Raw genomic sequence first — 230686 nt, forward strand, 5'->3', positions numbered from 1 at the left:
CAAAACCACATGTTTTCATATACTTAAAACGCCCTTACAGGAATGCCAGCATTGAGGATTTTACCCACCCTCCCCAAACTTGATGGTTTGCCGTGAGATGAATCATGAAGCCATGTCTATATATTGCGGTCGAAACTCTGCCACACACCAGAGCGATGCGGAATCGACGACTCGAGTCGCCCTCCTACCCGCCAGACATTCGCCCTATAGGTCGATTTCCAGCACCCCGTCGGGGTCTGCTGCACGAGATTGGCACAAGACTATCGCATCGCGCCGTTGCGCTTTGGACAGAACGAAGTCGCGGTGCTCAGCCTCTCCGGCCAGCAACCCGCATTTGCAGACGCCACAGATGCCGTCAGCACATTTCACATCTACATGGATGCCCTGCTCGGCCAATGCATCAGTGGCGGTTTGCTCCGCACTCACATGGATATCGCGACCAGAGCGCGCCAGTCTCAAGACAAAGGGGTGGTTTTCATACTCTGGCTGCTCAGGCACAGAGAAATACTCCAGATGCCTCGCGTCCTCCGGAAAACCGGCAGCCTCGGCCGCAGTCATGACAGCTTCCATATAGGGCGCGGCCCCACAGGTGTAGACGTGCCAGCCCGGCTGGTACCCCGAGAGGATCTGATCAAAGGCTGCCCGCGTCCCTTCTTGTGATATATGGAGGTGGACCTTGGACGCCCAAGGCATCTGGGCGAGATCATCGAGGTAGCCACCCTGCTCCCGCGACTTGATCGAATAGTGGAACTCAAACTCCGCGCCCAGCGCATGCAAGCGGTGCGCCATGGCGATCATCGGGGTGACCCCAATCCCGCCCCCCATCAGAAAGGTCTTGCTGGCGCTCTCATCGAGCGGAAAGTGATTGATCGGGCGAGAGATGAAAATACGGCGCCCTTCCGAGAAGATCCTGTGCAAGAGCTTTGAGCCGCCACGCCCAGCCTCTTCGCGCAACACGCCAATCTGGTAATGCGAGCGATCCGCCGGATTGCCCGACATGGAATACTGACGCAGAAACTCTGGGGCGACGACGATATCAAGATGCGCTCCGGCACTCCACTCCGGCAAATCGGAGCCATCGGCAGCACGGAATTCGTATTTTGTGACTCCTGCGGCCATCCCTTCTACCTTTGAGACGATCACCTGTAGAACCGGGCTCTCGTCATCATTGGTATAAAGGTGATCCCAATCACCTGTCTCGCCCCGCTCCCTGCGTTGTTTGTATTCCTCGGCGGTGATCATGGCCTGATAGGCTTCGATCCCGGCTTCGCGATCCATTGGAAACGGATAGGGATAAGGGTGCGGTGCGAGGTGAGCCGGGTAGACCGCCAGCGTCTGATCCTCGTAGCGCAGGTTGAGGTCCTTTTGCAGATCCCGCGCATTCACCGGATGCCGGGTCGGGCGATAGGCACCGTCTTCTTCCAGTTCCAGATCCCACCACCATTTCTTGGTCGGGTTCATCTCGCCATGGCCCAGCATATCGTCGAGCCGTGCCAAAGCCGGCGCGGCCTTGGGAATGTTCATCGCCGCCCAGCGGAAGGGCTTTTCCGCAAAGATCCCTTCGAGGTTCCAAGGACAGGTTTTCATGCACCGACCACACATCGCGCCGCCTGGCGTGGTGATCCGGTAGGTGGTGCATTTCTGGCTGTCGGATTTCCAGATCTCGTAGCCGTTAAACATCAGCTTCGGACCCGCAGTGATCGCGCCCGACGGGCATTCGCGCGCACATTTATTACAGGACTCGCAAAAGGATTGCAGGCCGAAGTCAATCGGCTTGTCATGCGCCATCGGCATGTCGGTGGTCACCACACCGGATTTCAGGCGCGGGCCGAGGAAGGGATTGAGGATCACCTCGCCAATGCGTGAGACCTCACCCAGACCGGACAGCAACAACAAGGGCGGTTGCAGAACCTCGCCATCCATCACCGTGTGTGCCTTGGCCTTATAGCCAAGATTGCGGATCTGGCGTGCAATCACGCCCCCCAACAGCGAGAACCGCAGATACGCGCGCATGGATTGCGCAACCGCAATCCAGTCGTCGCCTGAGGTCCCTTCGGTCGTGTCGAACCCCTGATCGACGATCATCGAAATCGCATGCGGCTGATCCGGCACAATGGGTGTGCCGGTGGCATCATGGCTGTACCATGTCCAATCCGGGCAACGGCTGATCCCGACCGCATCAATCCCCAACCAATAGGAAGCCGCTTTCACCATATCCGCATTGCGCGTAGCATCCGTCGGACGAGGCCCGTCGGCAGGCGTGCCGTCCTGCAACAGCACAAACGCCCCAAGCATCCGCCGCTGCGCCATTGAAGGCGCCGCCTTGCGGACATAGAAGCCGCCGGTCGCGGCCTTTTGGTTCCCCTTGCCCATATCGCCGAACTGGGCACGGGCAAACATATCGGCGCGTTTGGGCACACGGGCCACGCGCGCCTCATCTATATATGTCGTGGGCGTCTCCACTCGCTTCAGTGTCTCAAAAGGGTGCGGGCCATCGCGAAAGTCGCGGTCTTTATAAGGATCACCGTTCAGGGCAGACCGCTCTGCCCCTGCCCCGATCCACCAGCGCAAATCGCGCCCGTTTTGTCCGGGCTGCTCGGGCAGCGGCGCCAAGGGGCGATCTTCGGCCAACTCAAAGTCGGTGGTCACGGCCGCCAGACCATACCGGGTGCCCCAATAGGGCGCAACAAGCTGGCCATCTTCCATACGCACCAACCCCGCCGCAACCGCGAGCCGGTTTAGATCCACATCAGACGACGTCCCAGTATGCGCCTTGGCATCCCAGCCCAGCAATCGGATGTAATTGGCAATCACCACCGCCGTTTCGGCGCTGCGTAGACAGGCCCGATGCGCCTCCGCGCCCTCGATCCAGTCACACCCCGCCTCTTCCGGGCGAGGATCACGCGGCATTTCATAGAGGAACACAATCGCATGACGATGCGCACCAATCGTGGTGGGTGGCGCGTGCATGGCTTCTTTGAGGTCCGCCATGATCATGTCGATCCCCGAGGCCAGCGTCTTGGTCTGGCGGGTCTTCAGATCCTCGGCCAAACGGTCGATGTCCGGATTGAGCCACGGCGTTGACAGGCGGGCCTCTTCCGTCATCGGCCCGATGCCCACCATGGAAGCATCCGCAAAATACCCAAAGGCTTTGATGTGATCTGATCGCTCTTGCAGATCGGTCGGCACCTCGCCGCGAGAACCATTCACCAGCCCATCGCGGATCGCATCCATCATCGCCTGATATTCGCACATCGCGTTGATGATGCTGTCAGGCTTTTGCGGGCGGCGGAAATTGAGCGGCGCCGATGGCGGCAAATCACTCAGCTCCGCATGATCGCAACGCTTCAACCGCTCCAGCGGGAAAGGCCCCATATGCACGGGCCGATGCCGGGAGGAAAAGAAACGAATGGACATGCTGGCTCTCCTGAGGACGGCGATGGCGATCTGCAGACGGGAACCTCCCGCCAGATGTCAGATGCTACTGGCCTTATGGATTGGATGCAGGACAAACAGATTTGATGTGCCGCCAAGTGGCACATTGCTCAAATTTCATGCGTCCCCTTCGCAGCAAAAGGCGCATCAGCTTGATGCTGCCCTCAGCGGCTTGTGCATCGCATTGCATTGTGGTTGGAGGGCAGTAACCGCCCCGTATGCCGATGTTTGGTATTTTTTTCCGAGAGGGCGACAGAACGTTAAATGGTAGCCGTAACACATTTGACAGGCGCAGCGCCGCCCCGACCTATCAAGGATACGCATGGCTTATTCGTTTACTTATATTTACGCCCCGCTGAAATGGATCAGCGCCGGGCTGATTTCTCTGGCTTTATCCGCGAGTGCGTCTGCCCAACCGATGCCCGGCGGTGATCGCGGCCCTATACCGGCTGGAGTGATCACACTCAGCGAGGCACAGGTGCCTTTCTCGGTAACGCTGCCCGGACGCGCCATCGCCTATGAAGAGGTCAATATCCGCCCGCGCGTCGACGGCACTATTAGCGAAATACCCTATGAAGCTGGGCGCAAGGTCGAAAAAGGCGATGTTCTGTTTCGCATTGAAGGTGACACCTTTGAGGTAGACGTCGCCGCAGCCGAGGCCGAAGTCGCGCGCGCAGAGGCCGCCGTCACCGCAGCCGAGGCCACATTATCTCGCTATGAGCGCCTGCAAGGAACAGGCGTGACCATTGAGGACGTGGAAAACGCCCGCGTGACGGTGCTGCAGAACAAGGCCGAGCTGAGCTCGGCAAACGCAAAACTCAAACTGGCTCGATTGAATCTGGAACGGACCGAGATCCACAGCCCGATCACGGGCATTGTCGCGGTTCCCGAAGTTTCCGTTGGGGCCGTGGTCACAGCTAATCAAGCTGATGCGCTCACCACGGTGACCCGTCTCGACCCGATCTACATCGATGTTGAGGAATCCAGTAAACGCCTCGCAGAGGTTCGCGCGTTGATGGAAGGTGGTACGCTGCAACGGGGCGAAGGGCTGGATCTGACGCTCACGCTGGAGAACGGCGTCCAATACGATCAAAAAGGCACGCTTGAATCGCCCGGCACCCGCGTCTCCACCACAACCGGCAGCTTTGAGTTCCGCATCCGTTTTGACAATCCAGAGCGACATATTCTGCCGGGGCAATTCCTGCGCGTCGAAATCGAGCTTGGCACGACACGCGCCGTTATGGTGCCCCAAGGGGCCACCTCGCGGGCTGCAGACGGCACGCTCACCGCTTTTGTGGCCGTTGATGGCAAGGCGGAGCAACGCGAGCTGACCGAACACGGAAGTTATCAAAACGCGTGGATCGTCACCGACGGCATCGCCCCCGGCGAAGCCCTGATCGTCGATGGATTAATGGCCATGCGTGATGGAGCCGACATTCAGCCCGTCAGCGTGGAAATATCTGAAAATGGCGTCGTCACGGACGCCAAAGATGCCAGCAGCGACGAGAGCTAATCATGGGTCTATTCTTTATCCGGCGCCCGGTCTTTGCCTGGGTGCTTGCCCTGATGACGATGCTCATCGGCGCGTGGTCCGCCTTCACCCTGCCAGTGGCGCAATACCCGGACATCGCGCCTACCACTGTTCGGGTCTCGGCCAGCTACAACGGGGCCACTGCCGAGGCGGTCGAAAATTCCGTCACCCGTGTCATCGAAGATGCGATGACGGGGCTCGACGGGATGATCTACATGACCGCGCGCTCTTCCGAAGGGTCAAGCTCCATCCAGATCACCTTTGACGAAAGCGTCGAGCCAATCGACGCGCAAAATGAGGTGCAAACCAAGGTCTCGCAAGTTGAAAGCCAGCTGCCAACGGCCGTGCGCAGCCGGGGCGTGACCGTGTCGCGCTCCTCATCGTCGATCTTGCTCGTCGGGGCCATCGTTGCGGATGACAGCCGATATTCTACCGTGCAATTGGGCAATATCCTGTCTGAACAGGTCGAGGGGCCGATCCAGCGCACCGAGGGTGTCGGCGGCGTCAGCATCTTTGGCTCAGGCTATGCTATGCGGATCTGGCTCGATCCAATTGCGCTGGCCCGGTTCCAATTGACACCGCAGGATGTTGTCGGTGCCGTCGAGGAGCAAAACACCACCGTCTCCGTCGGCTCACTGGGCAGCCAGCCAACGCTTGCGGGGCAACAGTTCAACGCCACCATCACCGCCCAGAGCCAGATGACCACCGTCGATGAATTCGAGCAGATCCTGCTGAAATCCGACGAGGACGGCGGCGCGGTGCGGCTGGCTGATGTGGCGCGGGTAGAAATCGGCCAAGAAAGCTATGGCGGTGACTCGCGCTTTTCCGGCCAGAACGCTACGGGCTTTGGCGTAAACCTCGCAACCGGGGCCAATGCGGTCGACACAGCCGCTGCGGTACGCGCAACGCTCGACCGGCTTGCGCCATCGCTGCCCGATGGTGTCAGATTTGAAATCGCCTATGACACCTCCCCTTTTGTGGAGCTGTCGATTGAGCAGGTCTACCACACCCTGATTGAGGCCGTGGTACTGGTCTTTCTGGTGCTGCTGCTGTTTCTGCAAAGCTGGCGCGCAACACTGATCCCACTGATTGCAGTGCCGGTTGTCTTGTTGGGAACCTTTGCCGTGCTGCAGCTAGGTGGTTTTTCCATCAACACGCTCACCATGTTTGCCATGGTGCTCGCGATTGGGCTTTTGGTCGATGACGCCATCGTCGTGGTCGAAAACGTCGAACGCCTGATGGAAGACGAGGGCCTCACGGCATTGGACGCGACCCGCAAGAGCATGGGGCAGATCACCTCGGCATTGCTCGGTATCAACGTGGTACTGGCAGCGGTTTTCTTGCCAATGGCATTCTTTGGCGGCTCCACCGGCGTCATCTACCGGCAGTTCTCCGTCACGATGGTGACCGCCATGACGCTGTCGCTTTGTGTCGCGATTATTCTGTCGCCGCCTATGTCGGCACGCCTGCTGAAACCCAAGACCGGGCAGCCGCGTTTTGCGCCGTTTCGCTGGTTCAATGCGCTCGTTGCCCGCGCCATCACCGGTTATGGCGCAGGCGTGAAGGGCACACTGCGGCTGCCGTTTTTGATGCCACTTGCGTTGGTCGCGGTTTTGGTCGGTGCCTATATGGTCAACAACCGCCTCACCACCTCGTTCATCCCGACCGAGGATCAGGGTGTGTTGATCACCATCGTCACCCTGCCCGAAGGCGCAACCACCGCCCAGACCACGGCCACGGTTGAGAAACTCGAACAGTTCTTCCTTGCCGATGAAGGGGTCGAGAGCACCTTTGCCGCGCTGGGGTTTGGCTTTTCGGGCAGCGGCCAGAACCGGGCACTGGTGTTTGTAAAACTCAAAAGCTTTGATGAACGCAGTGGGCGCGCCGATCTGACGGCTGCGCAGGTGGCGCAACGCGCCAATATTGCGTTCAGTCAGCTGCGCGACGGGCAGATTTTCGTGCTGCAACCCCCGGCAATCCGCGGGCTCGGCAATAGCGGCGGCTTTGAGATGTATCTGGTGGACCAGTCGGGGGCCGGTTCAGAGGCTCTGCAGGCTGCGGCCGAACAACTTGTTGCAAACGCCACAAATAGCGAACGCGTGACCAACCTCAGCGCCAATGGCACGGAAAAGGACAGCGCGGTGAAGATCACAATTGACCGCGCCAAAGCCGAGAGCTTCGGGCTCACCCTCTCTGACGTGAACGGCATGCTCTCGGTGATTTTTGCGGGCCTTGAGGTGAACGATTTTGAACTGGGTGCGGCGCTGCGTCCAGTTATCGTACAGGGGGACGCCGCACATCGGATGCAGACCGAAGATGTATTCGACTGGTATGCCCGCAACGCTTCCGGTGAAATGGTGCCCTTCTCTGCCTTCATGTCGACCTCGTGGGAACCGGTCGCCCCCACGCTAGAGCGTTATGGCGGCACCTCCGCATTGGAGATTTCCGGCTCTCCCGGCGTTGGCTACAGCTCTGGTAGCGCAATGGAGGAAATGGAGGCGCTGGTGGCGGAACTTGACGGGGGATATGCTGCAGCTTGGACTGGTCTGAGCTATCAGGAACGCCAGTCCGGCGATCAGGCACCAATCCTTTATGCAATCTCTGCGCTGGTGGTCTTCTTGGCTCTGGCCGCGCTCTACGAGAGCTGGTCGATCCCGCTTGCCGTGATGCTGGCGGTGCCGGTTGGCATTCTTGGCGCGCTGTTTTCTGCGTGGATCTTTGGGCAGTCCAATGATGTCTATTTCAAAGTGGGCATGCTGACGACCATCGGCCTCGCCGCGCGCAACGCCATTTTGATCGTCGAATTTGCCGAAGACCTGCGCCGTGACGGTATGCGCATCGCAGAAGCCGCGATTGAGGCCGCGCGGTTGCGCTTGCGCCCGATCCTGATGACTGCGCTGACCTTCATCCTCGGCGTGCTGCCGCTCGCAATTGCGACAGGGGCCGGGGCGGCATCGCAAAACGCCATCGGGATTGGTGTCATTGGTGGGATGCTGGCCTCGACCTTCCTCGGGATTTTCATGGTTCCTGCCTTTTATGTCCTGATTATGCGTGTCACGCGAAAACTCTCGGGCGATAGAGCCGCGCAAACCTAACCGGTGTGGCGCGCTCAACCGGGCGCGCCACATCCTTACACCTTGAGGCGCAAACTGTTTGCGGCTCTTGTCGCGCCTCTGCCATAGTCCAAACCACACCACTAAATGTCGAAGCACAGAGCCGTTGGCCGCCTTCGATCAATCGCGGGCTTGGTTATGCTGGACGTTTTAAAAGATCGCACCTATCGCCATCTGTTTCTTGCACAGCTGGTGGCTCTCCTTGGCACCGGACTGGCCACTGTTGCCTTGGGGCTTACGGCTTACGATCTGGCACAGGACAGTGCCGCCATGGTGCTTGGGACAATATTCACCATCAAGATGGTGGCCTATGTCTCGATCAGCCCACTTGCGGGCGCAGTAGCAGAACGGGTCAGTCGGCGTAAGATGTTGGTTGCGCTGGATCTTGTGCGGGCCAGCTGCGCGATTTGCCTGCCCTTCGCCACCAGTGCGGGGCAAATCTATGTTCTGATTTTCGTTCTGCAGGCTGCCTCTGCAGCCTTCACACCGACGTTTCAGGCCACAATCCCAGAGGTGCTCCCAGAAGAAGAGCGTTACACCCGCGCGCTGTCACTCTCGCGGCTGGCCTATGATCTTGAAAACATTCTGTCGCCGATGGTTGCGGCGCTCTTGCTAATCATACTGAGTTATAACACGCTCTTTATTGCAACCGCCGCTGGTTTCATTGCCTCTGCACTACTCGTGATCAGCGTGGCTTTGCCCTCTCCACGCCCGACCGCGCGCCGGGGCATCTATGATCGCACCACACGCGGCATTCGCATCTATCTCGCAACGCCACGCCTGCGCGGATTACTTGCCCTGTGCCTTGCAGTCTCCAGTTGCGGCGCCATGGTGCTGGTAAATTCTGTGGTCTTGGTGCGCAGCCAGCTAGGGCTTGGAGAAAGCGACCTTGCGTGGACTATGTTTGCCTTTGGTGCAGGCAGTATGGTTGTGGCCCTTGCCCTGCCCCGGATGTTGGAAACACTGCCAAACCGCCCGGTGATGATCGCTGGTGCGATGATTATGACGCTCGCGCTCGGCGTACTGGCAGCGGTGATCGCGATATCTGGCCTGTCTTGGCCACTGTTGCTGCTGGTTTGGTTTCTGGTTGGTTTTGGATTTTCCGCAGCCCTGACCCCGTCGGGGCGCTTGCTCAAACAATCCGCCCACCCCGAGGATCGTCCAGCGCTCTTTGCGGCGCAGTTCGCGCTGTCTCATGCTTGCTGGCTCATCACATATCCGCTGGCAGGGTTTCTGATGACAACCTACGGAACCGTGCCGACGCTCATTGTCCTCATTGTCTTGGCCCTGTTCAGCATCATAGCTGCACTCCGCCTATGGCCAGCACAGGACGTGGAAGAGATTGAACACAGACATGACAACCTCCCGCTGGATCATCCGCATCTGAACGGGCAACGCCAGCACAGCCATCCACTGATCATCGACGACATGCACCCGCGTTGGGATATCCGGTTCTGAGATGGAATGCCCGTGCCGCCCAGATTGCCAATCGCGGGATTATCTCTCATAAATGAGTATCTTATCCCGGCCCGGTCACCTGACTGGAATCATTTCGAGACGTTAGAATTTAAGAGCCGCGCCATTCTCCGCGCGGCAGGAGATCCCATAAATGAAGACATTCTCCAGACGAGCGGCCCTTGTTGGGCTTGGTGGCGTGGCGGGCTGGGGGCTGTCGCGCGGGCTGGGCGCAAACCTTCCCGTTTATGACGGAACCAAGCGGATCACACAGCAAGCAGGTGAGAATTTTTTAAATGATGCCAGCGGCTTGTCTGAAACCCCAATCCATAAACACCTGATTATAGAACAAGACGCCGGGCAGGCATTGATTGATGCGCTGCGCGCTGAGCTCAAACAGGCCCGCCTAGAGGGGCGGCCGCTCAATATCGGCGCGGCGCGTCACTCCATGGGCGGGCAAGCGATCCCTAAACAAGGCACCGCGATCACCTTTGACAATGGCACAGTCGAACTCGACAGCGCGCAGCAAACCTACAAGGCACACGCCGGAGCCCGCTGGTCGCAGATCATTGCCGCATTGGATCCCGCTGGCTGGTCCCCCAAGGTCATGCAATCCAACAATGATTTCGGCGTCGCAGCGACGTTTTCGGTGAACGCCCATGGATGGCCAGTTCCCTTTGGCCCGATGGGATCAACCGTGCGCAGCCTCAGGATGCTTTTACCCTCGGGCGATCTGGTTACCTGCTCTACCACAGAAAACAGCGATCTCTTTAATATGGCGATGGGAGGCTATGGTCTGATTGGCCTCATCATCGACCTTGAGGTCGAAATGGTGAAAAACACGCGTCTGACACCCTCCTTTGATCTGCTGAATGCTGCGGATTTCCCTGCGGCCTTTCGGCAGGCGGTTGATGATCCAGCGGTGACAATGGCTTACGGTCGCCTGAACGTCGAACGCGCCAGCTTCTTTCAAAAAGCCTTGCTCGTTACTTACCGCGAAACACCGGATCAATCTGATCTGCCTTCTGCATCCGGGTCAGGCTGGATGGCTCATGTTGCAAGCCGTCTGTACCGCGCGCAGCTCGGCAATGAGGCGGTCAAGTCCTTTCGCTGGTGGAATGAAACGCGGGTCGGCCCTGCGCTCGGCTCTGGTGATGTCACACGCAACTCACTGATAAACGAGCCTGTCATTACGCTCGATGACCGCGACCCCGATCGCACCGACATTCTACACGAGTATTTCGTGGGCTTTGACGCTTTTGACGGTTTCCTCAGCGCCTGCCGAGAGGTGATCCCCGCCTCCTATCAGGAATTCCTGAACGTGACCCTGCGCTATGTGGCGCAGGATGAGCAAAGCGCGCTTTCATTTGCGACCGAACCGAGGATTGCTGCGGTTATGTCCTTTAGTCAGGAGCTGACCAACCGCGGCGAGGCCGATATGGCGCGCATGACCCGCGACCTGATTGACAGGATTATCGCGATCGGCGGGGCCTACTACCTCCCCTATCGCCCGCATGCGACGGTAGAGCAATTTGCCACCGCCTACCCCAAGGCGCGGAGTTTTGCGCAGGCAAAACGTGCGCTGGACCCTGAACTGGTGCTGCGCAACAATCTCTGGGACAGCTATCTGGATCGCCTATGACTTTGCTTCAAAAACTCTCCCTTGGGTACTTCGTGGCGCTGATGATTGCCGCCTCGCTGAATTATATTCCCGGCCTCACCGATGAAGCCGGGCTGGCCTTTGGGATCTTTGCACTCGATATTTATGACGATGCCCTGCATGTGGCTTCCGCGCTCTGGGCGCTGGTGGCAGCGCTCCTGTCGCACAAAGCGGCGCGCAGTTTTCTGATCCTGTTTGGCTTTACCTATCTCGGGGATGGGATATTTGGGTTCTTTACCGGTTACGGCTACCTCGACCTTGGAATTTTCACCAACGAGGCACTTGGGATGGAGATCTCGCTGCGCCGCGTGTTGGCAAACCTGCCGCATCTGGCATTGGGGGGGCTGGCTGTCTGGGCAGGCTTGCGCAATCTTGGGCAACCGAAATGAAAACCCTACGGCGCTGGATCAAACGTCTCGGGTTGCTGGCGGTGCTGCTCGCACTCAGCCTCAGTGCACCCGTTATCTATGTCGAGACCATGTGCAGGGGCAACGCCACGCCTGAGCCTTATCGCGCGCTGATTGAGCCCGCGCACCAGCGGCCTGAGACCCGCACGCTGATGACCTATCCGGAGTGGTACATCGTACACGCCTATGAAGATTACGCCGAGGTGCTCCGCACCGGGGATCCGCACGACTACGCCTATCTGCGCGGCATCGGAGGGTTCTGGTCGTCGCTCTGCGCCCTGAACGAAGAATCTTCCGCTTATGGCGAGGTCGATGGTGCAACCAAACAGATGGTCTATGTCATAGGCGTCAGCTTCACTGCTGAACTGGCCCTGAAAGCCGCTTACGAAGAAACGCTGGGGCGGTTCTTTGCGGTGATCCGTGGGTCTGAACACAGCCCGCTTGACCAGATCTCTGCCCGGCAGGCGGCCGATTATGCCACCTTCCTGCAGCAAGTCCCGTGGTACAAATGGCCGTTTCGCGATGATGTCGAAGAACTGAGCCAAGAAGCGACCTCGGCGCTCCGTGACCGAGAGCGCAATATCGCCCTGGGGTTGGAGTACCGTGCCAAAGCTGCCTACGCAGATCTGATCGAACAGGCTGTGGCGCAGGTCGGCGCTGATGCGTTGACCCTGCGGATGATTGTCCGTGGCGCGTCAGAGGCACAACTGCGGGATATGGACGGCGTCAGAATTATTCAGCAGCGCCCCGAGGGGATCGAGATTGAAACACCGCGCTACCGCACCCTGACCCATTTGCTGCAAAACATGGCCGCTCAGGGGATTGATGTGGTCGAAATTGCCGGAAACGATGACATCCTGCTGACGGCGCTGTCAAAAACACCAACCGCACCCGGATCGATCATGAGCGCGCGCCGTCAGGGATTTCGGGACTATCGGCACCTGATTGGCCTCAAGGTCGCAGATCTTGCCGAACGCCTGCGCGATATGCCGGGCTCGGATCTGACGCTGGAGCATATCCATGACTATTAGATCGCTCCTTTTTGCCCTGCCACTCTTGTTGGCAGGGTGGGTATCGGTGCTGATCGCGGTTGCGCTCGTGACGGATGAAGCCCCCGCCTATGTGGTGCTGTTTCCCAGCGCCCAGCTTATGCAACACCTTCCCGCAGGCAGTGCCATCATCGCCGCATCACAGCTCAGCATAACCGTTTCCTCTGCGCAGCCGGGATACGCCAAGGCGCTCTATGCCAGTGGGGCGCGACTGGTCTTGCCCGCGGGCCTGCCCGGATGCTTGCCCCTGCCAGCGGGCTTTCGCAGCGCGACAAAGTGAACCCCGCTGAGGTTTGTTCTAGTCAGTCCGTGGCCTCGCGTGATGTGATATTTGGTATACATGATACATTGTGAGTGCGCCTAAAACATTCTACCAATCCGGTCGCACGCCCAGCCCGATTCCCAGCTCGGCCAAAATCTACGGACAACTCTCCAATGACTTTACGTCTCACAGCCCTGTCGGGGCTGTCTTTTCTGCTGACCTCTACAGCACTTTTCGCCGCTGATTTACAACTCTACCACGAGGAAGGCCTGTCGACAGGAATTGCCCTGTCCTTCCCATTCGCCATCGAAGAGAACCGCGCCACCATCGCCCGGCTGTCTTATGGCCGGGACGAGGATCATAACGCTCAGCTCAGCATCGAGGCCATGCGGCGCATGACCCTCGCCCATGGCTGGACGGTTGGTGTGGGGGTGTTTGCCGATAGTTCAACGGATGACATCGGCAATCGTTTCTCTCAGGTTGGCATGAGTGGAGATCTGCAGCGCGGGATCTTTCAAGCCAATCTGAACGCCTATTTGCCAGTCGGAACCAAGAGCCACGCAGACGCACGCCATGACGCCCTTGCGGAAATGGATGGAACGATCCGGTTCAAAGGCGGACGCAGCCTCGCGCTGCGGGGTCTGGATGCGGAAATGGGTGCGCGGTTTGCATTCTCTGCGCTGGGAGGCGGGTCTTTCGGCCTGTTTGGCGGTGGCTTCACCTTTGAACACAGCGATGGTGCATCTTATGACGGCACCTCCGCACGTGCCGAATTGGAACTGGAAAACCTCTTTGGTACCTATCCGGGCGCATTGGTGCGCGCTGGCGTACGTGCCGAACGCGCCGCGGGCCGCACCGATAGCAGCGCCTATGTCTCGCTGAGCATTCCACTAGGGGCCAAACCCACCAAGACCACGGGAGAAAATGGACGTCCGCGCGCATCCAGCCTTAATCGCCTGACGCGCGACACCCTGCGCCGTCGCCGTGTCACCACCCGCGCCGGAGCCTATGGCGCAGCAGAAGCCGTCACGCTCTCCGGTCAAGCTCTTGGCGGTTTCACCCGCGCTAGCGAGGGCGACAATCTACAGGACGCGCTGAACACAACAGGCGCCAATGGTTTGGTCTTTGCGTCGGGGAGCTTCACCACCGCAGGCTTGACCCTTGCAAACGGTCAAACGCTTGTTGGGGGCGGCGGTGCCGTGACATTGCAGGCCGCAAATGGTCGCCAGATGGTGCTCGCCAACTCGGGCGCTGCGACCACCATTCAGGGACAGGCTGTTACGAGCGGATCAGCAGATGCCACCAACGCTGAACCGGTATCCGCCATCCTGACCATGGCGAATGACAGCACCGCGCGACATCTGACACTGACGGGCGGCCTGCAAGGTATCGCCGCACATGGCGCGGATACTGTGACCGTCTCAGATATCCATATCTCCGACACCCTCGATGATGCGGTTCATTTAACAGACGTCAGCAATGCCAGCTTTAGCGAGATTTCAATCGACAATGCTGGTGGCAATGGCTTTGCCGCGACAGGTGGCAGCAACATCGCGATCAGCGGCGCCAACATCGCTACACCTGGTGAAAATGGGTTTGAGCTGCGCAACATCGACGGGTTCAGCCTGCAAAATGCCCATCTCAGCGATATGGCAATCTGTGAAGACAACACCCTGTGTGAATTCAGCGTCTACAACCCCAATTCCGTCCCCAATTCCGGGGTAAATGCCATCGGCCTGACCAATGCCAGCTTCGACAACATCCGGATGGACGATGTCACTTATGGTTTCTTCCTTGCCTCGGAAATAAGCACCGCAGATTACGACTACACCATCACCCGCGGCTCAACTGATCTGAGCCTCAACGACATCACCATCACCAACAGCCGCCGAGAGGCCATTCTTGCGGTGGGGGTCGATGGGCTGGATATGACGCATGTCACCCTCGACAACAGCGCGCAAGATCGCGATATGGACCTCGTGGTGATCCAGTCCAGCGGGCGTGTCACCATGGAGAATGCCACTCTGAGTGGCGGTATCAACGGGCTGATGCTGGTGGACGCCTTGCGCCTTGAGAGTATCACCGAGGATATGCGTTTTCGTAACATCACCATAAGTGACACCAGCCGGGCGGGGATCTTCCTGAACCCGATCCGAAACGTGAACTTTGAAAATATCACGGTGAGCAATGCAGGCACCCACGGCATCTTCTTGCTCGGGGACAGCTGGGGCTACAATGGTGGGCCAATCACCGACGTCGAGTTCACCGATGTCACAATCGACAATGCGGCAACTGCCGGTGTGAACTTCTATGGGCCTGCAACCAATGTCAGCGGCAATGTGACAGTCCTCAATACGCCCGCAGATTGCAGCGCCGATACCGGGTCTTGGTCCGGCACCGCGCTCGACAATGACGCAAGCCACACATTGACTATCAATGGCATGGTGATGGGCACGGACACACTTGCAGATTGCACATCCCCTTACTGATAGAGAACACCACCCCGATCCAAATTTGGGTCGGGGTGCGCCATCCTCAGCTCAGTCGGCGGAGCAGCTCCAGCGACGGATCACCTGTTGCAGCAAGGCCTTGGCGGCGCTGATAGGCGCTGATGGCCTCGCGGGTTTTGGGCCCAATCACACCGTCAGCGGTGCCAATATCAAAGCCATTCGCCGTCAGCCCCTTTTGCAAGGCGATCCGATCAGCCTTGCGCAGACCATAGCGATCCGGCGGGAAGCTCGCACGCAGCGGCCCGCCCCCCGCAATCCGGTCAGAAAGATGGCCGACACCGATGGCATAGGAATCGGAGTTATTATAGCGTTTCAGCGCCCGGAAGTTGGCCGTGGTGACAAACTGAGGCCCGCCGGGCTGTGGCTGAATAACCGACCCAGAGGGCGCGCCGGGACCATTTTCAGCGCCCCATTTCACCCCTTTTTGCCAGCCATTGCGAGACAGATAGGCCGCGGTCGAGGCCAAGGCATCACTGGGATCGTCCGACCAGATATCCCGCCGCCCGTCGCCGGTGAAATCCACTGCAAAAGACAGGTATGACGTCGGAATAAACTGCGTATGTCCCATCGCTCCCGCCCAGCTACCGGTCATGTTTTGTGGGGCAATATCACCATTGCGTAGGATCTTCAGCGCCGCGATCAGCTGCTTTTCAAAGAGTGCGCCGCGCCGTCCATCATACGCCAGCGTCGAGGTGGAGGAAATCACCGGCACATTGCCACGCCGTTCTCCATAATAGCTTTCCAGCCCCCAAACGGCGGCAACCACATGGGCCTCAACCCCATATCGGCGTTCAATCGCATCCAGCGTAGCGCGATGACGGGCATAGGCCGCGCGTCCCTTGCTGACACGCTCGTCCGAGACTGCAATCGACAGATAGTCCTCTAGCGTGCGGCTGAACTCGGTCTGGTTGCGATCTCGCTTTACAACACCGGGCAGATAGCCGGTGCCCCGAAACGCACGCGACAACAGATCCTGAGAGAACCCTTGCCGCGCCACGCGCTCACGGAAATCGGCAACCCATTTGTCATATCCTGCGTTACGGGCCGGGCGCAGGTCGGCGGCAAGCCCTGAGGCGCCGGACGGGCCGCTTGTGGTGCTCACCCCTGTGCAGCTGGCCAGCCCAAAAGCAGCAGCAACCGCACCGAATTGTCGTCTGTTCATGGACATGTTTCACCCTCCGCAAGTTTCAATGACAGGTTGCAGGAAATCCGCTTTACCGCAACCACTTGCACGAGATTTCGCCGCAAGGTGGCGGCGCAATGCCAAAGGGGGCGCCAAAGCGCCCCCCTCACACAGGTATAAAAGCCTGATTGACTTAGCTGTCGCCGCCAGATGCGCGCTTGGACAGCATGTTCATCACGTTGTTTGCGACTTTGGTGTAGGGCGGCCAGAACAGCTCTTCGGCAAAGAACTCGGGGTTTTCGTCGAGCATCGGGTTGGCGTCGACCAATGTGGTCGCTGCCACCATGCCAAGCCCGTTCACAATACGCTCTTGGACCTCTTTGCCGATAAAGTAGTTGGCAAAAATTTCAGCCGCTTCGAGCTTGTCGCCTTCGAGCGTCTTGGAAAAGTTGATGGTGTCGAGCCAGACCGTGCTGCCCTCATCAAAGTTCACGAGGCTCCAATTGCCGCCCGAAGCCACATGCGCGGATGCACCGGGACCATAGGATGCCACAAAGGCAAAATCATCGCGGAATTCCGGACCTGCACTCCAGAAGAAGCCGACCTGCTCATAAAGCGCCGTCAGGGTTTGCTGCAACGCACCATCGGCTTTTTGCATTTCTGCCATCTTTTTGCGATCGCCAGAGGCATCCTGAACTGCAAAGGGGGCCTCTCCCATTGCCATCAGCGCCAGAGCCACATTGGGCTGCACCTGACCAGAGGTGAGCGAGATACGTCCGCTCCACTCAGGTTTCAGCAGGTCAGCGACCGATGCAGGGTGCTCGGACACCACGTCATCATTGGCCCAAATCCCATATGCACCCCCGCCAAATGGCAGGTAGAGCGGCCCTGCGTCGGACATGCCCATCTCAATAGCACTCAGCTCTGGCAGCAGTGCCTGCGCATTGCTCAACCGCGGCGAAGAGGTATCGATGGGCTGCAACAGGTTGGAGAACGGAACGCCCTCCATGTTGATGTAATTCAGCGTCAGGAAGGACACATCCACATCACCAGAGCGGATCACGTCAAACATCTGCTCCGGCCCCTCGGCGAGCGTGTCCATAACGCGCACTTCGATGTCGTAGCCTTGCTCCTTCAAGAGCGCATTGACTGCGGTGACTTCTTCGGGCGCGACATAACCGTCCCAAGTGAAAATGTTCAGATATTCCGTAGCCTGCGCCATTGTCCCGCCTAGGGTCAGCATAGCGCCAAGAAGCAAATTCCGCATGTGAGAGAACTCCTGTCTAAATAAATCCACCCGCCGCCCTCAATATGGCAGCAGTGCTGGCTGCAAGGTCGCTGGGAGGTATGAACAGGACGTGAATCCGACCCGCTAAGGCCCGGAAATACATGATGCAATTTAGACAAGTTACGGGCGATTTGCGCAATCAACCCACGCGGCTAGCGCCCGTGGTGGAGCACATAAAGCAACGGCGCGCATGTTCACTGCGCGGCACCAGCTACGTCTTGGGTTGGCGGAGCCTGCCCGCCAACCCGTAAAGTCATATCAGATCAAACATCTTGGGGCGCTTAGGCGATCGCCACAAGTTCCACGTCAAAGACCAGATCCTGACCGGCCAGACGATGGTTGGCATCCAGCGTCACGCTCGCCTCATCGACTTCGATCACAGTCACCGGCAATACCTGCCCTTCGGGCGTCTGCATCTGCAGCATGGTGCCGATCTCAAGCGGGATATCATCCGGGATACCTTCGCGCGGCACAGCCTGACGCGCCGATGGGTTTACCGGGCCGTATGCGTCCTCGCAGGCGATCTCCAGCGTCTTCTTATCGCCTTCGGCCATCTCCAGCATGCCTTCGTCCATGCCCTTGATGACATGGCCGGCACCAACAGTGAACTCGAGCGGGTCACGCCCTTCGGAACTGTCAAAGACGGTGCCGTCTGTCAGCTTGCCTGTGTAGTGAATGCGAACCGTGTCGCCATTTTTTACCGCGGTCATGATGACCCCCTTTCGGGTTCTCAGGTGTATTTCAGGCACGCAGGCCCAATGATAGCGCGCACCCTAACGGCCATGGCGCGAGAGTAAACCCGTACCAACACAATTTAGCCCATTGAGACCAGCGCTGCTTGTGGCAGGTTTCCCCTTCATACGGGAGGGCTCTGAATGACGATCAAAACCTGCATTTTCGATGCCTATGGGACGCTGTTTGATGTCAGCGCTGCCGCACGACAAGCCGCCACAGAACCAGACTTCCCGCAGCTCGCCGAAAGCTGGTCCATATTGGCGCAGAACTGGCGTTTGAAACAGCTGCAATACACATGGCTCAGGGCCATTTCCGGCGCGCACACAGATTTCTGGCAGGTCACGCAGGAGGGGCTTGATTGGGCGTTGGAAGCGGCGAGCCTCAATGGTCAGCCAGCGCTCCGGCAACGATTGCTCGATCTCTATTGGGAGCTTGAGGCCTATCCAGAAGTTCCAGCCATGCTGCGCACACTTAAAGACGCGGGATATCAAACCGGCATCCTTTCCAATGGCTCTCCCGATATGCTCGCAGGTGCCGTTCAGTCTGCCTCTCTCGGGGCATTGCTTGACGATGTGCTCTCTGTGGAAAGTGTCGGTATCTTCAAACCCGCCGCCGCCGTCTATGATCTGGTCGGGCAGCGGTTTGGGCATTCGAAATCCGAAGTGCTGTTTGTCTCTTCTAACGGCTGGGATGCAGGTTGCGCGGCGGGCTACGGGTTTACCTCCGTTTGGGTCAATCGCGCGGCCGACCCCATCGACCGCCTCCCGTGGCCGCCTGCACATGTCCTGAGCGACCTCACGTCGATCCCGGATATTGCCGCCACCGCCTGACTCTCAACAGAGGACCAATTTCCACATGAGCCGCTTTGACACATCTGACGGGCTGTCGCTTTATTATGAAACCCACGGCGACCCGAAGGGGCCACCGCTGATTTGCCTGCCCGGTCTCACACGCGATGGGCAGGATTTCCGCTACGCGCTGCCACATCTCACTGATTACCGGGTGATCCTGCTGGATTTGCGCGGGCGGGGCCGCTCGGACTATGCCGAAGACCCTGCCAGCTACAACATCCTGACCGAAGCCTCTGATGTGTTAGCTTTGATGGACCATCTGAACTTGGCTCAGGCCGCAATCCTTGGCACCTCGCGCGGCGGCCTTGTGGCGCTCGCCCTTGCCGGGACCGCCCGCGAGAAGTTGTCAGCCGTAATCCTCAATGATGTGGGCCCCGATATCGCGGATGAGGGGCTTGGCCGTATCTTTGACTATCTCGGCCGCCGCCCCGCCGCCAAAACTCATGCGCAGGCCGCTCAGGCGCTAGAGGCCGCCATGGCCCCCGCCTTCCCCGGCGTGCCCCCATCACGCTGGCTGGAAGAGGTACAGACCTTTTACAAAGCCACGCCCGACGGTCTGGAACTGCGCTATGACGCTCGCCTGCGCGACGCAATGCTCGCGCAGGCCAAAGCTCTCGCCGAGATGGAAGAAAAACTCAGCCTCTGGCCATGGTTTGCCGCATTGGATGGCCTCCCCTGCGGCGTGATCCGCGCAGCCCAATCCGATATTCTCTCACAAGACACCTACCACGAGATGCAGCGCCGCCTGCCTGCACTCCACGCCGTGGAACTTCCTGATCGCGGCCATATCCCTTTCCTTGATGAGCCTGACGCGCTCGCCCTTATTCATTCCGTTATGAAGGACATCAAATGACCTCCCTCGCCCTGATCGAAGCCGCTGCAGAGCGGCTCAAAGGCCACGCGCGCCGCACGCCGCTGCTGTCATCGCCATTTCTGGACGACATTGCCGGTCGCCGCGTATTCGTCAAAGCCGAATGCCTGCAACACACCGGGTCGTTCAAATTCCGCGGTGGCTGGGCAGCGCTCTCGGCCATGGATCCCGAATTGCGCAAACGCGGTGTCATCGCCTATTCTTCGGGCAATCACGCTCAAGGCGTCGCCGCCGCTGCCAAGGCGCATGGCGCGCCCGCTGTCATCGTCATGCCTGCCGATGCGCCACAGCTTAAAATCGACAACACCCGTGCCCTCGGCGCTGAGGTCGTGCTTTATGATCGCGCCGCAGGCGAGAGCCGCGAAGCCGCAGCCGACCCCTTGATCACAGAACGCGGCCTGACACTCATCAAACCCTATGATGAGCCCGAGGTGATCGCCGGACAGGGCACCACCGGGCTGGAGATTGCCGAACAAGCCGCCGAACAGGGCGTCACCAAAGCCGATGTTCTGGTGTGCTGCGGCGGAGGGGGTCTTACTGCGGGCATTGCTCTGGCCCTGGAGGATCGCGCGCCTAGCCTGCGTGTGCGCCCGGCAGAACCCGAAGGTTTTGACGATGTCGCACGCTCTCAGGCGTCAGGAAAGATTGAGAGCAACCCCACACCCACCGGCTCCATTTGTGATGCAATTCTGACGCCCGCACCCGGAGACATTACATGGCCGCTCTTGTCACGGCTCTGTGGTCCCGGCCTGACCGTTACCGATGACGAGGCGTTGCGCGCTATGGCGCTTGCATTTCAACGCCTCAAGATCGTTCTGGAACCGGGCGGCGCCGTCTCCTTGGCTGCCGCGTTGTTTCATCGCGATGAACTCAATGGTGATGCGGTCATCGCAGTGGCCACGGGCGGCAATGTTGACCCCGCAACATTTGCCAAAGCCCTCTCGCGCTTTGCCTGATCTTTCTTCTAACCGCAAATATCCCGGGGAGCGCGAGGGGCAGCGCCCCTCGCATCTGCTGTCGCTGGCCTCTCGCGTCGCTTGCACCTAAAGTCATCCGGCAACCAACAACAGAGCCATCCTCATGCCTATTGCCGACCTCGGCGACGTCCAATTGAATTACACCTTGCGCGGTCCTACCGATGCCCCAGCCGTTGTCTTCGCCCATGCGCTTGGCACCGATCAAAGCATCTGGGATGCCGTTATCAATGCGTTGCCGGAAAACCTGCGCATCCTTACCTTCGACATGCGTGGACATGGGGCCTCTTCGGTCCCGGATGCGCCTTACTCCATGGGCACCCTGATCCGTGATGCGGAACGGCTCATGGAGGTCTGCGAAATCCGCGACAGTCTTTTTGTCGGCCTGTCGATAGGCGGCATGATCGCACAGGGGCTTGCAGTCAAACGCCTCGATCTGATCCGCGCGCTTGTGCTCTCCAACACGGCTGCAAAAATCGGCACCCCGGAAATCTGGGCACGCCGAATGGACGCGGTCCGGGCCAATGGTCTGAATGCGATCTTGGACGATACCATGCAGCGCTGGTTTCCACGCCGCTACCTACAATCGGGCGCGCATCTTGCGACCCAAAGGCGTGTTCAGAAGACCTCCGTTGAGGGGTATCTGGGATGTTGTGCCGCGATCGCAGGGACGGATTTCTATACTCCGACCTCTGGTCTGCGTCTGCCTGTGCTCGGCATAGCAGGCTCTGATGATGGCTCCACCCCGCCAGACCTCGTCCGAGAAACCACTGACCTGATCCCCGGATCACAATTCACGGTGTTGCGCCGAACCGGCCATGTCCCCCCCATCGACCAGCCCGAAGCTTTTGCGGAGCGTCTGACCCAATTCATGCACGACGTGGGGCACCTCGCCTGACCCCCACCCCGCCCCACCAGCATGGCGGGGGCGGTGCGGGTCTGAATATGCCAGTTGCCTCAGGACATTTGGTCTTTCATAGGGTCAAAAGATCGCCGAGGGCAGCCACGTTGCGATCTCAGGCACAAGCCAGACCAACAAGACCCCCAGCACCTGCAAGCCGATAAAAGGAGCAACACCTTGATAGATATGACGGGTTGTAACCTCTTTGGGCGCAGCCCCCCGCAAATAGAACAGCGAGAACCCAAATGGCGGCGTCAGGAATGAGGTCTGCAGGTTGATCGCGATCAATATCCCAAGCCAAACCGGGTCATGCCCCATCAGGATCAGCGTCGGCGTCACCAGCGGCAGCACAATGACCGAGATCTCGACAAAGTCCAAAAAGAACCCCAGCACAAAGATGAACAGCATCGAGAACACCAGCGCCCCCATCGGGCCACCGGGCATATTCCCAAGGATATGAGCAACGCGCTCTTCGCCGCCCAACCCGATAAAGACCAGTGAGAACATGCTAGCGGCAAGCATGGTGGCAAAAATCATCGCAGTCATGGTCGCCGTGGAGGTGACAGCTTCGTGCAGGATGCGTTTCTTCATGCCGCTGCGCAACGACAACAGGATTGCAGCAGCCCCCGCTATCGCGAGGAATGCGTAAAACAGCCCAATTGCAAAATCGCTGCTGCTCAGGTCACTGCGTTGCAAACGCACAGGATGAAGACCCGACAAAACGCCCAACGCAATAAGCGCCCCTGCCCCCAGAAGGATCACGCGCGCAGACCCACCACAGCGCAGGCCCGCCATCAGCAAGGCTCCGATGGCGCCGACAGACGCAGCCTCGGTCGGGGTCGCAACACCGCCGAGAATTGCGCCCAGCACCGCAAAGATCAACAAGATCGGCGGCACCACGGCCTGCAAAACTTGCGCGCGGCTCGGACGGGCGACATCAGCCGGTGCGGATGGCATGTCCTGCGGCCGCAAGACGCCTCTGACCAGAATATAAAGCAGATAGAGCACAACCAGCAGCAGCCCCGGAAGCAAGGCCGCCGCAAAAAACTGTCCCACCGACAGCGCCTCAACGGCAAATTTGCCCTGCTCATACTGGGCCTGCTGATAGGCGTTGGACATTACATCCGCGAGGATAATCAGCAAGGTTGATGGCGGAATGATCTGCCCCAAGGTCCCCGCAGTGCAGACAATCCCCGAAGCCACCCTTGGATCATATCCCGCACGCAGCATGGCCGGGAGCGCAATCATCCCCATGGCGACAACGGTCGCACCTACAATTCCTGTCGAGGCCGCCAAAAGCGCCCCCACCAGCACCACAGAGATCCCAAGCCCACCTTTGATCTGGCCGAACAAACGCCCCATTGTATCTAGTAGCTCTTCGGCGATCCGGCTCTTTTCCAAGATCGCGCCCATCAGCACAAACAGCGGAATGGCGATTAGCACCTCATTGCTGAGGAGACCAAAAACCCGCTGACCAAACGCACCAAGGAGCGAGATATCCATGACCCCCAGAATCCAGCCGAGGTAAGCAAACAGGATCGCAATTCCGGCGATGGAGAAGGCAACCGGAAACCCCATGAGGATTACAGCCATCAACGCCGCAAACATGATCAGGTCGAGGTAAGCAATCATTGGGCGGGCCTTTCACAAAGCAGGCGGATCAGCAGAGCGACGGATTGCAGCATAATGAGCACGCAAAAAGCGGGGATCAGTGATTTGAGCAAAAACACGGCTTCGATTCCGCCAACGGCGATTGGCCCCTCAAGGATCGACCAAGAGTTGCGCACAGATGGCCACGACCAATAAAGCAGCGCCGTCATCGACGGCAGCAGCAGGAACACATGACCGAATATGTCGATCCGGCGCTGTCCGCGTGGGCTAAGACCTGCGTAAAACACATCCACCCGTACGTGTTTGTCGACCAGCAGCGTATAGCCCGCAGCAAGCATAAAGAGGGTAGAATGCATATAGAGCACGCTTTCCTGTGCGGCGATGGAGTTTACGCCAAAGACGTACCGCCCCACCACGATGGCGAATTGCGCCAGTACCATCAAAAGCGCCAGCCAGCGTATCACATGCGCAAGCCCGCGATTGATGCCGTCCAAAGCATCTGCAACCCGTAGCATCCTGCACCTCTCCCCAAGAAAAAACCGGCGCTCACCATCAGGGAGCGCCGGCAGGTCCGTTTCTTTTGCGATCAGTAGCCCATCACCGAAGCACGGGCGTTCATCTGACCGTTGTCAGCATAGGTCATGTATCCACCGACGCTGTCACGATACGCGATAAAGCTCTCGGTGATGCGGCGCACCAGCTCGTCTTCGTCTTCGCGCAGTTCAGAGATGACCTCGGCAGCGGCAGTACCCATTGCGGCGATCACGTCCTCGGGGAACATTTTCACCTGCACGCCGTCTTCTTCCACCATCTTCTTCAGCGCCAATGCATGTTTGGTGGTGTATTCGGTCCAAACCGGGTTGTAGAGGCTCTCGCATGCCAAGGAGACAACCTGCTGTAGATCTTCCGGCAGTTCCGCAAAGACAGTGGCGTTGACACCGCATTCCTCAGCCGAGGACGGCTCACCGACGCCGGGCCAGTAGTAATTCTTGGCGACCTGATAATAACCAAGCGCACTATCGGTCCATGGGCCGATAAACTCACCCGCGTCCAATGCACCAGTCTGCAGGCCTTGGAACATCGCAGGGCCGCTGGTGGCCTCTGCCGCCATACCCAGCTTTGAAGCCATCTCAGAGGCGAGACCAGTTGTGCGGAACTTCAGACCCTTCAGATCTTCAGCGGAATTGACTTCGTTCTTGAACCAGCCACCCCATTGCGGACCAGAGTTGCCGCACAGGAAGGGCTTAATGCCAAACCGGCCATACATCTCGTCATAAAGCGCCTGACCACCACCGTGATAGAGCCAGCCAAACTGCTCATCTGCGCGCAAACCAAAGGGCTGCGAGCCAAACAACAGAATACCTTTGGACTTGGAGCCCCAATACGCAGGAACCGCGTGGTAGAGTTCTGCGGTGCCCTCAGAAACCGCGTCAAAAACGCCCCGACCCGGAACCAGTTCACCCGCCGCGAACAGTTTAACCTCGATCCGGCCACCCGAAAGCGTGGTGATCCGATCTGCGAGCATCTGCGCCGCCACACCGGGGCCGGGCAAGTTTTTTGGCCAGGCTGTGACCAGCTTCCATTGCATCTTGCCCTGAGCAATTGCAGGGCTTGCCAGCGCAGTGGCCGCCGCGCCAATCGCGCCGGTTTTCAGAAACGCACGTCTTTGCATATGTCCAGTCCTCTGTCGGTAGATCTGCGATTGGGCGGTCGCCAGCAGCGCAGACTCAGTTTATTTTGTAGGTGCTTTACATTAATATGTAGGTACATATTCTTGTCAATCATCGTCGCGACGTTTGGCTACGTGTTTCGACATGCCCCCTCATTCGCATGAATATGAGGCAGTTTTTTGAGTTCAGGTTTTAGGAGCAACAGATGTCAGAGCGGCGACGGCATTCATGGATGGAGATCCGGGACAGCATTCGAGGCCTGATTCTGAACGCAACCTATGGTCCGGGAGATAAGCTGCCGCGCGACGAAGAACTGGCCCTGCGCTTTGGTTGCGCCCGCTCCACGGTGCACAGGGCGATGCGTGATCTGGCCCAAAACGGCATCGTGGAACGCAGACGCAAAGGCGGAACCACCGTACGCCGTGATCCGGTCACACGCGCCACTTTGGACATCCCCATCACCCGACTCGAGGTCGAACAACGCGGCTATCGCTATCGCCACCGCTTGATCCGCCAATCGGTCCAAGACACTCCCCCTGCGATCATGGCCAATTTCGGGTTTTCAGAGCCCCGTGCGATGCTGCGTGTCGAGGCCCTGCATCTCGCCGACAATCGCCCCTACATCTTTGAAGACCGCTGGATTTCGTTGGAAACCGTCCCCGAAATCACCTCCGTCGACCTCACCCATGAAAACGCAAACGAATGGCTGGTGCGCAATCGCCCCTACAGCAAATGCGACTTGCGTCTATATGCGCGCACCGCCACGGCAGGTGATCGCGACATGCTGCAAGCTCAGGAGGGGGAAGCCTTGTTTGTGATGGAACGCACGACATGGATAGATGCGGCCCCAATCACCAGCCTCTGCGCGGTTGCGCACCCCGGGTATCAACTGTTCACTCAAGGCTAGGCGCCGCCCCACCATCTACCGGATGAATGAGGCAAGTAGAGGATGACCCCGGCCCTTCGTCCGCCAATTCCATCTGTCGCAACACAGGTTTGCCGAACATGCCGTCCTCCTATGGTCCTTCCCTTACATGAATACGACACCCAGACGCCGTTTTTCGCATTGCGATCCGCCTGACCGCCCGTCACGCTAGAGGCAACAAGCGGGGAGAGCCTATATGCAGACCATCAAAGCCGCCGTATGCCACAGCTTTGACAGCGCATTACGGATTGAGGAGATCACTATTGCGCCCCCCGGCCCCAGAGAAGTCGAAGTCACCCTTGACGCGGTCGCGATCTGCCACAGCGATATTTCATTTGCGGATGGCGCTTGGGGCGGGCCACTGCCCGCCGTCTACGGACATGAGGCCGCAGGCCGCATCAGCGCATTGGGGTCAGGCGTCGAAGGTGTCTCTGTCGGGGATGATGTGATTGTCACATTGATCCGCGCCTGCGGTCATTGCCCCTCATGTGCCTCTGGTAAACCTGTCAATTGCACCACGCCTTATGATGGGTTGACAGGCCCCCTCTTCACTGTCGCCGGAGAACCGGTGTTTCAGGCCATGGCCTGCGGTGCGTTTGCGGAAAAGGTGGTGGTCTCCAGCCGCCAAATCGTCGCGATCCCCTCAGATATGCCCAAGGATGTGGCCGCGCTGATTTCCTGCGGCGTCATCACAGGCATTGGTGGGGCCGTTAACGCGGCAAACTTGCGCGCAGGCGAAGACGTGGTGGTGATCGGCGCAGGCGGCGTTGGCCTCAACGCCATCCAAGGCGCACGGATCGCAGGTGCGCGCCGCATTGTAGCGGTCGACATGAGTGCGGAGAAACTGGAAATCGCCAAAGAGTTTGGAGCGACCCACGGTGTCCTCGCCAACGCGCCGAAACCATGGCGCAGCGCCGCCGCAGCGCTTGGCGGCAAAGGAGCGGAGGTGGTGCTGATTACCGTCGGCGCTGTTGCGGCCTATGATCAGGCCCCACGCTATTTGGGCCCGGGCGGCCGTGCGGTGATGATCGGCATGCCGCACTCCGGCGAAACTGCACAGTACGAACCGGTGGTGATGGCGGCACTTGGTCAGGGCCTCAAAGGGTCAAAAATGGGAGACGTGGTGATCCAGCGCGATGTGCCATGGATCATTGATCTCTATCAGCAAGGGCGTTTGAAACTTGACGAATTGATCTCCGGCAGGTGGTCTCTCTCGCAGATCAACGAGGCGATCGCGGACACCAGATCCGGATCAGCCCGCCGCAATGTCATCCTGTTAAACCGTTAGAATTCTGTTCAATCGCCATCAACAGCAGGCGTCTTGTCGCCTCCCTGACCGCACCGTCCGACATCTGGCGACGTGACATAGCAACCAGCAGCCGGGATCCGAGCCGAATGGCCCGGATCCGCGCGCGCCGGGGCCTCGACGGCCCCGGCGCGCGCTCCCACCTCCACCCGATTGGCCAAACAACAAAGGACCGAGAGACATGAAACTCCAGGACCTCGACATCATCATCACCGCCCCGCCCGCACCGGGCTGGGGTGGGCGTTACTGGATCCTTGTAAAACTCACCACAGACACTGGGATCACAGGTTGGGGGGAATGCTACGCCTCCACCGTCGGGCCAATCGCCATGCGTGCAGTCACTGAGGATGTCTTTGCACGCCATATGCAGGGCGAAAATCCCGAAGACATCGAATTGATGTTTCGCCGTGCCTACTCATCTGGGTTCACCCAACGCCCCGATCCCACCGTAATTGGTGCCTTCTCGGGTCTGGAAATCGCCTGCTGGGACATTCTGGGAAAAGATCGCAATCGCCCCGTTCACGCACTGCTTGGCGGTCGGATGAACGACCGCATTCGGGCCTATACATATCTATACCCATTGCCCCACCACGACATCAGCGCCTTCTGGACCTCACCGGAAATGGCGGCTGAGTCGGCTCTGGATGCGGTTGCGCGCGGCTATACTGCGGTAAAATTCGACCCTGCAGGACCCTATACGATCCGGGGCGGGCATATGCCTGCGATGTCGGATATCACCCAGTCGGTCGCCTTCTGCAAAGCGATCCGGGACGCGGTTGGCGACAAAGCGGATCTTTTGTTTGGCACCCACGGTCAATTCAACACCGCCGGAGCGATCCGCCTCGGACAAGCACTGGAGCCATTTAGCCCGCTCTGGTTCGAAGAACCCACCCCTCCCGATGCCATCGATGACATGGCGCGCGTCGCACGCGGCGTGCGCATCCCCGTCGCAACCGGCGAACGGCTCTGCACAAAGGCGGAATTCGCAGCCGTCCTGCGTGCGGGTGCCGCGGAAATCCTGCAACCCGCCCTCGGGCGCGCCGGTGGGATCTGGGAGATGAAGAAGACCGCAGCCATAGCCGAAGTCTTTAGCGCGCAAATGGCACCGCATCTTTATGCCGGTCCGGTGGAGTGGGCCGCCAATATTCATCTCGCCGCCTCGATCCCGAATATCCTGATGGCCGAGACAATCGAGACCCCGTTTCACGATGCCCTGATCAAAAGCTCCATTCGTGTTGAAAACGGCTTTGTCACGCCGCCTGACGCACCGGGATTAGGCATAGATGTCGATGAAGACCTCGCCCGTGCACATCCGTTTGAGGGCAGTGATCTGCACCTCAACATGCAAGAATCCCCCTGCAATTATGCCGAGGGTAACGCGTTTGTGGGCGGCGCGCCCCCAATCAAAGGTTGAAACCTGATGGCGCGGCTCCCTATATCCAGCGAGGTGACTGAGCCGCGCAATGAGCAAAGGTCCGCTAAAAAGAATAAATCTTTACCAAAACTCTTGCGACGGCACCGTCATCCATGGCTTTACTCTAATTAGCGTCAGTTTTTGCGCTAAAATTCTCATTTTTGCCCAAGGCCGTCTCTTCGGCCCTCGAAAGAAGACCCGAGTATGATGACTGAGACATTGGACCTGCCCGCAAACTCCATGGTGGAGAACGCCTCTGACGCGGCCGCGCTACTCAAAGCGCTCGCCCATGAAGGGCGGCTGATGATCCTGTGTTATCTGGCGGGCGAAAAGGAACTTTCGGTCGGCGCACTAGAGGACCTTCTGGGCAAACGCCAAGCGGCGGTCAGCCAATTGTTGTCGCGCCTGCGCGAAGATCGGCTGGTGGTCGCGCGGCGTGAAGGAAAGACTGTCTATTACTCCCTCGCGGATGGACCGGCCACTCGGGTTCTGGAAACCCTGCACGACATATACTGTCGCTGAGGCCCCACTTAGGCGAGGCCTCTTTCGAGACATGGACTTAGCCGTCAGCACGCAAGACTTGGCGCTGCTGACCAAGTCCTTGAATTTTCAACTCCATTACATCTCCGTCGCGTAGGAATACGGGTGTTGGTTTTTGCCCCATACCCACACCGGGCGGGGTCCCGGTTGCAATCACATCGCCCGGATGCAGCGTCATCAACTGGCTCAGATGGCTGATGATCTCGGCAACAGAGAAAATCATCTTGTCAGTATTGCCAGTCTGCATGCGCGTCCCGTTCACGTCACATGACAGTGCGAGGTTTTGCGGATCGGCAACTTCATCTGCGGTCACCAGCCACGGGCCAATCGGCCCAAAGGTGTCGCAGCTTTTGCCTTTGGTCCACTGACCGGTAAGTTGCATCTGAAAATCACGTTCAGAGACGTCATTGACGATGCAGTAGCCCGCCACATGTTCTAGCGCGCTTTCAACCGTCACGTATTTGGCTGCAGCACCAATTACGACTCCCAGTTCGACTTCCCAATCGGTGGCTTTCGATCCGCGCGGAATGCGAACATCATCATTGGCCCCAACGATGGCTGAATTTGCTTTCATGAAAAGAATGGGGTGTTCGGGAGGCGTCGCCCCCACCTCTTCGGCATGATCGGAATAGTTGAGTCCGATGCAGAGAAATTTGCCGATCTGTCCCACACAAGGCGCATAATCGATCTCTCCGGAAATCTCTGGCAAGGCGCTCTGATCGAGTGCCCGGATGTCAGCCAGAACCGACGCTCCCAGCGTTTCCGGCCCAAGATCCGACACGTGGTCAGACAAATCCCGCGCAACGCCCTGCGCGTCGATCAGGCCCGGACGCACACCCTCAGCCGTGCGGTATCGAAACAGTTTCATGCGATCTCTCTCCCTTGAACTAGCTGTGTCTTACCCATCGCCTACGGCAAGTTGCGCAGCACTCATCTGCCCTAGCTGGACAGATAGCCCGCCACAACCTGCAGCAATTTGAAGGCGGTATTTGCGTCATTCTCGACCACAGCAAGGAATTCTTCCTCACCGATACGCAAACAGGTCAGATCACTTTCAGCGATCATCGATAAGGCGCGGGGCTCTTTGCGGATCAGGCCCAACTCGCCCACCAAACGACCGGGACCGACTTTGGCGATCAACTGACCTTCCGCGCCTTCACTCTCAGCCGGCAGATATAACCCCGCCTCGCCTTCGATGATCATATAGGCACCATCCGTTGCCGCATCGTCCTTATGAAACACCGCCGTGCCAGGTGCGGCTTCATACCAGCGCGCCCCGAACGCAAGAAGACGCAGCTGACGTCGGTTGAGACCGGAAAAAAGCTCAGTCGACTCAAGTGCCCGCAGTTTGCGCGACAGATCGGCAGCGGAGGCGCTGTCCTCATCTCCTGCGCCGCGATCCTCTGCGCGCTCATCCTTGAGGCGGCCCTGACGCATCTCGAAATAGTGGTCAAACCGATCCGGCTCGCGAAAGGCTGGTTCGAGGAAAATCAATGTTGTTTGAGGCAACAACTCGCGCAGATTGTCCTGCATCGCGCGCCGGGTACTGCGGTCAAAACTGGCCAATGCGCCATCAAGGATCAGAATGTCGGGCCGTTTGATTGAGGCCCGGCAAAAGGCCAAGGGTTCCGCAAAGCTCTGCCCAAGCCCCTGCCCGCCAACTGAAACGGGCAGATCAAAGATCAGTTCCACCACCATTTCGCGTACGCCAGCCGCATCAATGACCTCAGCGACAGCCTTGCGCAGATCCTCGGCCCGCGCCCCGGCATTATCCGAGATTTTGCCAAATATCGCGTTTTCCAACACCGTAAAGCCGGGAGCGAAATGACCCTTGTGGAGCGGCACAAATAGGTCATTTAGCGTTTCAAGAAGCTCGCGACCGTGGCTTTCGCGCAGCGTCAGAATGCGGTCCTCAATCTCAGAGCTGAACGCCGGCCCCAATGCTTCGGCTGAGATAGAAAACGGCACAATCATCATCTGTGCCAGTTCTTCTGGTTCCAGCGCTTCTGTGCCTCTGGATTTCACCTTTTGCAGCAGTTGCAGCGCCGCCTCATAATCGCTGGCCTCAAGCCCGAGTTTGCGGAACAGCGGATGAACCGTGCCATCCATGCCAAAGATCTGCCGCAGCATCTCCAGCACGTCCTGCGCCAACCCGACCAAATCCGTGTCGAGCCCGATCCGTCGCAACGTCTGCAAAAACTCGGTCTGCTCACGCAGCAGTTCAAATGTAATCGGCACCGAGCGCGTGGCATAGAGCAGGTTTTCCACCACCGGCAACGCCGGGTTATAGTGGGCACGGTTGTTGAAATGCGCAAATGCATCCAGTCCCGCATCCATCAAGGCCTGCTGCACACGCGGGCGAAGCTGAATCAAAGCATCTGCCAGCTTGGGGTGATCATGTTTGTCAAAAACCTGATCCATACCACGACGCAACAGCGCCGTGTCTGAGCCAATCCCTTCGACGATCCGCAACCACCAGTCGCGCAGTTCTTCTGTCTTTTCAAACCCTGCGATCTTGGGATCGACCCAATTGACATCAAAGGGGTCGGGGCTGTTTCCTGCGCGGATCGCATCGCGTAGCGCACGCGGGTCGCTTGGGTCTTCCAACGGACGTACCCGCAGCGGCATAAGCACATTTTCACCAAACGATCCCTGAAACAATGCAGGGCGCGATGTGGCATGGCCGATACGGGTGGCCAGCACCATCTGGTGCAATTCGCGGATGTCATGCCCGGCCAATGTCACCGTACCCGAGGCAGGCAGGACCTCGCGCGTCAGCACCTCGGCAAGCGCGCGGCGGTCCTCCTCCGACGGGGCGGCAATGCCAATCAACTCGCCTTTCGGGAAGGTGGCTGACAGCTCTTCGAGCACCAGATTGCCGTCGGCATCGCGCACGCTGACACCATCCAGAACGATGTCACCGCCCAGATGGGGAAGCTCTTCTGGTTCCCCCTGCATCAGGCGTTCGTCCACCATATCCGGCGGCGCAAATCGCTCAAGGATCACCTCCCAGCGCAGCGACATATCCTGCGTCTGGTTGTAATAGGTCAGCAATTCCTTCCAAGGTGACGCGAGATCTTTATAGGCCGCAAGCGCGGCCACCAACGCCCCCAAAGACACTTTCCCCTGCAGCACCAGATAACCGCCGACCGCATAAAAGAAAAATGGTGTCAGCTGGGTGATGAAGTTGTTGAGGAACTTCATGAAGAATTTCTTCTGATAGATCTCAAAACGGATCTCATAGAGCCGCCCCAGACGCTCCGTCACCCGCGCCATCCGGTAGCGCCAGCCGCCATTCACCCGTAAAGTGGAGGCACCGACCGCGCTTTCGCCAATCTCTGAAGCCAGCGCGCGCACCTGTTGGATGCGTTTTTTGTTGAGCAGATTGATGCGACGCTGCAAGAGCGGGATCAGCCAGCCCTGCAGAGGGATCAATGCAACCGCAGCAAGGCCAAACCAGAAATTCTGCGCAAAAAGAAAGTAGAGGATGGTCAGCATCTGCCCGGCCTGCAGTACCGGCTGACTCACGGCGTCCCCCATCAAGCCGCCCATCGGCTCGGACTCAGAGGTGATCATCGAGACCAGTTCCCCCTGACTGGTGCGCTCGAAATAGGGCTGAGGGAATCGCAAAACCCGCGCAATCAAACTGTAGCGGAACCGGCGCAGCATTCGCTCTGCCAGCACACCTTTCATGGTGTTGATGCGCATTTTTGTCAGCCCATGCGCAAGCACCGCCAACAGGAACGCGCCACATAGAATCCAGAGATAGGTCAGTTGATCAAACTGCTGTCCCCAGACTTCGATGGTCGAGCTTTGCGCGCCGATGGCGTCGTTGATAATGCGTTTGGGCAGCTCCAACGTCAGGTAGAGCAGCGGAAACAGACAGGCGGTAACAACCAGCAGAATCAGCTGATCGCGCTTGGAATATTTCCAGATGAAATGGAATAGCGAGCGTTCTATGGGGCGGCTCCGCAGATCTTGCGTCAGGGCGAAGGTCTGCGTCACCAGACCAGTGGAATTTACGTGTTTTGACATGGTTAGCGCGGTTTGTCCCTTACAGGCAATGACGCAGGCAGCACCGGTCACATGTCTAGAGGGATGGCTGATACACGTCTGTGAGCTATGTCACAGACAGTTGGATGCGATATTTGCGATACGGAGAAAACACCGTAAGGTCCGTCGGATATATGCTCCGCCGTTTGATGCCACTGCCAGAGGAAGCCTGCCTTGCCTGAACATATCGGTATAGTCCTGCTGTTGATCTGCCTGTTTGAAGTCAAACATATGTTTGCCGACTTCTACCTGCAGACCAAAAAAATGTTGTCAGGACGGTGCCAGTATTTTCATCCGGGCCGGGCGCAACATGCGGGCGTACATGCCTTGGCCTCGGTGGTGGTATTGTTCATCGTCGGCAGCCCGCCGTGGTTTATTGCGGTGATTTGCGCGGTGGAATGGTTCATTCATTTCAATATCGACTTCTGGAAGGCGCATCACACTGAATGCCACAAGCTCGATCCGACCCAAGGGGCGTTTTGGCGCGCTATGGGCACGGATCAGCTGTTGCACCATCTGACCTATGTGGGGATGACCGCCGCCTGGGCTGCGGTAAGCTTCTGATGGAACACACGGTGGACGGGGAGGCTCCCGCCCGTCTCGGAAGCATATAGATGCTCCCTCCCCCGTTGGGCCCGGCGCCGCGCATGCGCGCGGCGATTGCATCAAGACGCGGCCTTCTGCCCCGATTTGTGCTCCGCGCCCAGCATTGACTTCAGCTGGTGCACAGTCTCCAGGGGCGCGTTGAGTGCCGCCATGATCTCGGCAGCAAAGCTCACCGGTGCCGTCCCCGGTGCTGTGATCACACCCCCGTCAGACAAGGCTGTGGGCTGATCCACATATTGCGCAGCCCCGGCGTAACCCTCCGCATGTGTGCCAAGAAACCCGACATCGTTTGACGTATGGCGTACACTGTTCAGCAACCCTGCCCGCGCCAGCGCCAATGTGCCGCCGCAGATGCCCGCAACTACGGCACCACGCGCATGCATCCCCTCCAATACGCCAGAGATATCAGGCGCTTCGGGCTGCTCCCAGAGGGTGCCTCCCACGACCACCAGCGCATCGGGTTCCCAGGTATCGAGCAACTCGAAACCATCGGATACGCGCGCCACAAGTCCTCCCATCGAGACCACATCCCCCGGCGTGGGCGTCACATAACGTATGTCCAGCCCAAAATAGGCCTGTCCGAGACCACACAGAACCCCGTATTCCCAATCCGCAAACCCCTGCGTCAGCAGCACAGCCACTTTGCTCATCCAAATGCGGCCTCTCTCACTCACCACCTGAATCAGAACATATAGTGAACATCCTGTTCGAGCAAGCGGAAATCTAACGCACGAGTGTGAGACTGCCCCGCGTTAAGGCACCACCGGTGTGTCTCGTTTAATGGTTTTCAAAATGACATGCGTTTGTGCGCTTGCAACACCTGCCAGCCGAAACAAAAATCGTTCCAGAAACTGATTATAGGCCTCCAGATCCGGGGCCAAAACCCGCAGGTGATAATCCGCCTGACCTGTGGTTGCATAGCATTCCACCACATGTGGATTGCTTTCCACCGCACGGATAAATTCCGTCAGATGTTCTGGGGCATGGCGGGTCAAATTCACTTGGACCAAGGCCTCAAAACTCAGGCCCATCGCCTTGGGCACCACCACAGCACCGTAACGCGCAATGACACCTGCGTCTTCTAATGCGCGCACGCGCCGCCAGAACGCCGAGGGCGACATGCCGACGGCCTCTGCCAGATCCGCATTGGACATGCGGCAATCTTCTTGCAGCAAGGTAAGGATACGGCGATCACGTTCATCCAGCTTCAGTGTCACAACACCCTCTCGGAAAATCAACGATTTGCGAATAATTTATCCCCACTTGTGCAAAATCCCGTGAAATCTGGCAAGTTTTTTCGCCTCTTCAGGAGTATGATTGCACGACCAGCCATCCCTTTGATCGATAGCCACCAAGGAGCCACCATGACCGAGCTGTCCCACGCGTTTCAGACTTACCAGCTGGAGGACCGCTACGCCCGCACCGAAGGCCGCGTGTTTCTGACCGGAACACAAGCCCTCGCCCGGATCATGTTGGACCAATCCCGCCGCGACCGCGCCGCCGGGCTGAACACGGCGGGCTTTGTCTCCGGCTATCGCGGCTCCCCCCTTGGCGGTGTCGATCTCGAATTCTGGCGCGCCCGCAACCGGATGAGCGAAGCTGGCATCACCTTCATGCCCGCCGTCAATGAGGACCTCGGCGCAACGGCCGTTCTGGGCGCGCAACAGGCCATTCTTGATCCCGACTGCGCGGTCGAGGGCGTGTTTTCCATGTGGTACGGCAAAGGCCCCGGCGTGGACCGCTCCGGCGATGCGCTGAAACACGGCAACGCTTATGGCTCTTCGCCTAAAGGTGGCGTTCTGGTGGTGGCGGGCGATGACCACGGCTGTGTCTCCTCCTCCATGCCGCATCAGTCCGATGTGGCCTTCATGTCGTGGTTCATGCCGGTGCTAAACCCCGCCGATGTGGGTGAATACCTGTCCTTTGGCGAATACGGCATCGCGCTGTCGCGCTATTCCGGCACATGGGTGGGGTTCAAGGCCGTCTCGGAAACGGTGGAAAGCGGCCGCTCGGTCGAACTGCCCAAGGACCGCGCCTTCACCCTGCCCGATCTGCCCGACTACCCCGGCGGGCTGCACATCCGGTCTTCCGACCTGCCCAGCCCCGAGATCGAAACCCGCATTCGCGCCAAACTTCAGGCCGTGCGCGCCTTTGCCGAGGCCAACCCGATCGACCGCCGCATCTACGATCTGCCAGAGGCCCGCTTCGGCATCGTCACCACTGGCAAGGGGCATCTCGACCTGATGGAGGCGCTGCGCCTGCTGGATCTGGACGAGGACGCCTGCCGCCGCCTGGGCATCGATATCTACAAGGTCGGCATGGTCTGGCCGCTGGCCCGTGCCGAGGCGCTGCGCTTTGTGAACGGCAAGGAAGAAGTGCTGGTCATTGAGGAAAAACGCGGCATCATCGAAAGTCAGTTCAAGGAGTATTTCTACGACTGGCCCGGCGACAAGCCCAAGAAAATGGTCGGAAAATACCACGCCGCAGGCGAGCCGCTGATCCCATGGGTGGGCGAGTTGAGCCCTCTGATGCTGGTGCCGGTGGTGGCCGAACGTCTTGACCGTTTCTTCCCGGAACTGAACCTGCGCGACAAGGCGCGCGCTCTGACCGAGCAGCCGCCCAACCTTTTGAACATCCCCGGTGCCACCCGCACACCCTACTTCTGTTCCGGCTGCCCGCATAACACCTCCACCAAAGTACCCGAAGGCTCCACCGCCAACTCCGGGATCGGCTGTCACGTCATGGCCTCATGGATGGGGCGCGACACCGCAGGCTATGCGCAGATGGGCGGCGAAGGCGTGCCGCATCTGGTCGCGTCCAAGTACAACGGCGGCAAACATGTGTTCCAGAACCTTGGCGAAGGCACATGGTATCACTCCGGCTCGCTCGCCATCCGTCAGGCGGTGGCAGCGGGGGCCAATATCACCTTCAAGGTGCTCTATAATGATGCGGTGGCCATGACCGGCGGTCAGCCCGTGGACGGCCCGGTCTCGGTCGCCGGCATCGCGCAGGCCGGGCGCGCCGAAGGCGTGGAGCGCATCGCGCTGATCTCTGATGATATCGGGAAATTCACCCGCAGCGACTTCCCGGCGGGCACGTCTTTTCATGATCGCGCCGACCTCGATCTGGTCCAGCGCGAGCTGCGCGAGATCAAGGGCGTCACCCTCCTAATCTACGAGCAAACCTGCGCCACCGAGAAACGTCGCCGCCGCAAACGCGGCAAGATGGAAGACCCCAAGCGCTTTGCCTATATCAACGATCTGGTCTGCGAGGGCTGCGGCGATTGCTCCGTCGAGAGCAACTGCCTGAGCGTCGAACCCAAGGAGACCCCGTTTGGGCGCAAGCGCAAAATCAACCTCTCCAGTTGCAACAAGGATTTCTCCTGCCTCAATGGCTTCTGCCCCAGCTTCGTGACGGTTAAGGGCGCAACCCGGCGCAAGAAGGAACTGCGCGATCTGGACGCCCAACAGCTCACCGCCGATCTGCCCGCACCCAAGCTGCCTGCGCTGGGCAAACCCTTTGACCTCTTGGTCACCGGCGTTGGCGGCACCGGTGTGGTCACGGTTGGCGCGCTCATCACCATGGCCGCACATCTGGAGGGCAAAGGCGCATCGGTGCTTGATTTCACAGGCTTTGCGCAGAAATTCGGCACCGTCCTCAGCTACATCCGCCTCGCCAAATCCCCGGATGAGGTCCATCAGGTGCGCACCGATCTGAGCGCGGCCGACGCGGTAATCGCCTGTGACGCAGTGGTCTCCTCCGCGCCCAAAGCCTCTGCGCACTACCGCGAAGGCAGCCGGGTGGCGCTGAACCTTGCCGAAATGCCCACCGGCGACATCGTGCTGCGCCGCGACGCCACACTCGACATCCCCGCCCGCGCCCGCGCAGTGGCCTCGGTGGTCGGCACCGAGAACATCACCGCCCTCAATGCAAACACAATTGCCGAAACACTTCTGGGCGATGCGGTGCTGGCCAATGTCATCATGCTGGGGTTCTCATGGCAACAAGGTCTGGTGCCCGTCAGCCTCACCGCATTGCAACAGGCCATTGTGTTGAATGGCGTCGCGATCGAGAAAAACCAGCTCGCCTTCGCCATTGGCCGCGCCATGGCCGCCGCACCGGACCGCCTGAAATCCCACTACAGCAAGGACACGCCAGAGGACGAAACGCTGGAGCAGCTCATCGACCGCCGCGCCGCGTTCCTGACCTCCTACCAAAACGCGGCCTATGCCAAGTCCTACACGGATCGCCTGAAGCGCCTGCACACAGCACTGCCCGCAGATCAAGCCGACGCGCTCACGGCCACCGCAGCCCGCAGCCTCTTTAAACTCATGGCCTATAAGGACGAGTTCGAAGTGGCACGCCTGATGAGCGCAGACAGCTTCCGCGCCGAACTCGACCGCGAATTCGACGGCGACTTCACCGTCAAATACCACATGGCCCCGCCGTTCTTGAACTTCAAAACCGATGCCCGGGGCCGCCCTGTCAAACGCGCGCTTGGGGCTTGGATGACACCGGTGCTGTCCTTGCTGGCCAAAGGCAAGACCTTCCGTCAGTCCCCACTCAACCCCTTCGCCTACCACGCCGAGGCCCGGATGCACCGCGAACTCAGGGAGTGGTTCCAGAACATGATCGATGACATCATCGCCTACCCCACGCTGGTTTCAACTGAAACGCTCGAACAGATCCTGAAAGCTCCGATGGAGATCCGTGGCTATGGCCCGGTGCGCGAAGATGCCGCCATAAAGGTCAAAGCCAAGGTCGAAATGCTTCGCAAGCACTGACCTCCTTCATCTTTTGATAAATACCTCCGCCGGAGGCATCGGCCCTGCTCCCTCTTGGGGGCAGGGCTCAAGCCTGTCGCGCGTCAGCGCGCCCGTCTGGCTGACATCACTACTGCGACAGGTCGCGCCAGAAAGCGCGGCTATACTCCGCAAACTCCTGCAGCTCGGCTTCTGTTGGTGCCTGACCGGTAAAAACCTTCAGATATTCCGGTGTCATCGCCAGCCGGTAGTCATGGCTCTCTTCCGGTTCCGCCATATCATAGCCAAGCTGCATATAATAAAGCACTTTTGCCCGCGTCAGAGCCTCGCGCTCGCCACAGCCGTAGCGCCCAAACATTGACGTCAACGCCGTCACACGGGCCAGATCTCCCGCCCGCATGCGCGCCAGCACCGCATCGGACCGGCGCGCCCAATCCCGCACCGCAAAATCAAGCGCGGTGTTGAACAGATCCGGGTTTGCGATGCAGCGAAACACATTCAAAACCGCGCCAGTCACCCGCTCTGCCGGAGCCTCTGCCTGACGGATCAGGCCTGCGGTATTGGTCTCTTCCCAGCGGGTCAGCAGGGCGTCCAGCAAATCCTGACGTGACTTGAAATACCAATAAAACGACGAGCGCGAGACCCCCATCGCCTCCGCCAAGGCCAGCACCTTCACCCGCTCTTCCCCGTCGCGGATCAGGACATCCAGCCCGATATTGAGCCAATCCTCACGGGTGACTTTGATATTGCCGATCAAAGGCGCGGCTTCGGGGTCATCGCGATGGAGCAGGGGTTTGGGGGGCATCAAGGTCTCAGTTCAGGATTTAGGCTCCGTCACAGTGCCCCGCCCTGCATATCAGTGCAAGCCACCCCGGGCAGGGGGCACCGGATCACCACGTTTGAGTGCGGCTCGGCCGTGTGGCATCAGATTTCTGCCCCGAGCTGGAACCGCAGCCGCAATTGTCGCGTTGGTGTTGCATCATCTCTCTAAGAGCGCCCCAAGAGCCGGGCTCCAACGACTGGACGCTGTCCAAAGGGGCACAAATCCCGAAACTCCACGGCACTCGGGGTAAATGGCATTTGACTACAAGGGCCTGCACGCGCGAAGGTAAGGGCCAAAAATCAGGGAGAACTCTCATTTCCAAACCTGCGCGGCGGCTACGCGGCTGGGGCGTCTGACATGCGCCCCCTCCTGTCAGTCGAAGATCTCAGCATTGGGTTCGGACGCGATGCACCCGTGGTGCAGAACGTGAATTTTGCCGTGAACCCCGGCGAAACGCTGGCACTTGTCGGCGAAAGCGGCTCTGGCAAGACCATCAGCTGCCGCGCCGTGCTGCGCATTCTGCCGCGGGCTGCGCGGTTGCACTCGGGACGTATGATCCTGAGTGGGCAGGAAGGCGACATCGACCTTGCCCGGATCAGCGAGCGTCAGATGCGCAGCGACGTGCGCGGCAACCGCATCGCCATGATTTTTCAGGAACCGATGCGCTCGCTTTCGCCGCTACATCGCATTGGCAATCAGGTGGTCGAGGTCATCCACCTGCATAGAAATACTTCAGAAGCAGACGCCAAACGCGAGGTGCTGGAGTGTTTCGAACGTGTGGGCTTTGCCGACCCGGAACGGACATGGCGGTCTTATCCGTTTGAACTCTCGGGCGGGATGCGCCAACGCGCGATGATCGCTATGGCCATGGTGGCCAAACCTGATCTGCTGATCGCCGATGAACCCACAACCGCGCTGGATGTGACCACACAGGCGCAGGTTCTTGGGTTGATGAAGGATCTCCAGCAGGAAACCGGCATGGCGATGATCCTTGTCACCCATGACCTTGGCGTGGTGGCCAATATGGCCGAGCAGGTGGTGGTGATGCACAAGGGTCGGGTCATGGAGGCAGGCCCTGCAGAGCCGATCCTGCGCGCACCCGCGCACCCCTACACCAAAGATCTGTTCAACGCCGCCCCCAAGATCCCGGAGGCGATCTGCCCGCTTCGTGACCCGCAGGAGGACCTGATCCTAGAGCTGCGCAACGTCACCAAAACCTTCACCATGCGCTCTGGCAAAAACTGGTCCAAACCCGCGTTGGTCCGGGCTTGCGAGGATGTCGATCTCAGCCTGCCGCGTGGCAAAACGCTGGCCATCGTTGGCGAAAGCGGCTCTGGCAAGACCACCGCAGCCCGCATCGCTTTGGGGGCGGAAACCGTGGACGCCGGGGGCGAGGTGCTGTTTCGCCCAACCACGGGGGCAGCGCCGCTTCAGGTACACGCTATGGACCGCGACGCCCGGCGCGCGTTCCAGCGTCAGGCACAGATGGTGTTCCAAGACCCCTACTCTTCGCTCAGTCCGCGCCAGCGCATCTTGGATACTCTGGCCGAACCGCTCGAAATTCACCGCATCGGCAACCGGGCCGAGCACAAATCCCGTGCCGCCGAGATGCTGCGTCTGGTGGGTCTTCCGGTGGATATGCTCAGCCGCTATCCACACGCGTTTTCCGGCGGCCAGCGCCAGCGCCTGTCGATTGCCCGCGCGCTGATGCTCGACCCGGCGCTTTTGGTCTGTGACGAGCCGACCTCGGCGCTGGATGTTTCGGTGCAGGAGCAGATCCTGACCCTCCTCGAAGAGATCCGCGACGCCCGCCAGCTCTCATATCTGTTTATCAGCCACGACCTTGCGGTGGTGGCGCGTATCGCGGATGAGGTCGCGGTGATGCGACGGGGCCTGATTGTCGAACTAGGCCCGCCCGAAGTGCTGTTTCATGATCCCAAACACCCCTACACAAAGGCGTTGATCGCCGCTCAACCGGTCCCGGATGTGGATCGGCCTATCAATCTCAAACTTGTGGCACAGGGCGCAGGCGCGCCCGAAAGCTGGCCGGAGGCCTTCCGCTTTGCGGGACAGGATGCCCCGCCATTGGTGCCACTGGACCCCGGACATAAGGTACGCTGTCATGTCTAACCCCCGCCTTCTGCTTTCCCTCCCCTCTGCGCTGGCCTTGGCTTTGTTGCCGCTTGCGGCCCTCGCACAGCCGTCGGTGCAGGAAAGCGCCTTTTGGAGCCAAGAGGTCAGCGCTGGCGATCTGCCCCCCGCCGCAGATCGCATCCCCGCAGAGCCGTTGGTGGTGAATGTCGCCGCCAAGGGACGCGCTCCCGGCCTTCAGGGCGGCACGCTCAACACGATGGTCACGCGCTCCAAGGACATCCGCCAGATGGTGGTTTACGGCTACGCCCGGCTTGTGGGCTATAACGAGACATATGATCTGGTGCCCGACATCCTTCAGAGCTATGAAAACGAGGGCGATCGCAAGTTCACTCTGAACCTGCGCGAAGGGCACAAATGGTCCTCTGGCGACCCGTTCACCTCTGCCGATTTTGAATATTGGTGGAAACACATCGCCAATAACGAAGAGCTAAACCCCACCGGCCCCCCGGATTTTGTCCGCGTCGAGGGAGAGCTGCCAGAGGTCACATTCCCAGACGCAACCACAGTGGTGTTTGAGTGGAGCAAGCCCAATCCGAGCTTTCTTCAGGTGCTGGCGCAGGCGGTGCCGCCCTTCATCTACCGCCCTTCTGCCTATCTGAAACAATTCCACAAGGATTTTGCCGACCCGGACGCCTTGCAGGATGAAATCGACTATGCCCGCGTCAAAAGCTGGGCCGCGCTGCATAATAAGCGCGACAACATGGATAAATTCGACAACCCCGACTTGCCGACGTTGCAACCATGGATCAATGCCACCGCCGGCAAGAAGATCCGCCATCAGTTCGTGCGCAATCCCTATTACCACCGCATAGATGAGAACGGCGTGCAGCTCCCTTACATCGACACGGTCGAAATGGAGATCGTCTCGGGCGGGCTGGTCGCGGCGAAATCGAACGCGGGTGAGGCCGATCTACAGGCGCGTGGGCTTGATTTCCGCGACATCCCGATCCTGCGCAAGGGCGAGGCAAACGGCAACTATCGCACGGAGCTTTGGTCGTCGGGCACCGCATCGCAGATCGCGATTTACCCCAATCTCAATTCCGCTGATGATGTCTGGCGCGAAACCCTGCGTGACGTGCGTGTGCGCCGCGCCCTTTCGGTTGCGATCAACCGCGCTGCAATCAACAAATCGCTTTATTTTAAGCTCGCCAAACCCGGCGCGATGACCGTGCTGGAGCAAAGCCCCTTCTTTGATCAAGCTTTGCGTGATGCATGGGCGCAGTATGATCCGGATCTGGCCAATACACTGTTGGATGAGGCAGGCTTTACCGAACGCGATGGCTACGGCATCCGCCGCCTGCCCGATGGCCGCCCCATGGAGCTGGTGGTCGAAACCGCAGGAGAGCGGCAAGAGGTTGAAAACGCATTGCAGATCATCACCGATGACTGGCGCGATGTGGGGGTAAAACTGGTGATGCGGCCGCTTGATCGGGACATTCTGCGCAATCGCGTGTTCTCTGGAACCACCATGGCATCGGTCTGGTACGGCTGGGACAATGGCCTGCCGCAAAGCTACACTTCCCCCGCCTATCTTGCGCCAACAGATCAAGTCTTTCTGTCATGGCCCAAATGGGGGCAGTTTTATCAGACCAGCGGCGCGGTGGGCGAGGCACCAGATATACCAGCAGCACAACGCCTGATGGAGCTGTTGGACAATTGGAATAACGCCCCCGACGCCGACAAGCGCGCCGAAGCATGGCACGAGATGCTGCAAATCCACGCCGACAACGTTTTTGCCATCGGTCTGGTGGCCGGGGCTCCACAGCCGGTGGTGATCTCCAACCGTCTGCGCAACGTACCCAAAACAGCCATCTGGGCCTGGGAGCCCGGCGCACATTTCGGCGTGCACCGCATGGATGAATTCTACTTTGAGGACGGCGAAGGCTGATGGAAATTCTGCGCTACGCGGTCTATCGCTTTGGCACCATGCTGCTGACACTGCTTCTGGTGTCGGTGTTGATCTTCTGGATCATCAACCTGCCACCGGGGGATTTTCTCTCCAATCAGATCGCAGAGCTGCGCGCCACCGGTCAGGAAGCGGGCGTCGCCAAGGCCGAATTCCTTCGCAAGGAATATGCACTCGACCGATCGCTGACAGAGCAATATCTGATCTGGATGGGGTTTTGGCCCGGGCCACACGGGTTTTCCGGCATGCTGCAGGGCAATTTCGGCTGGTCGTTTGAATTTGATCGCCCGGTGTCGGAAATCGTTGGGGAAAGCCTCTGGCTCACGGTGCTGGTGAACCTCGCAGCCGTTCTGTTTGTTTATATGGTCGCGCTGCCCTTGGGCGTTCTGGCCGCCGCCAAGTCACGCACCATGATCGACTACACCGCTGCTTTTATTGGCTATCTGGGCCTCGCCACACCGAATTTCCTGCTCGCGCTGATCCTGTTTTATTACGGGCATCAATATCTGAACCTGCCCATCGGGGGCCTGATGGCACCCGAATTTGAAGGCGAGCCAATGACTTGGGAGAAGGTCAAATCCATCCTGATCCACCTGATCGTACCGACCTTTGTGATCGGCACCTCCGGGGCCTCTGCCATGATGCAGCGGTTGCGGGCAAACATGCTGGATGAGCTGGGCAAACCCTATGTGGAAACCGCCGTGGCCAAGGGCATGCGCCCCTCAAGGATGCTTGCGAAATATCCGCTGCGGGTGGCGTTCAATCCCTTTGTGGCCGACATTGGCAACCTGCTCCCCTCCATGGTCTCAGGCTCGGTGCTGGTCTCCGTGGTGCTGGGGCTGCAAACCATCGGCCCGGTCTTGCTGCAGGCGCTTAAATCGCAGGACATGTTCCTTTCGGGGTTCGTTTTGATGTTCGTGGCGCTCTTGACCCTCATCGGCACCATGATCTCCGACGTACTGCTGGTCCTGCTGGATCCGCGCATCCGCTATGAGGGGCGTGAGACATGAGCCAGAAGTCCCCCGATGGGCGCTATGTCGATGATGCGCCCTATGATCCGCAGGCCTCGATCCGCGAGTTGGATCGCAAGGATCTGGACGCTCCCAATTGGGTGCTGATCTGGCGCAAGTTCAAGACCCATCGTCTGGGCCTGATCTCCGGCATCTTCCTGCTGTTTTGCTATGTGATGCTGCCCTTTGTCGGCTTCATCGCCCCCTACGGGCCAAATGAACGCGACGCCGAACATCTTTATTCGCCGCCGCAATCGGTAAATCTGTTCCATGAGGGCGAGTTTATGGGTCCCTTTATCTATCCGCTGACGTCTGAAGCCGATCTTGCGACCTTTCAGTGGGTGGTGAAGCCCGACTACGACAACCCACAAAAGATCCGGTTTTTCTGCGAGGGAGAACCCTATCGGCTGGCGGGGGTGATCGAAGCCGACACCCGCCTGTTCTGCGCCCCCGAGGGCGCGACGCTGTTCCTCTGGGGGTCGGATCGTTTGGGGCGCGATATTTTCAGCCGTATCCTGTTTGGCGCGCAGCTGTCGCTGACTGTGGGCCTGATCGGGATCACGGTATCCTTTGTGCTGGGGATCTTTTTTGGCTCTGTCGCGGGCTATTTCGGCGGTAAGATTGACTGGGTCATCAACCGCGCCATTGAGATCCTGCGCAGCCTGCCAGAGCTGCCTTTGTGGCTGGCGCTCTCGGCGGCGGTGCCCTCGACCTGGTCGCCGGTGGCGGTGTTTTTCATCATCTCAATCATCCTCGGCATTCTTGATTGGCCGGGGCTTGCGCGTTCCGTCAGGGCCAAATTCCTGAGCTTGCGCGAGGAGGAATACGTCCGCGCGGCTGAAATGATGGGAGCCTCCTCTGGCCGCGTCATCAGAAAACACCTGTTGCCCAACTTCATGAGCCACCTCATCGCCTCGGCCACATTGTCGATCCCGGCGATGATCTTGGGCGAAACCGCGCTCTCGTTCCTCGGCCTTGGTCTGCGCGCACCTGCGGTCAGTTGGGGTGTAATGCTCAATGACGCCCAAAACCTCGCCAATATCGAGATCTACCCTTGGACTGCGATCCCGATGCTGCCCATCATCGTCGTGGTGCTTGCGTTCAATTTCCTCGGCGATGGGCTGCGCGACAGTCTGGATCCCTATCAGCAATGAGCCTCGTAACCACCCTGCCCGCGACTGGCACCTATCGCGTGACCGGCGAAGGCCATCGCCCCAGCCTTTACGCGGTGTCGGAGCTCGCCAATGCCTCGGTTGCTGCTGTGGGACTGGCAATGGCGGATCTCATAGAGGCGCTCGGGCTGGCCCCGCATGCGCCCGAGATCACCGTAGATCAGCGTCTGGCGTCCTTATGGTTTGGCTATTCTTTCCGCCCCGAAGGCTGGGAGATGCCATCGCTCTGGGACCCGATTGCGGGTGACTATCCTTGCGCGGATGGCTGGATACGGTTGCACACCAATCTGCCACATCACCGCGCTGCGGCGCTCTCTGTGCTGGGCTGCGCTGAGGCGCGTGACGCGGTGGCGGCAGCGGTACTGAATTGGCAGGGCGACGCTTTGGAAACTGCGGTGGTCGGCGCGGGTGGCGTTGCAGCCGCCATGCGCAGCCGCTCAGATTGGCTCGACCATCCGCAAGGGGCGGCAGTGGCGCAAGAGCCACTGATCGACTGGATCAAACCTCGCCGGGTTGTGCTGCGGGATCGCCCGAAGGCATGTCTGTCCCGCCCCCTTCAGGGGATGCGGGTGCTCGATCTGACGCGCGTGTTGGCCGGTCCGGTCAGCACCCGCACGCTGGCCGGGTTCGGCGCCGATGTGCTCAGGATCGACCCGCCGGATTGGGACGAGCCGGGCGTGTTGCAGGAAATCTCGCTGGGCAAACGGATGGCCTCGCTGAACCTGCGAACAAAATCAGGCCGTGACCGCCTCAGGGAGCTGATGTCGGAGGCGGATGTATTGGTCCATGGATATCGTCCGGGGGCATTGGACGCGCTGGGGCTGGATCTGGCCACGCGCGATGCCATCGCCCCCAACCGCGTTGAGGTGACGCTCAACGCCTATGGCTGGACCGGTCCTTGGGCCAAACGGCGCGGGTTTGACAGCCTTGTGCAGATGAGTTCCGGGATTGCCGAGGCCGGGTGGCGATGGGCACAGGCTGAAAAGCCAACCCCCTTGCCGGTTCAGGCCCTGGATCACGCCACCGGCTATATGATGGCGGCGGCAGTTCTCTCCGGAGTGGCAACGGCGGCGCGAAGCGAAAGTGTCGGTGTTGCGCGCCTGTCGCTTGCACGGATGGCGGAGGAATTGACCGGCTTGCCAAAGACACTTTCTGGGCCTGAGATTACAGGGGCCACAGGAGATGACTACGCCAGCCACGAGGACAGCGGTTGGGGCCCTGCATTGAGACTACGGCCGCCGCTCTCGCTTCATGGCTGTCAGATGTGCTGGAGCCTGCCATCCAATCCAAGCGGTCGTCATCCAGCGCAGTGGCCTGAGGCGCATTTCTGACCTCATTTCCCACGCCCTCTGTCTCGAAATAGTTTTATGCGACGCCCGACGGGTATGATTTCGCTTCGGGCTTTGCCCGAAGCGACCCGCGCGGCGCGGACCCTCTGGGTCCGCGCCGCGCTAGGCCCAACTCCAAAGGAGGCGCAGGGCACCTGCGGCTCGCTGCGGAGGCGGGAGTGCCCCCGATCCGGCTCCCCTGTCAGCGATCGTCTCCAGTGCCGCCGTCATTGGCATCCATCAGATCATCCTCAATCGCCGCATGCGCCGCCCCCAAGGCCGCATCACGCTTGGCTGGCGTGACCTTTTCACCGTTGTCGTCAACAACCCGCACCGTAACCTCGCGGTGCGCAAATTTGATATCTTCGCGTTCAAACAGATCGCGGATCTCCTGAAACACCTTTTTGCGCACCAGCCATTGATCGCCGGGCTTGGTCATGAATTTCACACGGATGATCATCGCAGAATCCTGCATCTCGATCACACCTTGCGATTTCAATGGCTGGATGAAGTTATGCCCGATCACCGGATCGTTCAGCAGCTCCTGACCCAGTTTCTTGATCAGCTTGCGGACCTTTTCAACATCCGTGTCATAGGTCACCCGCAATGGCAGTTTCATAATCACCCAATCGCGCGAGTAGTTGGTCAGCACCTGAATTTCACCAAAGGGGATCGTATGCAGCGCGCCAAGGTGATGGCGCAGCTGGAAGGAGCGCACGGAGATCTTCTCTACCGTTCCTTTCACACTGCCAATATCGATATATTCCCCGCGCCGGAACGCATCATCAATCAGGAAGAACGCGCCCGAGAAGATATCACGCACCAGCGTCTGAGACCCGAACCCCACCGCAAGACCGACAACACCCGCGCCAGCAAACAGCGGGCTGACGTTGATGCCGATTTCCATCAGCACGATAAGAACGATGGTGACAACGACCACCGCCAGAATGGCCCCTCGAAACAGCGGCAACAAAGTGGCGAGACGGCTGGCACTGCTGCCCCCGCCCTCGTCACCCAACTCCCCATCCGGCTGGTCCTGCGTCTCTTCCTCGATTTTGCTGTCGATCCAGATCCGCGCGATGTGAAAGACCAGATAGCCGATGAACAGGATCACCAGCACATCAATCGTCCGGTCAAGCCGGGGCGCATCCTGAAGCGCAAACTCCGGGTCCCAGACATAGATCAGCGACACAGCCCCGCCCAGAAAGGCAAGGATACCTGCCGCGCGCCGGGCCAGATCCTTGAACGTCGCAATGGGGTGCGGTGCACGCCCCGATGTCGGGGCATCGTCCAACAGCACCTCCGCCCCCTCATCTTCTGCGCTGTCAGCGCTTGGCACATCTGAGATCACCCTGCGACGGGTCGCGAATTGCTCAATCACATAGTTGATCAAGCCATAGACCACCAAAATTGAGGTCAGCACCGCGAACAGACCCATGTTCGGCGGCACCGGGCTTGGGTTTTCCAAAACCAGATCAAAGGTCAGCGCAAGCCAGCCAAAGGCAATGTAAAGGATCACCATTGGCGCCCAGACCCATGACAGCAACCGATTGGGCCAGGCCACCGCCTGCGCCTCTCCGTCGCCTCGGATCGCACCAGAAATTGCCCGTGCGTTGAACAGCACCAGCAAGATTGCCAGCAATGACGACGCCAGCATCAGGATCGAATAGGTCAATGCGTAGATATTGTAATTCAGGCCAAAATCCTGAACCCAGGTCGAGACCATCACCGCCGCGAAATCAAAGGTCGCAAGCCCCGACAGCCAGAAATAGAGCCGCCGCGCCGCTCGATCATCCAGCGACGGAATACGGTATTGGCTGAGATAGGGCGACAACACCATGCGCCAAAGATCGGAGATGGTTCGCGCCACAAAAAAGGTCAGATAGACCGCAAGCGAGGTGAACTCAACCGACACATCGCCAGAGGTTCCAAATACCAATAGCGTCACCACCAAGGCAAATATCATCGCAAAGAGCGTCGCCCCGACCCCGGCGAAAAAACGGATGATCAAAAAGGGCATCTTGCCCGCGTAGCCTTCGGGCTGTTCCTCAATACGGCTCACCACATAGCGTTTGATCAGTCGCTTGCCGTAGATCTCTGTCGAAAGCCAACGCCCGATCAGCAGCAGTATCGTGGTAATCACCACCACCCGCACATAAGTCATGATGCGCCCATCCGGGCTGGTAGCGCGCAAAATATAGGCCATCTCATTATATGAACTGGGCAGCGCTTTGAGCCGCTCGTTCAGCTTGGCGCGAAAATCACGCACCTCGCTTTGGGCTTTCATCATGGTGGATGCGCCGCCCATGACGCCGGGTTCCTTGACCATTTCGGCTTCGGCCTGCGCCACGACCTCTGCACCACTCAGCGCCCGACCGCTGCTGTCGACAATCACCACACCAACGCCAGCCTCTGCGGCTTGGCGAATAGCCGAAGCCAGATCCTGCTGTGCTGCTGCCTGCGGTGTTTCCGCAGCCTGCGCCTTGAGGGCAGCACCGCTTAGAAGACACAACGTGGCGGCAACCAGACACAGACATAAGGCGTTTATAAGTCTTGGCATGGCATCGCTTCCTCTCCCTCGGGCGCATTATTCTCGAGCTTAGCCGCAAACGGGCCACGATTGTCGATTTTGCGCCTCCGATTGCACTCGGATTCTATAGGTTTGATTGCACGAAGGGCCGACGCAAGCTATATCACGGATGTTTCAGAGCTTGGGTTGTTGTCATGACGTGTTCACACGGCCATATGAAGCCCCGGTAACAGGCATGAGAAATCCGGCCGCGCCGCTGGTTCAAAGAGGCGCGTTCAAAGGACGTTGGGGCGGAATATGGCCAAGACGCATCGCGCCACTCAATCGAGGCGCTGCACATCCCCCCCGATGCGGCACCACGCCGCCTCTCGCTATGCGCGATTGTCACATTGCCTGCGCCCCTCTTTGACCATCCGCCCGACCATCAGTTGCAAGCGAGCCCCCGCATGAGCGCCAGCACCACCCCCCGTTTAGGCCCCTCGGACCGCGGCCCGCGTATTCTGTTTTACAGCCACGACACTTTTGGCCTTGGCCATCTGCGCCGCTCGCGCGCACTGGCGGCAGCGATCACCTCCGCCGATCCAAAGGCCTCTGCGATGATCCTGACCGGCTCGCCGGTGGCGGGGCGGTTTGCCTTTCCCAACCGGGTGGACCACATGCGCCTGCCCGGCGTCATCAAACGTGCCGATGGCTCTTATGCCAGCCGCACCATGGGCATGACTATCGAGGAAACCACCGAGTTGCGCGCCGGGCTCATCCGCTCCACCGCCGAACAATTCGCGCCCGATATTCTGGTGGTTGATAAAGAACCCACCGGTTTTCGCGGCGAATTGATCCCGACACTGGACCTGCTGCAGGATCGCGGTCAGGCGCGATTGGTTCTGGGGCTGCGCGATGTGCTGGATGAACCCGAAGTGCTGCGCGCCGAGTGGGACCGCAAATCCGCTCTGCAGGCCACCGAAAAATACTACGATGAAATCTGGATTTACGGGCTGCATGATGTCTACGACCCCACCGCCGGCTTACCACTGAGCAAAGAGGCGCAGGCACGGATGCATTGGACCGGCTACCTGCGCCGCGACCTTGGCGAGGTGGGAGAGCCACCCGAGCAGCCCTATGTGCTGATCACCCCCGGTGGCGGTGGCGATGGTGCCATGATGGTGGATCTGGCAATCTCGGCTTATGAACGCGACCCCACCCTCGCCCCACGCGCGGTTCTGGTCTACGGCCCGTTCCTGTCGGGAGAGACCCGCGCCGCGTTTGAGGATCGCGTCGCCGCACTGGACGGTCGTGTCACCGCTGTCGGCTTTGAAAGCCAGATCGAGACCCTGTTTGCCGGCGCGCAGGGCGTGATCTGCATGGGCGGTTACAACACCTTCTGCGAGGTTCTGTCCTTTGACAAACCCGCCGTGATCGTACCTCGCACCACACCCCGTCTGGAGCAGTGGATTCGCGCCAGCCGTGCAGAGGAACTGGGCCTTGTCACCATGCTCGATGAAACCCGCGATGGCTGGACGCCGGATGCGATGATCGGCGCAATCCGTGCGCTGGAGCGTCAGCCCAACCCGTCCAAAGCAATCTCTGACGGGCTGCTTGATGGGCTTGATTATGTCACCACACGGGTGGATGCCTTGTTGCACCAACTCCCGCGCGAGGCCGCCGAATGACCGCTGAACGCCCGGCGCTCGCCGTATTGGTCAAAGGCTGGCCACGCCTGTCCGAGACCTTCATTGCGCAGGAACTTGTCGCCCTTGAGGACGCAGGCCAGCCATTTGAAATCTGGTCGCTGCGCCACCCCACCGACACGAAGACCCACCCGCTGCATGATCGCTTGCAGGCCCCGGTGCACTACCTGCCGGAATACCTTTATGACGACCCGGCCCGCGTGGCGAAATCGCGCACCATTGCGCAAGCCCTGCCCGGCTATGCCGCCGCCTATCGCATCTGGCGCGCGGATCTGCGCCGTGATCCCAGCCACAATCGCATTCGCCGGTTTGGTCAGGCTTGCGTGCTGGCGGCGGAACTGCCACCCGAGGTGCGCGGGCTTTATGCGCATTTCCTGCACACGCCGTCATCGGTGGCGCGCTACGCCGCGATCATGCGCGGCCTGCCATGGAGCTTTTCCGCCCACGCCAAGGACATCTGGACCTCGCCCGAATGGGAATTGCGCGAAAAGCTCTCATCACGGACCCATGGCGCGGCCTTTGGCGCGACCTGCACGGGCTTTGGCGCAAAACACCTGCAAGATCTCTCGGCTGGCACACCGGTGGATCTGATCTATCACGGCCTTGACCTGACGCGGTTCCCTGCCCCGCCCGACCGGGAGGCGCGCGCGCCTGACGCCCCCTTTCACATGATGTCGGTGGGGCGTCTCGTCGAGAAAAAGGGCTTTGACCGGCTGATCGCCGCGCTGGCGCTGCTGCCTGCGGATCTGGACTGGCACTGGACCCATATTGGCGGTGGCGGGCTGGGCGATCTGCTGCAAGGCATGGCCGAGGACGCAGGGATTGCAGCGCGCATCACATGGCGCGGCGCCTGTGACCAGCCGGAGGTGATCGCCGCCATGCGCGCCGCGGACCTCTTTGTGCTGCCCTCGCGCGTGGCGGAGGATGGCGATCGCGACGGGCTGCCCAATGTGCTGATGGAGGCCGCATCGCAGGGCCTGCCGATCCTGTCGACGCCCGTGTCGGCGATCCCGGAATTCATCCAAAGCGGTACCCATGGTCTCCTCAGTGATGACACCCCCGCAGCGCTTGCCGACGCGATGCTGCGCCTCGCACATGCCCCAGACGAGGCCCGCCGCATGGCCGACGCCGCGCTCAACCGCCTGCGTCGTGATTTCGGCATGGACCCGGGCATCCGGCAGCTGAACACCCGCCTGAATGCCATGCTCAAGGGCGCTGCATGACCGCGCCCCGCATCGCCTATTATGCGCCGATGAAGGCCCCGACCCATCCGACGCCCTCCGGCGACCGGGCCATGGCACAAAGCCTGATGGGCCTGTTGGAAAGGGGCGGTGCAGAGGTCATTCTCGCGTCTGAGCTGCGCCTGCATGACAAACTCGGCGACCGCGACCACCAGCAAATCCTGCAACAGCGCGCTGCGGATGAGGTGGGCCGCCTGATAGAAGAACTGCCCGAGGTCGACGCTTGGGTCACCTATCATAACTATTACAAAGCCCCCGACCTGATCGGCCCCGCCGTGGCGGCCGCCCGTGACATTCCTTATGTGCAGATCGAGAGCACCCGCGCCAGCAAACGCCTGACGGGCCCGTGGTCGGAATTTGCGCAAGCCGCACATGCGGCAGCGGATCAGGCGGCGGTGATCTTCTACCTCACCGAACAGGACCGCGAGACACTGGAGCGTGATCGTGCGGGCAACCAGCAACTGGTGCACTTGCGCCCCTTCCTGCCGCAAGATGCCCTCCCCGCGCCCGGCACGGGTGATGGCCCAATGCTCGCTGCCGGTATGATGCGGCGGGGTGACAAGCTGGCCTCCTATGCGCTCATCGCCGAGACGCTGCGCCATCTGGAGAGCACAGAGCACGCGGTCGACTGGCAGCTCTTGATTGCGGGCGACGGCCCCGCGCGCGCCGAGGTGGAATCGCTTTTTGCACGCTTTGGAACGCGCGTGCGCTTTCTCGGTCAGCTCGATGCCGCAGCCATGGCAGAGGCTTATCGCACAGCACAGCTGTTCCTGTGGCCCGGAGTCAATGAAGCCTTCGGCATGGTTTACCTGGAGGCGCAATCCCACGGGCTGCCGGTGGTGGCGCAAGACCGCCCCGGCCTGCGCGATGTGCTGCTGCCCTCAATGCCCGGTGACTATCCTGCGCCTGATGCCGGGGCCTCCGCACTGGCGGGTCGCGTTCTGCACCTTCTCGACAGTGCCTCTGAGCGCGAAGACCTCGGGCGGCGGGCGCGCGAACATATCGCCACCCACCACCTGCGACCCGCCGCTGCGGACACCCTTTGGGCTGCGCTGGGACCACTGATAAAGGAACGGCGCACATGATCCGTCTTGCCCTGCTGCGTCACGGCCATACCGCATGGAACCGTGCGGGCCGCATTCAGGGCCGCAGCGACATCCCGCTTGACGAGACCGCACGCGCAGACCTCGCCGCGCAGTCTCTCCCCGAGGGCTGGAACGACGCGGATCTCTGGTCAAGCCCCCTGACACGCGCCTCTGAAACCGCCGCGCTTGTGGCGGGGCGCGCACCACAGACCACAGCTGCACTCATCGAGATGAACTGGGGCGCGTGGGAAGGCCAGCACGGGGTGGACCTGCGTGCAGATCCCGCGTCCGGCTTTCGCGACATCGAACACTGGGGCTGGGATTATCGCCCCCCCGGCGGTGAAAGCCCGCTTGAGGTCTGGAACCGCATCAATCCGTGGATCGAGAGCCTCGCGCGCGACACCATCGCGGTCTGCCATATCGGGATCATGCGTATGATCCTTGCCCGCGCCCATGGCTGGGATTTCGACGGCCCTGCTCCGTTTCAGGTCAAACGCAATCGACTCTTTGTGGTGGAGATCTCGCGCGACAAGCTCACGCCCTGGCCCGATCCCATTCGACTTGAGCGACGCCCATCATGAAGGTCTTGATCGCCGTCACCCACCTTCTGGGCACCGGGCATCTGTCACGCGCCCTGACACTGGGGCGCGCATTTGCTTCTGAAAATCATCAGGTTACGGTGGTTTCTGGTGGTTTTCCGGCACCGCAACTCTCTGCGCAGGGTCTGCAGTTTGAACAATTACCGCCCCTGCGCTCTGATGGCGTGGAGTTCTCGCGCCTGCTCGGCACGGATGGCACGGTTGCGGATGAGGCTTATCTGATGCGCAGGCGGCAACAGATGCAGGCGCGGGTGCAGGATCAGCAGCCGGATGTGCTGATCACCGAGCTCTACCCGTTTGGCCGTCGTTCCCTCCGCGGTGAGTTTCGCGCTCTGCTGGAGGCCGCGCACGCGCTGCCTCGCCGTCCGCTGGTGCTGTCGTCGATCCGCGATATCCTCGCACCGCCCTCCAAGCCCAAAAAGGCCGAAGACGCCGATGCAATGATCGCCGCCTACTACGACGGCGTGCTTGTGCACTCGGACCCCAAGGCCACGACGCTGGACGTCAGTTGGCCGGTCTCAGAGATGCTGGCATCACGGCTGCAGTATACAGGCTATGTCGCACCACCTGCTGCAGCACCGCACCCCGAGGGCCTCGGCAAAGGGGAAATCCTCGTCAGTGCCGGCGGTGGCAGCGTCGGGGATGCGCTTTACGCTTGCGCGATTGAGGCCGCCAAACTGATGCCCGATTACCGCTGGCGCATTCTGGTTGGCGGCGCGGATGCACGGGCACGCATCGCTGACCTTGAGGATGCAGGCTCGCCCGCGATCCTGGAACCCGCCCGCCCGGATTTTCGCGCCATGCTGCCCCATGCGGCGGCCTCCGTCAGCATGTGTGGCTACAACACCGCGCTCGATCTGCTGCAATCCGGCACACCCGCCGTTCTGGTGCCGTTTGATGCGGGCAAAGAGGTGGAACAATCCCTGCGCGCCCAGAGCCTTTCGCCCCTCGCAGGCATTGAGGTGGAGGGAGCAGCAACCCTCACCCCGGCTAGTCTGTGCGCCGCACTCTCCCGTGCCATGCACGATACGCAACGCGGCCTTGACGGCTTTGAATTTGACGGAGCGCAGCGGAGCGTGGAGATTGCCGCAACGCTGCTGAGGCGGCAGCGCGCTTGAGCGCAACGGGGGGGACGGACATGACACGAGGCTGGGACGAGCTGGACGCGGAGTTGGCGCATTGGACCACGGAGGGCCTGCGGCTACCGCTCTGGTGGCGGGATGATGATGCCATTGCACCCACGGAGGCGCTGGTCCAGCTGGGGGCATTGGCGACGCGGCTCGACCTGCCGGTGCACCTGGCGGTGATCCCCGAAACTGCGCAAGAGGAACTGGCACAGGCGGTTGCGCAATCCAGCCACCTGATCCCGGTGGTGCATGGCTGGGCGCATAAAAACCACGCCAGCGCAGATAAGAAGAAATGCGAATTTCCCAGCACCCGCCCGGTGGATGAGGCGCTCAATGCGGCGGAGCAGGGGATGGACCGCCTGAAACATCTGTTTGGTCCCGCGTTGCAGCCGATGTTCGTTCCCCCTTGGAACCGGATTTCTCCAGCCATGCTGCCCTGGCTTGCGGGTCTGAGCTTTGCTGCGGTCTCCACCTATGGGCCACGCAAGCGCGTTCAGGCCGCGCCGGGTTTGGTGCAGATCAACACCCATATCGACCCCATCGACTGGAAACATGGACGGGGTCTGGTGCCCGAAGATCACCTCCTGTCACGGTTGGTCGACACGCTCATAGCACGCCGCACCGGTCAGCAAGATAGCGCAGAGCCACTTGGCCTGCTGACGCATCACCTTGTACACAGTGACGAGGTGTGGGAGTTCTGCGAAACACTGCTGCGCCGACTGCTGGATGGCCCGGCACACCCTTGGCGTTTCAATGAAAGGATTGGCTGAGATGAGCCGACTGGACAGCATGCTACGCCGCCTCACTGCGCAACGCGATGGGCTGAACTGGGCCGCGCAACAGATCTCGGGCGTTGAGGGGGATGTGCTTGATCTGGGATTGGGCAACGGGCGCACCTATGACCATCTGCGCGAGGTCATGCCGGAGCGGCGGGTCTGGGTCATTGATCGCGTCCTGCAATGCCACCCGTCTTGCGTGCCCCCTGAAGAAAACTTCCTGCAAGGCGAGGCAGAACCGATGCTGGCGCGACTTGCGGATGGCGGGCATCGGCTGGCCCTTGCACATTACGATCTTGGGTTTGGCGTCAAGGAACAGGATGTTGCCGAAGCCGCAAAACTCTCACCCGCGATTTTGCAGGTCATGGCAGCGGGAGGGCTGATCATTTCGGGTCAGCCATTGGTGGGGTTTGAGGAAATCGACGGCCCCGAAGGCATCCCCGAAGGCCGTTACATGTTCTACCGCGCCGGGTAAGCCGAGATCTCTTACCCCAGCGGAGAGCCTGGCGGCTCTCAGGTTTTGCGCTTTGCTTTGCAAATCGCGGTGGGGCGGTGGCCGCGCCTGCGGCGCGGCCACCGCCCGGCCCAACGCTTTTGGGGGAGGCTTTGCCTCACTCATAAAGGGGCGGGAGGTCCCCCTCCCTGCAAAACAAAGAACAGGTCAGCAGTCCTGTCAGATTGTTTCGCATGCGAAACAACAGGTCACAGAGACTGATACTTTATGTGGGCGTTGCACATGCAGCGTACGCTGACATCTGGGGATGCGCTTGCTTGCACCAGATGTCAGCGGACTCACCGGATCTTTAACCTACTGAAGTATAAACTTAACGCGCGCCCACGTAAGGCGCGCGCGTTATCGCTTCTCAATGCCTTCCCCGTCAGGCGACACGCGCACCGCGCGCATAAACGGCCCGTGGCATCGGAACCCCGTCGCCAACACGGAACCGGATGAGGTCTGCGCGTTTGCCAACCTCCAGCACGCCGCGATCCGTCAAGCCAACCGCAGCAGCAGGCGCCGCTGTCACCGTCGCCATACCGCGCGCCAGATCACCCCAGATGTCACCGAGTTTGACCGCCGCCTGCAAGAGTGCCGCCGGGATGTAATCTGACGAGACGATGTCCAGCAATTCCAGATCTGCAAGCTCGCGCGCCGCGACATTGCCGGAATGCGACCCGCCGCGAATGAGGTTTGGCGCGCCCATCATCACCTTGATGCCATGGTCGTGACAGGCCCGAGCCGCCTCGACCGTGGTGGGAAACTCGGCCAGTCGAATGCCGTGGCCTGCAGAGGTGGCAACCTGCTCGGCGGTGGTGTCATCGTGGCTTGCCAGCACCGCCCCAAACCGCGCCGCCTCAGACACCGTGGCCGCTTCGTGCATATCGCCATATTGCGCGCGCAGATCTTTCAGCTCGGCCACATGGTTGATGAATTCCTCATCGGACATGCCGCGTTTGGATTTCACATATTGTTCGAGCTTGGAGATATCGCGGAACTGGCGCTGACCCGGCGTGTGGTCCATCAGGCTGACCAGCCCGACACGGTCCTCGGCGGTGAACTCCGACAGCTCCTCGGCCAGCGTTTCCGAACAGACCTCAGCGCGCAGGTGCAGGAAGTGGCTGATCTTCAGCATGTCCTTGGCGCGCAACTCCAGCATCTCGGTGGCAAGCTGGCGGGCATATTTCAGGTAGCGCCCTTTGCCGCGCGGGATCGAGCCCACGCGCATTGCATCAAATACCGTGGTGATCCCGGTGGAGGCCAGTTCCGCGTCATGGGCCACCAGCGCTGCCGCGTGGGGCCAGTCGACGCCGGGGCGCGGTTCGATGTGGCGTTCCAGATTGTCCGTGTGCAGCTCCACCAGACCGGGGCTGAGGAAATCGCCCTCAAGATCCACCGCACCGGCAGGGACAGTGGTGCCCTCGGAGATGTCGGCAATCACGCCTTGGCTGATTTTCAAGCTACCTGTGCGGGTTTCACCTGCAAGGATCAGCGTGGCATTGGCAAGGATCAACTCTTGTGTCATCTGAAGTTCACATCTTTCGGGATAGGGAAGGCCCACGTCTTAGGAGGCCAATGTGACATTTACGCGATACGCGATTTATTATGCGCCCCCCGCCGAGGCGGCGTGGAGCAAATGGGCAACCGGCTGGCTCGGTTGGGATATGGAGGCGGGCTGTGCAACCGCGCTCCCCGACGCCGGGGCGTTGGATGTGGCGGCGATCACGGCAACGCCGCGCAAATACGGGCTGCATGCGACGATGAAACCGCCGATGCGGCTGGCGACAGGCACCGATGAGGACGCCCTGCGCGCAGCATGCGCGGAACTGGCCGCCACCCGCGCCCCGGTCCGTCTGGAGGGTTTGCAGGTGGAACGTCTGGGCCGGTTTCTGGCGCTGCGCCCGCTTGGGGATGTGCACGCGCTCAATGCGCTGGCAGCGGCTTGCGTGACCGAGCTTGACACCTTTCGCGCACCCGCTCCCGATGCAGAGATCGAGAAACGCCGGGCAGCGGGTCTGAGCGCTGAGCAGGACACAAACCTCATCCAGTGGGGGTATCCTTATGTGCTGGATCAGTTCCGTTTTCACATCACCCTCACCGGCAAGCTGCCCAAGGGCGATCTGCCTGCGGTCGAGGACTACCTCGCGACCGAACTGGCACCGCTGTTGCCACAGCCCTTTGAGATCAACGATCTGGCGCTGATGGGCGAGGCCGAGGATGGGCGTTTTCACCTGATCCAACGCTACCCCCTCTTGGCCTGAATGATCGACTGAGCCTGGACGATCGCGGCGCAAAGATCGCCGCTGTTGTCCACCTCATAGACCTGTTTCAGCCCCTCGGGCAGCGCGAGGCTGGCGCGTGCAAGGCGGCGTTTGACCTCATCGGCATCCTCGCGCCCGCGGCCTGCCAGCCGCTCTGCCAGAACCTCTGGCCGGGCGGTGACGGAAATCACGCGGAAGTCGTCAAACACCTCCTGCGCTTGCAAAAGCACCGCGCGTGACAGGTTCACCAGCACACCGGACGCGCCGATGCGCAGTTTCTCGATGTCGCGCGGCACGCCGTAGCGCAGCCCATGGGCATTCCAGTGAAGCGCAAAGACATCCGCCTCGACCAGCGCCGCGAACTCGGCCTCGCTGACGGGTTGATAATCCTCCCCCCCGGCCTCTGGCGCGCGCGTGATGACGCGGCGCATGCTGCGCAGGCGCGGATCGGCCACGGCAAGGCCGCTCATCAGACTGTCTTTGCCGACGCCCGAGGGGCCGACAACGGCAATCACCGGCCCTTTTGCGGGGGTTATGTCGGCAGGCGCGCTCATGCGGCGGCCTTGGGCGCAAAGGCCGAGACATCAATGAAACGGTCGCAGACCTGTTCACGGGCGGATTCGTCGTGGAAGATGCCGATGATGGCCGCGCCGCGCTCCTTGGCGGTCTCAATGAGGTTCAGCACGGTTGCGCGGTTCTGCGCATCCAGGCTAGCGGTCGGCTCGTCGAGCAGCATCGCCGGGTAGTCATAGGCAAAGCCGCGCGCGATATTGACCCGCTGCTGTTCGCCACCGGAGAAGGTTGTGGGGCTCAGGGTCCAGAGACGCTCGGGAATATTGAGCTGCGCCAGAAGCGACGCCGCGCGGTCGCGGGCTTTTTCCACCGGGGTGCCAACGGACAGAAGCGGCTCTGCCACCACATCCAGCGTCGAGACCCGTGGCACCACCCGCAGGAACTGGCTGACATAGCCCAGTGTCTTGCGGCGCAGTTCCAGAATTTCGCGCGGCTCGGCATTGGCGACATCCAGCCCGCCAATCATGATATGGCCGGAGGCGGCAAGGTAATTGCCGTAAATCAGCCGCATCAGGGTCGATTTCCCGGCGCCCGAGGCACCGATCAGCCCGACACATTCGCCGGGGTTCACCGAAAGGGTGGCCCCTTCCATCACGGGGATCAGGGCGCTGCCCTGATTGTGCAGCGTGAAGGTCTTGGAGACATTTTGAATGTCGATCATAGGAGAGTAAGACGCGGTCATAGCCAGCCTTTCCATCGGAAGAAGAGAAGCGTGCCGAGCGCAGAGAACCCCATCAATCCGGTGGCGATCAGCCAGCCGAAATCGGAGTGCAGCCCCGGCAGAAATTCGAAGTTCATGCCATAGACAGATGCCACCAGCGTCGGCGGCAGAAAGATCACGGCCACCACGGAGACAATGCGCCCCGTGATGCCCTGTTCGAGCGTGACCATGCCGAGGATCACATCGGTGAGATGCGAGATCCGCCCGGAGAGAAAATCCGCGTGCACCAAAAGCGCCTGAATGTCGCGGCCTGTCGCCTGAGTGAAACCGCGCAGATCCTTGGCATCATGGGTGACACCAAAGGTCGACAGCGCCCGGTCAAGCGTCAGCAAGCACTGGCGGTACTTCGCCAGCATCTCGCCCGCGCGACCAACATCGCGCAGCATCACTTCAAGCGCATCACCCCAGACGCCCTTGTCGTCAAAGAGCTTAGCCGCGCGTTCGTCCAACTCGCGCCCGACCCCTTCAAGAAGGTCGGCCATCCGGGCGACGATCTCTTCCATCAGAGAGAGAAAAAGATGCGGCACCGTTTTGCAGCCTGCATTGCTGCCCTCCGCATGGGCGGGCAGTGTCTCAAACGGGCGCGGCGCGTGGTAGCGCACCGTGACCAGACGATCCGGCCCCAAGAGACAGGCCACCGGGCCGAAGGTGCGGTTTTTCTCCGGATCCAGCCCCGGCAGGGACACGGTCAGCACATCCACTTTGCCCGCCCGATAGAACCTGTTGGAGACCTCGATCTCCTCCATATCCGCAAGGGTCGGAACGCTGAACCCCAGCGCCTCCACCCGTGCCACCTGTTCCGGCTGGGGCCGGTAGAGATCGACCCAGTGGGCCGACTCCAGCGGGGCATCATCTGCCAGCCGGGTCAGGGTTGCGTTATCCATCGAGTAGGCAAAGAGCATGTTTCACACCTGCAGCACTGAAGAGACCAGAAGCTGAGTATAGGCATGTTGTGGATCATCAAGCACCTGATCCGTGAGGCCGGTTTCCACGACGTGGCCCGATTTCATGACCATCAGGCGATCCGCCAGCAGGCGCACGACCGCGAGGTCATGGGTGACGATAATCGCCGAGAGGCCCATTTCGCGCACCAAGCCACGCAGCAGATCCAAAAGCCGCGCCTGAACCGATACATCAAGACCGCCGGTGGGTTCGTCCATGAACACCAGACGCGGGCCAGTGACGAGGTTGCGGGCAATCTGCAAGCGTTGCTGCATACCGCCGGAGAATGCCGTGGGGCGATCATCCACCCGGCTCTCGTCGATTTCTACCCGGTCGAGCCAGTCGACGGCGCGGTCGCGGATGTTGCCATAGTGGCGGTCGCCGACGGCCATCAGACGTTCACCGATGTTGCCACCGGCAGAGACTGACATGCGCAAGCCATCGCGGGCATGCTGGTGCACAAAGGCCCAGTCGGTGCGGCCGAGCATGCGGCGCTCGGGTTCCGACATGGTGAGCGTATCAATGGGGCCACGGTCGCGAGTGTCAAAGATCACCTCGCCGCCGTCCGTGTCCAGATGACCCGCAAGGCAGTTCAGCAAGGTGGATTTGCCGGAACCGGACTCGCCCACGATGCCCATGACTTCGCCCGGATAAAGGTCAAAGGAGACATCCGTACAGCCGATGCGATGGCCATACATCTTTTTGATATTGTTGACTTTCAGAAGGGGATGCATCACGCGGCCTCCGGTCCGGTGGTGAGAGGAGCGTCCTGGCCCAGACGACCCACATGGCCCGCCTCACGCCGAGAGCGACAATAGTCGGTGTCGGAGCAGACGAACATCCGCCCGCCCTGATCATCGAGGATCACCTCGTCGAGATAGCTGTCCTCTGCGGCGCAGAGATCGCAGGGGTGGTCGGCCTTGGTGGCCTCGAACGGGTAGTCCTCGAAATCGAGAGAGACCACTTTGGTGTAGGGCGGAACCGCGTAGATACGCTGCTCCCGCCCCGCACCAAAGAGCTGGATCGCGGCCATTTCCATCTTGGGGTTGTCGAACTTCGGAATGGGAGACGGATCCATCACGTAGCGCCCTTCCACCTTCACCGGATAGGCGTAGGCGGTGGCAATGGCGCCATGTTGGCTGATGTCTTCATAGAGTTTCACATGCATGAGGCCGTATTCCTCAAGCGCGTGCATCTTGCGGGTCTCGGTTTCGCGCGGCTCCAGAAAGCGCAGGGGTTCCGGGATCGGCACCTGATAGACAATGATCTGATCCTCGCGCAGATCGGCCTCCGGTATGCGGTGGCGGGTCTGGATGATCGAGGCTTTTTCGGTTTCCTCGGTAGTGGCGACACCTGCGGTGCGTTCAAAGAACTTACGGATAGAGACCGCGTTGGTGGTGTCATCGGCACCCTGATCAATGACCTTGAAGGTATCATCCGGCGTCAGCGCCGCCGCAGAGACCTGCACGCCGCCGGTGCCCCAGCCATAGGGCATGGGCATTTCGCGGCTGGCAAAGGGAACCTGATAGCCGGGAATGGCCAAACCCTTGAGGATCGCGCGACGGATCATCCGCTTGGTCTGCTCGTCGAGGTATGCAAAGTTGTAGTCAGACATGTTAACGACCCCTTACCGGATTTCTGTGACCTGCATTTGAGGGCGATCCCAAATGAGCTTTGAACAAAAATTGGCTTTCGCATTTGGAGGAGGTTTTTTCCTGTTGATCTATTGTCTCGTTCGGTTGGCGATTAGATTTCGCCGAGGAGATTTTGACAGCGCCCCAGCCAAAGGCGATCAAACGAAAGCGCATAATTCGATAGATCCAATCGATGTAGCGGTCGGCACGGGACATTACGGAGGTGGTGCAATCCATAGAGACGGAGAAGATTAAGCTCATTCCGCCGCCTCCCGCGCCTGCTCCGCTGCGACACGCGCGGCTTCGGCCTCGCGGCGCAGCTTGCGCACCAGTTCAAGTTCGGACTGGAAATCGACGTAGTGCGGCAGCTTGATATGTTCGAGAAAGCCGGTCGCCTGAATGTTGTCGCAATGGCTGAGGACAAATTCCTCATCCTGCGCGGCGGCTCCCAGATTGTCCTCGCCCAATTCCTTCCAGCGCAAAGCCCGATCCACCAGCGCCATGGAGATCGCCTTACGCTCTGTCTGACCGAACACCAGACCATAGCCACGGGTGAACTGCGGCGGCTCGGTCTTGGAACCTTTGAACTGGTTCACCGTCTCGCATTCCGTCAGTTCCACCTCGCCGATTTCGATGGCAAAGCCCAGCTCGGGGATGTCCATTTCGACCGCCACGGTGCCGATGCGCAGCTCGCCCACAAAGGCGTGGTTGCGCGCATAGCCGCGCTGGGTGGAATAGGCCATGCCCAGCACAAAGCCCTCATCGCCGCGTGTCAGCGTCTGCAACCGGGTGGCACGATCCGCCGGGAAGGACATCGGCTCGCGGGTGATGTCCTTGGGCGTCGCATCCGACTCTTCCTCGGTCTGGATGATATCCTCGCCACGCAGGAAGGACGTCACATGCGGCGTCGGCTCGCGACGCGGCTCCGCAGCAGGAGCCTCGGGCACTTCGCCTTCGGCGGCGAGTTTGAAATCCAGCAAACGGTGCGTATAGTCAAATGTCGGCCCCAGCACCTGCCCACCCGGCACATCCTTGAAAGTCGCGGAAATCCGGCGGTCGCAGGTCATATCGGCGGTCTCCACCGGGCGCGAGTTGCCAAAACGTGGCAGCGTCGTGCGGTAGGCACGGATCAAAAAGATCGCCTCGATCAGATCGCCCCGCGACTGTTTGATCGCCAGTGCGGCCAGATCGGGATCATAGAGCGAGCCTTCGGCCATCACCCGGTTCACCGCCAGTTTCAGCTGCTCTCGGATCTGTGCCAGCGTCATCTCTGCGATGCTTTGATCGCCCCGGCGTTCTTCGGCAAGCCACGCATGCGCGTTGTCGATGGCGCGTTCACCGCCTTTTACGGCTACATACATCTGCTTAGCCCTCCGCTTGGATCTGGGTCGAGCGCGGCAGCGCCGACACTTCCGACCCGCAGGTGAAGAACAGATCCACCCCAAGCGGGTAGAGCATTGAATTGCGCTGCATCAGCGCCACATCGGGCAGGTTCATCCGCACGGTGTCCTTGATGCCCGGGCCGGTGAGCGTGGCATTGGAGGCGGCAAACTCCGCCAGTTCCACCACTAGTGTGGCGGAGCGGTCCGGGTACTCCGAGGTGCCGATGCGGTATTGATCGATGGGCATCAGCGCCTCCCAGCCCCCCACGGCAAAATCAGCCTCCGCTGCGGGCACAATCGGCGCGCCGGTGTGGAAGGTGATCCAGCCGCGCAAGGCGGTGCTGTCGACATCCGGCGCGAGATAGATGCCGGTTTCAGGATCGCAGAGCGTCAGGATCAGGCTCGCCGCCGCAATGCTCAGCCCCTCCGGAGCCACACCACCCGTGATTTCGCGGATCTCGCCCGGACGTGCCATCACGTCCATCGCAGCCCGGAACCCATGGGCCGAGGCCACCGCCGGGTCGGCAAAGCCGCCTGTGTAGATATTGGTCTGCGTCATCAGTCCTCTCCTCGCACCATGGTGAAGAAATCGACCTTGGTGGCAGCCGCTTTGGCGGCGCGGGCATCGCGAGCCGCATCACGCTCAGTACGCAGGGGTGTCAGGATCTTGTCCTCGACCTCTGCCGCAGCCTCTGTCTGCATCATCGCATCGAGCTTTGCGGCCAATTCTGCTTGCCGTTTGCTGCGTCCCTGCACGTACCCATGCCCCACCGCGCCGGACGCCAGTTTCAACGTGCAGCGGGTGACGGTCATCTCACCGAGGTTAAAGGGCGCGCCGGTGCCCCCTGCCCGGCCCCGCACCATCACGCCACCGGTTTCCGGCGCGCGCAGGGTGTCGTGGTCGGGGCTGTTGTCCAGCTTGTCGAAGAGCGCGGCTAGCCGGGCCTCGGGCGCGGTGGACAGCAGGCTCATCCAAGCCTTGCGTGCCTCCGGCGTGATTTCTTGTGTCATGTCTGGTGTCGCCTCTTGGCAGATTTGTCTACATGTCCTATACAACTAGACAAATACTACATGAGTCGGCTCCAGGGACGCAAGCCGCTCTCTCGTGAAGGTTTCGTGACAGAGGATTGAACATGGCCAAATCCGCCACCCGCACACCGGTCTGGAAGTCGATCGCGATCACTTTGATCGATGACATTGCGCAGGGCCGTTATGAGACGGGAACAAAACTGCCAGCCGAGGCGCAGCTCGCCGAACGCTTTGGCGTCAACCGCCACACGGTTCGGCGCGCATTGGCGGATATGGCGGAACAGGGGCTGGTGCATACACGGCGGGGCGCTGGCGTGTTTGTCGCGGCAAAGCCCACCGATTATCCGGTGGGCAAGCGCATCCGTTTTCACCAGAATATTCGTCGCGCAGGACGTGTACCGAGCAAGAAAGTCCTGCGTCTGGAAATACTTGCAGCAGATGCGCGCGAGGCGGATGCGCTGGATCTGGACCCCGGCGATCCGGTGGTGGTCTATGAGGGGTTGTCTTATGCGGACGACCACCCCGTAGCCTTGGCGCGTACGGTGTTCCCGGCAGAACGGCTACCCGGAATCCTCGACGCGCTGGAAGCACATGAGTCGATTACGGCTGCGCTGAACGCCTGCGGGGTGGAGGACTACACCCGCCGGGAAACCCGGATCACCGCCAAGCTCGCCACCGCGACGCAAGCGCTGCACCTGCGCACATCAGAAGGCGCGCCCATCCTGCGCACCACCGGCATCTCGGATGATGCGAACGGCACACCGATCGAATTTGGCCGCACTTGGTTTGCAGGGGACCGGGTGACCCTCACCGTCGGAGACGATTGATCAAACAAGGGGGCACTCCCGCCCGTCGCTGGATCACGGGTGCGATCCGCTCCCGTTGGGGGTGGCGCCGCCGGTGTACCGGCGGCGCGCCAGGCGTCCCCGAAGGGGACGCGCGGCCGGGCCCAACTCCGCCAAGGGGGTTTGGCCTTCTAAGGCCAAGGCACCTGCGGAGGCGGGAGCGCCCCCTTATGGCGCATACCCCTTATTTCATTCGTATTTCTCCAAAAACTCTTCCGCCTTTAGGCTGCGAAAATCCGCAAGCCTCTCGCGCAAAACTGCGTGATCCCAATCCCACCAGGCAAGTGCCATCATCCGGTCCGCGACCTGCTCCGGATACCGCCGCCGGATCAGCTTGGCGGTGTTTCCCCCCACGATGGTATAAGGTGCCACATCCTTCGTCACCACGGTCCCGGAGGCCACCACCGCCCCGTGGCCAATCGTGACCTCTGGTTTGATCAGCGCCCCATGGCCGATCCATGTGTCATGCCCAATCACGGCGCGGCGGCTCTTGCGGTGCTGAAACCAATCCGCGTCATCCTCGGCATCTTCCCAATAACTCGCGGAGCGATAGAGGAAATGATGCAGTGAGGCCTTCTCCATCGGGTGATCCGTCGCCCCAATCCGTACGGAACTGGCGATATTGGCGAATTTTCCGATCTCGGCATTGGCGATGTCGCACATCCGGTCGCAATAGCTGTAGTCGCCAAAATGACTGTTGGCGACCCGGGTGTCGGCCCCGATCTCAACCCAAGCCCCAAAGGTGCTGTTGGTCAGGCTGCACCCGGGGTGCACAAGCGGTTCAGTGGCGGAAAGTCTGGGCATCTGGGCACCTGTCGAGATTCACTATACAACTAGACTTATACTATCATCGCGACTGTCATGAGGCCATCTGAAACACCACGAACCGGATGCAAAAAGACCCCTCTCACGACTGCGAAAGGGGTCTTTTGACAGGGATCCGATATCGGCGGTGATCCTTTAGTGGCCGCCCTCGTCCCCACTGATCAGACGCTTGCGCAACCAGCCGGAGAACCAGTCCATGAACATCACCATGACGATGATCAGCACGATATAATAGGAGACCTCTTCCCAGTCCTTCTGGGTGATGATCGCCTGCGTCAGCAACAGACCAATCCCGCCGCCGGTGATCGCCCCGATGATGGTGGCCGACCGCGTATTGGACTCGAGGAAGTACAACAACTGCGACAGCAGAACCGGCGTGATCTGCGGGATCACCCCAAAGCGGTAGCGCTGGATCGGCTTGGCCCCAGTGGAGGACACGCCTTCGATCTGCTTCTCATCGACGTTTTCCAATGCCTCGGAGAAGATCTTGCCAAAGGTGCCGGTATCCGTGATCAGGATCGCCAGCGCGCCCGTGAGCGGACCGGGCCCAAAGGCGCGGGCCAGAACCACGGTCCAGATGAGCGAATCCACCCCGCGGACAAAGTCAAAGAACCGCCGCGCCGCAAAGCGGACCACCCGCACGGGCATGAAGTTGCGCGTCCCGAGGAAGGCCAGCGGCAGCGCCACCAGACCCGCACCAAAGGTGCCGAGGAAGGCCATCAAAATGGTCTCGCCAATGGCCCATGCCACATCGCCGTGGCGCCACATCTTGTTGTTCCAGAAGTCATTCCAGATCGCCCCGGCCTCGCCAGACACCGCACGGCCCGCCAGTTCAAACGGGTTCAGACCGTGATAGGGGCTGTCGAGCGTGAAGAAAAACAGCTCCCAGCCGTAGAAATAGCGGAAAACCTCGGCCCGGTTGCGAGTCACGGTCAGGCGGCCTGCATCGGTGGTAATCGCCAGCCGGTTTTTCGACAGGTTAATCCATTGAGGCACGTCACCTTCGGGCAGGATGGCCTGTACCCCCTGGGTGCGTGATGGCGTTGCGGTGACCAGACCGTAGCCCGGAATATCATATTCGATGGTCTCGGGGCCAAAGCGGACCACATGCCCACCGGTCAGATCGATCACTGTTGTTGTGCCGGGGGTGACCCATTCGGGGCTCATGCCCTCGGGGTATTCGCCTTTGCGTTCCCCCTCGACTGCATAGGTCACATCGCCTGTGCGATTGTCGCGGGTCACATGGGTTTTATAGCTATAGGTGTCAGACACCAGCGTGCGCGCATTGTCCATCGACGCGCGTTCCCACAGGCCCGGCACGTCAAAGGCAAAGAACACATAGGTCAGATAGGCCAGGATCACGGCAGGGATGCCGAAGTTCATCAGCCGTTTCTTGAAAAACAGCTTGTCCATCTGCCCTTTGAGCGGCGCGGTGTTGAGGTCCATGGTAGTCATGTCTCAGGCCCCTTTCCGGTTGCCGTGGGTCAGACGATCACGCAGCGCACCAGAAATCTGGTCCACCACAACAATGGTCACAAACAGCAGAATGAAGATCGCCGCCGCCTCGTCGTATTTGCCCTGACCCCAGGACATGGAGTTCTTGAGCTCATACCCGATGCCGCCCGCGCCAACAAAACCGAGGATCGCAGAGGCGCGAATATTGATCTCAAACCGCAGGAGCGCATAGGATACATAGTTCGGCCCCACCTGCGGGATCACCCCAAGCCACATGCGTTGTGCCCAAGAGGCACCGGTGGAATTCAGCCCCTCTACAGGTTTGAGCGAGGCGTTTTCATTGACCTCGGAGAACAGCTTACCCAAGGCGCCCGCCGTATGGATCGCAATGGCGATCATCGCGGGCACCGGGCCGCCGCCCAGCAGGAAAATCAGCACCAAGGCGATCACGATTTCAGGGATCGCGCGACAAATGTCCATCACCCGACGAAACACCGGTATCAATGCGGGCCAAGGGGCCATGCCGCGGGTCGACAAGAGTGACAGGAGCGTGCCGAGAATCGCGCCGAGCAACGTCGCGGCGCCGGCGATGTTGAGAGTCTCGACCAAGGCCGGGAAGAAATGGACCACATGGGCGGGCAGCTCGGCCACCTTTTCCCCCGCCTCAGAGAGCACTTCTGCGGGGTAGTCAAAGATGCGCTGATACCCATCAGCAAAAGAGCCAGCATTGCGGTCATCGGCGGTGCGGAACCCTGCCATCATCAGCGCGATGAACAGAGCCAGCAAAACCCCGCCATAGATGCGCTTGCGACGGGTGAGATCGGCGTATTGCGCCTGAATCTCAGCCACCGATCCGGGGGCCTGAGCGGTCAGATCAGCCATTGAATTCTTCCTGAGTCATTGGGAGTGGCCAGCGGCAGAAAATGCATTGCGGGCCACGAAAGCGGGGTCCGGACCTTGGCCCGAACCCCGCGAAGACGTAAACGCGCGCTTAGTTGGATTTCAGCTTGCGCGCTTCGATGATGACTTCATAAGCCTCATGCGTGATCGGCTGGAAGCCTTTGGAGTCGCCCGCTGCAACAGAGTAGTAGCAGTCGTAATCCATCGCCGGCATGGAGGCCATCAGCGCGGTCATCTTGACTTTGACATCCTCGGGCAGGGCTTTGCGCAGAACAACCGGGCCTTCGGGGATCGGCTTGGACTGCCAGATCTGGACCAGATCGTTCATGTCGATGAGACCTGCATCAACCGCCTTGCGCAGCGCGCCGGAGTTGTAGCCATCTTCCCAGTTGCCCAGACCGTCGGCCCAGGTCACGCCAGCATCGATGTCGCCGTTTGCAACCGCGACGATGGTCTGCTCGTGACCGCCAGTGAACTTGACCTCACCAAAATACTCGCCCGACTGCATGGTGGAACCAGTTTGCTGCGGGATCTCGATGGAGGGGATCAGGAAGCCGGAGGTGGAGTTCGGATCACCAAAGCCAAAGACCTTGCCCTTGACGTCCTCAAGCGCGTTGATGCCGCTGTCCTTGCGGGCAAAACCAACGGAGTAGTAGCCGTAGCCGCCATCGACGTTGACCTTGACCAGAACCGGCTCAACCGCTTCGGGGTCGGAGAGATAGGTCTTTGCGTAGCCAGATGCGCCCAGCCATGCCATGTCGATGGTGCCGCCCAGCAGACCCTGGATCACGCCGTTGTAGTCGGCAGGGGCAAACAGCTTGGTTTCAACACCCAGCAGCTCTTCGGTCTTGGCGCGCAGGCACTCGTTGGAGTTCAGACGGTCCTGAGCGTTTTCGCCGCCAAGGATGCCGATGCGGAATTCAGAGATTTCTTCTGCCATGACCGGGGTGGTCAGGGCGGTGGTGGCCAGTGCGGCAAGGATCAGTTTTTTCATCGTGGAACACTCCGGTTGTTGGTTGGCCCGAGACCACACCGGCCCCGAGGTGATGAAAGGGGTCAGGATCAGACGTAGGCTTCTGCCGTGCGTACGGCTTGGGTCTTGTCGAGCGTCTCAATCTCAGTGGAGGTGGCGGCCTCAGAGAAATCCGCGCCAGCGCCATAGATTTCACGGGCAACGCCGGTGGTCAGCTGCTCTGGCAGGCCGTCAAAGACGATGCGCCCATCGCGCATGCCCACCACTCGGTCACAATAGCGGCGCGCGGTATCCAGCGTGTGCAGGTTGGCGATGACGGTGCGGCCGTCTTCTTCGTGGATGCGGCGCAGGGCCTCCATCACGGTTTGTGCATTCATCGGATCGAGCGAGGCAATCGGCTCATCGGCGAGGATGATCTTGGGGTCTTGCATCAGCGCGCGGGCAATCGCTACTCGCTGCTGCTGACCACCCGAGAGGGCCTCGGCGCGTTTGGGCGCATGTTCGGCGATACCCAGACGATCCAGAATCTCGATCGCCTTGTGAATGTCCGCCATCGGATAGAGGTTGAACATGGTCGCCAGCGTCGAGCGCCGGTTGAGCGTGCCGTGCAGTACGTTGGAGACCACATCCATACGTGGCACCAGATTGAACTGCTGAAAGATCATCGCACATTCAGACTGCCATGCGCGTTTGTCTTTACCCTTTAGGGTGGTGATTTCGCGGCCCTCAAAGCTGATCGAGCCCTCAGAGGCATCGCCCAGACGGTTGATCATCCGCAGCAAGGTGGATTTACCTGCGCCGGAACGTCCGATGATGCCCAGCATGCAGGGTTTGTCGATATCAAGCGTCGCGGCTTCTACAGCCGTTTTGTCGCCGAATCTCTTAGTCAGTTTATTGATGCGCAGCACTTGGCGGCCCCCTTTGGTTCCGCGATGGCTTACGCATTTCGCTCAAATCATTTGTGTCGAACGTGTAAAACTTTTGTAAACGGCCCCGAATTCAACGGGGCTGCTTTGGCATCGCCCTAAATCTGGGCAAACCTCGCGCGTTCTTGGTGTGAGGCGGAGCCTAGACGCGCGCTCAGGTAGTCCAACATCACCCTAAGCCGGGTCGGCATATAGGTGCGGCTGGGATAAAGCGCCCATGCGCCGCTTTCAAATCCGGTGGCGCTGACCTGCCAGTCTGGAAACAAGGGAACCAAACGCCCTTGCGCCAGATCATCCGCAACCAGCCAATCTGCAAGTAAAGTCGGCCCCAGCCCGACCCGCGCCGCCTGTCGCAGCGCCAATGGGCTTGTCATCACCACTTTGCCGGTGACGGGCACTGTCTCCTGTTGTCCACTGGGGCTGCAAAAACGCCATGTGCCGTCGAACCCGCGCAACGGCATGCGCAGGCAATCATGGCCGTTCAGGGCCGCCGGCGACGGCAGATGCCCTGCGCGCGCCAGATAGTCCGGCGATGCACAGACCAGATATCGGGTACACCGCAGATGGGTGCTGACCAAATCGCCCTGCGGCGCAGGTGCAAGACGAATTGCCAGATCGATCCCTTCGGCCAGCAGGTCCAGATAGCTATCGGTAAAGATAAGCTCCAGCTCAATTTCCGGGTAACGGCTGCGAAACTCGGGCAACAAAGGCACCAAGCATTCCTGCCCCCATGCCACGGAGGCTGTGATCCTCAATTTACCGGTGGGCGCGCGCCGGGCAGAGCGCGCCTCTTCTGCGGCGAGGTCCAGTTCTTCTACAAGCGGCGCAATCCGGTCCAGATATCCGCGCCCCACACCCGTCACCGCAAGCCTGCGCGTGCTGCGTTCAAACAGTCGCACGCCGAGACGTGCCTCTGCCGTCGCCACCACACGCGAAATGGCCGAAGGGTCCTGATCCAGAGCACGCGCTGCAGCGGCAAAGCTGCCGAGACGCGCGACCGTTAGAAGGGTTTTGAGTTGCGAGATATCCATTCATGCGAATTTCGCATCAAGGTCACGATGAAACAAGCATTTCGACGCGAATTCAGCAGCAATAAGATACGAGAGACTTTGACATACCGCAGGAGCCTCTCCCCGATGACCGACATGACTGGAAAAACTGTCATAATCACTGGTGCCAGCCGTGGCATCGGGGCGGCAGCGGCAGAAGCCTTTGCAGGCGCGGGCGCAAATGTGGTGCTTGCCGCGCGCAGCCAAGATGAGATCGCCGCGATTGCGGCAAATATCACCGCTGCGGGGGGCAATGCGCTGGCCTTGCGCTGTGATGTGGCCAACTGGGATGCGGTTGCAACTTTGGTGGCTCAGGCAGAAGAGGCCTTTGGACCGACCGATCTATTGATCAACAATGCAGGCCTCATCGACCCAATCGCGCGCCTTGGCGACAGCGATGTCGAAGGCTGGAACAAGGTGATCGATGTGAACGTCAAAGGCGTTTACCACGGCTTGCGCGCGGTGCTGCCGGGGATGCAGGCACGCGGCAAGGGCACCGTCATAAACATCTCATCTGGCGCGGCGACAAGCGTGCTTGAAGGCTGGAGCCACTATTGCGCCTCCAAAGCGGCGGTGCTGTCACTCACCCGCTGCGCCCATGAAGAATATGGCGCTCAGGGCCTGCGCATTATGGGGCTTAGCCCCGGTACGGTCGCAACCGCGTTGCAAACCAGCATCCGCGCATCGGGCATCAATCCGGTATCGCAGCTAGATCCCGCCGTGCACATCCCCGCCGAGTGGGTCGCAAAAGCGCTGGTCTGGTTGGCTGGTCCCGGCGGGGACGACTGGGTTGGACAGGATTTCGCCCTCAAAAGTGATGAGGCGCGGGAAAAGGTCGGGCTGCCGCCGGTCTCCGGCTGAGCGGCGCGTCCGGGCGGATGCTGGCGGGTATTATCGAGGGCACCCGTCAGCACCCGCGTCGGCGAGCAGTCATATTCGGCGTCCAGTCATATATAGAAATGCGACCCTGTGCAGCAGCACAGAGACGCGTTATATGGCGCGCAGAAACATGAGACTCATCCCGTCTCGACCATTTTGCTCCAAGGAACCCTGCTAATGTCCTTCGACCGCTCCATCAAGATCGCCCCCTCCATTCTGTCGGCGGATTTTGCCAACTTCGGCCAGGAAATTCGGGCCATCGAGGCCGAAGGCGCAGATTGGGTTCATGTGGATGTGATGGACGGGCATTTTGTACCCAACCTCACCTTTGGTCCTGCTGCGGTAAAGGCCTTTCGCCCGCATGTGAAAACCGTGATGGACGTGCACCTGATGATCGCACCGGTTGACCCTTACATTGACGCATATGCGGATGCGGGCGCAGATGTCCTTACCGCCCATGTGGAGGCCGGACCGCACATTCACCGGACCCTGCAAGCCATCCGTGGGGCAGGCATGAAGGCCGGTGTTGCCCTCAATCCCGGCACCCCCGCCGAAGCGGTGGCACATCTTCTGGACCTCACCGATCTGATCTGCGTGATGACTGTAAATCCCGGATTTGGCGGCCAAAAGTTCATCGACATGACCGCCAAGATCCGCTCTCTGCGAGAGATGATCGGTGACCGTCCAGTGCATATTGAAATCGACGGTGGCGTGGATCCGAGCACCGCACCTTTGGTGGTCGAGGCCGGAGCTGACGTTCTGGTGGCAGGCTCTGCGGTCTTCCGGGGCGGCTCTGTCGACGCACCGCAGGTTTATGGCGAAAATATCCGCAAGATCCGCGAAGCTGCCTCCACCGCTTGATCACGAAGATCGCTTTTCCATGGCGGGCGCTCTCCCGCCCGTCACGGATGCATTGATAAATGCACCCCTTCCCGTTGGGCCGGGCGCCGGGCCTTGCGGCCCGGCGTATCAGCGCGGGTTGATCCGTCGGAAGATCGCGGTCGCCGTTGCCAACAGCCGACCGTCAGCATCGTGCAACTCACCCAGCACATGAGCAGTGCTTTTGCCGCCACCGGTCGCGCGCGCAGTTGCAGCCACCCGCCCGATCTTGGTCGACGCGATGTAGGATAGGTTCAATGCAACCGTCACCAAGGCGGCACGGCCATCGGGGTCGAAATACTGCGCAGCCGTGTTGCCACAGGCCACATCCATAACGGTCGCAACCATCCCACCGTGCAAAATTCCGTGCCGGTTGAGATGCCGCGCCGCGACCTCCAGAGTGACTGTGCAGATCCCGGAGGCGTCTATTATTGTCTCATACCCCACCATGTTCTGACATCCCGGATCGGAAATCTCTCTTCCACCCACGTCATGCGTCTCAGATGTCATCATTGCCCCTTCTCGCCTGCACAGCTTGATGGCGACTGTGACCCGGACCTCACCTGAGGTCCAGCCCACTTTCCGACAGGAAAGATGGGCGCGGCGCATCCGGCCTCGATGGTCGGATGCGCCGCCCTCCCCTCAGTGCGAGATCACGCCTTCTGCAACCCAGCGATCAAAACGTGCAAGCACCGCATCGGTAAAAGCCACATCATTGATATGGCAAGGCAATTCCAGCACATCGACATTTACAGGCGATCTGCTACGCATCTCCTCGCAAAAAGCAGAAAGCCCTGCTGCGTCATGCAATTCACCGCCCGCGCGATCCCATTCATTGCACCCCGCAGTGGGCAAAAAGAACGCCACCGGGGCAGCTGCACCAGCCAGCTTCTCACATATGGATCGCGCCACCGCACGCCGTTCCTCCGCCGCCAGCATGGCCGAGGTCAACAGGCGATTATGCGCGTGACACTCCCGCCCCCGAAGCGGTGCGGGCACGCCCTGCCACCCCACAAAATCCACCAGATCGTAACAGCCCGGTGCGATCATCTGCGGGATGCCCGCGCGACCCGCATGGGTCATGCGCCCCTCACCGGCCGAAAGCCCGCCAAACAGATGATTACCCACCTCTTGCGGTGCAAAATCCATTACGGCAGCAAAGGCACCATCGCCTGCGAGGCTCTCAAACGCCCGTCCGCCCATTCCAGTGGCATGAAACACCGCCACATCAAACCCGCGCCGTTCAAGCTCCGGTTTCAGCGTCACCATGTAGCGCAGCACCGTCTTGCCAAAGGAGGTCATCCCGATCATCGGCCGCATAAACGTCGGCGCTTCTACCGCGCGGGATGCACCCAGAACCGCCCCCGCCGCCTGACTGAGCGACGCCTTGCAGATGTCATTCAATCCATAAAGTCCCCCGGCCCAGAGGATCATCTGCACATCCGCCGGAATGCGATCCGGCGGCAGCAGCGGCGAAAACGCCACGGTGGACACCACATATTTCGGCACCCCAAGCGGCAGTGCTCCGCAGAGATCCAGAGCCAGATCGGTGCCCATGGTCCCGCCCAGTACGATCACGCCGTGAATGCGCCCCTCCCGCCACAGATCGAGCGCAAGCCGGGCCGACCCTGCCCCCATGATCTGCATCGCGGTGTTCTCATCCCCGCTGTCAATGGCCGCCTGAATGGAACTGCCCGCCGCCTCGGCCACCTCGTGTTTTGACACATCCGTGGGCAGCTTTGGATCGCCCAAGACACTCACATCCATGCTGAGCACCTGACCGCCCTGCCCCCGGATCACGTCTGACAGATAGGACAGCTCATCATCCTTGGTATCCCAAGTTCCGGCCACAAGGATCGTCTTTTCACCGCTCATCTCATCCTCCCCGCAGGCGCCTCCCGCGCCCGTCTTCATCTTCTTCCAAATATCCCCGCCGGAGGCCGCGCGGTCCGGGCGCAGCCAGGGCCGCGCTTCCTTCAAAGCTGAATCCAGGCGGTTTTTAGATCGACGTATTTTTCCAGCGCATGCAGGGACTTGTCATGTCCGTTGCCGGACTGGCCAACACCGCCCAAAGGCACCGTATTATCCGCACCGCCATAGGTGTTCACATGCACCACACCGGCGCGTATGCCCGCGACACAGCGATGCGCCCGCGACAGATCCTGCGTCCAGACCCCGGCGGCGAGGCCATAGTCGGTGGCGTTCGCGAGCCGCAGAGCCTCTTCTTCCGTCTCGAACGGTGTCACCGACAGAACCGGCCCAAACACTTCGCGCTGAAACAGGCTCGCCTGCTGGGTCACGCCGGTCACGACTGTGGGGGCCATATAGGTGCCGCCAGTGTCCTGCAAAATTCGCCCGCCGCCACACAGCACCTCGCCGCCTTCGGCGATGGCGCGCTCCACATGCGCGAGGTTAGCCTCTAATTGAACCTCAGAATTCACCGCGCCGATCTGTGTGCCCAGATCCAACGGATCGCCGGCCGTCAGTGCTTTGGCATGGTCCACCACCCGCGCGACAAATTCATCATGGATCGACGCCTCCACCAGCAGGCGGGAGCCTGCGACACAGACCTGCCCGGAGTTGCGAAAGATCCCCATAGCGGAGACCTTGGCGGCATGGTCCAGATCCTTGGCATCGGCAAAAACGATGTTGGGGGACTTGCCGCCCAACTCCAGATAGCAGCGTTTGAGGTTCGAACGCGCCGAGGCCTCCAGCAACCGCCGTCCCGTCGCGCCAGAACCGGTAAAGACCATCACATCCACATCCATATGCTCCGACAGGGCGGCACCTGTCACAGCACCCGGCCCGGTCACAACATTCAGCACGCCATCCGGCAGGCCGCAGTCCGAACAAATCTCCGCCAGCCGAAGCAGCGACAGCGACGCGGTCTCGGCCGGTTTCAACACCACGGAGTTGCCCATCGCGAGCGCGGGCGCCAATTTCCACGCGCCGATCATCAGCGGGAAGTTCCATGGCACGATCGCGCCCACCACACCGACGGGCGCGCGCTGCACCAGCCCCAGCACATCCGGCGCGGTGGGGGCCACTTCGCCCGCCACCTTGTCCAGCGCCTCGGCGTAATAGCGAAAGGTCCCGGCAGCAGAGCCAGCCTCAGCCTTCAGCGCCATGTTGAACTCGGTGCCGTTGTCGCGCACGCCAAGCACCGTAAGCGCCACCGCCTCGGCCTCGATCTTATCGGCGATCCGGTGCAGTACTTTCTTGCGCGCCGCAGGCGCCAGCCCTGACCAGCGGCCATCCTCGAACGCCCGCCGCGCAGAGGCAACGGCCCGGTCGACATCCGCCGCCGTGGCCGTGGCCAATGTGGTCAGAACAGATCCGTCAATCGGCGAAGTAGTTTCGCGTGGCGTGCCCGAACCTTGCGTCCGTGCTCCTTCAAGAAAGAGGTTCTGCGGCGCAACAGGAGTGCTCCGAAGCGTGTTGATGAGGTCTTGGTTTGCCATTCGGCCTCCTTCAGCTCGCGCGCTTCCTTGCGAATGCGAAGGATATGCGTCGCCAGCACGATCAAGATGATAGTGAACAGGATGAACGCCACCGGGCGGTCAATGAAATCAAAGGGTGTTTTCACCCGCGCCATGGCGGCGCGCAGCTTCACTTCCATGATGCCACCCAGCACCATGCCGAGGATGATCGGCACCGCGGGCAGTTGTAGGCGCTTGAGGATGAAGCCAAAGAGACCAAAGCCTGCCGCAATAAAGCAATCGGTGGCGGAGTTTCGCAGGGAGTAAACGCCCACAAAGCTGAGGGTGAGGATCGCGACACCCAGAAACCGATTTGGGATACGCACCACCTGAATGAGCGATCTGGTTGCACCCAAGAGGAAGACCAGCACCAGCACATTGAGGATCAGCAGCGCCAGATAAAGTGCGACGACAAAATCCATCTGGTTCTGAAACAACCCCGGCCCTGGCACCACGTTGTGCACGTAAAAGACCGAGAGCATCATCGCCGTCAGCGCCTCACCCGGGATGCCAAGCGCCAAGAGCGGCACCATGGCGGCGGCGGGCACGGCGTTGTTGGCGGTCTCGGCGGCGATCAGCCCCTCGGAAGAGCCATTGCCAAAATCCTGCGGCCGTTTCGACGTCTTCTGCGCGTAGGTGTAGGACATGAACTGCGCAGTGAACTCGCCCACGCCGGGAATCATGCCCATCACAACGCCAAAGCCAGCCGACACGGAGGCTACACGCGGGTGGCGCGCCAGCTCGCGCAGGCCCTGAAACATGCCGCCCCGCAGCTTGGTGAGACGGATTTTCTCGTCCTCATCGGTCAGCAGCACAAAGGCCTGCGAAATCGCAAACAGCCCCAGCACCACCACGATGAGGTTGATGCCCGATCCAAGCGCATCCGTGCCAAATGTGTAGCGCTGGGTGTATTTCACCGGCTCCATGCCGATGGTGTTGAGAAAGATCCCGAGACAGGCCAGCGCCCCTGCAATCAGCGCCTGTCCGCGATGGGCCACCACTACCAGCAGCAAGCCCAGCAGCGCGGCGAGGAAGATCTCGCGCGTGCCAAACAGCGGCGCGATTTTCGCCAGCACCGGCGCAAACAGGATCAGGCAAATCACCGAGAAGATGCCGCCGAAGAAGCTCGCAGAGTACGCAAGGCTAAGGGCGCGGCGCGGCTCGCCCCGGGCGGTCATCGGGTAGCCGTCATAGGTGGTGAGCGCATTGACGGCGGTGCCGGGCGTATTGATCAGGATCGCAGGGATCGCGCCGCCATACATCGACGAGCCATATATGCCCAACAGGACCGTCAGCCCCACGATGGGATCAAGCGAGAAGGTTGCGGGCAGCAGAATCGCAATGGCGACCGCCGGGCCGACGCCGGGGATCGCCCCGATCAACACACCGCCGACGGAGCCCGCCAAAAGCGCCAGCGCCACATCCCAGCGCATCAGGATTTCAATTGCAGAGAGGATCAGGTCCATGCGCGCGCGTCTTTCTGAAACAGGGCCTTAGAGGTAGAGAATGGCAAAGCTGCGCCATGCATCCGGCAGGTATTCATAAAGCGCCGCACCGGGGATACGCACAGCCAGAACGCCCTTGAAGAACAGGACGATAAACACCGCAAACCCGGCACTGATCGCCATCATCTGCGGGCTGCGATAGCCCATCCGCCATGCCAGCAGCGGCACGAACACCAGTGTCACGGGCAGGTAGCCAATAAGCGGCACCAGCACGACATAGCCCATGAACCACAGCGTATATTCCAGTGCGGCGGCCCAGCGCAGCGCCTCACGCAAGTCCGTGCGTTCAATCCGGCGAAAGGGGAGCCGCCACAGGTGTAAAGCGGTGAACAGAACCATGCCGCCCACGCCCACTGCGGGCCAAAATCGCGGCTGGGCAAAGAAATCGGTTTTCTTCACCCATACGGTCTGCGTGCCGATCTGCGACAGGAGCAGCACCGAGAGGGTCAGGAAGGTCAGGACAAACAGAAGCTGTCCCCGGCGCGGGCCGACAAATCTGCGTTCGCGTTCGCTTTGCATGGAAGGTCTCTGGCTGGGAAGGCGGATCGTGTGGGTGCGTTCAGCGCTGAAAAATCCGCCGGGTCATATAGATGACACCGGCGGAAGGTCGGGGAGGTTACTCCAGTGTTTCGCTGATCCGGGCCATGGTCTCGATGTCGTTGGCGACTCGCGCCGCGCTTTCATCTGCGTTTTGCCAATAAACGAGCGCGCCGGTTTCAGCCGCCACAGCTTGCGCGCGCTCCGAGAAGACGGTTTCCTGCGCCACTTCGATGATCTTGTCGCGTACGTCCTGCGGCGTGTCCTTGGTCACGAACAGCCCATTCCAGAGCGCGATATCCAGATCCGGGTTCAATTCACCAATGGCAGGCGCGTCCGGCGCCAGAGGAATACGCTGGTCGGTAATGGACACCAGCACTTTGACATCATCAATGCAGGGCAGGATCAGCTGCAGCGTGGTGTTGATCACATCCGCATCGCCCGAGGCCAGCGTGTTACAATCCAGCGCATCAAAGGCCGCGTCAGATCCCCACTCAAAGCCCGCCGATTTGGCATAGGCCTTGGTCACCTGGGTCGGCGTCAGCACATCGCCAAAGTGGCCAAGCACCACATCGTTGTCCTGTGCATATTCTGCCAACTCCTCCATGGTGCTGTAAGGCGCATCGCCCGAGGTCGCGATGACAAAGGGATAGGTCAGGAAAATCCCCAGTGGGTCGAATTTTGCAGGTGTGAGCGGCGGGATGTCGATCTGATGCCCCATCACCGGCACGCCGATCACAAAGGAACCCACGGTGTAGCCATCCGCAGGCGCATTGGCGACCTCAATCGCGCCGGGGAACGGCCCACCGCCGCCGCCGGGCTTGTTCACCACCGCTGCCGCAACGCCGTATTTCTCTTGAAAATCTTCGGCGATCATACGGGTCAGTACGTCCTCAAGATCACCCGGCGGCCACGGCACAATAAAGTTCACGGGCTTTTCCGGGTAGTCCGCAAACGCGGCCCCCGCTGTCAGTGCAAGGCCGGCTGCGGCCACACATCCCTTGAGTACAGATGTCACGGTCATTGGCTGTCTCCCTGTTCGCCATTCGAGTTGCCGTTGGTCAGTTGGCGACGTTTTTCGCCGCTCGCTTGGTTGGAATCTTATTGGTTCATTATTTGAACCGTTGGTTTGAAATTAGATTGACAGCCATAGGGGATATCTGTCAACAAAAATGAAAGCGCATCGGTCGGCCGTGACTGTCTGCGCCAGAATTTCAGGCAAGCTAGGACTGCGATCACTCATGGGAACCGTCTCCAAAGCACTGACTTTGCTCACGTATTTCAACCACGGACGGTTGGAGATCGGCCTGAGCGACCTCACGCGGTTGTCAGGTATGAACAAAGCAACCGTCTACCGTTTAATGGCAGAATTGCAGAGTGCAGGATTCGTCGAACAGGTCGATGGCGCCCGATCTTATCGCCTTGGTCCGCAGGTTTTGCGCCTCGCGGCGCTGCGCGAAGCCAGCGTGCCGATTCTGTCGGCCTCGCGTCGGGTTCTGCGGGAACTCTCTGAGGAAACCGGCGAAACCACCCACCTGTCGCTCTTGCAGGGCGATCAGCTGGCATCACTCAGCCATGCATATTCGCCCCGCAATGCGACCAAGGTGATGATGGAAGATGCTGAGGTGCTGACTTTTCACGGCACCGCCTCGGGTCTGGCGGTTCTGGCCTACTCGGATGCGAGTTTTGTTGATGCAGTGCTGACACAGCCGCTGACCGCGCGCACAGCCCACACGCAAACCGACCCAGCCGCCATCCGCGCCGAGCTTCTGGAGGTCCGTCAAACGGGGCTTGCGCAATCCATTGGTGGTTTTGAGGCGGAGGTGCACTCTCACGCGGTGCCGATCTTTGGCCCTGACCGCGCCGTTCTGGGTGCCTTGGCCGTGGCTGCACCCACGTCTCGCATGACCGACGAACAAAGAACCGCCATTCCACGCGCGCTGCGTGCGGCTGGCCTTGCCCTCACCGAACGCATCGGCGGCGCTTGCCCGCCAGAGTTCCCCACCGACATCGCGGCTTGAGACGCCGCGCCGCGACAAGGAGACAAACCATGACCGCACATCAGCCCGACGCCAATTTCCTGAAAGAACACAACGCCCGGAGCCTCTGGCATCCGATGGCACACCCCGGCGATAGCCTCGCCAATCCGCCCACCATCATAACCGGCGCCTCCGGCGTTCGGATCAAGGATGTGGACGGGCATGAGGCCGTTGACGCCGTGGGCGGCCTGTGGAACGTGAACCTCGGGTTTTCCTGCCAGCCCGTAAAGGACGCCATCGCCGCACAACTGGATGTGCTGCCCTATTATTCGATATTTCGCGGCACCACCAATGATCAGGTGATCCAGCTGGCCGAGGAACTGCGGGCGTTTTTCGCGCCCGACGGCCTCAGCCGCGCGTTTTTCACCTCGGGCGGCTCAGATTCGGTGGAGACCGCCCTGCGGCTGGCGCGGCAATACCACAAGGTACGCGGGGAGCCGTCGCGGGTGAAATACCTGAGCCTGAAGAAAGGCTATCACGGCACCCATTTTGGTGGTGCTTCGGTCAACGGTAACGCCAATTTCCGCACTGCCTATGAGCCGCTGTTGGCGGGCTGCCACCACATCCCGGCGCCCTATACCTATCGCAATCCGTTTAATGAAACGGACCCGGAGCGGCTGGCGCAACTGTGCCTCTCGGCGCTGGAGGACGAGATCGCCTTTCAGGGCGCCGGCACGATTGCCGCCTTCATCATGGAGCCGATCCTGGGCGCTGGCGGCGTGATCCCACCGCATGAAAGCTTCATGCCCGGTGTCGCGGAGATCTGCCGCAAACATGGCATCTTGTTGATCGCGGATGAGGTCATCACTGCCTTTGGCCGCACCGGGTCGTGGAGCGGATCACGCCATTGGGGCGTGCAGCCGGACATGATGTGCACCGCCAAGGCGATCACCAATGGCTACTTCCCCTTTGGCGCGCTGATGATTTCTGAGCGGTTGGTCGAGGTTTTTGAAAAGGACGAGAGTGGCAAGGCCGCGATCGGCCATGGCTATACTTATTCAGGCCACCCAGTAGGAGCGGCGGCGGCGCTGGCCTGTCTGGCCGAGACCAAGCGGCTTGATGTGCCAAGCAATGCCGCTGCGCGTGGAACGCAAGTATTCAACGGCCTCAAGTCCTTGCAGGATAAATATTCTCTGATCGGCGACGTGCGTGGTGGCCACGGCTTGATGAGTGCGCTGGAACTGGTCAGTGACCGCACAACCAAGGCTGCAATTGACAAGAAGACCATCAACACCATTCAAGAGGTCGCCTATCAAAACGGTGCCATGGTGCGGGTCAGCGGGTCCAATATCATCCTGTCGCCGCCGCTGGTCCTGACGGAGGTGGATGCCGCGCAAATCCTGTCGGCACTGGACGCGGGCTTTGCTGCGGTGAGCTAACACACGCGTTCAGGCGCGACCACCTCCGGGCCCCAATGGGGCGCGGAGGCCATCAGATACCATGGCGGCCCCGAAGCCATCGGCTTCGGGGCCGCGCTTTTCGGCAGCGCCGCTGGCGCGGGGCGGTCGCGCGTGGAGTTTAGGGCGCCGCACCTTCGCGGGTGCAGGTCCAGACAGTCCGGCTGGAAACCTCATCGAGTTTTTGAAAACCGGCCTCGCGCAAGATGGTCTTGCAACGGCGCATGCCTTTAACCTCATAGGCCTCCGGGTGGAATTCGATGACGATGGCCCGGAAGGCGCTGAGGTCCATCGCTTCCAGCAATGCCAACTCGCCGCCCTCGATGTCCATCACCAGCACAGTGGGCTGAAGTTCAGCCACCACCTCGCCCATATCTGCGGTCGGGATCTCCACCACGCGCGACGGACGCCCGCCCTCGTTTAGCAGCGAAGAGCCGAGAAAGCTGTTGCGCAGGTGAAATTCCATACTGTCAGGTCGGTCCGTACCGGCAAAGAGCACCTGATTGCGCAGTTCCACCCGATCGCCAAGATCATTCATCTGGTGCAGGGCGTGGATGACGGGCACCAATTCCGGGTTGGCCTCGAACGACAAAACTTTTTCGGGCTTGGCGTTGGTTGCGATCACCGCCCCCACCACGCCAAGGCCTGCGCCAACCTCCAGCACCCGGTCGTCTTCACGTATTACATGCAGGGCGCCGGCAATTTCTTGGCCCTCGTACCGCGCCGCATTGATCCGATTGATCCGCGTTTCGGTCAAAAAGGACGACTGCGGCACCTTTACGCCAAGGCAGGTCGCTGCGACTTCCTGCGTCACCACCGGGCCCGCATCATGCGGTGCCACTTCTGTATCAGACATGTTCTGCTCGTTTCGCCTGAGTTGATTATGCCGACACTCTGACGCGGTCTTCGATGCAAAAGCAAGCGCAGGCCACAGCGGGCCTGCGCATCGACCATCATCTGTGTCCCGGTTCAGACAATCCGTCAGACAAAATGCACGTAGAAATCGCGCAAGGCGTCGCCCTCCAGATCACGGGTTTTGCGGACCTCTTTTTGTTTCATGTAGACGTGATTGGCGACAAGATCAGCGCCCACAGCCTCGGTGAGGGCCGTGTCCTTCTCCAGATCCGCCACCGCGCCCTTCAGCGTCATTGCGGTGCTTTCGCGGGTATCGGTGCGGTCAAACCCGTCGCCGGTTTCCATCGGCCCCAATTCATAGCCCTTCTCCACCCCAAGCCGTGCCGCCTGCAACAGTGCCGCCACCGTGGTGTAGGGGTTTGATGAGGCATCTGCCATCCGATGCTCCAGCCGTGCCTTGGCACCGCCCTCGGAACTGATCCGCGTGGTGACATTGCGATGATCGCCGCCCCAATTCTGCCAAAAGCCCGACAGGCTGCCGGGCTGCAACCGCATGTAGCTGTTGGCGGTGGGCGCGATCAGACCGGCCAGACCCTTGTGGTGATGCAGAAACCCGGCAAGGCAGCCGCGCGCCAGATCGTTCATGTGCTCCGGCCCGCCTTTAGGTCCGGACGAGAGCGCATTGCCCCCGGCCTCATCCGCAAATGACAGGTTCACATGCATGCCCGAGCCTCCGGCCTGCGCCACCGGTTTGGGCATGAAGGTCAGGACGATGCCATATTCCAGCGCAATCTCCCGCGCCATCAGGCGAAACAGAACGATGTCATCCACCGCCTTCACGGCATCGTCAAAGGTCAGCGTATATTCGAACTGCGGGCTGTCAAACTCGGCGGTGATCATATCAAGCGAGAAGCCCATCTCATCCGCCATCGCCCAGATCCGGTCGTTAAACCGCAACGGGTCGGCAAAAGGCCCGGTGCCATAGACCACGCCGCCCGGCGCATCATAGGGCACCAACCGGCCATAATCGTCCGGCTGCAGCGCAAAGGCCTCCAGCTCGATGCCGATTTTTGGCGAGAGCCCCTTGGCCTGCCAATCCGCCACCGCGCGTTTCAGCGCCCCCCGCGGACACAGCGTGAGCGGCGCGCCCGCATCATCATAGAGATCGCCCAACACGATCTTGGTGGAGGCATGCCAGCTGTCGCGGATCTCCTCGCCGCGCCAGCGCAGTTCCATATCCGGCAGACCCTGTTTCACCATCGACCCCGGCGCATCCAGCAGATCGCGGTCATAATGGGTGCCAAAGACAGAGCGGCAGAACCGGGTGTCATCGTCTCCGATCTTTGAATAAGGCAGGTATTTTCCGCGCATGATACTGAGATGGTCGCAGAAAAGCGCACGCAGGCGGGTTTTCATTTGGCTTCCTTTCCTGTTGGTGGCCTGCGCATCTTTGGCGTGCGTCTTGGCCCAGATTGGGTCCCAACAGAGGGCAGTGACCGACCTCGGGTGGGTGCGAAGCGCCCTCCCGTGGGGGGGAGGTCGGGCGCTGTCCGGGCGGCCGCCCGAACGGGTCTTCTGTTGAGCCTACGCGGCTTCCACCCGAACCGGCAATTCCTTGATGCCCCCGACGAAATTCGAGCGCAGGAATTTATGGGCACCGGCTGGCTCGATGGACTTGATCCGCTTGGCAAGCTCCTGAAACAGCACGGTAACCTCCAGCCGCGCCAGCCACATGCCAAGGCAGACATGCGGGCCGAACTGGCCAAAGGACAGGTGCCGGTTGGGATTGCGCATCAGGTTCACCCGGAACGGATCGTCAAAATAGCTGTCGTCGCGATTGGCCGAGGCAAACCAATAGAGCACCTTGTCGCCTTCGCGGATGGTCTTGCCGTGCATCTCAACATCCTGCGTCGCGGTGCGGCGGAAATAGAGCGCGGGCGTCGCCCAGCGGATGATCTCGTCCGCCGCCGTTTCCCAGACATCGCCGCCCGCCTGCATCTGCGCCAAAAGCTCCGGCTGGTGACACATCGCTTGAATGCCAGCCGCGATGGAGTAACGCGTGGTGTCATTGCCCGCCGCCACCAAGAGGCAGAAGAAATTGCGAAACTCGGTCTCGGTAATGACAGATCCGTCGCGGGCCGGCTGCAAGATCATGTTGAGCACGCCGGATGTGTCGCCCGCCTTCTCCTTCGCTTCCATCAACTCCTTGGCATAGACGTATAATTCCGCACCCGCAGGAGAGTTGAAGGGCATCATGCGGAATTCATCCGTGTCCATCTTGTCCAGCACATGCGAGGTGAAATCCGGATCGGTATTGGCGATCAGTGCGTCACCTTTTTCCACCAGCCACGGCAGGTCCGCGTCCGGCAGGCCCACCACGCGCCCCAGCATCCGCATCGGCAGTTGCCGGGCGATCTCCTTAGTGGCGTCAAAGGTGCCCTTTGCCAGCGCCGCGTCCAAAATTTCGGCGCAGAGGTCGCGAATATCCGCCTCGTATTGCGCCATGGTGGTCTTGGAAAACGCCTTCAGCAGTTTCATCCGCACCTGTGAATGTTCGGGCGGGTCGGTTTCCTGAAAGGTGCGCCGCGCGAGGTATTCCTCATAGGTCTGATCTTCCATACGGATGCCGCGCGCCGAGGAGAACACCTCTGTGTTCTTGTTCATCTTGGTGATGTCATCGTAGCGGGTCACCGACCAGAAATTCTGCCCGGCCGGGTAGTCTGTCCAATGCAACGGATCATCACACCGGAGGCGGGCAAAGGTGTTGTGCGGCGCACCACCGGCAAAGGCGTCATGGCTCGACAGGTCCGCGTATCCATCATCGGTCGGGGTCCAGATCGTCATGGCGGGGCTTCCTTTGGGTTGCTTCACATGTATATTATTAAGCACTGTAAATATGCATATGGGAAGCCTGAACATGCGCATTGCGATTTTGATGACCAATACGGACGACAGCGGCTTTGCACACACGCACCCGATGGATGGTGAGAAGTTCACCACTTTGGTGCAGATGGCGCGCCCCGCGTGGCGCTGTGACGTCTACGCCGTGAAGGATGGCATTTTCCCCGATGATATAGTCACTTATGACGGTGCGATGATTACCGGCAGCCCTACCTCAACACGGTCTGGCGCGTCATGGGTGACGCGTCTTCTGGCGCTGATCCGGCAGATCCATGATCGCAAGATTCCGCTTTTTGGCGCGTGTTTTGGTCATCAGGCGATTGCGCTCGCCCTGGGCGGGCGCGTCGACAATCTGCCCGGCGGCTGGGTGCATGGCCGCACCGAGAATCACCTGGTTGCGCGCCCGGAGTGGGCCGCAGAGCTGCCGGAGGTGGTCTCGATCTACGGCTCTCATGTGGAATATGTGCGCGAATTGCCGAAAGAGGCCGACCCGTTGATGACCCGCGACGGCCACAACACCGGCTTTACCCTCGGCAGCCATATCGCCACCAGCCAGCATCACCCGGAAATGACACATGCGTTTATCAGCGCGCTGACCGAAGAGCTGCGGCAGGACATGGGCCCCGAGGTCTACGCCCGCGCGCAGGAGAGCCTAAAGCAAAAGGTCGACCAGCCCGCACTGGCAGAGGCCATCGCGCGGTTTTTCGAAGCTGCGCGCGCTGCCTAGCCAAGGGCTGCGAGCAGATCCATCACCGTGACCTGATCAAACAGCACATGCGCCTGCATCGCGGCTTCGGCACCGTCGCGGTCATGCGACAGGATCAGCGTTGCGATCTCGCGATGCTCTAGCGCCGATTGCGCAATGGCACCGGGATATTGGTAGCGGGCGCGATAATAGGCCATCAGCTTGCGGGCATTGGTCTTGATCATCTCGACCAGAAACGGGTTTGCCGAGCCCAGCGCGACCGTTTCATGAAACCGCAGGTTCAACTGGTAATACCCATCGGGGTCGGCGTCGCCTTTTTGGGACGCATGTGTCTCGCAGGCTGCGACCACCGAGTGCAGCTGCTCTCGCAACACGGGCGAGATCCGCCGCGCGGCCAACCCCGCCGCCTGCCCCTCCAGCTGCGCATGCACCTCCTGGATGGCGAGGAATTCCTCCAGCGTGGGTTTGAACAGCACCGCGCCCTTGCGGGGCAGACGCCGGATCAGGCCAGAGGCTTCGAGCTGGATATAGGCCTCACGGATCGGGGTACGCGACACGGAATGTCGCGCGGCCAATGCGGCCTCGTCAATCTCCTGCCCCGGCGCCAGCCGCCCGGCGTCGATATCCTCAAGGATCGCGGCAATCAGCGTATCTGTCTGCCCGGCCATCGCTTTCTCCTGCTGCCTGCCCCCTGCTTACGGCAGTATGGTTGGATTTGGCAACGCAGCAGGCCGACCCGCGTGGGAGGTTAGCACATTGCGTTACCGTTTTTTTCTAATGTGTATTTTTGTGTTACATTTCTCTTGAGCCGAATCGAGCGCGGGCGTAGATTGATCCTGCGTCGCGCAACATGCGGCGATGCACGCCAAGTTATTCGGGCCGAGTATTGGGCCAGGACCGGAGGAGCCAGCTATGTACGCGCAAATGGTCAAATCGACCGGCACGGGACTAAAATCCGCGGACGAGATGAGCGCCGAGGAGCGCGCGTTTCAGGCCCGCATCGACGCGGGCGAAAAGATCGAGCCCAAGGACTGGATGCCCGAAGGCTATCGCAAAACGCTGATCCGCCAGATCGGTCAGCACGCCCATTCCGAAATCGTCGGCCAACTGCCGGAGGGCAACTGGATCACCCGCGCGCCAACATTGGAGCGCAAGGCGATCCTCTTGGCCAAGGTGCAGGATGAGGCCGGTCACGGGCTCTATCTCTATTGCGCCGCTGAAACGCTGGGAGTCAGCCGCGATGAGATGACCGAGATGCTCTTGGATGGGCGGATGAAGTATTCGTCGATCTTCAACTACCCGACCCTGACATGGGCCGATATGGGCGCGGTCGGCTGGCTAGTGGATGGCGCCGCGATCATGAATCAGGTGCCGTTGCAGCGCACCTCCTTTGGCCCCTATTCGCGTGCGATGATCCGCGTCTGCAAGGAAGAGAGCTTCCACCAGCGTCAGGGCTTTGACATCATGATGAAGATGGCGCAGGGCACGCCGCAGCAAAAAGCGATGGCTCAGGATGCGCTCAACCGCTTCTGGTATCCGGCGCTGATGATGTTCGGCCCCTCGGACAAGGACTCGGTCCATTCCGCGCAGTCGATGGCGTGGAAAATCAAGATGAACACCAATGACGAGCTGCGTCAGAAGTTCGTCGACCAGACCGTGCCACAGGCGGAATACCTCGGCCTGACGGTGCCGGACGAGAACCTCACGTGGAACGAAGAAAAGGGCGGCTATGACTTTTCCGAGCCCGATTGGGAGGAGTTCTTTGAGGTCATCAAAGGCAACGGCCCCTGTAACACCGACCGTCTGGCCGCACGTAACAAAGCTTGGGACGACGGGGCTTGGGTACGCGAGGGCATGATGGCCCACGCCGAGAAAAAACGCGCCCGCAAGATGGCGGCGGAATAAGCGCCCCCTTCGTTTTGACATTCCCTGCGGCAGCGCCGCGCGCCCGCAGCCTCGGGCGCGCCCTGTCTCAGCACCGAAAGGACCAAACATGAAAACCGAATGGCCCCTCTGGGAAATCTTCATCCGCGGCCAGCATGGCCTCAGCCACCGTCACGTCGGCAGCCTGCACGCGCCCGATGCGGAAATGGCGATCAAAAACGCCCGCGACGTCTACACCCGCCGCAACGAAGGCGTGTCGATCTGGGTGGTCGAGGCTGCGGCCATCACCGCCTCCTCGCCCTCCGACAAGGGGCCGATGTATGAGCCGTCGGAGAGCAAGGTCTACCGCCACCCGTCCTTCTACGACATCCCCGATGACGTGGGAGCGATGTGATGGCGCGGGAGGCTGCTTTTTACGAATTCCTGCTTCGGATGGGGGACAATACCCTGATCCTCGGCCACCGGGTCAGCGAATGGTGCGGCCATGCTCCGGTGCTGGAGGAGGACATCGCCCTTGCCAATACCGCGCTGGATCTGATCGGCCAGACCCAGATGTGGCTCGGCCTCGCGGCTGAGGTGCAGGGGGCGGGCAAAACCGCCGATGACCTTGCCTTCCTGCGCGACGCTTGGGACTTTCGCAACCTGCTGCTGGTCGAGATGCCGAATGGCGATTTTGGCCAGACCCTGATGCGGCAATTCCTGTTCGACGCTTGGCATGTGCTGCAACTACGCGCCCTGACCGCCTCCTCCGACGCGCGTGTGGCCGCGATTGCTGCCAAGTCGGTGAAGGAAGCGACCTACCATCTGGAGCGCTCTGCCGAGACCGTGGTGGGCCTTGGCGACGGCACCGCGGAAAGCCACGCCCGGATGCAGGCGGCGCTTGATTACCTTTACCCCTATGTGGGCGAAATGTTCCTGAGCGACGCGGTGGATGCCGCGCTGGTAGAGGCCGGAATTGCCCCTGATCCCGCGAGTTTGCGCGCGGACTACGATGATACACTCGCCCGTGTCTTGGGCGAGGCGACGCTGACGCTCCCCGAGGCGCGCCGCGCCCGTGGCGGTGGCCGCGATGGCAAGATGCACACCGAACACCTCGGGCATCTGCTGACCACCATGCAGTGGATGCAGCGCGCCTATCCGGGCGCGACGTGGTGATGCTGCTGAGGGCAGATCCCGTCCGCGGGTGGGGGTGTAGCCCCCGCCCGTCAAACCGCAGGTTTGCCTTCGGCAAAACGGGGCGGACGGGGGCTGCCCGGCCTTCGTCCGGGCAAGGTGCTTAAATGGCAAATACAACATCCAACCAACCCTCCGTCGCGCAGATCTGGGAATGGCTCGATGCGGTGCCTGATCCGGAAATTCCGGTGATCTCCCTCGTCGATCTCGGCATCGTGCGCGATGTTGAGTGGAGCGACGACGGGCTGATCGTCACCCTGACGCCGACCTATTCGGGCTGCCCGGCGACGTCGATCATTCGGCTGGATGTGGAAACCGCGCTGGCCTCTCACGGGGTTGAGCGCGTAGAGATCAAGACCCAGATCGCGCCGCCCTGGACCACCGACTGGCTCTCGGAGAAAGGCCGCGCCCGGCTGGAGGAATACGGCATCGCGCCCCCCTCCCCCGCTGGCGGCCCCGACCACTGCCCTCGCTGCGGCAGTCCCGATGTGACCCGCGTGAGCCAGTTCGGCTCCACTCCGTGCAAGGCCCATTGGCGCTGCAACAGCTGCCTGGAACCTTTCGACTATTTCAAGTGTATCTGAGGAGGCTCGCTCCATGGCCCGCTTTCACCCTCTCGAAGTCACCGACATCAAACACACCATCCGCGACGCGGTGGTGGTCACGCTGAAGCCCATCAATGGCGCGGCGGCAGAGTTTGACTTCACCCAAGGCCAATACCTCACGTTTCGCCGCGATTTCGACGGCACCGAGTTGCGCCGCAGCTATTCGATCTGTGCCGGCAAGGACGAGGGTATCCTGCAAGTCGGCATCAAACGGGTCGATGGCGGCGCTTTCTCGACCTGGGCCAACACCGACCTCAAGGTCGGCGATACGGTCGAGGCGATGCCGCCGCAGGGTCGGTTTTTCACTGATCTCGATGCAGCAGCCGAGAAACACTATCTGGGCTTTGCCGGTGGCTCCGGCATCACGCCGGTGCTGTCGATCCTGAAAACCACCCTGCAGGCAGAACCCCAGTCCCGTTTCACGCTGGTTTACGCCAACAAGGGCATCAACTCGATCATGTTCCGCGAGGAAATCGAGGACCTGAAGAACCGCTACATGGGGCGTCTGTCGGTGATCCATGTGCTGGAGGCCGACGCGCAGGAGGTGGATCTGTTCACCGGACTGGTCACGCAGGAGAAATGCGCCCAGCTGTTTGAGCGCTGGATTCCGATCCAAAGCATCGACACCGCGTTCATCTGCGGACCGGAGCCGATGATGCTTGGCATTGCCGAGGCACTGCGCACAGCAGGCCTCTCGGACGCGCAGATCAAGTTCGAACTCTTCGCCTCCAACCAGCCCGGACGCGCTGCGAAAAAAGCCGCCAGCGGAAATGCCGCCGCGAGCGCGCCGGTTACCGCCGCGAGCGCGCCGGTTACCGCTGCGATCACGCTGGATGGGGCCACCCGCTCGGTGACGCTGGATCGCAATACCAGCGTGCTAGAAGCCGCATTGGACAACGCCATGGATGCTCCGTGGTCGTGCCGCGCCGGTGTCTGCTCCACCTGTCGCTGTCGCGTGATCGAGGGCGAGGTTGAAATGGCCGCCAACCACGCGCTGGAGGATGACGAGGTGGCCAAGGGCTTTGTGTTGTCCTGTCAGGCCTATCCGCTGACCGACAAGCTGGTCGTAAGCTACGACGAATAAGCGCGCCTTAGCGCGACAGATCGATACATTTCTGGCAGATTGCTCGATATGTGTCGATCTGGCCTTTCGGCTGGACCTCGCCGCGCCTGCCCCCTAACGTCCCGACAAATCACCCAAGACGTTCCAAGAACCCGAGGTTTCCCAATGGCTGTCGGCAAGACGATCCGCACCTATTTCAACGGCCAATGGCATGATGGCGATGTGCCGATCATGTCCGCCGCCGACCATGCCGCGTGGCTTGGCTCTTCCGTCTTTGACGGAGCACGCTGGTTTGACGGCGTCAGCCCCGACCTCGACAAACACTGCGCCCGCGCCAACGCCTCTGCCGAGGCGCTGATGATGGCCGCCACAGTGCCCGCCGATCAGATGGTGGAAATCGTGAACGAGGGGCTAAAGGCCTTCTCCCCCGACAGCGCCGTCTATATCCGCCCGATGTATTGGGCCAGCGAAGGCGATCAGACCCTGATCGCGCCCGCACCTGAGGCCACGCAATTTGCGATCTGCCTTGAGGAAATCCCGATGGCACCAGAGGCGGCCTCTGCCACCCTGACCCGCACCCGCTTTCGTCGCCCGGTTCTGGAATCCTCAGTCGTGAACGCCAAAGCCGGCTGCCTCTATCCAAACAATGCCCGCATGCTGCGCGAGGCGCGCGCCAAAGGGTTCACCAACACTCTGACCTGCGATGTCATGGGCAATGTGGCTGAAACCGCGACAGCCAATGTCTTTATGGTAAAGGACGGCGAGGTCTTTACGCCAATTGCCAATGGCACGTTCCTTGCCGGTATCACACGGGCGCGCCACATCGAGAACATGCGCGCAGACGGGATCGCGGTGCATGAAACCGTGCTGAGTTATGCCCATTTTGAAAGCGCGGATGAGATCTTCCTGTCCGGCAACATGTCCAAAGTCACGCCTGTGACGGCCTTTGACGATGTGAGCTATCAGCATGGCTCTGTTACGCGCCGCGTGCGGGAACTTTACTGGGATTGGGCGAAATCCGGCAACTGACCCCCCGGTTGTACTGCCCAACCCACAGCGGGAACGCTCCCGCCCCCGCGCGATCTTCTGGCTGCGCCAAAGATCCCTGGCGGCGTTGGGCCGCGCATCTCAGCCCTAACGGACTGCGATGCGGTTGCACCCAGATCCTGCCTTCACCGCAAAACGCAACTGCGCCGGACGGCAGTCCGGCGCCCGGCCCAACGGATTGCATGGCATTTTTAATGCAATGAAATCGGGCGGGAGCACCCCCTTCCTCCGGCGACGTTCCACCCGACACGGATGACAAATGCGATCACAGGCCTCTATTGCGCGGGAGGGTTGCATCGGCCAATATAGCCGAGACACGACAACAGAGGTTTTGATGCGCAAATTCTTGGTCGTCCTCGACGACAGCCGTGAATGCCTGAACGCCATGCGCTTTGCCGCGATGCGCGCTTCCAACACCGGTGGTGGCGTGGTGATTCTGTCGGTCATCCCACCGGATGAATTCAACCACTGGATCGGTGTTGGCGAAGTGATGCGCGAAGAAGCCCGCGAACGCATCCATGCTCATTTCGAGGTCTTTGCCAAATGGATGCGTGACCGCCAAGGTGTCGATCCTGAACTGGTGATCCGCGAAGGTGACATCGTGCCGGAAATTCTCGCCCAGATCGAAGCCGACCCGGAAGTCGGCATTTTGGTTTTGGGTGCCGCCAGTGATCGCAAAGGCCCCGGTCCCATTGTCACCCAATTGACCCGCACCGCAGGTACGCTGCCGTTTCCGATCACGATTGTGCCTGGTGATATGTCCAAAGAAAAACTGGAAGCAATCACTTAGGATCAGAGTTCACGGCCTATCAGCATTGCAGAGCGATCATCAAACATCCGGTTTACCAAGCGCGCAGGTCGGTGTTCATCACATCAGCCCCCATGAAACGGCACGTCGCAACCTCGCCACCGCACATTCGACAGAAGACGGGACAACCAAAGCCTTTGCAGTGCGGGAAGGATAGTTCAGAAGTTCGCCGAACCCAATATATACAGTGACGGCCCAACCAACGATCAGCTCAAACCAACTGAAAAGGGCTGAATAAGCCAGCTTCAGCAGCTTCTGGGTATACTGGTGTGCAACTGATTTCATGGTGCTGCTGGAGAGAATTGAACTCTCGACCTCTCCCTTACCAAGGGAGTGCTCTACCTCTGAGCTACAGCAGCGCCGTGTGGGGGCTTCTATGCATATTCTCAGGAGAGCGCAAGAGCATCTGGACGGTTTTTTTTGACTAAGTTAGACAAGCTCTATGGCAGAGAAAAAGAAACCCACCGGTAACCGATCCGAGGCCTCTCGCGAGGACCGCTTAAAAGCGGCACTCAAGGCGAATATGGCCCGGCGCAAGGCGCAAGCCAAAGCACGGTCCGAACAAAAAGACGGCGCCTCGGGCGACGCTGAAGGATAGAGCAGATGGATTCGATTTTGGTAACTGGCAACGGCCCGCTAAACGGAGTGATTCCGATTGCCGGGGCCAAAAACGCGTGCCTGACGCTGATGCCCGCCACCTTGTTGAGCGAAGAACCGCTGACCCTCACAAATGCACCGCGCCTCAGCGACATTCGCACCATGACCTCATTGCTGCAATCGTTGGGGGCGGAAGTCTCCGCGCTGCAAGAAGGGCAAGTGCTGGCCATGTCCAGCCATGGGCTCGACAATCACACGGCACATTATGACATCGTGCGCAAAATGCGGGCATCGATTTTGGTGCTCGGCCCCATACTGGCCCGCGAAGGGCATGCGGTGGTGTCATTGCCGGGTGGCTGCGCCATCGGTGCACGTCCGGTTGATCTGCACCTCAAAGCGCTGGAAGCGATGGGTGCGGAACTGGATCTACGCGACGGCTACGTCCATGCCAAAGCACCGGGCGGACGTCTTACCGGTGGAACCGTGGATTTCCCTATTGTCTCGGTGGGGGCGACGGAAAATGCGCTGCTGGCAGCAACTTTGGCCAAAGGCACCACAGTGCTGAAGAACGCGGCGCGTGAGCCTGAAATTATCGATCTGGCCGAGTGCCTTATTAAGATGGGCGCTCAGATTGAAGGGCACGGCACCAGCACGATCACCATTCAGGGCGTTGATCGACTGCATGGCGCGACTCATCCGGTGGTCACAGACCGGATTGAACTGGGCACCTATATGCTGGCCCCTGCGATCTGCGGCGGCGAAGTGGAACTGCTGGGCGGTCGGCGCAATCTGCTGGAGGCCTTCTGCGCAAAGCTCGAAGAGGCTGGCGTGGACATCTCAGAAACCGATGCGGGCCTGAAAGTGAGCCATAAATCGGGCCGCGTCAAAGCCGTCGATGTGGTCACGGAACCCTTCCCCGGCTTTCCGACCGACCTGCAAGCGCAGATGATGGCATTGATGTGCACCGCCGAGGGTGAATCGGTGCTGGAAGAAAAGATCTTTGAGAACCGCTTTATGCACGCCCCGGAACTGATGCGGATGGGGGCACAGATTGATGTCCATGGCGGCACCGCCAAAGTCACCGGCGTTGAACGCCTGAAGGGTGCGCCCGTGATGGCGACAGATCTGCGCGCCTCCGTGTCGCTGATCCTTGCAGGGCTGGCGGCAGAAGGTGAGACGCGCGTCAGCCGGGTCTACCACCTGGATCGCGGCTATGAACATGTGGTGCGCAAGCTCTCTGCGGTGGGCGCCAAGATTGAACGCATCAAGGAAGACTAATGTCCGATGCCAGCTTTGAAGACGGCCGCGAACGCCCCCTGAACCTCGGTGCCTATGAGGCTGAGGATCTGGAGGTCATCTCCTCGCTTGTTCAGGATGCAGTGTTTCCTGTCACGGAAATGAGCTGGCGCGCCTCTGCGCGCCGCTTCGCCATTCTCCTGAACCGGTTTCGCTGGGAAGACCGCGTCGCTGCCGAGCGTCGCGGGCGTGCCTATGAGCGGGTACAATCTGTGCTGCTTGCCGAAAACGTCCTGAACGTGGCCTCTCAGGGGATTGATCGCACCGATAAGGATATGATCCTGTCGGTGCTATCCGTTACTTTTGAGCCGGGCCAAGATGGCGCCGGGCATCTGTTGCTGACGCTTGCAGGGGACGGAGCAATCCGCCTGTCCGTGGAGGCACTTGAAGTCACACTCAAGGACGTGACACGCCCCTACCGCGCACCGTCCAAACACATGCCACAGCACGATACATGACACCACGCGCAATCTCGCGGCCAATCAAACTTGAGGCAGACGCACAGGCAGGGTAAGGCTCCACACAAAGGAGTGCCGTAATGCCCGTATTTCTGACCTCTTCCGATGCCGACTTCGAACAGTCCTTCACCGCGCTGCTGGGCGCAAAGCGTGAGGACAGCCCGGATGTGGACGCAATTGTTGCAGATATCATTGCTGACGTGCGCCACCGGGGGGATGACGCGCTGCTGGAGTTGACGGAAAAATTCGACCGGCTCGCCCTCAAGGATGCAAACGCGCTGCGGATTTCGGCTAAGGAGGTCGATGCGGCCATCGCAACTGTATCAGACGCAGAGCGCAGCGCACTCGAACTCGCGGCCGACCGCATTCGCGCCTATCATGCCGAGCAGATGCCCGAGAACAAGACCTGGACCGATGCGAGCGGTGCAACGCTGGGCTGGCGCTGGTCGGCGGTGTCTGCGGCGGGGCTCTATGTGCCCGGCGGTCTGGCAAGCTACCCGTCGTCCGTGTTGATGAACGCCATTCCGGCCAAGGTTGCAGGTGTCGAGCGCCTTGCGGTGACCGTGCCCACCCCGGACGGGCAAATCAATCCGCTGGTTCTGTTGGCCTGCCGCATTTCTGGCGTGGACGAAATCTACCGCGTGGGGGGCGCGCAGGCCGTGGCCGCGTTGGCCTATGGCACCAAAACCATCGCGCCTGTCGACAAGATCACCGGCCCCGGCAATGCCTTTGTTGCGGCGGCCAAGCGCCGTGTGTTCGGCAAGGTCGGCATCGATATGATTGCGGGGCCTTCGGAAATCCTTGTGATTGCCGACAAGAACAACAACCCCGACTGGATCGCGCTCGACCTCCTGAGCCAGGCCGAGCATGACGAGAGCGCGCAATCCATTCTGATCACGGATGATGCAGACTTCGGCAAGGCCGTCGCGGCTGCGGTGGACAAACGGCTGGAAACGCTGGAGCGGCGCGCCATCGCAGGTGTGAGCTGGCGCGATTTTGGTGCCGTGATTGTAGTGCGCGATCTGGATGAGGCGGCCATGCTTTCTAATCGGATTGCACCGGAGCATCTGGAGCTGTGCGTCGCCGATCCCCAAGATCTGAGCGAGAAAACCATCCATGCCGGTGCGATCTTTATGGGGCAGTATACTCCAGAGGCTATCGGAGATTATGTCGGTGGCCCCAACCACGTCTTGCCCACCGCCCGTTCGGCCCGGTTTTCCTCTGGCCTGTCGGTGATGGATTTCATCAAGCGCACCACGCTCAGCCAGATGACACCAGAGGCACTGCGCGCAATCGGCCCTGCCGCAGCAACGCTTGCCAAAAGCGAGAGCCTTGAGGCACATGGGTTGTCGGTCTTGGCACGGCTGGACGCATTAAACACCTGAATGCGAAGGTTCAGCCAGTGGGGCTGCCCTCCCGCTGACTGAACCTGTTGCAGGCCGAAACTTGACGCTTCGGACACAGGTTGATGAAAGTGCCGTCACGGTTAATAGAGTATTGACGCCAAGGCGCGACAGCTCGCTTTTCTCTCAACTCTCACAGATTTAATGCAGCGATGACGTGACACTTGCGCAATGATTGCGCAGGGTCAGTCAACACGCCCGATTGTGCGAGAGGAAGCGATCCGCTAGGTCATGAGGGGAGACAGTACTGGGACCAGAGCCATGAGCCGGATCAGCCAAATTGAACTAGACGATCGCAACCTGCCGCCGCCAACGCCGGAAATTGAGCAGGAACGCAAAGTCGCAATTTTCGATCTGATCGAAGACAATAGCTTTGTACTGCCCAAACGTGATGAGCGCGACACGCCCGAGGGGCCTTATCACCTCGCACTCTCGATCCGCGAAAAGCGTCTGGTCTTTGATATCGAGACTGAAGGCGGCGACAAGGCGGCGGAGTTTCACCTGTCGCTGTCGCCCTTTCGTCAGGTGGTCAAAGACTACTACCAAATCTGCGAAAGCTACTTCACCGCGGTCAAAACCCTGCCTCCGAGCCAGATCGAGACCATCGATATGGCGCGCCGGGGCATTCACAACGAAGGCAGCCGCGTCCTGCAAGAACGCCTTGAAGGCAAGGCGGAGGTGGATACCGATACCGCCCGTCGCCTGTTCACCCTGATCTGCGTTTTGCACTTCGGAGGCTGATGCGTGACGGAGCTGCCGCAGTCCATTTTGTTCTGCTGTGACCACAACGCGGTCCGATCCCCAATGGCCGAGGGGATCATGAAAAAACTTTATGGAACCGGCACCTATGTGCAATCCGCCGGGGTCAAGAACGATCTTGAGATCGATGGGTTTTGCATCTCCGTCTGTCAGGAGATTGACGTGGAGCTGTCCCGGCATCGCTCCCGCTCCTTTGACGAGATGGAGCAATGGGGCGATGATATTTCCTCATACGATTTGGTGATTGCGCTTTCTCCGGCGAGCCAGCGCCGCGCGCTGGAACTCACCCGTTTTTTTCACCTCGATGTCGAATATTGGCCAATTATGGACCCAACTGGGCTCGGCGAGTCGCGGCAAGCAAAGCTAGAAAGCTACAGACAAACCCGAGACCAGATCCTCGAGCGGCTGATTGCGCGCTGGGGAAACCCGACGGAGACATAAATGAACGACACAATTGCGCGCTATTTCAACGCCTTCAACGCCGGTGACACCGATGGCATGCTTGCATGCCTCGCCGATGATGTGGCCCATCACGTCAACGAGGGGAATATCCGCGTCGGCAAAGAGAAATTCGCAGACTTCTGCGCCCATATGAGCCGCTGCTACCGCGAAGAGCTGACCGATATGGTGATCCTTGCCAACACGGATGCGACACGGGCAGCGGCGGAATACACCGTAAATGGCACCTATTTGCAGACCGATGAAGGCCTGCCGGAAGCGCATCAGCAAACCTACAAGCTGCCCGCGGGATCATTTTTTGACCTGCGCGACGGCCTCATCACCCGCGTCACCACCTATTACAACCTCTCTGACTGGATCAAACAGGTCTCTGCCTGATGGTCCTGCGGATTGAGACCCTGACCGGCGCAGCACTTGAGGCCGCGCTGGACGATGTGGCGCGCCTGCGGATCGAGGTGTTTCGCGCGTGGCCCTATCTCTATGATGGCGATCTTGCTTACGAGCGTGATTATTTACAAAGCTATCGCGACAGCGCAGGCGCGGTCGTTGTCGGCGCATTTGATGCAGATCGTTTGGTGGGGGCGGCGACTGGCACCCCTCTGGCCGATCACGCAGATGACTTCGCCGCAGCCTTCGCCCAAAGCACGCTCAACATGGCGGACATTTTTTACTGCGCGGAATCGGTGCTTTTGCCTGCTTATCGCGGCCAAGGCGCAGGGCACGGTTTTTTCAATGCCCGAGAGGCTCACGCGCGCGAGCTGGGGTTCGCCAAGTCCGCATTCTGCAGCGTGATACGCCCCAAAGAGCATCCGCTGCACCCTACGGGATATACCCCGCTTGATCCGTTTTGGCGCAAACGTGGCTATCAGCCACTGCCGGGGGTTGTTGCAGAATTCGCTTGGAAGGACATAGACCAGCCCAAGGAAAACACCAAAGCCTTGCAGTTCTGGCTCCGGGATCTCTAAAACTCTCCTCGACCCCAACGTCCCCTGGCCGTGGCAGCGCCGCACACACTGTTCGACGGTCGCATAATCGGCTAGCCATATGGCAAGACCTTTAATGGAGTTCCCTATGAAGATCGCAACCGCCGCCTATCCGCTTGACTGGCTTGAGAGTTGGAACCACTACGAGGACAAACTATCGAAATGGGTCTCGAACGCGGCAGGCAACGGCGCGGATTTGCTGGTGTTTCCCGAATATGGGGCGATGGAACTCGCCACACTCGATGGCACTGAGATCGCAGGCAACCTCGAAGCTTCCATTCAATCCGTCTCCGACAAGATGGAAGAGGCGGCCGCGCTTCATCTGAAGCTGGCGGCAGAGCACAATGTACACATCCTCGGAGCCTCTGCCCCCGTGCATGCAGGCTTTGCGCGCCCTGTGAACCGAGCGGAGTTTTATACGCCCACAGGCCAGCGCGATCATCAGGATAAACAAATCATGACGATGTTCGAGCGCGCCCCATGGGATATCGCGCCGGGCGGCCCGCTCAAGATGTTCGACACAACACTTGGCAAGATTGCAGTATTGATCTGTTATGACAGCGAATACCCGCAGCTGGCACGCGCATTGTCTGAGGCAGATATGATCCTTGTGCCATCCTGCACCGAAGCCTTGGCCGGGTACTGGCGGGTTCGCATTGGTGCCATGGCGCGTGCGCTGGAACAGCAATGCATTACCGTAATGGCATCGGTGGTCGGCTCTGCCGCATGGTCAGAGGCCGTCGACGAAGGCTGCGGCATGGGCGGTATCTTTGGCCCACCAGATACGGGGTTTCCCGGCACCGGCGTGATCGCAGAAGGCACGCTCAATCAGCCGGGCTGGACATATGGCGAGGTGGATCTTCAGGCGGTTCACCACGTGCGCCGCGCCGGTGTTGTCCGCAACCGCAGCCACTGGGATGAGCAGGAAACGCGGGTCAAAGATGTTGTTAACCATAAACTGCTATAAAAGCGCTCTTGAAAAATGGGGCAAATAGGCCCATTTAAGCGCACGTCCCGTCTGTATTCGGGAAAACACAACTATGGAGACAACATGGCCAAGGAAGATACGCTCGAATTTCCCGGTGTCGTGAAGGAACTCCTGCCAAACGCGACGTTTCGGGTCGAGCTGGAAAACGGCCATGAAATCATAGCACATACGGCAGGCAAGATGCGTAAGAACCGCATCCGTGTCCTCGCAGGCGACCGGGTCCAGGTGGAAATGACACCTTACGACCTCACCAAAGGACGGATCAACTACCGCTTCAAGTAAGCGCGATTCGTTTTAGATGGTAAGAGCCCGGCCCGGTGCCGGGCTTTTGTTTTGCCGCCGCTTTCGGTTTCATGGTTTTCTGCCGCTGCCTGCAGGCCTAGAACAGGGCGGCACAACAGCAGGAGTTCAGGCATGGGGTTTATTCTTGGCTCGGGTAGCCCGCGTCGGTTGGAACTATTGGCACAACTGGGCGTAACCCCCGATGATATCCGCCCGCCGGATATTGATGAGACTCCACTCAAAGGGGAACTGCCCCGCGATTATTGCGCGCGCGTAACCCGTGAGAAAGTACAGGCCGTGACTGCAGCGCCCGACGATCTGGTACTATGTGCTGATACCACGGTGGCGCTTGGGCGGCGCATTATGGGCAAGCCTCGCGACGCAGGCGAGGCCGCAGAATTCCTGCTCGCCCTGTCTGGTCGCCGCCACCGCGTCATTACCTCCGTGGCGCTGCGCCAAAACGATAAACTGTGGCAGCGTGACGTCGTGAGCCAAGTCAAAATGAAGCGCCTCTCGGACGAAGAACTTAACGGCTACCTCGCGACAGGCGATTGGGACGGCAAGGCAGGCGGCTACGCCATTCAGGGTTCTGCGGGTGCTTTGATCCCGTGGATCAGTGGTTCTTTCACCGCCATCGTGGGCCTGCCATTGGCCGAGACCGCCACCCTGCTGCAAACGGCGGGATATCCCCTCTACAAGGACAAAGCACCATGAAGGGCACTCAGATCATTCTCGATCACATCAACGGGCGTGAAGCCGCGGCCCTGATGATCGATGGAACACTCGACGATTTTCTGATCGCAGGCGATGCACCCCTGCCCGGCACCATCTATCGCGCCCGCGCCGATCGCCCCGTAAAAGGCCAGGGGGGCATGTTCCTCAGCACGCCCGACGGTCCTGCCTTCTTGCGTCAGGTGAAGGGTCTCGCGCCCGGACAGATGCTGCTGGTTCAGGTCACAGGCTACGCTGAACCCGGCAAAGCCCTACCCGTCACACAGAAGCTGCTGTTCAAGAGCCGCTATGCAATCGTGACTCCGGACGCGCCGGGGCTGAATATCTCCCGCGCAATTCGCGATGAAGACGAACGCGACCGTCTCCTTGAAATTGCACATACGGAGATGGATGGCGTGGATTTTGGATTGATCCTGCGCTCGGTCTGCGCTGGTGCCGATCCGGAGGACATTGCCGAGGATATCGCCACCATGGTCGCCACCGCCCGCCAGGTGCTTGAGGATCCGTCGGAGACATCCGAAGTTCTACATGAAGGCGACGCGCCCCATCTGCAGGCTTGGCGCGAATGGACCGATCCGGCACAAATCGAACAAGACCCCGGCGGTTTTGAGCGCTGCGGTGTTCTGGACGCGCTCGACTCCGTCCGCACTGGCAAAATTTCCATTGGAGCGGGCGCTTTTCTTTACGTGGAGCGCACTCGTGCGCTGGTAGCAGTAGATGTGAACACCGGTAGCGACACCTCGCTTGCCGCAGGCGTTAAGGCCAACATGGCCTGTGCGCGTGCCTTGCCCCGTGCGCTGCGCTGTCTCGGCCTCGGTGGCCAGATCGTCATTGACGCCGCACCCATGCCAAAGAAAGATCGCCGTGCGTTTGAAAGCGCTCTGCGTGCGGCCTTCAAATCTGACCCCGAAGAAACCACGCTCGTGGGTTGGACCACCCTCGGACATTTCGAGCTACAACGAAAACGCGCGCGCCTGCCCCTGTCGGAGATTCTGTCATGAGTTGCCCGATTTGTGGCGAGCCCACCCTACAGAGCTACCGCCCCTTCTGCAGCAAACGCTGCGCCGATCTGGACCTCGCAAAATGGCTGAACGGTAGCTATTCGGTCCCGAGTGAGGATCAGGAAGATCTTGAAAATGCACTAGAACAGCAAGAGTCGCAGTCCCTGACCGAACATTAGTGATTTTCTTTCAAAAAGCCTCTGGACACTGTCGCACACAGCGCATAGAAGGCCCTCACCCAAGGCGAGACGCCTTCCCGTGCCCGGGTAGCTCAGGGGTAGAGCAGTGGATTGAAAATCCTCGTGTCGGTGGTTCGATTCCGCCCCCGGGCACCATTCATCACCCTAGATGTAATGAAATCAGCGCCTTAAGAGATGGATTTGTCCCACCGCCGTCCGGCATGGGCAAAAGTGGGACTTTTTTGTTCGCGCTCTGTGCTTGGAGACATCATTATCTTGGCCGTCGGCCATCCTCCCCATCTTCGCTGCCATCGCCTTTCACTCTTTTGGTGATCGCCCTTGAAGTTATCGTCCGCGACCTTGCCAGCGGTCGCGTTGCCTTCAATGTCCGGCCCGCACCATCCGCCAAGGCGGACCGTGTTAAACATGAAGCCCCCGCTTCTCCCGCCGTCTTTCCGGGGCGCGTCCATCAAGGACGCCAACCCAAGAGAGAAAGGAAAAGACAATGGGACTTGATATGTATGCAATGGTGACTGACGAGCAGTTCGACAGCGAGGTGGATTTCAAGCCAGAGCGGCCCACCGAACTGCACTACTGGCGCAAGCATCCGAACCTTCACGGCTGGATGGAACAGCTCTACTTCGACAAAGGTGGCAGCGCTGACAGTTTCAACTGCGTCTGCGTGGCACTGACAGAGGCCGATCTGGATCGCCTGGAAGCTGATATCAAAGGGGCTGGTTTGCCAGAGACCTGCGGCTTCTTCTTCGGTGCCTCCGATGGCACGGAAACCGAAGACGATCTTGCCTTCGTCGCCAAGGCCCGCGAGAGGGTCAAAAACGGCTATACCGTCTTTTATGACTCGTGGTGGTAGTGATCCCCCCCCCCGAAGCGGTCGAAAGCCGCTTCGGCAGCTTTCAGCCTTGGTCGCGCGAGAGATGCTTCATGCCGGATGCTGCTAGCACCTTCTGGCGGGCAGCACGGGTATAGCGCGAGGCTTCCTTCATCGTGCTCCAGCCGAAGATCGCCATGAGCTGACGCTCGGTCGCGCCGTTCTCGGCCGCTAGCGCCGCACCGGCCTTGCGAAGACCGTGTGCCGAGCAGTGCTTAAGACCCGCTGCGTCGCACTGTTTGCGAAACCAGTTGCCGAAGCCATTCGAAGTGAAGGGCTTGCCGAACGCCGTCATCAGAAAAGCAAGGTTGCCTGTCGGCGTCGCATCGATCACGGCGTCCAGCTCCGGAAGGACGGGGATCGATAGCGTAACTGGTTTTCGGCTACGGTTCTTTTGCTGCGTTAGCGTTAGCCAGCCATCTTTGATGTGCTGGGGGCCGAGCCGCACAACGTCTGAGCGGCGCTGTCCGGTGTAGAGCAGCAGCGCAAGCGCGAGTCGTGCCTTCGAGCCAAGCGCATGGTGTTGCTCAAACTGCGCAACTTCTTCCATCGTCCAGGAATGAAAGCCTTCGCTCGCCGAGCGGATATAAGGGACGTCTCGTGCGGGATTGCGATCGGCGAACTCATACTCGACCGCGAAGTTGAAGATTTGGCGCAGCGCTTTTACAACGCCGTTGGCCGCTTCCGGCGTGTCTGCCCTATCGTCGCGCATCTTGCGCACGTGGCGCGCTTCAAGCAGCGCGTACGGGTTCTTGCCATTCTTCTCGCAGACGCCATCGAGAATGCGGCGGCGGACATATTGCGTGCGCGGTGCCAGGCGCTTGAATTCAGCGGAAGCGAAGTATTGCTCACAGAGCCATTTGAACGTGCCCTTGTTGCCGCGCCGGTCGAGCGCAGGCGCTTGCGGCTTTTCCTGCGCGTCGTGCAGAGCCCTGCGATACTCATCCAGAAATTCCTGCGTGCCGGGCTGGCTCTTAAGTCTTATCTTCGGCTGACCGGGCTTGCGCAGGTAAACGCGCACATTGCCATGGCGGTCGGTGTCTTCGACCACGTGTTTCAGGCGAAAACTGCCTGTGCCATCTCTCATTCTGAATGTCGGCATCGCTCTATGCCCTTTATTGCATCAATCATCCCATGGGTTGTCTTGAACGGTCTCTCCATCAGGAATCAGCTCGAAGGCCTGGTCAAGCCTTATCCTGTCCCAAACTGTTCGGCTGTTGATCCGCTTTGGTGGCGGCATCCGGCCATCGTAAACCAGAATGTCAAAGAGCGAGGGCGATACGCCGACATAGGCGGCGGCCTCCACACGGGAAAGGCCGCGCGGCGCCAAAGAATGGGGAAGTATGTTTTTGCTTTTGACCATCTTGCCCCGGAATATGGAGCAAGACCTGCCTTGGCGCGCGGACACAAGCTGGACAAGGTAAGCCTCGTCAGTTTGGTGAGAGTGTTCTGATGAGCGCTGCAAGAGTTTCGCGTGCTGCCATAGCGCGCAAGACTGGATCGCGAATTTCGAGGTTCTGTCTGAACCGCGTGCAGTGTTCCGGCCGGGTCATGTGCCTTTCCAGAAAGCGCAGCGCCTGTCTGACTTCATCACTGCGCGCGTCCTCATTCGCGCACCGGAATACGGCATCGCTGAGGGTCGATACAGCATCGCGGATGAGCCGCTGATGGGAATTGCCATCAGCCCAATGCTCAAAATAAGCTACCTTATCTATATCGTCAGAAGAGAACATTATAGGAACATATTCGAGATTCGGTTACGGAGCAACAAAATCCCTCACCCAAGATCGGGCGAGGGATGAGCCTTAGATTGTGGGCGTGTTCGCCGAGCGTTGGGCGATGGCGCGGCTGATATTCTCGATGCTGGCGATTGCGTTGCGGCGATCCACGCTTCCGGCTTCGCTTGCAACCATCTCTTCGTGAGCCTTGCGGAACAACGTTCGAAGTTCTGGGATGCTGCGTCCGTCCAGGGCTGCGGCTGTAAATATCTTTGACATGGTAATCTCCTTGTCTGTCGTAGTTGACCCCGACCACCGGGACCTTTCGCCGTTCCCCCCACATCATCATCGGCAGGAAGAAGGTTCCCGTGGACGGCAGGTCGAGCGGAGGCAGACAAGCGGGACGCCATACAGAAAAGAGATCAGCGCAGACCATCGGCGCAGGTAGCCCAGATGCGAAGTGACTGTTTCAGATCATGAAAGTTTGTCGGAAGATGGCTTGGAGAGCCGATTTCGCGAGCGCAGCATAGATAAAATGCAAGATAAATTTAACGAAATTCTAAGGACGGACTGCCAAGCTTAAAGAATATTTATATGATTTTTTTAGGGCTTTTGATGACGAGAAAATATCCGGGCAAGCCATCACCGTATCTGACGGTGGATTACTCCCGATTGGGCACAATATCGCTGGACGAGTTTCGGCAAGCAATCCTAACCGATCTCCATGTTCTGGAGGACGTGCACAACGTCCAGTTCATCACCGCACCGCTGCTAAGAGTTCAAGTTACCGATGAGTTTGGTGATCCACACTCTGTTCGTAATCTCGGTGACGGTAAGCCCATCTACCGTATGCATACACGTCATTTTCGGCCGTCCTGCTGGGACTACGAGCCGTAAAGCTATGCTGAAAGGAGGGCGTTATGGAACCGCCATGCTATCTGCGTATCGATCAAGTTAGAACTCTTTTGGCCGAAATGGGCATCGAACTATCCGAGCGCCAGATCAAGCGGGCTGCCGACCCTGATCCCAATGGCAAGCGGAAACTGCCATTCTTTGTCGATCCAATAGACGGGCGACTAAAGATCGAAAAAGGGACGCTTGTGCGAATTTATCGTGAAGCACAAATAGATGCTGAAAATAGTTCCAAGATTTGATAGCGTGGAGAACTTTTCAAGAACAAAAATTGCAACAAGTAATGTCGGATATAAGAAAAAGGACAGGTAAAAAGGGCACGACGTACCAAGTCAGATACCCAAATAGCGCAGCTAAGACAGGCTACGCTTACAAGACGTTCCGAACGATGAAGGAAGCGCGGGCGTTTAGTGAAACGTTGGGAATGCGCCCTAACGTACCGGTCGATACATCCATCAGGACAGTCCCGCAGGCAATCGATCGATGGCTAGAGATTTGCTTCAAGGAAGGTCGCGATGGCCGCGATCCGGTAACGCCATACACTCACAAAATCTATTCCTACCGTGCCGATATCATGAAGGCTTATGGTTGGGAGAAAGACCTGCACGAACTGCAGACGCCAGATGTCGTCAAGTTTCGGTCCTGGCTTTTGCGAGATTATACACGAGATCAAGCCAAGAAAGTGATGTCGTCCTTCCATTCCGTCGTGAAGGAAATGGCGCTGCGGGGCCACATAGCAAGCAATGTTGCCAGCGGCGTCAGTGTCCGGTCCGACTCTCGTTACGACAAGCCGGTTGATCTCCCGAGCGCAAAAGATATTGCTGCGTTGCTCGCTGCCGCTGACCGTCTTGCAAACTCTTCTAACCGACAGACTGCGAGAACATGGGAACGCTATCGACCCATCCTTTACCTTGCAGCAGACAGCGGGATGCGCCCGCAGGAATATGTCGCGCTAGCGCGCGGCAACATCACAGATGGCGGTGTATTGGTAGACCGCGCCTTGGAACGCGGCGAAGCGCGTATCTCGGTGACAAAGACGCCCGCCGGTAGGCGGTTCATCGATCTGACGCCGGATGTCTTCGATATGGTTCGGCACTACGCTGATCACATCGCAGTCGATGGAAAGTATGATCTTGCCTTCCCGACGAAGTCAGGAAGATGGCTGACGCCCGATCATTGGCGCAAGCGCGGGTTCTATACAGCTTGCATTGAAGCTGGGCTCGTCGTGGAAGAGACCGTCGATGGGAGGATAGTGCAAAAGCCGAAGTTCAAACCGTACGATCTGCGGCATTTCTTTGCATCGATGCTGATAGAACAAAACTTGAACTTAAAGCGGATTCAGTATCTAATGGGACATGAAGACGTAACAACGACGTTGAACGTTTATGGCCACCTGATCGATCAGAAAGACCGAAGAGATAAGAGCAAGTTCAATCTTTTAGGAACTCTTTCCCAAAATCTATGTGGCAATTCTGTGGCAGATGGCCGCTAACCCGCTCTCAGAAACGTTTTCTCCGCAGCTTCCGGAGCCAAAGGCCGCAGGTTCGAATCCTGCAGGGCGCGCCATAACAAAATCAATGACTAAGCGGATTATTCTGGAAAGAAAATGACCAAAAATGCCGCTTTTGCCACAAATTGCTGATCCGCTGTAATCCGCAGAAATCCGCCCTCGTCTTTTTCGTTTTGAAATTCCTTGTGGCAATTTTGTGGCAAATCCTGTGGCGCGGCTATTATGGATCAGTCGGGCAGAATAGCGCCGCAATATCGCGAACAGCACGTTCAACCGTTTTGTCATGCTCGTAAGTGTGCATGCTTCGGCGCTCGTAATCGATGACATCGAACAGTGTCTTCCATCCCATCGGCAACCGTTCCTGGATAGGATTGAATATCGAGCTGTAGAAGAGCGCCGTGATGCAATCTCTGCGAAACAATTCTTCGGCAGCCTCAGCTTCTTCTATCAGCTTTGCTGCCTCGTCTGTGATGATCTCGCCCTGCTGATCCTCGGTCATACCGTAGAAGTCGCGATAATCCGTTTCTGCCAGTGCTGGAGCGCCAAGCGCGGCTGCAATTGTCACCAACAAGACGGCCTTCGGTGCGTTCCTGTTCGGCATGGCTTCAGTTCCCGTTTCTCATGCGTGACTTTCCGCTAGGGAGTGCAAATTTGTTCCCGTTGGTCACATCCGGTATGGCGGCTCTTGCGCAGGTCTCAGCACTTTGCCCTGTCTAGGTGCATCGATCAATCTGTGCGGCTCAGTGTTCGAACGCCACGACGAGCGGGTTTCTTGTCTGTGGCCATGGCGCCTTCCGTAAAGGCCTTCCTCAATCTCTGACGCATACTTGGCCGGGGGCGCCTCCCGGTCAACGGCCTGCCCGCACCATCCGTCCTCACCTCCGGTTCCGCCAGACCGTGTTGGCCGTACACGCGCCTAAAGGAGGCGCGATGACCAATCGGCTGAAACCCCCGTCCTTTTCGTGACGCGTCTTGAGGAAACGCCAAACGGAAGGAAATAGCCATGACCCGCAAAGACGAAAACACCCGCCTTAACAATCGTGGAGACATCTACACCCGCATCACAGATCAGATAATTACCGCCCTGGAGCAGGGCATCAAACCCTGGACGCAGCCATGGAACGCCGCACACGCCGCTGGCCCCGTCTCACGTCCGCTCCGACATAACGGACAGCCCTATAGCGGCATCAACGTCCTGAGCCTCTGGGCCTCCTCGATGGAACGCCACTTCGCCGCCCCGATCTGGATGACTTTCAAGCAAGCCCGAGAACTTGGCGGACACGTCCGCAAGGGCGAGAAAGGGTCGCCTGTCGTCTACGCCAACACGCTGACCCGCACCGAGCGCGACGATGCCACAGGCGAGGAGGTCGATCAGACCATCCCCTTCATGAAGGGCTATACGGTCTTCAACATCGAACAGATCGAGGGTTTGCCAGCGCACTACTACGCACCGGCGAAGACGCAGCGCAATCCCGATCAGCGGGTCGCCGCCGCTGATGCCTTCTTCGCCGATACCGGTGCCGATATCCGCCACGGTGGTAACAGCGCATACTACTGCCCGCCGCAGGACTACATCCAGATGCCGGTCTTCGAGAGCTTCCGCGATGCAGAGAGCTATTACGCCACCCTTGCGCATGAATGCACGCACTGGACGCGGCATAAGAGCCGCCTCGATCGGGATTTTGGCCGCGAGAAGTTCGGCGATGCCGGATATGCCCGCGAAGAACTTGTCGCTGAGTTGGGCGCTGCGTTCCTCTGCGCTGATCTGGGGATCACGTTCGAAGATCGCGAGGATCACGCTGCCTATATCGGCAACTGGCTGAAAGTCCTGCGCGATGACAAGCGCGCCATCTTCACTGCCGCCGCCCACGCGCAGCGTGCCGCAGACTTTCTCTACAGTTTGCAGACCCTGATCGACGAAGACGACGCGAATGAGGCCGCCGCGTAGGCGGCCTCACTTCTAGACGTCGAGGGCGGTGAACCCTTAACCCTTGCCGATGCTCAAAACGGTATTTCGCCCTCGTCAAACAGTTCAGGATCAGGCATGAGACCGGCTTCGAAAAAACATGTTTGAGCGAGGCGCTCATGGAGCGCCTCGCCGTCCTGCCGGTCCTGCTCTTCCCACTGATCAACGGCGTGGGCCAAAACCATGGCAGCAAATTCTTCCCGGTCATCATACGAAGCCCGTTCGGCGAGACGTTCGAGCTTTGGGCCGTAGGTCTCGCCGAGCTCGATGGTATAGAAATACCCGGTCATGTTGTTTCCTTTCTGCGCTGACGGCGACCGCGTTTTGTGTTTCGGGGCTCAAGAGAGACATCGAGGCCATGAGCTTTTGCGAGTTCTTTGATCTTGGCGATGGCTGCGCGTGTGCGTTCAGCCTCGCGGGCTTCAAGGATGGCGCTCGCTTGCTTTATCAGCTCGGTCAGTTGCTGATCCGTGGCTTGATTGAGTGCCTGCGGTGCAAAGGTTTCGGCTTTGGTTGGCGTGAGTGTCTGGTTTTCCATTGCATTTCCTTTCATTGATCTATGTCCAGCCCAGTTGTTTGCGAATTAGGTCCCGGGCGATGTTGATGGCCTTGGCGTGTGAAGGACTTCCCCCGAGATCGGGGTGCGCCTTGCGCATGGCCTTGCGGTAGGCTCGGGAGAGCTGTGCTTTGGTGAATCCTTCGACCGGCAGACCGAGCAGTTTGCAGGCAGGTACCCAGCCATTGATGCGCACAATTGTGGCATCTTCCCTGGCTTCTTCGCGGCCGAGGCGCTGCCATTCGGGTTCGGCTCTGAATGCCGACAGACCGCGCGCCTTTCGGGCTTTCTGTGCCGCGATGGCTGCGCTGCATCTGTCGCTGATCAGGTTGATCACGCGAGCCGGGATGGACGGCAGCACTTCCAGCAGAACGATTTCTGCCGAGATCAGCACCAGCATGAACGCGAAGCAGATCAGCCGCGTGACCAGCACGAAGGTGATGGCCACAAGGCCGCCAATCACGCCGAGTGCGACTGCGCCCCCGAAATACGTCAGATACACATCACCCGCCGTCATGACAGAACTCCGATCAGTTTGTGAATCGCAACGCCAAGCAGGCCGAGATACAGGAAAGCTGCCGCCGGATGCGGCGCCAGCAGACAGACCAGCAGGTGATAGAGATCACCCCACAATCCCTTCAGGCCTGCGCCGAGGGTGACAGGCGGCTTGCGCGACTGATACGGGTTGCGGTTAAACTGGCCTCGTAGTTCAGGGCGCTCCCAGTAAGGCGTTTTCTTTAGCGGCTGGGCTTCGAGGTTGCGGATGAACACGAGCTGACGTGTTGCATCAAAATGCAGAATCTCGTCCACCGTTAGCAGGGCGCGGCGCGTCTCAGACGAGCTGGCCTGGCCCTGCGCATTGGTCGAGCGGCTATGGGTTGTCTGCTCGCCCAGGAGCTTGCTGACATACTCGGCCGTCTCCAAGTCGCTGACGCCAATGAACTGCCGCAGCCCGCAATTTGCGATGAAGGTCTGCCACTGCTCGCCATAGAGCGCTTTGACCTGACCGATATTCTGGAAGATCGGCCACAGCACGACCTTGTACTTGCGCAACGTGGCAAGCCAGTTTGGAAATCGCGTTATTTTGCCAAGTGCTGCAGCCTCGTCGATCAGGAATAGCACCTTCGCGCGGGCAAGCGGGGCGCGCTGCATCTCCCAGATCGCGCAGCCGAGCGCGAGACGCGGGATGGCCGCATGGCTTTCGTTATACTCAAGCGGCAGGACAACAGAGATGACACCGCCCTTAAGCGCCTTGCCGGATTTTTTGCGTCCTTTCAGGATCGAGAAATCAACATCACTGCGCTTTAGGCTCTCGCGCACAACTTTATCGCCGAGCCAGACCAGGTCCTGCTGGACTGTGGACATCACCGCCGAGAATTCCGCCGGGGCTTGTTCTTCGCGGCGCTCCATCGAGGAAGCGGTCTTTGAGACGAACCCGTCGCCAGCAGTATTGGCGACCATCGCTTTGATCAGCGTCTCCCACTCATCAGCATCACCGTTGACCAGCGCATAGACCGTGCCGAGGTGGCGCGCACTTTTCGGCAGGGTGCTGATGACGTGCATCAGCACCGCCTGCAGGAAGCTGGTTGCTGCGTTCTTGAAATAGAGTGAGCTGCCATCTTCCTTGCCCGAACGCGGGATTAGAAGCTCTGCGATCAGCAGCGCTTCGGAGGCGAATGTCTCGCTATCGGCATCGAGGATGTCGAGCGGGTTGAAGCCGTGTCGCGGCAGCGCCCATGGCTTGTTTTCGAACATCCCGAACGGGTTGATGACACAGACTTCATAGCCCGCTTTGCGCCAGGATTTGATCGCCACAGCCGTGTTTTCACCGCCAGGGTCGATGGCAAAGGCAAAGCCAGGGAGCATCAGGTTCGGCAGGATTGTACACGTACCCTTGCCGCTGCCCGAAGGCCCAAAAGAGATGGCATGGGTGTCTTCGTAGTAGACTGGAAGAAGGCCCGTCCAGTCGCCGACTAGAATGCCTTTGCGCTTGAACAGTCTCGCGCGCATGGCAGTCCACGGCTTAAGCCAGCCTGCGCTGCCATAGGTCTTGGGGTCTTGCTTGAAGCGCCAGCCTAGAAGGCCGAGACCAAGGACGCCAGCGGCGGCGTATGAGATGATGCTACCAGACATTTTTTACCTTTCGTCAATTGACGCGGGTTCATGTGCTGGTTTTCTATGTTGGGCATATTTGCAGTAATTGCGCGGACACAAGCTGGACACGGAGCATGGGCGATACGCCGTCGATCTATTCAGATTTCCAGTATGAGCGGCTGCGGCTGCGCTTACTCGCGTTCCAGCGCAAGCACAGCAAGAAGCCGCAGGGTTTGGCCAATGACATCGTAAACCGTACGGGCTATGCGATGACCTATGATGGCGGGCGCAAGCGCGTGGAACGCTTCCTGAACAACGCTAACCGCGTGACCGATGATTTCGTTGCGGCGGTCGAAGCCTTCCTCGGGGACTTTCAGCTCGTAGACTATGAGAGCGCGGCACTCGCTCTTTCGAAGCTGACGCGCGGGCCGCAGGGTTCGCCGAGTGAAGAGGACATTTTGCGGTATGCAGGGGTCTACCACGCCGAGATGATCGGCCTGATGACCACCGAACATGAAACCAGCGGTGCAGGAAACACGGAGGGCAAAAGGATATGCGTGACGACTACCCTGCCTGATCCGGCCTATCCGGTGTTTCGGATGGCGCCGATGCATAATCATGCAGGGCTGTATGTCTGGGCAGCTAACGCATTGGTGAAGCCTGAAGAGGGGGCAAGGCCAGAGGACTTACAGAATGTCCCGTCACGCGGGATTGCATCTCGGTTCGGAGCGGATGGGCTGCTGATCGTGATCCGCGAGCCGCAATGCTCGTTCTATTACAATGTTCGCATTGCCAGCGATGCGCCGTTCACATTGTATGGCAATGGTCAGCATTTTTCTGACGATGATGGAGGCAGCCAATCTGTTCGTCCGATGCTGCCGTTCGATCCGCATTGTGAAATTCGCATGGTGCGGATCAACGAACAGGATGGGGAATAGGGCGCGTCCCCGTTCGGGCCGGGCTCTAGGCAGTTGCACTGCCCCAAGCCTGTAGTCTTGGCCGGGTGGTAACGATCCCTCGCGCAGAAGGGCTACAGGTTCAAGTTCTCCACTTCGGGGCTGTTAGAAGAGAGCAGTGCGGCATTTTCAAGCAACCTGCGCGTTACCTTGTCGGCAAGGTTGGCAAAGGAAGAGCCATCGCCGGTATCCACCGTGGCACCATGTTTGATCAGGTCAACGAAAATGGTTCCGCCCGCAGCAAGATGTTCCAGAAACGCGCTGTTAATCCTGAGATTGGTTGCCTGACTTGGTCCCGGTTTTCGGTAGTGGGCGAAGCGGCGGCGAACATTGGCTGTTTCACCAATATAGCTTTTGTCACCGGCTTTGGACAAAAGCCGAAATCGATAAAGTCCCGCCTCAGCGGCTACCTCTGGAAAGCGAAGTTCACCGTCCTCGCGCAATATTGCTCCAATTTCGTGCCATTGAAACTCCACGATTGCGCGTGTGGCCGGATACTCTTTACTCGGAGCTATGTCTGCAACTTGTCTGAGCGTAGGCTTGGTTTTGTCAGCAGCGTTTTTGCAGAACGAGACAGTTTCCGCAGTAAGGTTCAAACGTTCGGTCCGGGCACCGGCCAGCAGCCAAGACGACGCGTGACGCCCCGCGCTTGCGTCATTCGCCCACCAAGCCGGAAATTTTCGCGCACTGTCTGGCAGGGAAAAACCTAGGATGCGCTCAATTTCGGCAAAAGTCAGATGCAACTCGTCCACATCTTTGTCGTTCAGAAATTTGCCGAGCGCATCGTACTTTGCCATGAAATCCTCATCTTCAAAAAGACAATCAAAATAACACTACAGCAACCTGCGAGCCATAAATTTCAGTTGGCTTTGTTAAAAGCGGCCAAACGCGGGGCAATCTTGTCATTCAGCAATGCAATCAGCTCCGGATCGCCACGCTCGTACTCATCTGGGATATGAAGCGTGATGATGCGGTTGTCGGGCGGGCGCTGTTTGAACTTCTTCCTGATGCGTTCGCGGTGGTGATTTTCCATCGCGAAAATCATGTCCGCCGACGCGACCAGCTCTTTTGTCAGCGGCCGCGGTGACTCCGCATCCGTCCCGGCTGAAATCGCTTCAATACCCGGCCAGTCCCGAAAGACATCTTCTGCCGTCGGGCTCCTCAGCTTGTTGGCCGTGCAGACAAACAGGATGCGCATGACTGCAGTTTAGCAGGCGATTGCGGCTGGCATAGACCCAAATTTTCCCCTGCTGATGTCAGCAAGGGAAAGGCCGTGTTCCGTCCTCAGCTATGCCGTGGCAATGCCTGCACCGCATATCGTCATGGCGGGCTCCGCATCGTCGGTGCCGATTGATCGCTGATCTGTTCCGCATGGCTTCATCACGTCTCCGAAAATCCGTTGCCGCTCGCATCGCCAGTCCGAGCAAGAAGCTGGCGGATAACGCGGGGCTCATGGCCGCAACTTGCTTTGTCGGCTCCCCCGTCCACTGACGTTTCCGGTCCCCCCAACAAAGCGTTGCAGCCGCCCCGGCGCATCCGCCGGTCGCATCCGCATCGGCTGGCATGGAGCTGGCCCAATTCAACAAGGAGACTTGAAATGACGAATGAAACCGAAACCAACGACCAGTCCAAGAGCACAGGCTCGCGCCCGAAATTCCGCGCATGGCTCGTGCAGGACACGCCCGAAGGCGAAGCGCATTGGACAGAACTCTCAGGCCTTTGGCCGACCAAATCCGGCAAGGGCTTCAAGGGCAACCTGACCACACCGCTGGCCGCAACAGAAGGCCGCCTCGTGATCCTTCCCGCGTCCTTCAAACCCGGCAAGGAGGGCTGACCATGATGAAGCTCATTCTCGACAGCCAGTTTCAGAAGCTGATCGAGCAGGGTCGCGCAACGAGCGCGGCCCAACTCGAAGGAGCCGATGAACCTGACCATATGCCGGTCGTGAAATTCTTCACCCCCGATGCAAACTGCGCGTGGCTGATATCCGAGCTTGATCCCGACGATCCCGACCTTGCCTTCGGGCTTTGTGATCTCGGATTTGGATGCCCGGAACTTGGCAGCGTGCGTATAAGCGAGATCGAAAGCGTACGCGGGGCCTTCGGCCTTCCCGTCGAACGCGACCGGCACTTCGTAGCAGATCGCAGTCTGTCAGCCTATGCCGATCTTGCCCGCGCAAACGGGAGGATCGTCGCATGACATACGAAGTGCAAACATATACGATCTGCGATGGCTGGGTGAACACCTGGCGTATCGAGCACCTTGATGGAACGGTCGAATACGAAACCTTCGCAACCGATGCGGAAGCCCAGGCGGCTCTGGATGAGTTCCTAGACGATCTTTGGGACGAAATCACCGCCGATCAAACGCATCCTGAAGCATACGATTCCAACCGATACCGCGTTGCGAAGGTAGGTGCGCCATGAGCAGCACCTACCAAACATTCCGTATCGAATGGCAGGGTATCAGCATCGAAGTCCGTTGGGCGGCGCGGTGGACAAGTTCCACCGCGTACCCCATCGCGCATCTGGAACTGGTTTCTGACGGGCGGGCAAAGTTGCCCGTCACCGAGACAGGCTACCGCTCCCATTTTACCAATCGCGAGACTGTGGAAGCCCACGGGGGTCCCGTGGCGTTTGCCATCGCCTGGCTCGATCACGAAGCGCAGAGTGATGCGTGGAAGCGCCACGTCCAACAGAGCAAACAGCTCACGCTCTTCTAGCTACGCAATTTTTGCCGAAGCCCTCTGCCAAGACCGGCGGAGGGCTCTTGCACGTTCCGACTTGCCTGATCGGCAAGGATCGGCGCGGGGTCCGTGCTGGTGCACGTCTGTCCGCACCGATCCGATTCAGCCCGTGGTACAGGCGTTCAATTGGCGGCGTAAAGCGCGTGTCCAACTCTTGTCCGCTCGCCAATTTCAGCGTAAAAATGAATGTATATCAACGGGATCGCTTGCTCAGCGCTGGTTTGCGGGCAGGTTTTAAGAAATCCCTAATCTTGTTCCGATATCATTAGCTGAATAGGTCGTTTTCAGAGCGATACAAGATGTGCGCGGTGACACCGCGCCATCTTGGGAAGGGGGCTAAAGAGCCGCCCCCGTTCCATCCCCCGCTCGTGTGGTGAGACCGAAAGAGAGACGAATCGTCCCCCTTGTTCATACCACAGCAGCATTTCGTTGCTGCACCACGACCGAAGAGCCTTCGTGCCCTTTGGAAACCTGAGCAGGAGACTTCGCTCTCCTGCACCATCGACCGGACCTTGGGAGATATGCTTCTCCCATCCGGACTGAACCCATGCACCAGGGAAATTCGCACCCTGGACGGCGACCAAAAGGGAGACTTCGGCTCTCCTCTTGGAACTCCATCGACCAACATTTCGGTGTTGGATCACGAGCAGGAAACGGTCCTGCACCCGGTGGCCTACGAGAGGTGAAACGGGAATACGCTATGGCTGGCAGCGGCAGCAACAAAAGAGAGCGCCAGATCATTCTCAAGGCGCGCTTTAACGAGCAGGAAGCCTCGCTCGTTAAGCAGCAAGCCGATGCTGCCGGTCTGTCTGTGTCTGCGGTGATCCGTTTTGCTCTTCTCGACCAAGCGCCCCTTCGCGCATCGCGCACACCACCCCTTGATCGCGAACTTGCCGCACGTTTGCTGGCTGCTCTTGGGTCGATCGCGTGCTCCATGAGGCAGGCTGCCGATGCGGGCGATATCGATCATCTTTCCGAGACGGTCATCGCCGCGCAGCGCGATCTCGCAGAACTCCGCACCGTTGTCATGTCTGCCTTAGGGAGGAAACCATGATCCTCAAAGGCAGCTGCCGGACGAACGGTTCCGATCTCGCGACCCATCTCATGAATGGCTACGACAACGAGCGTGCCGAGCTCTGCGAAGTGCGCGGCACTATCGCCGATGATCTGCACGGCGCCTTTGCGGAAGTAGAGATGATCGCATCGGGGACGCGCGCGCAAAAGCCACTCTTCTCCCTGTCCATCAACCCCCATGAGGCGCTGACGCGCGAGCAGTATTTCGAGGCGATTGACGCCATCGAATCCAGACTGGGGTTTGCAGGACAGCCGCGTGCCGTTGTCTTCCACGAGAAGGAAGGCCGCGAGCATTGCCATGTCGTCTGGTCGCGCATCGATGCGGAGTCGATGAAGGCGATCCCGGACTCGTTCTACAAGGCGCGGCTCTGCGACATGGCGGTCGTTCTTGCCGAGAAATTCGGGCACGAGTTGCCGGAAGGGCTCAAGCAGTGGCGCGATAAGAACCGCGAGCTTGGTGACAAGCTTGAGCCTAGCCTTGCTGAAACCGCGGGCGCCAAGAAGACGGGCGTCAGCCCTGAGCAGCGGCGTGAAGACATCACAGCTGCTTACGTGCAGGCCGATAGTGCCGCCGCATTTGTAAACGCGCTCGAAGAGAAGGGCTATGTGCTTGCCAAGGGTGATAGCCGCGCTTTTGTTATCGTCGATGAGTTCGGCGATGTGCACAGCTTGACGCGCTACGTCAAAGGCGTGCGCGCCAAGGAAATAAAGGCTCGGCTCGCCGATCTCGATATGGCGTCACTGCCAAATGTTGCGCAGGCGCAGGAGCAAGCCAAAGCCCGGCTTGCAGCCCAGGAAGACCGGCTGCGTGAACAACAGGACCTGCAGCATGATCGTTGGCATGATGATGAGCGTTTTAAGCGCAGCATCGATCAGAAACGCACCGCCATGGAAGCGCGGCAGCGCGAGCGAAGGCTGGAATTTGTGCAGGCCGAACAGCAGGTGCTGACGCGCCATCAAGATGAAAAGCTCGCGCTCGATGCAGCACAAAAATCCGAGAGCGGGGGGCTCTTGTTCCGCATGCGCGCCCGGGTGGCCGATCTGATTTCAGAGCGTCCGGCGCTGCGTTCCGTGCTCAGTCACATAACCGAAAAAGCCGGGCTTGATCCGCGTGATCGTCATCGCCTGGAGCAGCACGCCCTTGCGCGTCGTCATGAGCGCGAACGTGTTGCTCTGGCTGGTCGCAAGCGGTCGATCGAGAAGATCGAAAAACGCGAGCTCGCTTCGCTTGAGCGTGATCTCAAGCAGGAAATGCTGCAGCGGATGGTGCGGCAGGAGCAGCTGCGTGCTGCAGCAAAGGCGAGAGGTTTGGATGCCGCTGAAGCAGTAGACTTCATGCGCACCGACCCGCGTCTTCTTGAAGAACGCGCCTTCCAGGATGAATTTAATCACGAGGCGGCCGGTGATCATCACTACGACGATGATGATCGTGGCGGTGATGATGATGACGACGGTCAAAAGAAGAAGCGGAACTGGAAGCAGCGCGCGAAAGACAAAGGCCTAAAGCAAGGGCGCGAGCGTGGCGGGTATGGGTACCGGCGCGGGGATTGAGTTCATGGGGGACCGCAAAGCGGTCACCAATGTCGAAAACCGTCTACAGCAATTCCGCCTGTCCGGTGAGCCTTACGCGAATTTCTTATTCATGATGTTGTAGATGCAGTTTTGCTGCACGGTCCAGTGACCATCATCGCCCGGCATCGCCACATTCCCTTCTTCGTTGTACCGCGCGAGCATGAGCATGAACTCGCCCTCAACCTCCTTGGTCAAAGTCTTTGCCCGCGCCCAGATATGAACGTCGCATCGCGCCACGTTCGAATATCGGATTGAGCTGATTTCGTAGTCCAGCAGTTCCACATACTCAGCCATTAGCCTAAGTTCACCCGCCATCTTGTTGGCGGGCTTGTTCACTAAGTTGACGGCGACTGTTCCCATCTTGCCATAGTTCTTGGCTTTCCAGCCCGACAGAAATTCCGTTACCGCCATCTCCGGTCCGTCAGGTACCAAAGGCTCCTCGAACGGTCCCGCCTTCTCATATGGTTTAAACGCATCGATAACCCGTTTGTCAGCCTGGGTCTTGGAAAAGCTTCGGAGGTCATCGGCCAGCGTCCGGCTCTGCTTTTCTTCATACTCCCGCCGCCGTTCCTCTTCAGATGACTTGTCGATCGCCCAATCAACGAGCGCCATCATCAGAAGCCATGCTTTCGCGCAGACCTTCTTGTTTGCGTAACCGAGCGATCGCCCGTGAAGAATGCCGTGCCGCAAAGGTATATCAATCTCATCATCGCGGGACTTGCGAACGCCCTTGGTGATCAGCTTGATCAGTGCAGGCAAGGACGTGTCGTGCCCTGTGATCGAGTCAAAGCAACTGAGATCGGCGTCTTTCTCGAACGGGCTGACGGGCGCGACATCAGATGCAAAACCATCGCAGGCGATCAGGATCAGGGGAACCGCCGCCATATAGCGCTCTTCCAGGTAGAGCCGCAGGGCTTCTTCCAATTGGTCGTCCCGAAGCTCTGCTTCGTGGAAACGCCGCGCGCGCAGGATCGCGAAGAGTTTGATGTGGTCTTCGGTGAACCACTCGACTAGAACGTCTTCAGCTTCATCGGCCTTGCCGTTCTCGTAAAGCTCCAACGCTTCTTTCATGACATCAACAGACATAGCACCGCCAACGGCGATCCAACCGCGTTCGCCGAATGCGGCGTTGAAACGGTCGGGCAGATCGAGAATGTCGGCCTGCTTCATCATATCGTCTACTTTCTCCTTGAACCCTGTAAGCTTATCGCTTTTGAACCCAAGGCTCCCGAGAAGACCTGATGCACTACTGAGTGCCTGCAACCCCGGCAGCAGCTTCTTCATCTCTTCCGTGCTTGGATTGTCGGAGATTTTCTTTTTTGGGTCGTCGTCGTTCATGGCTGTTTGTCTACTTTGCTTGAAAATTTACTTGAAAAGCTCTTCAAGCGCTTCCTTCTGGGCTTCGAATTTCGCCTGGTTTTCCGACTTCAATTTTTTGATGTTTTGCTGCTTCCAACGGACGGCTGGCAGGTCTGCAGCATGCGGCACGCCGATCAGTGAAAAGTCAGCAGTCCCGTCATAGAGGCCACGCAGGAATGCTTTGGCATCCTCATCGAGGCGTGTATTCAGGTCAGCGACCAGTCGCTCTCGCGTCTTGATCAGATCGGCAAGCGGCACGGGTGTTGTCGTCATACCCTCGAATTCTTTGGCGTAGGGTTGGTCGAGATCGATCATGTTCGGGTTCAGAAGCTCGTGTGCCGGGCGCTTGGCACTTGCCACATATACGAGAAACGTCTGGAATAGGGCATCAGTGAGGCCTTCGTTCTCATAGAGCAGTTTCACATCGTAGAGATCGCGCGGATGCTGCCGATCAGTGGCCGCGCAAAGCTTGCCGCCGAAGAGGTCTTCAAACGAAACGACCTGGATTTCAGCGAATCCGAATTCATCTTCGACCGCTTCCGTGACCCCCATCAACTTAGGCTCGTGAACAACACCACGCGTCACAGGTGACGTCTCGATCTTGATCGTGGCGGTGCCCATGCTGACCTGCACGCGTGTCGGATTCTTACCGCCGCCATCTATGCGGCGAACCTTCGCGTCGGCGATGCCTGCGTCGATGGCCCCGGCGATGCGTTCTAGCGACTCGTTGATTTCGATAAGGCTTTCGGCGCGGTCTTTGATCGGCAGGTAAGTCAGGTCAATATCGACCGACAGGCGCGGCAGATCACGGTAAAACAGGTTGATCGCCGTGCCGCCTTTGAGCGCAAATATCTCCTCCTGCGCGACATACGGAAGTATGCGCACGAGCAGCGCGACCTGGGCTTCATAGATGTCACGCGCCATCGCTCGCCTCCGTGCTCACAAATTCTTCCGGCACCATGATCCGGTAGCGCGGGTGTATCTTGCCGCCTTTGACAAGAGCGCGGTCGCCGCTCCCAAGGTTGAATTCTTCCGGATCGAGACGCTTGCGCCAGGCGTGGTTGTGGCGGTCGGCAAAGACGAAGAACAGGCGCTTCACTTTGATCTTCTTGCAACTGTGAAGCAGCGCTGACAGCGTTCGCGGGCGCAGCGTGGTCAGGCTTTGAAACACCATATCGAGGTTATGGAAGCTCTCGTGGTCAGGCAGTTCGTCCATCGCCTCCATGATCGCCCGCTCAGGGGATGACATCTTGAGTTTCCAGTCCCACGGGAGGGTGGTGCTGGCGTCAGTCTCGTCTTTGGTTAGGCCGAGGGACGGATCGGCGAACAGCGAGGTGCTGCGGGTTTCTAATGGTGCGTTCAGTGGCAGTTTGGCGAGCCAGTTCGGTATGGTATCGCCATAGACCCAGACAGGGGCGTTGTTGCCAAGGCGCAAATAGTGGTCGTAGCCTTGCTGGCCGAGGGCAGTCGTACCGCCGACATGGACGTCATAGCCCATGATGTGCTGCAATGAGAGCAGGCAGGTCTTCCAGTCGAGTGTGTTGGCTTTCGAGGCGTTCGGTGCAGGGCGGCGGAAGACGCCGCGATGGACGCGGTCTAGCCAGCCGCGTTTGACGTAGTCGCGGAACGTCTCATAGGCGACGCCGTGGTCAGTGAGCCATGCCGCATCGACCAGATACCCTGCAGGCACTGCTTCAAGAACTTTCTTCAGATTTTGCGATCTTTCGGTGTCCATGACGCTTATGATGGCATATTTTTAAAGAGTACGCCACAACTCTCTTTAAGAAAGTCTGCTCTTCAGCGTCCTTGGCGCTGCAATCAGGGGTTTTGTAAAGGCAAAGAGCTGTTCTGGGCCTCACCAGCAAAGCAGGGCGGGCGTTGGTGCCTGCTGCGTCCTCGCCGCCGCACCCCCATCAGCAAGTGAGGGGTGACGGACGGCTCCGGCGAAGCAGGGCGGCAAGTGCCGGAAAAATATTGATAAATTTGCTACACAAATGTGTATCCATTGGCTACACTGCTATCCGATGAAAGATGTAGGGTTTCGCATTAGGGTGCAGCGCGAGCTGCGCGAAAGCTTTCTTGAGGCCTGCAAAGCGGAAGACAAGCCAGCCGCGCAGGTGCTTAGAGAATTTATGCGAACCTATGTTCGCGATCATAACAATACAGAGGGAGCGGATGCAGACGCAGTGCCAAGTGGAAAAGGGGCAAGCGGTACAGGGGCTGGCGGACAAGACGTTGTACCACGGCGATAGCGAGTCGCTGACCCTTGAGGCGGTGTCACCCCGAATGCCCGCGCGAAAGGCTGCGACCGCTGCCGAAAGTAGGCCGATGAAGAAGTCAAAGTACAAAGCCGATATCGCGGGGGGCTCGTTAAAGCTCCAAGAGAGCCGCATTGTCGCTGGGCTCCTGCTGGATGAAGTTTCAGCGGAGGAATGGCGCTATGCGATCGAAGACCAGAATGTCTTACAGAAGCGCTCGCCTGGCACAGCCATGCGTCAAGCATCACTCCTAAGGGCAAGGCTTCAAACCATGGGGCCGGGGCTGTGGCAGATCGTCCGAGACGGATCGAAAGAAACTGCGACGCACGCCCTCTTTGCGGCCGCGATCAAGCACAGCGCAATTTTGGCGGCCTTCCTGGACCGCGTTGTCAGGGAGCAATTTCGCACCTTTAGGCACGACCTGCCGCGCAAGCTCTGGCCCGAATTCGTTGAGCATCTACGAAATGAGGACGAGGCCATGCCAGTCTGGAACGATGCTACAACCAACAAGCTCGGTGACAGCATCTTCCAAATTTTGAAGGAGGTCGGGTTCATCACCGACACGAAGACCTACCGTTTGCAACCGGTACAGATTTCGTCCGAGGTTCTCGCCTACCTGCGGGATCATGATGAGAGATACGTCATCGAGAGAATGCAGGTGGCGTTATGACTGACCTCGACGAGCGCCTTAACAAGATTCTAGACCGTGTCACCTCTGATGACTTTCTTTCGGGGCGCAAACTGTCAGGGGAAATCCCATTCTACGCGTTCGACTACGACCCTAAAGAGGAACTTGCCGTTCGTGAGCATATCAATTTCGTCCTTTCCCAGATCGCTAAGAGGCGACCCGAGCTGCGCGTTCAGCACGTGAACCTGTGGAAGCTTGTCGTAGACTATCTAAAGGATCGAAAGCTCTATGATCGAGCGGTTGAGATGCAGCGGGCCAAGGGCGGCGATGCAGCCCTTAAAGCGCTCAAAGCACCGCTGGACGCCTCTAAGCTGGCGAAAGCACTCGTCGAGAAGGCACCGCCTGTAGATCAAGACCTAATCATTGTGTCAGGTGTTGGCGCTGCGTACCCGCTAGTTCGTACCCACAACCTCCTGAACAACCTGCACTCGCTTATGGGGGGCATGCCATTGGTGCTGTTCTACCCCGGCAAATATGACGGCCAGAGCCTGCGGCTGTTTGGCCTCCTGAAAGACAACCCGTATTACCGCGCCTTCCGGCTGGTGGACTGAGAAGAGAAGTAAGATATGCAAGTAAAGTCCCTTTTTGAAAGACCTATCGACAGACCTATCAACGGTGTGATCAAGGCCGAGCAATTTGATGCTGAATCCGTCTGGCAGGAGCTTGAAGAGTATGTCGTCACCAAAGAACTCGACGTTCATCTTAGAAAATTCTTCGAATCGTATCTGAACGCGATCGACAATTCGCGCGATCCCGACATCGCAAGCAAGGTGGGCGTTTGGGTTTCCGGTTTTTTTGGCTCGGGTAAATCCCACTTCATTAAGATTCTTTCCTACCTTCTCGAAAACCGTGAAGTCACCAAGGATGGGCAGACCAAGCAGGCCATCGATTTCTTTAAGGACAAGATTCAAGACGCCATGCTGGCAGCGGATATTAAGCGCGCCGTCAGCAGCAATATCGATGTAATCTTGTTCAACATCGATAGTAAGGCCAGCAATGCCGACGGGCGGGACGTGATCCTGCGCGTGTTCTTGAAGGTCTTCAATGAGCGACTGGGCTATTGCGGAGACCACCCGCATATCGCGCACATGGAGCGCTACCTCGATAAGAAGGGTGAGTTCCAGTCTTTCAAAGACACTCTGAAGGCTGAGCATGGCCTCGTCTGGGAAGATGAGCGCGATGCTTATCAGTTCCATTCGGATGCGTTGGCAGATGCGCTCTCCAAGGCGCTCGGCGAGGACATTAAAGACGCTGATGCCTGGCTCGAAAGGTTCGAGCAGGATTTCTCCCTCTCGGTTGAGAGCTTTTCCAAATGGGTCAAGGAGTACCTAGACAGCCAAGGGCCAGACCACCGTATCATCTTCCTCGTCGATGAGATTGGACAGTTCATCGGTCAGGACACTCACCTGATGCTCAACCTGCAAACGATCACCGAGAACCTCGGAACGACTTGCGGTGGCCGTGCGTGGGTATGCGTGACGTCGCAAGAAGACATGGATGCTGTGCTCGGCGAGTTGCGTGCGTCCAAGTCCAATGACTTTTCCAAAATTCAAGGCAGGTTCAAGACGCGCTTGTCTCTGTCGGGCGCGAACGCGGATGAAGTTATTCAGAAGAGGCTTCTCTCCAAGGTGGAATTGGCCAAGGAAGAGCTGGGCAAAGTTTACGACCAGAAGGCCGATATCCTCAAGAACCAGCTCAGTTTCAAGAACGTTGGCATGACCTTTAAGCCCTATGCTGACAAAGATGACTTCATCGATGTTTATCCGTTCGCGCCTTACCAGTTTCAGCTGGTCCAGAAAATTTTCGACAGCAGCCGCCGTTATGGTGCTACCGGCCTTCACCTGGCAAAAGGCGAGCGCTCAATGCTGGACGCATTCCAAACAGGTGCGATGGATGTGGCGAACGAAGAAGTGGGCGTTCTCGTGCCCCTGTACCGTTTTTATCCTGCCATCGAGAGCTTCCTCGAAGGCGTGGTGCGCAGAGCGATTGAAAGCGTCAAGAGCAACCCCAATCTCGAAGAGTTCGACGAAAACGTTCTCAAGACGCTTTTCCTCATTCGCTACGTTGATGAGATCACAGGCAACGTCGATAACCTCGTAACGCTCTTCGTCGATGAGATTGACGCTGATCGCCTAGAATTGCGCAAAAAGATCGAGGCCAGCCTGCAACGTCTGGAGAAAGAGACGCTCGTCAATCGTAATGGCGAAGACTACTTCTTCCTGACCAACGAAGAACGCGACATCAGCCGCGAAATCAAAGATGTCGATCTCGGGTCGGGTGAGGAAACCAAGCTCCTCGGCGACATCATCTTCGATGAAGTGCTTGGCACCCTGCGCAAGTACCGTTACCCCGAAAACAATAAGGATTTCGGGATTTCGCGGCTTGTGGACTTGCATCCCTATGGCAGCCGCAGTGAAGGCGATCTGGTAATCTCGGTCATCACGCCGCTTTCCGATGAGTACGACGCTTTCGGCGATGCTCGGTGTATTACTCAAAGTACAGCCGATGACGGCCAGGTCGTGATCCGCGTCGATGATGACAAGGCGCTTGCCAGAGAGCTGCGCACCTACCTGCAGACCGACAAGTATATCAAGCGGAAGAATGACGGCACCGCGACCCACACAACGCAGAAAATCCTGCGGGAACGTAGTGATGAGAACCGAGAACGCAAAGAGCGCCTGAAGACGATCCTTGAGCGACTTATGAAGGAGGCGAAATACTATGCGGCTGGTCAGTCCCGTCCCGCACCTTCCGGCTCGGTCGGCGCTGCGGTCGAGGAGGCGCTTGGCTATCTCGTCAAGAATAGCTTCCCCAAACTCAGCTACCTCAAGAACCCTGTCAGCAATCCCCAGGCTGAAATTCGTTCTGTTCTAGCCGCACCGGCGCAAGACGGCCTAGGTCTCGATGGCGGTTCGGTTGCCAACGAGGAAGCGCTCAAGGAAGTTTTGAACTTCGTTTCCCTTAAGAACTCTCAGAATCATAAGGTTGTTCTTTACGATCTGGTTGAAGATCGCTTCGGGCGTCGCCCCTACGGCTGGAACGACTGGGAGACCGTTCTCCTAGTCGTGCGCCTTGTCATGTTAGGCGAGATCAGCCTCGTCAGTGACGGCGACAAAACCCTGACGCCCGACCTGATTTCCGGCGCCATTGATGGGCCAAATAAATGGCGTCGGATCAATGTTGTAAAGCGACAGACCGTTGATCGTGGCAGCCTTCAAAAAGCGCGTGGCATCGCCAAGGACGTTTTTGAGGTCATCGCTCCTGACGGCGAAGACGCCTTGAATACGCATATCCGTGCGCAGCTTGGCTCTTGGCAGGCAGACCTCTCCGGCTGGAAACCACTCGCCGAGACCGGCAATTACCCCGGATCGGCTGGTATCGCTGACAATCTCGGCGTGATCGCGAAGGCGCTGAGCATCAACGACAGTTACATGTTCCTGAACCACTTCATCGAATTTCAGGATGACTTCCTCGATATGGCGGATTCCTATGCGGAGCTTCGCAACTTCTATGAATCCCAGCGACCGACTTGGGAGAAGCTGCGAAAGGCTAAACAGCGTTTTGATCTGAACCGCTATGAGCTTCTGAAGGACGCTGATGCAGCACAAGCCCTGCAGCGCATGGATAACATTTTCTCCGCCGAGAAACCCTACGGCATGATCAAAGATGCGGCCACGATCATTGGCCGCGTTGAAGAGGTGAATAAGGCGCTCCTTAAGAAGCGTCGTGACCATGCGATTGAGAAGATCGACGAGCACCTCGGAAAAGTGAAAGCTGAGCTCGACGAGGCTGGCGCCGCGCCGGAACTTCGGAACCAATGCCTGCATCCGATCCAGACCATACGATCCGGCATCGAAGGTGAAGAGAGTATCGCCCATATCTTCCAGATGCAGACGGCAGCCCGAGACGCTGCCGATGAAGCCTTCATTGCCATCGAGCAAGCTGCGAAAAAGTATGTCCCTGTTCCTCCTGATGGGGGTGGAAAGGCGACGCCACCCGAACCTGACGCTGAGCCACAGGTCAAGAAAGCTCCTGCCAAGAAGCGGCGCATTGTAGAGCCTAGCCACATTGCTGGTTCTACATATCTTGAGACCAAGGAAGAGGTTGATGCCTTCCTCGAAACCCTTCGCAAGGAGCTCGAAGACGCCATCACTAACAACGAACGCGTCGAAATACGCTAAGGAAGACGAGCAGGATGACGATCAATACCAACGCGCTCAAGACATATGCCCCCAAGGCTCGCAAGGACTTCATTGCGGCCATGGTCGCCCGTGCCGCGAAGTTTGGCATCTCGAAAAAGGAGATAGTCGAGCAGCGAGAGCAGGGCGAAATCGTCATTGTCGGATCGGATGCTCTCCCCAAGAAGGTCGGAGAGCAACGCAAAAGACTAGCCATACGCATACAGCAGAAAGGTTTCGAGCAAGCGATGGAGGCGGTGGCCTACACGTGGTTCAACCGCTTGGTTGCCATCCGCTACATGGAGCTTCACGGTCTCCTTGATCATGGCTATCGCGTTCTCAGCCACCCTTCCGGCAAGGAGCTCCCTGAAATTTTGGAGCACGCCGAGCACCTAGATTTTCCGGGGCTCGATAAGAGCGCGGTCATCGATCTGAAGCTCGACGGCACCAAGGATGCCGAACTCTACCGAATACTTCTCATTGCGCAGTGCAACGCGCTGCACCGCGCAATGCCGTTCCTTTTCGAGCGCATCGATGACGAGACTGAGCTGCTGCTACCTGACAACCTCCTTCACTCGGATTCTCTGATCCGAAAGCTTGTCGCCGCCATCGATGAGGCTGACTGGCAAGATATCGAGGTCATAGGCTGGCTTTACCAGTTCTACATTTCTGAAAAGAAGGATGAGGTCTTCACCGGACTGAAGAAGAACCAGAAGATCACGGCCGACAAGATACCCGCGGCAACCCAGCTATTCACGCCGCACTGGATCGTTCGATACCTGGTTGAGAATTCGCTCGGAAGACTCTGGCTACTGAACCGGCCGGAATCACGGCTCGCCGAGCAGATGGACTACTACATCGCGCCCGAAGAGCCCGAGACCGACTTCCTGAAGATCGGCAAGCCCGAAGAGATCAAGGTCTGTGACCCGGCCTGCGGTTCCGGGCATATGCTGACCTACGCCTTCGATCTTCTCTACGCGATCTATGAGGAAGAGGGCTATGACCCGAAGGAGATTCCGGCCCTCATCCTCAAGCATAACCTGACTGGCATTGAGATCGACGACCGCGCTGGCGCACTGGCGGCCTTCGCATTAGCGATGAAGGCTGCAGAGAAGCTCGGGCGGCGGCGGTTCCTGCAGATGGATGTGAGGCCCGACATTGTCGTGCTGCAGGATGTCGCCTTCACGACAGAAGAGATGACAGATGTGCAGGCCGTCGTCGGGCGCGACCTCTTCACAGACGAGCTGCGCGAGACGCTCCAGCAGTTTGAGCAGGCGAAGAATTTTGGCTCGCTGATTGTGCCGAAGATGCGCGACCCGGCTGAGACGCTTCGGCTGGTCCAGGAACGGGACTTCAGTTCTGATCTATTGCTCAATGAGGTACAGGACCGCGTATTGGCAGTGTTGCAGATGGCCGAGGCCCTGTCGCCGAAGTATCACGTGGTTGTGGCCAACCCACCATACATGGGTGGAAAAGGAATGAACGGAAAGCTGGGAGGTTTTGCCAAGGCCGAGTATCCGGACAGCAAAACCGACCTGTTCGCCATGTTCATGGAGAGAGGAGGGAGTTTAGCAAGAGCGAACGGATTTATCTCAATTCTTAATCTTCCATCATGGATGTTTTTGTCATCCTTCGAAAAGCTTCGTAAAAAATTACTCCAGAACCTTCACATTACGTCATTACTTCAGCTGGGTAGAGGTCTGTTCGGTTCGGATTTTGGAACTGTTGCATTCTGCCTGAGAAACTCACCATCTCGCGGAGAAATGGGAGTTTATCGACGGCTTTTTGAAAAGCACGTTGATGTAAGAAAGCCTGATGTCATTGAGCAACTCTTTCTCGATAAGGAATACAACAAATTTTCCTCTTCAGCAGAGGTTTTCCAAAAACTTCCCGGGTCTCCAATAGCGTATTGGTTGAGCGAGGGTCTGATACGTTCGTTTGCGGAGAACAAGAAAATCGGCGATCATTTTCGTGGTTCGTTTGGAATGTCTACAGGCGACCCAACTGTGATCAAGTATTGGCCTGAAGTGTCCTTTAATAGAGTATTGCTTGATCAAGTGGAGCCCTCAGCATTTACAGAGAAGGCGCCATTTGCGCCGTATGACAAGGGAGGCGAGTTTCGCAGGTGGTATGGCAACAGAGCACACGTCATCAATTGGGAGAATGATGGGGAAAAAATACGCTCTAGCCAAAAGTCGGCGGTCAGAAATGCGAAATACTTCTGTTTGCCACATGTTTCGTGGACACTGGTGACATCCGGAAGCTATTCTTGCAGGATTTTTGAGCAAGGGTTTCTCTTGGACACTGCATCAAACGCAATCTACGAGAATCCAAATATTTCAATTAGTTTTCTAGCGGCAGCTCTAAACTCGAAATATATGAGCCATGTAGCTCCAATTATTAATCCAACGTTGAATTTTAGCTGCGGTGTGGTCGACAATGTTCCGTTGCCGAACATGCCGAAGGATAAGAAAGAAATTGTCGAACGGACTGCGGAAAAATGCAGAGACATTGCGAAGCGCGATTGGGACGCCTACGAAACCTCTTGGGACTTCACCACGCTCCCGCTGCTCTTGCCCGATCACCGGGCCGGGACGCTGGAGGCCACCCATGCCCGCCTGCGCACCCATTGGCATGGCATGACGGATGAGATGCAGCGGCTGGAGGAAGAGAACAACCGCATCTTCATCGACGCCTACGGCTTGCAGGATGAGCTGACTCCCGAGGTGTCGGTTGATGAAATCACCCTGACTTGCAACCCGGCCTATCGCTACGGCGTGAAGGGGACGGAAGATGAGCGCGAAGAGCGGATGCTTTCCGACACGATGAAGGAGCTGATATCCTATGCCATCGGTTGCATGATGGGACGCTACAGCCTCGCCGAGCCCGGCCTCATCTATGCGAATGCGGGGAATGAAGGCTTTGACGCATCGCGATATGGCGACTTCCCGGCAGACGATGACGGCATCGTGCCGATCACGGAGGTTGAGTGGTTCGACGATGATGCCGCGCTGCGGTTCGAAGAGTTCCTTAAGGTCGCCTGGTCGCCTGAAACCTTGCGCGAGAACCTTCGTTTCGTCGCTGAAGGCCTTGCCTCTAATGGTGGCAACGATCCGCACAAGACGATCCGAAACTACATCTCCAAAAGCTTCTTCAAGGATCATATGCAGACCTACAAGAAGCGCCCGATCTACTGGCTTTTTTCCAGCGGAAAGTTGAAAGCTTTCGAGTGCTTGGTTTATCTCCATCGCTACAATCAGGGCACTCTGTCGCGAATGCGGATGGAATACGTGACGCCACTGCAAAGCCGCATGGCTGCGCGGATCGATAGTCTGGACGATGATATCGCCGCGGCGTCTTCTTCTGCTGCCCGCACAAAGGCACAAAAGGAAAAAGACCTCATGATGAAGCAGCTTGAAGAGCTGCGCGCCTTCGATGAGGAACTACGACACTTTGCAGATCAACGCATTTCTCTCGATCTCGACGACGGCGTGAAGGTCAATTACGGCAAGTTCGGAAACCTCCTTGCTGAGCGCAAAGCCATTACAGGGGAGAAGTGATGGATAGCGCGCAGATCAAATCGAACCTAGAACGTCTCTTCGCAAAAGGTGCGCGCGTCGTGTTTTGGCGCGACGGAGACGGTGAGTTCGAAGAGATGCTGTCGTCTCTGAAGATCGATGGAGTCGAGTTGCGCCACATTGGTGAAGTGCCTGCGTTGGCGCTGAAGTCAGAGTTGGAGCTCGAAAGCGCAGGCGTGCCGTTCCTTCTATATGAGAAAGGTCGTGTGCCTGATCCTGAAACGGACTGGCTTCTCGACGTGCGCTTCTATGCGGAACCCTTTGCTGCCGATCGTTCGACCATGATCTTGCGCGAGCTCGGTATTCTGGAGCAGGCGCTTAGGGATCACGTCGCAGCGCGCGGCAAGTTCTTTGCGAGCAAAGAACGTCTCGCGAAAGCGCAGAAGTTCATCGAACCCTCTGATGATGCCGCTGCAATCGACCGTGCTTTGATGGCAGCCATATTGCGTACAGAGCAGACAGACATATTCTCCTTGGTTCGGGCGCTTCTTCATACCATCGACCACGACAATCTTGATGCGACGCCGACAACATGGCTGGAAATCGAGAAGTACGACTTGGCAGACAGTTTCTGGACCCAGGTACGCGATACCTTTGGTTTTGATGAGGCTGAGCCTAGTCTCAAGTCCTTCCTGATGCGCTTGCTGATTACTGATTTCGCGCGCAGCCTCGATGGCGCGTGTCCGAAGGCGCTCGCTCATCTTGTATTGCCGAGCAAAGGGGCTTCCAACGCCGTCGTTTGTGTCGGGCAATGGCGCGATAGTGCAAGGCTGCACGAAAGCTATGATGCGCTATCCGCGGCCGTTGCTGAACTCGTCAAGCTTGGAGACCACCTTGGCGATCTTGATATCGATGAAGTGGCGGAAGCTCGCACCTTCTTGCTCACCGAGAAGTACATCGCTAGTCGTCTGCGCGACAGGATCATCGATACGGCTGAGACGATCAATCTTGAGGCAATCCGAGACATCGTCACTAGACGGCAGAACGGTTATTGGGCGAACAGCAGACTGCCGTCGAGCCACAATGCACCTCGACTGGCGCTTGACCAGGTCTATACCGCACTGATGTCCGCCGCTGAGTTCCTTGATTTACGCGGCAAATACCCGACAGGCTTCAATTTTAAAGACGGAAAAGCATTCTTCGATGCCTATGTTGGCGAGCTCTATCAGTTCGATCAGCTCTACCGCCATTTCTGCGACGCCGCTGATTCAGCGGAAGCCGAGGGCTGGGATATTCTCAAGGCGCTGCGCGACAAGATCGAAGATGCCTATGGCAACTGGTATCTTGGTCATCTCGCAGTACGTTGGGGCGAAGCTCTCGATGCGGGTGGCTTGCTGGATACGTGGCGACTCCCGGCGGTGGATAGCCAACAGCACTTCTTCAAGCGGAATCTGCAGCCAAGGCTTGATGAGGCAGATGACCGTCGCGTCTACGTCGTCATCAGTGATGCTTTCCGCTACGAAGCGGGGCAGGAACTTCTGCAGGAACTGAACGGGCGTTATCGATTTTCAGCGACACTCAAGCCGCAACTAGGGGTTCTGCCGTCGTACACTGGTCTTGGGATGGCAAGTCTTCTTCCGCACAAGACACTGAGCTACACCGATGCGGGCGCCGTGATGGCGGACGATATGCCGACGAGTGGCCTCGCCAACCGACAGAAAATTCTCGCCAAGGTGGATGGTACGGCTATCAAGGCTGACGACTTCATGGCGATGAGCAAGAGTGTCGGCCGTGAGTTCATCAAGCCCTATAGAGTCATCTATATCTATCATAACCAGATCGATCAGACGGCTGACACCGGCAACGAGGAAAAGACCTTCGCGGCGGTTCGCAACACGATCGCCGAACTCGGAAACATCGTGGCCAGGATCGTCAATACACTGAACGGCAACTACGTAGTCGTGACGGCAGACCACGGCTTCCTGTTCCAGGAGAGTGCACCAACAGAGAGCGACAAGAATTCCATCACAGACAAGCCGTCGGGCACTGTAATCAGTAAGAAGCGCTACCTCCTTGGTAAGTCGCTGTCCCACCACGCAGGCGCGTATCATGGAAAGACCAGTGTTACGGCCTCGGCGAATGGTGACATGGAATTTTGGGTGCCTCGCGGCACAAACCGCTTCCACTTCGTTGGCGGTTCACGATTTATTCATGGCGGAGCCATGCCGCAAGAAATTGCCGTGCCTGTCATCCAGATCACGCAGCTAAAAGGTAAGAGCGCGGTTAAGACGCGCACTAGAAGCGTGGGGATCAGTTTGCTCGGATCGAGCCTTAAGATCACGACGAGCCGCTACCGCTTCAAGTTTATCCAGACAGAGGCCGTGTCAGAGCGCATAAAGCCGCTTAAGGTGAGGGTGGCCATCTACGATGGGGATGACCCCGTCACCAATGTCGAAACGCTGTCCTTCGACAACGATTCAAGTGACATGAACGAGTGGCGCAAGGAGGTCTGGCTGACCCTTGCCAGTCGAACCTTCGACAAGAAGCGCCGCTACCAACTAATTGCCCGCAACGCCGAGACAGACGTCGAGGAGGTGCGGATGGACGTAACCATAGACCTGGCATTCGATAATGACTTCTGAACTAACAATTGATGTGGGGCTTGATGAGCAACTGAACCGGAATTTTGCGGGCAAGGTCGTTCGGAAAGACCTGACCAAACTCCTTAAAGAAGGGGCGAACGTTCCCGTTTATGTCCTTGAGTACCTGCTCGGGATGTACTGCGCCTCGGATGATGACGATATCATTCAGGAGGGCCTGAAGACCGTAAAGAAGGTGCTCGCCGAGAACTACGTGCGCCCCGACGAGGCCGAAAAGATCAAATCGAAGATCAAGGAACGCGGAAGCTTCAAGGTCATCGATAAGGTCACCGTCAGGCTCAATGAAAAGCGCGACATATATGAAGCACTGCTTTCAAACCTTGGCATCAAGGATGCCGAAGTGTCAGCCAGTGACGTGAAGCGCTTCGAAAAGCTGCTCGTAGGCGGCATCTGGTGTATCGTCACTGTTCATTACTACCATGAAGAAGGCCAGAAGGGTTCGCCGTTCACCATCGGTGACCTGAAGCCGATCCAGATGCCCAACATGGACATGGAGGAGTTCTTCGAAGGACGGATGGCTTTTAGCGAAGAAGAGTGGATCAACGTTTTGCTCCGCTCGACGGGCATGGAGCCGACGGTGCTAGACGAGCGCGTGCGGTGGCACTTGCTCGCGCGAATGATCCCCTTCGTCGAGAACAACTACAATGTCTGTGAGCTAGGGCCTCGCGGCACAGGCAAAAGCCACATCTACAAAGAGTGTAGCCCGAATAGCATTCTGATTTCGGGTGGCCAGACTACCGTTGCGAACCTGTTCTACAACATGAGCCGCCGCCAGGTCGGTCTTGTCGGGATGTGGGATTTGGTCGCTTTCGACGAGGTAGCTGGCATCTCCTTCAAGGACAAAGACGGCGTACAGATCATGAAGGACTATATGGCGTCCGGATCCTTTGCACGTGGTCGCGACGCAATTTCGGCGTCAGCCAGTATGGTCTTCGTGGGAAACATCAACCAGCCGGTCGATACGCTCGTGAAGACCAGCCACCTGCTTGCGCCTTTCCCCGAGGCGATGATCGACTCTGCGTTCTTTGATCGCTTCCACGCCTATATTCCAGGGTGGGAAGTGCCTAAGATGCGGCCTGAATTCTTCACAAACCGCTATGGGCTGATCACCGACTACCTGGCTGAGTTTATGCGCGAGATGCGAAAGCGCACCTTCGCGGACGCCATCGACCAGTTCTTCAAGCTCGGAAACAATCTCAATCAACGCGATACCATCGCCGTGCGCAGGACGGTGTCGGGTCTGCTGAAGCTCCTCTACCCACATGGCGACTATGATAAGGAAGCCGTACGTCGTTGCCTCGAATACGCACTTGAGACGCGTCGCCGTGTGAAAGAGCAGCTCAAGAAAATCGGTGGCATGGAGTTCTATGACGTTCACTTCTCATACATTGATAACGAAAACCGAGAAGAGCACTTCGTTGCCGTGCCCGAGCAGGGTGGCGGAAACCTGATCCCTGAAGGTCCACTGAAGCCTGGTGTCTTGCACACTGTCGCTACCGGCAGCTCGGGACACCTCGGCCTATATCGACTCGAGACGCAAACGACAGCAGGCAACGGCAAGCTAACGACTTCAGGGCTTGGCTCGAACGCTGCGGCAAAGGAGGCTCTTCGCGTCGCGTTTGACTATTTCAAGGCCAACATCTCTCGTGTCAGTGGGAGCACGAAAGCGGGTGATCATGACTTCCATGTTCACTCGGTCGAGCTTCAGAATACGGGGCCAACCAAAACAATGACACTCAGCGGCTTCATCGCCTTTTGCTCTGGCGTCATGCAGAAGCCACTGCAAGGACAGCTCGTCGTTCTTGGTGATATGAGCCTGGGCGGAAATATCGTTCCTGTAGAAAATCTTGCCGAATGCCTACAGGTTGCCTTCGACAGTGGGGCCAAGCGTATCCTGCTGCCTATGGCAAGCGTGGGCGATATCCCGACGATTCCGGGTGAGTTATTCGCGAAATTCCAAACGTCATTCTATAGCGATCCTGTCGATGCGGCATTCAAGGCGCTCGGTGTGGAGTAGAGCTTCGTCATTTAAGGGGTAGAGCAGAGCCGTGACAAACGCGATAAAATCCGAAGCCGATGCCCTGAAGGACATTCTCGCGTGGTCGCAGGCTAGGCCTGTCTGGCAGTGTGACGCTCTGAAGCGATTGATAAAAAAGGATACCCTCAGCGAGCAGGATATCGATGAGCTGACAGCGCTGTGCCTCGACGACGCTCTTCAAAGCGCTGCGCTCGAAGAAGTTGATCTGTCGTCGCCTGCCTCCGGGCTACCGCCTGTTCAGCTGAAATCGGTCGGCAACGTCCATAACGTCAACGCTCTTGCCGAGAACCAGCGGCTTAGCTTCCTCGATAAGGGCATCACTATCATCTACGGTGACAACGGCGCCGGAAAGTCGGGGTATGTCCGCATCCTCAAACAGGCCTGCCGCGCGCGAGGCCGCCACGATCCCATCCTCACCAACATCTATGAGGCAGCGAGTGGCCCGCAGACAGCCGAGATCGGCTTTCTGTCCGGTGGTCAGACCCAATCGGCACAATGGCAAGACGGCGCCCCTGATACCGATCTTCTAACTGCAGTTAGTGTGTTTGATACGGCGACCGCCAATGTCCACGTCGATGCCACGAACGACGTGGCCTACACGCCGCTGCCGATGAAGCTGCTTGAGCGGCTCGTCCAGGCCTGCCGTTCGGTAAAAGGCCGGCTCGATGCTAAGGTGACTGAGATCGAAGCACAGACACCGCACGTGCTTTCCGAGCCCTCATGTGCACCAGATACCGCCGTAGGGAAGCTGATCGCCGGTCTCAATAAGGACACCACGGAAGATGACATCTCGCGACTGTCGGTACTTTCCGACGATGAGACCAAGCGCCACGCGCAACTTGCCGCAGACCTAAGCCAAGACCCGGCCGCCCTCATCAAGCGCTTGGAAAGCTATGTCAGACGTCTCGGGCGGTTGTCAGCGGATATCGCCGCTTTGGAAAACGCCGCATCCGCCGAAACGCTGGACCGCTTGAACGCCCTGGATGAGGATTTGCGCCGGAAGAGGGAGGCTGCGCGCATGGCTGCAAGCAGGCACTTCGACGCCGATGTCCTACCCGGAACAGGTGGAGAAGTCTGGCGTCTCTTGTGGGACGCGGCGCGCGTATACTCCACGCAAGAAGCCTATCCTAAGGAGACCTTTCCGTCGGTCGCCGAGGGGTCCCGTTGCGTGCTATGTCAGCAAACGCTGACACCGGAGGCCTCAGGCCGTCTCGAACGGTTCGAAACCTTCGTAAGGGACCGCACACAACGAGACGAAGAGGCCGCGCGCGACGCAGTCTCCGAGTTCATCGCGAACTTGAGCGAAGAGCTCCCCTCCGCGCGCCGTGTTCGCGAGGAGGTATTGTTTTTAACAGATGACTTGGCCGAGAGCGAGCTAAGCCAGGCCTTTCGCCGGTTCGCGCTGACAGCCAAATGGGTTCTTCGGGAAATCCTTCGGAAGCGCGCAGGGACCATGCCCGGCGCTCTCGCGTCGCCTCTCGAAGCGCTTGAACAAGCGGCAGTCTCGATTAGCCAACGCATCGACACCCTTCGTGCCGATGAGGACAGCCCGGAGAGACAAGCCCTGCACCAAGAATACCAAGAACTCTCCGACCGAAAGTGGCTGGCCGGTGTCAAAGACGACGTCATCGCCGAGATCGGTCGCAAGAAACAGCTCCATGAGCTCAAGCAAGCGATCCGGGATACCAGGCAGAACGAGATCACAACCAAAAGCACCGAGCTCGCTGAGGCCCTCGTGACTGACAGGCTTCGAGGCCGGTTCGCCCAGGAGGTTGACCATCTCGGGATTGCAGGGCTTGCCGTTGAACTGAAAAAGGAGCGCAGTCAGCACGGCGTTCCCCAATTCAGGGTCAGCCTTATTCACAAACCCGATGCGAAGGCTGGGTCTATCTTGAGCGAAGGTGAGCATCGCTGTGTTGCGCTGGCCGGTTTCATGGCCGAGCTCTCTACGACCGACAACCATTCGGGCATCATCTTTGATGATCCGGTTTCCTCGCTCGATCACCTCCACAGGGAAGCCATCGCCAAACGGCTCGCGCGCGAGGGCAGGGATCGACAGGTGATTGTCTTCACCCATGACTTGCCGTTCCTGTTTTTGCTGGAGCGCGCGTGTAGTGAGCCCGACGATGGCCTGCCGCAAACACCCGTCGCCATCAGGCACGTCGCCAAACGTGGAGACCGACCCGGTCATTGCGAAAATCAGGCCCCGATGAAAGCGCAGAGTGCTACCAAACGGGTCGAAACCATTGGAAAGCACCTCGCCAACACGCGACTGCAGTATGATCAAGACCCCGAGGTGACCTGGCTCTTCACCGCGAAAGGCATCCTCGGGCAAATTCGCGACACTTGGGAGAGTGCCGTCGAGGCCGCCGTGGCGCCGGTCATCAAAACCTTCTCTCACAAGGTCAACACGAAAGGTTTCGCCAAGCTCTCCGTGATCACAGAAGCCGATGCAGAATCCATGCGTGCAGCCTACGGTCGTTGCTCCGAACTCCTCCATCACGCCAGTGATGCAATGAACCCCTCGATCCCAACTCCTGACCAGATCGAAGTCGAACTCAAAGCTCTTGCCGAGTGGCTGGAGGACATTTCGCAGCGGCAAAAAGCCGTCTCATAGCTGCCTCTCATAGCTGAGCGGGATACTTCTCACGCTCGTCGGCAAATATAGTCCAAGGCGAGCCCGCCGATTCAACATTGGTCGTGGGTGGGACGCCGATCCGAAAAGATTCAATAAACCATGGGAACAAAATCTGTCCCACCGATCTCTAAGGTATTGAACTTACATTGCTCTGCGATGCCGCCCCCGGGCACCACAATCACTTCCAGTTGTGGTCTGTAATTTCTTCTAATAGCCTGATTTCTGTCGAAAACATCGGACCCTTTGTCCGAGTTTGTCCGGAGCGATCCAGCCCAATCTACCCTCAATGGGGGTATGGGTCGGGGTACCGCCGAGGTCGTGAAATGAGGGTACCCCCAGATGCCTGTTCTGAGCGATGCCAAAGTCCGCGCGCTGAAGCCGAAAGAGAAACCCTATAAGCAAGCCGACTTTGACGGTTTGTTCCTATTGGTCAATCCCGGTGGCTCCAAACTTTGGCGTTGCAAATACCGCTGGATGGGTAAAGAGAAGCTGCTCTCTTTCGGAAAATACCCTGATCTGAGCCTCAAGCAGGCTCGGGCCCAACGGGACGATGCACGTAAGCTACTTGCCGAACCGCAGTTCCCGAGTCGCCCTCCATGGCTATGCTGACCTGTGTGTGCGCAGTTTGGCCAGATGCCAAGGTTACAATCCATCCGTGATCCATCACCACATCCAATTCAAAGAGGTCTGCATAGAAATTTTTGACTTCCTCAACTGACGTTGCGGCGACATTTGAAACGATGCGGATAACTGTCATTTTGGCGTCCCCTTCTCAACAAACGCTACCACCGATTTCTAACAGTGTCTGCTTTGTTCGCTGACTGCGAGTTCGAGGACCCCAAGATCATGCGCCTGCGGCGAAAGTTCGGTCTGGTGAAGCTGCATCGCCGCGCTTGACTGCATCGGCAATGGCCGGTTTGTCATTTCTGACGCTGAGACTGAGCTGGCGGCGAAGTATCAGTCGCCCAGGGAAGGACGTATCCACTCATTCATTTGGAACGCTCGGGCTGATCCACTGTCCTTTGGACATCTGACTCGACGGTTTGGGCCAATGCCTCCAAGTCCTGGAGCATCTCAACGGCTTGGGTAGCGTAAGGTCCGATCCAGCGTTTCTGAACGTCATGGATCGGAAGGGCGTCGAGATGGTTCCAGCGCTCTCGGCCACGTCGCTCGACAACCAACAGCCCGGCTTTCTCCAACACTGACAGATGCTGCATCACGGTACAGCGGTCGAGTTCCTTCAGTTTATCGCAAAGGGCACCGGTGGTCTTTGGACCATCCTTGATCAGGTCCAAAATCCGCCGCCGCACGCGATGGCTAAGTGACTTGAACAAGGCGTCAAATTTATCTTCGATTGACATGTTATATTTTTATAACATGATTGAACGAAAGCAAAGAGGATTCGTTTCATGGAGTTGAAGTTCACCGTGGTCGGGCGCATCGCCAAGCCGGTCGAAGACGTTTTCGAGGCTGCGGTCTCCCCTGACCGCCTGTCGAAATATTTCACAACGGGCGGAGCGAAGGGGCGATTGGAAACGGGGGCGAAGGCACCTGAGACTTTCACGACTTTCCCAGTGCCTTTCCCGTCCTGGTGCAGGAAGTCGTCCTCAACCGAAAGATCGTGCTGCAATAGGAGGTGGACAAAAAAACCGCGACCTGAACGACCGTCACCATGGAGTTCAGCTCACTCGAAGACGGACGCACCCTGGTGCGGATCAGCGAACTCGGCTGGCCCGAGACCGATGCTGGCCTGACCTCCTGCTTCGGAAACTGCGAGGGATGGACGGGGATGCTCTGCGCCATGAAGGCCTGGTTGGAGCACGGGATCAACTTGCGGGACGGATTCTACAAGTAAATCACATGTCAAATAAGGAGTGACGGGTCATGGAAGCCGGAAAGAACATTGCCATCAAAGTGCCCCTGCATCGCTGGGAGGACACAGTAGCCTTCTATCGCGACAAGGTCGGGTTGCCAGTTGCCAGGGAACTGGAGAACAGCACCGGGTTCGAGTTCGGCAGCCTGACCCTTTGGATTGATCGTGTCCCGCATCAAAGCCAGGTGGATATCTGGATTGAGGTGTTCGACGACGATCCTGATGCCGCCCTCTCTCGGCTCGGCAGCCCAAAACGAAATGAGTTGGAGCCGCTGACCGATGTGACAGGGCATTGGACGTCGGATCCCGCCGGAACTGTGATCCTGCTGCGCAAAGAACAAATGGCGTGAAGCCATAAATCAATGGATCCACTCGGTGAATGTCGAATGGAGGCGTTTAGCCGACTGGATTCTCCGAGCAACACAGAGTGTCTTGGCATGGCCGAGGCCGGCATTGGTGCGCGGATGGCACAAACACAGGATCGCGGGCGTGGCTGCCACAGGTGAAGGGGTTATCAATGGCGCGAGCCAGTGCCATTGAACAAATGCATCAAGTCAAAGTTGACAATATAATAACCCGTTGGTTATGCATTACTCATAACCGAGGAGCTATGTGTGTTGCCAACATTGCACGATCCAATCTTCCGATCTCTCTCCGATCCGACCCGCCGGGCGCTCTTTGAGCGTCTGTGCCTCGAAGGCGAGCAGACGGTTGCAGCACTCACAGAGCAAGCAGGCATCTCGCAGCCAGCGGTCTCGAAACATCTGCGCATCCTGAAGGAGGCAGGCCTCGTTAGCGGACGGCAGGCTGGCCGCCAGACGCGCTACACCGCCCGTGCGGAAGCGCTCGCCCCGTTGGTGGACTGGACGCGGGCCATGAGCGGCTTCTGGGATGCAAAGCTCGATGGATTAGAAGACCTTTTGAAGAGGATGGACCAGTGACGGGAAACAGAAATGACACGCGCTCGGTGGTGAAGGAACGCGAGCTGAAACATGCTCCGGAAAAGGTCTGGCGTGCGCTGACGCAGAAGCATCTCATGGAGGACTGGCTGATGAAAAGCGATTTCAAGCCGGAAGTCGGCCACCGCTTCGATCTCGAAGCCAACTGGGGCAAGGTGTCCTGCGAGGTTCTCACCGTCGAGCCGCCCAAGTGTCTGTCCTACACTTGGGCGGCGCACGGTCTGGAAAGCGTCGTCACCTGGACCCTCACTGAAACCGCCACCGGCACGTATCTGAAGATGGAGCAATCCGGGTTCGGCCCCAATCAAGGTCAGGCCTTCCACGGGGCTAAGGCTGGTTGGGAACAGATCCTCGACAACTTGGAGAAGGTCGTCGCCGATCTCGAAATCGAGGACGTGCAATGAACGTGGCTCTCTGGATTCTTCAGGCGTTCTTGGCGCTGCACACAGCCATTGGTGCGGGCTGGAAGCTCTTCAATTCAGAACAGGCCGTCCCGACGCTTGCGGCAATCCCGAATGCTGTTTGGGTAGCCCTGATTCCGTTTGAGTTGCTCTGCGCCGTGGGCTTGGCCATCCCTGCCGTCGCGCCGTCACTGGGTTGGCTGGTGCCGATCGCGGCCATTGCCATTGCAGTGGAAATGCTGGTCTTCTCCGGTATTCACCTTCGCGCTGAGGCCGAGGATAACGGACCGATGTACTACTGGCTCGGTGTCGCCGCCGTTTGTGCGGTGATCGCGCTCGGGCAGCTCTTCGTTGCACCGCATTAACAAAGGAACAGGCATGGCGGACGATGCGCAAGTTGAAGACCTGCTGAACCAGAAAAACTGGCAGGACGAAAGGCGCAAGCTGCGCGACATCCTCCTCGAGTCCGGTCTCGACGAGCGCGTGAAGTGGGGCAAGCTCTCTTATGCCTTGGGGGACTGCAATGTCGCTATCATCTACGGGATGAAGAGCTCCTGCTCGGTTGGGTTTTTCAAGGGGTCGCTCCTGGAGGACGAGGACGGCGATCTCATCCGGCCCGGTAAGCATTCGCAGGCGATGCGACGACTGCATTTCACGAGTCTGGAAGAGATCGAGAACAGGGAGGAAACGATCCGACGCTTTATCGGCCGAGCGATACAGGCGGAGCAGGATGGGTTGGAAGTCGCGTTTTCCGAGAAGGACAATCTCGACTATCCCGACGAGTTGCTGAACGCCCTTGATGACGATCCCAAGCTGGCCGAAGCCTTCGAAGAGCTGACACTGGGACGGCAGCGCGGTTGGGTGCTGCATTTCTCCGACGCCAAGCAATCGGAGACGCGATCGCGCCGCGTGGATAATGCGCGCTCGAAGATCATTGCCGGGAAAGGCAGGAACGAGCGATAGCCGACGGATTCACCAATACTCCCATTCGCTCAAAAGCCGACATTCAGCCCGAAGCGGTCATAGACTTGGTGTGACGCGGCAAGGATGCTGCCGGTGCGAAATTTTCGGACCATCTCACCAAAAGCGGCCACTCACCGAACCCGGCGAGCTACTGCCAATGCTGCGGACCGCTTCAGGGGGCACGATGCGCAGAAAGCGCCCTTTGCAAACTTGGCCGATTCGCGAAAAGCCTGATAAGAGAGGCGCTTGCGGTCTCTTCACGGGGCAGAATTCTGCATCAGCGAGCGCGTGTTTTTCCACGGGATCGGCGGGAAGCGGATGGTGGTTTGGACGGCGCCGTACCGGCCGGGCGTACCGGCACCTCACCTGACGTGCGGCCCCTACTCATGAGATGCCCGGGTGCAGCAGTCGCGCCGACGTAGGCGGCAGGTCGCGTTTCGACCTGAAGCAGTTTGCTCGCGCGAGCCTCGAGCTGTGCGAGCGTCTGGTAGCTCGACGGATCGCGTGAATCCGGGAAGAAACCGGAGTCCCGCGCGCGAGCTTCTCTCAAATGTCGGTCATGCAGCTCACTCAGCGTGGGGTTGGATCTAGACGCTATCCAAGGGCTGGTAGGCACGCGCAGTCATGACGCTCATGCCCATACCAAGTTGGCTGGCATAGACATCGGCATTTCAAGTGGCGGTACCATTGTCGGCCAGGCTGACGCCCATGCAAGGGCATTGGCTGTGTCGTGGCGTCGACATCTGCATAACTCATCAGCAGCCTCTGGTCCCGCTCTGGACAGAAGGCAATCCCGTACGTCGTGAAGACATGGGCGCACACCTGCGCCCACTGTTGCTAGACCTGACATCAATGACAGCAAAGACTGAGTGCGTCGCGGTCAGCGCCTACGATGCCTGGCTCGACAAGCGACTATCCGAGAACCAAGACCTGACATGGCTGCGGACCCAGACTAGCTTCGCGGGCATGACCATGTGTCTGGCGCTCGGCGAAGATATTCTCTGGCATCAAAGTCTGACCCCCAATGACCGTGCGGCCAAGGCAGCCGGCTTCGGTGTCATCAGCTCCGGACCGGACGCGATACGCGCCACGGTGCGCAGTCTTCTCCGCAGGGACGACGGCACGCTCACAATCTCAAAGTCCCCCCTGAAGAGCCTATCTTACACACTTGTCGAGGCCTACCCGGACAGCATGGAATTCGACGACTTCCGGCAAATCATTCGTGATGAACTGATGACCTTCTGGCCCATCGCGCCGGGAGACACACTCCTAGGGCAAGTGGTGGAGACGCGCCGCTTCCATACCATCGCCAGTGCTGCTGAAGAGACAGGACTGCACAAAGGGCTGCTTCAGGACATACTGGTCGCAGAGGGCGTCTTCGACCCGACACAATGTCAGCAGACGCACCCCCGGACCTTCGACGCAGAGGCCTACGCGGCCTTCCTTGCGGAAATCCCGCATCTCGTTCTCGGGTCCGACATAATGACGGAACTCGGCGCGACCGAAACGGAGTTCGAAGCACTTTGTGCAGAGGGCGTGCTGCGACCCTATCTCAAGACTGCGAAGGTCCTGAACAGGTGGCGGCGGGCTGATGCCACTGCATTGCGCGAAACGCTGACGTCGCGCCTCAGAAAGAAACAGGCCTCGCGGAACGCCGACACACTCCTGATGACCAGGCGCGCGCTTGGGGTGCGGCTCACCGCGCTGATCGCAGCCATTCAGGACGGGCGACTGGCCGCCTTCCGCCACGATGATCAGGAAGGTTTTCATGCGATCAGGGTCGATCGAATGGACGTCGAGGCACTGATCAAGACCTTGCCGCCAGACGTGCTCATCGATCGGCCTGAAACCAAGGTGATCAGTGCCAGCGTCTTCGGAAAGCAGATCGGTCTGGTCGAACCGAAATACATGGTGCGGCTTGTCGCGACAGGTCACAGTCCGGGCACGGAGATCACGAACTCGGTCACGAAGCGCAAGCAGTGGTCACTTGCGGAAGATGACATTGCTGCCTTCCACAAGCGTTTCACGACAACGGCGCTGCTCGCGAGGAAGGCAGGCGTTCACCGTCGGACGATCACCAGCCAAGTCCAGCACCATGGCACGCAGCCATTTTCCGCTGGCGACGAGGTCTTCGAGGGCATCTACCTGCTCTCAGATGTTCAAGAAATCATGAAAACCAATTGAAATCAACGCAATAGGGCTCGTGCGCCAAAACTCTGGACATGCGAAAAACGTGCTTGACAGCCCTTGCGCAGGCTTATGCTGTCGTTTGCGCATTCATATGCTTTCTCTGACTGTTAGCTAACTGGCGACCCCGGCAGGATTCGAACCTGCAACCTGCCCCTTAGGAGGGGGCTGCTCTATCCAGTTGAGCCACGGGGCCGTCCTTGAGGGCGATAGCAAATAGGCCCCACAAGCTCAAGCGTCTCCTCCTGCGGGCCAACAGCCATTGTGTCCCCTCACCGGACTGGCTAACTTCAATACAACAAAGCAAAGAGGCCAAGCACGTGACCAACGACTCCAAGCGTCCGCTGACGCTGCGTGATGTTTCAGATGCCACCGGCGTATCGGAAATGACCGTCAGCCGTGTTCTTCGAAACCGCGGTGATGTGTCGGAAAAGACCCGACAAAAGGTGCTGGAGGCAGCCAAAGAACTCGGCTACGTGCCAAACAAAATCGCAGGCGCGTTGGCCTCTAAACGGGTCAACCTGGTTGCGGTCATTATCCCGTCTCTGTCCAATATGGTCTTTCCCGAAGTGTTGACCGGGATCAACCGGGTGCTGGAAGACACCGAATTGCAGCCGGTGGTAGGCGTTACGGACTATCAACCTGAAAAGGAAGAGAAAGTCCTCTATGAGATGCTCTCTTGGCGTCCCTCTGGCGTGATTATCGCAGGGCTTGAGCACACCGAACCCGCGCGCGCAATGCTTGCGGCGGCGGGCATTCCGGTGGTGGAAATCATGGATACCGACGGCAAGCCGGTGGATGCGATGGTGGGGATTTCCCATCGCCGCGCGGGTCGTGAGATGGCCAAAGCGATCCTAAAGGCAGGCTACAGCCACATTGGATTTATGGGCACCAAGATGCCGCTGGATCATCGGGCGCGCAAACGCTTTGAGGGCTTTACCGAGGCGCTCGCAAAAGAAGGAGTCGAAATCGAGGATCGTGAGTTCTATTCCGGTGGCTCCGCTCTGGCGAAGGGACGCGAGATGACGCAAGCCATGCTGGAACGTTCGCCGGAACTTGATTTCCTCTATTACTCCAACGACATGATTGGTGCTGGCGGGTTGTTGCATCTGCTCAACCAAGGCATCGATGTGCCCGGACAAATCGGGCTTGCGGGGTTCAACGGCGTGGAATTGCTGGCCGGGCTGCCACGGCAACTGGCCACTATGGACGCCTGCCGCCAGGAAATCGGCATGAAGGCGGCACAGATCATTGCGGCACAGCTCGAAGAACCGGATGCGGAGATTGAGAAACATGTGACGCTGACGCCGACCATCACTTACGGCGATACGCTGAAACGGCGCTGAGCAAATCGCCAGTCAAACAAAAACGCGCGACCCTCAGGGGCCGCGCGTTTTTTTCGTTAAAAGGCCTGCGCGCGCTTAGTAGAGCAACATCAGCGGCAGCAGTGTGATCACCGGGAACAGCACCAAAATGATCACCCGGATCAGGTCGGAGCCGACAAAGAACATCACAGCCTTGTAGGTGTCCACCATGCGCGACTTTGGGTCCATCGCGTTGATGACAAAGAGATTCATACCGACCGGAGGGGTGATCAGACCGACCTCCACCACGATCAGGGTGAGGATGCCAAACCAAATGGCGACATACTCTGTCTCCAAACGGTTGGCGATGCCTTGGGTCACGCGAATGCCCAGTTCCTTCATCTGATCACGGGTAAGTTCCGCACCCGTCGCGATGGCGTCCTGAATGGAGGCCAGCATCTCTGCTCCCATGCCCTCCGGCACACCTGCGCGCAGCACCTCCATTGCCGCATCTGCCTGCATTGCAGGCAGCGACACAAGGCCAAAGTCCATGGATGAGATCACCGGATAGAAGATCGGGATCGTCAGCAGGATCATTGACAGACTGTCCATCAAACAGCCCAGCAGCAGATAGAAGACGAGGATCAACGCCAGCACCATCCACGGGCTAAGGCCCTGCGCCACCACGAAATTCGCAAGTTCTTGCGGCACTTGGGTCAGTGCAAGAAAGCCATTGTAGAACCCCGCCCCCAACACGATGAAAAAGATCATCGCGGTGGAGCGTGCGGTAATCATAAAGCTGTCGGTCAGCGTTCGCCGGGTGAGGCCCCCATTCGCAAGCGCAATCAGCCCCGTGCCCAATGCACCTACGGCTGCGCCTTCGGTTGGCGTGAACCAGCCTGCATAAATACCGCCCACCACAAGGCCAAAAACCATCAGCACCGGCCAGACTGCAAAGAGCAGCGAGAAACGCTCACGCCACGGAATCGGCTCACGTGTGCCCGCGCTTTCGGGGAAGAGGCGCACATATACAGAGATTGCAATAATATATCCAATCGCCGCGAGCAAACCGGGGATAAAGGCCGCGAGGAACAGCTTGGCGATATTCTGTTCCGTAAGGATCGCATAGATCACCAGAACAACTGAAGGCGGGATCAGAATGCCGAGTGTGCCGCCTGCGGCCAAGGTCGCGGTCGAAAACCCGCTGGCGTAGCCATAGTTTTTCAGCTCGGGCAAGGCCACCCGCCCCATGGTGGCGGCGGTCGCAAGCGAGGAGCCGCAAATCGCACCAAAACCCGCACAGGCACCAATGGCAGCCATGGCCACGCCACCCTTGCGGTGTCCGATAAACCCTTCGGCCGCCTTGAACAGCGCCGTCGACATCCCGCCGAGCGTGGCAAACTGCCCCATCAAAAAGAACATCGGGATGATCGACAGCGAGTAGGATGAGAAGGTCGAATAGGTCTCATTCTTGAGGCGACCAAAAGCCACGACAGTGTCGCCCGTGACCATCACCAGACCGCCAAGCCCCACGAGGAACATCGACAGACCGATGGGCACCCGCAGGAAAATCAGGCCCATCAGAACCGGGAACGACCAGATACCAATTTCAAGTGCGCTCACGACTGCACCTCCACACCGTCCCAGATCCGGATCTGGCCTGTTATTGCTTCTACACTGCGGATCACGGCCATATAGACCCCGACGATGGCGGCCACGATGGCGGCCACAAGGCTCAGCCCGTAGGCCCACCAGACCGGGAATTCCAACAGGAACGAGGTCTCGCCATTTTCAAACTTGCTCACGGTCCCTGCCCCCAGACGCCACGCAATCAGCACGAGCACCAGCGCAAAGACGATCTCGGTTATCATGCGCAGCACCCGGTTCACGCGGGCGGAGAAACTATTGGCAAAAACATCCACCGCCGCATGTCCTGCCGTGATCTGGCATAGCGGGATAAAGCAGAAGATTGCGAAGGCAACACCGGCCTCCACCAGCTCAAAGTCGCCGTTTACCGGCCCGACCCGCGCTGCCATCCACGCTGAGAGCTGTGGCGCAAGCGCCTCCATCGTGTCGCCGTGAAAGACCCCGTTCAGGAGGCGTCCGACGATTGAGATACAGGTCAGGAAAATCAGAAGAGTCAGGACCGCGCCGCCGATCATCGCCATGATCCGCGCGAGCCTCATCATAAAGCTATGCATGCCTTTGCCCACCTTTGGCTTTTAAGCCCCGTTGCATGCGACGGGGCCCGCTGCAGAAGCGATGCGGACCCCGTCAATCGATGTTTAGATCAGTTTTCGTACTGTGGAGTGTATTTCTCGATCAGCATGGTGGCCTCATCGAGAAGCGCCTGACCGTCGATACCGCGCTCAGACATATCCGCCAGCCATTTATCGTAGATCGGCTGGGACCGCTCGCGCCAAACAGCGGTCTGCTCTGCGTCCAAGGTGATGACATTATTGCCCAGATCAAGGGCGTTTTCACGGGCTGGCAAATCGGAATCCGCCATCGTGCCACCGGCAAAGACAGACATTTCCACACCGGAATTGTCATCGATGACCTTTTTCAGATCATCCGGCAGGCTTTCATATTTTTCTTTGTTCATCGCCAGAACAAAGGTCAGCGTATAAAGCGCACGACCAGTGAATTCTGTATGGTTTTCAACCAGCTCCGGAACCTTGAGCGAGGTGGTCACCTCCCATGGAATGGTGGTGCCATCAATCACACCCTTAGAGAGCGCCTCGGGGATTGCGGGCACCGGCATACCCACAGGGGTCGCCCCCAGTTCGGTCAAAAGGGCGTTCACAGAACGTCCGCCACCGCGAATTTTCATACCTTCGAGATCTTCGGGAACCTCAACCGGATCAGAGGTGTGGAAGATACCCGGACCATGCACCCAACCTGCGAGGATTTTGAAATCCTTGAATTCCGAGTCCAGCCAGTGCTCTTCCATCATATCCCAATAGGCGTGGCTTACAGCACGCGCATTGGTCATCATGAAGGGCAGTTCAAACACTTCGGTCGAGGGGAAGCGACCGGGCGTGTAGCCGACCACAGTCCAGACGATATCAGCGACACCGTCCTGCACCTGATCGATCAGTTCTGGCGGCTTGCCACCCAGCTGCATCGAGGGGTAGCGGTCGATCTTGATGCGGTTATCCGAGGCTTCTTCGATCTTATCAGCCCAGACGTCCAGAACCAATTTCGGAACATTTGCCTGTGCGGGCAAGAACTGGTGCATCTTCAGCGTCACCTCTTGGGCGAGCGCGGGCACAGCGCCCATTGCGGAAAATGCCAGTGCGGTGGCTGCACCGAGTAGTGCTCTGCGAGTGGTCATGCGTTTCCTCCCTTTGACCGGGACCTTTACGGCTCCTCTACGGCAACCTTACCGTATGAGTTTCTAATGTCGCGCCTGTTTTTTAGGCACATAGAAAAGTCCGCCGTCCGGCCTTGCGAAGGTCAGGGCTATTAGGTGCTTTTGTAACTATCAATGGTGAGTGCGGTAACAAATTGCGTATTTTTAATGCCCCTTAACAGAGCAAATTTTTCACGCGCCAGAGCCTACACATGTTTTGGGCTGATCAACCTTCAGCCAGTTCTCAGCGAACTCAGACGCAGCAATGGGACGGCTGAACAAAAAGCCCTGAGCCTCTGTACAACCTAGAGAAATAAGGCGGTCGCGCTGTTCTCGCGTCTCGACCCCTTCAGCGATGACACTGATATCGAGGCTGCGCCCCATCGCGACGACCGCCGCAACGATGCGGTCATCTTTGGTGTTCTGTGGCAGCGATTTGATAAACCGCCGATCAAGCTTGATCCGGTCGATTGGCAAATCCTTCAGCATCGCAAGAGAGGAATATCCGGTCCCAAAATCATCGATAGCCAGTTGCACACCCATCGTGCGCAGGTCATCCACCGTGCTGAGCGAACTGCGCATCCGCGGGAACAGCGTGGTCTCCAGCACCTCAATCTCCAATAGTGCAAGATCAACCTCATGCGCCGCAGCGGTAGCTTTGAGATCGCGGGCAAAATCGGGTGACAGCAGAGTCATCGCGGACATGTTGACCGAGATCTTACCGGGTACGAACCCGGCCTTTTTCCACCGCTCGATCTGCGCACAAACTTCCTTGGTCACGAACCGGTCGATGGCGGTGGTGAGCCCGGTGTCCAGCGCCAACGGCACAAACCCTCCCGGCAGCAGCAGTCCCTTTTTAGGATGCTGCCAGCGCAAGAGCGCCTCGGCCCCGATACACTGGCCCGTGCGCAAGTCAACCTGTGGCTGATAGAACATCAGCAGCTCCCCGTCAGAGATGGCCCGGCGCAGATCGTTCTCCATCTGCAGGCTCTCTTCGGAGCGCTGCTCCATATTTTCGGAGTAAAAGCAGACCTGTCCGCGTCCTTTGGCTTTGGCATGACAAAGCGAGACACCAGCCGCCTGCATCAGATTGCGCTGGCTCGCTCCGTCCTTGGGATATTGCGCGATGCCCATGCTGGCACTCAACCGACAGGTCAGCCCATCCACCACCACCTCATCCCCGAGTGCCGCGCTTATGTCATTGGCGACCTGCATCACCATATCGGGGTTGGTGGCATGTTCGATCAGCAGGATGAACTCATCCCCGCCAATGCGCCCAATGGTGATACCGGTACGCGCAACAGATCGCATCGCATCTGCAAGCCGCTCCAGAACGCGGTCGCCAATATCATCACCGAAGATAGAATTTATATCGCGAAACCGGTCAAGATCAATGACGATCAGGGCCATTTGTGTATTCGCAGCCTTGGCACGCACGATGGCAAATTCCACCTGTGACTTCATCGCGCGTCGGCTCGGCAACCCCGTGAGCGTGTCGCGTAGCCGCGTGTCGATTGCGCCTGTGCGGTTCGGCGTCGGATGAAAGGACCTGCGCGAGCGAAATTCATAGGTCGACTCTGCATCCGCCACCTCTAGCGCGCGCACAGACAACGTTTCTGTTTCGGGATGCAGATCCTCACTCAGCGTGCGGGCTTCGCCGCGCCAGTTTCCCTGTGTCCGCGCCTCCTCCAGTGCGGTGTCCCAAAAACTCTTGCCAAAACCTTTGGCATGGATTGACCAGATCGGACGCCCCCGAATTTGCGCCAATGGCAGACCGGCCTCGGATTCAAACTGCCGGTTGGCATCAATCACCCGTGCCTCCGCATCCAAAAGCGCCATACTGTCCCCTTTGGGTCGGGCTTCGACCGATGTGGGAAACGCCACCGGAGGTGCAGGCCGGGTCTGTCTGACCTGCCGGACACGGCGCACTGCTTCGGCCAGAATAATCGCGGACACAGCAATGGCGCACAGGATGTAGAGTGTAATCGCCAGCGAAGAGGTCGGCAGTGCCAGCGCGTCGCCAATCGTCATTCCCGATGCACCAGGGTGATTTTCCGCCGCGTCAGGCCCCCGCAAGCCAGATCTGAAAACGATGCCCTGCTCTGTGTTCATACTGGTTTGGGCGAGACTGTTGCGTGCAGAAATGACCACAGCCACAAAGGCCACGCAGCATCTGGAGCAAACAATAGCGATGAGGCCGGAGACCGGGCTCCGCATCGTCCGTTGCTGCTCTTTGCTGCAAAGCATTGGACCCTCCTCCTGTTATTTCAATAGCCTAGCACTCGCGCGCACTCTGTCAACTGGAGGTTGACCGTTAAATTACCGCAAACACTTACTCTCTGCCTGTAGCCCATCACCATTTGTAGCGAGTGCGCCGATCCCGCAGGCCAACACAAGCGGCTGTAATTCAGTTCAATTGATTTTATTGACTGATGAGTCAATAAAAGACTACCCTGCGCGCAAACCACCCCGGTTCGCCCCTCTCATGGGCTACGGTGCGTGGCGTGTACTGCCAATCCAAGGACACCCTCAATGACATCGCCAAACATCCTGATTTTTATGGTCGACCAGCTGAACGGAACGCTGTTCCCGGATGGCCCGGCGGATTGGCTGCACGCACCGAATATGAAAGCGCTCGCTGCGCGCTCCACCCGGTTTCAGAACTGCTACACAGCCAGCCCGCTGTGCGCACCGGGACGGGCGAGCTTTATGTCCGGGCAGCTCCCCTCTGCGACCGGCGTCTACGACAACGCGGCGGAGTTTGCCTCTTCCATACCAACCTACGCGCATCATCTGCGGCGAGCGGGCTATTACACCTGCCTTTCGGGCAAAATGCACTTTGTCGGCCCTGATCAACTGCACGGATTTGAAGAACGCCTGACCACCGATATCTACCCACCGGATTTCGGCTGGACGCCGGATTATCGCAAACCCGGCGAGCGGATCGACTGGTGGTATCACAACATGGGGTCCGTCACCGGCGCCGGTGTCGCAGAAATTTCCAATCAGATGGAATTTGACGACGAGGTCGCCTTTCACGCCACCCAGAAAATCTATGATCTGGCACGCGGCAAAGACGACCGCCCCTGGTGTCTGACCGTCAGCTTCACGCATCCCCATGACCCATATGTGACCCGCAAGAAATACTGGGATCTTTATGAGGACTGCGACCATCTGATGCCCGAGGTTGGCGACCTCGGCTATGACAATCAGGACCCACATTCAAAACGGATTTTTGATGCCAACGACTGGCGCAACTTTGACATCACCGACGAAGATATCCGCCGCTCCCGCCGTGCCTACTTTGGCAATATCTCTTATCTCGACGACAAAATCGGAGAGGTCATGGAGGCCCTTCGGGGCACGCGACAGGACAAGGATACAATCATCCTGTTTGTCTCTGACCACGGCGACATGCTGGGCGAGCGCGGCCTGTGGTTCAAAATGAGCTTCTACGAGGGATCTTCGCGGGTGCCGATGATGATCTCCGCCCCCCATATGGCCCCCGGACTGGTTACTGATCCGGTTTCCAACATCGACGTCTGCCCGACGCTTTGCGATCTGGCGGGGGTCAGCATGGAAGAGGTGATGCCCTGGACCGCAGGCGAGAGTCTTGTGTCCCTTGGTCAAGGTGAGACACGCACAACTCCGGTCGCGATGGAATATGCAGCAGAGGCATCTTATGCCCCGATGGTGTCGCTCCGGTCTGGGCAATACAAGCTCAACCTTTGCACGCTCGACCCTGACCAGTTGTTTGATCTGGAAGCGGACCCACACGAACGCATAAACCTCGCCGATGACCCGCGCCATGCTGAGGCCTACGCAGAGCTCAAGGCGATTGCAGCAGAGCGTTGGAATCTGGAGCGTTTCGACGCCGACGTGCGCGCCAGTCAGGCCCGGCGCTGGGTGGTGTATGAGGCCTTGCGTCAGGGGGGGTATTTCCCTTGGGACTATCAACCTCTGCAAAAAGCCTCAGAACGCTACATGCGCAACCACATGGATCTCAACATCGTGGAAGACGCTGCCCGTTTCCCGCGTGGAGAATAGAGACCGGATCACCCCGGCATGTTCCATACCGCGCCCTGCCCCACTTCGGGGCAGGATGCAGTTATCGCATTACTTGCGCAGCTTCGCCTGCTCCAGCGACCAGTATTCCATGTCGAACAGATCCGCCTCTGAGATTGGCGTGAAGCGCTTGTAATCCTCTGCGGCATTCACGATCCGTGCGGTTTGTTCATACAGATCCCCCGCAATACGCGCCGCCTTTTCATTGGCACCAAGGCCAAAGATCCCGACCCCCGGCACCAGTACACCACGCGGCAGCGGGTCCAGCATGACTTTCGGCTCTGCCGCGTTGGGAGCATTGCGGTTGAAATACCCCGCGTATTCATCCGCATAAGCCTCAAGTGCTAAATCGATTTCTGGTCGCCCGGCACCTTCGGTTAGGATCATGGCGAAGGGCTTGATGCGAATAACATGGTCCGGAGTCGCAGTGCCACGGCGCGACAACTCGGCCAGATTTGGACGCGCCAAATAGGTGCGGATCGATGGGCTTGAACGAAAATCAATCGCCGGTTCCGCTCCCAACGCGCCCCCTGCCGCCAGTGCGGCGCGCAACGTGTCTGCCAGCGGCTGCGGCATCATGCGGTCGGTCTGCTCAGGGCCCGGCACTGTAATGCCCCGCCCAGCCAGATAAGCCTCAGCCAGTGTGACAAACTCAATCATCAGCTCATAACTGGCCTGCGCGGTATCCGCAAAGGTGAAGAGACCATGCTGTTCGAGCCACAACCCCTCAACCGACGGGTCGCGCGCCAGTGCATCCTTGCAGGCATGGCTGAGTTGGTAGCCCGGCATAACATAGGGAACAAACCCGACGCGATCGCCGTATATTTCCGCGACGATCGTCTCCATGTCTTGCTGATCCGCCAAGGCCAGGATCGCGGTCGCATGCGTGTGATCCACAAAGGCATGTGGCATATAGGCATGCAGCAGCGCCTCAATCGACGGGTTGGGTGCAGTCTGATCCAACAGGTAACGCCGCAGATAAGCCACCATGTCCTCATCCGACATATGTGCGACATCGCGAGTCTTCAGCAGCGGCTCAAGCCACATAGCAGGAAGTCCCGGCGCCTCAATATCGCCGAGATCCCAGCCGGAGCCTTTGACATGAATGATCGCGCCACCTTCAGCGTCGGGGATCTTCACAGAGGTATTGCCTCCGCCATGCAGCACCAGATCGGGGTCCTGACCAATCAGGCGCGAAGTGTAGACCCGCAGGCCGAGTGCTGCAGGCTGACCTTGCGCCTGTGCTGCATCGATGAAGTGTTGTGCCTCGGTGTCATTCCATCTGGACTGCATATCGGTTTCCCTGAACGTCTGTGCAGGGACGCATGATGCGCCCCTGCTGGTTGATTGTCTGATTGTGATCAGAAGTCGAAGTTGTCGATGTTTTCTGCGGTGAAGACGGTGCGTTCGGGCAGCAGGACGATGCCATTGCCCTCGGCCTCGTATTCGTAGCCTTGCACGGAGTTCGGCGAAACCTCGACCGGTCCGATCCCGGCAACGTCGATCTTATCCCCCACGTTGAGGGGGCCGTTTGCCAGCACATGCGCCGCCACGGCCACCGAAATCGCACCCTGCTGGGTCACATCCCAGAGGCCAAACCGCTCAACCGTGCCGCGCTTCACATAGGGGCGCATCACGTTGGGGGTCGAAAAGCCCACAATGGTCACATCGCCACCACGCTCCAGATTCTCAGCGGCCTGCGCAGAGGCTGGAAGCGCGTTAGCGTCGGGCGCGATGATCACATCAAGATCGGGATAGGCCGACAGAATGCTCTCTGCAGTTTGCAGCGATTTCTGTGCGTCATTGTACCCATATTGCGTGGTCACGACCTCCCAGCCGGGGTGCTCGGCGGCAATCTTTGCCTTGGCCGCTTCGGCCCATGCGTTCTGATCCGTCACGGTCGGTGAGGAATAGAAAAACGCCACCTTGGCCTTTTCTTTGCCCTCCACGCCGTCATTGGCCATATCCACCAACAGGCCACCCAGTTGTTCGGGCGTACCTTGGTTTACATAATAGGAGCGGCATTCCGGGTTCACGTCGGAATCCCATGTCATCACCAATACGTCCCGCGCCATCGCCTGCTTCAGCGCCGGGCACAGACCGTCGGGTGAAACCGACGACAGGATCACCGCCCCATAGCCCTGATTGACGAAGTTGTTGACGAATTGCACCTGACCGGAAACGCTTGGCTCGGTGGGACCATCATAGGTGACGTTGACGCCTAGCTTCTCTCCCATCTCCACCGCGCCGTTGCCGCCGGACGTAAAGAACCCGACGCCGACGAGCTTGGGAACAAAGGCAATATCATCCGCCGTTGCAGCAGTGGTCATCATCAGGCCTGCGGCCAGTGTGCTGAGCAGCTTTGCTGTTGTTTTCATTTTGGTTTCCTCCTCCATTGGAACCTGTGCCCGGCTCAGTTGGCCTGTGCCGCGCGCTCCGGTAAAAACTCTCGCAGCAGCGCAGCCCCATGGCGCAGCGCAACGACGAGAACCAGCAGCGCCCCGGACAGCGCGCTGGAAATCTGGCTGGGGACACCGCTCATTTGCAGGCCCTGTTGCAGATATCCGATGATGAATGTGGCGATGACCGTGCCCAGCACAGATCCCTTGCCGCCATAGATGGACGCACCACCCAGAACGGCTGCGGTGATTGCAGGCAGCAGCGTCGCACTGCCCAGATCCACCCGCGCCGAGCCAAAGTAGGCTGACAGCATTATCCCGGCGAGTGCCGCCGCAAGACCGGTCAGCACATATGTCATAAGCTGCACCCGAAACACCGGCATGCCAGAATGGCGCGCGGCATTCTCATTGAGACCGATCTGGAAAACCAGACGCCCAAATCGGGTCAGATGCAGCAACACCAGCAGCACCGCCGCAAAGCACAGGAAGACAAAGAGCGGCATCGGCAGGCCCATCACCTGCGCATAACCAAGCGCTGTGAACCCCGCCGGAAAACCGCCGATCCCCTCATAGCCATTGGCACCTACAACACCAGACAGAACGGTCGCGGCGCCCGAAAACATGTAGAGTGACCCCAGCGTCACCACGAGCGGCTGCAACCGCGTCAACCGGATGATGGTGGCGTTCAAAACACCTGCTAGCGCGCCGGTCGCAAAGCCCACCAGCAGCGACAGGGGCAAAGGCAGACCAAAGAAGTTAGCAATCCCAAATGCAATCGCAGCAAGCCCCACGGTAGAGGCAAAGCTCACATCGATGCCACCTGCGATAATCACCAGCGTCAACGGCACTGCCACGATGCCAACCTGCACAAAGTCCGAGGTTCCAAACAACAAAGAGCTGGGACGCAGGAAGCGCGGGTTGATCATGCCAAAGATCAGAAGTTCGACCACCAGAATGGCCAGCAGGAGCACCTCCCACCGCATCACATAGCGTTTCATGCTGCGTCCTCCAGCGGGCGGGATTTCTGCTCGGCCTGGCTGCCGCGGCGATAGCGCGCAGCCCTGTCACGTGCTTCAAGTGCGATACGCAGCCGCCCGTCGATCAACAAAACGCCCAACAGCATCGCGCCGCCAATCAGGTCGTTCCAGTAGGCCGGTATTTTCAGGAACACGAGAGAGGTGTCGATCGAGGTGAAAAAGATCACGCCGATGACCACACCACCAACAGAACCAACCCCGCCCAGCAGGCTGATCCCTCCCAGCACCAGTGCCGCAATCGCGCGCAGTTCAATCCCGTTTCCGGCCTGATTGGGGACAAACCCGATCTGCGCCGCAAAGGTGATGCCCGCCAGCGCATACATCGCCCCCGCCCAGGTAAAGGCCAAAAGCTCAATGCGGCGCACCGGCAACCCAAGATGACGGGCGGCTTCGCGATTGTCTCCCGTCACCATCACCCAGCGCCCGCGCCTGCTGCGCAGAAACCACCAGACCGCCACGATCACCAACGCCGTGATGATCCCCATGATGGACAGCCCGCCAAAGGACTTTGCACCCAGAGACTTAAGCGCTTCGGGCAGTTCCTCGATCCACTCGCCTCCGGTCGTAATCAGCATGACACCGCGAAAGAGGCCAAGCGTGCCCAGTGTCGCCACAATCGAGGGCACACCGAGGCCCGCCACCAGCAGGCCATTCACAACCCCGGCAAAGATCCCGGCTCCAAGCGCAAATCCAAGCGCCAGAGGCAGCGCGAACCCATCATTGAGCGCCAAGCCCAGCACCACCGCCGAGAGCCCGAGGATTGAACCGCCCGAGACATCGATATTGCGCGTGAGGATCACTGGGAAGATCCCCAATGCAACCAGCATCAGCACCAACCCATTGGACCAGATGATGGTGGCCGTCCCCGCCGACAAGAAACCGGGAGCTGCCAGCCCGACAAGCGACAGCACAGCCACCGTCACAAGGAACAGAGTTGCGACACGGTCGCGGGCGATCCGTTCAAGCATGCTCAACCTCCCGAGCTTCAAAGGCCAGTTGTGAAATTTCATCCGTGGTTGCCCCACCCGGCAACTCACCCGCCAGATGCCCACCGGCCATCACGGCAATGCGATCAGACAGACGTACAACCTCGTCAAAATCCGATGAGATCAGCAATACGGAGGTTCCTTGCGCCGCAAGCTCCTCGATGATGCGATAAATATCGTTGCGCGCACCCACGTCGACGCCACGGGTGGGTTCATCAAGGATCAATAGTTTCGGCTCAGCCACGAGACATTTGGCCAGCAGAACCTTTTGCTGATTGCCGCCAGAGAGGCTCCCTGCAGGCTGATCCGGGCTGGCGCATTTGATCCCGAGCATCTCGCGATACCGCGCAAAGCGTTTGCGTTCGGTGCCGGGCCTCAAGAAGAACGGCAGCCGGTCATAGACAAAGGACGACGCGTTCCAAAACAGCGGTGCCTCAAGGAACAAGCCATATTGCTGGCGGTCTTCACTCAGATGCACGATGCCCTGACGTACCGCGTCGCTGGGCGAGTTTGCGCGAAACATCTGCCCCTCTAGCATGACGTCACCGCAAGTGCGGGGGCGCAACCCGACGAGGGTTTCAGCGAGTTCCGTGCGCCCAGCCCCGACCACGCCGGTCAGCCCAAGCACCTCACCGCGGCGCACATCAAACGAAATATCGACAAAGCCCTCTCCGCTGAGCGCATCCAACGCCAGCACCGCCTCGCTTGAGGTTTGCCGCCCCGCCCCACGCGCCTCAAGCTCGGTCACACCGGGGCTCATTGCGGTAAGGATATCGCTGTCAGTGCTCTGATCCATGTTTGCGCTCAGCACCACATTGCCATCACGCAGCACGGTGATCCGGTCGCAGACTGCGCGCAGCTCATGCAATTTGTGGGAAATAAAAACCAGCCCGTGCCCTGCGGCCCGCAACCCCTGCATACGCGCAAACAAGGTCTGAACCTCATGCGGTGTAAGCGCCGAAGTCGGCTCGTCCAGGATCAGAACTTTCGCCTCACGCACAAGGCCACGCAGGATTTCCACGATCTGACGATCCGCGATTTCCAGCGTCGCAGCTTTGGTTTCGGGCGACAGCGACACACCGATCTGTGCAATCAGCTCCTGAACCCGTGCGCGATAGGCAGCGGCAGGTTTAGGCAAGCCGATGCAGATATTTTCAAGCACCGACTGGTTCGGAAAGATATGTGCCTCCTGTGGCACCAGATAGAGCCCCATCGCCAAGGCCTGCGCTGGGGTCGCCGGCACCAATGGTGCGTCCGCAATCCGCACGTCGCCCCCGCTGGCCTGCACCAGACCTGCAAGGATTTTCATAAGCGTGGATTTGCCCGCGCCATTTCCTCCCAACAGCGCATGAATTTCCCCGGCACGCACCGAGAAATTCACCCGCTTCAGCACCGGGATGCCAGCGTAGCTCTTTGACACAGAGTCCAGCTCTGCAAGCACAGGTTCCATAACGCCTCCTCAACGTTATCGGCTTTGTCGCTGCAGCGCTGATCATTCGATCTATGTGGATTCGATTGATCATCTGTTAGCAACAACATCATTTGTTCAAGTGAATCGCATCCTGTCAATATGTTTGATGCGAATAACTTGCTAGTTTCTCCGATCAACATTGGTAAAATAGACCCATTGACTTGATCATATGTTCTGTCACTAATTGTTTGATCGAAAGCGCCATGGAGGAAGGCCCCCGATGACCGACCAGACAGCACATGATGCAGACGAGGCACTGCTGGCACGGGTGGCTTGGCTTTATTACAACGACGGACTCACCCAGAGCGAGGTGGGCGAGATCCTCAACCTGTCGCGCATCAAAGTCTCGCGCCTTCTTGATGCCGGGCGCACGTCAGGCCTTATCCAACTGCGGATCAACTCTCGTCAGCGCGGGTGTCTGGAACTTGAAACCCGCATGAAGCAGCAATTTGGCCTGAGTGACTGTCGCGTCATTCCCGAGAGCATCTCGGAAGACACCAACATGCGCATCGGGCAGGCTGCGGCACAGTATCTGATGCAGAAGCTATCCCCCGGTGACAGCCTGTCGGTCGGCTGGGGCGACACGGTGACTCACTCCATCCGTATGTTGGGCTATACCGCGCAGGAACGCGGTGTCGGGCTGTACTCCCTGACCGGCGGCGTGCAGACCTATGTGGAAGGTATGCGCGAGGCCAACTGGCACCGCAACGTGAACATCATTCCGGCACCATTGGTGGTCTCAACACCAGAGCTGGCGCAGGCATTGATGCAAGAACCGACCGTTGCCACCCTGATGGCCAAGGCGCTTGAGGCGGATTACAAGCTCGTCGGCATCGGTGGTATCAGCGAAACCGCAACCGTGGTGAGCCATGGCTACATTCCACCTGCCGAGATTGACCCGCTGCGCCGGGGCGGCGCCCGTGGTGACATCCTGTGCCGCTTCTACGACCGGGGTGGCGCAGGGCTTGCCCTGCCCTTGCATGAACGTGTGATCGGTGTCGATCTTGATCAGTTGCGCGAGTCCAACAAGGTCATTGGCGCAGCGGGTGGCGCGACCAAAACGGGCCCGATCCTCTCCGCCTTGCGCGGAAAAATCCTCGACATTCTGGTCACGGACGAACCCACAGCACTTGCACTTCTTGACGCAGCGGAGGTCTGATCATGGCGTATTATCTGGCATTTGATGCTGGCACCGGCAGCGGTCGTGCGGTCTTGTTTGATGAAAGCGGCGCAGAAATTTCTGCCTCAAGTCAGGAATGGTGGCACGCCACCGATGCGCGCTATCCGGGATCAATGGATTTCGACACGGCAGGAAACTGGGCCGCGCTCGCCCGGTGCTGCCGTGAGGTGATTGCCACCTCTGGTGTTGACCCCAAAGACATCAAAGCCGTCAGCGCCACCGCGATGCGCGAAGCCTTTGTGCTACACGACCAAACCGGAACAGAAATCTGGGCTTGCGCCAATGTTGATGCCCGCGCCAGCGATGAGGTGCGCGCGCTGAAAACCAGTCATCCGGATCTGGAACGCGACATCTACAACCGCTCGGGCCAGACCTACGCTCTTGGCGCGTTGCCTCGGCTGATCTGGCTGCGCAAACATATGCCAGACGTACTCGAGCGCGCGCAGTCTCTTACCATGCTATCGGACTGGGTGCTTTATCGCCTCTCCGGCGCACTCAGCTCAGAGCCGTCGAACGCGGGAACCACCGGGTTGATCGGACTGGCAGATCGCGCCCCGTTACGCGATGTGCTGAACCTTATGGATCTGCCAGAGAGCCTGTTCCCTCATGCCGCCAGCACCGGCGAGGTCATCGGCGAGGTCCACGCGGCGGCTGCCAACGAAACCGGCCTTGCGCCCGGCACGCTTGTGGTTGCAGGAGGTGGCGATTGCCAGACTGGCGCGCTCGGTCTTGGAGTGGTGAATGAAGGCGATTGCGCGGTTATGGGCGGGACTTTCTGGCAACAGGTGGTCAATGTCCCCCTCAGCCTGACAGACCCCACCATGAACCTGCGGATCAACCCGCATGTTGTGCCGGATCTCAATCAGGCAGAGGCCATCAGCTTCTTTACCGGCGCAGTGATGCGTTGGTTTCGCGATGCCTTCGGGCAGGGCAAGAGCTATAGCGAATTGGAAGCGGCCTCCAAATCCGTTCCGCCCGGTGCTTTTGGGATCATTCCGGTATTTTCCGACGTCATGCGCTATGGAGAGTGGTTTCATGCTGCGCCCTCGCTGCTGAACCTGTCGATCGACCCGGAGCGCTCCGGCCCAGATGCGATCTTTCGTGCCCTTCAGGAAAACGCGGCCATCGTGGCGCATCGCAACCTAGAGGCGGTGTTTGACCTGACGGGACGACGCCCGGACCGCATCATCTTTGCGGGGGGCGCTTCCAAATCTGCCCATTGGGCGCAGATCCTGGCCGATGTCACAGGCCTCACCGTGGCCACGCCGCGCGTCAAAGAAGCCACAGCCCAAGGATGCGCCGCAGCAGCAGCAACTGGCGCGGGCCTTTTTGCCTCACTGCGCGAAGCGGGCAATGCATGGTCTCAAATCGAAGCCGAGTTTACGCCCAACTCAGACCTTAACGCTCTTTATGCAGATGCAAGCATCCGCTGGGCCAAGGCCTATGCGGCGCAACGTGATCTGGTCACCGCAAATGTGACGACCTCCATGTGGCAGGCCCCCGGCACCTGATACCGCGCCCGCCCTCCAAGATTTCAAGAAAGGACCACTATGCTTATTCAACTGGTGAACATCAAAGTGCAGGACGGCACACGGGATACGTTCCTTGAGGCCTTCACGATAAACTGCAACGGCACCCGCGAAGAGCCGGGCAATATCCGCTTTGACCTGCTGCATGACCCGGAGGACGCGAACAACTTCTTCGTCTACGAAATCTTTGAAAGCGAAGCGGCACTCGATGAACACCGCAAGACCCCGCACTATCAAACCTGCGTAGAGATGATTGAGCCGATCACGATTGGCGGGAGAACCAAAACCTATTTTACGCCCGTATTGGTTCAGGGCACCTGAAACATCTGCCTGCCCCGGTAAAAACAATACCCTATCGGCGCAAAAGCACAGCCCTAACGTCACCCATCATCGAATGGCTTTGTGACCGCCGGGCCTTACTCAACGGCCATTATTTCAGGCCATGAGGCATCACCACCACTCACCAAGCTCAAACGGCAACAGGGACGCGCCCAGCGTCCCTGTTCCGTGACCTTGGGTATGGCTCAGCCGGTTAGTTAAACAGCTGTAGCAGAGCCTGCGGCGCCTGGTTCGCAATTCCAAGCGATTGAACCGCCAGCTCCTGCTGGGTTTGTAGTGCCGACAATCGGGCAGAGGCTTCTTCCATGTCGGTGTCGGTCATCGTCGACACGCCCATGGTCATCGAATCTACCAGCTTGGACACAAACTGAACCTGATCGTCGATCCGTGCAGAGGCCGCACCGAGAGCCGCAGCGCCAGAGATCGCCGTTTGCAGGTAAACTTCGATTTCAGCCAGAGCGGAAGCCGCGGTTGCGGTGTCGGTGATTGTGGTCAGGCTGGTGCCAAGGTTCAGGCTGGATTCAAAGCCTTGCGCCTCGATGGAAATGTCCACAGAGCTCACAGTGCCGCCCGCGCCAACGCGGTCCAGAGAGGCCAGAATGCCCATCTGTGTTGCGGTACCGTCAATCGTGTTGGCCAGTAGGTTTGCACCGTTGAACTGCGCCGCGCCGATGATGGATTCGATTTGGTCGACCTTGGATTCAATATCGGTCTGGATCTTGTCATGCGACACGTTTTCCGCTTGTGCCGACACGATCAACTCTTTGATTTCAACAAGCTTCTCAACGATCTGTTCTGCCCCAGCAGATGCGACAGCTACGGTCGCTTCGCCCATCGAAAGACCTTCTTCAATCGCCTCAAAGCTGGCGATATCGGATTCCATGGTCTTGGAAATAGCCCAAACTGCGGCATTGTCTTTTGCAACGCCAATTTCCTTACCAGTGGAAATCGCGTTCTGTGTGTCGGTGAGATTGGTGTTGACGACTTTCAGCGTCTGCAGAGCCACCATAGCACCATTGTTTGTCAAAATGCTGGACATAGCATGAGTTCCTTTGAGCAAGGAGCACTTTGGCCCCGATGTATTCCCTTTCCCCCATTATGGGGTGTTCTCTCTCGTCTTTCTGAACGTGCGGAGCACTTCGGCCGCCGCAACAAACTCAATAAGATGCAGGCCAACTTTTGACGTGAGGATGCTAATGAAGAGCTAAAATGTCGGCGTATATGTCTAAAATGCGAGTCAAATTGCTTCTGTTGGCATTTTTGCGCCACGCCCGCCGCGCACCACAACAGCCTGCCCAGACCGCAGTGCCCAAATGGTGAGACTAAGATTCAAATCCGCAAAGCACTGTGAAGTCACCGAGAACGATGCATGCGCCCTTGCACATATATATGTAAAAGGCGCAGCACCCGACCACATCAGACGTCTGACAGGATGTGCACCACCCGCTCACTGAAAGGGGGTAGGGCCATGATGTAGTCAAATTAGTCCGGTTATTTATCTTATTTTTCAAATCATTGAAGACAACCGCAGCGTAGCAATAAACGGTTTTTTCACGCTGGGGCCACAGGGTCACGGAACACCGACGACCCTAGATTGATGTTCACGGACACAGCACATTGCGACTTTTGACACTTCTTTGCGTTGGCCTCATCGGAACCTTTGTATTGGCCGCGGCCTCGCGACAAGACTTAAAGAAGATGTTCGAACGCCCCGCCCGTATCGCGTTCCCCGAAGAAGAGGCCTACTCGCCCCAGCGCGCGGCCTTGGGCAAAATGCTGTTCTTTGATACCCGCCTCTCTGGCGCACAGAATCTCAGCTGTGCCACCTGCCACAACCCCTCGTTTGGCTGGGAAACACCCGCAGCGCGGGCCGTCGGAGCCATGAATCAGCCGCTCGAACGCCACACCCCGACAATCGAGAACCTGGCAGAATCAGAGCATTTTTTCTGGGACGGTCGTGTCACCTCCTTAAAGGAACAAATTCGCGGACCGATCACCCATCCGCTCAAAATGAATTCCAGCATGAAACAGGTGGTTCGGCGCTTAGAAGCGATTTCAGGCTACCGCCGCTACTTCGAGATCGCCTTCCCCGAGGCAGGGCTGACGGAAAACACCATTCTCATTGCTCTGGCCACCTATCAGCGCACCCTACGGTCGGGTTGGTCTCCATTTGATGACTGGGTCGAAGGCGATGACGATGCCATTTCTGCTTCGGCCAAACGCGGGTTTGACGTCTTTACCGGCATCGGGCACTGCGCAGATTGCCATCATGGCTGGGCCTTCACAGATCACGCCTTTCACAGCGTCGGCGTCGGCGGCGACGATATCGGTCGTGGCATCCTTGATCCCCAGATGCGCCATCGTTTCAAAACGCCGGGCCTGCGCAACATCGCCCTACGCGCGCCCTATATGCACAATGGCAGCCTGAACTCCCTGCGCGCGGTGGTGGAGCATTATCGCCATGGCGGCAGCCCCTTAGCGCATATGAACGACATGCATCCGCTCGACGACATGTCCGATCGAAACGTGAATGACCTCATCGCATTTCTTGAAACCCTGACCGCATATAACCCGCATGTATCGGCCCCGGCCCTGCCTGCTGACTGAGGGACACCCTATGTCGATCAAACGTCGCATTCTCGGCCCTATCGTTCTATTGATTGTGATCGGCATCGTCGGTGCATTCTGGGTCTCGTTGGCTGCCATCCGCACCCAAAACGCGATCCAAGACGCGGACACGACCACGATGCGTACTCTGCAAGCCACCGAGCGCGCACAACGCATTCGTGTCGAAATCGAGGATCAACTGAGCCAGTTTCTTGAGTTCAACACAGTAGAGACACCCGCTCGCGTCAATCGCAATCATCAGCGTTTCGTCACCGCCTTTCGCAATGTCTGGCAGGAATTACGCGCTGCACCCGGCTCTGAAAAACAGATCGAGATGGTGGCGCAGGTCGAAGAGCAGTTCGAAGCGTGGAACACAGAGGCGACCATCGCGCTCGGCCTGTTGAATGACACTCATATCCCCTCGCACAACCGCCTCGATCACTTGGCGCGGCGGCTTGAACTGGCGCTTGTTGCCTTGGAACAAGAAGTCCGACTGAGCGCCGCCAACGCCAATCAGGATGCGCGTCAACGCTATGTGCAGCAGGTGGTTGTGGTCTTTATTTCCATGATCGTGATCTTCCTTGTGGCGGGGTCAACCTTCATCGGGTTTGGCAGTCAACTGGTGCGGTCGCTGACCCAGCTTGCCGCCGCGATGGAGCGTATCCGCTCTGGTGATTTTGATACGCCCGTCAGCTATGTCGACCGGCGCGACGAGGTGGGCAAAATCGCGCGAGGCGTTGCGGCCTTTTCATATACGCTGCGGGATTTAAGCGCTGCAAAAACCCGGATTGAGCATCTGGCCCTGCACGATCAATTGACCAACCTCCCCAACCGGCGCGCCCTGCAGGAGTACCTCGAACATTGTTTCGATCTGGCCCCTTCATCGGAACATCGGGTGGCGGTGCTGCATGTGGATCTCGACCGGTTCAAGCAGATTAACGACCTAATGGGCCACGCCGCCGGGGATGAAATCCTGCGCCACGCCGCGCGCGCCATGCAGCAGCAAATCGGCGCTGACGATCTGACCGCGCGCGTTGGTGGGGATGAGTTCGTGATCGTGTTGCGACAGGCTGGCACCGATGCGCAGGTGGAATGCATTGCCAATCGCATCATCGAGGCGGTCTCACAACCGATTGAAATATGGGGTGATTTCGTTCATGTGGGTGCCAGCGTCGGCATTGCCTTCCTCATGGCAGGAGAAACCGACCCGGCCCGCATCCTCTCCAACGCCGATATCGCGCTCTATGTCGCCAAGAGCAAAGGCCGCGGGCGGGCGTCTTTCTACAATGATGCCACCCGCGCTCGGTTTGAGGGGAACATGGCGCTTTTGAAAGACCTGCGCTGCGGGTTGGACAACGGCGAGATCACCGCGTTCTTTCAGCCACAGGTGGATGGGATCACGGGTGAGGTCATCGGCTTTGAGGCACTGGCGCGCTGGCGTCATCCGGAACGCGGTATGCTTGATCCGGGCGTCTTTATCACCCTGGCCTTTGAGCACGGTCTGGGCGACCGATTGACAGAACGGATCGTCTCTGATGCGATTGCCGCACTGCTAGAATGGCGCGCACGCGGCCTGCCTGCGCCCAGCGTCAGCGTCAATTTCTCGGCCAAACAACTGCGTGACGGCGGGTTGGTCGAATATCTCGACGACACGCTTTTCGCCGCAGCTCTTGAGCCCGAGGATATTGCGATTGAGGTCTTGGAAAGTGTGCTGTTCAGTGACGGCGTAGATCCGGCCCTCAATACAATCGAGCAACTGCAAAAGCGCGGTTACAAGATCGAACTGGATGATTTTGGCACCGGTCATGCCTCAATCTCGAACCTAAGACGGTTCAAGGTCGATGGCATCAAACTGGACAAGGATTTTGTCGCCGGGGTGGATCAGGACGCCGAGCAAGAGGTGATCCTGCGCACGATGATCGACCTTTGCCGCAATCTCGGTATCGTCTGCCTTGCAGAAGGCGTCGAGACCGAGGCTGAAAAGAACAAGCTGATCTCGCTGGGCTGCAGCCGTTTTCAGGGCTATGGCGTGGCCCGCCCGATGCCGCAAGATGCGGTCACCGAGTGGCTTGAGACCCAATATGGCCGCCACACCACTGCCAAGGCGGGCTGACTGCGTTAGATATCCTTCATCAGGCGCAATGCGTCATAGATCGCCGCGTGGGTGTTGCGTGCCGACACCGCATCGCCGATCCGAAACAGCTGGAACGCGCCATCTGGGTTGCGGCTGACCGTCTGTGATTGACCGGCAATTAGCGCCTCGTGATCGACTTCGCCATGGTTCACGCTCGCGGGGCGCAACTCCTGATACAGGTCATCATTGGGCAAGGTGCCATAGTTCACCACCACCTGATCGTAGGTCTGATCATAGGTGAAATCGCTGTAATCCGTGCCAATCGTGGCAACCAGCTCGTTGCCCTTTTTGGCCACGCCTAGCAGGCGGCGAGTCACGGTGAAGGTCACATCCTTATCTTGTAGGGATCGCATATAAGGCACGAGGTTCATCGCCATGATCTCGGGCGCAAAGGTGCGGTCCGGGGTCATCACCTCAACCTCAGCGCCCGCCTCTGCTGCCACCTCTGCCGCCTGCAGGCCGGGATGGTCGCCGCTTTCGTCATAGATCAGCACACGCCCTGCCGGTTTCACATCCCCCGCGATCAGATCCCAGGCCGAGACCACATGCGCCGCCTCTCGCCCGGTCTCGAACAGCTCCAGATTGGGCAGCCCCCCGGTGGCGATAATGACCACATCCGGGGTCTCCGCCAGCACATCGGCCTCTTCGGCCCAGGTATTAAAGTGAAACTGCACATCCCGCGCCGCGCATTGCGCCATGCGCCAGTCAATGATGGAGATCATCTCGCGGCGGCGTGGGGATTGTGCGGTCAGGCGGATCTGGCCACCGGGATCGGGCTGGGCCTCAAAGACCACCACCTTATGCCCGCGCTCGGCTGCGACGCGCGCCGCCTCCAGCCCCGCCGGACCTGCGCCGACGATCACCACTTTCTTGGAGGTCTCGGCGGCTGTGATCTCATGCGGCATCGTCAATTCGCGCCCGGTGGCGGCGTTATGAATGCACAGTGCATCGCCCGCCTGATAGATCCGGTCGAGACAATAGGTCGCCCCCACGCAGGGGCGGATGTCATCCTCGCGCCCCTCGCGGATTTTGCGCACCACATGCGGGTCGGCCATATGCGCCCGCGTCATGCCCACCATATCCAACAGCCCCGCCTGCACCGCATGGCGCGCGGTGGCCACATCGGGGATACGGGCCGCGTGAAACACCGGCAAGTCGGTTTCCTGTTTGACGCGGCCTGCAAAATCCAGATGCGGCGCGGATTTCATCCCCTGCACCGGGATCACATCGGTCATCGCCGGGTCGGTATGGATGCGCCCTCTGATCACATTGAGGAAATCCACCTGCCCTGTCGCACTCAGGATACGGGTGATTTCCAGCCCTTCCTCTGCGGTGATGCCGCCTTTTTGCACCTCATCCGCCGTGAACCGCATACCAACGATGAACGCGTCCCCCACCCGCTTGCGAATGGCCGAGAGCACATCCATCGGGAACCGCAGGCGGTTCTCCAAAGTATCCGCCCCATAGGGGCCGCTCAGATCATTGGTCAGCGGTGACCAGAACTGATCGATCAGATGGCCATAGGCCTGCAGCTCGATCCCATCCATGCCCCCGGCTTTCATACGTTCGGCGGCATCGGCGAAATCCGTGATGATACGCTCGATATCCCAGTCTTCGACAAGCTTGGGAAAGGCCCGGTGCGCCGGTTCGCGGTGCCGTGACGACGACACCGACGGCAGCCAGTCGCCCTTGTTCCATGTGGTGCGCCGGCCCAGATGCGTCAGCTGAATCATCACCGCGCAGCCGTGCTCGTGGCAGCCTTCGGTCAGGTCGGTGATCCACGGCACCACCTCGTCCTTGTAGGCGAGGATATTGTTGAACACCGGCGGGCTGTCCTTTGAGACCGCCGCAGACCCCGCCGTCATCGCCAGCGCCACCCCGGCCTTTGCACGCTCCGCATGATAGGCGCGGTAGCGCGCCTTCGGCATGCCGTCCTCGGGGTAGGCCGGCTCATGACTGGTGGTCATGATACGGTTGCGAAGGGTCAGATGCTTGAGCTGAAAGGGCTGCAAAAGCGGATCGTGTGACATGGCGCTGCCTCATGGAATCAGGTGACTTGACACAAGTGTAAAGTCAGCCTGCACCCCGATTGACACTTGTGTCAATTATTTTAGAGTGCCCGCATGTCCAAACCCACCTCCCCTCGCCCGCGCGGCTCGCGCGACCTCTGGCTCGATGCCGCGCTTGATCTCTTAGTCTCAAGTGGGATCGACGCGGTGAAAATCATGCCGCTGGCCCGCGCCGTGGATCAAACGCGCACGGGGTTCTACTGGTATTTCAAGGATCTCGGCGCGTTGCACGACGCTATGGTTGAGACATGGGAGGCCCGCAACACCGGCCAGATACAGGCCCGCTGCGAGGCCCCGGCGCAGACCATCAACACAGCCCTGTTCAACCTGATGGACTGCTGGCTGGATCCGACCCTGTTTGATGCGCGCCTCGATCTGGCGATCCGCAACTGGGCGCGCAATGACACCACATTGGCGGCGCGGCTTGACGCGGCGGATAACGCCCGCATCGCCGCCGTGCACAACATGTTCCTGCGCTTTGGCTACAGCAGGGAACAGGCCGATGTCAGAAGCCTCACCACGATTTACACGCAGGTGGGCTATATCTCGATGGAGGTCGAAGAGGACCCTGTCGCGCGGCTGAACCGCGTACCACATTACGTGGAGATGTTTTCAGGCCAGCCCCCGACACAGGCGGAAATCGCAGCGTTCATGGCGCGCCACACGTCGGGCTAGCCAATGGTGCGGCAACGGGCGACCGCGGCGTCCAGCCCTTTTGCGAGCTTTGCGCCAATGTCTGATGCCCGCAGCACCTCCAGCCCCGCAGCCGTGGTGCCTGCGTAGTCGATCATCTCTTGCACATGATCGCTGGGACGGGCCGCGCCTGTCGCCATCATCTGCCCGGCACCGAGGAACAACTGCCGTACTGCCTTGTCGGCGACCTCGGGCGGCAGGCCCTTGGCCTCGGCGTACTCCGCCATCACCTCGGCAAAATAGGCGACAAACCCCGGCACCGGCCCGGTCATCGCGGTGAAAACGTCCAGATGCGCCTCCTGCGTGATCCGGTCCGTGCTGCCGCAGGCCTCAAACAGCGCCGTGGCAAAGGCGCGATCCGCATCCGATGTGGCCTCTGTCGCAACCCACGGCGAATAGGCAAGCCGCTCTGCCGCCGCCGGGCTGCTCATGGCGCGAATGATCCGCGTTGCCCCGGTCATCTCGGAAATCCGGTCAATGGTAATCCCCGCCATGACGGAGATCACCAGCTTGTCTTTGAGGTCCAGCGACAGCGTGCCCATCGCCGCAGGTGGCACGCACAACAGCACCACGTCCGAGGCCGCAATCAGGGCTGTCGTGTCCGTGGTGATGCTCAGCCCCGGATAATCGGAGAACCCGTCAAGCTGCCCGGACCGCGACGCCACCCAGATCCGCTCCTCGGCGATCATCTGCGCCTGCACAACCGCGCGCAGGATCGCACTGCCCAGCATGCCCGTCCCTCCGATGATACCGAATGTCTGGTCTGCCATGGCACTGCGCTCCTGTTGTCTGTGTCAGCCCTCCGCCACGTGACAGGCGACTCGGGTAGTGCCGATCCTGCGCATCTCGGGACGTTCTTGTCGACAGATGTCACCCGCCAGCGGGCAGCGCGGGTGGAAGGCGCAGCCGGGCGGCGGGTTGATCGGATCGGGGATTTCACCCTCGGGCGGGGCCACCTCGCGGCCAAACCCATCCATACGCGGTGCGGCCTCCAGCAGCATCTGCGTATAGGGGTGTTTGGGGCGCTCGAACAGCTCGTCCGGTGCGCCCTCCTCAACAAGACGCCCGAGGTAGAGCACCCCGATTCGATCCGCCATATGCTGCACCACCGTCAGGTCGTGCGTGATCAGCACATACGTGAGGCCAAAGTTGTCCTTGAGGTCGCTCATCAGGTTCAGCACCTGCGACTGCACCGACACATCCAGCGCCGAGGTGGGCTCGTCACAGACGATCAAACGCGGCTCGGACGCGAGAGCACGGGCAATACAGATCCGCTGCCGCTGCCCGCCGGAGAATTCATGCGGGAACTTGCCCGCGTCCTTCACCGAGAGACCCACCTGTTCCAGCAGGCGTTCGGCCAGCCCATCGGTCTTGCCACCGCGCGCCGCCACGGGTTCGACGATAATGTCACGCACCCGCCAGCGCGGGTTGAGCGAGGCATAGGGGTCCTGAAAGATCATCTGGATGTCAGAACGGATCGCATTGACCTTGGCGGCGTCGGTCTCGTTCGCCAGATCGACGCCTTCGATCTCCACGTTGCCACCCGAGGGATTGAGCAACCCGACGAGCATGCGGCCAATGGTGGATTTGCCGGACCCGGATTCGCCAACCAGCGCATAGGTGGTCTGCGGCTCGACCTCGAAATCCACATCTGATACGGCGGTCAGAAAGGCCTTGGGTTCACGTTCGATCACCCGGTTCAGCCAGGGTTTGGAGACGTCAAACACACGGCTCAGGTTCTTGACGGAGACAAGCGCCATCAGGAGGCCTCCTCATGTTGTAGCGGGAACCAGCAGGCAGCGGCAGCACCGTCGACCTTGGGCGCAGGTGCCTGTCGGCATTTGTCGGCCACGCGCGGGCAGCGCGGATTGAAGGCACAGCCATCGGGGACCGCATCCAGACGCGGCATGGCGCCGGGGATCTGGTGCAGACGTTTCTGCCCGCGCGACGCCAGTGGCGTCGAGGCCATCAAGCCATGGGTATAGGGGTGCTCCGGCGCGGTGATCACATCGCGCACCGGGCCAAGCTCGGCCAGGCGTCCGGCATACATCACCGCCACGCGATCTGCGGCCTCGGCAATCACGCCCATGTCATGCGTAATCAACATCACCGCCGTGCCCCGCTCACGACAAAGCCGTTTCAGCAGCGCAATGATCTGCGCCTGTACGGACACATCAAGCGCGGTTGTCGGCTCGTCCGCGATCACCAAAGACGGCTCGGCACAGAGCGCCAGCGCGATCACCACCCGCTGGCGCATGCCGCCGGAAAATTCGTGCGGGTAGCTGTTTACGCGTTTGGCAGCGCCCGGAATGCCGACCTCTTCGAGGGCGGCCACGGCGCGTTTCTCGGCCTCGGATTTGCTGATCGGCAAATGGGTCAGCATGGTCTCCACCAGTTGATCCCCGATCCGCAACAGCGGATTGAGCGAGGTCAGCGGGTCCTGAAAGACCATACCGATTTCCTTGCCCCGCAAGCGGCGCAGCGCGTCGCCCTTCAGGGTGTCGATGCGTTTGCCATTAAGCCAGATCTCACCAGAGGAGACATGCGCCGGCGGATTGAGCAGGCCGATGACGGCATTGCCCGCCATCGACTTGCCCGCGCCGCTTTCGCCAACGATGCCGAGGATCTCGCCCTTGGCAATGTCATAAGAGACGCCATCGACCGGTTTAAGAATGCCGTGGCGGGTTGGGATTTCCACACAAAGGTTGCGGATGGACAGAACTGGGTCAGCCATTAGCGAAGCCTCGGGTTCAGGGCGTCACGCAGCCAGTCGCCCAGCAGGTTGACGCTGAGCGCCAGTCCCAACAGCGTGATCGCAGGGAAGAGAAGAATCCACCATTCGCCAGAGAACAGGAAGCCCTGCCCGATGCGAATGAGTGTACCAAGAGACGGCTGGGTCGGCGGCGCGCCCACCCCGAGGAACGACAGCGTCGCCTCGGCAATGATCGCCAGCGCCAGCGAGATGGTGGCGATGACCAACACCGGCGACAGCACATTGGGCAGGATATGCCGCAACATGATCGCACCGGAGCGTCGTCCGATCAGCCGGGCGGCCTCGACGTATTCCTTGTTCTTCTCAACAAGGGTCGCGCCACGCACCACGCGGGCAAACTGCACCCAATCCGACAGGCCAATCGCAAGGATCAGCACCCAGATCGCCATCTGATCGCGGTATTCCACCGGGGTGATGCCCTTAGCGACACCAAAGATCAGCATCGCCACAAGGATCGACGGAAAGGTCAGCTGTACATCGGCAATCCGCATAATCACCGTCTCAACCCAGCCACCGAGGTAGCCGGACAACAAGCCCAGCGTGATCCCAAGCACCATGGCAAACAGAACGGCAGCGACGCCAACGAACAGCGAAATCCGCATACCATAAAGGATGGTCGAGAACACATCGCGGCCCTGATCGTCGGTCCCCATAAAGAACGTCTCACCCGTGAAATCATTGGGCGACATCGGCGGCGTGAAGCCGTTCATCAGGTTGAGCGAGGCCGGATCAAACGGGTTGGTGGGCGCAATCAGCGGCGCAAAGACCGCCGACAGCACCAGAACCAGAACCACCACGGTGGAGACCACCGCCACGGGCGAGCGTTTGAAGGTATAGAACAGATCGCTTTCCAGCGCGGTGCGCAGGCGCGATTTCTGGGCGGGGGTAGATGTCCCGGACATTAGTGACCTCCCTTGCGATCAACGCGCAGACGCGGATCGATAAAGAAATAGAGGATATCGACGATCAGGTTGATGCCCACGAACATGACGGAGATCAGCATCAGATAGGCTGCCATCACCGGGATATCGACGAACTGGATCGCGTTGATGAACAACAGGCCGACACCGGGCCACTGGAACACCGTCTCGGTGATAATGGCGAATGCGATGATCGCGCCGACTTGCAGGCCGATCACGGTGATCACCGGCACCATGGTGTTCTTCAGCGCGTGACGGAAATGCACGGTGCGATCCCGCAGACCACGGGCGCGGGCAAAGCGGATATAATCCTGCCGAAGCACCTCCAGCATTTCCGAGCGCACCAGTCGCATGATGAGCGTCATCTGATAAAGCCCCAGCGTGATCGACGGCAGGATCAGCGCCTTGAGGCCGCTTGCGGTCAGGAACCCCGTGCTCCAGCCACCAAGATCGACCACCTCGCCGCGCCCGAAACTCGGCAACCACCCCAGTTCCACAGAAAACAGATAAATCAGCAGGATACCAATCAGGAAGGTCGGCAAGGACACCCCGATGAGGGAGCCGGACATAATGAGATTGGCCGTGATCCCGTTTCGCTTGATGGCGGTAAAGACCCCAAGCGCAATGCCGAATATGATTGCCAGAATGCCCGAGACCGCCGCCAGTTCCAGTGTTGCGGGCGCGCGTTCCATCAGGATGTCGATAACCGGGCGCCCCTGCCGGTAGCTGACCCCGAAATTGCCCTGCACGGCGTTTTCCAGAAACCGGTAGTATTGCACCACAAAGGGCTGATCGAGGCCAAGTTGTCCGCGCAGCCGTTCGATGTCCTCGGCGGTGCGTTCCTGGCCCAGCATGTTGTCGATCGGGTCACCGACAAAGCGGAACATGGCAAAGGCCACGAGTCCGACGATAAGAAGAACCAGCGCGGATTGGGCCACGCGCCGGATGATATAAGCGAGCATATCCGTGCTCTCCTGTGGGTGGATGAAGGGGGCCGAAGCCCCCGTCTGCCTTGATGAGCGGCGTTAGTTAACGGAGACCCAGCGCAGAATAAAGAAGTTATCCGGCCTTTGGGTCAGGGTGACGTTGCTGCCGGTGCCCCAGACCAGCGGTTGCACATAAAGCGGCACATAGGCGGTCTCGTCCTGCAAGACCTGCGCCACCTCATCGAGCATCCCCTGCCGGGTCGGCTCATCGATCTCGGACTGGATCTTGGGCAGCAGTTCATCCACGCGCGCGTTGGAATAGCCGCCAAAGTTCCACGAACCGAGCTTCTTTTCCTCATTGGGGGTTGCTGCAAGGAAACGGATCGGGTGTTCCGCATCGAACGTGCCCGGCGACCAGCCCAGAAGGTACATGTCATAGTTTCCGGCCCGCAACTCTGGCCAGTAATTCTGCACCGGCATCGCATCCAGCGTTGCCTTCAGTCCCACTTGCGCCAGCATGGCGGTCACGGCCTGACAGACCGCCTCGTCATTGAGATAGCGGTTGTTGGAGCATTTCAGACCAAAGGAGAACCCATCCGGATAACCTGCCTCGGCCAGCAGAGCCTTCGCGGCCTCCGGATCATAGGCAGGCGCATCCGCGAGTGCCTCGGAATAGCCCCGCATCGCACTGCTCACCAGTTGGTTCACTGGCTCGGCATTGCCACGCATGATGGTGCGCAGGATCGCGGGCACATTGATGGCATGGGCCACAGCCTTGCGCACGCGCGCATCGGCAAAAGGGTTGCCCTCGGTTTCGGCGGAATATTTCAACGCCTCCGCCTGATGCGGGAAGCCCAGCATCATCACACGCGCCTCGATGCCCTGCACGACCTGCACATCCGGGTTGCCTTGCAGGCGCTGAACGTCCTGAATGGGCACCGGGTTGATCATATCGACATCCCCCGACAGCAGCGCCGCAAGCGCTGTGGCCGGGTTCTGGATCGGCGTCATTTCCGCACGGGTGATGTTGTGCTCGGGCTCACCCCACCAATCCGCAAAAGGCTCCAACACCGTGCGCAGGCCCGGCTCGCGGGTTGTCACACGAAACGCGCCGGTGCCATTGGCATTGAGCGTGGCAAAGTTGCCGCTTTCCTTGTCGGGGCGGGTCGCGGCGTTGGCCTCGGCCCAGCCGCTGTCCATGATCATCCAGTTGGCGATGCTGTCGGGAAAGATCGGGTTGGGAGAATGGGTCAGGAAATCAACGGTGTAGTCATCGACCCTGACCACATCCGAGACCGGCGCAAACCAGCTGGCCGTGTCCGATTCCGGGCTGGATGCACGCTCATAAGAGAACACCACATCCTCTGCGTCAAAGGTGCTGCCGTCCTGAAACGTCACCCCCTCGCGCAGGAAAAACCGCCAGCCTTCACCCTCGCCGATCGGCTCCCAGCCGGTGGCCAGCGCAGGCTCGATGCTCATATCCTTGCCGCGCCGCACGAGGCCTTCATAGACGTTGTTCAAGAACCCCAAAACGGGGGTGGAGTTGACCGCATGCGGGTCCATGGTCTGCGGATCGGTGGTCACCGCCCATGAAAATTCCTTGGCCTGAGCGGCGGGCACAAGAGCTGCGGGGAGAATGGCTGCCGCGCAGGCAGCGGTGCGTAAGAGACGGAGCATCGGGAAGTCCTTTCCGGTCAATGCGCGTGTCGCCGGGATGCGTATGCGCCCCGGCGACCTTGGCATGTCATGCAGCACACCGGGCACGCCGGTACGCTGCGACAGAGATCAGTTCATCTTGAAGTATTTGACCTTCGGCTGATCTTCGGGATCAACCGCGATGTCGACTTTTTCAGACATGCCCCAGTTCAGCACCTGATGGTGGATCGGGATATAGAGCTGCTCGTCCTGAACCACCCGCCAGATATCTGCGATATCCTTGTTGCGTGCATCCAGATCGGTGTTCGAGGCCAGCGATTTGATCTTCGCATCCAGCTCGTCATTGTCAAAACCGGTGTTGTTCCATGTGCCGATGTCGCCTTCACGACCGTGCACAAGGAAGTTGAACACATATTCAGAGTCATAGGTCGGAACACCCCAACCCAGCATGTAGAAGTCGGTCTTGCTGTCGGTGATCAGCGGGAAGTGCTGCGCCTTGGGTTTGGCGTCGAGGTTCACCTTGATGCCAATCTGGCCCAGCATGCCCACGGCAGCCTGACAGATCGGCTCGTCGTTGACATAGCGGTCGTTGGGGCAGTCCAGACGGATGGAGAAACCATCGCCGTAACCCGCCTCAGCCATCAGCGCCTTGGCACCTTCGATGTCGGTCTTGGATTCCGCGTCCATCTCTTCGGTCCAGCCGTTGACGAACGGCGGTGCGATCATACCCGCAGGCTGGGACTGGCCGCGCATCACGACCTTCTGGATCGCATCGCGGTTGATCGCCATCGACATCGCCTTGCGCACGCGCACATCCGCAAGCGGGTTCTTCCCGTCTACATTGTCGGCTTCGATATCCTCGGCGCCCACGTTGAGACCAAAGAAGATCACCCGGTTCTGCGGCGCCTGACGCACCATCAGACCATCAGCGCCGTTGACGCGGTCAAGATCCTGCACCGGCATGTCCTGCAGGAAATCAATCTCACCCGACAGAAGCGCCGCCACACGGGTCGCGGGGTTCTGGATCGGGGTATAGACGATCTCTGTCACGTCCAGCGGGAATTGGTCCTTGCCCCAATAGTTTTCATTGAGCGTCATCACGGTTTTGACGTCCGGCTCGCGGCTTTGCAGCACATAGGGGCCGGTGCCGTTCGCATGCGTGGTGGCATAGGTGATCTCGCCACCCTCAAAATCCTGCACGTTCACGGTGTTGTTGGCCTCGCTCCAGCCCTTGTCCATGATGAACAGGTTGGTGAGGTTCGACGGCAGGATCGGGTTCGGCCCATCGGTGACAATCTCGACGGTCAGATCGTCAACCGCGCGCACCTCGGTGATGGAGCCAATGAGCTCCTTCATGTCGGAGTTTTCTTGCTTGGCGCGGTTGAAAGAGAACACCACATCCTCTGCGGTGAAATCTTCGCCGCCGTGGAATTTCACACCTTCGCGCAGCTTGAACACCCAGACGTTCGGATCACCCTCTTTGGGGGCCCACTCAGTCGCCAGTGCAGGTTCGAACGCGCCAGTCACATCGCGGATGATGAGCGGCTCATACATCTGATGGCGGATGGTATGCGTCGGCCCTTCGTTCTGGGCGTGCGGATCAAGCGTCAGCGCATCGCCAGAGCGCGCCCAGCGCAGGGTTTCCGCGCTCAAGGGCGCTGCTGACGCCAAGAGAAGCGACGTCAGTGTCAATACAGTAGTGGTCTTCATAGGACCTCCCCTAGTCTTTTCTCGATTTGTTGGAACTGTTCGGCGTTTTCGCCGCCAGCCCGGTAGCGGCAGTGTTGGCGAACACCCGGAGTTTGACAAGCCTGCACGCGGCGTTCTCGGGAATAAATTTCATCCCAACACCCCGATTTGCTTACATATTATCTTCTTCCGCAACGTCACCTCAAAGCCAATCGCAAAGCTTGCGCAAACGCGAACACCCAGACTGGCAGCAAGGGGGCAAAATTCCCATGCCAGCCCCTTGCTGTGCCGTTTGGTGGCACCCCGGAGCAAAAGGGCTTGCATTGGATGCAGCACATATTCTGCGCGCGCTTTTTCAAGACCGGTCCATAGGAAAGCCATAGCCCCGAAGGCGTCACGCCCTCCCCCTGCACAAGATCTCTTTTACTGATCAGATTACCGGTGCCCTACGGTCTGTGATTGTCTTCCAACTCCAGCAGATTACCTTCTGGGTCGCGCACATAGACGATCAGAACCGGAGCCTCTGCACTGCCAAAGTTGGTGACCTCGCCTTGCATTGCCCCACCACAGCGCAGCACATCCCGAAGCACCCGGTTGAGGTCATTCACCACAAACGCCAAGTGACCAAATCCCGGCGCGTTCACCTCAGGTCTGCCTCTGTTCAGGGTTTGGGTGTATTCTAGGATCTCAAGAAACGGCCCCGGATCATCAGGCAAGGCCAACCAGATCGAATAGATATCAGCGTCTTTCAACCCATTGCCGCGCGATACAGATGTACCGGACAACCTCTTGGCGGGGCGGCGCTCCCTATAGCCAAACACCTCGGCGTAAAACCCGCCCAGCGCCGCCGCATCGCGCGCGGTCAGACTGATGTGAGATAGTCTCATGCATCACACCTTATGCGCGTCCTTTACCCCTGTGGGCAGGGCTGACCCGCAGCGCCCCAAAGCGCCATATCCTCGACATGCTCTTCTAGTGTGCGGGGCGCGGGTTCGCGGTCTCCACCCGGCGACCACCCCCAGGCCACTGGCCCATTGAGGCTGGCGTCATGTTCCAGATGCTCAACGAGTTCGCGCCAGTCGCGTCCGCCGTTGCGCTCAGGGTCTTTGAGCTGCGCACAGATCTCGGCGCGGGATTTGCCGAACCACTCGAACTCCACCGGGGCCAGCTGCCACGCAATACCAAAGCGCGGCGCGGCGTGTGGTGCGGTGTCAAAATCATCCGAAGTCACATGGCAGGTCTGACAGGGCAGGAACTCCGCCCCAATCCGGCTTTCACCGGCATTGATGTGCATCCCATGCGGGCGCGCCTCACCGTAGCTTGGCCCGGACCACATCGGGATATTGTCCGCGCCCACGTGGCAATTGGCGCATCTGGGATGGGTCACCACCTCATAGATGCGTTCAAACGCCGCCTGTCCGTCTGCGCGACTGATGCTGCCCTCTTCCGGCAGGGTCAGCGCAGCTTCGGCAAGGGCTGCTCCGGCGATAGAAACCGCGGCAAGGATGACAACGCTCTTTTGCATGTCCCGGCCCTCCTCAGACGAAATCGATATGTTTGTTCAGCGGCAATTCGCGGATGCGTTGCCCGGTGGCGGCAAAGATCGCATTGGCCAGCGCCGGGGCAGCAGGCGGCACAGCGGGCTCTCCCACACCCCGGATGCGGCTGCCGTTGCTCAGCGCGCGCACCTCAATCTGCGGGGCCTGATAGAGCCGCATCCCCTCATAGGCGTGATAGTTGGTCTCAAGCGGGGCGTGATCCTCATAGGTCAGCGCGCAGTTCATCGCGTGCCCCAGCCCAAAGATCACCCCGCCAAAGACCTGCGCCTCTAGATTTGTGGGATCAAGCACCTCGCCCACATCCACTGCCACATAGACCTGATCGATGCGAATGCCCGCCTCCGTCTGCGTGACCTCGATGACTTGTGCGCAGGGCACCCCAAAGGACATGCAGAACCCAACACCACGTCCACGCCCCTCAGCCATTGAAGGGCCATCCCAGCCCGACATCTCGCCCACGGCCTCCAGCACCTTGCGCGCAGGCTCATGCAGACACAGGAGGATGCGTTCGGCCAGCGGATCGGCCCCGGCGGCGTGGATCAGCTCATCAAGGAAGCTATCGTGGTAAAACCCGTTGCCCGACGCGCCGACCGAACGCCAGGACGACACCGGCACCATGCTCGGCGCGCGATAGCCGGTGACACGATAGTTGGGAATAGCAAACGGCTGATCCCACGACCCGGTGGTGATCGTCGCATCGGGGCCCGGCAGACTCATTCCGCTCAGGCGGCCAAACCACTCCGGCGCCATGGCCGATTGACTGACCGAAAGATCAAAGGCCACCACCTTACCATCTGCGACCTGACCGCGCCCTGCGGCAACCGAGGCCGGGCGTGGGTAGTCGTGGCTCATGTCTTCTTCGCGGCTCCATGTGAGTTTCAAATGCCGGCCCGGCACCGCCAGTGCCAGCTCCACCGCCTGCTCCACATGGGTCATCTCCAGCCGGTGGCCAAAGCTGCCCCCCATGGGCAGCACATAGACCTTCACGGCCTCAGGCGCGACACCCGCAATGGTGGCGGCGCGGTCGCGGATGAACAGCGGGATCTGGGTGCCGGTCCAGATTTCCACCTGCCCCTCCAGCACCCGCACCACCGCGTTCATCGGCTCCATCGGCGCATGGGCGAGGTAGGGAATCCGATAGCGCGCGTCGATAATCTCGCCCGCCTCCAGTGCGGCGTCCACATCGCCCTCATCGCGCTGGCGGTGGTCATAGCTGTCGGGATCGCCCAGCGCCTGTTCAAGCGCGGCAAATATCCCGTCCGAGGTGCCGGGATAGTCCGGCGCGCTCCACTCGATCTCTAGCACCTCTGCCGCCTGAAACGCGCGCCACGTGTTGTTGGCAATCACACCGACACCGTTGCTGACCGGCAGGATTTTCTCCACCCCGCGCATCGCCTCAGCCGCCGAGGCATCAACACGCGCACCCGCAGTGCCAACAGCAGGGTTGGCACGCACGGTGGCATGCAACATGTCCTGAAATTCCATGTCAATGCCGTAGACCTCAGTGCCGGTACATTTGCGCAGCATATCCAGACGCGGCAGATCGGGCTTGCCCAGATAGCGCCACGCAGAGGCAGGGCGTAGGGTGACATTCGTGATCGGGTCAATCTCTGCCGCCTCTGCCGCCAGATCCGTATAGGCGATGGACGTGCCATCCGGCAGGATCACCGCGCCATTCTCGGTCCGCAGATCCCCACGCGCCACGCCAACCCGACGGGCCGCCGCCTCTTTCAGGGTTTCCCGCGCTGTCGCCCCCGCCAGACGCATCCGGTCAAACCCATCCGGCACCGTGGACGACCCACCTGTCATCTGGATCGAGAGCAGCTTGGCCGGGACCGACATGAAATCGCGCAGGGTGTCGGCCACAAATCCTTCCTTGTAGGCTGGGATTGGCACGCCTTCGCCCAGCACCGTGGCGTTGTAATAGGCCTGCCTCGGCATCCCGGGCGTAATCGTCGCGGTGGCCGGGTCGATGTCCAGCTCCTCGGCGATCAGATAGGCTTGGATGGAATAGGCACCCTGCCCTTTGTCCGCGCGCGGCGTGATCAGGGTGATGCCATTGGCGTCGATCTTCACAAAGGGCGTGATCGCCGCCTCACCGTCCTTGAGATCATCAAGCAGCGGATTGGGGATCGGCTTTTTCGCCATATAGACGCCAAAGGCCACGCCCCCGGCAATCGCGGCGGACCCAATCAGGAATGTACGGCGGGCAATTTTTCCGGCACGGCTCATGGCTCAGGCCTCGCTCAATTTCTGCGCAGCGTCATGGATCGCGGCCCGGATACGGGGATAGGTGCCACAGCGGCAGAGGTTCCCCGACATCACCGCATCAATCTCTGCATCCGTAGGCGCTGGGTTCAGATCGAGCAAAGCTGCCGCCTGCATGATCTGGCCCGATTGGCAGTACCCGCATTGTGCCACCTGATGCGCCACCCATGCAGCCTGCACCGCATGCAGGCTCTCGGGCGTGCCCAGCCCCTCAATGGTGGTGACCTCGCCCTCCAGATCGCCAACCGGCAATTGACAGGAGCGCACTGCCATCCCGTCCACATGCACCGTGCAGGCCCCGCATTGGGCGATGCCGCAGCCATATTTTGGACCTTTGATGTTCAACTCATCGCGCAGCACCCACAACAGGGGCATCTCGGGTTCGACATCGACCTCATGTTCGGTCCCGTTCACGGTCAGCTTCATGATGGATCTCCGTGGCAGCCGTTCGCGCCGAGTCTAGCGCAAACACAGCGTAGGAAAATGCCTGAGTGGGATCTCACGCAATGACCTTGGGTCAGTCGCAAAAGATACATCCACGATATGAAACGCTTATCACGGCTTCAAAAATTACGAATTCAAACGTGGTTTCAATACGTTGACAGAATTTGATCCACAGCCCATCAAGAGGGGGACACGATCCATGCGCCCTCTTTTCCTTGGCGCGCAGCCGCTACATTTTCCAACCGCTCCGCCCGGCATCGGCGCGATTCCTCCGGGTTTTAGCAGCTTGGTGGAACCCATCGGTGCGGCCAGAGCCTGTCACAAGGCCCCAGCCATGACCCACAATAACGGATCCGAAAAAGCACCCTCCACAGCCGCTGGTGGCTGGGGCGCACTCAAAAGCGTCGGACGTCAGTTGATGGGCAGCGGCAAACCCCTGTCCGGTGCGCGCACCATGCTGAAGGCCAACCAGCCCGATGGGTTTGACTGCCCCGGCTGTGCGTGGGGCGACCCCGAACATGGCTCCTCCTTCGAGTTTTGCGAAAACGGGGTCAAGGCCGTCGCATGGGAAGCCACCCGCGACCGCGTGACGCCCGCATTCTTTGCCGAACACAGCGTGAGCGAGCTGCGTACATGGTCAGACTATGCGCTGGAAAAGCAGGGCCGCCTGACCCACCCCATGCGCTATGACGCCGACAGCGACCGCTATGTCGAGGTCACATGGGACGACGCTTTTGCCGGGATCGCCGCGCGCCTCAATGCGCTGGATGATCCCAACCGGGCGGAGTTCTACACCTCCGGTCGTGCCAGCAACGAGGCGGCGTTTCTTTATCAGATGTTCGTGCGCCTTTATGGCACCAACAACTTCCCAGATTGCTCCAATATGTGCCACGAGGCCAGCGGCGTCGCCCTCACCGAGGCCATCGGCATTGGCAAAGGCACCGTGCTTTTGGAGGATTTCGAGAAGGCCGATGCGATCTTTGTGGTCGGTCAGAACCCCGGCACCAACCACCCGCGCATGCTGGCCGATCTGCGCGCCGCCACCCAGCGCGGGGCACGCGTCGTCGTGTTTAACACCCTCAAGGAAAAGGGCCTGCACCGTTTTGCCGACCCGCAAAACAAGCTGGAAATGATCCGCGGCGGCTCCGAGGCAACCTCGACCGACTATTACCGCCCGCGCCTTGGCGGCGACATGGCAGTGTTTCGCGGCATGGCCAAAGTCGTTCTGGCCGCCGAGGAGGCTGCACAGGCCACCGGCCAGCCCGCAGTGCTGGATCACGCCTTCCTGAGCACGCACACCGAAGCGTTCGAGGCCTACCGCGACGCGGTGAACGCCACCTCTTGGGACGAGATCGAAGACCAATCCGGCCTCAGCCGCGACCAGATCACAGAGGCGGCAGAGATCTATCTGGCCTCTGATCGCGTCATCACCACATGGGCGATGGGGATCACGCAGCACCGCCATTCGGTGCCGATGATCCGCGAGATTGCCAACTTCATGTTCCTGCGCGGCAATGTCGGACGTCCGGGCGCGGGTCTGTGCCCGGTGCGCGGCCATTCCAACGTGCAAGGCGACCGCACCGTCGGCATCAATGAAAAAGCCCCGGCAGCCCTTCTGGATGCGATGGAGCGCGAACTGGGCGTGGCGATGCCGCGTGACCGTGGCCACAACGTCTTGCAGGCCATCGGCGCGATGCTGTCCGGCGACGCGCGCGCCTTTATCGCGCTTGGCGGCAATTTTGCCCGCGCCACCCCCGACAGCGCGCTGATTGCACAAGCGATGCAGAACCTTGATCTGACCGTGAATATCGCCACCAAGCTCAACCACGGTCATTTGCTGCCGGGCACGCACAGCTACATCCTGCCCTGTCTGGGCCGCACCGAGATCGACAAGAACGCCGCAGGCGTGCGCCAGATCGTAACCGTCGAGGATTCCATGTCGATGGTGCATGGCTCCGGCGGGATCAACCCGCCCGCCGCCAAGACCCTGAAATCCGAGGTGCAGATCGTTGCAGGCATTGCCCGCGCCACACTTGGCAATACCACCGTGGACTGGGACGCGCTTGCACAAGACAACGACAAGATCCGTGACCTGATCGCCCGCGTGCTGCCGATCTTTGGCGATTTCAACGCACAGGTGCGCAAACCGCGCGGCTTCCATCTGCGCAATGGCGCGTCAGAGCGTGAATGGAACACCCCCGCCGGGCGCGCGACCTTCTCAGCCGATCCGCTGCCAGAGCAAACCGAATGGCAGAACCTGCGTGGGGAAAACCGGCGATTTGTGCTGCAAACCTTCCGATCGCACGATCAGTACAACACCACCGTCTACGGCATGGATGACCGCTATCGCGGCGTTTACGGCGAACGCAACGTGGTCTTTATGCATCCCGATGACATCGCCGCACTGGGTGCTGAGCCCGGTGATGTCATGGATGTGGTGGGCCTGCACGATGATGACGTGGACCGTATCGCGCCGGGGTTCCGTCTGGTGGCCTATGACATCCCCAAGGGCTGTGTTGCGGGCTACTATCCAGAGCTTAACGTGCTGGTCCCGCATCAGGTCTTTGGCGACAAGAGCTTTACGCCTGCGTCCAAATCCGTGCCCGTCACCTTTCGCCCCAGCGAGACGCCCGCATGATGGCGCTCATTGAGGCTCTGGTCGCCGACCACCCTGAGGCGCTCTCTCCCCTTGGGGCCGGTCTGATGACAGCGGCGCATCTGGGGATCGCGCATGACAGCCGCAGTTTTGCGCGCAAGTTCGGCCTTGCCCATGCGCTGGTGCTGCGCGAATGCACGCTTTTGGCCCACGAACACGATCTGCTGACGGTCGAGAGCCGGGGCGATAAATCTCAGCGCCTGTTCTACCAACTCAGCGATATCGGTCTCGCCACGGTGGAGCGGGCCTGCGATGACACTGACAACAACGCCCACCTGAGCGCGGCAGGCACAGCCAAGGAGTACGCCTCATGACCGCGCCGCTGCGCCATCCCACGGCCCCTGCGCATTTCACCGCGCATCGCCACGAAGGGCTGATCGTCTCGGCGGATGAGGTCGCGCCCCACAGCCGCGATCTGGCCGAAGAAACGCCTGTTGCCATGGTGTTTGACGGCTCCAGCGCCGCCGTGATGATGGCCAGCCCCTCCGACATTGAGGATTTCGCCTTTGGCTTTGCCCGCACCGAAGGGTTCATCACCAGCTTTGACGATGTGCGTGAATTTGAACAGGTTGCGCATGACAGTGGTATTGAGGCGCGGTTTTGGCTGCACGAGGATCGCGGTGCCGCGATTGCCAGCCGCCGCCGTGCCATGGCAGGTCCCATTGGCTGTGGCCTCTGCGGCATAGACAGTCTGGAACAAGCCCTGCGCCATCCGCGTGATGTATCGGATGTGGCGCTGCAGTTTCGGGCTGCTGCGATTGCCGCCGCGCCCAGCGACCTCGCCCGCCACCAGCCCTTGCACGATCAATGCCGCGCGGTACATGCGGCAGGGTTTCTCTGCCCGGATCATGGCCTGATTGCAGTGCGCGAGGATGTGGGGCGTCACAATGCGCTCGACAAACTCATCGGCGCGCTGCTGCGACAAGGGATCGACCCGGCCAGCGGTGCCTTTGTGATGACATCGCGGATCTCGGTGGATCTGGTGCAAAAGGCGGCAGAAGTGGGGTCGGGCATGATTATCGCCGTCTCCGCACCGACCTCGCATGCGGTGCGGCTGGCAGACCGCGCAGGCATGACCCTTGCGGCGTCAACACGCGGTGGGCGCTTTGCTCTCTATACGCATCCGCACCGGGTATGCGCATAACCGGGTGATTGCAAAGGGGTGGCACAGCCGCACGCCCATGCGCCCGGCCATGCACTTTGGCAAACCTTTAGCCAATCACGGGTGATGCCGCGCTCAGATCGGATTTGATCCGGATCATATCCGTCAACATCTGCCCCGGCAGCTTCAGATCCACCGGCGCATCAATCAGCGCCGCTGGGATCGAGGTTGCCGCCTCCAGCACCTCATCCAGGGACACAGCGCATTGGCTGGTCAGCACCCTGAGCGCCGTGGTCAGATCCAGATCCGCCCCCGCCAAGGTGCCATCAGACAAGCACAACCGCCCTTCGCTGCGGGTAATCCGGCGTCCTTCCAGACGGAACTCGCTATCCGCCGTGCCCGCAACGGCCATGGCGTCAGACACAAGGAAAATCCGCCCCGGCCCGCGCCGCTTGGCCAGCCAGGCCGCCCGGAGGCTGGCGGGATGCACATGGATGCCATCCGCAATCAATCCCGCCGACAGCTCTGCGGTGTCCAGCACCGCCCCCACCAGACCCGGCGCGCGATTGCCCAACTGGCTCATGGCGTTGAACAAATGGGTCGCACAACCCGCGCCCGCCTTGGCATAGGCGACACAGGTGTCAAAGGGCGCATCCGTATGGCCAAGCGAGACCAGAACGCCCGCCTCCACCATCCGCGTCACCTGCTCAGGCGTGACATTCTCCGGTGCAATCGTGACCTTGAGCTTGGGCAGCAGGGCCGCCGCCTCGCAGATCGCGCTGAGGTCGCTTTCATCCATCGGACGGATCAGGGCTGCGTCATGCGCCCCCTTGCGCGCGACCGACAGATGCGGCCCTTCCAGATGCAAACCGCCAAAGCCACGCACCCCGACCTCATGGGCATCAATCCCAGCCTTCAGCGTCGCGCGGGTCTTCTCGGCGGTATCCGTGATCAGCGTTGGCAGGATCGTGGTCGCCCCCAGACTGCGATGCGCATCGCAAATTGTCGCAATCGTCTCCACGTTCGGCGCATCGCCCAACATCACACCACCGCCGCCATTCACCTGCAGGTCGACATAGCCGGGCGACAGGATATCGCCGCCCAGATCGATCATATCGCCGCGCTCGCCTAACTCCGTCAGCGGCACCATCTTCGCGAGCTGACCTGCGCGAAACTGTGCTGCATAGCCTTGCCGCAGGCGTTTGCCGTCAAAGATCGGCCCGCCCAGAAAGGTAATCAGCCGTTGCATCATACGGTTTCCGTAACCTTGTTGAGGTGGCGCGGTGTATCCGGGTTCAGCCCACGCCGCGCCGCGACGGCATCAACCATGCCGTAAAAAGACACAATCGAGGAAATCGGATCGGTGATCCAGTGATCGGTGCGCACATGCGGCAGAACTTCTGCACCTTTGGCCTTATCCGTAGTGGCAAAGACATGCGCGCCCTTATCCGCGAGCGCCTGCACCATGTCGCCAACGCTTTCCTCGGCCGCATCAGCCGCGGCAAAGGCAATCACCGGGAAATTTTCACCCACGATCGACACCGGACCATGCAGCACCTCCGCCGCAGAATAGCTCTCGGCGTGGATCTGGCAGGTTTCCTTGAACTTCAGCGCCGCCTCGTTGGAGATCGCCCAGCTTGGCCCACGCCCCAGCGTGTAAAGCGACTGACCGTCGATGGCCTCAACCGCCGCGCTCCAATCGCAATCCTTTGCCTTGGCCAAATGTCCGGGCAGTTTGCGGATCGCATCCAACAGCTCAGCATCCTGTTTGATTTCAGCCAGCAGCCAAAGACCCGCCACCAACGAGGTGACAAATGTCTTGGTGGCCGCAACACTCAGCTCGGGGCCCGCGTGGATGGGTAGCACCGCCGCAGAGGCCTCCGCCAGTGGCGAGGTCGCGTCATTGGTGATCGCAACCGTATAGGCCCCCTTGTCGCGGAAGGCGGAGGTCAGTTGCACGATGTCCGGGCTTTTGCCCGACTGCGACACAGAAATACTCAGCGCGCCCGCGCAATTCAGATCAACCCCGTAGATGGATTTCACCGACGGCCCCACCGACGCCATCGGCAGGCCCAAGAGCAATTCGCTGGCGTATTTCAGATAGGTCGAGGCGTGATCCGAGGAGCCCCGCGCCACCGACAACAGATAGCTCGGGGCGAGGTCACGGATTTCAGCGGCGGTGGCCGTCACCGCGCCCGCGCCTTCGCTCAGAAGGCGCTCGACCGCGTCGGGGATTTCGTTGATTTCACGGCGCATCTGCGTTTGAGGAGCGTTCATGGTTCAAAACCTTTCACTGGGCAGATCAGTCATTAAGGAAGGGAGGAGTAAGGCAGGTCGCAACGGCTGAGGCTCAGCCCGACAGTTGCAACTCCGCGACGAAGTCATAGGCGTCACCGCGATAAAGCGAGCGCGTCAATTCCGCGACCCGGCCATCTTCGAGGAAAGACAGACGTTGAATGCGCAGCCCGGCGGTGCCTTCGGCCACGTTCAACAGGTCTGCCTCCGTCGATTCCAGATTGATGGCTGAAATTTTCTGGATCGCGCGCACCGGGCGGTGGCCGATCACCCCCAGCGTTGCATAAAGCGAAGTGGTCACCTCCAGCGGGTTCGGCAGAATACTGAGCGGCAAAGCCGCGCGCTCCAGCGCCATGGGCTGACCGCCCGCTTCCCGCAGACGATAGATCCGGGCCACCGAGTCCTCAGCGCCAAGCCCCAGCACAGAGACCTCTTCTTCGGTGGGCAGGAAGACGCCACGCTCCAGCCATTTCGAGGTGGTCTCCAACCCGCGTTGCTGCATATCCTCGGTAAAGGACGTCAGATGGCGCAGCGATTGTTCAACCCGCGCGGTGCTTTCGCGTACAAAAGACCCAGACCCCTGCCGCTGTTCGATCGCCCCCTGCTGCACCAGCTCATGCATGGCCTTGCGCACGGTGACGCGCGACAGATCGGTGATTTCGGCAATCTCGCGCTCGGGTGGCAAGGAGCTGTTGGGGGGCAGCACACCGGACTGGATGGCCTCTTCGAGGCGGCGGCGCAGCTGCACATAGCGCGGTCCTGCGCCCTGATCGAACCAGATGTCGGGTTTCAGGAATTCAGTGATGGTCATCCCGCACCTCCCGTGCGAACTCATGCGCCAGCGTAATCGCCCCGTCGAGCGGCGTGCCCCGCGGCGCGATGCAGGCTTCCTGCATGGCCGGTGGCAGATAGGGCAGGAACTGCGGTGCAATCCCGCCGGTCAGGCACAGCGGCAATCCGGCTTTCCACCCCATCTTATGTAGCGTCGTGGCGATCTCATGCGCGGCATCCGTCAGGATCTCTACCGCCAGCGGATCGCCCTTGGCAGCAAAGGCGGTGACATCCGGCGCCACCCGGCCAAAATCCGCTGGCCGCGCCTTGACCGCAAAGGCGACAATCTCTGCCGAGCCGCCAAACCGCTCCAGAAGCTGCGCCCCCAGTTCCGAGGACTCGCGCAGGCGATCCACTTCCTCAAGCGTGCAGGCCAGCGCGCGTCGTCCCACCCATTGCGCCGACGCCGGATCGCCAAGCACCGATCCCCAGCCGCCTGCGAATCGGCTTTGCCCTTCGATCTGCGCGGCAAAGAACGACCCGGTGCCACAATGGGCAATGAGTCCATCACTGCCGCCCAATGCGCCACTGAGTGCGGTGGGGCGATCATCGGTCACGCGCACCAGCTGAAAAGGCAGCGCATCCGAGAACCGCTCGGCGATCTGCGCGCCCGTCACCCCGGCAATTCCAATATAAACCGGGCACATGGCCAGCGCCGCAGCGCTATGGCCTGTCGTTTCAGCCAGTTGGTCAAGACCGTCGCGCACCTGCGCCACAGCCCCCGCCATATCGGTAGAAATATTCGCCGAGCCGGTCTCTACCGTGATCACCGAATCCCCATCGGATAGCGCCAGCCGACACCGTGTGCCGCCACCATCGAGAGCCAGAACAGAGGTTTTCAATGTGTCCGTCATGAGAATACCATTACGATACCAAATCGAATTTTGGAAGACAGAAACAGAACCAACACCGGGAGAAAAACCGGAAATATCGGAGAAACCGGAATTTTTGCGGACCAAATTACGGTTTCAGCACGTAATGGTAGACAAAAGGTATCAAATGGGTATCGTTGGTTCAAATCTGGAGGGAATCACGTGTCGACCGCTGCCACGGAACAATTGCACGAAAACGCCAAAGATCTGGACGCCCGCCCATTGGCTGAGGTGGCAGAGATTTTGGCCCATGCGCAACACGATGCGTCTCAATCCCCTCTTGCCGCGACAGAAGCCATTTGCGCCGGCGCTTTGGCCATGGCGCGGGCCATCCGCGCGGGCGGCACACTGCATTACGCCGCTGCCGGATCTTCGGGCCTGATGGCCGCGGCCGACGCCCTTGAACTGGGCGGCACGTTTTCGATCCCCGCAGCGCAACTGCGCATCCATATGGCCGGCGGCATGCCCACCGGGGTCGAGATGCCCGGCGGCACCGAGGACGAAACCGCAGATCTGGAACGCGCCCTCGCAGAGATCGGCCCGGATGATGTGCTGATTGGCGTCTCTGCCAGCGGCACCACCCCTTATACGGTTGCAGGCGCTAAGCTCGCAAAAGCGCGCGGCGCCTGCGTCATCGGCATCGCCAACAACGCCGGGTCTGCGCTGCTGGACATCGCCGATCACGCGGTCCTGCTGCAAACCCCGCCAGAGGTGATCTCCGGCTCCACCCGCATGGGGGCCGGCACCGCCCAGAAGATCGCACTCAATATGCTGTCGACCCTGATGGCGGTCGATCTTGGTCATGTCCACGACGGCATGATGATCAACCTGCGCGCAGACAATATCAAACTGCGCATCCGCGCCCGCCAGATCGTGACCCGCATCACCGGTACCACCGACGACACCGCCAATGCCGCCATCGAGGCCGCAGGCGGCAATGTGAAATGCGCCATCCTGATTGCAGCTGGTGCAACAGACCTCGCGGACGCCAACGCGCGTCTGGAGACGACAGGCGGCAAGCTGCGCCCAGCGCTCTCGTCGCTCAATACATAAGAAAAACAACAATAAATCCATTCCAATAGGAGGAAGACCCATGAAAAGTAAGTTTATGTTGGCCGCGCTTGCGGGCACCGCTCTGGTTGCCACATCCGCTTTGGCCGAGGATGTCACCCTCACCGTCGAGAGCTGGCGCAACGACGACCTGACCCTGTGGCAGGACAAGATCATCCCCGCGTTTGAAGCGGCCCACCCCGGCATCAAGGTGAAATTCACGCCCAGCGCGCCGACCGAATATAACGCGGTTCTGAACTCCAAGCTGGACGCAGGCTCCGCCGGTGATCTGATCACCTGCCGCCCGTTTGACGCCTCCCTTGCGCTCTATGAGGCGGGCCACCTTGCCGCGCTTGATGATATGGACGCGATGAGCAACTTCTCCGATGTTGCGAAATCCGCATGGCAGACCGACGATGGCTCAGCGAGCTTCTGCGTGCCGATGGCCTCCGTGATCCACGGCTTCATCTACAACAAAGAAGCCTTTGAAGAACTCGGCCTTGAGGTTCCCGCAACCGAAGACGAATTCTTTGCCGCGCTTGAGAAAATCAAGGAAGACGGCACCTATATCCCGATGGCGATGGGCACCAACGACCAGTGGGAAGCCGCCACCATGGGCTATAACAACATCGGCCCGAACTACTGGAAAGGCGAAGAAGGCCGCAAAGCCCTGCTCGCAGGCGAACAGAAGCTCACCGACGAACAATGGGTTGCGCCTTTTGAAACGCTCGCCAAATGGGCGGACTATCTGGGCGACGGCTACGAGGCACAGACCTATCCTGACAGCCAGAACCTGTTCACACTGGGCCGCGCGGCGATCTATCCGGCAGGCAGCTGGGAAATCTCCGGCTTCAACACGCAGGCAGATTTCGAGATGGGTGCCTTTAAGGCTCCGGTCAAATCCGCAGGCGACACCTGCTACATCTCCGATCACACCGACATCGGGATCGGCATGAACGCCTCGACCGAGCACCCCGAAGCGGCCAAAGCGTTCCTGACATGGGTGGCCTCGCCCGAGTTTGCCGACATCTTCGGCAACGCGCTGCCGGGCTTCTTCCCGCTGTCCAATGCTCCGGTTGAACTGGACGACCCGCTTGCGAAGGAATTCGTCAGCTGGCGTGGCGAGTGCGAAAGCACCATCCGCTCCACCTACCAGATCCTGTCGCGTGGCACGCCGAACCTCGAAAATGAGACCTGGGGCGCATCCGCCGCAGCGATCAAAGGCACCGAGACCCCCGAAGCTCTGGGCGCAAAGCTCCAGTCCGGTCTTGAGACCTGGTACGAACCGCAACAGTAAGTCCCCGAAACGACACTAAAACCACTGTTGTAACACTCCCGGACGCGCCAATCCGCGCGTCCGGGACCTGGACCGGAGGTTCCCATGCAAAAGCCCCGCATCCGCTGGCATATCGCCCTCTTTTTGGCCCCTGCCGTGCTGATCTACACCTCGGTTATGATCTTCCCCCTCTTCAATACGCTGCGCCTCGCCCTCTTTCAGGAGGTCGATCAGGAGCGCGTGTATGTGGGGCTGGAGAATTTCCGCACGCTCTTCTTTGATCCGATCTGGTCGGAGCAATTCTGGAACGCTCTGGGAAATAACTTCTGGTTCTTCCTCGTTCACATGCTGGTGCAGAACCCCATCGGGATCGCACTCGCAGCCCTGCTGAGCCACCCACGCCTGCGCTTTGCGGCACTCTATCGCTCCGCGATCTTCATCCCGACGATCCTGAGCTTTGTGATCGTGGGCTTTGCGTGGAAGCTTATCCTGTCGCCCATCTGGGGCATCGCGCCTTCGATGCTGGATGCGGTCGGTCTGAAATCGCTCTTTGCGCCGTGGCTCGGCAAGGAAGAATACGCCCTTACCACACTGGCGCTGATCTCCGTGTGGCAATTCGTCGGCATTCCGATGATGCTGATCTATGCCGCGCTGCTGTCGATCCCCGAAGAAATGCTCGAGGCGGGCGAGATTGACGGCGTCACCGGCATGGCCGCCTTCTGGAAGATCAAATTGCCGCTGATCCTGCCCTCGATCGGGATCATCTCGATCCTGACATTTGTGGGCAATTTCAATGCCTTCGACCTGATATACGCATCCCAAGGTGCGCTGGCGGGGCCTGATTTCTCTACCGATATCCTCGGCACCTTCATGTACCGGACGTTCTTTGGCTTTCAGCTGCAACTGGGGGATCCGCACATGGGGTCGGCCATTGCGGGGGCGATGTTCGCGATCATCCTTGTGGGCGTCTGTCTTTATCTCTTCGGCATCCAGACCCGGATGCGCCGCTACCAGCTCTGACGGGAGGCACTCATGAGTTCTGCACGCTCCAACCCGATCAACACGGCTGCAATGCATGGCGCGCTGATCATCTACACCTTGATTGCACTGTTTCCGGTCTTTGTGATCCTGATCAACAGCTTCAAGACTCGCAAAAAGATCTTCCGCGAACCGCTGGCCCTGCCGGATGCGGACAGCTTTTCCCTCGTGGGCTATCAGACGGTGATGAAACAGGGGGATTTCTTCCTCTACTTTCAGAACTCCTTCATCGTCACCGTCGGCTCGCTCACGCTGATCCTGCTGTTTGGCGCGATGGCGGCCTTTGCGCTCAGCGAATATCGCTTTCGCGGCAATATGCTGATGGGGCTCTATCTGGCGCTCGGGATCATGATCCCGATCCGCATCGGCACCGTGGCGATCCTTGAAATGATGGTCTCCACCGGGCTGGTGAACACGCTCTGGGCGCTGATCCTCGTCTACACGGCGCAAGGTCTGCCGCTCGCCGTCTTCATCCTGAGTGAATTTATGCGACAGGTGAGCGACGATCTGAAAAACGCCGGGCGCATCGACGGGCTCAGTGAATTCACCATCTTCTTTAAGCTGGTTCTGCCCCTGGTGCGGCCTGCGCTGGCCACCGTGGCGGTGTTCAACATGATCCCGATCTGGAACGATCTGTGGTTCCCACTGATCCTCGCCCCTGCCGAGGAAACCAAGACGCTGACGCTTGGCAGTCAGGTGTTCATCGGCCAGTTCGTGACCGACTGGAACGCGGTTCTGTCGGCGCTGTCCATGGCGATCCTGCCGGTGCTGATCCTCTATGTGATCTTCTCCCGCCAACTCATTCGCGGCATCACGTCGGGGGCGGTGAAATGATTGGTATTGTTCGCAAAAACACAGGGCAGCGCCCGGTCGCAGAGGGGCGTGAAGGCTCAAACCGCAAAGGAGTCACATCATGACCCGTGTTCTGATCGCTGGCCTTGGTAACATGGGACTCTCCCACGCGCTCGCGCATCACAAAGAAGACGGCGCCGAGATTGTCGGCCTCGTCAATCGCTCGGGCCAGGTCGACCACCCCGATCTTCAGGGCTATCCGGTCTTCACCGACTTTCACGCGGCCCTCGAGGACACAAAACCGGATCTGGTGGTCGTCGCCACCTACTCTGACAGCCACGCCGACTATGCCGTGGCCGCGATGGAGGCAGGCGCGCATGTGTTTGTCGAGAAACCCCTCGCCACCACGGTGAAGGACGCCCGCCGCGTGGTCGCCACCGCCAAGGCAACAGGACGCAAGCTGGTCGTGGGCTACATCCTGCGCCACCACCCCTCTTGGGTGCGGCTCATTGAAGAATCCCGCGCACTTGGCGGACCTTACGTGTTCCGCATGAACCTCAACCAGCAAAGCAAGGGCGCTGAGTGGGAGACCCACAAGGCGCTGATGCAGACCACCGCGCCCATCGTCGATTGCGGCGTGCATTACGTGGATGTCTGGTGCCAGATCACCGATGCCAAACCCGTTCAGGTCAACGCCATGGGCCTGCGCCTCTCGGACGAGATCGCGCCCGAGATGTATAACTACGGCCAGTTTCAGGTCACATTCGATGATGGCTCTGTCGGGTGGTACGAGGCGGGCTGGGGGCCGATGATGTCGGAGACCGCATTCTTCGTCAAAGATGTGATCTCTCCCAAAGGCTCCGTGTCAATCACCGAAGCCGACAAATCCGGCTCGTCGGATGTGGACGGCCATACCCGCGTTGGCGGGCTGTTGGTGCACCGCCCCGAAGGCGACCAGTTGATCGACCTGCCCGACGAACCCGGCCATCAGGACCTTTGCGACGCGGAGCAGGCCTATATGCTGCGCGCCATCCGTGAGGATCTCGACCTCTCCCGCCACGCACGAGACGCCGTCCAGTCGCTGGCAATCTGCCTTGCGGCGGATGAAAGCGTCCGCACCGGGACCCCTGTCAAACTGAAAGAGGTAACGCCATGACCGCGCTGACCCTGACCAATGTGAACAAATCCTTCGGCAATGTGCATGTCCTCAAGGACATCAACATCGAGGTGAACGAGGGCGAGTTCGTCGTCTTTGTCGGCCCGTCGGGCTGCGGTAAATCCACTCTCTTGCGCACCATCGCAGGACTTGAGGATGTGACCTCCGGCGAGGTCTGCATCGCAGGCAATGTGGTCAACCAGACGCCACCCTCCAAACGCGGCATCGCCATGGTGTTTCAATCCTACGCGCTCTATCCGCACCTCAATGTGCGGGGCAATATGTCCTTGGCGCTGAAACAGGCCAAAGAAAGCAAGGAAACCATCGAGGAACGCGTGGCCGAAGCCAGCCGCATGCTAAGCCTTGGCGATTATCTGGACCGCTTCCCGTCGGAACTCTCGGGCGGGCAGCGCCAGCGCGTCGCCATTGGCCGCGCCATTGTGCGCCACCCCAAACTGTTCTTGTTCGATGAGCCGCTTTCGAACCTCGATGCGGCGCTGCGGATGAACACCCGGCTGGAGATTGCAAACCTGCACGAACAGCTGGGCGCGACGATGGTCTACGTCACCCACGACCAGACCGAGGCGATGACGCTTGCGGATAAAATCGTGGTGCTGCGCGATGGCCGTGTCGAACAGATCGGCTCTCCGATGGAGCTGTATAACAACCCGGCCAACCAGTTTGTGGCAGGCTTCCTTGGCTCTCCGGCGATGAACTTCCTCCCCGCTGCCCTGCTGGAGGACGGCAACCCCAACACGCTGGGGGTGCGTCCCGAGGACCTCATGCTGGATGACGCAGGCCCGCTCCAGATCACCAGCAAACATGTGGAGCATCTGGGCGGCGACACCAACGTCATTGCCGATTGCAACGGCCATCAGATCACCGTGCGCCTGTTCGGCCAGCATGCGATCCGTTCCGGCCAAAGCCTGCAGCTCCGCATCGCGGAGGGCAAATCCTATCTCTTTGATCCCGACGGCGCTCGCCTCAGCTGACCCAAGGATCAACAAGGACTAAAAAGCGCGGCGTCTCCCTCCTGCGACGTCACGCCGCCCACCCCTCCCCCGCGCGCTCCCTTGCGGGGCGGGGTGGGCCCACGCATTACATCGCGCGACGGCGGGATTGACCCGCCGCCGCGCGCTTGTCATTGGCAGGCCACGACCAGACGCAGGAGACAGCGATGCCCAAACTTGGAATGGAGCCAAAGCGCCGCGCCGCGCTGGTGTCCGCGGTGATCGATGAAATCGGTGAAACCCGCTCGCTTGATGTGACCGTGGCCCAGATCGCCCGCCGTGCCGGCATGAGCAGCGGCCTTGCGCATCACTATTTTGGCAGCAAAGAACAGATGCTGATCGCCGCAATGCGGTTCATTCTCGCCGAATTCTCCGCCCATGTCCGCACGGAGCTGGCCAGCGCCCAAGACCCCCGCGCGCGCCTTGATGCGATCATCCGCGCCAATTTTGCCGCCCATGTGTTTGACCCGCGCAAAACCTCCGCATGGCTCAGCTTTTACGCTCTGGCACAATCCAACCCACATGCCGCGCATCTGATGCAGCTTTATCAAAAACGATTGCGCAGCAACCTCTTGTTTGATTTGCGCCAACTCACCGCACGCCCCGTCCCAATCGCCGAAAGCCTTGCCGCCTTGATCGACGGCGTCTATCTGCGCGCAGCCCTGAATGAGACGGGAAACCGCGAAACCGCCGCCGCACAGGTCTCTGACGCGCTCGATATGTTCCTGCGCGCGCAGCGCTGATCGCCCTGTTTCCCCCGCCCAAAGACACCGGCAGAGCGGGGATTTATCAACACACCCAAATAAGCCGCCAAAAAATTATTGTCGTTTTGTCGCTAAACCTGTGCCACAATTTTCAGAATTATAAATCTGAAGTTAAGAAATCCGGCGACTAGAGGCAAGAGAATCAGTCGCCCGACACGGGGTAAGAGGCAGTGGCGCAGTATAACGTTACAGCGTTTAGATGGTCAGGTACCGGGTATAATGCCCAGTATAATACCTCTTACTCTGCGGTTATTGACGATGATGACCCCTATCTGAACGGACCCGGCGACAACAATGAAACCGTCAGCATCAATGGCGGTCCCTCTTATGTGACCGGCGGCTCGCCCTATGATATTGATGTCTCCTTCACTGACACCAGCGGCAATTCACATGTAGAGACCTTCTACTTTTTCTATGTAAACAACAGCTGGTATTTCATCCCGGGACCGGGCTCTGCCTTTTCCGTCGGTGCCACGCTTGGCAGTTATCAAAGCCACACCAGCACGCCGACGCTCTACAGCACCATTGTCTGCTTCGTGCGCGGGACCATGATCGAGACTGACACGGGCCTGACAGCGGTCGAGGATCTGCGCGCAGGCACTCTGGTGCGGACCAGTGATGGGGGTTTCAAGCCCCTGCGCCTCTCTCTGAGCCGCAAAATCAGCGCAACCGCGCTGCGCACAAACCCAAAGCTCGCCCCGGTGCGGATCATGGCAGGCGCTCTGGGCAACAGCTTGCCGCAACGCGACCTTCTGGTCTCGCGTCAGCACCGCATGCTGGTCTCCTCCAAGATCTGCGAGCGGATGTTTGGGCAAACCGACGTCTTGCTGGCGGCCCACCAACTGACAGAGCTGCCGGGCATTTTCGCAGAGCCGGGGTATGGCGAAGTGGAGTATTTTCACCTCGTCTTTGATCGTCATGAGGTCATCTATGCCGAAGGGGCCCCGACCGAGAGTTTCTTTCCCGGTCCCGAGGCGATCAAATCGATGCCCCGCGCGGCCCGTGCGGAACTCTTTGCCATTTTCCCGCAACTGAAAAACTGGAAAGACGCGCCGCAACCGGCGTTTCAGATCCCACCGGGCAAATTGCAACGCAAGCTCGTGGCGCGCCACCTCAAACACAACCGACCGCTGCTCTGAATATGACGTTCAAATGGTCCGTCTGGGCCATTGCGGGGTAAGACGGCGGCGAAGCAGCCGCCGGAGCCGCAAAATCCGCTAGCCGAAATCTTCAACGAGCAAAAACCGTTCCCAGAGGATCTGCATATCCGGTGAGAACCCGCCATTGCGCTCAAAATAGGCGCGATGGCCGCGACGCCAGCCGTCTAGGCTGTCGTCCTCCCCCTCCGCCAAAGCCATCGCCTCGGTGACCTCGTCAAACCGGCACTGAATCAATTCGACCGTTTCGATCACAAGGGCTGGCGTGTCATCCCAATGGAGCGCGATATCCCGTCGCCCAATTTGCGGCATCGGTTCGCCATTTTCAAAATCCCGCACCGCGCCGCAGGTCGCGACCTTCTTACCGCTGCGCACCAGCGCCAACAGCGCCGCGCTCAATTCAGCACTATCGCCAAACTTAAATGTCTGCGCAGTTGGGTAGCGGTGTTTCAGCAGCTTGAGCGTCTCAGACATCCCTGCGCCCCTCCCGGACTTATGAAAATAGCCCCCGCCAATAATTTGGCGAGGGCTCTCAAATCTCCATCAGCGCTGCGCCATAATCAGGCTGCCAGCCCCTTTGAGCCGATATCGAGGAACTTCTTGCGCCGGTCGGTGATCAGCGCCTTGGCGTCCATGTCCTTCATTTCCGCCAGCATTTCCGTGATCGCAGCCCCCACAGCGCGGTAGCTGGCTTCGGGGTCGCGATGGGCGCCGCCCAGCGGCTCGGGGATCACACGGTCCACCACCTCGAGCGTTTTTAGATCCTGCGCGGTCAGGCGCAGCGCCTCGGCGGCCTCGCGCATTTTTTCGGCGTCTTTCCACAGGATCGACGCACAGCCCTCGGGCGAAATCACCGAATAAACAGAATGCTCCAGCATTGCGACACGGTTGGCGGTGGCAAATGCGACTGCGCCGCCAGACCCACCTTCGCCAATAATCACAGAGATCACTGGCACGCCGATCTTCAGGCTCATCTCGGTAGAGCGTGCGATCGCCTCGGATTGGCCACGCTCTTCGGCACCCTTGCCGGGATAGGCCCCGGTGGTGTCCACCAGCGTGATCACCGGCAGGCCGAACCGCCCCGCCATCTCCATCAGGCGCACCGCCTTGCGGTAGCCTTCGGGGCGCGCCATGCCAAAGTTATGGGTGATGCGCGATTTGGTGTCAGAGCCCTTCTCGTGCCCAATCACCACCACCGGCTGGTCGTTAAAGCGCGCAAGCCCCCCCATCACCGCAAGGTCATCGGCAAAGTTGCGATCCCCCGCCAGCGGCGTGTACTCGCTAAAGAGCTTTTCGATATAGTCCTTGCAGTGCGGACGCTCCGGGTGGCGTGCCACCTGACATTTGCGCCATGCGGTCAGATCCGCATAGAGATCTTTCAGAAGCTGCGCGGCTTTCTTGTCCAGCGCGGAGGCTTCGTCATCCACATCCATTTCTTCGTTGGTGCGCGCCATCGCCCGCAGCTCTTCCGCCTTGCCTTCGATTTCGGCGAGGGGTTTTTCGAATTCAAGATACTGGGTCATGCTGTCTCTACTGTCACGGTTTGCCCGTTATATGGACTTCTGCCGCGCCCGATGCAACTCTCCGTGTCGGATAAGGCCCATCACAGCGTTTGAGCAGCGAGGCTCTGCCTCCGATCTGAAGGTCCCAGCTGGACGCTTGCGCAAACTCAGCAAGATTTGTCACGCGCGGTTCTGGCATCACACGGGTGGCACGATGACAAAAGGACAGGCGGATGGCCCAGAGTTACGAAGATCGCATCCTGCGGGTGCTGGATTATATCCACGACAATCCGGCAGGGGATCTCAGCCTTGATCGACTGGCGGATGTGGCCGCGATGTCGCGGTTTCACTGGCATCGGGTGTTTCGCGCCCTCACCGGCGAAACCTGCGGTCAGTCGGTGCGCCGCATCCGGCTGCATCGCGCGGCTGTGGCACTGGCAAATTCGGATGCCTCAATCGAGGATATCGCCGCCACCGTGGGCTATCCCAACCGCTATTCCTTTTCGCGTGCCTTCACCACCGCCTACGGCCACGCGCCGGGGGCCTTTCGCGCTAAGGGGCAGCATCTGCCGCCCATGGCGCTTCGCGATCCAAAGGAGCTTTCCATGTATGATGTCACCCTGCGCACCGAACCGGCGCGCCGCCTTGTAACGGTCCCCCATATCGGCCCCTACGCCGAAATCGGGCGGGCGTTCGAACATTTCTCAGCGCTGGTCAACAGCCGTAATCTCTGGCCAAATCTGGGGCCGGTGATGGGGGTCTATATGGATGCCCCGGGCGAGGTCCCCGAAGCCGAGCTGCGCAGCTTTGCCGGTGCGGAGTACCGTGGCACCGATACCCCCGAAGGGCTGGAGCCGTTTGAAATCCCCGGTGGCAAATCGGCCATTCTGACCTTCAAAGGCCCATATGCCGGGCTCTCTGCCGCCTATGACAGCCTGTTCGGCGGCTGGCTGCCGCAATCAGGTGAAACCCCGGCGGATGAACCCTGCTATGAGATTTACCTGAACGATCCCCGCAGCACCGCCCCGGAGGAGCTGCTCACCGAAATCGTACTGCCGTTGAAATAGGCCATCCTTTTTCGACACCGTCGAAAAAGGGCGCGTAAAGCCCCCTCGATGGGGGCTTTGCGCGCCACAACCCGATGTGCGCATCTCGGTCCGCAGGGGATCAATGCGGCCAGATCACCGGATAAAGCGAGGCCACCAGCAGTATCGCCATGCTCCAATTGAACAGGGTCAGACGTCTGGGGCTGGTCAAAAACCGCGCCATCTGCTGGCCAAGTACGGTCCATGACCCCACCGAAGGCAGGTTGATCGCACCAAATACCACCCCCACCACAAGGATCGCCCAAAGCGTATGATCCGGCGTGTAGGCGCTGATCGCCGTCAGCGCCATTGCCCAGGCCTTTGGATTGACCCACTGAAACGCCGCCGCCTGCAAAAACGTCATAGGCGTGCCTGCATCACTGCCCGCGCCCGTCTTGGCCGCGCCTGCATTGGCGATCTTCCACGCGAGATAAAGCAGATAGACAACGGAGCCGACCTTCAACACCGTGTAGCTTACCGGATAGGCGTCAAAGACCTGCACCAGCCCCGCGCCCACCAAGAGCACCATGAACACAAACCCCAGCGCCACTCCCAGCATATGCGGGATGGTACGGCGAAAGCCGAAATTCGCACCCGATGCCATCAGCATCAGGTTGTTCGGCCCCGGCGTGATCGAGGAGACAAAGGCAAAGAGCGCAAGTGCGGCAAGAAGGTCATAGGTCATCATGCGCAATAATGTGCGTCGATGCGGGGGAAATGAAATTGCGATCTCGCGCGTAAACCCGCTATAATCGCAACAAATGGCGAAAACAGATCAAATAAATCAACATATATTGCAAGAATTGAGCCGCGACGGGCGGATCTCAAACCTTGAACTGGCAGAGCGCGTCGGCCTGTCCCCCTCAGCCTGCCTGCGCCGGGTGCAGGAGCTTGAGCGCGCAGGTGTCATCACGGGCTACCGCGCCGTTCTGGACCCTCAGGCCATGGGTGTGGGGTTTGTGACCTATATCGGCGTGGGTCTTGGTGAGCATACCAAGGACGCGCAAGAAGCCTTTGAACACGCCATGCGCAGCGCGCCGGAGGTGGTGGAGTGCCACAATATCACCGGCACGATCGAGTATCTCCTGCGCGTCGAATGCGCTGATCTCAAGAGCTACAAACAGTTCCACACCGAAATCCTCGGCACCTCGCCCTTTGTCACCGCGATCACGACATATGTGGTGATGGGATCACCCAAGGACCAGCGCGCGTGATCCGGGTGCAGGGACTGCGAGAGGTGTTGCGCATGGCGCGCACGCTCTGGCAGGGGAATATTTTTGATCTGTCGCTAGTGTTTCAGATGATCGCGATCACCGGCCGGGCCTGACACCCCGGTCACACCAGGAACCGGCTTTCCCGCGAGGGAAGCGTGCAGAGACAACGTTTAGCGCGCGGGTGGATACACCCGTCCATCTCCGATCTGGCGGCGCCGCCTCCTTATCGTCAACATTATTATCGTCCTAATCATCCAGATCCCCACCCAATCCGAGGATCGCCCAGACAAGAAGACCGACACGGCGCCCCATCCCGGGAAGCGCCGGCCATTGTGCTGCTGATGAACCTTGGATCTGAGGGTTTGCGCCGCGCTGCGCGCGACGCCGCAGGGCCGGGGCCGCGCCTTCGGCGCGGCCCCGGCTTGGCCCAACGCTTTTGGATCAGGCTTGCCCTGATCCGCAAAGGGGCGGGAGCGCCCCCCCTCCTGCCCGTCACCTTCACCGCAGACACACAGATCGCACAACCTGTCGTTCGCGCTTAAACTGCGCGCTTGACCTCAACCCCGCTTGAGATCCGAGGCTCCTTTTCGTGACCGCCATTTTCAGGGGACAGTCAGTATGAAAATTACCACAGCGGGTCTTATATTATTCACGTCGCACTATCAGGCGTGCGTCGCCTTTTATCGGGACTGTTTGAGATTGAGGCTGCTCCATAGCATCAATCGTCCCGGAGAGACCCTAAGTACCTTTGATATGGGTGGCGCTTATTTGATGATCGAACCGGCGGAAGATCTCGCAGCACCTCCGGCCAGACTGCCACTGAAGTTGCGATTTAATGTGCCTGACATCAAAGCAAGCTGTGAAGATCTGCGGCAACGGGGTGTTGAGGTGCGTTTGCTTCACCACGGATGGGGCAGCACGGCGGAGTTTTGCGACCCCGCAGGCACGCGCTGCGCCTTGCGGTCTGATGCAGGGTTCGGGGTTTGAACCCGACCCCGTATTGACCCCATCTGCATCGAGGAGGAACGCGAGGGAGCGAGGCTCTGCCTCGCGCTCCGGGATATTTTAGTTAGAAGAGGAGGGGTGTAGGGACCGCGTTTTAGCTGTTCTGGGCGATGAGTTCTGACTGCGCCACGATGACTTCGGCCTGTTTGATCGAGGCGATGTCGACCAGACGGCCTTTGTAGACGGTTGCGCCCGCGCCGCTGGCTTTGGCCTCTTCCATCGCGGCGAGGATGTCGCGCGCCTCAGAAACGGCCTCGTCCGAGGGGGTGAAAACCTGATTGGCCAAGGCGATCTGTTTGGGGTGGATCGCCCATTTGCCGACCATGCCCAGCGTCGCAGAGCGTTTGGCCTGCGCGATATAGCCCTCGTCATCGGAGAAATCGCCGAAAGGACCATCCACCGGCAACACGCCATGGGTGCGACAGGCGGCGACAATGGCGGCTTGCGCCCAGTGCCACGGATCGGACCAGTGTTTGGTGCCGTCACGCAGCATATAGTAGTCTTCTTGCGTGCCACCGATGCCAGTGGTCTGCATCCCCATGGAGGCGGCGAAATCCGCCGCGCCAAGGCTCATGGCCTGTAGGCGCGGGCTGCTGGCGGCGATGGCCTCGACATGGGCGATACCTGCGGCAGATTCGATAATGACTTCAAAGCTGATCGGCTTTTGACGGCCTTTGGCGCGTTCGATCGCGGTGACCAGCGCGTCCACTGCATAAACATCCTCGGCGCAGCCCACCTTGGGGATCATGATCTGATCAAGCCGCGCGCCCGCCTGTTCCATCAGATCCACCACATCTCGGTACCAATAGGGTGTATCCAGCCCGTTGATGCGCACGCTCAGGGTCTTAGTGCCCCAATCAACCGTATTGATCGCCTCGATCACATTGGCGCGGGCCTGATCCTTGTCTGAGGGGGCCACGGAATCTTCGAGATCGAGGTTGATCACATCCGCCGCAGAGGCGGCCATTTTGGCAAAGAGTTTCGTGTTGGAGCCGGGGCCGAACAGCTGGCAGCGGTTGGGGCGGGCCGGGGGCGTGGGCTGAAGGCGAAAGCTCATCTCTGGTCTCTCCGGGTTCATAAATTCCAAAATAGGTTCGTGTTTTGGTATTTCGTTGCTCATGCAATGGCAAGTCTTATTTGCAGTTGCAGCATTTTAGCGATGCCGCATCTGCATAGTCTTTCTGCGCGATCCGCGCCATCTCGGGCGTATTTTGTCATCAAGTGGGAGATTCTTCGATAAATACACCAAATGATCGAAGAAATCCCCTCGAAGATCCGCTGCATCGGCGAATTAGACAGGAAGTTGCAGCGCGATTGCCGCAAGCTACCTTGAACTCTGACGAATTCCAAAAAAGGACGCTGGATATGATCGAGACCCCTTATCTCCTGTTCCTCGGCGATGCGCCCGACATGCTGGCCGCCAAGGTTGCCATTGGCATCCGCGACTGGCGCCCTGACCATGCGGTGGGCCAGATCAGCCTGCCCGGCTGCGGTGCAAACCTCGGCCTCACCGAGATGACCCTGGCAGAGGCCAAAGCCGCTGGTGCCAAAACGCTGGTGATCGGTGTCGCCAACCGCGGCGGCAAAATCAGTCAGGAATGGAAAAAAGTGCTGGTGCAGGCGCTGGAAGAGGGCTTTGACCTTGCCTCCGGGCTGCACAACCTTCTGCGCGACGAGCCGGATCTGGCCGCCGTTGCCGAAGCGACGGGGCGCAAGTTGCATGACGTGCGGGTGCCGTCGGTGCAGTATCCGATTGCCGATGGTGTGAAGCGTCGCGGTAAGCGCTGCCTTGCGGTGGGCACCGATTGTTCGGTGGGCAAAATGTACACCGCACTGGCGATGGACGCCGAGATGCAGGCGCGCGGTATGAAATCGACCTTCCGCGCGACGGGTCAGACCGGCATCCTGATCACCGGTGACGGTGTGCCGCTGGATGCGGTGATCGCCGATTTTATGGCGGGCTCCATCGAGTATCTGACCCCCGACAATGATGACGATCACTGGGATCTCATTGAGGGTCAGGGCTCGCTGTTCCACGTGTCTTATTCCGGTGTGACCATGGCACTGGTGCATGGCGGCCAGCCGGATGCGCTGATCCTGTGTCACGAGCCGACCCGCACCCATATGCGCGGTCTACCCGATTATGATGTGCCCTCGCTGGAGGAGCTGCGTGATGTGGCCCTGCCGCTGGCGCAACGGGCCAATAAGGACTGCAAGATCGTCGGGATTTCCGTCAACACCCAGCATTTGGGTGAGGAGGAAGCCGTGGCGTACCTGAAAGAAGTTGAGGGCCGCATGGGCCTGCCTGCGGTGGATCCCTATCGCCACGGCGCCGGTCGTCTGGTGGACGCGCTGGCTGCGGTCTGATTGAACATCTTTGCCGGGGGCGTCTGTGGATCGCGCAGGAGCCTCCGGCGGGGATATTTTTAAGAAGATGAAGAAGGGGTGGCGGCGCTGCCCGAAGGGAGAGCCATGAAAATCACTGTCACCCCCGATGTGTTCAAACTGGCGCAGGTTTTTACCATCTCGCGCGGATCGCGCACCGAGGCCAAGGTGCTGACGGTTCGGGTCGAAGATGACGATCATGTGGGCTGGGGCGAATGTGTGCCCTATGCGCGCTATGATGAGACGCTGGAGTCGGTCACGGCTCAGGTCGAAGCGCTGCCTGACGTGTTTACACGGGCGGAATTGCAGAGGCTGCTGCCTGCTGGGGCCGCGCGCAATGCGGTGGATTGTGCCCTGTGGGATCTGGAGGCCAAAAAGGCCGGCAAGCCGGTCTGGGAATTGGCTGGGCTGGAGGCGCCGGGGCCGGAGATCACCGCCTATACGCTGTCGCTGGCCTCTCCCGAAGAGATGCAGAAACAGGCCGCAGAGAATGCCCATCGTCCGCTATTGAAGATCAAGCTCGGCACGCCCGAGGATATGCCCCGTCTTGAGGCGGTGCGCGCGGGCGCGCCCGAGGCCCGGATCATCATTGACGCCAATGAGGGCTGGTCGGCCGAGGTTTACGCCGAACTTGCACCGCATCTGCTGCGCCTTGGGGTGGAACTGGTGGAGCAACCCCTGCCCGCCGGTGAAGATGAGGCGCTGATCGGGATGGAACGTCCGGTGCCGGTCTGCGCCGATGAGAGCGCGCATGACTGCGCCAGCCTGCCGAAACTCAAGGGCAAATATGATGTTGTGAACATCAAACTGGACAAGACCGGCGGTCTGACGGAAGCCTTGAAACTGCGCGATGCGGCGCTGGCTGAGGGCTATCAGGTGATGGTCGGCTGCATGGTGGGATCGTCGCTGGCGATGGCGCCCGCGACACTGGTGGCACAGGGTGCGTTGGTGACGGATCTTGACGGGCCGCTGCTTCTGGCCGAAGACCGTCCCGAACCGCTGACTTTTGACGCCGAGGGGGTGCATCCCCCGCGGCCTGCGCTCTGGGGCTAAGGAGACGACCATGACCCGTACCGTATATGTAAACGGCGACTACCTGCCGGAAACCGAGGCCAAGGTCTCTATCTTTGATCGCGGCTTTCTGATGGCGGATGCGGTCTATGAGGTGACTTCTGTGCTGGGCGGCAAGCTCATCGATTTTGAGGGCCACGCGGTGCGCCTGAAGCGATCGCTGGATGAGCTCGATATGGCCGAGCCCTGCACCAAGGACGAGCTCTTGGAGATCCACCGCAAGCTGGTGGAGCTGAATGACATCGACGAGGGGCTGGTCTATTTGCAGGTCACGCGCGGCTCGGACGGCGACCGGGATTTTGTGTTCCCATCGGAGGATACCAAGCCGACCATCGTGTTGTTTACGCAGAACAAACCGGGCCTTGCGGACAGTGCTGCGGCCAAGGTGGGGGCCAAGATCATTTCGATCGAGGACATCCGCTGGGGCCGTCGCGACATCAAGACCGTGCAGCTGTTGTACCCCTCCATGGGCAAGATGATGGCGAAGAAAGCCGGTGCCGATGACGCTTGGATGATCGAGGATGGCCACGTGACCGAGGGCACCTCCAACAACGCCTATTTCGTCAAGGATGGCGTGATCGTCACCCGCCCGCTGTCCAATGACATCCTGCACGGGATCACCCGCAAGGCAGTGCTGCGCATGGCCGAAGAGGCGCAGCTGAAGGTCGAAGAGCGCCTCTTTACCATCGACGAGGCAAAAGCGGCGGATGAGGCGTTTACCACCTCCGCCTCGGCTTTTGTGATGCCGGTTGTGGAGATCGACGGCGTGGCCCTGGGCGACGGCACACCCGGTCCGATCGCCAAGCGTCTGCGCGAGATCTACCTTGAGGAAAGCATCAAGGCGGCTGTGTAATACCGCACAAGACTTGACGGAATTCTTCAAAAGGCCACCCCCAAAAGGGTGGCCTTTTTTCATGTCAGCCGAACCGGAAGCCCGAGGCGGTCACACCGCCGAATATCTCGGTCTGGTGATAGATCCGGGTCATCCTGTCCTGCTCTGCTGCACCAAGGGCCGCAAATATCGGGGCGAGGTGGTCTTCTTGGGCGTGGCAGTCGCGCGCATGTGGGGCCTGTTCCCAGTTCATCAACGCCTCGGTCCGCGCCTCTGGCGGGAGCATCAGCGTCTCATTCAGCCAGGCATCAAACGCCTCGGACGGCACGCGCGCAGCCGGGCCAAAGGCGCGCAGGTTGTGATAGCTGAGCCCGGAGCCGATGATGACCACGCCTTCGTCGCGCAAGGGAGCCAGCGCACGGCCCATGGCAAAATGCGCCGCCGGGTCATAGCCCTGCTGCAACGACACCTGATAGAGCGGCACATCCGCCTCCGGGTATATCACCGCCATCGGGGCGAAGGTGCCGTGATCATAGCCCATCTCCGCATCAAGCCGCGTCGGCAGGCCCGCCGCCGCAAGCAGCGCATGGGTGCGCGCAGCCAGATCCGGCGCGCCGGGGGCGGGATAGGTGATCTGATAGGTTTCGGGCGGAAAACCGGTGTAGTCATAGACCATCGGCGGCTGTGGGTTGGACATCACCGCAAAACCCTCGGTCTCCCAATGGCCGGAGATCATCAGCACCGCTTTGGGGCGCTCCGGCAGCTGATCCGGCATCGCCTTGAGAGAGGCCTCCAATGGGGCAAACTGCGCCCGCCAGTCCGGCAGCCACGGCCATGGGCCACCACCATGAGAGATAAAGAATGTGGGCATGCGAGTCATGAGGGATCTCCCGGAGTGCAGGATTGTGGAACTCTCATCAAGCTAGGCCTGTGTGTCCGGGCTGCCTAGGCGCAGGTCCGCACAGAGCCTGTGCAAACGGTGTGCAGGTTCTGCCCTGCGATAGATGAAACAACGCCCGGCTGATAGGCGGGCGCTGTCCGTTTCTAATGAAAACAGAGGGGCGGCAGTCAGCCCTTGTCGGTGCCGACATTCTCGGCAAAGGACTTCTTGAAGGCCTCCTGTTTGTCGGCGCCTGCGTCGGTCTGATAGTTGGCTTTCCACTCGTCCATGGTCATGCCGTAGAAGATTTCGCGCGCCTGCGCCTTGTCCATTTCGATGCCCTTGTCATTGGCGGCCTCCTGATACCAGCGGCTCAGGCAATTGCGGCAAAAGCCTGCGAGGTTCATCATGTCGATGTTCTGCACATCGGTGCGGTCCTGCATCAGATGTTGGCGCAGGCGGCGAAAGGCGGCGGCTTCCAGTTCGATCTGAGTCTGGGCGTCGATCACGGGCTTGGTCATGGCTGGCTCCTGTCCTTGGGTTGATCCAGAGGTAGCAACGCCAGCGCAATGCGGCAAGGCATGCGGTTTCAATGCCCTGATCACAGGGTGAAAAATCGCAGCGACGCCCTCTTGAAAGCGCACCCGCTGCGGGCCAATTGAAGCGGATTGAAACATGCCGCGCGAGACGCGGTCGGAGTGATAATCATGTGGGAAACCGGGCTGTTGCTCGTGATGGGCCTTGTGCTGTTGATGGCAGGCGGGGAGCTCTTGGTGCGCGGGGCAGTTCAGGCCGCCACAAGGTTGGGTGTCTCGCCGCTGGTGATCGGCCTTACATTGGTGGGCTTTGGCACATCGATGCCGGAACTGGTCACATCTGTGCAGGCGGGCCTGAGTGGCGCGCCGGGGATCGCCTATGGCAATATAGTTGGCTCAAACATTGCCAATATCCTGCTGATCGCGGGTGTTTCGGCGCTCTTGTGCCCGATCCTAGTCGCACGCTCTGCGCTGCGGCGTGATGCGGCGGTGATGCTGGGGGTTGCGGCGGCCTTTGCCGCGGTCGCTGCGGTGGTTCCGATGGGACGGCTGGTGGGGTTTGCGATGGTGGCCGCACTGCTGGGCTACATCGGTTTTGTAATCCGGCAGGAACGCCACAGCACCGCGCATGGCGCGTTTCATGACAAGGGACAGGCCCTCTCGGAGGCGGACCCAAACCTTGCCCCTTCGGCCGCACCTGTGGGCCGGTCACTCGTTGTGTCGCTGCTGATTGCGCTGCTCGGATTGGTTCTGGTGGTGGTGGGCGGCGCCACATTGGTCAATGGCGCTGTGGCCCTTGCGCGCGGCTTTGACGTCTCGGAAACCGTGATCGGGCTGACCATTGTGGCCGTCGGAACCTCCATGCCGGAACTGGTCACATCCGTGATTGCGGCGCTCAAACGTCAGGGGGATGTGGCCTTTGGCAATGTGGTGGGTTCCAACATCTACAACATCCTCGGGATCGGCGGCACCACCGCGCTGATTGCGCCCTCGGATCTGCCGCCCGAGATCTTAGGCTTTGACGCGCCGCTGATGGTCGCGGTCTCTGCACTGTTTGTGTTCTTTGCCGCAACAGGGTTGCGCATCGGACGCCGCGAGGGCGCGCTCTTGCTGGCAGGCTACGGTGCTTATGCGTGGTCGCTCTGGCCCTGAAGTCTCAGCGCCTGCGCCCTAGCCCGCCCCGCCCGGCTGCACCTGACACAGCGGGTTGATCACCGGGCTGAGGCCGGAGCCAAAGACGCTGTCCTCGCCCACCTCCCCCAGATCGGTGGCCTTCGCCTTGAGCCGCGCGGCAATCTCGGGCGGGGTCATCTCGGGCGCGTCCCGGCGCAAGAGCGCTGCCGCCGCGCTCACAAAGGGCACCGCAAAAGAGGTTCCGGTCTTCCACTTCGCGCCGCGCACCGAGGCCGCCGTCCAGACCGCAACGCCGGGTGCCGCGAGGTCGATGTGCGGTCCCTGCACGGCGCGTCTGTAGACATTGCGGTCCCGGTCCACCGCCGTCACCGCGATCACCTCCGGGATGGCAGAAGGGTACAGGGGATCAGACTGCGGACCGGCGTTGCCAGCGGCGGCGACCACCACCAGATTGCGGCTGTCGATCAAGTCGCCCAGCAATGCCGCAAGTGCGGCGTTGGGTGGTCCGGCAAGGCTCAGGTTCATCACATCGATGTCTTCCTGCGCAATGCGGTCGATGGCATCCATCAAAGAGAACACATCGGCGCGCTCATCACCGCCCGCACGGTGAAACGGGTCAATCGCCACCACTTCCGCCTGCGGCAGCAGGCCGGGCGAGCGGGTGCCGGGGTTGCCCACCAAAAGCGCCGCCACCGCAGTGCCATGAAGCGCGCGTGAGGCCGTGTCCCCCAAAGGTTTGAAATCGAGCACCCGAAGGGCGGCCCCCTCAAAGGTCTCGTGATCGGGGTTGAGGCCGGTATCCACCAGCCCGATGCGCACGCCTTCACCACAGGACATGGCGCGCGCATCCGGAATAGGCCAGCCGAAGGAGGCACGGATCGGACATTCCAAGCCGTTGCAATCCGGATCAAATCCCTGCTCGCTGCGGTAATAGTGGTTAAGGTCTGCGCCCGCAGCGCTGGGGCGCGCGCGCACCAGATCCCGCGCCGCGTTGAGCGAGGTCGCCTCTGGAATGCGCAGCCGATGCGCGGTGGTCTGAAGCGTGTTGAGCGTGCGCGTCTCGATCAGCGCAAAGCCCTGCGCCTCTAGTGCGGCAAGATCCTCTCCCGCGAGCGACAGCACGACGATTTCATCCGGCACCGCAACCGGGGGTGGCGGGGCTGCGCGACGGCGAGGGGCGGCTGCCTCGCGCCGTGGGAACAGACGGCGCAGAAAGCCTCCGCCCTGCTCGCCCGTGCGGGGCCGCGCATCACGTTCGCTGCGCCGGGGGCTGTCACGATCATCATCGTCATCATCATCGCCGTCGTCGTCCCCATCATCACCACCGTCGTCACCCCCGTCATCTCCGCCGTCATCCCCGCCATCATCATCGTCCGCGCGTGCAATGCCGACCTCAGGATCGAAAAGCGGCACCAGTGCCGGGCCGACCAATATCAAAGCTGCAAATATCAAAATCCAAATATGACGCATCCTGATTTGTCCTTTCTTGCCGACGCTCTGAATACGCATGGCGACCACAGTTATTCCGTGTCATATAAGAAGAAATTTTCCGCAAGCCCAGCAGAGCCCCCGTTGTCCGAACCCGAATTTGAGTCCGCACTGATCGCGCTTTTGCCAAATCTCTACCGTTTTGCATTGCGCCTGTCGCGCAAGGGCGATCTGGCCGAGGATCTGGTGCAGATCGCAGTGGAGCGGGCACTTGCGACGCGCGAAACCTATGATCCGACCCTGCGGTTGGAGCCGTGGCTGATCCGTATCCTGCGCAATGCATGGATCGACATGACACGCCGCAGCAAAACCCGCGGGGTGGAGCTGGATGTCTACGACACCCCCGATGCCGCCGTGGTGGATGGCGCGCGCGTGACCGAACAGGCCTTGATGCTGGATGCCACCGAACGGGCCATGGCCACATTGCCGGAGGATCAGCGCGAAATCCTGCTGCTGGTCTGCTATCAGGAACTCTCATACGCCGAGACCGCCGAGATCCTCGATATCCCCAAAGGCACCGTCATGAGCCGCCTGTCCCGCGCCCGCAAAGCGCTTTCGGAAAAACTGGGAATAAACTGACGTCAGGGCCGTATGCGTCATGACCTTAGGAGAACGACATGAATCAGGACCACATCCCAGACGAGGTATTGATGGCATATGCCGATGGCGAACTGCCCGCTGACGAGGCGGCAGCGCTTGAGGCACGGTTGTCTGAGGATGCAGATCTGGCGGCGCGCGTGCAGGTGTTTTCTGCCAGTGCCGCCGCCCTGCAGGGCCTGAAACACGCAGACACGTCAGCAGCCATGCCCGCCGGGCTCGAACAGGCGCTGCGGGCGCGTGTCAGCTCTGCTGCGGCGGATGCGCCTGCGATGGTTGCGGCGGATCCAGTGCCTGCGGGCAATGTGGTGGCCTTTCCTCAGCGGCGCGTGCCGCTCTGGACCGGGGCGCTGGCAGCAACTGTTGCGTTGGCCGTCGGCCTTGGCGCGGGGTTGTTGGCGGGCAAGGGCACAGGCCCCAGTGGCAGCGTGGACCCGGTCTTTGCCGCACTCGACAGCCTGCCCTCGGGCGAGGTGACAACGCTTGCGGATGGCACAGAGCTGCGCATGGTGGCGAGCTTCAACAGCTCTGACGGGGCGCTGTGTCGCGAATATGAACAAATCGGCCAGAATGCGACGGGTCAGCTGACGGTCGCCTGTCGCGATCAAGGCGCATGGGTGCCGCAGCTGGTGGTGGCGCTTGGTGGGGCCGAGGGCTACGCGCCTGCCTCTGCACCAGAGCTGCTGGACCTTTATTACATGCAGTCAGAGGCGGGGTCGGTCCTGTCCCCTGAAGAAGAGCGTGCAGCCCTTGCGGCGCTGACGCGCAACTAAGGCAGGGGATTACCCCCCTGCCCTCACTTCACTCATATCGTTGGTTTTGCGCTCAAACGGCAGAGCTGTGGCAGAGATCACGGTGGCCTCACGCTTTTGCACATACCGCATGAGGCGCGCGCGGGTCTGATCGTCCAGCATACGCACCTCTGGCCCGATCAGCAGCAGGCCCGGTTTGCGCAGCCTGACCCGCGCCCATGAGATCAGCACCCGTTCGCTCAATGACAGCATACGTCCGCCCTCGCTGATGCGCCCATCCAGACCGCCCAGACGATCCAGCAACGGGCTGAGGTGACAGCGTTCGACCAGCCGCAGCAGGCGTGCATCGCTGGGGCGTTCTTCCAGCCCCAATGTCAGCACCCGGCGCAGAGAGCCTTGCAAGATCACAGCAGCCCCGTCGATACGCCCAATGCGGCGGCGCAGGCTCCCGGCGGAGAGGTCTTGCAAGGGGCGCTCCCCCAGCATCACCTCGCCAGAAGGCGCCTCGTCCAGCCGTTGGATCACATCGCAAAGTGACGCAAAATCAATCGGTTCTAGGTCCAGCACCCGCCGCGTCGCTGCCTCCAGCCTGCAGGTGATCTGCTGCCCGCTGGGCAGGGCTACCTGATGAAGCGCGACCGTGAGCGCGCCTTTGGGAAGGGCGCGGCGGGCGGCGGGCGTGGGGCGTTGCGCGCGGCTGAGCGCGGCGCTGAGTTTTTGTTGCGCAGCGCGGTGGGCGGCGCGCAGGTTCCACAGGCTGCCAAGGTCGCGCATCGGCTGCAACAAAAGGCCCAGCGCGGCCAGCGCCCCCGCGATGGTGCCGGGGCTGATGCCGCTGCGAAAGCCTGCAACGATCACCACCGCGGCCGCAGCACCTGCCATCAGATCAGGCACGGCCTTCAGCGCTTCGGCCCATGTGATGCGGCGCAGGGCGACCTCGATCATCGCCGAGAGCTGCCGGTTCATTTGCCGTGCCTCGCGCCGTCGTCGCCCCAACATATCGAGATGCGGGGCCAGTGGCATTCGTTCGGCCATATCGGCGGCGATGCTGGCGCGGCGCTGGCGCAGGTCCTGATGCAGCGGCAGGAGTTTCCAGCCCGCCAGCAGGATCACCGCGATCCCAAAACTCAGGATCGGCAGCACCACCAGCGCCAGCAGCGGGGCCATCAGCGCCAGCGCAATCAGGGCACAGGGCACCATCACAAGGGCTGCGATCAGGCGCGGCAGGCCCAGCGCCAGCCAATTGCGAAAGGCGGTCATATCCCCCACAAAGCGCAGCGACATATAGCCGGTGCGCCGGGTGGCCACCGCGCGGGCTGGCATGCGGGCGGCGTGGTCAAACAAGGCCCGGCGCAGGCTGCGGGCATAGTCCTGACCGAGCCGCTCGCCCGCGCGCCGCGCCAGCACCCGCACAGTCGCGGTGGCCACACCAGAGAGCACCAGCGCCGCAAGCATCAGCGCAGGCAGCGCCGTTTCCTGATGCATCGCGTCAAACAATGCGCGGGTGGCAAAAGCAGCCAGCCCCATGGCCCCGCCTTGCAACAGCACCAGAAAGCTGACCAGCGCCAGCCCGCGTTTGCGGGCCGGGGTCAGGAGGGGCGGCACCGGGGTCATGCGCTGTGGCGCAGATCGGGCAAGGCGCGCAGGGCAAAGGTGTTGGCCTCTGCGGGATCGGCCAGATCCTCTTTGCGCAGGACGGTGACACCGGTTGCGGCCTCAGCCTCGGCCACCGCCATGGGCGAGCAGCTGACAATCCCGGTGAGCGCATCGGGGCGCAGCCCGTGACGTGCAAGCTCTGCCACGCCACCCGCAGCCGCCACCGCATCGCCGCAAGCAAAAAGCAGCCCGGAGATACGCGCCTGAAACGCCGGGTCCGCGATGATCTGTGCGGTCTCGCGCTGGAAAAGCCCGTCCGCGATCTCCATCACCGCGATGTCGCAGCGGTTTTCGGCGGCATGGTGCAACAGGCGATCCATCCCCTGTTTCACACGGGCAAGCGGTTCGTGAAAGGTGGTGACCATACCCGCATCGGTGAAATCGGCCACCAGATGCGCGCCGGTATCGGCATATTCATTATAGTCGCCAAAAGCACCGGTGCCGGTCCCTTTGAGCGCCGCGACACGGTAGCCCGCCCGCCGCAGACCCAGCGCCAATTGCGCGGTGGCCAGTGTTTTGCCGGAGTTCATGGCGGTGCCAAGGACGGCGATCACCGGGATGTCCTGCGCGCGCGTGGTGTTTTGCAGGGCGAACCGCTCAAGGTTCACGGGTTGGCCAGCGTCATCCAGCAGCCGCGCCGCCGGGATCAGCCGTGTTGCGGCCCGCACCCGGCTGTTGCGCGCCACCATACGCCCGATACAGCCGCCACCGGCAAGCAGATCCGCGCCGTTGGCGTCGATCTCGGCGATGCCTTCGAACTGATCGGGCGCGTAGCGCGCGCCACAGGCCAGCACCACCGCATCCCCGGGATAGATGAACGAGGGCCGCCCGGAGGTCAGTTGCACGCGCTTGTGTTGGCCAAGCTCCGCCACATGGGCGAGGATCAGATCGCCGGGGCGAGCCTGATCAAAGGCGGTATCGCCAGCGGCCACCACCGCGCGGTCGACGCGGCGGGTCGAAAAGGTCCATTTGGCATCGGTCAGTTGCGAAAGGTCAAAACGGGTCATGTGAGGTCTCCGAGGAAATCAGATTGTGGGAAAGGTCAGACGGCTTGGGAAAAGGGGAACAGATCCGGCCCCGCCACATGCCGGGCAAGCCCTGCGACGCGGATCGCCTGCGCCACATCATGCTGCACGCCGGGAAGCGCTGTCAGGGTGACATCGGCGCTGACGCCAGCTTGGGATGCAGCGGTGCGCAGTGCCTCGGCATAGGTGGCGGCGCGGGCCACACGGGTTGTGCCCTGCACCACATCAAGGTCGGAGGTCTGGCGCAGGCTTTCATCGCGGTCGGTGTCACTGTCGCCGACGAGGATCTCGGTCGGGATCGACAGGAACCGCGCAAGCCCCGCCCGGTGACGGCGCACCCAGAGCGCCAGTTGGCGATCATTTTTATCATCCAGACCATAGGGATAGGCCATGCGGTCATCGGGCAGACAGTACCACCCCGCCGCAACAAGGCTGAGCCGCGCGACGCGGTTGGGGTAGAGCATGGCAAAACGATGCGCGAGTTGAGCACCGCCGGAGTGGCCAAAGATCTGTGCCGGACGCGCAAAGGCTGCATCCTGAGTGGCGAGGAAGTCCATCAGCCCCGCCAAGGCCACATCCGGGCGGGCGGCGCGGCAGGGGCGCTGGAAATGCGGCCAGCGGTTTGGCGTGAAATGCGGCACCACAATCCTGCGGCCTGTACGCGCGGCCTCGGGGGCAAAGAGCCGGGCCAGTTCCTTGGCGTTGCGGGAAATACCATGCAGCACCACCAGCGGCGCGCGGCCCGCATCATGGGTGGGGTGCAGCACAAAGGCGCGCAGACGTCCGGCTGGTGTGGGCGCGACCACCCGGTCGATGGAGGCGCTGATGCGGGTGCAATCCTTTAGTACGGTCGTGGAGAGATGTTTCATTGTCCAGGTCCTCGATGCTGTTGCTGTATCGAAGACGCATGGCGCTTGGGTTTATTCCCGAGGACGCGATTTTTTAGCGCATTTCTCTGCGTGGATGGCGGAGTTGCTTGATATTGTTACTTAATATCAGATAACTAACAGAGCGTCGCGCAGCGAAATATTTTTCGCCTCAGGGCGATGGATGTTGTCCGGGAGTGAGCGTGAGGCGCTGATCGGGCGTGATCCCGGACCAGTCATCGACCTGCCCGCCGGGCCAGATCACCCGCAGATCGACCGTCTCAGCGGTGCCGAGACCAAAGTGCAGATCGCCAAGGTCGCCGCCTGCGTGACCTCCGCCAATTGTGACTTCGCGGACCTGCGTGCGATCCCCTGCGGTCACTTCGACAAAAGCGCCGATTGCATCCCTGTTTGCCCCCTCTCCCCGCAGTCGCAGCAACAGCCAGTTGCCACCGGTCATGCCTGCGTTCTGCCAGACCTCTAGCGGCGCGCGGCGGTTGACCACCGCCATATCGAGGAATCCGTCGCGATTGAGATCAACCAAGGCGCCACCGCGCCCGCGCGCGAGGCTGGCGATCCCGGCTTCTGCGCCGACCTCCACAAAGCGGCCATCGCCTTGTTGCAGCATCAGGTTATTGGGGTCTTTTTGCGCGGCATCGGGCATCTGCTCCACATTGCCCTTGGTCACAAAGATATCGTCGCGCCCGTCGTTGTTCACATCTCCAAAGGCGGCATGCCATCCGGTCGAGGGCCGCCCATCACCGCCCGCATAGGGCCGATGCGCGGTGGTGCCGTAACTATAAGTGACGTCCTCCCAGACCGGGCCGGGGACCGCCGGATTGCGGAGTTGGAATTTCTGATCCCCCATCGAGGTCAGGTAGACATCCGCCAGCCCGTCGCCGTTGATATCACGCGAGGCGATGCCCATGCCCCAGAGCGCATAGGGTTTCCAGCCTTCGGCCTCGGTATAAAGGCGCGGGGTGTCCTCCATCGCCCACATCTGTTCCTGCCCGCCGCGCACATAATAGTGACGGTCGTTCGACAGCCGCAGATCGGCGCGGCCCCTGCGGTTCCAGTCGCTGAACAGCACCGAAAGCGCGCAATAACCGGGCGAGAGCGCCGCGGGCGCACCGTAGCGCGCATCCGTGGGCCGATACAGCAGCGTGTCGTCACAGGTGCCAAACGGCCCCTGAGGGTCGGCACGGTCCACATAGGTGCCAAAGGCCAGCGTCGGTAAGGTATTGCCAGCTTCCCAAGTGGCGGAAAAGCCGGTGCTCCAGTGATCGCCGCTTTGAAAGCCGAGATCTGTGAAGGGTGCAAATTGACACGCCCCCTCCCCTTGCAACAGCAAATCTGGCCCCGCGCGCATCACCGCCAGATCGAGGGTACCGTCGCCGTCGATATCAAGCGGATAGGCCCCCGTAACGGCGGTCACTGCCAACACCTCGGGCGTGTCCGGCACAAAGGACAGGGTGCCATCTGCGCCGGTGGTGTTCAGGAACAATTGCGCCGGGTTTTCGCCACCTGCAGCAAAGAGTTCCGGCAGCGCGTCACCGTTGCAGTCAAAGACCGCAAGCCCGCCGCCCACGTAATGCTCCCAGCCACCGCCGTAGATATGTTCTGCCATCGGCACCGGGGTAAACTGCGGCACCACCGGGTCGGCCTGCGCGGCGGTTGCGACCAAGATCAGCGCGAGCGCATCAGGCCGCCGCATTGGCAAGCTCCCGAACGGTGCGGGCCGTGACCTCTTCGAGCGCGTAGGCCGCCGCGCCCTTGGCCCACATCAGATCGCCCCAATCATGCACGATCACCTCGGGGAGTGGCGCATCCACCTGCACCACCCATTGGCGCATCTCCTCAATCAGCTTGTCGGAATAGAGATAGTCAAACGACAGCCGTGCACCTGCGAGGATGATCTTGCTGGGGTCAAAGATGTTCACCACATTGGCCAGCCCCATGGCAAACATGCGCCGGGCCCGGTCGAGGATGGACTTCGCCATCGCATCGCCATTCTCTGCCGATTGAAACAGTGAGGCGATGGTCCTGTGGCGGTCGCTGCCGCTGGAGATATTGGCCTCGCGCAGCAGCGCATAGTCACCCACGTAAGCCTCCAGACAGCCGCGCTGCCCGCATTGGCACAGCGCCCCTTCGAGGTGGACCTTGGTATGGCCAAATTCCGCGCCGCACCCACGGGTGCCGCGATAGATCTGACGGTCGATCACGATGCCCATCCCGACGCCGTGTTCGATGGTGATGACAATGAAATTGTCACAGGTGCGCCCCTCGCCAAACAGATGCTCGGCCTTGGCCACGAGGTTGGCATCATTGTCGAGGAACACCGGACAGGGCAACTCGGCGGTGATGGCGGCAGAGAACGCCACGTTGCGCTCTTCGAGCGAAGACGACCAATAGATAAAGCCGCGCTCGGCGTCGATCATCCCGGCCATGCCGATGCCAACCCCGGAGAGATCCTCAATGCTGAAGCCGCCCTGTGTGCAGGTGAGTTCCAGCGCGCGGCGGATCTGGGCACATAATTCGGGCACCGGCATTGTGCCCTGCACCAGAGGCATCTCGTGGCTGGCCAGTTCCTGACCGACAAAATCGGTGATCACGGTCGAAATGACGTGGTGCGAGACCTTGAGACCGGCAATCCGATGTGCGCCGCCCCGGATGCGCAGCGCCACGCGCGGGCGGCCGCGGCGGGCACCGGGGGCCACCTCGGGGGCGATTTCCTCGATCAGGCCAGCGGCCAGCAACTCGGCAGTGATCGCCGTCACCGTGGCGGGGCTGACGCCCGTGGCCTTGGCGATGTCGATGCGGGCGATGCTTTCGGCCGCACGGATCACATCCAATATCTGCTGACGTCCGCTCTCGCGCTGATCGCCGCCCGGCGACAGCCTTCCTGATCGTGCCAAATCAATGCTCCTCCACTACCATCCCCGGCCAAAGGCGCTCCGTTATGACACCATGGGCAGGTCCCGGCAATCTCTCCCTGTGACGCAGGATACATGATTTAATTTGAAACTCAAAAAAAATATTGCTACAGATGATTCACAGTGCAGGCCAGCATCCGAACCGGTCCGCACACCAAGGGAGGAAAACATGAAATTCTTGAACGGACTTTCCGTTATCGCACTGAGTGCCTTTGCTGCATCCTCGGCCTTTGCCGCGGATCTGACTGTGGGCGTGAGCTGGTCGAACTTCCAAGAAGAGCGCTGGAAAACCGACGAAGCGGCCATCGTGGGCGCATTGGAAGAAGCGGGTGCGGAGTATATCTCTGCGGATGCGCAGTCATCCTCTGCCAAGCAGCTTTCCGACATTGAGAGCCTGATCGCACAGGGTGTCGACGCGCTGATCATCCTTGCGCAGGACGCCCAAGCCATTGGCCCCGCTGTGCAAGCCGCAGCCGATGAAGGCATTCCGGTGGTCGCCTATGACCGTCTGATCGAGGACAGCCGCGCCTTTTACCTGACCTTCGACAACGTCGAAGTGGGCCGTATGCAGGCGCGCGCCGTCTTTGAGGCGATGCCCAAGGGCAACTATGTGATGATCAAAGGCTCGCCCACCGATCCAAACGCAGACTTCCTGCGTGGCGGTCAGCAGGAGATCATTCAGGCGGCAGTCGATTCCGGTGACATCAAAATCGTCGGCGAGGCTTATACCGATGGCTGGCTGCCCGCCAACGCCCAGCGCAACATGGAGCAGATCCTGACCGCCAACGACAACGCAGTCGACGCGGTTGTGGCCTCTAACGATGGCACCGCAGGTGGCGTTGTGGCGGCTCTCACGGCGCAAGGCATGGACGGTATCCCGGTTTCCGGTCAGGACGGCGACCACGCCGCGCTGAACCGTGTGGCCAAGGGCACGCAGACCGTTTCGGTGTGGAAAGACGCTCGTGACCTCGGCGCGGCAGCCGGTGAAATCGCCGTTGCACTGGCCGGTGGCAGCGCCATGGAAGAGATTGATGGCGCGACCTCCTGGACCTCTCCGGCAGGCACCACCATGACGGCCAAGTTCCTCGCACCGATGCCGGTGACACAGGACAACCTCGAAGCGGTTGTCGACGCAGGCTGGATCACCCAAGAGGCGCTGTGCCAAGGCGTGGAAAACGGCCCGGCCCCGTGCAACTGATCTGACAGATCTGGATGGTCCGGAGGTTTTCGGACCATCCATCCCTTATCTCTGATATACTTCGCTGAATACTGGAGCCGGATATGACCGACACCACGTCTCAGCCAATCACCCCCCAAAACAGGCGCAACCTCTTCCAGCAGCTTGAGCTGGACGTGCGGCTATTGGGCATGATTGGTGCCTTTATCATCCTCTGTATCGGGTTCAATCTGGTGACCGATGGGCGCTTTTTGACCCCGCGCAACATCTTTAACCTGACGATCCAGACGGTTTCCGTGGCGATCATGGCCTCTGGCATGGTATTTGTGATCGTCACCCGCCACATCGACCTGAGCGTGGGCGCATTGCTCGCGACCTGCTCGGCGGTGATGGCGATGACCCAGACCGAATTTGTGCCCAATATTCTGGGCCTTGGCCTGAACCATCCGATCACATGGATCGTTGCGATTGTGGTCGGGCTGGTCACGGGGACGCTGATCGGCGCGTTTCATGGCTGGATGGTCGGCTATCTGACGATCCCCGCCTTTATCGTGACGCTTGGCGGTTTTCTCGTGTGGCGCAATGTGGCGTGGTATCTGACCGATGGGCAGACCATTGGGCCACTGGATTCCACCTTTATGATGTTTGGCGGCACCAATGGCACGCTCGGCACCTCGCTCAGTTGGATTTTGGGGCTGGTGGCCACGGCGCTGGCCTTGCTGACCCTGTGGAACAGCCGTCGCGCCAAGCTTGCGCATGAATTCCCGGTAAAACCACTCTGGGCCGAAGGGGCGCTGGCGGTGATTATCTCCGGCGCGATCCTCGGGTTTGTCGCAATCCTCAACGCCTATGAGATCCCCTCGCGTCGTCTGGCGCGCATGTTCGAGGCGCGCGGCGAAGTGATGCCCGAAGGGTTCACCCAAGGCTATGGATTGCCCATTTCGGTGCTGATCCTGATCGCGGTGGCCGTGGTGATGACGATTGTGGCCCGCCGCACCCGTCTGGGGCGCTACATCTTCGCCACCGGCGGCAACCCGGATGCAGCAGAGCTGTCGGGCATCAACACCCGTTTGCTGACGGTAAAGATCTTTGCCATCATGGGCTTTCTCTGTGCGCTGTCGGCGGTGGTGGCCTCGGCCCGTCTGGCGAACCACTCCAACGACATCGGCACATTGGACGAGCTGCGGGTGATCGCGGCAGCCGTGATAGGTGGCACCGCGCTCTCTGGCGGATTTGGCACCATTTACGGTGCGATCCTCGGCGCGCTGATCATGCAGAGCCTTCAGTCCGGCATGGCCATGGTGGGCGTGGATGCGCCGTTCCAGAACATCGTTGTCGGCTCCGTGCTCGTCGCCGCCGTCTTTATCGACATCGTCTATCGCAAGCGTGTGGGGGCCAAATAATGACCACTCCCAAGGAACTGCGCGCCTCTGGCGCAACTCCGATGGTGGAGATGAACAATATCTCCATCTCTTTTGGCGGCATCAAGGCGGTGGACGACGTCTCGGTCGATCTGCACCCCGGCGAGGTCGTGGGCCTGCTGGGCCATAATGGCGCCGGGAAATCGACGCTCATCAAGGTGCTGTCAGGTGCCTATAAGATGGACTCGGGCGAGATCCGCATCAACGGCAACAAGGTGGAGATCACCAACCCCCGCGATGCGCGCAGCCACAATATCGAGACGATCTATCAGACGCTGGCGCTGGCGGATAATCTCGATGCGGCCTCGAACCTGTTTCTGGGGCGCGAGATCGTCACCGCGACGGGGCTGGTAAACGACGCCGCGATGGAGGCCGAGTGCCGTAAGATCATGGGGCGCCTGAATCCGAATTTTCGCAAGTTCAACGAGCCGGTCTCGGCGCTCTCGGGCGGACAACGGCAATCGGTGGCGATCGCGCGGGCGGTCTATTTCAACGCCAAGATCCTGATCATGGACGAACCCACCGCGGCGCTGGGTCCGCATGAAACGCAGATGGTGGCGGAACTGATCCAGCAGCTGAAGGCGCAGGGCATCGGGATCTTCCTGATTGACCATGATGTGCATGCGGTGATGGAGCTTTGCGACCGGGCCTCTGTCATGAAGAACGGCCAGCTTGTCGGCACCGTCGACATCGACGATGTGACCGATGACGATCTTCTGTCGATGATTATCCTCGGCAAGAAACCCGGCGAGGCGGCGGCCTGACGGCGCGCGCCATATGATCACCCCTGCGCCCGTGACTGCCGGGCGCAGGGGCGCAGGCTCAGATCCCTTCGAGCGCGATTGCGATGCCCTGCCCGACGCCAACGCACATGGTGGCCAAGGCACGTTTGCCGCCGGTGAGGCTCAATTGCAGCGCGGCCGTGCCGGTGATCCGCGCACCGGACATGCCCAGCGGATGCCCCAGCGCGATTGCACCGCCATTGGGGTTTACGCGCGGATCGTCATCCGCAATGCCAAGACCGCGCAACGTGGCAAGCCCTTGGCTGGCAAAGGCTTCGTTCAGTTCGATCACATCAAAATCCGCCTGCGAGAGCCCAAGCTGAGACATCAGTTTCTGAGAGGCAGGCACCGGGCCAATCCCCATGATGCGCGGGGCCACGCCTGCGGTGGCACCGCCCAGAACACGGGCGATGGGCGTCAACCCATGGGCCTTGACCGCCGCCTCTGAGGCCACGATCAGCGCCGCCGCCCCGTCATTCACCCCCGAGGCATTTCCTGCGGTTACGGTGCCGCCCTCGCGAAACGGGGTTGGCAATTTGGCGAGTTTTTCGAGTGTGGTCTGGCGCGGGTGTTCATCGTGCTCCACCACCACAGGGTCACCTTTTCGCTGAGGAATGGTGACGGGGGTGATCTCTTGTGCGAGGCGACCGCTGCTTTGCGCCGCTGCGGCCTTTTGTTGCGAGCGCAGGGCGAATGCGTCCTGATCCGCGCGGCTGATGCCAAACTCTGCCGCCACGTTTTCGCCGGTCTCGGGCATCGACTCGATGCCGAATTCAGCCTTCATCAGCGGGTTGACGAAGCGCCAGCCGATGGTGGTGTCATAGACCGCATTGGCGCGGGAAAAGGCGCTTTCGGCCTTGGGCATCACAAAAGGCGCGCGCGACATGCTTTCGACCCCGCCTGCGATGGCGAGATCAATTTCACCCGCCTTGATCGCGCGGGCGGCATTGATCACCGCATCCATGCCCGATCCACACAGACGGTTGAGCGTGGTGCCCGGCACCTCCTCTGGCAGACCCGCCAGAAGTGCAGACATGCGCGCCACATTTCGGTTATCCTCGCCCGCTTGGTTGGCGCAGCCGTAGTAGACCTCCTCGACCGCTGACCAGTCAATGTCATGCGCCGCCATCAGGGCCTTGATCGGCAGGGCGCCCAGATCATCGGCGCGCACAGAGGACAATGCGCCACCAAAACGACCGATGGGGGTGCGGCTGTAGCCGCAGATATATGCATCCGGCATGAGAGATCTCCTATTGGGGCCTGCACGGGCGGCAGGTCGGTATCAGTTGTTGGCAAGCCCCGCGCGATGGCGCGCGCGCATCCGCAGGGTGGCAACGCAGCATGTCGCAAGCAGCAGCGCAAGACCGGCCAGTTCCGCCATGCGATCCGGCACCATAAGCGCCAGCGCCGCCGCCGCGCAAAAGAGCCGCTCCCACAGGTCGATGCGTCCAACCCCATAGAGATAGCCCTCCATCGCGCAGGACAAAACCGTCAGCGCCAGTGCCGCACTGCCCACCGACAGGACAATCGTCAGCACATCCCCCTGCAGCAGCAAGGCAGGCTCGTACACAAATACAAAAGGCAGGATAAACAGCGCCGCCCCCAGCCGCATGGAGGTAAACCCTGCCGCCAGCCCCTTTGCACCGGAGATTTGCGCCGCCGCAATCGAGGCCAGTGCCACCGGTGGCGTGATATAGGACAGCATCCCCCAATAGAGCACAAAGAGATGCGCGCCGATGGGGTTGAGCCCCAGTTCCACCAAGGCCGGAGCAAGAACGGTCGCCAAAAAGATATAGCAGGCGGAGACCGTCATCCCCATGCCCAGCACAAAACTGGTAAGCGCGCCGAGGATCAGCAGCAAAAACACGCTCTGGCCGCCATATTGCACGAGTTCACGGGAAAACGCGCTGCCCACCCCGGTAATCGCCAAAGACCCGACCACCAGACCGATGCCGCAGAGGGTTGCGATCAGATAGCTGATGTTGCGGGTGACATCCTCCAGCAGTTCCAGCGCGTTGCCGAAATTGGGCAGGCGACGGTGACGCAACAGCCCCGCAACCAACATCAAGGCGGTTGCATAATAGGCGGAGCGCGACGGGCTGAACACAAAGAGCATCGACACCAGCGCCGCCAGCGACAGGATGTGATGCCAGCCGCTTGCGATCACCTGTAGCAATCTGGGCTGCGCATGGTCTGCGTCCTGCGCGTCGATCAGCCCGTTGCGCGCGGCGTAAAGATCAACCTGCAACACCAGCGCCATATAATAAAGCACCGAAGGCACGACTGCCGCGACCATGATCGTGGTGTAAGGCGTGTCGAGAAAGGACGCCATAATAAAGGCCACAGCCCCCATCACCGGGGGCATCAATGTGCCACCCGTAGAGGCGCAGGCCTCTACTGCGGCGGCATATTTGGCAGGGTATCCGGCCCGCTGCATCGCAGGGATCGTCAGCCGCCCGGTGGTCAGAACATTGGAGATCACCGATCCCGACAATGAGCCGAACAACCCGCTGGAGACGACCGCGACCTTGGCGGGGCCACCGCGGCTTTTGCCCATCAAGGCCATCGACAGATCCATAAAGAACTGCCCTCCGCCCATCACATTGAGCACCGCACCAAAGATGATAAAGCCCACCAGCGTATCTGCGACCACACGCAGCGGAATGCCGATGATGCTCTCCATACCCATGGCGTGCGCTGCAACGGTTTCCGCAACCGAAAGCGACGGCCCCCAGAGAAAGCCGGGCAGCCATTCGGCAAAAAGCGGATAGGTCGCAAAGAACGCGCAGATCACCAACAAGATTGTACCGCCCGTGCGCCGGACGGCCTCTAGCGACAACAGCACCAACAGGCCAGACACGGTGGCCGCAAGAGGGGGCGCCACCACATCCCAACCGCTGGTCAGGATAACTTCGGCATAAAACGCCAGAAACGCGCCCGCCGCCAGAGCCAGCGCTGAGAGCACCCAATCGAGCAGTGGAACACGGGTGTCGTGATGTGAGGGACGTGCGGGCAGGATGATAAAGGCTGCGGACAAAAACAGTGCGATCAGCACGTAATAGTACCGGCTGGAGAGCAGCGGAAACACACCTGCAATCGACAGGTTGAAGGTCTGGATCACAATGGCGGCCAGTCCCGCGAAGCCCAAGACGCCAGCGGCGATACGGGCCGCGCCGCTCAGGCGGGGTTGGATGGGTTTAGGCTGGGCTGACATGGCGTCACCTCACGACAAAACAGAGGCGCCGCCCATCACATAAAGAGGAGGAATGTGCGGGCGGCGCAAGGAAGGGCTATCAGTTGAGAGCTGTAGACCGATAGTCCTCCCAGAACGCGGGCCAGTCCTTGGCCGCGACGTTCTGATCCAATGCGGCCTCAGAGGCGGCTTCCCATGTGGACATGACCTTTTGCAGGCGCGCCAGACGCTTGTCGTTCCACGCTTGATCCTCGTCTATCCAGACGCCGATTTCCCTCAGGTAGCGGATTGCGCCGGGATGGAAGGGCGCATCGGCGGGGCTGCGACCGGCCTCTGCAAGAGACCACGCAGGCGTCGCTGCGGTGGCCCCTTTGTAGATCTCGAAAGTCTCATCCAGCGCCTTGATGAAATTATAGACCTCATCCTCGTCAGAGTCGGCATAGACCGTGATCATCGGGTAGCGCACGGCAAAGATATTGGCCGGGTTATCCTCGCTGATGCCTGCGCCCTTGGTCGCGGTGGCGGGGGCAAAGAAATCCGCAACACTTGTGAGCGCATCCCAGCCTTCGGCGTTTTCCTTGGGCAGTGGGGCCCAGAGGATGCCGCGCGGGGAGCTTTCCAGCTCGTAAAGTGTGGCAGCGGTCGGGGTGCTGCCTGCAACATCTGCCTGCCCATCCACAACGGCCTTGAGCGCGGCCCCATAAGAGGGCACCTCGACCACTTCGACATCGTCCCAGGTGAGGCCAGCAAAGGCCAGCATTGCCTCAACCTTGATGTTGATCGACGGGTTTGCCTTGATGCGGGGAACGCGTTTGCCACGGATGTCGGCAATCGACGCAATGCCGCTGTCGGCGGCCACTGCCATGCCGAATGTCGACGGGCGCCCGGCCACGATGCGCAGATCCTGCGGGCCCCACTCTGGCGCGGCAAAATCATAGAGCGCCTCGGTGGCGAAATAGAGCTCATTGGCGAGCCAGCCATATTGCACGCGTCCGGTTTTCAACGGCAGCAGACGGCCAATCGAGGTGCCAGATGGCATGATCCGTACGCGGGTGCCGTATTCCTTGGCGAAGGCGTCGGCGATGGCAGAGGCTTCGACGTAACCGCTTGATCCGACGTCATATGTTGCCCAAAGCAACGAGCGGGGCAGTTCCGCATCGCCCGCCCGTGCGGGCAGTGCGGTTACAAGTGACAGTACGGCCGCAGTCAGTGCGGTGGTCAATTTCAGGTGCATTTTGGTCTCCTCCCATATTGCGTCCTGCTGTTATTTCCCCGGTCGTCAGATTTGACGCGTTTCGGGGCTTATTCCGGTTGAGATCAACTGTTGGATCTCGGTGTCCGAAAACCCGGCCTCGGACAGAATTTCACGGGTGTGTTCGGCAAATTGCGGGGGCTTGCTGCGATAGCTGGGTGGTGCGCTTTGAGGTTTGACCGGCGCGCCGAGGCCCCGGTAGCTGTCAATATCCACGGTCATGCCGCGATGGGCGGCATGGGGATGGGCCAGAGCTTCCTCCACATTGAGCACCGGTCCGGCGGGCACACCTGCAGCGATGAGTTTTTCCGCAAGCTCTGCCCCGTCGAGTTCGGCCATCGCGGCCTCCAGCTCTTGTCGCAGGGCGGCGCGATTGGTCACCCGGCCACCGTTGCTGGCGAAACGGTCGTCCTGCGCGATGCCCGGCGCGCCGATCAGATCGCATAGACGCGCAAACTGGCGGTCATTGCCCACGGCGAGGTAAACCGGTCGGGTTTTTGTCGCATAGGTCGAATAGGGCGAGATATTGGGGTGATCGTTGCCGGTGCGCTGTGGCAGCTTGCCCGAAAGCGCATAGTTCGCCGCATGTGGATGCAGGAGCGACAGGGCACTGTCATAAAGGGCGGCCTCGACAAAATCGCCACGGCCCGTGCGCTGGCGGTTTTGCAGCGCCAAGAGGACGCCCACAACCGCATTGATCCCGGTTACCATATCCACCACCGGCAGGCCGACGCGGGTGGGGCCACTGTCATCGGTGCCGTTGACGCTCATGATGCCGCCCATGGCCTGCAGGATCGCATCATAACCGGGCATCCCGCCCATTGGACCATCCGCGCCAAAACCGCTGACACGGCAATGGATCAACCGGGGAAAGCGCTCCGAGAGGGTCTCGAACCCGATGCCCCATTTCTCTAGGGTGCCGGTTTTGAAATTCTCCAGCAGCACATCGGCATCCTCCAACAGGCGCATCAGAACCGCCCGGCCTTCGTCCTGACGCAGATCCAGCGCGATGGCGCGTTTGTTGCGATTGAGGCCCAGAAAATACGAGGCCGTGCCATCCAGAAACGGAGGCCCCCAGTGGCGGGTCTCGTCCCCTGCGGGGGGTTCGACCTTGATGACCTCTGCGCCGTGGTCGCCCAGAATCTGGCCCGCGAAAGGTCCGCCAAGGACGCGCGACAGATCAATCACGCGCAAGCCAGACAGCGCGCCGGGGGCGATGTTCATCCCGGCGCTCATTGGGCTGCGACCGGTGTTGCAAGCTCCGCTTCGGCGAGGGCACGATCCAAGAGCGCGGCATCCGCTGCCTCATGGGTTTCGGTCCCACTCAGCGGGTCTGTGGCGGTCAGTTTATGGGCCACAACAGCCCGCGCCAGCGCCAGCCGGTCGCCCGCATAGCCTGCGCGGTCCGAAAGCTGCGCGTCTTCCCATGCCAGCACGGTTGCAGAGACCGCGTTGTAAACCGCAGATGCGGCGGCGCGCACTTCGCCTTCGCGTGCTGCATCGTTGGCAACGGCATTCAGGAAATCAACCGAACGGGTCAGCCGTTCCAAAATATCGCCCACCATCAGACCCTTGGAGGCGGCCTCGGTCAGCAGGGTTGAGCAATAGTCGAACAAGGCATCAAGCGCCCCCTCGCGGCGGGTGGCGCGGGCCACATCAAGGGCGACGATATTGCTGGTGCCTTCCCAGATCGACCCAAGGTGAGCATCGCGCAGCACGCGGGCGTCGGACCATTCCTCGATATAGCCACAGCCGCCACGAACCTCCATCGCGTCACCTGCAACCTTGCGCGCATCGCGACAGGTGCGGAATTTAATCAGCGGGGTGAGGATGCGCAGAACTTTGGCCATTTTTGCATCACCCGCATCAGAGGCTTGCAGCACTTTGGCGGTGTGAAACACCATTGAGCGGCCCTGTTCCGCCGTGACCAGCATTTTCATCAATTGGCGGCGCATCAGCGGCAGGTCGATCAGGCGCTTGCCAAAGGCGGTGCGGTTTTTGGAAATGAACAATGCCTCGGAGACGGCGCGGCGCATCAGCCCGGCAGATCGCACCCCATTGGCGAGCCGCGACATGTTGATCATGTCCGTCATCTGCTTAAAGCCCTGACCGGGGTCGCCAACAAGATAGGCGGTCGCCCCTTCCAGCGTGATTTCACCGCTGGCCATGGATTTGGTGCCCATCTTTTCCTTAAGCCGCAGGATACGGTAGGCGTTCTTGCTGCCGTCCGGCAGTGTGCGGGGCAGCAGGAACAGCGACAGACCACGGGTGCCAGCATCGCCGCCTTCGGGGCGGGCCAGCACCATGCCAAGGGCGGCATCAGGGTTGGAGCAGAACCACTTGTCGCCGTAGAGTTTCCATTCGCCGTCTTCCAGTCGGGCGGTGGTGTCAATTGCCCCCACATCCGAACCTGCGGCCTGTTCGGTCATGAACATCGCCCCCTGAAAAACCGTGTCCATATCCTGACTGGTCAGCTGATCGAAATAGGTGTTCACCAGCTCCTCAGAGCCGAATTTGACCAAGGTCCGGGTCAGCGAGTCGGTCATCGACAGCGGGCAGCAAAGACCGAACTCCGCCTGCACAAAGAGGTAAACAAGCGCGTATTTCACCATTGGCGGCAACTTGTCCGGCGCACCAAACACGCCGCCGCGATGCGACATGGCGGCAAGGCCAAATTCGCCAAAGGCGTAGCGCTCCAGCTCCACATAAGCGGGGTGTTTGTGGATGCGTTCCAGATCCGCACCATTACGGGCGCGGATCTGAAGCGTGGGCGGGTTTTTATCGGCGGTGAGCGCCAGTTCTTCGAGCTGCTGGGTCAAGCTGCCCATGCGCTGAAGCTCTGGCAGGGCGCGGGTATAATCCGCCTTCTCAAGATAGAGCCATGCGAGGTCCTGCAGCGCGCGATCGGCGTCAAAGGCGTTCAATCCGGCACTGTCGGGGATGTTCTTGTGGATTTGTGCGCTCATGGTCCGTTCTCCTCCAGAAGGCGTCTCTGCGTCAGCTTGGGAGAAAGGGTTGCGGCATTTGTAATTTATTTTCCAATACCGTTTGTGTATTTTGCAATACCAATATGGCTATCAATAGGTAAAGACATGGCGGTCACGTTCCGGCAGCTTCAGCATTTTCTTGTGCTCAGTCAGGAGCTTCACTTTGGCCGGGCGGCGCAGCGGTTGAACATCTCGCAACCCCCGCTCAGCGCCAGTCTCAAGCAACTGGAAGAGACGCTTGGTTTTCAATTGATGGACCGCAGCAACCGCAGCGTGCGCCTGACGGCTGCGGGGGCGGTGTTTTCCGAACATGCGGCGCGCATCCTCGGGCAGTTGGACGCAGCGCGCGCCTTGGCCGAGCAGCAGGCCAAGGGGGCGGCGGGGACGCTTACGGTCAGTTTTGT

213 protein-coding genes and 3 tRNA genes (1 of these 216 cut by a window edge) are annotated in these 230686 nt (G+C 59.8%); 116 read left to right on the forward strand and 100 right to left on the reverse strand.

The annotated features are described in order from the left end of the window. Positions 1–204 precede the first annotated feature (204 nt). Positions 205–3417 (reverse strand): 2Fe-2S iron-sulfur cluster-binding protein, encoded by a 3213-nt coding sequence (locus UB90_RS00005; protein WP_065324512.1) that lies wholly within the window; start codon positions 3415–3417, stop codon positions 205–207. Between the two features lie 340 nt (positions 3418–3757). Between UB90_RS00005 and UB90_RS00010 the strand changes: the two genes are divergently transcribed. The 8 genes from UB90_RS00010 (at position 3758) to UB90_RS00045 (ending at position 15401) form a co-directional block, all read left to right on the forward strand. Beyond that, positions 3758–4948: an efflux RND transporter periplasmic adaptor subunit gene (locus tag UB90_RS00010; protein ID WP_065324513.1), complete on the forward strand. Its 1191-nt coding sequence runs from the start codon at positions 3758–3760 to the stop codon at positions 4946–4948. Positions 4949–4950: 2 nt separating this feature from the next. Then, positions 4951–8061: a multidrug efflux RND transporter permease subunit gene (locus UB90_RS00015; RefSeq protein ID WP_065324514.1), complete on the forward strand. Its 3111-nt coding sequence runs from the start codon at positions 4951–4953 to the stop codon at positions 8059–8061. Positions 8062–8217: 156 nt separating this feature from the next. After that, the gene (locus tag UB90_RS00020; protein WP_065324515.1) at positions 8218–9537 is read left to right on the forward strand and encodes an MFS transporter; all 1320 of its coding nucleotides are present in this window, start codon (positions 8218–8220) and stop codon (positions 9535–9537) included. Between the two features lie 151 nt (positions 9538–9688). Continuing rightward, positions 9689–11176, forward strand: a complete 1488-nt coding sequence (locus UB90_RS00025) for an FAD-binding oxidoreductase (protein ID WP_065324516.1) — start codon at positions 9689–9691, stop codon at positions 11174–11176. Continuing rightward, the gene (locus UB90_RS00030) at positions 11173–11583 is read left to right on the forward strand and encodes a hypothetical protein (protein WP_065324517.1); all 411 of its coding nucleotides are present in this window, start codon (positions 11173–11175) and stop codon (positions 11581–11583) included. The genes UB90_RS00025 and UB90_RS00030 overlap by 4 nt, the downstream gene beginning before the upstream one ends. Next, a complete protein-coding gene (locus tag UB90_RS00035; RefSeq protein WP_065324518.1) occupies positions 11580–12632 on the forward strand; it encodes a hypothetical protein in 1053 nt (350 codons plus the stop codon). Before UB90_RS00030 ends, UB90_RS00035 begins: the two co-directional genes overlap by 4 nt. Next, entirely contained in the window at positions 12622–12930 is a 309-nt protein-coding gene (locus tag UB90_RS00040; protein ID WP_065324519.1) for a hypothetical protein, read from the forward strand. The genes UB90_RS00035 and UB90_RS00040 overlap by 11 nt, the downstream gene beginning before the upstream one ends. A gap of 155 nt (positions 12931–13085) precedes the next feature. Then, entirely contained in the window at positions 13086–15401 is a 2316-nt protein-coding gene (locus UB90_RS00045) for a right-handed parallel beta-helix repeat-containing protein (RefSeq protein WP_065324520.1), read from the forward strand. Between the two features lie 46 nt (positions 15402–15447). On the opposite strand, the gene UB90_RS00050 is transcribed toward UB90_RS00045, so the two are convergent. The 3 genes from UB90_RS00050 to UB90_RS00060 all read right to left on the reverse strand — a co-directional run bounded on the left by UB90_RS00050 (position 15448) and on the right by UB90_RS00060 (position 18543). Then, positions 15448–16590, reverse strand: coding sequence for a lytic murein transglycosylase (locus UB90_RS00050; RefSeq protein ID WP_065324521.1), 1143 nt, complete (start codon positions 16588–16590; stop codon positions 15448–15450). A 148-nt stretch (positions 16591–16738) separates the two neighbouring features. Further along, positions 16739–17812, reverse strand: a complete 1074-nt coding sequence (locus tag UB90_RS00055; protein ID WP_005615883.1) for an ABC transporter substrate-binding protein — start codon at positions 17810–17812, stop codon at positions 16739–16741. A 302-nt stretch (positions 17813–18114) separates the two neighbouring features. After that, positions 18115–18543: an FKBP-type peptidyl-prolyl cis-trans isomerase gene (locus UB90_RS00060; RefSeq protein ID WP_005615881.1), complete on the reverse strand. Its 429-nt coding sequence runs from the start codon at positions 18541–18543 to the stop codon at positions 18115–18117. 165 nt (positions 18544–18708) lie between these two features. Here UB90_RS00060 and UB90_RS00065 point away from each other — a divergent pair, with 165 nt between their 5' ends. The 4 genes from UB90_RS00065 to pcaD all read left to right on the forward strand — a co-directional run bounded on the left by UB90_RS00065 (position 18709) and on the right by pcaD (position 22162). Next, positions 18709–19398, forward strand: coding sequence for a haloacid dehalogenase type II (locus UB90_RS00065; RefSeq protein ID WP_065324522.1), 690 nt, complete (start codon positions 18709–18711; stop codon positions 19396–19398). A 25-nt stretch (positions 19399–19423) separates the two neighbouring features. Next, positions 19424–20272, forward strand: a complete 849-nt coding sequence (locus tag UB90_RS00070; protein WP_065324523.1) for an alpha/beta fold hydrolase — start codon at positions 19424–19426, stop codon at positions 20270–20272. Continuing rightward, on the forward strand, positions 20269–21246 hold the full coding sequence (locus tag UB90_RS00075; protein ID WP_065324524.1) for a threonine ammonia-lyase: 978 nt from the start codon (positions 20269–20271) through the stop codon (positions 21244–21246). The genes UB90_RS00070 and UB90_RS00075 overlap by 4 nt, the downstream gene beginning before the upstream one ends. Before the next feature lie 124 nt (positions 21247–21370). Then, on the forward strand, positions 21371–22162 hold the full coding sequence (pcaD, locus tag UB90_RS00080) for a 3-oxoadipate enol-lactonase (protein WP_065324525.1): 792 nt from the start codon (positions 21371–21373) through the stop codon (positions 22160–22162). A gap of 84 nt (positions 22163–22246) precedes the next feature. Here pcaD and UB90_RS00085 read toward each other — a convergent pair whose 3' ends face one another. The 3 genes from UB90_RS00085 to UB90_RS00095 form a co-directional block, all read right to left on the reverse strand. Further along, positions 22247–23797: a TRAP transporter large permease gene (locus UB90_RS00085; RefSeq protein ID WP_204161351.1), complete on the reverse strand. Its 1551-nt coding sequence runs from the start codon at positions 23795–23797 to the stop codon at positions 22247–22249. Beyond that, entirely contained in the window at positions 23794–24291 is a 498-nt protein-coding gene (locus tag UB90_RS00090; RefSeq protein WP_009176135.1) for a TRAP transporter small permease subunit, read from the reverse strand. Before UB90_RS00090 ends, UB90_RS00085 begins: the two co-directional genes overlap by 4 nt. A 71-nt stretch (positions 24292–24362) precedes the next feature. Next, positions 24363–25448: a TRAP transporter substrate-binding protein gene (locus UB90_RS00095; RefSeq protein ID WP_009175773.1), complete on the reverse strand. Its 1086-nt coding sequence runs from the start codon at positions 25446–25448 to the stop codon at positions 24363–24365. A 203-nt stretch (positions 25449–25651) separates the two neighbouring features. Between UB90_RS00095 and UB90_RS00100 the strand changes: the two genes are divergently transcribed. From UB90_RS00100 to UB90_RS00115, 4 genes are all read left to right on the forward strand, one after another. After that, on the forward strand, positions 25652–26353 hold the full coding sequence (locus UB90_RS00100; RefSeq protein ID WP_009176048.1) for a GntR family transcriptional regulator: 702 nt from the start codon (positions 25652–25654) through the stop codon (positions 26351–26353). A 214-nt stretch (positions 26354–26567) separates the two neighbouring features. After that, a complete protein-coding gene (locus UB90_RS00105) occupies positions 26568–27659 on the forward strand; it encodes a zinc-binding dehydrogenase (protein WP_065324526.1) in 1092 nt (363 codons plus the stop codon). A gap of 199 nt (positions 27660–27858) precedes the next feature. After that, positions 27859–29091: a mandelate racemase/muconate lactonizing enzyme family protein gene (locus tag UB90_RS00110; protein WP_065324527.1), complete on the forward strand. Its 1233-nt coding sequence runs from the start codon at positions 27859–27861 to the stop codon at positions 29089–29091. Between the two features lie 204 nt (positions 29092–29295). Continuing rightward, complete coding sequence (locus UB90_RS00115) at positions 29296–29613, forward strand: ArsR/SmtB family transcription factor (RefSeq protein ID WP_005614180.1); 318 nt, start codon at positions 29296–29298, stop codon at positions 29611–29613. 37 nt (positions 29614–29650) lie between these two features. On the opposite strand, the gene UB90_RS00120 is transcribed toward UB90_RS00115, so the two are convergent. Both UB90_RS00120 and UB90_RS00125 read right to left on the reverse strand, forming a co-directional pair. Then, the gene (locus tag UB90_RS00120; protein WP_065324528.1) at positions 29651–30499 is read right to left on the reverse strand and encodes a fumarylacetoacetate hydrolase family protein; all 849 of its coding nucleotides are present in this window, start codon (positions 30497–30499) and stop codon (positions 29651–29653) included. 71 nt (positions 30500–30570) lie between these two features. Then, a complete protein-coding gene (locus UB90_RS00125; RefSeq protein ID WP_227512037.1) occupies positions 30571–33666 on the reverse strand; it encodes an ABC transporter transmembrane domain-containing protein in 3096 nt (1031 codons plus the stop codon). Positions 33667–33858: 192 nt separating this feature from the next. On the opposite strand from UB90_RS00125, the gene UB90_RS00130 reads away from it, so the two are divergent. Beyond that, entirely contained in the window at positions 33859–34248 is a 390-nt protein-coding gene (locus tag UB90_RS00130; RefSeq protein ID WP_005614184.1) for a DUF3307 domain-containing protein, read from the forward strand. Positions 34249–34349: 101 nt separating this feature from the next. Here UB90_RS00130 and UB90_RS00135 read toward each other — a convergent pair whose 3' ends face one another. Next, positions 34350–34940 carry a type 1 glutamine amidotransferase family protein gene (locus UB90_RS00135; protein ID WP_065324529.1) on the reverse strand — a complete coding sequence of 197 codons (591 nt, stop codon included), beginning with the start codon at positions 34938–34940 and terminating at the stop codon, positions 34350–34352. Positions 34941–35042: 102 nt separating this feature from the next. Next, positions 35043–35501 carry an Lrp/AsnC family transcriptional regulator gene (locus UB90_RS00140; RefSeq protein WP_065324704.1) on the reverse strand — a complete coding sequence of 153 codons (459 nt, stop codon included), beginning with the start codon at positions 35499–35501 and terminating at the stop codon, positions 35043–35045. A 153-nt stretch (positions 35502–35654) separates the two neighbouring features. Here UB90_RS00140 and UB90_RS00145 point away from each other — a divergent pair, with 153 nt between their 5' ends. Next, positions 35655–39074, forward strand: coding sequence for an indolepyruvate ferredoxin oxidoreductase family protein (locus tag UB90_RS00145; protein ID WP_065324530.1), 3420 nt, complete (start codon positions 35655–35657; stop codon positions 39072–39074). A gap of 109 nt (positions 39075–39183) precedes the next feature. Here UB90_RS00145 and UB90_RS00150 read toward each other — a convergent pair whose 3' ends face one another. After that, the gene (locus UB90_RS00150) at positions 39184–39858 is read right to left on the reverse strand and encodes a TetR/AcrR family transcriptional regulator (protein WP_005640578.1); all 675 of its coding nucleotides are present in this window, start codon (positions 39856–39858) and stop codon (positions 39184–39186) included. 375 nt (positions 39859–40233) lie between these two features. Here UB90_RS00150 and UB90_RS00155 point away from each other — a divergent pair, with 375 nt between their 5' ends. Genes UB90_RS00155 through UB90_RS00175 form a run of 5 tightly spaced genes read left to right on the forward strand, consistent with a single transcriptional unit; the run spans position 40234 to position 47449 of the window. Continuing rightward, positions 40234–42006, forward strand: coding sequence for an ABC transporter ATP-binding protein (locus UB90_RS00155; protein WP_065324531.1), 1773 nt, complete (start codon positions 40234–40236; stop codon positions 42004–42006). Then, positions 41999–43918 (forward strand): ABC transporter substrate-binding protein, encoded by a 1920-nt coding sequence (locus UB90_RS00160; protein ID WP_065324532.1) that lies wholly within the window; start codon positions 41999–42001, stop codon positions 43916–43918. The genes UB90_RS00155 and UB90_RS00160 overlap by 8 nt, the downstream gene beginning before the upstream one ends. Beyond that, positions 43918–44946: an ABC transporter permease gene (locus UB90_RS00165; protein ID WP_065324533.1), complete on the forward strand. Its 1029-nt coding sequence runs from the start codon at positions 43918–43920 to the stop codon at positions 44944–44946. Before UB90_RS00160 ends, UB90_RS00165 begins: the two co-directional genes overlap by 1 nt. Beyond that, positions 44943–46100 (forward strand): ABC transporter permease, encoded by a 1158-nt coding sequence (locus UB90_RS00170; RefSeq protein WP_065324534.1) that lies wholly within the window; start codon positions 44943–44945, stop codon positions 46098–46100. The genes UB90_RS00165 and UB90_RS00170 overlap by 4 nt, the downstream gene beginning before the upstream one ends. Further along, positions 46097–47449: a CoA transferase gene (locus UB90_RS00175; protein ID WP_065324535.1), complete on the forward strand. Its 1353-nt coding sequence runs from the start codon at positions 46097–46099 to the stop codon at positions 47447–47449. Before UB90_RS00170 ends, UB90_RS00175 begins: the two co-directional genes overlap by 4 nt. A gap of 199 nt (positions 47450–47648) precedes the next feature. Here the strand turns inward: UB90_RS00175 and UB90_RS00180 are convergent, their stop codons facing one another. Continuing rightward, the gene (locus UB90_RS00180; protein WP_065324536.1) at positions 47649–50006 is read right to left on the reverse strand and encodes a mechanosensitive ion channel family protein; all 2358 of its coding nucleotides are present in this window, start codon (positions 50004–50006) and stop codon (positions 47649–47651) included. 416 nt (positions 50007–50422) lie between these two features. On the opposite strand from UB90_RS00180, the gene UB90_RS00185 reads away from it, so the two are divergent. The 7 genes from UB90_RS00185 to UB90_RS00215 are packed head-to-tail and all read left to right on the forward strand — an operon-like array spanning position 50423 to position 56964. Continuing rightward, positions 50423–51643 carry a glycosyltransferase family protein gene (locus UB90_RS00185; protein ID WP_065331830.1) on the forward strand — a complete coding sequence of 407 codons (1221 nt, stop codon included), beginning with the start codon at positions 50423–50425 and terminating at the stop codon, positions 51641–51643. Further along, the gene (locus tag UB90_RS00190) at positions 51640–52884 is read left to right on the forward strand and encodes a glycosyltransferase family 4 protein (RefSeq protein WP_065324538.1); all 1245 of its coding nucleotides are present in this window, start codon (positions 51640–51642) and stop codon (positions 52882–52884) included. Before UB90_RS00185 ends, UB90_RS00190 begins: the two co-directional genes overlap by 4 nt. After that, on the forward strand, positions 52881–53987 hold the full coding sequence (locus tag UB90_RS00195; RefSeq protein ID WP_065324539.1) for a glycosyltransferase family 4 protein: 1107 nt from the start codon (positions 52881–52883) through the stop codon (positions 53985–53987). The genes UB90_RS00190 and UB90_RS00195 overlap by 4 nt, the downstream gene beginning before the upstream one ends. Further along, positions 53984–54568: a histidine phosphatase family protein gene (locus UB90_RS00200; protein WP_065324540.1), complete on the forward strand. Its 585-nt coding sequence runs from the start codon at positions 53984–53986 to the stop codon at positions 54566–54568. The genes UB90_RS00195 and UB90_RS00200 overlap by 4 nt, the downstream gene beginning before the upstream one ends. Then, positions 54565–55704, forward strand: a complete 1140-nt coding sequence (locus UB90_RS00205) for a glycosyltransferase family protein (RefSeq protein WP_065324541.1) — start codon at positions 54565–54567, stop codon at positions 55702–55704. Before UB90_RS00200 ends, UB90_RS00205 begins: the two co-directional genes overlap by 4 nt. Before the next feature lie 20 nt (positions 55705–55724). After that, positions 55725–56483: a polysaccharide deacetylase family protein gene (locus UB90_RS00210; RefSeq protein ID WP_065324542.1), complete on the forward strand. Its 759-nt coding sequence runs from the start codon at positions 55725–55727 to the stop codon at positions 56481–56483. 1 nt (position 56484) lies between these two features. After that, positions 56485–56964, forward strand: a complete 480-nt coding sequence (locus UB90_RS00215) for a class I SAM-dependent methyltransferase (protein WP_039982364.1) — start codon at positions 56485–56487, stop codon at positions 56962–56964. A gap of 403 nt (positions 56965–57367) precedes the next feature. Here UB90_RS00215 and UB90_RS00220 read toward each other — a convergent pair whose 3' ends face one another. Next, entirely contained in the window at positions 57368–58510 is a 1143-nt protein-coding gene (locus tag UB90_RS00220; protein WP_065324543.1) for an alpha-D-ribose 1-methylphosphonate 5-triphosphate diphosphatase, read from the reverse strand. Positions 58511–58562: 52 nt separating this feature from the next. Here UB90_RS00220 and UB90_RS00225 point away from each other — a divergent pair, with 52 nt between their 5' ends. Then, positions 58563–59246 (forward strand): DUF1045 domain-containing protein, encoded by a 684-nt coding sequence (locus tag UB90_RS00225; protein WP_065324544.1) that lies wholly within the window; start codon positions 58563–58565, stop codon positions 59244–59246. Here UB90_RS00225 and phnN read toward each other — a convergent pair. From phnN to phnG, 9 genes are read right to left on the reverse strand one after another with little or no spacing between them, the layout of a single operon-like run. Further along, the gene (phnN, locus tag UB90_RS00230) at positions 59228–59800 is read right to left on the reverse strand and encodes a phosphonate metabolism protein/1,5-bisphosphokinase (PRPP-forming) PhnN (protein WP_065324545.1); all 573 of its coding nucleotides are present in this window, start codon (positions 59798–59800) and stop codon (positions 59228–59230) included. The two genes, UB90_RS00225 and phnN, sit on opposite strands and share 19 nt — an antisense overlap. Beyond that, positions 59797–60480, reverse strand: a complete 684-nt coding sequence (gene phnL, locus UB90_RS00235; RefSeq protein ID WP_065324546.1) for a phosphonate C-P lyase system protein PhnL — start codon at positions 60478–60480, stop codon at positions 59797–59799. The genes phnN and phnL overlap by 4 nt, the downstream gene beginning before the upstream one ends. 17 nt (positions 60481–60497) lie before the next feature. Continuing rightward, a complete protein-coding gene (locus UB90_RS00240; protein ID WP_065324547.1) occupies positions 60498–61442 on the reverse strand; it encodes a magnesium transporter CorA family protein in 945 nt (314 codons plus the stop codon). A 3-nt stretch (positions 61443–61445) separates the two neighbouring features. After that, a complete protein-coding gene (gene phnK, locus UB90_RS00245) occupies positions 61446–62216 on the reverse strand; it encodes a phosphonate C-P lyase system protein PhnK (RefSeq protein WP_065324548.1) in 771 nt (256 codons plus the stop codon). Then, a complete protein-coding gene (locus UB90_RS00250) occupies positions 62216–63097 on the reverse strand; it encodes an alpha-D-ribose 1-methylphosphonate 5-phosphate C-P-lyase PhnJ (RefSeq protein ID WP_005669187.1) in 882 nt (293 codons plus the stop codon). Before UB90_RS00250 ends, phnK begins: the two co-directional genes overlap by 1 nt. Position 63098: 1 nt before the next feature. After that, positions 63099–63377 (reverse strand): hypothetical protein, encoded by a 279-nt coding sequence (locus tag UB90_RS00255; RefSeq protein WP_065324549.1) that lies wholly within the window; start codon positions 63375–63377, stop codon positions 63099–63101. Continuing rightward, the gene (locus UB90_RS00260; protein WP_065324550.1) at positions 63374–64477 is read right to left on the reverse strand and encodes a carbon-phosphorus lyase complex subunit; all 1104 of its coding nucleotides are present in this window, start codon (positions 64475–64477) and stop codon (positions 63374–63376) included. Before UB90_RS00260 ends, UB90_RS00255 begins: the two co-directional genes overlap by 4 nt. Positions 64478–64481: 4 nt before the next feature. Beyond that, positions 64482–65057: a phosphonate C-P lyase system protein PhnH gene (phnH, locus tag UB90_RS00265; RefSeq protein ID WP_065324551.1), complete on the reverse strand. Its 576-nt coding sequence runs from the start codon at positions 65055–65057 to the stop codon at positions 64482–64484. Next, positions 65057–65509 carry a phosphonate C-P lyase system protein PhnG gene (phnG, locus tag UB90_RS00270; protein WP_065324552.1) on the reverse strand — a complete coding sequence of 151 codons (453 nt, stop codon included), beginning with the start codon at positions 65507–65509 and terminating at the stop codon, positions 65057–65059. The genes phnH and phnG overlap by 1 nt, the downstream gene beginning before the upstream one ends. A gap of 122 nt (positions 65510–65631) precedes the next feature. Between phnG and phnF the strand changes: the two genes are divergently transcribed. After that, complete coding sequence (gene phnF, locus UB90_RS00275; protein WP_065324553.1) at positions 65632–66354, forward strand: phosphonate metabolism transcriptional regulator PhnF; 723 nt, start codon at positions 65632–65634, stop codon at positions 66352–66354. Between the two features lie 207 nt (positions 66355–66561). On the opposite strand, the gene UB90_RS00280 is transcribed toward phnF, so the two are convergent. The 6 genes from UB90_RS00280 to UB90_RS00305 form a co-directional block, all read right to left on the reverse strand. Further along, positions 66562–67176 (reverse strand): transferase hexapeptide repeat family protein, encoded by a 615-nt coding sequence (locus UB90_RS00280; protein WP_065324554.1) that lies wholly within the window; start codon positions 67174–67176, stop codon positions 66562–66564. A gap of 156 nt (positions 67177–67332) precedes the next feature. Next, positions 67333–68652, reverse strand: a complete 1320-nt coding sequence (phnE, locus tag UB90_RS00285) for a phosphonate ABC transporter, permease protein PhnE (protein WP_065324555.1) — start codon at positions 68650–68652, stop codon at positions 67333–67335. Positions 68653–68655: 3 nt separating this feature from the next. Further along, entirely contained in the window at positions 68656–69534 is an 879-nt protein-coding gene (gene phnE, locus UB90_RS00290; protein ID WP_065324556.1) for a phosphonate ABC transporter, permease protein PhnE, read from the reverse strand. 109 nt (positions 69535–69643) lie between these two features. Continuing rightward, positions 69644–70546: a phosphonate ABC transporter substrate-binding protein gene (phnD, locus tag UB90_RS00295; protein ID WP_005612268.1), complete on the reverse strand. Its 903-nt coding sequence runs from the start codon at positions 70544–70546 to the stop codon at positions 69644–69646. Positions 70547–70614: 68 nt separating this feature from the next. Next, on the reverse strand, positions 70615–71433 hold the full coding sequence (gene phnC, locus UB90_RS00300; protein ID WP_005612266.1) for a phosphonate ABC transporter ATP-binding protein: 819 nt from the start codon (positions 71431–71433) through the stop codon (positions 70615–70617). Between the two features lie 116 nt (positions 71434–71549). Next, the gene (locus UB90_RS00305; protein WP_065324557.1) at positions 71550–72482 is read right to left on the reverse strand and encodes a LysR family transcriptional regulator; all 933 of its coding nucleotides are present in this window, start codon (positions 72480–72482) and stop codon (positions 71550–71552) included. Between the two features lie 105 nt (positions 72483–72587). On the opposite strand from UB90_RS00305, the gene UB90_RS00310 reads away from it, so the two are divergent. Then, the gene (locus UB90_RS00310) at positions 72588–73361 is read left to right on the forward strand and encodes an SDR family oxidoreductase (RefSeq protein ID WP_065324558.1); all 774 of its coding nucleotides are present in this window, start codon (positions 72588–72590) and stop codon (positions 73359–73361) included. A gap of 195 nt (positions 73362–73556) precedes the next feature. Continuing rightward, a complete protein-coding gene (rpe, locus tag UB90_RS00315; protein ID WP_065323750.1) occupies positions 73557–74240 on the forward strand; it encodes a ribulose-phosphate 3-epimerase in 684 nt (227 codons plus the stop codon). 108 nt (positions 74241–74348) lie between these two features. Here rpe and UB90_RS00320 read toward each other — a convergent pair whose 3' ends face one another. The 6 genes from UB90_RS00320 to UB90_RS00340 all read right to left on the reverse strand — a co-directional run bounded on the left by UB90_RS00320 (position 74349) and on the right by UB90_RS00340 (position 80803). Then, positions 74349–74771: a PaaI family thioesterase gene (locus UB90_RS00320; RefSeq protein ID WP_081285497.1), complete on the reverse strand. Its 423-nt coding sequence runs from the start codon at positions 74769–74771 to the stop codon at positions 74349–74351. A 129-nt stretch (positions 74772–74900) separates the two neighbouring features. Then, positions 74901–76133 (reverse strand): Tm-1-like ATP-binding domain-containing protein, encoded by a 1233-nt coding sequence (locus UB90_RS00325; protein WP_065324706.1) that lies wholly within the window; start codon positions 76131–76133, stop codon positions 74901–74903. 101 nt (positions 76134–76234) lie between these two features. Continuing rightward, entirely contained in the window at positions 76235–77578 is a 1344-nt protein-coding gene (locus UB90_RS22390) for an aldehyde dehydrogenase family protein (protein WP_235859278.1), read from the reverse strand. A gap of 5 nt (positions 77579–77583) precedes the next feature. Beyond that, a complete protein-coding gene (locus UB90_RS00330) occupies positions 77584–79203 on the reverse strand; it encodes a tripartite tricarboxylate transporter permease (protein ID WP_065324559.1) in 1620 nt (539 codons plus the stop codon). A gap of 27 nt (positions 79204–79230) precedes the next feature. Further along, positions 79231–79761 carry a tripartite tricarboxylate transporter TctB family protein gene (locus tag UB90_RS00335; protein WP_065324560.1) on the reverse strand — a complete coding sequence of 177 codons (531 nt, stop codon included), beginning with the start codon at positions 79759–79761 and terminating at the stop codon, positions 79231–79233. Positions 79762–79858: 97 nt separating this feature from the next. Further along, positions 79859–80803: a tripartite tricarboxylate transporter substrate binding protein gene (locus tag UB90_RS00340; protein WP_065324561.1), complete on the reverse strand. Its 945-nt coding sequence runs from the start codon at positions 80801–80803 to the stop codon at positions 79859–79861. Between the two features lie 217 nt (positions 80804–81020). Here UB90_RS00340 and UB90_RS00345 point away from each other — a divergent pair, with 217 nt between their 5' ends. Continuing rightward, positions 81021–81800 (forward strand): IclR family transcriptional regulator, encoded by a 780-nt coding sequence (locus UB90_RS00345; RefSeq protein ID WP_065324562.1) that lies wholly within the window; start codon positions 81021–81023, stop codon positions 81798–81800. Positions 81801–81829: 29 nt separating this feature from the next. Continuing rightward, positions 81830–83197, forward strand: coding sequence for an aspartate aminotransferase family protein (locus UB90_RS00350; RefSeq protein WP_065324563.1), 1368 nt, complete (start codon positions 81830–81832; stop codon positions 83195–83197). Between the two features lie 139 nt (positions 83198–83336). Here UB90_RS00350 and UB90_RS00355 read toward each other — a convergent pair whose 3' ends face one another. The 3 genes from UB90_RS00355 to UB90_RS00365 all read right to left on the reverse strand — a co-directional run bounded on the left by UB90_RS00355 (position 83337) and on the right by UB90_RS00365 (position 86914). Then, complete coding sequence (locus UB90_RS00355; protein ID WP_065324564.1) at positions 83337–84071, reverse strand: FkbM family methyltransferase; 735 nt, start codon at positions 84069–84071, stop codon at positions 83337–83339. A gap of 125 nt (positions 84072–84196) precedes the next feature. Beyond that, on the reverse strand, positions 84197–85486 hold the full coding sequence (locus tag UB90_RS00360; RefSeq protein ID WP_009176078.1) for a type I glutamate--ammonia ligase: 1290 nt from the start codon (positions 85484–85486) through the stop codon (positions 84197–84199). A 168-nt stretch (positions 85487–85654) separates the two neighbouring features. Continuing rightward, positions 85655–86914, reverse strand: a complete 1260-nt coding sequence (locus tag UB90_RS00365) for a cytochrome P450 (protein ID WP_065324565.1) — start codon at positions 86912–86914, stop codon at positions 85655–85657. A gap of 73 nt (positions 86915–86987) precedes the next feature. Between UB90_RS00365 and UB90_RS00370 the strand changes: the two genes are divergently transcribed. Further along, positions 86988–87698, forward strand: coding sequence for a type 1 glutamine amidotransferase (locus tag UB90_RS00370; RefSeq protein ID WP_065324566.1), 711 nt, complete (start codon positions 86988–86990; stop codon positions 87696–87698). Here the strand turns inward: UB90_RS00370 and UB90_RS00375 are convergent. Further along, on the reverse strand, positions 87695–88345 hold the full coding sequence (locus UB90_RS00375; RefSeq protein WP_065324567.1) for a GntR family transcriptional regulator: 651 nt from the start codon (positions 88343–88345) through the stop codon (positions 87695–87697). The genes UB90_RS00370 and UB90_RS00375 overlap by 4 nt on opposite strands. 244 nt (positions 88346–88589) lie before the next feature. On the opposite strand from UB90_RS00375, the gene paaA reads away from it, so the two are divergent. The 7 genes from paaA to UB90_RS00410 all read left to right on the forward strand — a co-directional run bounded on the left by paaA (position 88590) and on the right by UB90_RS00410 (position 94239). Beyond that, the gene (gene paaA / locus UB90_RS00380; protein WP_065324568.1) at positions 88590–89582 is read left to right on the forward strand and encodes a 1,2-phenylacetyl-CoA epoxidase subunit PaaA; all 993 of its coding nucleotides are present in this window, start codon (positions 88590–88592) and stop codon (positions 89580–89582) included. Between the two features lie 88 nt (positions 89583–89670). After that, positions 89671–89955: a 1,2-phenylacetyl-CoA epoxidase subunit PaaB gene (gene paaB / locus UB90_RS00385; protein WP_065324569.1), complete on the forward strand. Its 285-nt coding sequence runs from the start codon at positions 89671–89673 to the stop codon at positions 89953–89955. Then, positions 89955–90716: a 1,2-phenylacetyl-CoA epoxidase subunit PaaC gene (gene paaC, locus UB90_RS00390; protein WP_065324570.1), complete on the forward strand. Its 762-nt coding sequence runs from the start codon at positions 89955–89957 to the stop codon at positions 90714–90716. Before paaB ends, paaC begins: the two co-directional genes overlap by 1 nt. Positions 90717–90841: 125 nt before the next feature. Next, positions 90842–91318: a 1,2-phenylacetyl-CoA epoxidase subunit PaaD gene (gene paaD, locus UB90_RS00395; RefSeq protein WP_065324571.1), complete on the forward strand. Its 477-nt coding sequence runs from the start codon at positions 90842–90844 to the stop codon at positions 91316–91318. Positions 91319–91331: 13 nt separating this feature from the next. Next, the gene (locus UB90_RS00400; RefSeq protein WP_065324572.1) at positions 91332–92423 is read left to right on the forward strand and encodes a 2Fe-2S iron-sulfur cluster-binding protein; all 1092 of its coding nucleotides are present in this window, start codon (positions 91332–91334) and stop codon (positions 92421–92423) included. Between the two features lie 144 nt (positions 92424–92567). Beyond that, positions 92568–93431 (forward strand): branched-chain amino acid aminotransferase, encoded by an 864-nt coding sequence (locus tag UB90_RS00405; RefSeq protein WP_065324573.1) that lies wholly within the window; start codon positions 92568–92570, stop codon positions 93429–93431. Between the two features lie 352 nt (positions 93432–93783). Beyond that, positions 93784–94239 (forward strand): universal stress protein, encoded by a 456-nt coding sequence (locus tag UB90_RS00410; protein WP_005626394.1) that lies wholly within the window; start codon positions 93784–93786, stop codon positions 94237–94239. A 78-nt stretch (positions 94240–94317) separates the two neighbouring features. On the opposite strand, the gene UB90_RS22905 is transcribed toward UB90_RS00410, so the two are convergent. Together UB90_RS22905 and UB90_RS00420 are read right to left on the reverse strand one after the other, a co-directional pair. After that, entirely contained in the window at positions 94318–94542 is a 225-nt protein-coding gene (locus tag UB90_RS22905) for a hypothetical protein (protein ID WP_065324574.1), read from the reverse strand. Further along, positions 94542–94616: transfer RNA gene (locus tag UB90_RS00420), tRNA-Thr, on the reverse strand. The genes UB90_RS22905 and UB90_RS00420 overlap by 1 nt, the downstream gene beginning before the upstream one ends. 83 nt (positions 94617–94699) lie before the next feature. Here UB90_RS00420 and UB90_RS22910 point away from each other — a divergent pair. The 15 genes from UB90_RS22910 to UB90_RS00495 all read left to right on the forward strand — a co-directional run bounded on the left by UB90_RS22910 (position 94700) and on the right by UB90_RS00495 (position 104265). After that, positions 94700–94855: a hypothetical protein gene (locus UB90_RS22910; protein WP_005626392.1), complete on the forward strand. Its 156-nt coding sequence runs from the start codon at positions 94700–94702 to the stop codon at positions 94853–94855. A 5-nt stretch (positions 94856–94860) separates the two neighbouring features. Continuing rightward, entirely contained in the window at positions 94861–96132 is a 1272-nt protein-coding gene (gene murA, locus UB90_RS00425) for a UDP-N-acetylglucosamine 1-carboxyvinyltransferase (protein WP_065331831.1), read from the forward strand. After that, complete coding sequence (locus UB90_RS00430) at positions 96132–96608, forward strand: DUF2948 family protein (RefSeq protein ID WP_065324575.1); 477 nt, start codon at positions 96132–96134, stop codon at positions 96606–96608. Before murA ends, UB90_RS00430 begins: the two co-directional genes overlap by 1 nt. A gap of 80 nt (positions 96609–96688) precedes the next feature. After that, the gene (hisD, locus tag UB90_RS00435) at positions 96689–97993 is read left to right on the forward strand and encodes a histidinol dehydrogenase (protein WP_065324576.1); all 1305 of its coding nucleotides are present in this window, start codon (positions 96689–96691) and stop codon (positions 97991–97993) included. 279 nt (positions 97994–98272) lie between these two features. After that, positions 98273–98752, forward strand: a complete 480-nt coding sequence (locus UB90_RS00440; RefSeq protein WP_005620767.1) for a UPF0262 family protein — start codon at positions 98273–98275, stop codon at positions 98750–98752. A 3-nt stretch (positions 98753–98755) separates the two neighbouring features. Beyond that, positions 98756–99211, forward strand: coding sequence for an arsenate-mycothiol transferase ArsC (locus UB90_RS00445; RefSeq protein WP_065323767.1), 456 nt, complete (start codon positions 98756–98758; stop codon positions 99209–99211). Beyond that, positions 99212–99607 carry a ketosteroid isomerase-related protein gene (locus tag UB90_RS00450; protein ID WP_065324577.1) on the forward strand — a complete coding sequence of 132 codons (396 nt, stop codon included), beginning with the start codon at positions 99212–99214 and terminating at the stop codon, positions 99605–99607. Beyond that, the gene (locus UB90_RS00455) at positions 99607–100194 is read left to right on the forward strand and encodes a GNAT family N-acetyltransferase (RefSeq protein ID WP_065324578.1); all 588 of its coding nucleotides are present in this window, start codon (positions 99607–99609) and stop codon (positions 100192–100194) included. Before UB90_RS00450 ends, UB90_RS00455 begins: the two co-directional genes overlap by 1 nt. Before the next feature lie 106 nt (positions 100195–100300). After that, a complete protein-coding gene (locus tag UB90_RS00460; protein ID WP_065324579.1) occupies positions 100301–101179 on the forward strand; it encodes a carbon-nitrogen hydrolase family protein in 879 nt (292 codons plus the stop codon). An 84-nt stretch (positions 101180–101263) separates the two neighbouring features. Continuing rightward, entirely contained in the window at positions 101264–101482 is a 219-nt protein-coding gene (gene infA / locus UB90_RS00465) for a translation initiation factor IF-1 (RefSeq protein ID WP_005620785.1), read from the forward strand. Positions 101483–101614: 132 nt separating this feature from the next. Then, the gene (locus UB90_RS00470) at positions 101615–102196 is read left to right on the forward strand and encodes a Maf family protein (protein WP_065324580.1); all 582 of its coding nucleotides are present in this window, start codon (positions 101615–101617) and stop codon (positions 102194–102196) included. Then, positions 102193–103215 (forward strand): ribonuclease E/G, encoded by a 1023-nt coding sequence (locus UB90_RS00475; protein WP_065324581.1) that lies wholly within the window; start codon positions 102193–102195, stop codon positions 103213–103215. The genes UB90_RS00470 and UB90_RS00475 overlap by 4 nt, the downstream gene beginning before the upstream one ends. Continuing rightward, complete coding sequence (locus tag UB90_RS00480; protein ID WP_065324582.1) at positions 103212–103394, forward strand: DNA gyrase inhibitor YacG; 183 nt, start codon at positions 103212–103214, stop codon at positions 103392–103394. The genes UB90_RS00475 and UB90_RS00480 overlap by 4 nt, the downstream gene beginning before the upstream one ends. Positions 103395–103475: 81 nt before the next feature. Then, a tRNA-Phe gene (locus UB90_RS00485) sits at positions 103476–103550 on the forward strand. A 349-nt stretch (positions 103551–103899) separates the two neighbouring features. Continuing rightward, positions 103900–104265 carry a phosphoglycerate kinase gene (locus tag UB90_RS00495; RefSeq protein ID WP_065331833.1) on the forward strand — a complete coding sequence of 122 codons (366 nt, stop codon included), beginning with the start codon at positions 103900–103902 and terminating at the stop codon, positions 104263–104265. Between the two features lie 43 nt (positions 104266–104308). On the opposite strand, the gene UB90_RS00500 is transcribed toward UB90_RS00495, so the two are convergent. The 4 genes from UB90_RS00500 to UB90_RS00515 form a co-directional block, all read right to left on the reverse strand. Beyond that, positions 104309–105385 (reverse strand): tyrosine-type recombinase/integrase, encoded by a 1077-nt coding sequence (locus UB90_RS00500; RefSeq protein WP_065331834.1) that lies wholly within the window; start codon positions 105383–105385, stop codon positions 104309–104311. A gap of 21 nt (positions 105386–105406) precedes the next feature. Continuing rightward, a complete protein-coding gene (locus UB90_RS00505) occupies positions 105407–105646 on the reverse strand; it encodes a helix-turn-helix transcriptional regulator (RefSeq protein ID WP_065331835.1) in 240 nt (79 codons plus the stop codon). 67 nt (positions 105647–105713) lie between these two features. Next, complete coding sequence (locus tag UB90_RS22785) at positions 105714–106016, reverse strand: hypothetical protein (protein ID WP_131818799.1); 303 nt, start codon at positions 106014–106016, stop codon at positions 105714–105716. Between the two features lie 72 nt (positions 106017–106088). Next, entirely contained in the window at positions 106089–106280 is a 192-nt protein-coding gene (locus tag UB90_RS00515) for a hypothetical protein (protein WP_065331837.1), read from the reverse strand. Positions 106281–106921: 641 nt separating this feature from the next. Between UB90_RS00515 and UB90_RS00525 the strand changes: the two genes are divergently transcribed. Together UB90_RS00525 and UB90_RS00530 are read left to right on the forward strand one after the other, a co-directional pair. Beyond that, a complete protein-coding gene (locus UB90_RS00525; RefSeq protein ID WP_065331839.1) occupies positions 106922–107155 on the forward strand; it encodes a hypothetical protein in 234 nt (77 codons plus the stop codon). A gap of 146 nt (positions 107156–107301) precedes the next feature. Then, positions 107302–108405 (forward strand): tyrosine-type recombinase/integrase, encoded by a 1104-nt coding sequence (locus UB90_RS00530; RefSeq protein WP_207517325.1) that lies wholly within the window; start codon positions 107302–107304, stop codon positions 108403–108405. Between the two features lie 238 nt (positions 108406–108643). On the opposite strand, the gene UB90_RS00535 is transcribed toward UB90_RS00530, so the two are convergent. Then, positions 108644–109024 carry a hypothetical protein gene (locus UB90_RS00535; RefSeq protein WP_065331841.1) on the reverse strand — a complete coding sequence of 127 codons (381 nt, stop codon included), beginning with the start codon at positions 109022–109024 and terminating at the stop codon, positions 108644–108646. Positions 109025–109426: 402 nt separating this feature from the next. On the opposite strand from UB90_RS00535, the gene UB90_RS00540 reads away from it, so the two are divergent. Next, positions 109427–110371, forward strand: a complete 945-nt coding sequence (locus tag UB90_RS00540; RefSeq protein ID WP_065331842.1) for an ArdC family protein — start codon at positions 109427–109429, stop codon at positions 110369–110371. A gap of 53 nt (positions 110372–110424) precedes the next feature. Here UB90_RS00540 and UB90_RS00545 read toward each other — a convergent pair whose 3' ends face one another. The 4 genes from UB90_RS00545 to UB90_RS00560 are packed head-to-tail and all read right to left on the reverse strand — an operon-like array spanning position 110425 to position 113078. After that, positions 110425–110679, reverse strand: coding sequence for a hypothetical protein (locus UB90_RS00545; protein ID WP_065331843.1), 255 nt, complete (start codon positions 110677–110679; stop codon positions 110425–110427). Then, complete coding sequence (locus UB90_RS00550; RefSeq protein ID WP_065331844.1) at positions 110676–110927, reverse strand: H-NS histone family protein; 252 nt, start codon at positions 110925–110927, stop codon at positions 110676–110678. The genes UB90_RS00545 and UB90_RS00550 overlap by 4 nt, the downstream gene beginning before the upstream one ends. Positions 110928–110946: 19 nt before the next feature. Continuing rightward, the gene (locus UB90_RS00555) at positions 110947–111462 is read right to left on the reverse strand and encodes a J domain-containing protein (protein WP_065331845.1); all 516 of its coding nucleotides are present in this window, start codon (positions 111460–111462) and stop codon (positions 110947–110949) included. Then, on the reverse strand, positions 111459–113078 hold the full coding sequence (locus UB90_RS00560; protein WP_065331846.1) for a type IV secretory system conjugative DNA transfer family protein: 1620 nt from the start codon (positions 113076–113078) through the stop codon (positions 111459–111461). The genes UB90_RS00555 and UB90_RS00560 overlap by 4 nt, the downstream gene beginning before the upstream one ends. Positions 113079–113173: 95 nt before the next feature. On the opposite strand from UB90_RS00560, the gene UB90_RS00565 reads away from it, so the two are divergent. Next, positions 113174–113977: a hypothetical protein gene (locus tag UB90_RS00565; RefSeq protein ID WP_065331847.1), complete on the forward strand. Its 804-nt coding sequence runs from the start codon at positions 113174–113176 to the stop codon at positions 113975–113977. Between the two features lie 92 nt (positions 113978–114069). Here the strand turns inward: UB90_RS00565 and UB90_RS00570 are convergent, their stop codons facing one another. Both UB90_RS00570 and UB90_RS00575 read right to left on the reverse strand, forming a co-directional pair. Further along, a complete protein-coding gene (locus UB90_RS00570; protein WP_065331848.1) occupies positions 114070–114792 on the reverse strand; it encodes a DUF7662 domain-containing protein in 723 nt (240 codons plus the stop codon). Between the two features lie 62 nt (positions 114793–114854). Next, entirely contained in the window at positions 114855–115193 is a 339-nt protein-coding gene (locus UB90_RS00575) for a low molecular weight protein tyrosine phosphatase family protein (RefSeq protein ID WP_065331849.1), read from the reverse strand. 399 nt (positions 115194–115592) lie between these two features. Here UB90_RS00575 and UB90_RS00580 point away from each other — a divergent pair, with 399 nt between their 5' ends. The 6 genes from UB90_RS00580 to UB90_RS00605 all read left to right on the forward strand — a co-directional run bounded on the left by UB90_RS00580 (position 115593) and on the right by UB90_RS00605 (position 119366). After that, positions 115593–115829 carry a hypothetical protein gene (locus UB90_RS00580; protein WP_065331850.1) on the forward strand — a complete coding sequence of 79 codons (237 nt, stop codon included), beginning with the start codon at positions 115593–115595 and terminating at the stop codon, positions 115827–115829. Positions 115830–115831: 2 nt separating this feature from the next. After that, positions 115832–116194 carry a DUF2958 domain-containing protein gene (locus UB90_RS00585; RefSeq protein ID WP_110613655.1) on the forward strand — a complete coding sequence of 121 codons (363 nt, stop codon included), beginning with the start codon at positions 115832–115834 and terminating at the stop codon, positions 116192–116194. Beyond that, a complete protein-coding gene (locus UB90_RS00590; RefSeq protein ID WP_065331851.1) occupies positions 116191–116421 on the forward strand; it encodes a hypothetical protein in 231 nt (76 codons plus the stop codon). The genes UB90_RS00585 and UB90_RS00590 overlap by 4 nt, the downstream gene beginning before the upstream one ends. Beyond that, on the forward strand, positions 116418–116717 hold the full coding sequence (locus tag UB90_RS00595; protein WP_065331852.1) for a hypothetical protein: 300 nt from the start codon (positions 116418–116420) through the stop codon (positions 116715–116717). Before UB90_RS00590 ends, UB90_RS00595 begins: the two co-directional genes overlap by 4 nt. A 724-nt stretch (positions 116718–117441) precedes the next feature. Next, on the forward strand, positions 117442–117795 hold the full coding sequence (locus tag UB90_RS00600; protein ID WP_065331853.1) for a plasmid mobilization protein: 354 nt from the start codon (positions 117442–117444) through the stop codon (positions 117793–117795). Beyond that, a complete protein-coding gene (locus UB90_RS00605; protein ID WP_065331854.1) occupies positions 117792–119366 on the forward strand; it encodes a relaxase/mobilization nuclease domain-containing protein in 1575 nt (524 codons plus the stop codon). The genes UB90_RS00600 and UB90_RS00605 overlap by 4 nt, the downstream gene beginning before the upstream one ends. A 72-nt stretch (positions 119367–119438) precedes the next feature. On the opposite strand, the gene UB90_RS00610 is transcribed toward UB90_RS00605, so the two are convergent. The 3 genes from UB90_RS00610 to UB90_RS00620 are packed head-to-tail and all read right to left on the reverse strand — an operon-like array spanning position 119439 to position 122481. Beyond that, the gene (locus UB90_RS00610) at positions 119439–120725 is read right to left on the reverse strand and encodes a hypothetical protein (RefSeq protein ID WP_065331855.1); all 1287 of its coding nucleotides are present in this window, start codon (positions 120723–120725) and stop codon (positions 119439–119441) included. Positions 120726–120752: 27 nt separating this feature from the next. Further along, positions 120753–121670, reverse strand: a complete 918-nt coding sequence (locus tag UB90_RS00615; RefSeq protein WP_065331856.1) for a nucleotidyl transferase AbiEii/AbiGii toxin family protein — start codon at positions 121668–121670, stop codon at positions 120753–120755. Further along, the gene (locus UB90_RS00620) at positions 121660–122481 is read right to left on the reverse strand and encodes a type IV toxin-antitoxin system AbiEi family antitoxin (RefSeq protein ID WP_065331857.1); all 822 of its coding nucleotides are present in this window, start codon (positions 122479–122481) and stop codon (positions 121660–121662) included. The genes UB90_RS00615 and UB90_RS00620 overlap by 11 nt, the downstream gene beginning before the upstream one ends. Positions 122482–122921: 440 nt before the next feature. Between UB90_RS00620 and UB90_RS00625 the strand changes: the two genes are divergently transcribed. From UB90_RS00625 to UB90_RS00660, 8 genes are all read left to right on the forward strand, one after another. After that, entirely contained in the window at positions 122922–123674 is a 753-nt protein-coding gene (locus UB90_RS00625; RefSeq protein ID WP_207517326.1) for a DUF1819 family protein, read from the forward strand. Then, positions 123671–124243 (forward strand): DUF1788 domain-containing protein, encoded by a 573-nt coding sequence (locus tag UB90_RS00630; protein ID WP_065331858.1) that lies wholly within the window; start codon positions 123671–123673, stop codon positions 124241–124243. Before UB90_RS00625 ends, UB90_RS00630 begins: the two co-directional genes overlap by 4 nt. A gap of 15 nt (positions 124244–124258) precedes the next feature. Beyond that, positions 124259–127873, forward strand: a complete 3615-nt coding sequence (brxC, locus tag UB90_RS00635; RefSeq protein WP_065331859.1) for a BREX system P-loop protein BrxC — start codon at positions 124259–124261, stop codon at positions 127871–127873. A gap of 14 nt (positions 127874–127887) precedes the next feature. Then, entirely contained in the window at positions 127888–131430 is a 3543-nt protein-coding gene (pglX, locus tag UB90_RS00640) for a BREX-1 system adenine-specific DNA-methyltransferase PglX (protein WP_065331860.1), read from the forward strand. Beyond that, positions 131430–134030, forward strand: coding sequence for a BREX-1 system phosphatase PglZ type A (gene pglZ, locus UB90_RS00645; RefSeq protein WP_065331861.1), 2601 nt, complete (start codon positions 131430–131432; stop codon positions 134028–134030). The genes pglX and pglZ overlap by 1 nt, the downstream gene beginning before the upstream one ends. Next, entirely contained in the window at positions 134020–136065 is a 2046-nt protein-coding gene (gene brxL, locus UB90_RS00650) for a protease Lon-related BREX system protein BrxL (RefSeq protein WP_065331862.1), read from the forward strand. Before pglZ ends, brxL begins: the two co-directional genes overlap by 11 nt. 31 nt (positions 136066–136096) lie before the next feature. Beyond that, positions 136097–138703: an AAA family ATPase gene (locus UB90_RS00655; RefSeq protein ID WP_081285499.1), complete on the forward strand. Its 2607-nt coding sequence runs from the start codon at positions 136097–136099 to the stop codon at positions 138701–138703. A 360-nt stretch (positions 138704–139063) separates the two neighbouring features. After that, positions 139064–139333, forward strand: a complete 270-nt coding sequence (locus tag UB90_RS00660; protein ID WP_065324596.1) for an Arm DNA-binding domain-containing protein — start codon at positions 139064–139066, stop codon at positions 139331–139333. Positions 139334–139713: 380 nt separating this feature from the next. Here the strand turns inward: UB90_RS00660 and UB90_RS00665 are convergent, their stop codons facing one another. Beyond that, complete coding sequence (locus UB90_RS00665) at positions 139714–140085, reverse strand: ArsR/SmtB family transcription factor (protein ID WP_065324597.1); 372 nt, start codon at positions 140083–140085, stop codon at positions 139714–139716. Between the two features lie 311 nt (positions 140086–140396). On the opposite strand from UB90_RS00665, the gene UB90_RS23025 reads away from it, so the two are divergent. From UB90_RS23025 to UB90_RS00700, 7 genes are all read left to right on the forward strand, one after another. After that, on the forward strand, positions 140397–140579 hold the full coding sequence (locus tag UB90_RS23025) for an SRPBCC family protein (protein WP_227512038.1): 183 nt from the start codon (positions 140397–140399) through the stop codon (positions 140577–140579). 29 nt (positions 140580–140608) lie between these two features. Beyond that, positions 140609–140947, forward strand: coding sequence for a VOC family protein (locus tag UB90_RS00675; RefSeq protein ID WP_009176117.1), 339 nt, complete (start codon positions 140609–140611; stop codon positions 140945–140947). A gap of 264 nt (positions 140948–141211) precedes the next feature. Continuing rightward, positions 141212–141538 carry an ArsR/SmtB family transcription factor gene (locus UB90_RS00680; RefSeq protein WP_204161352.1) on the forward strand — a complete coding sequence of 109 codons (327 nt, stop codon included), beginning with the start codon at positions 141212–141214 and terminating at the stop codon, positions 141536–141538. Next, positions 141535–141960: an SRPBCC family protein gene (locus UB90_RS00685; protein WP_065324598.1), complete on the forward strand. Its 426-nt coding sequence runs from the start codon at positions 141535–141537 to the stop codon at positions 141958–141960. Before UB90_RS00680 ends, UB90_RS00685 begins: the two co-directional genes overlap by 4 nt. Then, positions 141957–142322, forward strand: a complete 366-nt coding sequence (locus tag UB90_RS00690) for a DoxX family protein (RefSeq protein WP_065324599.1) — start codon at positions 141957–141959, stop codon at positions 142320–142322. Before UB90_RS00685 ends, UB90_RS00690 begins: the two co-directional genes overlap by 4 nt. 13 nt (positions 142323–142335) lie before the next feature. Further along, positions 142336–142920, forward strand: coding sequence for a YdeI/OmpD-associated family protein (locus tag UB90_RS00695; protein WP_065324600.1), 585 nt, complete (start codon positions 142336–142338; stop codon positions 142918–142920). 852 nt (positions 142921–143772) lie between these two features. After that, positions 143773–145104 (forward strand): hypothetical protein, encoded by a 1332-nt coding sequence (locus UB90_RS00700; protein WP_131818801.1) that lies wholly within the window; start codon positions 143773–143775, stop codon positions 145102–145104. A gap of 122 nt (positions 145105–145226) precedes the next feature. Here the strand turns inward: UB90_RS00700 and UB90_RS00705 are convergent. Next, positions 145227–145303: transfer RNA gene (locus UB90_RS00705), tRNA-Arg, on the reverse strand. A gap of 124 nt (positions 145304–145427) precedes the next feature. Here UB90_RS00705 and UB90_RS00710 point away from each other — a divergent pair. After that, positions 145428–146453 carry a LacI family DNA-binding transcriptional regulator gene (locus tag UB90_RS00710; protein ID WP_005624016.1) on the forward strand — a complete coding sequence of 342 codons (1026 nt, stop codon included), beginning with the start codon at positions 145428–145430 and terminating at the stop codon, positions 146451–146453. A 75-nt stretch (positions 146454–146528) separates the two neighbouring features. Here UB90_RS00710 and UB90_RS00715 read toward each other — a convergent pair whose 3' ends face one another. The 4 genes from UB90_RS00715 to UB90_RS00730 form a co-directional block, all read right to left on the reverse strand. After that, the gene (locus tag UB90_RS00715; RefSeq protein WP_005624013.1) at positions 146529–148034 is read right to left on the reverse strand and encodes a TRAP transporter large permease; all 1506 of its coding nucleotides are present in this window, start codon (positions 148032–148034) and stop codon (positions 146529–146531) included. After that, a complete protein-coding gene (locus UB90_RS00720; protein ID WP_065324602.1) occupies positions 148031–148612 on the reverse strand; it encodes a TRAP transporter small permease in 582 nt (193 codons plus the stop codon). Before UB90_RS00720 ends, UB90_RS00715 begins: the two co-directional genes overlap by 4 nt. Before the next feature lie 89 nt (positions 148613–148701). Further along, entirely contained in the window at positions 148702–149748 is a 1047-nt protein-coding gene (locus UB90_RS00725) for a TRAP transporter substrate-binding protein (RefSeq protein WP_065323251.1), read from the reverse strand. A gap of 210 nt (positions 149749–149958) precedes the next feature. Beyond that, complete coding sequence (locus tag UB90_RS00730) at positions 149959–151797, reverse strand: putative bifunctional diguanylate cyclase/phosphodiesterase (protein WP_227512039.1); 1839 nt, start codon at positions 151795–151797, stop codon at positions 149959–149961. Between the two features lie 501 nt (positions 151798–152298). Between UB90_RS00730 and betC the strand changes: the two genes are divergently transcribed. After that, positions 152299–153813, forward strand: a complete 1515-nt coding sequence (betC, locus tag UB90_RS00735; RefSeq protein WP_065324604.1) for a choline-sulfatase — start codon at positions 152299–152301, stop codon at positions 153811–153813. 69 nt (positions 153814–153882) lie between these two features. Here the strand turns inward: betC and UB90_RS00740 are convergent, their stop codons facing one another. From UB90_RS00740 to lsrA, 5 genes are all read right to left on the reverse strand, one after another. Then, complete coding sequence (locus tag UB90_RS00740) at positions 153883–155124, reverse strand: class II aldolase/adducin family protein (RefSeq protein ID WP_065324605.1); 1242 nt, start codon at positions 155122–155124, stop codon at positions 153883–153885. A 68-nt stretch (positions 155125–155192) separates the two neighbouring features. Continuing rightward, positions 155193–156209 (reverse strand): autoinducer 2 ABC transporter substrate-binding protein LsrB, encoded by a 1017-nt coding sequence (gene lsrB / locus UB90_RS00745; RefSeq protein ID WP_005623999.1) that lies wholly within the window; start codon positions 156207–156209, stop codon positions 155193–155195. Between the two features lie 35 nt (positions 156210–156244). After that, positions 156245–157228 carry an ABC transporter permease subunit gene (locus UB90_RS00750; RefSeq protein ID WP_065324606.1) on the reverse strand — a complete coding sequence of 328 codons (984 nt, stop codon included), beginning with the start codon at positions 157226–157228 and terminating at the stop codon, positions 156245–156247. Beyond that, entirely contained in the window at positions 157225–158235 is a 1011-nt protein-coding gene (locus tag UB90_RS00755; protein ID WP_065324607.1) for an ABC transporter permease subunit, read from the reverse strand. Before UB90_RS00755 ends, UB90_RS00750 begins: the two co-directional genes overlap by 4 nt. Continuing rightward, the gene (gene lsrA / locus UB90_RS00760; RefSeq protein WP_065324608.1) at positions 158228–159703 is read right to left on the reverse strand and encodes an autoinducer 2 ABC transporter ATP-binding protein LsrA; all 1476 of its coding nucleotides are present in this window, start codon (positions 159701–159703) and stop codon (positions 158228–158230) included. Before lsrA ends, UB90_RS00755 begins: the two co-directional genes overlap by 8 nt. 241 nt (positions 159704–159944) lie before the next feature. On the opposite strand from lsrA, the gene UB90_RS00765 reads away from it, so the two are divergent. Genes UB90_RS00765 through UB90_RS00775 form a run of 3 tightly spaced genes read left to right on the forward strand, consistent with a single transcriptional unit; the run spans position 159945 to position 162754 of the window. Then, entirely contained in the window at positions 159945–160883 is a 939-nt protein-coding gene (locus UB90_RS00765; RefSeq protein ID WP_009175952.1) for a sugar-binding transcriptional regulator, read from the forward strand. Between the two features lie 2 nt (positions 160884–160885). Continuing rightward, on the forward strand, positions 160886–162415 hold the full coding sequence (gene lsrK / locus UB90_RS00770; protein WP_065324609.1) for an autoinducer-2 kinase: 1530 nt from the start codon (positions 160886–160888) through the stop codon (positions 162413–162415). A 39-nt stretch (positions 162416–162454) separates the two neighbouring features. Beyond that, complete coding sequence (locus UB90_RS00775) at positions 162455–162754, forward strand: antibiotic biosynthesis monooxygenase (RefSeq protein ID WP_009175966.1); 300 nt, start codon at positions 162455–162457, stop codon at positions 162752–162754. 211 nt (positions 162755–162965) lie between these two features. Here the strand turns inward: UB90_RS00775 and UB90_RS00780 are convergent, their stop codons facing one another. Beyond that, positions 162966–163811: a flagellin N-terminal helical domain-containing protein gene (locus UB90_RS00780; RefSeq protein ID WP_009176034.1), complete on the reverse strand. Its 846-nt coding sequence runs from the start codon at positions 163809–163811 to the stop codon at positions 162966–162968. A gap of 659 nt (positions 163812–164470) precedes the next feature. On the opposite strand from UB90_RS00780, the gene UB90_RS00785 reads away from it, so the two are divergent. Further along, entirely contained in the window at positions 164471–165379 is a 909-nt protein-coding gene (locus tag UB90_RS00785) for a cytochrome-c peroxidase (RefSeq protein ID WP_081285500.1), read from the forward strand. A 10-nt stretch (positions 165380–165389) separates the two neighbouring features. Continuing rightward, complete coding sequence (locus UB90_RS00790; RefSeq protein WP_065324611.1) at positions 165390–167492, forward strand: putative bifunctional diguanylate cyclase/phosphodiesterase; 2103 nt, start codon at positions 165390–165392, stop codon at positions 167490–167492. A 5-nt stretch (positions 167493–167497) separates the two neighbouring features. Here UB90_RS00790 and UB90_RS00795 read toward each other — a convergent pair whose 3' ends face one another. After that, positions 167498–169543 carry an NADH:flavin oxidoreductase gene (locus tag UB90_RS00795; RefSeq protein WP_065324612.1) on the reverse strand — a complete coding sequence of 682 codons (2046 nt, stop codon included), beginning with the start codon at positions 169541–169543 and terminating at the stop codon, positions 167498–167500. Between the two features lie 93 nt (positions 169544–169636). Between UB90_RS00795 and UB90_RS00800 the strand changes: the two genes are divergently transcribed. Next, on the forward strand, positions 169637–170257 hold the full coding sequence (locus tag UB90_RS00800) for a TetR/AcrR family transcriptional regulator (protein ID WP_065324613.1): 621 nt from the start codon (positions 169637–169639) through the stop codon (positions 170255–170257). On the opposite strand, the gene UB90_RS00805 is transcribed toward UB90_RS00800, so the two are convergent. The 11 genes from UB90_RS00805 to UB90_RS00860 all read right to left on the reverse strand — a co-directional run bounded on the left by UB90_RS00805 (position 170254) and on the right by UB90_RS00860 (position 182492). Beyond that, a complete protein-coding gene (locus tag UB90_RS00805; RefSeq protein ID WP_065324614.1) occupies positions 170254–171045 on the reverse strand; it encodes a pyrroline-5-carboxylate reductase family protein in 792 nt (263 codons plus the stop codon). The genes UB90_RS00800 and UB90_RS00805 overlap by 4 nt on opposite strands. A gap of 24 nt (positions 171046–171069) precedes the next feature. Then, positions 171070–172035 carry an ABC transporter ATP-binding protein gene (locus UB90_RS00810; RefSeq protein WP_065324615.1) on the reverse strand — a complete coding sequence of 322 codons (966 nt, stop codon included), beginning with the start codon at positions 172033–172035 and terminating at the stop codon, positions 171070–171072. Continuing rightward, complete coding sequence (locus UB90_RS00815; RefSeq protein ID WP_046002536.1) at positions 172035–173009, reverse strand: ABC transporter ATP-binding protein; 975 nt, start codon at positions 173007–173009, stop codon at positions 172035–172037. The genes UB90_RS00810 and UB90_RS00815 overlap by 1 nt, the downstream gene beginning before the upstream one ends. After that, a complete protein-coding gene (locus UB90_RS00820) occupies positions 173009–173950 on the reverse strand; it encodes an ABC transporter permease (protein WP_065324616.1) in 942 nt (313 codons plus the stop codon). Before UB90_RS00820 ends, UB90_RS00815 begins: the two co-directional genes overlap by 1 nt. After that, positions 173950–174930: an ABC transporter permease gene (locus UB90_RS00825; RefSeq protein WP_009175819.1), complete on the reverse strand. Its 981-nt coding sequence runs from the start codon at positions 174928–174930 to the stop codon at positions 173950–173952. Before UB90_RS00825 ends, UB90_RS00820 begins: the two co-directional genes overlap by 1 nt. Before the next feature lie 63 nt (positions 174931–174993). Then, positions 174994–176571 carry an ABC transporter substrate-binding protein gene (locus UB90_RS00830; protein WP_065324617.1) on the reverse strand — a complete coding sequence of 526 codons (1578 nt, stop codon included), beginning with the start codon at positions 176569–176571 and terminating at the stop codon, positions 174994–174996. 108 nt (positions 176572–176679) lie between these two features. Beyond that, positions 176680–178260, reverse strand: a complete 1581-nt coding sequence (locus tag UB90_RS00835) for an ABC transporter substrate-binding protein (protein ID WP_005656984.1) — start codon at positions 178258–178260, stop codon at positions 176680–176682. A 425-nt stretch (positions 178261–178685) separates the two neighbouring features. After that, a complete protein-coding gene (locus UB90_RS00845) occupies positions 178686–179126 on the reverse strand; it encodes a VOC family protein (RefSeq protein ID WP_065324619.1) in 441 nt (146 codons plus the stop codon). 23 nt (positions 179127–179149) lie between these two features. Further along, complete coding sequence (locus UB90_RS00850; protein ID WP_065324620.1) at positions 179150–179764, reverse strand: hypothetical protein; 615 nt, start codon at positions 179762–179764, stop codon at positions 179150–179152. Between the two features lie 13 nt (positions 179765–179777). Continuing rightward, positions 179778–182030 carry a xanthine dehydrogenase family protein molybdopterin-binding subunit gene (locus UB90_RS00855; protein ID WP_065324621.1) on the reverse strand — a complete coding sequence of 751 codons (2253 nt, stop codon included), beginning with the start codon at positions 182028–182030 and terminating at the stop codon, positions 179778–179780. A 3-nt stretch (positions 182031–182033) separates the two neighbouring features. Beyond that, positions 182034–182492 (reverse strand): (2Fe-2S)-binding protein, encoded by a 459-nt coding sequence (locus UB90_RS00860; RefSeq protein ID WP_065324622.1) that lies wholly within the window; start codon positions 182490–182492, stop codon positions 182034–182036. A 352-nt stretch (positions 182493–182844) separates the two neighbouring features. Here UB90_RS00860 and UB90_RS00865 point away from each other — a divergent pair, with 352 nt between their 5' ends. Genes UB90_RS00865 through fdhD form a run of 3 tightly spaced genes read left to right on the forward strand, consistent with a single transcriptional unit; the run spans position 182845 to position 186310 of the window. Next, the gene (locus UB90_RS00865; RefSeq protein WP_065324710.1) at positions 182845–185148 is read left to right on the forward strand and encodes an FdhF/YdeP family oxidoreductase; all 2304 of its coding nucleotides are present in this window, start codon (positions 182845–182847) and stop codon (positions 185146–185148) included. After that, positions 185145–185480, forward strand: coding sequence for a hypothetical protein (locus tag UB90_RS00870; protein ID WP_065324623.1), 336 nt, complete (start codon positions 185145–185147; stop codon positions 185478–185480). The genes UB90_RS00865 and UB90_RS00870 overlap by 4 nt, the downstream gene beginning before the upstream one ends. Beyond that, positions 185477–186310 (forward strand): formate dehydrogenase accessory sulfurtransferase FdhD, encoded by an 834-nt coding sequence (gene fdhD / locus UB90_RS00875; protein ID WP_065324624.1) that lies wholly within the window; start codon positions 185477–185479, stop codon positions 186308–186310. Before UB90_RS00870 ends, fdhD begins: the two co-directional genes overlap by 4 nt. 67 nt (positions 186311–186377) lie before the next feature. On the opposite strand, the gene nagA is transcribed toward fdhD, so the two are convergent. From nagA to UB90_RS00895, 4 genes are all read right to left on the reverse strand, one after another. Beyond that, positions 186378–187520: an N-acetylglucosamine-6-phosphate deacetylase gene (gene nagA, locus UB90_RS00880; protein ID WP_065324625.1), complete on the reverse strand. Its 1143-nt coding sequence runs from the start codon at positions 187518–187520 to the stop codon at positions 186378–186380. Beyond that, on the reverse strand, positions 187517–188545 hold the full coding sequence (locus UB90_RS00885; RefSeq protein WP_065324626.1) for an SIS domain-containing protein: 1029 nt from the start codon (positions 188543–188545) through the stop codon (positions 187517–187519). Before UB90_RS00885 ends, nagA begins: the two co-directional genes overlap by 4 nt. A 73-nt stretch (positions 188546–188618) precedes the next feature. After that, the gene (locus UB90_RS00890; protein WP_005648325.1) at positions 188619–189374 is read right to left on the reverse strand and encodes a GntR family transcriptional regulator; all 756 of its coding nucleotides are present in this window, start codon (positions 189372–189374) and stop codon (positions 188619–188621) included. Then, the gene (locus UB90_RS00895; RefSeq protein WP_065324711.1) at positions 189361–190248 is read right to left on the reverse strand and encodes a glucosamine kinase nucleotide-binding domain-containing protein; all 888 of its coding nucleotides are present in this window, start codon (positions 190246–190248) and stop codon (positions 189361–189363) included. Before UB90_RS00895 ends, UB90_RS00890 begins: the two co-directional genes overlap by 14 nt. A 180-nt stretch (positions 190249–190428) precedes the next feature. Between UB90_RS00895 and UB90_RS00900 the strand changes: the two genes are divergently transcribed. From UB90_RS00900 to UB90_RS00935, 8 genes are all read left to right on the forward strand, one after another. After that, positions 190429–191319: an N-acetylmuramic acid 6-phosphate etherase gene (locus UB90_RS00900; protein ID WP_065324627.1), complete on the forward strand. Its 891-nt coding sequence runs from the start codon at positions 190429–190431 to the stop codon at positions 191317–191319. A gap of 40 nt (positions 191320–191359) precedes the next feature. Next, complete coding sequence (locus tag UB90_RS00905; protein ID WP_005650227.1) at positions 191360–192613, forward strand: ABC transporter substrate-binding protein; 1254 nt, start codon at positions 191360–191362, stop codon at positions 192611–192613. An 84-nt stretch (positions 192614–192697) separates the two neighbouring features. Then, positions 192698–193612, forward strand: a complete 915-nt coding sequence (locus UB90_RS00910; protein WP_009176119.1) for a carbohydrate ABC transporter permease — start codon at positions 192698–192700, stop codon at positions 193610–193612. Between the two features lie 12 nt (positions 193613–193624). After that, positions 193625–194464, forward strand: a complete 840-nt coding sequence (locus tag UB90_RS00915) for a carbohydrate ABC transporter permease (protein ID WP_011536775.1) — start codon at positions 193625–193627, stop codon at positions 194462–194464. Between the two features lie 79 nt (positions 194465–194543). Continuing rightward, entirely contained in the window at positions 194544–195578 is a 1035-nt protein-coding gene (locus UB90_RS00920) for a Gfo/Idh/MocA family protein (RefSeq protein WP_065324628.1), read from the forward strand. Next, positions 195575–196570 (forward strand): ABC transporter ATP-binding protein, encoded by a 996-nt coding sequence (locus UB90_RS00925; RefSeq protein ID WP_065324629.1) that lies wholly within the window; start codon positions 195575–195577, stop codon positions 196568–196570. Before UB90_RS00920 ends, UB90_RS00925 begins: the two co-directional genes overlap by 4 nt. 185 nt (positions 196571–196755) lie before the next feature. Then, positions 196756–197331, forward strand: a complete 576-nt coding sequence (betI, locus tag UB90_RS00930; protein WP_065324630.1) for a choline-binding transcriptional repressor BetI — start codon at positions 196756–196758, stop codon at positions 197329–197331. A 191-nt stretch (positions 197332–197522) separates the two neighbouring features. After that, positions 197523–198491 carry a Hint domain-containing protein gene (locus UB90_RS00935; RefSeq protein WP_065324631.1) on the forward strand — a complete coding sequence of 323 codons (969 nt, stop codon included), beginning with the start codon at positions 197523–197525 and terminating at the stop codon, positions 198489–198491. 78 nt (positions 198492–198569) lie between these two features. Here UB90_RS00935 and UB90_RS00940 read toward each other — a convergent pair whose 3' ends face one another. Beyond that, on the reverse strand, positions 198570–198983 hold the full coding sequence (locus tag UB90_RS00940) for an ASCH domain-containing protein (protein WP_065324632.1): 414 nt from the start codon (positions 198981–198983) through the stop codon (positions 198570–198572). A gap of 86 nt (positions 198984–199069) precedes the next feature. Then, entirely contained in the window at positions 199070–200032 is a 963-nt protein-coding gene (locus UB90_RS00945) for an acetyl-CoA carboxylase carboxyltransferase subunit alpha (protein ID WP_005636089.1), read from the reverse strand. 212 nt (positions 200033–200244) lie between these two features. Here UB90_RS00945 and UB90_RS00950 point away from each other — a divergent pair, with 212 nt between their 5' ends. Then, on the forward strand, positions 200245–201078 hold the full coding sequence (locus UB90_RS00950) for an AraC family transcriptional regulator (RefSeq protein WP_065324633.1): 834 nt from the start codon (positions 200245–200247) through the stop codon (positions 201076–201078). 100 nt (positions 201079–201178) lie between these two features. Here UB90_RS00950 and UB90_RS00955 read toward each other — a convergent pair whose 3' ends face one another. Then, complete coding sequence (locus UB90_RS00955) at positions 201179–201781, reverse strand: LysE family translocator (protein ID WP_065324712.1); 603 nt, start codon at positions 201779–201781, stop codon at positions 201179–201181. 76 nt (positions 201782–201857) lie between these two features. Between UB90_RS00955 and UB90_RS00960 the strand changes: the two genes are divergently transcribed. Further along, on the forward strand, positions 201858–202310 hold the full coding sequence (locus UB90_RS00960; protein ID WP_065324634.1) for an Lrp/AsnC family transcriptional regulator: 453 nt from the start codon (positions 201858–201860) through the stop codon (positions 202308–202310). 618 nt (positions 202311–202928) lie between these two features. Beyond that, positions 202929–203297: a VOC family protein gene (locus tag UB90_RS00970; RefSeq protein WP_065324636.1), complete on the forward strand. Its 369-nt coding sequence runs from the start codon at positions 202929–202931 to the stop codon at positions 203295–203297. Positions 203298–203409: 112 nt separating this feature from the next. Here UB90_RS00970 and UB90_RS00975 read toward each other — a convergent pair whose 3' ends face one another. After that, the gene (locus tag UB90_RS00975) at positions 203410–204372 is read right to left on the reverse strand and encodes an L-malyl-CoA/beta-methylmalyl-CoA lyase (RefSeq protein ID WP_065324637.1); all 963 of its coding nucleotides are present in this window, start codon (positions 204370–204372) and stop codon (positions 203410–203412) included. A 308-nt stretch (positions 204373–204680) separates the two neighbouring features. Here UB90_RS00975 and dgcN point away from each other — a divergent pair, with 308 nt between their 5' ends. The 3 genes from dgcN to UB90_RS00990 all read left to right on the forward strand — a co-directional run bounded on the left by dgcN (position 204681) and on the right by UB90_RS00990 (position 207624). Then, on the forward strand, positions 204681–205682 hold the full coding sequence (gene dgcN, locus UB90_RS00980) for an N-acetyltransferase DgcN (RefSeq protein ID WP_009176053.1): 1002 nt from the start codon (positions 204681–204683) through the stop codon (positions 205680–205682). Positions 205683–205787: 105 nt separating this feature from the next. Then, positions 205788–206753 carry an N-acetyl-D-Glu racemase DgcA gene (gene dgcA / locus UB90_RS00985; RefSeq protein ID WP_065324638.1) on the forward strand — a complete coding sequence of 322 codons (966 nt, stop codon included), beginning with the start codon at positions 205788–205790 and terminating at the stop codon, positions 206751–206753. 10 nt (positions 206754–206763) lie between these two features. After that, positions 206764–207624 carry a D-amino-acid transaminase gene (locus UB90_RS00990; protein WP_005664442.1) on the forward strand — a complete coding sequence of 287 codons (861 nt, stop codon included), beginning with the start codon at positions 206764–206766 and terminating at the stop codon, positions 207622–207624. A gap of 64 nt (positions 207625–207688) precedes the next feature. Here UB90_RS00990 and UB90_RS00995 read toward each other — a convergent pair whose 3' ends face one another. Both UB90_RS00995 and UB90_RS01000 read right to left on the reverse strand, forming a co-directional pair. Continuing rightward, positions 207689–208483: a DODA-type extradiol aromatic ring-opening family dioxygenase gene (locus UB90_RS00995; RefSeq protein ID WP_065324639.1), complete on the reverse strand. Its 795-nt coding sequence runs from the start codon at positions 208481–208483 to the stop codon at positions 207689–207691. A gap of 188 nt (positions 208484–208671) precedes the next feature. Further along, positions 208672–209004: a DUF1244 domain-containing protein gene (locus tag UB90_RS01000; protein ID WP_009175766.1), complete on the reverse strand. Its 333-nt coding sequence runs from the start codon at positions 209002–209004 to the stop codon at positions 208672–208674. A gap of 186 nt (positions 209005–209190) precedes the next feature. Here UB90_RS01000 and UB90_RS01005 point away from each other — a divergent pair, with 186 nt between their 5' ends. Next, a complete protein-coding gene (locus UB90_RS01005) occupies positions 209191–210171 on the forward strand; it encodes a calcium/sodium antiporter (protein WP_065324640.1) in 981 nt (326 codons plus the stop codon). Positions 210172–210189: 18 nt separating this feature from the next. Here UB90_RS01005 and UB90_RS01010 read toward each other — a convergent pair whose 3' ends face one another. Then, positions 210190–211623: a S8 family serine peptidase gene (locus UB90_RS01010; protein ID WP_065331863.1), complete on the reverse strand. Its 1434-nt coding sequence runs from the start codon at positions 211621–211623 to the stop codon at positions 210190–210192. Positions 211624–211725: 102 nt separating this feature from the next. Between UB90_RS01010 and UB90_RS01015 the strand changes: the two genes are divergently transcribed. Beyond that, positions 211726–212220: an RNA polymerase sigma factor gene (locus UB90_RS01015; RefSeq protein ID WP_009176060.1), complete on the forward strand. Its 495-nt coding sequence runs from the start codon at positions 211726–211728 to the stop codon at positions 212218–212220. Between the two features lie 38 nt (positions 212221–212258). After that, positions 212259–213011, forward strand: a complete 753-nt coding sequence (locus UB90_RS01020; protein ID WP_065324642.1) for an anti-sigma factor — start codon at positions 212259–212261, stop codon at positions 213009–213011. A gap of 9 nt (positions 213012–213020) precedes the next feature. Here the strand turns inward: UB90_RS01020 and UB90_RS01025 are convergent, their stop codons facing one another. The 5 genes from UB90_RS01025 to UB90_RS01045 all read right to left on the reverse strand — a co-directional run bounded on the left by UB90_RS01025 (position 213021) and on the right by UB90_RS01045 (position 219452). After that, a complete protein-coding gene (locus UB90_RS01025) occupies positions 213021–214604 on the reverse strand; it encodes an ABC transporter transmembrane domain-containing protein (RefSeq protein WP_065324643.1) in 1584 nt (527 codons plus the stop codon). Then, positions 214601–215653, reverse strand: coding sequence for a P-loop NTPase family protein (locus UB90_RS01030; protein ID WP_065324644.1), 1053 nt, complete (start codon positions 215651–215653; stop codon positions 214601–214603). Before UB90_RS01030 ends, UB90_RS01025 begins: the two co-directional genes overlap by 4 nt. Before the next feature lie 35 nt (positions 215654–215688). Beyond that, positions 215689–216540 carry an alpha/beta fold hydrolase gene (locus tag UB90_RS01035; protein WP_065324645.1) on the reverse strand — a complete coding sequence of 284 codons (852 nt, stop codon included), beginning with the start codon at positions 216538–216540 and terminating at the stop codon, positions 215689–215691. 169 nt (positions 216541–216709) lie between these two features. Then, positions 216710–218251 (reverse strand): CRTAC1 family protein, encoded by a 1542-nt coding sequence (locus UB90_RS01040; RefSeq protein WP_065324646.1) that lies wholly within the window; start codon positions 218249–218251, stop codon positions 216710–216712. Next, positions 218238–219452, reverse strand: a complete 1215-nt coding sequence (locus tag UB90_RS01045) for an ROK family transcriptional regulator (protein ID WP_065324647.1) — start codon at positions 219450–219452, stop codon at positions 218238–218240. The genes UB90_RS01040 and UB90_RS01045 overlap by 14 nt, the downstream gene beginning before the upstream one ends. Positions 219453–219639: 187 nt before the next feature. Between UB90_RS01045 and xylF the strand changes: the two genes are divergently transcribed. From xylF to UB90_RS01060, 3 genes are all read left to right on the forward strand, one after another. Continuing rightward, positions 219640–220668 carry a D-xylose ABC transporter substrate-binding protein gene (gene xylF, locus UB90_RS01050; protein WP_009175816.1) on the forward strand — a complete coding sequence of 343 codons (1029 nt, stop codon included), beginning with the start codon at positions 219640–219642 and terminating at the stop codon, positions 220666–220668. An 83-nt stretch (positions 220669–220751) separates the two neighbouring features. Then, positions 220752–222050, forward strand: a complete 1299-nt coding sequence (locus UB90_RS01055; RefSeq protein WP_065324648.1) for a sugar ABC transporter permease — start codon at positions 220752–220754, stop codon at positions 222048–222050. Continuing rightward, a complete protein-coding gene (locus UB90_RS01060) occupies positions 222050–222832 on the forward strand; it encodes an ATP-binding cassette domain-containing protein (protein WP_005649154.1) in 783 nt (260 codons plus the stop codon). The genes UB90_RS01055 and UB90_RS01060 overlap by 1 nt, the downstream gene beginning before the upstream one ends. Positions 222833–222890: 58 nt before the next feature. On the opposite strand, the gene pcaF is transcribed toward UB90_RS01060, so the two are convergent. The 5 genes from pcaF to UB90_RS01085 all read right to left on the reverse strand — a co-directional run bounded on the left by pcaF (position 222891) and on the right by UB90_RS01085 (position 230261). Continuing rightward, complete coding sequence (gene pcaF / locus UB90_RS01065; protein ID WP_065324649.1) at positions 222891–224090, reverse strand: 3-oxoadipyl-CoA thiolase; 1200 nt, start codon at positions 224088–224090, stop codon at positions 222891–222893. A gap of 42 nt (positions 224091–224132) precedes the next feature. After that, positions 224133–226064 (reverse strand): TRAP transporter permease, encoded by a 1932-nt coding sequence (locus UB90_RS01070; RefSeq protein WP_065324650.1) that lies wholly within the window; start codon positions 226062–226064, stop codon positions 224133–224135. Positions 226065–226143: 79 nt separating this feature from the next. Then, a complete protein-coding gene (locus tag UB90_RS01075) occupies positions 226144–227277 on the reverse strand; it encodes a TAXI family TRAP transporter solute-binding subunit (RefSeq protein WP_065324651.1) in 1134 nt (377 codons plus the stop codon). A 45-nt stretch (positions 227278–227322) separates the two neighbouring features. Continuing rightward, entirely contained in the window at positions 227323–228519 is a 1197-nt protein-coding gene (locus UB90_RS01080) for a CaiB/BaiF CoA transferase family protein (RefSeq protein ID WP_227512040.1), read from the reverse strand. Between the two features lie 8 nt (positions 228520–228527). After that, positions 228528–230261, reverse strand: a complete 1734-nt coding sequence (locus UB90_RS01085) for an acyl-CoA dehydrogenase family protein (protein ID WP_065324653.1) — start codon at positions 230259–230261, stop codon at positions 228528–228530. A 126-nt stretch (positions 230262–230387) separates the two neighbouring features. Between UB90_RS01085 and UB90_RS01090 the strand changes: the two genes are divergently transcribed. After that, positions 230388–230686 carry the start of a LysR family transcriptional regulator gene (locus UB90_RS01090; protein ID WP_065324654.1) on the forward strand. The gene runs 607 nt beyond the window's last position, so 299 of the gene's 906 nt are visible here — the first part of the coding sequence; its start codon is at positions 230388–230390; the stop codon falls past the right edge of the window.

It is taken from the genome of Tritonibacter mobilis, assembly GCF_001681715.1.
Classification (GTDB): domain Bacteria; phylum Pseudomonadota; class Alphaproteobacteria; order Rhodobacterales; family Rhodobacteraceae; genus Epibacterium; species Epibacterium mobile.

Coding starts and splice junctions, on each gene's coding strand:
- UB90_RS00005 (WP_065324512.1), bottom strand. CDS start 3,417: ATGTCCATTCGTTTCTTTTCCTCCCGGCATCGGCCCGTGCATATGGGG.
- UB90_RS00010 (WP_065324513.1), top strand. CDS start 3,758: ATGGCTTATTCGTTTACTTATATTTACGCCCCGCTGAAATGGATCAGC.
- UB90_RS00015 (WP_065324514.1), top strand. CDS start 4,951: ATGGGTCTATTCTTTATCCGGCGCCCGGTCTTTGCCTGGGTGCTTGCC.
- UB90_RS00020 (WP_065324515.1), top strand. CDS start 8,218: ATGCTGGACGTTTTAAAAGATCGCACCTATCGCCATCTGTTTCTTGCA.
- UB90_RS00025 (WP_065324516.1), top strand. CDS start 9,689: ATGAAGACATTCTCCAGACGAGCGGCCCTTGTTGGGCTTGGTGGCGTG.
- UB90_RS00030 (WP_065324517.1), top strand. CDS start 11,173: ATGACTTTGCTTCAAAAACTCTCCCTTGGGTACTTCGTGGCGCTGATG.
- UB90_RS00035 (WP_065324518.1), top strand. CDS start 11,580: ATGAAAACCCTACGGCGCTGGATCAAACGTCTCGGGTTGCTGGCGGTG.
- UB90_RS00040 (WP_065324519.1), top strand. CDS start 12,622: ATGACTATTAGATCGCTCCTTTTTGCCCTGCCACTCTTGTTGGCAGGG.
- UB90_RS00045 (WP_065324520.1), top strand. CDS start 13,086: ATGACTTTACGTCTCACAGCCCTGTCGGGGCTGTCTTTTCTGCTGACC.
- UB90_RS00050 (WP_065324521.1), bottom strand. CDS start 16,590: ATGTCCATGAACAGACGACAATTCGGTGCGGTTGCTGCTGCTTTTGGG.
- UB90_RS00055 (WP_005615883.1), bottom strand. CDS start 17,812: ATGCGGAATTTGCTTCTTGGCGCTATGCTGACCCTAGGCGGGACAATG.
- UB90_RS00060 (WP_005615881.1), bottom strand. CDS start 18,543: ATGACCGCGGTAAAAAATGGCGACACGGTTCGCATTCACTACACAGGC.
- UB90_RS00065 (WP_065324522.1), top strand. CDS start 18,709: ATGACGATCAAAACCTGCATTTTCGATGCCTATGGGACGCTGTTTGAT.
- UB90_RS00070 (WP_065324523.1), top strand. CDS start 19,424: ATGAGCCGCTTTGACACATCTGACGGGCTGTCGCTTTATTATGAAACC.
- UB90_RS00075 (WP_065324524.1), top strand. CDS start 20,269: ATGACCTCCCTCGCCCTGATCGAAGCCGCTGCAGAGCGGCTCAAAGGC.
- pcaD (WP_065324525.1), top strand. CDS start 21,371: ATGCCTATTGCCGACCTCGGCGACGTCCAATTGAATTACACCTTGCGC.
- UB90_RS00085 (WP_204161351.1), bottom strand. CDS start 23,797: ATGATTGCTTACCTCGACCTGATCATGTTTGCGGCGTTGATGGCTGTA.
- UB90_RS00090 (WP_009176135.1), bottom strand. CDS start 24,291: ATGCTACGGGTTGCAGATGCTTTGGACGGCATCAATCGCGGGCTTGCG.
- UB90_RS00095 (WP_009175773.1), bottom strand. CDS start 25,448: ATGCAAAGACGTGCGTTTCTGAAAACCGGCGCGATTGGCGCGGCGGCC.
- UB90_RS00100 (WP_009176048.1), top strand. CDS start 25,652: ATGTCAGAGCGGCGACGGCATTCATGGATGGAGATCCGGGACAGCATT.
- UB90_RS00105 (WP_065324526.1), top strand. CDS start 26,568: ATGCAGACCATCAAAGCCGCCGTATGCCACAGCTTTGACAGCGCATTA.
- UB90_RS00110 (WP_065324527.1), top strand. CDS start 27,859: ATGAAACTCCAGGACCTCGACATCATCATCACCGCCCCGCCCGCACCG.
- UB90_RS00115 (WP_005614180.1), top strand. CDS start 29,296: ATGATGACTGAGACATTGGACCTGCCCGCAAACTCCATGGTGGAGAAC.
- UB90_RS00120 (WP_065324528.1), bottom strand. CDS start 30,499: ATGAAACTGTTTCGATACCGCACGGCTGAGGGTGTGCGTCCGGGCCTG.
- UB90_RS00125 (WP_227512037.1), bottom strand. CDS start 33,666: ATGTCAAAACACGTAAATTCCACTGGTCTGGTGACGCAGACCTTCGCC.
- UB90_RS00135 (WP_065324529.1), bottom strand. CDS start 34,940: ATGAGCAAAGTGGCTGTGCTGCTGACGCAGGGGTTTGCGGATTGGGAA.
- UB90_RS00145 (WP_065324530.1), top strand. CDS start 35,655: ATGACCGAGCTGTCCCACGCGTTTCAGACTTACCAGCTGGAGGACCGC.
- UB90_RS00150 (WP_005640578.1), bottom strand. CDS start 39,858: ATGCCCCCCAAACCCCTGCTCCATCGCGATGACCCCGAAGCCGCGCCT.
- UB90_RS00155 (WP_065324531.1), top strand. CDS start 40,234: ATGCGCCCCCTCCTGTCAGTCGAAGATCTCAGCATTGGGTTCGGACGC.
- UB90_RS00160 (WP_065324532.1), top strand. CDS start 41,999: ATGTCTAACCCCCGCCTTCTGCTTTCCCTCCCCTCTGCGCTGGCCTTG.
- UB90_RS00165 (WP_065324533.1), top strand. CDS start 43,918: ATGGAAATTCTGCGCTACGCGGTCTATCGCTTTGGCACCATGCTGCTG.
- UB90_RS00170 (WP_065324534.1), top strand. CDS start 44,943: ATGAGCCAGAAGTCCCCCGATGGGCGCTATGTCGATGATGCGCCCTAT.
- UB90_RS00175 (WP_065324535.1), top strand. CDS start 46,097: ATGAGCCTCGTAACCACCCTGCCCGCGACTGGCACCTATCGCGTGACC.
- UB90_RS00180 (WP_065324536.1), bottom strand. CDS start 50,006: ATGCCAAGACTTATAAACGCCTTATGTCTGTGTCTGGTTGCCGCCACG.
- UB90_RS00185 (WP_065331830.1), top strand. CDS start 50,423: ATGAGCGCCAGCACCACCCCCCGTTTAGGCCCCTCGGACCGCGGCCCG.
- UB90_RS00190 (WP_065324538.1), top strand. CDS start 51,640: ATGACCGCTGAACGCCCGGCGCTCGCCGTATTGGTCAAAGGCTGGCCA.
- UB90_RS00195 (WP_065324539.1), top strand. CDS start 52,881: ATGACCGCGCCCCGCATCGCCTATTATGCGCCGATGAAGGCCCCGACC.
- UB90_RS00200 (WP_065324540.1), top strand. CDS start 53,984: ATGATCCGTCTTGCCCTGCTGCGTCACGGCCATACCGCATGGAACCGT.
- UB90_RS00205 (WP_065324541.1), top strand. CDS start 54,565: ATGAAGGTCTTGATCGCCGTCACCCACCTTCTGGGCACCGGGCATCTG.
- UB90_RS00210 (WP_065324542.1), top strand. CDS start 55,725: ATGACACGAGGCTGGGACGAGCTGGACGCGGAGTTGGCGCATTGGACC.
- UB90_RS00215 (WP_039982364.1), top strand. CDS start 56,485: ATGAGCCGACTGGACAGCATGCTACGCCGCCTCACTGCGCAACGCGAT.
- UB90_RS00220 (WP_065324543.1), bottom strand. CDS start 58,510: ATGACACAAGAGTTGATCCTTGCCAATGCCACGCTGATCCTTGCAGGT.
- phnN (WP_065324545.1), bottom strand. CDS start 59,800: ATGAGCGCGCCTGCCGACATAACCCCCGCAAAAGGGCCGGTGATTGCC.
- phnL (WP_065324546.1), bottom strand. CDS start 60,480: ATGATCGACATTCAAAATGTCTCCAAGACCTTCACGCTGCACAATCAG.
- UB90_RS00240 (WP_065324547.1), bottom strand. CDS start 61,442: ATGCTCTTTGCCTACTCGATGGATAACGCAACCCTGACCCGGCTGGCA.
- phnK (WP_065324548.1), bottom strand. CDS start 62,216: ATGCATCCCCTTCTGAAAGTCAACAATATCAAAAAGATGTATGGCCAT.
- UB90_RS00250 (WP_005669187.1), bottom strand. CDS start 63,097: ATGTCTGACTACAACTTTGCATACCTCGACGAGCAGACCAAGCGGATG.
- UB90_RS00255 (WP_065324549.1), bottom strand. CDS start 63,377: ATGAGCTTAATCTTCTCCGTCTCTATGGATTGCACCACCTCCGTAATG.
- UB90_RS00260 (WP_065324550.1), bottom strand. CDS start 64,477: ATGTATGTAGCCGTAAAAGGCGGTGAACGCGCCATCGACAACGCGCAT.
- phnH (WP_065324551.1), bottom strand. CDS start 65,057: ATGACGCAGACCAATATCTACACAGGCGGCTTTGCCGACCCGGCGGTG.
- phnG (WP_065324552.1), bottom strand. CDS start 65,509: ATGACACAAGAAATCACGCCGGAGGCACGCAAGGCTTGGATGAGCCTG.
- phnF (WP_065324553.1), top strand. CDS start 65,632: ATGGCCAAATCCGCCACCCGCACACCGGTCTGGAAGTCGATCGCGATC.
- UB90_RS00280 (WP_065324554.1), bottom strand. CDS start 67,176: ATGCCCAGACTTTCCGCCACTGAACCGCTTGTGCACCCCGGGTGCAGC.
- phnE (WP_065324555.1), bottom strand. CDS start 68,652: ATGACTACCATGGACCTCAACACCGCGCCGCTCAAAGGGCAGATGGAC.
- phnE (WP_065324556.1), bottom strand. CDS start 69,534: ATGGCTGATCTGACCGCTCAGGCCCCCGGATCGGTGGCTGAGATTCAG.
- phnD (WP_005612268.1), bottom strand. CDS start 70,546: ATGAAAAAACTGATCCTTGCCGCACTGGCCACCACCGCCCTGACCACC.
- UB90_RS00305 (WP_065324557.1), bottom strand. CDS start 72,482: ATGGATATCTCGCAACTCAAAACCCTTCTAACGGTCGCGCGTCTCGGC.
- UB90_RS00310 (WP_065324558.1), top strand. CDS start 72,588: ATGACCGACATGACTGGAAAAACTGTCATAATCACTGGTGCCAGCCGT.
- rpe (WP_065323750.1), top strand. CDS start 73,557: ATGTCCTTCGACCGCTCCATCAAGATCGCCCCCTCCATTCTGTCGGCG.
- UB90_RS00320 (WP_081285497.1), bottom strand. CDS start 74,771: ATGATGACATCTGAGACGCATGACGTGGGTGGAAGAGAGATTTCCGAT.
- UB90_RS00325 (WP_065324706.1), bottom strand. CDS start 76,133: ATGAGCGGTGAAAAGACGATCCTTGTGGCCGGAACTTGGGATACCAAG.
- UB90_RS00330 (WP_065324559.1), bottom strand. CDS start 79,203: ATGGACCTGATCCTCTCTGCAATTGAAATCCTGATGCGCTGGGATGTG.
- UB90_RS00335 (WP_065324560.1), bottom strand. CDS start 79,761: ATGCAAAGCGAACGCGAACGCAGATTTGTCGGCCCGCGCCGGGGACAG.
- UB90_RS00340 (WP_065324561.1), bottom strand. CDS start 80,803: ATGACCGTGACATCTGTACTCAAGGGATGTGTGGCCGCAGCCGGCCTT.
- UB90_RS00345 (WP_065324562.1), top strand. CDS start 81,021: ATGGGAACCGTCTCCAAAGCACTGACTTTGCTCACGTATTTCAACCAC.
- UB90_RS00350 (WP_065324563.1), top strand. CDS start 81,830: ATGACCGCACATCAGCCCGACGCCAATTTCCTGAAAGAACACAACGCC.
- UB90_RS00355 (WP_065324564.1), bottom strand. CDS start 84,071: ATGTCTGATACAGAAGTGGCACCGCATGATGCGGGCCCGGTGGTGACG.
- UB90_RS00360 (WP_009176078.1), bottom strand. CDS start 85,486: ATGAAAACCCGCCTGCGTGCGCTTTTCTGCGACCATCTCAGTATCATG.
- UB90_RS00365 (WP_065324565.1), bottom strand. CDS start 86,914: ATGACGATCTGGACCCCGACCGATGATGGATACGCGGACCTGTCGAGC.
- UB90_RS00370 (WP_065324566.1), top strand. CDS start 86,988: ATGCGCATTGCGATTTTGATGACCAATACGGACGACAGCGGCTTTGCA.
- UB90_RS00375 (WP_065324567.1), bottom strand. CDS start 88,345: ATGGCCGGGCAGACAGATACGCTGATTGCCGCGATCCTTGAGGATATC.
- paaA (WP_065324568.1), top strand. CDS start 88,590: ATGTACGCGCAAATGGTCAAATCGACCGGCACGGGACTAAAATCCGCG.
- paaB (WP_065324569.1), top strand. CDS start 89,671: ATGAAAACCGAATGGCCCCTCTGGGAAATCTTCATCCGCGGCCAGCAT.
- paaC (WP_065324570.1), top strand. CDS start 89,955: ATGGCGCGGGAGGCTGCTTTTTACGAATTCCTGCTTCGGATGGGGGAC.
- paaD (WP_065324571.1), top strand. CDS start 90,842: ATGGCAAATACAACATCCAACCAACCCTCCGTCGCGCAGATCTGGGAA.
- UB90_RS00400 (WP_065324572.1), top strand. CDS start 91,332: ATGGCCCGCTTTCACCCTCTCGAAGTCACCGACATCAAACACACCATC.
- UB90_RS00405 (WP_065324573.1), top strand. CDS start 92,568: ATGGCTGTCGGCAAGACGATCCGCACCTATTTCAACGGCCAATGGCAT.
- UB90_RS00410 (WP_005626394.1), top strand. CDS start 93,784: ATGCGCAAATTCTTGGTCGTCCTCGACGACAGCCGTGAATGCCTGAAC.
- UB90_RS22905 (WP_065324574.1), bottom strand. CDS start 94,542: ATGAAATCAGTTGCACACCAGTATACCCAGAAGCTGCTGAAGCTGGCT.
- UB90_RS22910 (WP_005626392.1), top strand. CDS start 94,700: ATGGCAGAGAAAAAGAAACCCACCGGTAACCGATCCGAGGCCTCTCGC.
- murA (WP_065331831.1), top strand. CDS start 94,861: ATGGATTCGATTTTGGTAACTGGCAACGGCCCGCTAAACGGAGTGATT.
- UB90_RS00430 (WP_065324575.1), top strand. CDS start 96,132: ATGTCCGATGCCAGCTTTGAAGACGGCCGCGAACGCCCCCTGAACCTC.
- hisD (WP_065324576.1), top strand. CDS start 96,689: ATGCCCGTATTTCTGACCTCTTCCGATGCCGACTTCGAACAGTCCTTC.
- UB90_RS00440 (WP_005620767.1), top strand. CDS start 98,273: ATGAGCCGGATCAGCCAAATTGAACTAGACGATCGCAACCTGCCGCCG.
- UB90_RS00450 (WP_065324577.1), top strand. CDS start 99,212: ATGAACGACACAATTGCGCGCTATTTCAACGCCTTCAACGCCGGTGAC.
- UB90_RS00455 (WP_065324578.1), top strand. CDS start 99,607: ATGGTCCTGCGGATTGAGACCCTGACCGGCGCAGCACTTGAGGCCGCG.
- UB90_RS00460 (WP_065324579.1), top strand. CDS start 100,301: ATGAAGATCGCAACCGCCGCCTATCCGCTTGACTGGCTTGAGAGTTGG.
- infA (WP_005620785.1), top strand. CDS start 101,264: ATGGCCAAGGAAGATACGCTCGAATTTCCCGGTGTCGTGAAGGAACTC.
- UB90_RS00470 (WP_065324580.1), top strand. CDS start 101,615: ATGGGGTTTATTCTTGGCTCGGGTAGCCCGCGTCGGTTGGAACTATTG.
- UB90_RS00475 (WP_065324581.1), top strand. CDS start 102,193: ATGAAGGGCACTCAGATCATTCTCGATCACATCAACGGGCGTGAAGCC.
- UB90_RS00480 (WP_065324582.1), top strand. CDS start 103,212: ATGAGTTGCCCGATTTGTGGCGAGCCCACCCTACAGAGCTACCGCCCC.
- UB90_RS00495 (WP_065331833.1), top strand. CDS start 103,900: ATGGGACTTGATATGTATGCAATGGTGACTGACGAGCAGTTCGACAGC.
- UB90_RS00500 (WP_065331834.1), bottom strand. CDS start 105,385: ATGCCGACATTCAGAATGAGAGATGGCACAGGCAGTTTTCGCCTGAAA.
- UB90_RS00505 (WP_065331835.1), bottom strand. CDS start 105,646: ATGGTCAAAAGCAAAAACATACTTCCCCATTCTTTGGCGCCGCGCGGC.
- UB90_RS22785 (WP_131818799.1), bottom strand. CDS start 106,016: ATGTTCTCTTCTGACGATATAGATAAGGTAGCTTATTTTGAGCATTGG.
- UB90_RS00515 (WP_065331837.1), bottom strand. CDS start 106,280: ATGTCAAAGATATTTACAGCCGCAGCCCTGGACGGACGCAGCATCCCA.
- UB90_RS00525 (WP_065331839.1), top strand. CDS start 106,922: ATGGAACCGCCATGCTATCTGCGTATCGATCAAGTTAGAACTCTTTTG.
- UB90_RS00530 (WP_207517325.1), top strand. CDS start 107,302: ATGAAGGAAGCGCGGGCGTTTAGTGAAACGTTGGGAATGCGCCCTAAC.
- UB90_RS00535 (WP_065331841.1), bottom strand. CDS start 109,024: ATGCCGAACAGGAACGCACCGAAGGCCGTCTTGTTGGTGACAATTGCA.
- UB90_RS00540 (WP_065331842.1), top strand. CDS start 109,427: ATGACCCGCAAAGACGAAAACACCCGCCTTAACAATCGTGGAGACATC.
- UB90_RS00545 (WP_065331843.1), bottom strand. CDS start 110,679: ATGACCGGGTATTTCTATACCATCGAGCTCGGCGAGACCTACGGCCCA.
- UB90_RS00550 (WP_065331844.1), bottom strand. CDS start 110,927: ATGGAAAACCAGACACTCACGCCAACCAAAGCCGAAACCTTTGCACCG.
- UB90_RS00555 (WP_065331845.1), bottom strand. CDS start 111,462: ATGACGGCGGGTGATGTGTATCTGACGTATTTCGGGGGCGCAGTCGCA.
- UB90_RS00560 (WP_065331846.1), bottom strand. CDS start 113,078: ATGTCTGGTAGCATCATCTCATACGCCGCCGCTGGCGTCCTTGGTCTC.
- UB90_RS00565 (WP_065331847.1), top strand. CDS start 113,174: ATGGGCGATACGCCGTCGATCTATTCAGATTTCCAGTATGAGCGGCTG.
- UB90_RS00570 (WP_065331848.1), bottom strand. CDS start 114,792: ATGGCAAAGTACGATGCGCTCGGCAAATTTCTGAACGACAAAGATGTG.
- UB90_RS00575 (WP_065331849.1), bottom strand. CDS start 115,193: ATGCGCATCCTGTTTGTCTGCACGGCCAACAAGCTGAGGAGCCCGACG.
- UB90_RS00580 (WP_065331850.1), top strand. CDS start 115,593: ATGACGAATGAAACCGAAACCAACGACCAGTCCAAGAGCACAGGCTCG.
- UB90_RS00585 (WP_110613655.1), top strand. CDS start 115,832: ATGATGAAGCTCATTCTCGACAGCCAGTTTCAGAAGCTGATCGAGCAG.
- UB90_RS00590 (WP_065331851.1), top strand. CDS start 116,191: ATGACATACGAAGTGCAAACATATACGATCTGCGATGGCTGGGTGAAC.
- UB90_RS00595 (WP_065331852.1), top strand. CDS start 116,418: ATGAGCAGCACCTACCAAACATTCCGTATCGAATGGCAGGGTATCAGC.
- UB90_RS00600 (WP_065331853.1), top strand. CDS start 117,442: ATGGCTGGCAGCGGCAGCAACAAAAGAGAGCGCCAGATCATTCTCAAG.
- UB90_RS00605 (WP_065331854.1), top strand. CDS start 117,792: ATGATCCTCAAAGGCAGCTGCCGGACGAACGGTTCCGATCTCGCGACC.
- UB90_RS00610 (WP_065331855.1), bottom strand. CDS start 120,725: ATGAACGACGACGACCCAAAAAAGAAAATCTCCGACAATCCAAGCACG.
- UB90_RS00615 (WP_065331856.1), bottom strand. CDS start 121,670: ATGGCGCGTGACATCTATGAAGCCCAGGTCGCGCTGCTCGTGCGCATA.
- UB90_RS00620 (WP_065331857.1), bottom strand. CDS start 122,481: ATGGACACCGAAAGATCGCAAAATCTGAAGAAAGTTCTTGAAGCAGTG.
- UB90_RS00625 (WP_207517326.1), top strand. CDS start 122,922: ATGCAGACGCAGTGCCAAGTGGAAAAGGGGCAAGCGGTACAGGGGCTG.
- UB90_RS00630 (WP_065331858.1), top strand. CDS start 123,671: ATGACTGACCTCGACGAGCGCCTTAACAAGATTCTAGACCGTGTCACC.
- brxC (WP_065331859.1), top strand. CDS start 124,259: ATGCAAGTAAAGTCCCTTTTTGAAAGACCTATCGACAGACCTATCAAC.
- pglX (WP_065331860.1), top strand. CDS start 127,888: ATGACGATCAATACCAACGCGCTCAAGACATATGCCCCCAAGGCTCGC.
- pglZ (WP_065331861.1), top strand. CDS start 131,430: ATGGATAGCGCGCAGATCAAATCGAACCTAGAACGTCTCTTCGCAAAA.
- brxL (WP_065331862.1), top strand. CDS start 134,020: ATGACTTCTGAACTAACAATTGATGTGGGGCTTGATGAGCAACTGAAC.
- UB90_RS00660 (WP_065324596.1), top strand. CDS start 139,064: ATGCCTGTTCTGAGCGATGCCAAAGTCCGCGCGCTGAAGCCGAAAGAG.
- UB90_RS00665 (WP_065324597.1), bottom strand. CDS start 140,085: ATGTCAATCGAAGATAAATTTGACGCCTTGTTCAAGTCACTTAGCCAT.
- UB90_RS23025 (WP_227512038.1), top strand. CDS start 140,397: ATGGAGTTCAGCTCACTCGAAGACGGACGCACCCTGGTGCGGATCAGC.
- UB90_RS00675 (WP_009176117.1), top strand. CDS start 140,609: ATGGAAGCCGGAAAGAACATTGCCATCAAAGTGCCCCTGCATCGCTGG.
- UB90_RS00690 (WP_065324599.1), top strand. CDS start 141,957: ATGAACGTGGCTCTCTGGATTCTTCAGGCGTTCTTGGCGCTGCACACA.
- UB90_RS00695 (WP_065324600.1), top strand. CDS start 142,336: ATGGCGGACGATGCGCAAGTTGAAGACCTGCTGAACCAGAAAAACTGG.
- UB90_RS00700 (WP_131818801.1), top strand. CDS start 143,773: ATGACAGCAAAGACTGAGTGCGTCGCGGTCAGCGCCTACGATGCCTGG.
- UB90_RS00720 (WP_065324602.1), bottom strand. CDS start 148,612: ATGCATAGCTTTATGATGAGGCTCGCGCGGATCATGGCGATGATCGGC.
- UB90_RS00725 (WP_065323251.1), bottom strand. CDS start 149,748: ATGACCACTCGCAGAGCACTACTCGGTGCAGCCACCGCACTGGCATTT.
- UB90_RS00730 (WP_227512039.1), bottom strand. CDS start 151,797: ATGACGATTGGCGACGCGCTGGCACTGCCGACCTCTTCGCTGGCGATT.
- betC (WP_065324604.1), top strand. CDS start 152,299: ATGACATCGCCAAACATCCTGATTTTTATGGTCGACCAGCTGAACGGA.
- UB90_RS00740 (WP_065324605.1), bottom strand. CDS start 155,124: ATGCAGTCCAGATGGAATGACACCGAGGCACAACACTTCATCGATGCA.
- lsrB (WP_005623999.1), bottom strand. CDS start 156,209: ATGAAAACAACAGCAAAGCTGCTCAGCACACTGGCCGCAGGCCTGATG.
- UB90_RS00750 (WP_065324606.1), bottom strand. CDS start 157,228: ATGAAACGCTATGTGATGCGGTGGGAGGTGCTCCTGCTGGCCATTCTG.
- UB90_RS00755 (WP_065324607.1), bottom strand. CDS start 158,235: ATGCTTGAACGGATCGCCCGCGACCGTGTCGCAACTCTGTTCCTTGTG.
- lsrA (WP_065324608.1), bottom strand. CDS start 159,703: ATGGAACCTGTGCTTGCAGAGCTGGACTCTGTGTCAAAGAGCTACGCT.
- UB90_RS00765 (WP_009175952.1), top strand. CDS start 159,945: ATGACCGACCAGACAGCACATGATGCAGACGAGGCACTGCTGGCACGG.
- lsrK (WP_065324609.1), top strand. CDS start 160,886: ATGGCGTATTATCTGGCATTTGATGCTGGCACCGGCAGCGGTCGTGCG.
- UB90_RS00775 (WP_009175966.1), top strand. CDS start 162,455: ATGCTTATTCAACTGGTGAACATCAAAGTGCAGGACGGCACACGGGAT.
- UB90_RS00780 (WP_009176034.1), bottom strand. CDS start 163,811: ATGTCCAGCATTTTGACAAACAATGGTGCTATGGTGGCTCTGCAGACG.
- UB90_RS00785 (WP_081285500.1), top strand. CDS start 164,471: ATGTTCGAACGCCCCGCCCGTATCGCGTTCCCCGAAGAAGAGGCCTAC.
- UB90_RS00790 (WP_065324611.1), top strand. CDS start 165,390: ATGTCGATCAAACGTCGCATTCTCGGCCCTATCGTTCTATTGATTGTG.
- UB90_RS00795 (WP_065324612.1), bottom strand. CDS start 169,543: ATGTCACACGATCCGCTTTTGCAGCCCTTTCAGCTCAAGCATCTGACC.
- UB90_RS00800 (WP_065324613.1), top strand. CDS start 169,637: ATGTCCAAACCCACCTCCCCTCGCCCGCGCGGCTCGCGCGACCTCTGG.
- UB90_RS00805 (WP_065324614.1), bottom strand. CDS start 171,045: ATGGCAGACCAGACATTCGGTATCATCGGAGGGACGGGCATGCTGGGC.
- UB90_RS00810 (WP_065324615.1), bottom strand. CDS start 172,035: ATGGCGCTTGTCTCCGTCAAGAACCTGAGCCGTGTGTTTGACGTCTCC.
- UB90_RS00815 (WP_046002536.1), bottom strand. CDS start 173,009: ATGGCTGACCCAGTTCTGTCCATCCGCAACCTTTGTGTGGAAATCCCA.
- UB90_RS00820 (WP_065324616.1), bottom strand. CDS start 173,950: ATGTCCGGGACATCTACCCCCGCCCAGAAATCGCGCCTGCGCACCGCG.
- UB90_RS00825 (WP_009175819.1), bottom strand. CDS start 174,930: ATGCTCGCTTATATCATCCGGCGCGTGGCCCAATCCGCGCTGGTTCTT.
- UB90_RS00830 (WP_065324617.1), bottom strand. CDS start 176,571: ATGCTCCGTCTCTTACGCACCGCTGCCTGCGCGGCAGCCATTCTCCCC.
- UB90_RS00835 (WP_005656984.1), bottom strand. CDS start 178,260: ATGAAGACCACTACTGTATTGACACTGACGTCGCTTCTCTTGGCGTCA.
- UB90_RS00845 (WP_065324619.1), bottom strand. CDS start 179,126: ATGAGACTATCTCACATCAGTCTGACCGCGCGCGATGCGGCGGCGCTG.
- UB90_RS00850 (WP_065324620.1), bottom strand. CDS start 179,764: ATGCAAAAGAGCGTTGTCATCCTTGCCGCGGTTTCTATCGCCGGAGCA.
- UB90_RS00855 (WP_065324621.1), bottom strand. CDS start 182,030: ATGAGCCGTGCCGGAAAAATTGCCCGCCGTACATTCCTGATTGGGTCC.
- UB90_RS00860 (WP_065324622.1), bottom strand. CDS start 182,492: ATGAAGCTGACCGTGAACGGGACCGAACATGAGGTCGATGTCGAACCC.
- UB90_RS00865 (WP_065324710.1), top strand. CDS start 182,845: ATGACCCACAATAACGGATCCGAAAAAGCACCCTCCACAGCCGCTGGT.
- UB90_RS00870 (WP_065324623.1), top strand. CDS start 185,145: ATGATGGCGCTCATTGAGGCTCTGGTCGCCGACCACCCTGAGGCGCTC.
- fdhD (WP_065324624.1), top strand. CDS start 185,477: ATGACCGCGCCGCTGCGCCATCCCACGGCCCCTGCGCATTTCACCGCG.
- nagA (WP_065324625.1), bottom strand. CDS start 187,520: ATGATGCAACGGCTGATTACCTTTCTGGGCGGGCCGATCTTTGACGGC.
- UB90_RS00885 (WP_065324626.1), bottom strand. CDS start 188,545: ATGAACGCTCCTCAAACGCAGATGCGCCGTGAAATCAACGAAATCCCC.
- UB90_RS00890 (WP_005648325.1), bottom strand. CDS start 189,374: ATGACCATCACTGAATTCCTGAAACCCGACATCTGGTTCGATCAGGGC.
- UB90_RS00895 (WP_065324711.1), bottom strand. CDS start 190,248: ATGACGGACACATTGAAAACCTCTGTTCTGGCTCTCGATGGTGGCGGC.
- UB90_RS00905 (WP_005650227.1), top strand. CDS start 191,360: ATGAAAAGTAAGTTTATGTTGGCCGCGCTTGCGGGCACCGCTCTGGTT.
- UB90_RS00910 (WP_009176119.1), top strand. CDS start 192,698: ATGCAAAAGCCCCGCATCCGCTGGCATATCGCCCTCTTTTTGGCCCCT.
- UB90_RS00915 (WP_011536775.1), top strand. CDS start 193,625: ATGAGTTCTGCACGCTCCAACCCGATCAACACGGCTGCAATGCATGGC.
- UB90_RS00920 (WP_065324628.1), top strand. CDS start 194,544: ATGACCCGTGTTCTGATCGCTGGCCTTGGTAACATGGGACTCTCCCAC.
- UB90_RS00925 (WP_065324629.1), top strand. CDS start 195,575: ATGACCGCGCTGACCCTGACCAATGTGAACAAATCCTTCGGCAATGTG.
- betI (WP_065324630.1), top strand. CDS start 196,756: ATGCCCAAACTTGGAATGGAGCCAAAGCGCCGCGCCGCGCTGGTGTCC.
- UB90_RS00940 (WP_065324632.1), bottom strand. CDS start 198,983: ATGTCTGAGACGCTCAAGCTGCTGAAACACCGCTACCCAACTGCGCAG.
- UB90_RS00945 (WP_005636089.1), bottom strand. CDS start 200,032: ATGACCCAGTATCTTGAATTCGAAAAACCCCTCGCCGAAATCGAAGGC.
- UB90_RS00950 (WP_065324633.1), top strand. CDS start 200,245: ATGGCCCAGAGTTACGAAGATCGCATCCTGCGGGTGCTGGATTATATC.
- UB90_RS00955 (WP_065324712.1), bottom strand. CDS start 201,781: ATGACCTATGACCTTCTTGCCGCACTTGCGCTCTTTGCCTTTGTCTCC.
- UB90_RS00960 (WP_065324634.1), top strand. CDS start 201,858: ATGGCGAAAACAGATCAAATAAATCAACATATATTGCAAGAATTGAGC.
- UB90_RS00970 (WP_065324636.1), top strand. CDS start 202,929: ATGAAAATTACCACAGCGGGTCTTATATTATTCACGTCGCACTATCAG.
- UB90_RS00975 (WP_065324637.1), bottom strand. CDS start 204,372: ATGAGCTTTCGCCTTCAGCCCACGCCCCCGGCCCGCCCCAACCGCTGC.
- dgcN (WP_009176053.1), top strand. CDS start 204,681: ATGATCGAGACCCCTTATCTCCTGTTCCTCGGCGATGCGCCCGACATG.
- dgcA (WP_065324638.1), top strand. CDS start 205,788: ATGAAAATCACTGTCACCCCCGATGTGTTCAAACTGGCGCAGGTTTTT.
- UB90_RS00990 (WP_005664442.1), top strand. CDS start 206,764: ATGACCCGTACCGTATATGTAAACGGCGACTACCTGCCGGAAACCGAG.
- UB90_RS00995 (WP_065324639.1), bottom strand. CDS start 208,483: ATGACTCGCATGCCCACATTCTTTATCTCTCATGGTGGTGGCCCATGG.
- UB90_RS01000 (WP_009175766.1), bottom strand. CDS start 209,004: ATGACCAAGCCCGTGATCGACGCCCAGACTCAGATCGAACTGGAAGCC.
- UB90_RS01005 (WP_065324640.1), top strand. CDS start 209,191: ATGTGGGAAACCGGGCTGTTGCTCGTGATGGGCCTTGTGCTGTTGATG.
- UB90_RS01010 (WP_065331863.1), bottom strand. CDS start 211,623: ATGCGTCATATTTGGATTTTGATATTTGCAGCTTTGATATTGGTCGGC.
- UB90_RS01020 (WP_065324642.1), top strand. CDS start 212,259: ATGAATCAGGACCACATCCCAGACGAGGTATTGATGGCATATGCCGAT.
- UB90_RS01025 (WP_065324643.1), bottom strand. CDS start 214,604: ATGACCCCGGTGCCGCCCCTCCTGACCCCGGCCCGCAAACGCGGGCTG.
- UB90_RS01030 (WP_065324644.1), bottom strand. CDS start 215,653: ATGACCCGTTTTGACCTTTCGCAACTGACCGATGCCAAATGGACCTTT.
- UB90_RS01035 (WP_065324645.1), bottom strand. CDS start 216,540: ATGAAACATCTCTCCACGACCGTACTAAAGGATTGCACCCGCATCAGC.
- UB90_RS01040 (WP_065324646.1), bottom strand. CDS start 218,251: ATGCGGCGGCCTGATGCGCTCGCGCTGATCTTGGTCGCAACCGCCGCG.
- xylF (WP_009175816.1), top strand. CDS start 219,640: ATGAAATTCTTGAACGGACTTTCCGTTATCGCACTGAGTGCCTTTGCT.
- UB90_RS01055 (WP_065324648.1), top strand. CDS start 220,752: ATGACCGACACCACGTCTCAGCCAATCACCCCCCAAAACAGGCGCAAC.
- UB90_RS01060 (WP_005649154.1), top strand. CDS start 222,050: ATGACCACTCCCAAGGAACTGCGCGCCTCTGGCGCAACTCCGATGGTG.
- pcaF (WP_065324649.1), bottom strand. CDS start 224,090: ATGCCGGATGCATATATCTGCGGCTACAGCCGCACCCCCATCGGTCGT.
- UB90_RS01070 (WP_065324650.1), bottom strand. CDS start 226,064: ATGTCAGCCCAGCCTAAACCCATCCAACCCCGCCTGAGCGGCGCGGCC.
- UB90_RS01075 (WP_065324651.1), bottom strand. CDS start 227,277: ATGCACCTGAAATTGACCACCGCACTGACTGCGGCCGTACTGTCACTT.
- UB90_RS01080 (WP_227512040.1), bottom strand. CDS start 228,519: ATGAACATCGCCCCCGGCGCGCTGTCTGGCTTGCGCGTGATTGATCTG.
- UB90_RS01085 (WP_065324653.1), bottom strand. CDS start 230,261: ATGAGCGCACAAATCCACAAGAACATCCCCGACAGTGCCGGATTGAAC.